Raw genomic sequence first — 230,686 nt, 5'->3', positions numbered from 1 at the left:
CACGGCGTGCGTCTGGTCCGGTTCCGTCAGGTCGTAGCCGCGCAGGATCGCCCGCGTCATCTGCGCATGCTTGACCCCGGCGCTCGCCGCCGCCGTCTCCGGATCGAGCCGGAGCTGTGCGGCGGCATAGCGGCCCGGGTGCTCCCGGGCGTAGTCGCGGTAGGCGTCGGCGAAGGCGGCCAGGGCGTCTTTGCCGGCCCGCCCGGCCAGGGCGGCGCCGACACGGTCGGCCAGTTCCTCCAGTGCGAGCAGGGCGATCCTCGTTCTGAGGTCCTGGGAGCTCTTCACATGCGAGTACAGGCTCGCGGTCTTCACGTCGAAGCGCCTGGCCAGCGCCGAGACGGTCACCTGGCCGAATCCGGCCTCGTCGGCCAGGTCCGCCCCGGCCCGGACCAGACGTTCCGTGGTCAGTCCCGCGCGTGCCATACCGTCCCGCCCATCTGCTTGAGTGCTTCAGGTAAAAACCTAAAAGCATTAGGAAAATGAGCCTAGCACCACGGAGGCTCAGGCGGTCGCCGGGCCTGGCCGGACCTGGTCAGGGCAGATCTGGCCAGGCGGGACCGGAGGGGGCGGGGGTCAGGGTGCCTGCACGTCGCCGCACAGGTGGACGCGCACGCCCAGTTCTTCGGACGCGGCGGCCTTCGCGAGGCGCCGGACATCTGCACGCTCCCTGGGACACCCTGGTCGTCGCGGTCGCGTCGCTCGGGCTCTTCTTCTGGGCCGTCCGCGCGGGTGTCGGGCACCGGATCTCGGCCCGCGAGGCGTCCCGACCGCGAGTGCGCCTCAACTCGCCCTCGGGTGGGACGATCTCGTCAACGGCCGTGGCGCGGAGGGGGATTCGAAGGACCTTCCGCCGGAGCGGGCCGGGGCCTCTGCCCGTCACCGTGGCGCCGTCCGTTTTGGGATGTTGCCGGGTCTCTTCCAGCGTCGCTAGCGTCCCCGACGGCGCGCGTCCACGCGAGTCACCCCCCACACGCAGAACCCGAAAGGGACCCATGCCCTCCAAGACGTTCATAAGGTCAGCCCTCGCCGCCCTCGGTGCGGGAGCAGCACTCGCCGTCACGGTCACCGCCCTCCCCGCCCACGCAGGCGCGGACGACGGCTGGCAGTCCGCGGGTAAGGGGAAGACCTCCGGCATCAGCGGGATCGCCGTGGCCGGCGGCGGAAACCTCGAGGACGGCGTCGACGCGGTCATCGTCCGCGACAACAAGGATGCCGATGAGAACCGCATCGCGTCCGTCACCTACGAGGACGGCAAGAAGCCCGACGTCGACGCTCTCGACTGGAAGGGCGGCGAGCTGCCCAGCGACCTCGAAGCGCTCGACGACGTCCCCGGTGAGAAGGGCGGCTACCTCGCCGTGGCAAGCTCCGGCGCCGCCTACCACCTGAAGGTCGCGGACGGTGTGGCCGAGGTCGTCGACACCTTCACCCTGCCCGCCGTCGAGTCCGGCGACGAGGTCGAGAACTTCGCGCTCGGCGCGCCGCCTTCCTCCGCCGCACCGGGCAGGACGAAGGCTTCCGCGCGGGAGGGCAAGCTGGTCGCCGTATGGGGAGGCCGGGGCGAGGACGACCGTCCCGCCACGCTCCACGCCGCCCCGGTCTCCTTCGACTCCGCGGGCGAAAGCCACTTCGGCGACGTGGAGTCCGCCCAGGTGACGTCCCCCTACCCGACGGAGCATGTGCGCCACGCCTCCGACACGAAGCTCACCGACTCCGGTGCGCTGCAGGTGAGTTCGGCCTCCGACCCCGGCGACGACGGGCCCTTCGACTCGGCCGTCTACACCGCGGGGCATGTGACGCTGACCGGCTCGGGCGGCGTGAAGCTGTCCGTGACGAAGGACCCCGAGGCGCTGAAGAAGTTCGACAAGCACAAGATCGAAGCGCTTGCCTGCCTTCCCGGCTCCGACAAGGCCGTCCTCGGCACCGATGACGAGAACGGCGGCGGCTCCCTGACGACGGCCGACGGGCTCTGCGGCGGATGATCGCTGCCGCTGACCGGACCGCTGGAAGGCTCTCCCGGTTGATGCGCTGTCCGTGACCGGTGCCGCATCGAGAGTGACGCGCCCCGGGACGGCCGGGGGCGCTTCCGACGAGTGGGGAGGAGCTCTGCGCGGAGCGGGCGGAGGGCCTGACCCGGTCAGGAACCCGCCCGTTCCGCGCCTCTCCGGGAGGCTCGTTTGCGGGACCGTCGCACGGGAACGCGGCTTCCGGCGATGCACCGCTGCCGCTCGCGTCGCGCCCGCGCACCCGACCAGCGTGGCAACCTCCGGTGCGCGGGCCGCGTTCCCTCGCCTGATGGAACTCGCAGGCGTGGAGCGGGCGCAGCCGAACTCGGGGCGGACACGTAGCGGCAGCAGGGCCTCTGGTGAGAGGGGGAGGAGCGGATGAGACTCATCGGCGTTCCCTTCAACTCGGCCGGCCGGTCCGACGGCGTCGCCCGGGCGCCGCGAGCCCTTCGCGAGGCCGGGCTGATCGACGTGCCGCCCGGTGGCCTCCGCGATGCCGGTGACGTGGACGTCGGCGTGCTCGACCCTGGCCGTGACGCCCGCTCCGGGCTGATCTCGCCCGGCAGCCTGGAGACGACGATCGCCTCGGTGCACAAGGCGGTCGCCGACGGCCTCCGCGCAGGCGACCGTCCGCTCGTGCTCGGAGGCGACTGCCCCGTCCTTCTCGGCGCTCTGAGCGGCGCGGCCGAAGCAGCAGGAGACGTCGGCCTGCTGTTCGTCGACGGCCACGAGGATGCGTGGCCTCCGGACCGCAGCACCACGGGCGAAGCCGCCGACTGCGAACTCGGCCTCCTGCTGGGGCTGCACCGCGAGAACCTCCCGCAGTCGCTGGTGCGGTTGCTGCCCACCCTCGCCCCCGACGCCGTCGTCGCGCTGGGGCCCCGCGATGCGGGCGAACTCGCGGCGTACGGGATCCCGTCGGTGGCGGGGAGGATCCGCATGCGTACCGGCGCCGATCTCGCCTGGCAGCCCGGCGCGGCGGCAGCGTACGCGCGCGAGAGCACCGAGCAGCTGCACCGCCGGACCGGCAACTGGTGGCTGCACATCGACCTCGACGTGCTCTCCACCGACGCTCTGCCCGCCGTCGACTACCCGCAGCCGGGCGGTCTGACCTGGCCGGAGCTGGAACTCCTGACAACCACGGCGCTGGGCGCCACCGGTTGTGTGGGGATCACCCTGTGCATCTACAACCCGGATCTCGACTCCGGCCGGCACCACGCGCGCCGCATCGCGGACTTCGCCCGCCTCCTGATGAGTTGAGCGTTCCGCCCAACCGCTATGACGAGCAGCGCCGCGACGAAACCCCCACGTCCCAGTCGTCGACTCCCGGGCAGGGCCCGGCAGTTGACCCGTGGACGCCGAACCGCGGCCCGAGCAGGAGACAACGGTCACGCTGCCCGGGACCGTGCCGCCGGACGTCTGCGGCACTCACCCGACGCGGAAGGGCCGCCGAGCGGTAACTCGGCGGCCCCGTGCGGAACACGAGCAACCGGTTGCATACGGAGGAACCCTCGCGGAGATCGCTGGCAACGGTCCGCGCGGGTGCCGCAGCAGCCCACCTAGGGAGATCACTCATGCCCACTGCATCCAGCGTAACGACCGACCCCGGTACGTACGCCACCTCCATAGCCGGGTCGGAGGCGGAGATACGCGCCGCCCAGCGGCTCCGTCACCGGATCTTCGCCGAGGAGAAAGGTGCTCGGCTGCGTTCACCCCTGCCCGGGCACGACGTGGACGGCTTCGACGAGGCGGCGGATCACCTCATCGTCACATCCCGGGCCGAAGGCGAAGTCGTCGGCACGTACCGGCTCATGCCGCCCGGGAGGAGTGAACGCCTCTACTCGGAGTCCGAGTTCGATCTGCGCTGCCTCCCCGTCGACGTCAGGTCGTCGATGGTCGAGGCGGGCCGCGCCTGCGTGCACCCCGATCACCGCTCGGGTGCGGTGATCAACGCCATGTGGGGCGGGCTCGCGCGCTACATGCTGTTGTCCGGACACCGCTATCTGGCCGGCTGCGGATCCGTACCGCTGGACGACGGCGGCCAGTCCGCGGCCGACGCCTGGCTGCTGGGCACCACCAAGCATGCCGCCCCGGCCGAACTGCGCGTACATCCGCACGACCCGTGGCACCCGCGGCAGCCGCTGACGGCAATGCCGGACTACGCCTCGCTCCCCGCGCTGCTCCGCGGGTATCTGCGGATCGGCGCCTGGGTGTGCGGGGCACCCGCCCACGACAGGGACTTCGGTGTCGCCGACTTCTTCGTCCTGCTCGACATGGAGCAGCTGAACGAACGCTACCGGCGCTACTTCCTGGGCCAGGGCCGGTGAACCCCTGGGAAGTCGCCTCCCCTTGCACGCAGCGGTGCGTCACCCGGCCCACCGGGAACGAGCAGGCGTATGCCCGCACCCGGCGTGTGCCCGCGGCGTCCGTGCTGCGGCGTTACGCGTCGCTCACCGCCGCCCTGGGCAGCGCGCTGGCAGCCGGAACGCGGATCGCCGACCCGTCAGTGCTCCAGCGTCACGCCCGCTGCGTGCTCGGCGCACTCGGCATCGGACTGGACGCGACGGGGCCGCTGAGGGTGCCGGGCACGGCCGCAGGCACGTTGATCGTCGCGAACCACGTGTCCTGGCTCGACGTCATCGCGGTGTTGGCCGTCGAGCCCGTGCCGCTGATCGCCAAGCAGGAGGTCTCCGGCTGGCCGGTCGTCGGGCCACTGACCCGCAGGACGGGCAACCGCTTCATCAACCGCGATGCGCCACGCGAACTTCCGCGGTTCGTGGGCGAGTTGGCCGCACATCTGCGCGACGGCGGCTCGGTGATGGTCTTCCCGCAGGCGACCACCTGGTGCACCGCGCCCGGCGGGCCCTTCCGGCGCGCGATGTTCGAGGCGGCGCTCCGGGCGGCAGCGCCGGTGCGGCCCGCCGCCATCGACTACGCACGGGACGGCACGCGGAGCACGGCGGCGGCCTACGTCGGCGGGGACAGCCTCGCGGCTTCGCTCCTCAGGGTGGCCGGAACCGACGGGCTCGCCGTGCGCGTACGTCCGTGCCGGACGCTGTGGCCCCACGGCCACGACCGGCGTTCACTCGCCGCGGCCGCGCATGCGGCGGTGTCCGACGCCGTGAGTGCCCCGGTGCTTGCGCCGCGCACAGGGGTCTTCCGCACGGCACGTCCACCGGAGGCCACGGTGCCCCCGCAGCTGCGTGCCCACGCCTGAGCACACACCGCTCCGGGCGCGGACCGTGCGGCCGGCCGATGATTCCGGCACCGCCGCGCGGTCTGCACACGGCAGGAAACCCTGGCCGGCGACGAACGGAGAATCACCATGTCCGCCTCGCCGAGCGGAGCGAGCCGGAGGGTCGTCACCTGGGCGAGCGTGTCGATGGACGGCTTCACCAGCGGACCCGACGGCCCCCAGCACGACACCTGGCTGTACGAGCACGCGATGCAGGAAGGGACGGCTGTCTACTTCGAAGGCATCTGGCGTGGCGCCGACACGGCGCTGCTCGGCAGGACGAACTACGAAGGCTTCCACTCCGTGTGGCCGTCGATCACCAGGGACCCGGCCACCGATCCCCGCACCCGCGACCTGGGAACCTGGCTCGACACCGTCGAGAAGGTGGTGTTCTCCCGCACCCTGGAGAAGGCGGACTGGAACAACTCACGTGTCGCCGGCGACCTCGAGGCGGAGGTCGCCGCTCTCAAGCGCGCACCTGGGCGAGACATCCTCGTGCTCAACAGCGCAAGCATCATCCATGCGTTGCTGCGCGCCGACCTGGTCGACGACGTGCGCTTCGCCATGGTGCCGACCTTGGTGGGCGGCGGCCTGCGTCTGTTCCCGGACGGCCTTCCCGCGTCCAAGTGGAGCCTGGCCGAAACAACGGCCCTCGCGCACGGCGCCGTCGGGCTTCACTACCGGCGCGCTTGAGCCGCGCCCCCTGGGCGGACGTGCCCTGGCCCGCAGACGGGCCGCCGCCGGATCACGCGACGTGGGGCGCTCAACTCACCTGTCCCAAGAGGCCATTACGCCATTACCCGGCAGGTAATTGCCGGTGCCCGGCGCCGGCGGACACGCTTCCCGCACATCATTCGTGCACGGGAGAGTGAGGCTGCTCAGATGACCGGAGACACCGAGGACCGCGTGCGGGCGTATGCGGCGAAGACTCCCTTCAACGTCGGCCTGTGGGCGGGGTTCTGGGCGAAACCGGACGCGACCCGGGTGATGCTTCTCGCCGAGGACGTCGTCGGTGACTGGCCGGGCGACCCCGAACCCGTGCGGGGCAGGGAGGCCTACAGGGACCGGATCGCGCGGCTACTGGAACTCGTCCCCGACCTCCACCTCGAAGTCGCCGAACACGCCGAGAACGACGGCTGCCTCTTCATTCACTGGGTGGCCCACGGCACCGGCGAGAGCGGACCGTTCGTGTTCGACGGCATCGACCGGATCCTGCTCGACGAGGACGGGCTCGTGAAGGAGACGGTCATCCGCTACGACCCCGCGGTGGTCGCGGCACGCGTCGGCGGCCGCTCGGACGGGGAGGGCCCGGACGCATGAGGACCGGGGCCGGGGCGGCGGCAGACTCGCCGCACAGCGGCGGGAGTTCCTCCTCCCCTCCTCCTCCGTACGAGGCGCGTCCGTCAGCCCGCGATCTCGCCCAGGACGGCGGCCAGTTCGCGGGGGCGGGAGAACATCGGCCAGTGACCGGTGGGCAGATGGTGCATGTCCATCCCGGCCATCAGCTCGAAGACCGGATTCCCCGTTCCGGCGACCATGCGCACCTGCTCAGGGGTGAAGGTGGACATGATCACCGAACGCGGGGTCGACGGCAGGACCGCCGGACGGTCCAGGGGATCCGCCGCCGTGCCGAACGGCTGCGGAGTGCCCAGCGCGCGCATGCGCGTCAGATGCGCCTCGGACAGTTCCGCCAGATTCACGGGGTCGGCGTCCGGGTCGAACGCGGGCACCGGGATGCTCCAGCCTTCGCCTTCCTCCGCGACCTGCCGGCGCAGTTGCTCCCGCGCCTGCGGCTCGTGGAAGTCGATTCCGGCCAGGCCGTCGGGCATGGGGCCGCTGTCCACGTAGACGATCCGCGCGAGTCTCTCCGGGATACGGTCGGCGGCTCCGGTGACCGGCATGTTCGCTCCGCTGTGACCGACCAGCACCACCTCCCGCAGGTCCCCGTCCTCGATGACGTGGACGATGTCCGCGATGTGGGTCGCGAGGCCCACCTCGGCGGTGGCCTCCGCCGCCCGGTCGGCCAGCCCGGTCAGCGTGACCGGATGGACGTCGTGCCCGGCCTCCCGCAGGTCACGCGTCACCTCTTCCCAGGCCCAGGCGCCGAACCAGAACCCGGGTACCAGCACGATCGTGGCCATCCCGTCCACCTTTCACCTGTGTCTTCCGCACCTACGTGACTAGGGTGGACCCGATACCGGACAGGATCCGCCCGGATTTGCGAGGTGACTCGTGTCCCATCCCACGACGCGGGTGCTGGCCATGCTGGAGCTGATGCAGGCGCACCAGCGGATGAGCGGCGCGGCCCTCGCCGAGCGGCTCGGTGTCGACGAGCGGACGGTCCGCAGATACGCGGGCCGCCTGGCCGAGCTGGGCATCCCGGTGACGGCCGAACGCGGCCGGTACGGCGGCTACCGCCTGATGCCCGGCTACAAACTGCCGCCCCTGATGCTCAACGACGACGAGGCGACGGCCGTGGTGCTCGGACTCCTGGCGGGACGCCGACTCGGCCTGCCGGGCGACGCCGCCGAAAGCGCTCTGGCAAAGGTGCAGCGAGTGCTGCCGCGCTCGCTCCGCGACCGGGTCCAGGCCCTCCAGGAGACCCTCGGCTTCACCCTCGCCTCCCGTGAAGGCGCAGCTCCCGCGACCGGGACGGTGCTGGTCCTGGCGCAGGCGGCGCGCGAGCGCCGGCGCGTGCGGATGCGGTACCGGTCGTGGAAGGGCAGCGACAGCGAGCGCGAGGTGGACCCGTACGGTCTGGTCTTCCACTCCGGCCGCTGGTACTTCGTGGGGCACGACCACCGCAGCGGCCAGACCCGCACCTTCCGCGCGGACCGGGTGCTCTCGGTCGACCTGGGAGACGCCACCTTCGACGTGCTCGACGATCTCGACCCGGTCCAGCACGTCACACAGTCCCTGGCGGCCGTTCCCTATACGCACGAGGTCGAGGTGGTGCTGGAGACGACCCTTCAGCAGGCCGCCAAGTGGATTCCGCCCTCGGCAGCAACCCTCAGCGAGACGACGGGCGGTGTCCTGATGCGTGCGCGTGCCGAGAGCCTCGACGGTATGGCCCAGCTCCTCGCCGGGTTCGGCCGTCCGTTCACGATCCGGCGCCCGGAGGAACTGCGAGGCGCCGTACGCGACTTGGCGGCCCGCCTCACGGCCTCGGCCAACGCCTGATCTCCCCTGTCCATGGACGCCTCACGGCCCGGATTCGTCACGCCGCCGCAGGCCGAAGTGGGCCCCGGGCCACGCAGCCGGGAGGCCGCGCGTGCCGGGACCCACCTCCTTCGAACGCCCGGTCTTCCCGACGGGCTTCCGACACACCGCCCGCTACGGTGACTTGGCCGCCAGGTCCGGCTGCCCGGCGCCGGTCTCGGCGGGCGGGCGCACCTGACGCGGCAGGTCCCGCTTCGGCAGCAGAAGCATCGCCGCCGCCCCGGTCACCGCCAGCGCCGTCATCACCACGAAGCCGCTGGAGTAGCTGCCGGTCGAGGTGACGATGAAGCCCATCACGGACGGCGCGACGACGCCCGAGAGGGCGAAGGCCGCGTCGGCGAACCCGGCGGCCGCACCGGGCTGTGCGGGCAGCGCGTCGATCGACGCGACCCACCAGATGCCGCCGGTCACGAACCCGATACCGACACCGATCGAGATGAAGGTCACCGACACCGTCAGCGACGGTGCCACGAAGATCGGGATCAGCGAGGCACCGGATCCCAGGAGCGCAAGCCCCATGATGGTCAGCCGGCTCCTGGGGCTTCCCGTCCTCTTGAAGATCCGGTCGGTGAGGACACCGCCGATGATCGCGCCGACCACGCCGGCCGCCCATGGAGCCACGGAGAACAGGCCCACCGCGGTGATCGTCAGGTCGTACTGGTCGGACAGGTAGCCCGGCAGCCAGTACATGAAGCCCCAGAACATGAAGCCCCACGCGAAGTAGCCGACCGCGATGATCCACAGGTTCCGGTTGGTCAGCAGGGGGCGCCAGCGGACCTTGTCCTTGGAGGGGCGTTCCTCAGCGAGCTGTCCCGCCGCGATGTAGGCACGCTCCTCCTCCGACACCCGCCGGCTCTCGGCCGGCGTGTCCCGCAGCAGCGCGAAGGCGATGGCGAACCACAGAACACCGATGCCGGCGAGCACCCAGAACATGCCGCGCCAGCCGACTCCCGCTATGAGCTGGGTCATCACGGGCCCGCCGATCAGCAGCGAACCGGACACGGCGACGCCGCCGACCATGGCGAGCGCGATGCCGCGTTCCCTCTGCGGCATCCAGCGGCTGACGGTACGGGTCGCGGCGGGGAAGCCCGGACCCTCACCGGCACCGAGGATGATCCGGACCACGAACAGGCCCATGAAGGAACCGCTCACGGGAGTCACCGCGGTGACGACCGACCACAGGAGCACACCGGCCAGCAGGACCCGCCGCGAGCCGTAACGGTCGACCAGCGGCCCCGCGAGGAACGCGAACACCATGTAGCCGATGGAGAAGGCGCTGCTGATCAGCCCGTACTCGTACTTCGTGATGCCGAAGGCCTTGGTGAGCGGTTCGATCGCGAAGCTGATCGCGCTTCTGTCGATGTAGTTGATGACGATGAGGGCGACGATCAGGGTGAGCGTCAGCCAGCGGTACTGGGTCCGGGTCCGGGTGGGCATGGGGTTCACCTCACGCTGGTGCGGTGCGGATGCTGTGGCGCCTCACGTGCCGGCCACCACGTTGGACAGCGCACGGGTCAGACCCGCGGTGTCGAGGGAGTTGCGGATGTTCCAGACCTCGTCGGCCAGATCCCTCACGGCCCGCGGACCGCCGGCGCCGAGGGCGTTGGCGGTGTACTTGGCAGTGAGCTCTCCGGCATGGAGGGGGTTTTCCGGGCTGCCCCTGTTGACCATCACCCGCTCGGTGACGGTGGAGCCGTCGCCGAGTTCTGCGGTGAGCACGGCGGGGAACTGGTGGGGGAAGATCCTGGTGCACTCCTCGTCCGCGACGCAGGTCACGCGGGCGGCGAGGGCGAGACGCGCGGGGTCCGCGGCGGCCTCGTCGGTGAAGTCCTCGTGAAATACGCCGAGTCCGGCCGCCCGGGGCGAGCCGGGGAGGGCGTTCCCGTTCGACAGGCCGGGCGGAGACCAGCCCGGGCCGCACGCCCACGGCGAGAGCAGCCCGGCGGCCACGGTGTACGGTCCGCTGAACGCCGCGTGGTAGCCGGAATGAGGGCGTGCCTTCTCCGCGGCGGGTTCGGCGATCGTACGCAGCACGGGGGCGGGAACCCCGAGCGTCAGCCGGGCCACGGAACCGGGGTCGATGCCGCGCCTCCGCATCCGCATCGCCGCGTCCACCCCGGCGTGCGTGAAGTGATTGCACGGGTACGGCTTGATGAACAGCCGTGACAGCTCCCAGCGTTGACCGAGTTCCCCGGTGAGGGCCTCCTCGGCCATCTCCTCGTCGTACCGGTCGCCGCAGTACGCCTGGAAGAAGCCGAACCTGCCCTCCAGGACGGTCGGCGGTCCTGTCAGCCCGAGCCGCGCCATGTCCGCCGCGACCACGCCCGCGTGCGCCGCCCATCCGCAGTGGACGCGCTTGACGGTGCCGCCGGTGCGGTTCGCCTCGATGATCCCGGAGCCCATGCTGGCCGCGATGCCGATCGCTGAGCACACACCGTCGGCGTCCAGGCCGCGCAGCACGGCCGCCGCCACGGCAGCGCCGACGGCACCGCATATGGCGGTCGCGTGCAGACCGCGGTCGAAGAAGACCGAGTTGCCCAACTCCTCGTCGTACTGGGCCATACCGAGCCGGCAGGTGACCTCGATCCCGGCGGCGGACGCGGCCAGCAGCCGTGCCCCGCTGGCGCCGGACGCTTCCGCGACCGCAAGCGCGGCCGGCAGCACCGAGGACGAGGGGTGCAGCACGGAGGGCAGATGGGTGTCGTCGAAGTCCAGGCTGTGCGCGAGGGTTCCGTTGACGAGCGCGGCCGACGGCGCGGGCAGCCGTGTGAGGGAGCCGATGACGGTGGCGGTGGGGGAACCGCCCCACTCCTCGGCCAGTTCACGCACCGCCATGCCCGGGCGCATGGGCAGCGCGGCGAGGCTGTTGCCGAGCAGATCGAGCAGGTGTCCTGCGACCTTCTCGCTCAAGTCGGCGTCGAGGCCCTCCGAGGCCACCTCGACGGCGAACCGGGCGAGCTGCTGCGCCGGAGTGAGCCCGGCGGGAGCCGCGAATGTCATGCCACCACCGCCAGCGGGCGGATCGGGGAGCCGGTGCCGCCGACGATCCTCAACGGAGCGACGACGAAGAGGAATTCGTGCACGCCGGCGGCCGCGAGATCATCGAGTGCCAGGTGCTCCATGATGTAGATGCCGCTCTCGACCAGCAGCAGCCGGTGGACGGGCAGCAGGCTGTGACCGGCACCCGCCGGGATCTGCTCGCACGCGGTCGTGTCCGCGCCGACGGCCCGGACACCGCGGGCGGCCAGCCATTCGCCGGCGCTCTCGGTGATGCCCGGCACGCCGGACTCCTTGCCGAGATAGGCCACCGGGTCGTCGAAGTTCCGCGCCCAGCCGGTCCGTACGAGAGCGACGTCGCCCTGGCGGGGTTCCGCACCGCCGAGTGCGGCAGCGCGCTCCAGGTCCTCGGCGGTGACGCCGTATCCGCCGGGCAGCGTGTCCGCTCCGAGGGCGGCGGCGGCATCGAGGAGGACGCCCCGCGTCACCATGGCCGGGATCTGCTCGGCACCGTGCTGTGAGAAAGCGCCGCCGGACTGCGCCTCGCCGGCGTCGACGCCGCCGTGCAGCTTGCCGTCGTGGCTGACGTGGGACAGGGCGTCGATGTGGGTGCCCACGTGACCGCCCGTGATGATCACTTCGCTGGAGGCGGAACCCCCGTCGGCCCGGACCATGTCGCCGTGGCGGCGTGCCAGGGTCATCCGGAATCCGGGGTGGTTGGGCGAGCACGGCATGCCGGTGAACAACGGCTGGCCCAGCTCGACGATGTGCGGCTCGGAAGGCAACGCGTCGAGCAACGGGTTAGGGGGGTGCGGTACTGCGGTCATGTCCTGCCTTGCGTGAACGGTGAGGGGAAAGGAGGAGCCTAAAGCTGAGTGGGGATCAGGAATGGGTGGGGAGTGGGAAGGTGCTGTGCGCTTCCGCGTCCGCCTGGTCAGCCGGCCGGTACGCGGCCCGTCGCCAGTTCGAGGACCCAATGGGCCCGGGCGACGACCGCCGGGTCGATCAGCCGGCCGTCGTCGTCGAGCCAGGCGGCGCTGCCGGCGTCACCGGCCTTCCGCAGGGAGTCGACGAGCCGGCGGGCGGCCTCGATTTCCGCCGGTCTCGGAGTGAAGGCATCGTTGACGGGGCCGATCTGCGCCGGGTGCACGACGGACCGGCCGTGGAAGCCGCGGTCGCGGGCCCGCTCGGTGCTGACCGAGAGACCTTCCAGGTCCGCCACGTCGGTCCACACGCTCTGCACGGGAGGGGCGAGTCCGGCGGCCCGGGCCGCGTTGACGACGCGACCGCGGGCCCAGCCGAGCGCGTCGTCCGCGCGCACCCGCAGGTCCGCGCCGAGGTCCGCCTCGCCGAGCGACACGAGCGTCACCTGCGGCGCGGCGGTGGCGAGTTCGAAGGCGCGCTCGACACCGAGCGCGGTCTCGATGAGGAGATGCACAGGCGCCTCGACGCGGCCGAGAACGGTCGCGATCTGCTGCGGCGCCTCGCACTTGGGCAGCCTCAGGCCCTGCACGGGTACGTCGGCGAGGGCGGCCAAGTCGGCCTTGCCGTGCGCGAGTTGGACCTGGTTGATGCGGATCCACAGCGGCTTGGGCCAGGTACGTGCGGCGGCCTCGGCCGCGTAGGAGCGTGCCTCGTCCTTGCGCTGGTCGGGCACCGAGTCCTCGAGGTCGAGCACGACGGCGTCGGCGTAGCCGCTCATCGCCTTCTCCAGGAGTTCGGGCCTGGTGGCGGGGACGTACAGCCAGGACCGCACGGCCGTGACGGGCGGAGGGCCGGTGCCGGTCCGGCCGGGGGCGGTCATACGATGCCCCGTTCGGCCAGGTCGGCGAGCTCGTCGGCGCCGACGCCGTACGCACCGAGCACCTCTGCGTTGTCGCGGCCCTTCCGGGGTCCCGGCCAGCGGACTTCGCCGGGCGTCTCGCTGAGCCGGAACGGCACGTTCTGGAAGCGGATGGGACCCAGTTCCTCGTCGTCGACCGTGGTGATGGTCTCCAGCGCCTGGTACTGGGGGTCGGTGAAGATGTCGCTCATCTCGTAGACGGGGGCGATGGCGGCGTTCGCCGCCTCGAAGGCCTCGGTGACCTCGCCGCGGGTGCGCTGCGCTATCCAGGAGCCGACCGCCTCGTCCAGCTCGTCCGCGTGCTTCGCACGCTCGGCTCCCGAGGCGAACCACGGCTCGTCCACGAACTCGGGACGGCCCACGAGCCGCATCACCCGCTCCGCGACGGACTGGGCACTGGTGGAGACGGCGACCCAACTGCCGTCCCTGGTGCGGTAGGTGTTGCGTGGCGCGTTGTTCGCGGACCTGTTGCCGGTGCGCGGCTGAAGCTCGCCGAGCTGGTCGTAGGTGATGGCCTGCGGTCCCAGCAGGGTGACCATCGGCTCGATGATCGCGAGGTCGAGCACCTGGCCGCGGCCGGTGCGCTCCCGCGCGTGCAGCGCGGTCATGATGCCGAACGCGGCAGTCAGGGCCGACACCCCGTCGGCCAGCCCGAAGGGCGGCAGCGTGGGCGGCCCGTCGGGTTCGCCGGTGATGGCCGCGAACCCGCTCATCGCCTCGGCGAGGGTGCCGAATCCGGGACGCCCGGAGTACGGCCCGTACTGGCCGAAGCCCGTGACGCGGGCCAGGACGAGGCGGGGGTTGATCTCGCTGAGCACGTCGTGGCCGAGGCCCCAGCGCTCAAGAGTCCCCGGCCGGAAGTTCTCGATGACGACGTCGGCGTCCGCGACCATGCGGCGGAAGGTCTCCTGCCCCTCGGGGCTGCCGAGGTACAGGGTGATCGCCTTCTTGTTGCGGGAGAGCATCTTCCACCACAGGCCCACGCCGTCCTTGCTCGCCCCGTGGCTGCGCACCGGGTCGCCTCTGGGGTGCTCGACCTTGATGACGTCGGCGCCGTAGTCGCCGAGCAGGGTGGCGGCGAGGGGGCCCGCGAAGAGCGTGGCGATGTCCAGCACCTTGACGCCGTCGAGCGCGGCGCCGGACCCGGCTGCGTCCGCGGGGTCGGTGTCGGTCATGGAGATCGTGATCCTTCCTTCGCGCCGGGCCATCCGAGCGCATGGGAGATGTCGTGGGCCGCATCGAGGACGTGGGGCGCGCAGTCGCGGACGAACTCGGGCGTGAAGCGGGAACGCGGACCGCATACGGACACCGCTCCGCGGACGTCGCCGTCGAGGCCGAAGACGGGCGCGGCCACCGATCCGGCGTCGGCCTGACGCTCACCGGCGGAGCTCGCGTATCCCGAGTCCCGTACCGAGTCCAGCTCGGCACGCAGACGCGCCGCGTCGGTCGGCGTGCTGCCGGTCAGCGCCGGAAGCCCGGCGGCAAGGATCTCCTCGCGCCGTCCCTCCGGCAGGAACGCCAGCACCGCCTTGCCGGAACTGCCGGCGTGCAGCGGGAATCTGCGGCCGAGTTCGACGGTCATCTTCACCTCGTGGGTGCTGACGATCTGGTCGACGTAGGCCCGTCCGCCCGGCACCAGCGCGGTGAGGGTCACCGTCTCGCGCGTCTCCTCCTGAAGCCGCCGCAGGGTGTTCGCGGCGACGGCCCGCAGGTCGAGATCGCGCAGGGCGCGTGCACCGAGTGCGGCCGCTGTGGGACCGAGCTGGTAGAGCCGGGTGTGCTGGTCGAGCGTCACCATGCCGCGGGCGACGAGCGTCTGCAGGATGCGGTGCACGACGGCCTTGCTCAGGCCGAGTTCGCGTGCGATCCGGGACACCCCGAGCTCGTCCGTCCCGTCCGTGAACAGCAGCAGGACGTCGATCACGCGGCCCGCGGTCTCGGTTCCGGATTGAGTCGTCATGGGCCCATTCTCACCTGCTCCCTTCCGCGAGATTTGATACGGCACCGAAGCCGTACCGCTCAATGGAACGACAGGGAAGCACCGGTACTCGACGACGGTCAAGGGTTGTTCCTCGAACAACGAGGCTGTTACTTGGATTCCTCGTCAGGCATTGACGTCCTCCGGCGGCGTTGAAATCATCGTGGTCCCAGAGTGTTCCGCTGAACGGAACGAACCGAGGGAGGTGGAGAAGGTGCCCGCCGACCGGAGTGACGGCATGAGGTACCAGGCGGCGGTCGACCTGGTGGTGGCCGGCGCCGGCGGAGGCCTGGCCGGTGCCCTGCGAGCGGCCGAAGCCGGACTCAGCGTGCTGGTCGTGGACCCGGACGAGCACTTCCTGCGCGGCAACAACACCTCGATGTCCACGGCGATGATCCCGGGGGCGGGCACACGCTGGCAGTCGGCGGCGGGAGTCGAGGACGGCCCGGAGCGCTTCCTCGCCGACATCTCCGCCAAGACGCGCGGCGCCGCCGACCCCGTGCTGGCCGCCGCGCTCGCCGGGCTCAGCGCGCCTCTCGTGGAGTGGCTGGCCGACAGCGCGGACCTTCCCCTCCACCTCGTACGGGACTTCAGCTACCCGGGGCACTCCGCCGACCGGCTGCACACGGTCGACGGGCGGCACGGATCCGCACTGCTGCGCCATCTGTACGGACGGGTGCGGGCTCAGCCGTGCGTCGATCTGCTGGTGCCGGCCCGCGTCGTGGACGTCACCCTCGATGCCGTCGGCGACGTCACCGGGGCGGTGATCCAGTACCCGAGCGCCTACCGGGAGACCGTCCCGGCCCGCGGGGTGCTGCTCGCGACCAACGGATACGGCGCGAACCGCGAGCTGGTGACGCGGCACATGCCGGAGGCTGCGACGGCCGAGTACCACGGCGGGCAGTTCTCGCTCGGGGACGGCCTGGAGATCGGGCTGCGCCAGGGGGCCGCGTCCGCCTTCATGGACGCCTACCAGGGTCACGCCGCACTCGCCCGCCGCTCGCGGACGCTGGTCGGCTGGGCCACGGTGATGCACGGCGGGATCATGGTCGACACGGCGGGCGACCGCTTCGGCGACGAGACCACCGGCTACTCGGAGTTCGCCGCGGCGCTCGCGGCCCGCCCCGGCTCGCGCGGCTGGATCGTGCTCGACCGGCGCATTCACGACCTGTGTGCTTCCTTCACCGACTTCCGGCGGACCGTCGAGGCGGGTGCGCTGTTGTGGGCCGACGACGTCGACACGCTCGCCGAGCGCACCCGACTCGACCCGGAGGCGCTGGCGGCCTCCGTCGCGGAACAGGTGTCGCGGGCCTCCGGTACGGGAGGGCACGACAGGTTCGGCCGCACCTACTTCGAGCAGCCACTTCGGGCACCGTACGCGGCCGTTGAGGTCGTTCCCGCCCTGTTCCACACGCAGGGCGGGCTCGCCGTCGACGGTGAGGCGCGGGTGCTGAACCGGGACGGCGCACCGATCGGCGGTCTCTTCGCATCGGGCGGCGCGGCACACGGCATCTCGGGCCACGGCGCCGACGGCTATCTCGCGGGCAACGGCCTGCTGCCCGCGCTGGGTCTTGCCTGGCAGGCGGCGAACACCCTGTCATGCACGTACGCACATGGAGAGGGCACAGCGCGATGACGGAATTCGACCGGCTGATCAAGAACGTGCGACTGGTGAGGCACGACGTGGCGGACATCCCGACGACGGACATCGCCGTCTCGGACGGCGTCTTCCGGCGCATCGCACCGGACATCCCGGCCGAGAACGCGCGCGAAGTGACCGACGGCAAGGGGCTGTTGGCCTTCCCGGGCGTCGTCGACGCGCACCAGCACTGGGGGATCTACAACCCGCTGTCCGACGACACGGCGAGCGAGAGCCGCGCCTGCGCACAGGGCGGAGTGACGACGGCGCTCACGTACATGCGCACGGGGCAGTACTACATGAACCGCGGCGGCAGCTACGACGAGGTCTTCCCCCTCGTCCTCGAGGCCTCCGAGGGCCGCAGCCACGTCGACTACGGCTTCCATCTCGCCCCGATGCAGAAGTCGCACATCGAGGAGATCCCGGAGCTGATCGGCCGCTTCGGTGTCCCCTCGTTCAAGGTGTTCATGTTCTACGGGAGCCACGGCCTGCACGGCCGCTCGTCGGACCAGAACTCGTTCCTGATGATCCCGCCGGACGAGCGGTACGACCTGGCGCACTTCGAGTTCGTGATGCGCGGCGTGCAGGCGGCGCGGGAGAAGTACCCCGAGCTGGCCGACGCGATCTCCCTGTCCCTGCACTGCGAGACCGCGGAGATCATGACGGCGTACACCAAGCTCGTCGAGGAGGAGGGCGAACTGACCGGCCTCGCCGCCTACAGCGCGTCCCGGCCGCCGCACTCGGAGGGGCTGGCGGTCACCATCGCGAGCTTCCTCGCCGCGGAGACCGAACTGCCCAACATCAATCTGCTGCACCTCTCCTCGCGCCGGGCGATCGAGTCCGCGATGCTGATGGCCAGGACCTTCCCCCAGGTCGACTTCCGCCGCGAGGTCACCATCGGCCACCTGCTCGTGAACATCGAGACCGCCTCGGGCATCGGCGGCAAGGTCAACCCGCCGCTGCGCCCGCAGGAGGACGTCGACGCGCTCTGGGAGCACCTCGTGGCGGGCAACGTCGACTGGGTCGTCAGCGACCACGCGTGCTGCAAGGAGGAGGTGAAGTTCGGCGACCCGAAGAGCGACGTCTTCGCGGCCAAGTCGGGCTTCGGCGGTACCGAGTACCTGCTCCCGGGCCTGGCCGGCGCCGCCGGCTCCCACGGCCTCCCGCTCCAGAAGGTCGCGGAGCTCACGTCCTGGAATCCCGCACAGCGCTTCGGTCTTCGCTCCAAGGGGATGATCGCCGAGGGCTACGACGCGGACCTGGCCCTCGTCGATCCCGACCGCTCATGGACGGTGGACGCGGCCAACTCCGAGTCGGTGCAGGAGTATTCGCCCATGCAGGGCCTGGAGATCGGCGCGAGCGTGAGGGCGACGTTCCTGCGCGGCCGTCCCGTCTGCGCGAACGGTGAGGTGACGGGCCGGCCGGAGGGACGCTACATATCCCGTCCCACCGGCTGACCGGACAACCGGCGACGCCGTCGGCCGAAGCCGGGCATTCTCACGGCGCCGAAGACGAGGGGGAACGCCGCGAGTTGGGACGTCCCTGCCCGCGAAGTGCGCCTGGCCGGGTTGACACTCACCGGACCCGACACGAGAATGACACGTCATTCCGGTCGGATCGGCGGTGAAGGAACCAGGTGAGCGCTGTGCCCCAAGGTGTGGTGGACAAGCGGGAGGTCATCCTCCGTGCTGCCGGCAAGGTCATCGCCGAGAAGGGGTACCACGCGACCGGGATCGCCGACATCGCCCGCGAACTGGGCGCCGGGCACGGGACGTTCTACCGCTACTTCAAGAACAAGGAGGACATCGCCCGCAGCCTCGTCGTCCGCGCACTCGGGCAGATGCAGGACGCGATCGCCGATGAGGATCCGCAGTCCTCCCGTTCCCTGGGGGAGTACCGGGAGCAGGTGCGGCGCATCGGCAACAAGCTCTTCGACCTCGTGGTCGCCGAGCCCGATCTGGCCCGGGTGCTGTTCTACGACGCGGCGGCCATAGCACGTACCGACCCGGGAGTCCTCGGCTCCGCCGTGGAGAACGCAGGCGCCTATACGGCCGCCTTCATCCGCAACGGTCAGACGAGGGGCTTCGTACGCCGGGAGTTGGACCCGCAGGTGGTCGGTCTGGCCGTGAACGGCATGATCCTCGCCGGGTGCGCGCAACTGCTCCACGTCCGGGACGCCGAGGAGATGCGCACCTCGTGGATCCGGACGGTGGAGACGCTCATGTTCGACGGGCTCGGAGGCACCTGACGCCGGCGGCCCGCCGGCCGGGGCGAAGCAGCCCCGGCCTTTTCTTTGCCCACCGAGCAGAATGACATGTCATTCCGAGAAGGGATCCAGCTCATGGTGCAAGTCGACGTCTTCTGGGCCTACGGGATCGGGGCGGGCTTCGGGACCGCCGCGGCCTTCCACCTCCGGCAGGCGCGCCCCCAACGGCCGTCCGGGAAGGGCGGTCCGCAGCAGCCGCCCCCCTACTTCCTCGCCACCGCCGTCTACTGCGGCATGCTGTTCGCGCCGAGCGGGATATGGCTGCTGTGGAGCTTTCCCGACTGGGAGACCATGCAGGTCGCCGGCGGGCACGGGGCTCTGCCCGGCTGGCTGGTCGCGCTGTTCGCGCTCACGAACGTCAGCCAGGGGCTGCTGGGATACGAGGTGGCACGGCGTCTCGTCGTACGCGGGCGCGTGTACGCGGCCTTTCTGCAGACCGGCGTCGGCTACCTCGGGATGTTCCTCATCCTCGTCCACGGCTGGGACGGGCGGGGCTACCAGCGCTTCTTCTCGCCGGGGCGCGAGGAGTTCGCCGAGTGGCCCGCGAGCCACGGCCCCGGCGAGCTGCTCTCTCGGGCCGGTGACTGGGCGGTCTCGGCCGTCGGGCTGACCCTGGCCGGCATGGGTGTGGTGCTCCTGCCGGTGCTGTTCTACGTGCTGGTCACGGCGATCCGCAGCGGACAGCGGGAGGCGGGCGTCGAGATGCGCAGCGCGCTCCGTATCGTCGGAACCTTCCTGCTCGCCGTCTTCGGGCTGGCGCTGGGCTCTGCCGTCCTCGCGAGCGTGCTCATCCACCAACTCGGCTGGTGGGCGGGAACGCCCCTTGCCGCACTCGCCGTCTGGGGGCTGGTCCTGCGGAGGGAGACGGGCGCGGCCCACCGGGTCTTCGGGCTGCTGGGCCTCCCCGACGCCCCGACGTCACGCGGCGGACGGGACGGGGGGAAGCAGCCGGACGACCACGCCCGGCCCGAGGCAGAGGCACTCGCCGGACAGCCGCAGGCCGTACCCGGCGAAGCGGTGCGCACCTGACGTCGCGGACGGCGCTGCGGATGCCGGCGGGGTTCCCGGTCAGGAACTCCGCCGGCATCCGCCGTGGATCGCGGGGGAGTGGCCGCTGTCCGGGGTCAGCTGCAACTGCCGATCCCGGGCCGGCGGTTCCGCCGCTCATCCCACCTGTCCCATGCGCTCACGGAGCAGGCGCAGCGACTCCTGCTCCGGCCTCCGCCGTCAGTACGCGGTCGGGCCGGATCGGCAGATCGCGGTGCCGGACGCCGGTGGCGTGCCAGACCGCGTTGGCGATCGCCGCGGCGGCGCCCACGATGCCGATCTCGCCGATGCCCTTGATGCCGACAGGGTCGTCCGGCTCCGGGTCGTCGACCCAGTCCGCCTCGATGTGCGGCACGTCAGCGTTCGCCGAGACGTGGTAACCCGCGAAGTCCGCACCGACGTTGGCTCCCGATGCCTGGTCCCGGAACGCCTCCTCGTGCAGCGCCATGGAAATGCCCCACGTCATTCCGCCGACGAACTGGCTGCGCGCAGTCAGCGGGTTGACGATCCGGCCCGCCGCGAAGATGCCGAGCATGCGCCGCACACGTACTTCGCCGGTGGCGGTGTCCACCGCGACCTCCGCGAACTGCGCCCCGAACGAGTGCCGTTCGGTCTCCGCGAGCGCCCCGATCGCCTCGGCGGTGTCGGAGCGCGCCGTGATGCCCTCCGGTGGAATGCTGCCGCCCAGGGCCAGTTGCTCCCGCAGATCGCGCGCGGCGGACGTCACCGCCCACGCCCAGGACCGGGTCCCCATCGAACCGCCGGCGATCATCGCCTGGCCGAAGTCGCTGTCGCCGATGCGGACGTGCACCTGTTCAGGAGCCACGCCGAGCTCCTCGGCGGCGACGAGGGTCAGGGCGGTGCGCGCGCCGGTTCCGATGTCGGCGGCTGTGATCCGCACCGTGAACGTGCCGTCCGCTTCCGCCGTCACCGCCCCCGTGGACGGAACGGCACGTGCGGGGAAGGAGGCGGCGGCGGTGCCGGTCCCCACCAGCAGCCGCCCCTCACGCCGCACGGCCGGACGCGGGTCCCGGCCCTCCCAGCCGAACCTGCGGGCGCCCTCCTCGAAGCAGGCCATCACGCGGCGGCTGCTGAACGGCAGCCCGGACACGGGGCCGGTCTGCGGATCGTTGCGGGCGCGCAGCGCGATCGGGTCGATGCCGCACTTCTCGGCGAGTTCGTCGAGCGCCGACTCGATCGCGAACGAGCCCGGTGCCTCACCCGGCGCGCGCATGAACGTCGGGCTCGGCACGTCGAGCCGCACGATCCGGTTGGCCGTGTGGTGGGCGTCGGCGTCGTACATCACCCGCCCCACAGCGGCGCATCCCTCGACGAACTCGTGCACGGTCGAGGTGAGGCTGAGCGAGTCGTGCTGCAGGGCGCGCAGCCGGCCGTCGGCGTCGGCCCCGAGCTTGATCCGCTGCGCCGTCGGGCTCCGGTAGCCGATGAGCGAGAACATCTGCCGGCGGGTCAGCACGACCCGGACCGGGCGCTGGAGGACGGTCGCCGCCATCACGGCGGCCACCTGGTGCGCACGCACGCCCTTGGAACCGAAGGCTCCGCCGACGTGTTCGGACACCACCCGCACGGAGGACGGGTCGAGCGAGAACAGCTGCGCCAGCTCGTTCACGATCCACGTGCTGCCCTGGTTGGAGTCGACGATTTCGAGGCGGCCGCCCTCCCAGCGAGCAGCCGCCGCGTGCGGCTCCATCGGGTTGTGGTGCTCCTCCGGCGTCGTGTACTCCTCGTCCACGACCACGGCGGACGAGGCGAGTTCGGCCTCTAGGTCGCCCTTCTCCTCGACCGCCGAACCCATGCCGTCGTGCGCGTACGCGTCAGGACGGCCCGCGGCGAACGCGATGTCGTGCGGCTCCTCCTCGTACTGCACCACCAGCGCCTCGGCGGCCTCCCTGGCCTGCTCGGAGGTCTCGGCGACGACGAGCGCCACCGGCCAGCCCCTGTGCGGCACGCGGTCGTTCTGGAAGACGGCGACGGTCGGGTCGGGAGGCCCGAGCAGGCCGACATAGTCGGTGTTCACGTGCGGCGCGTTCCCGTGGTGCAGGACTTCGAGAACGCCGGGCATCTCGAGGACGGGTCCGGTCTCGACGGAGACGACGCGGCCGCGGGCGACGGTGGACAACACCAGCCAGCCGTGGGCGAGTTCGGCGAAGGGGATGTCGCCGGCGTAGCGGGCCGCGCCGGTGACCTTCTCCAGGCCCTCCACGCGGGTGTGCGCGGCGCCGTGGGAACTCTTCGCCGGAGTGGTTCCGGTCGTGGTGGTCGTCATCGGGCGGCCTCCTCGGACAGTTCGGTCAGCACGGCCACCACCAGGTTGCGGATCAGGCCCACCTTGTATCCGTTCTGGGGCAGCGGTTCGGCGGCCGTGAGCTCCGCTTCCGCCGCGGCGGCGAAGGTCTCGGCGGTGGCCGGTGCCCCGGCCAGCACCCGCTCGGCCGCGCGGGCCCGCCACGGACGTGAGGCGACAGCCCCGAAGGCCAGGCGCGCATCGTGCACGGCACCGTCCCGGACGTCGAGCGCGGCGGCCACGGATCCGATCGCGAACGCGTACGAGGCCCGCTCGCGGACCTTCCGGTAGCGGGAGTTGGCGGCGACCGCAGCGGGTGGCAGAGTGACGCCGGTGATCAACGCTCCGGAAGGCAGCGCCGTCTCCAGATGCGGGGTGTCTCCGACAGGCGTGTAGAACTCCGTCATGGGCAACCGGCCCGGCCCGTCCGCCGTTTCGTACTGCACGACGGCGTCGAAGGCGGCCAGCGCCACGCCCATGTCCGAGGGGTGCACGGCCACACAGTGGTGGGAGGCGCCCAGGATCGCGTGGTTGTGGTGCTCGCCCTCGATGGCGGGGCAACCGGTGCCGGGGGAGCGCTTGTTGCACGGCTGGGACACGTCGGCGAAGTAGCCGCAGCGGGTGCGCTGGAGCAGATTCCCGCCGACCGTGGCCATGTTGCGCAGCTGCCCGGACGCGCCGGCGAGCACTGCCTGCGCCAACGCCGGGTAGTCGCGGCGGACTTCGGGGTGCGCGGCCAGGTCGCTGTTGGTGACGGTCGCACCGATGCGCAGGCCGCCGTCCTCGGTCCTCTCGACCTCTCCGAGGGGAAGCCGCGTGACGTCGACGAGCAGAGCGGGCCGCTCGACGCCGGTCTTCATGAGGTCGACGAGGTTGGTGCCGCCTCCGAGGAAGCGGGCCTGCGGATCGGCCGCGAGCTGTGCGACGGCGCCGGACACATCGAGGACGCGCTGGTAGCCGAACTCCCTCATGCCACCGCCCCGTTCCGGGCCTGCCCGGCCTCCGTCCCGGCCGCAGCCGCCCGGGCGACGGCCTCGACGATCTGCACATAGGCGCCGCAGCGGCACAGGTTGCCGCTCATCCGCTCCCGTATCTCGTCCGGAGTCAGCGGCGGCGGTGCACTCCTCACGTCCCTCGTGACGGCGCTCGGCCAGCCCGCCGCGTGCTCCTCGATCATGGCGACGGCTGAACAGATCTGTCCCGGTGTGCAGTAGCCGCACTGGTAGCCGTCGAAGTCCAGGAACGCCTGCTGCACCGGATGCAGCCGCTCCCCGTCGGCCACGCCCTCGATGGTGGTGATCTCGCGCCCCTCGGCGGCCACCGCCAGCTGAAGGCAGGAGACGGCCCGATGCCCGTCGAGCAGAACGGTGCATGCGCCGCACTGCCCTTGGTCGCAGCCCTTCTTGGTGCCCGTCAGGTCGAGACGCTCGCGGAGCGCGTCGAGGAGAGTGGTGCGGTGGTCGACGGACAGCGTGTGTTTCTCGCCGTTGATGTTCAGGGTGATGGCGCTGGACGTCGATGGGTCCATGCTCAGCCTTCTTTCGCGTATCGGAGCGCGTCGGAACCCTCCGGCAGGCAGAGGAACGGGACGCGGCCGTACGGACCGTACGTATCGACGGCGGCTGCGAGAACGGGGAGGGAAGGAGGAGCGCCGACGGCCCCGTTCGCCGTTATGGTGGACCTAACCGGAGGGTTGTCCGTTACCGGGAGAACGTAGTGGACAGTTGTCCGTTTTGGCAAGCCCGGGTTCGGGCGCGAACCCGCGAGGAGGACGAGTGCGGCAGAGCAAGGAGGCGCCTCTGCGCTCGGACGCACGACGCAACCGTGAGCGCATCCTCGACGTGGCCCTGGCAGAGCTGACGCGATCCACGAACGTCCCGTTGAGTGCGATCGCCAAGAAGGCAGGCGTCGGGCAGGGCACGTTCTACCGCAACTTCCCCAGCCGCGAGGCCCTCGTGCTGGAGGTCTACCGCCACGAGATGCAGCAAGTCGCTGACGCCGCGGCCCAGTTGATCAAGACCTACGAACCGGACCGTGCGCTGCGGGAGTGGATGGACCGCCTCGCCCGGTTCGCCATGGCCAAGGCCGGTTTGGCGGAGGCCATCCGCCAGGCCACCAGCGCGCCCGGGAACGCGGAGAAGCCGGGCCACGGACCGGTGACGCGGGCCGCCGAACTCCTGCTCCGTGCCAACGAGGAGGCCGGCACCATCCGTCCGGGAGTGACCGCGGACGACTTCCTCCTCGCCATCGCCGGCCTCTGGCAGATCGATCCGCGGGGCGAGTGGCAGCCACGCGTCAGCCGGCTCCTCGATCTCGTCATGGACGGGCTGCGAGCGGGAGCGGCCGGCGGCAAGTGAGCGCCCCGGCTCGGCCCCCGCGGAGCGTCCTGGTGATCGCTTCCGGCGCTCTCCCGTCGATCACTGGCACCGCTTCGGTGGCATCCGGCTCCCGCCGGAGGCGCCGAGCCGCGTGAACGGGCGCCGCACGAGCCGTCGCGGTGGAAGGGACGAACCGCCACCACTGGTCACCAACCACCTCACCGGTCCCACACACTTCCGCCTCAGGTGTGCGCTGACTATGGCGTTCGGGGCTTGTTTGCGCTGGACTTGGGGACGACCGCCCATGACATCGACTCGGACCCGGCACCCGAGCCCCCGCGAAGCATCAGTCCCGTGACCAGACGACCTCGTGATCTTCGTGACTCGCCGGAGACGCCGTGAACCGGGATCGGGGGAAACGGATGGATTGCGCATACCTCTCTGACGCGGAGCTGGTCCGTCTCATATGGGAAGGGGGAGAGATCTCCCGCGCCGCGCTGCACGAGCTCGAGCGGCGCCACTTCCCTGCCGTTCGGGCCTACGCCGCCTTCGGCGCGGTGAGCCCGCGGGCCGCCGACGAACTCGCGTACCAGGCATGGCAGCAGGCGCTCCAGCAGCAGGCGGAGGGCAGCGTCAGCGGTGCCGTACGTGCGGGTGCGCTCTCCGCGGTGCTTCAGACGGCGTCAGCATGGGCGCGCGCGAGCGGACGGGCGGCGCTGAATCCCCAACTGGCGGCGTGGATGGAAGCCAACAGCCTGGTGGTGCCGGGGAGTACCGCGCCGGCGGGATTCCACCGCCCGTCACTCGTGGCACGCGCCGTCGCCGGCATTCCCTGCCGCAGCCAGACGGTCCTGTGGCACCAGTTGGTCGAGCGCGACGACAACGCGCTGACCGGGTGGTTGATCGGTGCGAGCCCGGGTGAGGTGGTCGTGGCCACCGGCCGTGCGCAGGAGGAGCTGTACAACTCCTACGTCCAGGTCCTGCTGAACGGGATGCAGGACGAATGCCGTCTCTACCACCGGCTGGTGCTCGCCTACGGGGACACGAGGTCCGCGAACGTCGCCGCCGAGGTCGCGCCGCACCTGGAGCGTTGTGCCCGCTGCTCCCGGGCCGTCGGTGATCTCGGGCGTCTGCGGCACGACCCCGGCACGCTCCTGGCGCAGGCGCTGCTGCCGTGGGGCGGTTCGGAGTACGCCGCGCAGAGTGCGAACGCGAACCAGGGTGGCGTGCGCGAGGAGCTCATGCCCGGGGCCGGCATGGCTCCCACCGCGGCGATCCCTGCTCTGCCCGCCGGCAGCCAGATGCCGCAGGGTCCGATGTCCGGCTCCCTTGGTGCCGGAGGCCAGGGGTTCGGGGGCCGCGCGGCCGGCAAGGGACGGCACGCCGCCCCCGATGCGGCCGGAACGGGTGCGGCCTCACGTACGGCGAAGCGACGTACCGACCTGGTCGTGCGGTGCACGGCCGTCGCCGGCGTCTGCGCGGTCGGCGCCGCCTTCGCCTTCGGATTCGTCGGGGACTCCGACCCGGGGAAGCCGAAGGCGAAGGATCCGGTGTCGCCGGTCAAGGCCTCGCCCTCCCCTTCGAAGTCCGCAGGACCTTCCCGTGCGACAGCGACGGCGAAGTCCACTTCGAACCCCACGGGGAAGCCCTTGTCGAAGCCCACCAGGACGCGGCCGGCGCCGCCCGGCGGCGGTTCGGACGACCGGCCCTCGTCGCCGGCCGTGCGCAACGTGGCCGTGGAGTGGCTGTTCGACAAGGTCAGCAGCGACGGCGTGACGCCCGACAGTTCGGCGAACAACAACGCGGGCACGCTCTTCGGCGCGTCCCGTCCAAGACCCACGCCCGGGGGAGCGCTGGCCTTCGACGGCGAACAGTTCGTCGCGTCGAACGGTCCCCTGATCGACACGACCGGAAGCTTCACCGTCTCTGCGCAGGTCAGGCTCGACCGCACGGACGTCTCCCAGACGATCCTGAGTCAGGACGGGTCGGACTCCAGCGCCTTCATGCTCCAGTACGACGCCGACGAGTCCCGGTTCGAGATGAGCATGCCGGAGGAGGACACCGGCGACGCGGGCTCCGACGCCGACGAGGCCGTCTCGGCGCTGGAGCCCCAAGCGGGCCGGTCCGTACATCTGACGGGTGTCTACGACGACGCCGACGACGAGTTGCGCCTGTACGTCAACGGCAGGCTCGCCGGAACCGCCGATCACGAGGACGACTTCGCTTCCGGTGGGAACTTCGTCGTCGGCCGCGGTCTGTCGGGCAACGCGTTCTTCCAGGGGCTCGACGGGGCTGTCGACGACGTGCGCGCCGTGGGCAGGGCGGTCTCCTCGGCGGAGGCCGCGTCCCTGGCGCGGGAGTCCTGACGAACCGAGGAGAGCGGCCGGGCGCACAGCGGTGAGGCAGGGCCGCCTCCTCGCGGCGGTGACGGCGACGGCCCCGAACGGACCCGCGCCGACCGCTGGCCATGGGCAGCTTGCGCCCCCTACGTCAGCCTGACGCCTGCACTCGGTACGAAGTGAGCGCGGCACTCGTCCTGTTGCCGGGATGCAGGCACCCCCGTGTCCGCCTCACGCCCTTCTTCGGCGTCGCCCGGCCATATCCCTCCCCGCCGCGCAGCCGATGCCGCGAGGAATCGCCCCGTACTGCCCCGTCCCCGTGGAAGATCCGGTTCCTTGTCGCGGATTGATACCTAGCGCTACTATGCATCAGGGTCCTAGGTATGGGCCGCAGGGAGGTCTCGTGAGGGTCACCAAGGATCTCGTCGCCGCTTCTGCGACGCCGATGGTGCTGGGCATCCTGGCCGAGGGGGAGAGCTACGGCTACGCCATCCTCAGACGGATCAACGAGCTGTCCGGCGGAGAGCTGGACTGGACGGAGGGGCTGCTCTACCCGTTGCTGCACCGGCTCGAGCGCCTCGGCCATGTGGAGTCGAGCTGGCAGGCGGTCACTGGCGAGCGGCGGCGCAAGTACTACCGCATCACGGACAGCGGCCTGGCCGAGCTCGCAGAGCAACGCCGGCAATGGGACACGGTCGTGGACGCGCTCAAGCAGGTCTGGCTCGGCACCGGCGATCTGAAGACGTTGACGGCAATACCGCTGGAGGGCCCGGCATGACAGCGCTGGACGGTCAGGACGACCTGGAGGGCCAGTTCGCTCAGTGGCGCCACTACGTGCAACGCCGCCCGGAGCTGCGGCAGTCCGACGCCGATGAGCTCGAAGACCACCTGCGGGACTCCGTCGACGAGCTCATAGCCGTCGGCCTGCGCCCCGACGAGGCGTTCCTGGTCGCGGTCAAACGCATGGGCGGCCTGGACGATCTCTCCCGCGAGTTCGCCCGCGAGCATTCCGAACGGCTATGGAAACAGCTGGTGTTGACCGGCGAGGCCGACAGCGCGGCGGCGGACGACCGGTCGCGGCGTGATGTGTACGCCATGATCATCTGCGTTGCGGGAGCGGCGATGTCCGTCAAGCTTCCGGCGCTCTTCGGCATGAGCTTCGAGGATGACCCCGGTTTCTACGGCCGTAACTTCAGCCTGTTCGCGCTGCCGTGGCTCGCGGCCTTCCTGGCCTGGCGCCGTCGCGCCGCACGACCGGTGATCGGAATTCTGGTCGGGCTGTTCGCGCTCGGCGCCGTGGCGGCCAATGTCTATTCGCTCGCGGACGACTCCCAGTCGGCGGTCCTGACGGGCATCCATCTGCCCATCGCCCTGTGGTTCGCGGTCGGTCTGGCGTATGTCGCCGACGACCTGCGATCGACGCGCCGGCGCATGGACTTCATCCGCTTCACCGGCGAATGGTTCGTCTATCTCTCGCTCATCGCCGCCGGCGGCGGCGTGCTGATGTCGCTCGTGTTCGGGACGTTCAAGGCCATCGGGGTGAACCCCGAGGACTTCGTCGTCCAGTGGCTGCTTCCCTGCGGGGGCGTGTCAGCGGTGGTGGTTGGCGGGTGGCTCGTCGAGGCCAAGCAGAGCGTCGTGGAGAACATGGCGCCGGTGCTGGCGCGGCTGTTCACCCCGCTGGTCACCCTGGTGATGCTGGCCTTCCTCGTGGCCTTCGGCGTGACCAGCGCCGGCATCGACGTGGAGCGGGAGGCGCTGATCCTCTTCGACCTTCTGCTGGTCGTGGTGCTCGGGCTGCTGCTCTACTCGATCTCGGCCCGCGATCCGCTGGCCTCGCCCGGCCTGTTCGACAAGCTGCAGGTCGCCCTCGTGGTCAGCGCGCTCGCCATCGACGTGCTGGTGATGGTGGAGATCACCGGACGCATCACCGAGTACGGCACCACACCCAACAAGGCGGCGGCACTCGGCGAGAACATCATCCTGCTGGCCAACCTCACCTGGTCGGCATGGCTGGTGCTGGGCTTCGTCCGGCGGCGCACTCCGTTCGCGGCGCTGGAGAGCTGGCAGACCAACTACCTCCCGGTGTATGCCGTGTGGGCATGGGTGGTGGCCCTGGTCTTCCCGCCGGTGTTCGGCTACCTCTGACGGCTCACGGTCCTGAACGACCGACCTGATCGGTCCCGAATCGTCGACCGGCCCGCCTCCGGGTCACCGCTCCCGGGGCGGGCCGGTACGTCGTCGCGCCCACCGCTCGCCGGGCCGACGGGCCTCACTCGACCCGGTAGGAGGCGTCGAGCGGGAGTGCGCGCGACGAGGAGCCGACGGCGATCCCGTACTCGCCCTTGCGCACTCGGAACTCGTCGGAGCCCGTGTCCCAGTAGGACAGCTGTTGCGGGTCGACCGAGACCCGCACCTCCTTGCTCTCACCGGGCTCCAGACTCACCTTCCGGTAGCCGCCCAGTTCCCTGGGCGGGCTGTCCACCTCGGTGTCCGGCTTGCTGACGTACACCTGTGGTGCCTCGGAGCCCGCGCGCGTCCCGGAGTTGGTGACCGTGAACGACAGCTCCACCGGGTCGTCAGGCCCGCCGGAGTTCTTCTCCAGCCGCAGGTCCGAGTAGGCGAAGCTGCTGTAGGACAGGCCGTGCCCGAAGGGGAAGAGGGGCTCGGTGCCCGTCCCGTCGTACCAGCGGTAGCCGACGTCGACCCTCTCTGTGTAGTGCGCCGTGCCGTTCACACCCGGGTACTGCGCCTTGGTGTTCGCCGGCACCTCGTCCTCGCGGACCGGGAAGGTCTGGGGGAGCTTGCCCGAGGGGTTCACATCCCCCCACAGCAGCCGCGCGGTGGCGGCGCCCCCGCGCGCGCCCGGATACCAGGTCTCCAGAACGCTCTTGACCTGCGGCAGCCAGGGCATCAGCACGGGACCGCCGGTCTGGAGCACCACGATCGTCCGCGGGTTCGCCTCGGCCACCTTCGCGATCAGCTCGTCCTGGTTGCCGGGCAGGGACAAGTCGGCGCGGTCGCTTCCCTCTTCCTCCTTGTCCTGTGCGAAGACGAGAGCCACGTCCGCCGACCTCGCGGCCTTCGCCGCGAGCCCGGGAAGTCTCCCGTCGTGGTAGGTGACCTGGGCCGAGTCGCCGGCGCGCTTCCTGACCGCGCCGAGCGCCGTGTCCTCCGAGAGCGGGTCGACCTTGCTGCTGCCGCCGCCCTGCACCGAGTCCGCGGCGGCGGAGCCGATGACGGCGATCCTCTTCGCGGAGCCCGTCAGGGGGAGGGCCTCGTCGTTCTTGAGCAGGACGGCGCTCTGCTCGGCAACGTGCTGCGCCGTGGCGTTCCCCGCCGCCTCGTCGACCGGGGACGTGGCCGTGCCGTCGCGCTCGAAGAAGCCGAACCTGAACAGGACGGTGAGCACTTCACGTACGCGCTGGTCGATGGCCTCCTGGGGGAGCGCGCCCCTGAGTTTCGCGGCGCGGACGGTGAGGGAGTTGACGAGCACCGGCAGGGGCAGTTCGACGTTGAGGCCGGCGGCGAGGTCGGAAGTGCGGTGGGTGGAGGGGTAGTCGGAGACCACGTACCCGTCGAAGCCGAACCGGGAGCGCAGCATCGTGCGCAGGGTCTGAGAGTTGGAGCAGGCATAGACGGTGTTGACGCGGTTGTACGAGCACATCACGGAACCCGGCCTGCTCTTCTGCACCGCGAGATCGAAGGGCTTGCCGTAGATCTCGTGCAGCGTGCGTTCGTCGATGTCGGCCGAGACGGTCATGCGGTCCGTCTCCTGGTTGTTGGCCATGAAGTGCTTGACGGTGGCGATGACGCCCTGCGACTGGATGCCGGTGGCGTCGGCGCCCGCCATGGTGCCCGCGAGGTAGGGGTCTTCGCTGTAGTACTCGAAGTTGCGGCCGTTCACGGGGACCCGCTGAATGTTCGTGCCCGGCCCGAAGACCTGCATCTGACCTCTCGCGCGTGCCTCGCGCCCGAGGGTGCGCCCGTACTCCCGCGCCACCTCGGTGTCGAAGCTGGCGGCCTGCGCGACGGGGGCCGGCAGCGCTGTGGCCTGCTGTCCGTTGCGGACGCCGGCGGGTCCGTCGGTCATCGTCACGCCGGGCACCCCGAGGCGCCGTATCGGCGCGATATAGCCCGTGGTGGGCACGGGGGAGCCGACGGTGCCGTGCAGCATGCGGACCTTCTCATCGAGGGTCATCGCGTCCAGCAGCAGATCGGCACGCTCCTCGGGGCTGAGCGATCTGTCGGTCCACGGACGGTTGTCCTGGGTGCCCGACGAGGAGGCGTAGGCTGTCGCCTCCCCGGAGGGGAGCGGGCCGGGGGCCGGCATCGTCAGCGCGGCGGAGAACACCAGGGCGGTCGCGACCCGGACGAGGGGCCGAGGAGGTCCCATCACCTCAGCACGTCCTTTCTGCCGCCTCGGCGGCCTCGCAGGCGACTGACATGTACACGTTCTGTTTGCTTGAGATATCCCCATCCACGGCGCGGGGAATGCCGGTAGGGCCGATCCGCGGCGGCTCACGCGCCCGGGGAACGGTGACTCCGCAGGCCTGGCGGCTTTCTGAAGGCGGCCCGGGCGTCCGGACGGTCACGGTCGGCGACCCGCTGTCACCAGGCATTTCGCGCCGGGCGCCACTAGCCTTGGAGGGGTGACGTGGCCAGTCATCTTCGTCGTGGATCACGACCCGAGCTCACTCCGTGTTCTGCTGGCCGACCTCACGCGACGGTTCGGCAGAGCGTTCACGGTGCGGGGCGCGGGCTCGGTGGATGCTGCGCTCGTCGCCGTGGGGGACCTGGCACAGTCCGGCGAATCCCTCGCACTGCTGCTCGTGGACGACGAGTCGATCGACGTACTCACACGGGCACACAAGCTGTATCCGCGCGCCAAGCGTGTGCTGCTCGTGGACCGCGACTACTCGTCGACCAGTCCGGCCGTCCAGGCGATCGCGCTCGACCGCGCCGACTACCACATCGTGCGGCCGTGGGTGGACGACGAAATGCTCTACCGCGCGATGAGCGAGTTCCTGTCCTCGTGGACGCGGGACCAGGAACCCGTCTTCGAGCTGTTCCGGGTCGTCGCGGCGAAGGACGACAGCAGTGTGCAGCAGGTGTGCGAGGTGATGGCCCGCTTCAACCTGCCGTTCGCGATCTATCCGGCCGAAGAGGAGGCCGGACAGCGCCTGATGAGGGAAGCCGGCATCGACGCGTCGAACCTGCCTGCGGTGGTCCGGTACGACAGTCAGGCCTTCATCCACCCCCAACTTCCCGATCTGGCGCGCGCGCTCGGGGTCAACGTCACCAACGACATGGACGTCTGCGACGTCGCCATCGTCGGCGCGGGGCCCGCCGGACTGACGGCGGCCGTCTATGCGGCGTCCGAAGGACTCGACACCGTGCTCCTGGAGCAGGCCATGTCCGGCGGACAGGCCGGGACGAGCCCGATGATCAGGAACTACCCGGGGTTCCCCCACGGCATCGCCGGAGACGATCTCATGGCTCAGACCTGCGAGCAGGCGTGGCTGATGGGGACTCACATCGTCTTCGCGCAGCAGGCGGTCGCGCTCGAACGCCGCGGCGACCGGCGAATTGTGCACATGCTCGACGGCTCCGAGATCAACGCACGCACGGTGCTGATCGCCACCGGGGTCGACTGGCGGCGTCTGGGTGTCCCCGCTCTGGAAGCCCTGGTCGGCTCGGGCGTGTTCTACGGCACGGTCGTCGGCGAGAGCCGTTCCATGAGGGACCAGGACGTCTTCATCGTCGGTGCCGGCAATTCCGCGGCCCAGGCCGCGGTGCACCTGGCCAAGCACGCTCGCACGGTCACCTTGGTGGTACGGGGTGACAGCCTGGCGAAATCCGCATCCGCATACGTGGTGGGCGCCGTCGAGGCGACGCCGAACATCATCGTCCGCCACGGCACCGAGGTCGTCGGCGGCGGCGGCAACGGGCGCCTGGAACACGTGACGCTCCTGGACCGTGAGGCGGACACCGTCGAGCGGGTCCCGGCAACCGGGCTGTTCATCATGATCGGCGGTGAACCGCACACGCAGTGGCTGCAGGGCAGCATCGAACGCGACGAGCAGGGCTATCTGGTGACCGGCCACGAAGTCCGTGAGGACTCCTCCGCGGGCTGGACCCTGCACCGGGACCCCATGGTGCTGGAGACGAGCATGCCCGGTGTGTTCGCGGCCGGGGACACACGGAACGGGTCCATCAAGCGCGTCGCCTCGGCGGTGGGTGAGGGGTCCACGGCCGTGCGCCTGATGCACGAGTACCTGGCCGGCTGAGCCGCGCGCCTCCCGCCGCAAGCGAAGGAGACCGCGATGTGGTCCGCATGCTGCGGGCCGCGTCGCATGGGTCCTCTCGGCCAGGCCCGGCAGATGAACAATGCCACGTTCTTTACGCGACGCGTCATGGATATGTAGCGTGTTTGAGGACGGTCAGGACGCGAGGCATGCGCGGGATCAGCGCTTCCGCGCCTGGTGACAACCCCCGCGAAGGAGCGGTCGTGGCACGAACACTGCACAGCTGGACCCGCGGAGCCTGGTGGGCCCCCGAGGGTCGTGGACTGGAGGTGACCGACGCTGTCACCGGCGAGCCGGTGGCCGCGGTCTCGAGCAACGGCCTCGACACCGCGGCCACCGTGGCGTACGCCCGCGAGGTCGGCGGCCCGGCGCTGAGGCAGAGCGGCTTCGCCGAACGGGCCGCGCTGGTCAAGCAGTTGGCGCTCGCGCTGAAGGAACGGCGCCAGGAACTGATCGAGCTGTCCGCGCGCACGGGCGCCACCGCCGCGGACGCCTCCGTCGACGTCGACGGAGGTATCGGCACCGCTCTGGTCTTCGCGGGCAAGGGAGCCAAGCAGCTGCCGGACGGAAACGTGCTCGCGGAGGACGACGCCGAACCCCTCGGCAAGGGCGGCACGTTCGCCGGACGGCACCTCCTGACCCCGCGGCGCGGCGTCGTGGTGGAGATCAACGCGTTCAACTTCCCCGTCTGGGGGATGCTGGAGAAGCTGGCGCCGGCGCTGATCGCCGGGGTGCCCACCATCGTCAAGCCGGCCACGCAGACCGCCTACGTCACCGAACACGCCGTCCGCATCCTCGACGAGACCGGCCTGCTGCCCGACGGTGCGCTGCAGCTCGTGTGCGGCGGGATCGGCGACCTGCTCGACCACCTCGGCGGGCAGGATCTGGTGTCCTTCACCGGCTCGGCCGGCACCGCCGCCAAGCTGCGCGGGCACGAGGCCGTGACCGCGCTCTCGGTGCGGTTCAACGCCGAGGCGGACTCGCTCAACGGATCCGTGCTCGGTCCGGACGCGGTCCCCGGCACCCCCGAGTTCGAGCTCTTCGCCGACGCCCTCGTCCACGAGATGACCTGCAAGGCGGGACAGAGGTGCACGGCGATCCGGCGGGCGCTGGTGCCCGAGGAGCTGTTGGACCAGGTCTCCGACGCGGTCTCCGACCGCCTCGCGAAGGTCGTCATCGGCGCACCCGGGGCGGAAGGCGTCACCATGGGCGCCCTCGTCGGGCAGGCCCAGCGCGGCGAAGTGCTCGCGGCCGTGGACCGGTTGAAGACGGCCGCCACGGTGGTCACCGGCGGCGGGCCGCCGGCCGAGGTCGCCGGCGCCGACTCCACGACGGGTGCGTTCATGGCGCCCACGCTGCTGCGCTGTGACGACCCGGCACGTCCGGAACCGCACACCGTCGAGGCGTTCGGCCCGGTGAGCACGCTCATGGGCTACCGCGATCCCGCGCACGCGGTGGACCTGCTGGCACGCGGAGAGGGCTCGCTCGTCGCCTCGGTCGTCTCCCACGACGACGAGACGGTGCGCGAGATCGTGCTCGGCGCCGCGGCGCACCACGGACGCATCCTCGTGCTCGACCGCGACGACGCCGGCGAGAGCACCGGCCACGGCACCCCGATGCCGCAGCTCGTGCACGGCGGGCCCGGCCGCGCGGGCGGCGGTGAGGAGGAAGGCGGCCTGCGTGCTGTCGCACATCACCTCCAGCGCACGGCAGTTCAGGCAGCACCGCGCGTCCTGGACGCTCTCGCGGGGACCGCATCCTGAGCAGACGTGCTACATTCAACTGACGTGACGATTAATAGTCGTGGACTAACGGTTGTACCCGGAGAGAAGGGCAAGAGCGGATGACGACGACGGATGACCGCCTGGGAGCCGCACCCGAGCCCACCGGCCCGGTGAGCAGGATCGACTACAGCGAGCGGATCCCCAACAACGTCGATCTGGCCGGCGACCGCAAGCTCCAGAGGGCGCTCGAGCGTTGGCAGCCGAAGTTCATCGACTGGTGGAAGAGCCTCGGCCCGCAGGTGCCGACCAAGGAGGTCTATCTGCGCACCGCCGTCGCCATCGACCGCGACGGGTGGGCGGTCTACGACTTCGTGCCGATGGAGGAGTACCGCTGGGGCATCTTTCTCGCCGAGACCGACCCGGACCGCGAGATCACCTTCGGTCAGCACAAGGGCGAGAAGGCCTGGACCGAGGTCCCCGGCGAGTACCGCGCGGAGCTGCAGCGGCTCATCGTCGTCCAGGGGGACACCGAGCCGGCCAGCGTGGAGCAGCAACGGCAGCTGGGGGCCACCGCGCCGAGCCTGTACGACATGCGCAACCTCTTCCAGATCAACGTGGAGGAGGGCCGTCACCTGTGGGCCATGGTCTACCTGCTGCAGGCGTTCTTCGGACGCGAGGGACGCGAGGAGGCGGAGGAGCTGCTCCGCCGCAACAGCGGGGACTACGACAACCCGCGCATCCTCGGCGCCTTCAACGAGGACACCACGGACTGGCTGAACTTCTTCATGTTCACCTACTTCACCGACCGCGACGGGAAGTACCAGCTCGGCACGTTGAAGGAGAGCGGCTTCGATCCGCTCGCCCGCACCTGCGAGTTCATGCTCAAGGAAGAGGCCCACCACATGTTCGTGGGCACCACCGGGATCCAGCGCGTCGTCGATCGGACCGCCGAGCTGATGAAGGAGCACGGCACCGACGACATCCTTCAGCACGGCGGGATCCCGTTCGCGATCATCCAGAAGTACCTGAACCAGCAGTTCTCCGTCTCCATGGACCTGTTCGGCTCCGAGCTCTCCTCGAACGCGGCGGCGTACTACACCGCCGGGCTGAAGGGCCGCTGGCAGGAGCGCCGGCGGAAGGACGACCACCAACTGCAGGACCAGACGCGTGAGATGACCAAGGTCGAGAACGGCGAACTGGTCACCGAGACCGTCCCGCTGCTCAACGCGCTCAACCTCGACCTGCGCGATGAGTACGTCGCCGACTGCGAGAACGGCATCCGACGCTGGAACCAGGCGCTGGAGGACGCCGGGCTGCCGCACCGCCTGACGCTCCCGCACGAGGGCTTCAACCGCCAGGTCGGTGTGTACGCCGACAGCAAGGTCAGCCCCGACGGCGAGGTGCTCACCCAGGAACAGTGGGACGCCAAGGTCCACGAGTGGCTGCCCTCGGAGCAGGACATGGCCGACGTGCGGTCGTTGATGCGGCCCGTGTACGAGCCGGGCGAGTTCGCCGGGTGGATCGCACCGCCCGCGCAGGGCATCAACAAGCTGGGCGTGGAGTTCGACTACGTGCGCTTCTGGCAGGAGGACAACTGAGCAGGCGCGGAGTCACCGCGTACCCGCGCACTGCCGCAAAGCGCCCGGTCCGCAGGCGGGCCGGGCGCTCCGTGCGTCAGGTGCGGTCGTCGGCCCCGGCGCACAGATGCTCCCAGTAGGCCTGGGCGCGGCGGTGCCAGCGCTCGTGGCGGCGGTGGAAGAGCGTGGCGGCGTCGGGGCCGGGCCAGTCGTGATCGAGCAGCTCCGCGGGAAGGGCCGGGTCCAGCGCGGGGAAGCGCCGCCAGGCGTGCACCAGATGCACCTGGGCGACGAACGCCTCCTGCTGGCCGCTCACTTCCAGACTGCCGAATTGCTCGACGAATTCGCCGTACGCCGTCTCGATCTTGTCGAGTGGCCAGGCGGCGGCCACGACGTCCTGTGGGTCGCCGATCCCGGCCGAAGGGCCCGTCCAGGACATGGTGCTGTGCTCGATGCCGAGCTCCCGAACGATGGCCTTGACCTCGTCCGCCCGCTCCGCGTCGGGCACCACCCACAGCCCGTGCGCCGGTGACCCCATGCCGGCCCAGGTGAGCCGGGTGCGCAGCTTGTGCCGCAGTCGTCGCTGCGTCTCGGGCACCGTCACCGCCAGCACCAGCCACCGGCCGTCCCAGCGCCGGGTGTGCCGCATGAACGAGTAGATCCGCTCGGTGCCTTCCTCCAGCAGCTGTTCACCGTTCGAGGTCAGGCTCCAGCGGGTGCGCCGGCCGACCCGGTCCGAGACCAGCAGCCCCTCGGTGGAGGAGCGGGCCAGCGATTGCCGTGCCGCCTTCTCCTCGATGCCGAGGGACTCCAGTGCCCGCAGCAGCGCGCCCGTCCACACCGGCTCGTGGCGGGGCAGCACGAATTCTCCGAGCACGGTCAGCAGCAAGGAGCGCGCGCTCGTGGAGCCGGGCCAGGCGCGCCCCGTGCGCGATGGGCTCTCTGCGGTGCTGCCGGCAGCGGCCACGGCGTGGGGTCCTTTCGAAGAGGCCGGGAGGAACACCCGGATTCTAGTCCGGCCGGGGGTTGTCCCGGACCGGCCCGTCAGAAAGACATGCTACTTACTATTGACGACTCGCCATGTCATTGTAGAGTCATAACTCTAGTGACCCGATCGTTTGGAGGAGTTCGATGACCGCCGCGGTCGAACCCAGCACCCAGCCGCCCGTAACCGAAGCGGGCGCTGCGGACGTCGAGGCGGCTCCGGCCCCCGAGGCGGCACCCAAGGTCTCGTTCGACACCTCGCCCGGCCGGTACCGGCACTGGAAGCTCGACGTCGACGGCGAGATCGCGACGCTCACGCTGCTCGTGGACCAGGAGGGCGGGATCGTCCCGGGCTACGAGCTCAAGAGCAACTCCTACGACCTGGGCGTCGACATCGAGCTCTACGACGCCGTGCAGCGGCTGCGGTTCGAGCACCCGCGGGTCAAGTCCGTGGTGATCACGGGAGGCCTGGAGCGGATGTTCTGCGCGGGAGCGAACATCAAGATGCTCGCCCAGTCCACGCACGCCTGGAAGGTGAACTTCTGCAAGTTCACCAACGAGACCCGCAACGGGTTCGAGGACGCCACGGAGCACTCCGGGCAGACCTACATCGCCGCCGTCAACGGCACCTCCGCCGGCGGTGGTTACGAGATCGCCCTGGCCTGTGAGCAGATCGTGCTCGTCGACGACGGCTCGTCCGCGGTCGCGCTGCCGGAGGTGCCGCTGCTGGGCGTGCTGCCCGGAACCGGCGGCCTGACCCGCGTGGTCGACAAGCGGCACGTCCGCAAGGACCGGGCCGACATCTTCGCCACCAAGTCCGAAGGCATCAAGGGCAACACCGCCGTCGAGTGGAAGCTGGTCGACGCCGCCGTCTCCCGCGGCCGGTTCGACGCCGAGGTGAAGTCGCGGGCCGAGGAGGCCGCGAAGCGCTCACACCGCCCGTCGGACGCGCAGGGCGTCCAACTGACGCCGCTGGACCGCACGGAGACGAGCGACTCGATCAGCTACCCCCACGTCAAGGCGCAACTGCTGCGCGACCAGCGCCGAGTCGAGATCACGGTCGAGGCGCCCGCCGGTGAACCGCCGGCCGACGCCGCAGCAGCACGTGAACAGGGCACGGACTACTGGCCGCTCGCGCTCGCCCGCGAGCTCGACGACCTGATCCTGCGACTGCGCACCAACGAACTCGAGCTCGGTACCTGGGTGTTCCGCACGGCGGGCGATGCCGGCACGGTGCTCGCCCACGACGCACAGCTCGACGACCTCGCCGACGACTGGTTCGTCAACGAGGTGCGGCACTACCTCAAGCGCACGTTCAAGCGCCTCGACGTCACCAGCCGCAGCCTCGTCGCGCTGATCGAGCCGGGCAGCTGCTTCGCGGGGACGCTGCTGGAGCTCGCGCTGGCCTGCGACCGGCAGTACATGCTGGCCGGGGTCTTCGAGGATGTCGACCCCGACGCGGAGCCGGCGGCCCTCGTCGTCGGCCGGGCCAATCAGGGCGCCTACCCGATGGGCAACGGCCTGAGCCGGCTTCAGTCGCGCTTCTACGCGGCAGACGAGGACCTGGAGGCGGCAATCGCCCGCACCGGGACACCGCTCACCGCCGACGACGCGGCCGAACTCGGCCTCGTCACCATGGCACTCGACGACATCGACTACGAGGACGAGCTGCGCATCGTGCTCGAGGAGCGCGCCTCGCTCTCCCCGGACGCCCTGACCGGCATGGAGGCCAACCACCGCTTCGTGGGGCCCGAGACGCTGGAGACGAAGATCTTCGGCCGGCTGACCGCCTGGCAGAACTGGATCTTCAACCGTCCCAACGCCTCCGGACCGGAGGGCGCGTTGCGCCGCTTCGGTACCGGGAAGCGCGCCGACTTCGACGTCAAGCGGGTCTGACGGACCGCCGAGCCGAGGAAGAAGGAGGCGCAGAGCCCATGTCCATGCCCTCACGGTCCTTCAACGCCGCCAGCTACCTTGTCGACCGGCACCTCGACGGCGGGCGCGGCCACCACACCGCCGTCCGCCACGCGGAAGGGGACATCACCTACGCGCAGCTGTCCGCGGAGACCGCCCGCGTGGCCGGTGCGCTGCTGCGCATCGGCATGCACCGCGACGAGCGCGTGATGTGCTGCATGTCCGACACCCCGGAACTGCTGACGACCATCCTGGGCGCCTTCCGCGCCGGGCTGGTCGCCGTACCGGTGAGCACGATGCTGACCGGCAAGGAGCTCGGCGCCATCCTCGCCGACTGCGGAGCCCGTGTGCTCGTGTGCACCTCGGAGTTCGCCGAGGCATGCGGCGAGGCGGTGCTGGCGTCACCCGACGTGAGCCACCTCGTCGTGGTGGGGGAGGCCGAACCGGAGGTGCCTCAGCGGGTGGTGCGGCTGCCGTGGGCGGAGTTCACCGGCGGGCTCGCACCGCCGGACGGCCCGCTCGCCGGCACCGTCGAGGACACACCGGCGCTGTGGCTCTACACCTCCGGAACGACCGGCATGCCGAAGGCCGCGATGCACCGGCACGTCAACATCCGGCACGTGTGCGAGACGTACGGGCAGCAGGTACTGGGGATACATCCCGACGACCGGTGCCTGTCCGTCGCGAAGCTCTTCTTCGCCTACGGGATCGGCAACTCGGCGTTCTTCCCCCTCTCGGCCGGTGCGACGACCGTGCTGGAACCGCGGCGCCCCACCCCGGAGGTGATCGCGGAGCGGGTGAGCGCCGACCGGCCGACCCTCTTCTTCGGCGTCCCCACCTTCTACGCGGGGATGCTGGCCGCCGATCTGCCAGCGGACCTGATGTCGTCGGTTCGTCTTGCCGTCTCGGCCGGTGAGGCCCTGCCGGCGCCGCTGCTGCACCGCTGGCAGGAGCACTTCGGCGTGAAGATCATCGATGGCCTGGGCTCCACCGAGGCCCTGCACATCTTCCTGTCGAACCGGCCCGACGACATCGGTCCCGGCACGAGCGGATTCCCGGTGCCCGGCTACGAGTTGCAGATACGGGACGAGCGCGGCACCGTGCGTCCCCCCGGCGAGCCGGGTTCGCTGTACGTCAAGGGCCAGTCGATCGCGACGGGTTACTGGTGCCGTACCGAGACCAGCCGCCATGTCTTCCAGGGCGACTGGCTGGCCACCGGAGACACCTACGTGCGCGACGACGAGGGCCGCTACACCTGCCTCGGCCGCTCCAACGACATGCTGAAGGCCGGCGGCATCTGGGTGTCGCCGGGCGAGGTCGAGAGCCGCCTGATCGAGCACGAGGATGTGATCGAGGCCGCCGTGGTCGGCGTACCGGACGGCGAGGGCCTGGACAAGCCGGTGGGCTACGTGGTGCTCGCGAAGGGTGCCACCGCGACACCCGAGGACCTGATCGGCTTCTGCCGGGACGGCCTCGCCCACTTCAAGGCGCCCCGCCGCGTGGTGTGCGTGGAGACGCTGCCGCGCACCGCGAGCGGCAAATTGCAGCGCTTCAAGATCCGTCAGATGGCCGCCGAAGCCGGCGCCGCGGGCCCCCCGGCGGAAAGCGCCGCCCGGACGTCCGCCGAGCCCGAAGCCGTCAGCTGAGCGCGAGCACCATGCAGGAGGAGCAGATGACCAGTGGGGAGCAGACTCCCTCCGGCGACCGCCACGAGGTGGACCTCGTGCTCGTCGGAGCGGGACCCGTCGGGCTGTACGGCGCCTACTACGCCGGCGTCCGCGGGCTGCGCGTCGCGTTGGTGGACTCACTGCCCGAACCGGGGGGCCAGGTCACGGCGATGTACCCGGAGAAGCCCATCTTCGACATCGCGGGCTTTCCCAGCGTGCGGGGGCGGGAGCTCGTCGACAACCTCGTCGAACAGGCCGACCGGTACAGCCCGTTGTACCTCCTCGGCAGGCAGGCCCGGTCGCTGGAGTCCGTCCCGTCCGGCGACGGCCCGGACCGGTTCCGGCTGACGGCGTCCGACGGGACGGTGATCGACTGCGGCGCGGTCGTGGTGACCGGCGGCATCGGCACCTTCACTCCCCGGCCGCTGCCGGCCGGGGAGGACTTCCTCGGCCGCGGGCTGTCGTACTTCGTGCCGTCGCTCGGCGACTTCACCGGCACCGACGTCGTCGTGGTCGGCGGTGGCGACAGCGCCTGCGACTGGGTGCTCGCGCTGAAGCCGATCGCCAGGTCGGTGACGCTCGTGCACCGGCGGACCGCCTTCCGCGCGCACGCCGCCACCGTCGACGCGGTGCGCTCCTGCGGCGCCACGGTGATGACCGACGCACAGGTGACCCGCATCGAGGGCAACGGAACGATAGAGAAGGTCGAAGTGACCCCGAAGAACCAGGACCCCTTCGTGCTGCCCGCACAGCGGGTCGTGGCCGCGCTCGGCTTCCTGGCCGACCTCGGGCCGATGCGCGAGTGGGGCTTCGACCTGCACGACAACCGCCACCTCATGGTCGATTCGAGAATGGCGACCGACCTGCCCGGCGTCTATGCGGCAGGGGACATCTCCGAGTACCCGGGCAAGGTGCGTCTGATCTCGGTCGGCTTCGGCGAGGTGGCCACCGCGGTCAACAACGCCGCGGTGCATCTCGACCCCGAGGCCTCGTTGTTCCCCGGACACAGCACCGACGAGGCACCCGTCGCCGCGGCGGCGGCCTGAGGAGGACACCACGATGCCCTACGTGATCATGTCGGACTGCATCGACATCACCGACCAGTCCTGCGTCGAGGAGTGCCCGGTCGACTGCATCTACGTCGGCGAGCGCAAGCTCTACATCAACGGCAAGGAGTGCATAGACTGCGGCGCCTGCGAACCCGTGTGCCCCGTGGAAGCGATCTCCCAGGACCGCCGGGTACCGGAGGAGCAGCAGGAGTTCATCGAGGACAACAGAACCTTTTTCAGCGAGGTGCTGCCCGGCCGGGACGAGCCGATAGGCACACCCGGCGGCTCGCGGCTGACCGGCGACATCGGCGTCGACACTCCGCTTGTCTCGAAGCACCCCGGCAACTAGGCAGGAGTTCCACGGATGTTGGACGGTCATCTCCTGGTCGACGCCCATGTGCACGTGCCCCTGCTGTCCTCGATCGCCCCCGCATGGTCGCAGTGGGCACGTGACTTCGGGCCCGAGGGCGTGCTGGGACTCGTCTGGGACGCGGACGGCAACCCGGACCCGGCGAAGCTGGACAGCCTGTTCGCCGCCGAAGGCGTCGATGTGGCGCTGCTGTTCTGCGAGTACAGCCCGAAGGCCACGGGCTACCAGCACTTCGACGACCTGCTGCCGCTCATCGAGCAGAACCCGCGGCGCTTCCGTCCCGTCGCGAACGTCAACCCGCATCTGCACTTCCCGGTCGACCGGGAGCTGCGGCGGCAGCTCGACCTGGGTGCGGCCGCGCTCAAACTGCACCCCGTGCACGGTGGGTTCCGCCTGGACGATCCCGCGCTGTTTCCGGCGTACTCGGTGCTCGTCGAGCGGAACGTCCCGCTCGTGATGCACTGCGGGACGTCGTCCTTCCCGGGGTCGATGAACGAGAACGCGGACCCGACGCAGCTCTACCCGGTGCTCAGGATGTTCCCCGATCTCAAGGTCGTCCTCGCACACGGGGGCCGGGGCTGGTGGTACGACGCCGCGGCGTTCCTCGCGCTCTCGAACGAGAACGTCTGGATCGAACTGTCCGGACTGCCCCCCAAGCGCCTGACGACGTATTACGCACGCCATGATCTGAACAGGCTCGCGCGCAAGTGGATCTTCGGCACCGACTGGCCCGGTGTCCCCGGAACCGCCGTGAACGCTCGGGCTGCTGCCGGGCTGGGGTTCTCCGACGAGACGGTGCCGCTTGTGCTGGGGGAGAACGCCATGCGCGTCTACCACGGCCTCGACCCCGAAAGGGAGTGACGCATGCCTGTCTACGCGTTCGACGGAGTACGTCCGCGGGTGAGTGCCGACGCCTACGTCCACCCCGACGCGGTGCTGATCGGGCACGTCAGCCTGGGCCCCGAGTCGTCGGTGTGGCCGGGTGCCGTTCTGCGGGGCGACCACGGCCGGATCGAGGTCGGGGCACGGACGTCGATCCAGGACGGCACCATCATCCACACGACGAAGGAGTGGCCCACCATCATCGGGGACGAGTGCGTCGTCGGGCACAACGCCCACCTTGAGGGCTGCACGGTCGCAGACCGCTGCCTGATCGCGTCCATGTCGACGGTGCTCAACAGGGCCGTCGTGGGCACCGGTTCGGTCGTCGCCGCCGCGGCACTCGTACCCGAAGGGCTCGACGTGCCCGAACACTCGATGGTGCTGGGGGTCCCGGGCCGGGTGAAGCCCCTGCCGGACGACCGGCTCAAGGGCCGGGTCGACCACGGGGTGGATGTCTACGTCGACTTCGCCCGCCGCTATCCCAAGGCGATGACCCGGGTGGACGTGGACGACTGCCGCGTGGACTGACGCATCCCGGGAGCCCGGGGCGAGCTGTCACATTTGGGTCATTGCGCGAGGGGCGCAGCCAGGTCTCCGTCGTATGTAGTGTGCGGAAGTGACAAGAAGCGAGCGAATCGCGGACCAACTGGACCGGCACTGGCACAAGAACCTGCGGCCGCGGCTGCACGGTCTTGCCGATGAGGAGTACTTCTGGGAGCCCGTGCGTGGCTGCTGGAGCATCCGGCCACGTGGCACGTCGGCCGCACCGATGTCGGCAGGTTCGGGGAAGTGGACGATGGACTCCGCGTCCCCTGACCCGGTGCCGGCGCCGGTGACCACGATTGCCTGGCGGCTGGCGCACATCATCGTCTCCTGCCTGGGCTACCGGGTCGGATGGCACTTCGGCGGCCAGGACGTCGACTCCCAGACATTCGCCTACGCGGGGACCGCTGACGAGGCGCTGGAACAGCTCGATGAGATGTATGGGAGATGGAACGCGGGGGTCCGCGAACTGTCGGACGCTGACCTGGACAATCCGCCCACGGTGGGTCCCGAGCGGTTTCCCATGGAGGGCATCGTCCTGCACGTCAACAGGGAGCTGATCCATCACGGCGCCGAGATTTCCCTGCTGCGCGACCTCTACCGCTGGCAGGACGGAGCCGTACCGCGCCGAAAATGACCTCATCCGCTGCAAGATGGCGCAGCTTCAACGGCGCGCCCTTCGCGGCGTGCGTTGACACGGGTGCAGGCGGAGGACGAACTGCTTCGAGTTGCACCGGTTCCGCTCTCAGGAACTCATCCGTGAAGCCGACGAATTCCGGCTCGCCCGGCAAGTCGGGAGAGCCGAGTCGGCTCCCCGAGCGCCTGAACGTTCGATGGCGCTGAACTCCCGCCGGAGGCTCAGGCGTTGTTCAGGGTGCGGTCGAGGAGGGGAAGCAGGCGGTCCCAATGGCGCTGCAGCGCCGAGGCGTCGAACGTGTCGGTGTCGGACATGGTGAAGCCGTGGATGGTGCCGGGGTAGACCTCGGAGCTGTAGCGGACACCTGCGGCTCCCGGGTGCCGTTGGCCGGGCTCGGGGAAGGCGGCGAAAGCGTCGGCCTGTCCGTCATCGGTCGGAAGCTGCAGCGTATTGGCGGGCATCGCTGATCATGATTCATCGGGACGAAGCCCGTGCACAAGGGCGGATGTCAGCCAGAGATCATCCGGCGATGACCTGCGGCAGTCCTCACGTCACGGCTGATGCGGTCCGCCCTCGGCCGTCCCGCTGAGCTCGCGGCGTTCGGCGTCGTACGCGTCCTGCGTTCGGGGAGTGCTCCCTGCTGTTCCCGGACGCCGAGCCCGGCGTGGCGCCAGGCGGGGCAGCAGCAACAGGACGAGGCCCACCAAGCCGAAGGGGACGATGCCGGCCGCGACCCACACGCTTCCGTCGTGCACGGAGAGCGCGATCGTTCCGAAGGCGATCAGCGCGGACCAGAAGTACAGGACGAAGACGGCGCGGCGGTGCGAGTGCCCGATGTCCAGCAGCCGGTGGTGCAGATGGCCGCGGTCGGCGGCGAAGGGCGACCTCCCCTTCCAGACGCGGCGCACGATCGCCAGAAGCAGATCCGCGACCGGGAGGGCGATGACCGTCAGCGGCAGCAGCAGCGGAATGTAGACCGGCATCATCGCGTGCGTGGCTTCGCGGGAGCTGCCCGCCCTCTCGACGAGAAGGTCCGAGTCGACCTGGCCGGTCACGGACACCGCGCTCGCGGCGATCACCAGCCCGATGAGCATCGACCCCGAGTCACCCATGAATATCCGTGCCGGATGGATGTTGTGCGGCAGGAATCCCAGGCACATGCCGATCAGGACGGCCGCGAACAGCGTTGCGGGAGCGGCCCCTTCGATGCCGTAGCCGTACCACATGCGGTAGGCGTGCATGAAGAAGGCCATTGCCGCTATGCACACGATGCCGGAGGCGAGTCCGTCCAGGCCGTCCACGAAGTTCACGGCGTTGATCGTGACGATGACCACCGTCACGGTGAGGAACATCCCCTGTTCCTCCGACAGCGGGACTGGGCCGACCCCGGGAATCGGCAGCCACAGGACCGTCAGCCCTTGCAGGACCATCACCCCTGCGGCGATCACCTGGCCACCGAGCTTGAGCAGCGCGCTGAGGCCCCACTTGTCGTCCAGCACGCCGAGCAGCCCGACCACGGAAGCGCCGGAGAGGAGTGCCAGCGGCTCGCTCGTCGTCTCGAAGACCTCGTGAATGTTCGTCAATTGGCCGGCCACGAGGAGTCCCGCGCACAGCCCTCCGAACATCGCGATCCCGCCCAGTCGCGGAGTGGGTTCACGATGCACGTCACGTGCACGGATCTGCGGCATGGCGTCGATGAGGATGGCGAACTTACGCACCGGGGCGGTGAGCAGGTACGTGACGGCAGCCGTGACGCACAGCGTCAGTAGATATTCCCGCACAGGCCCCCCATTGGTCGTCGCCGGTCACAGCGGTCACGTCATCGGTGCACTGCCAGTGCATCATGCCGCGATGAGGAGCCACGTCCGGTGCGAGACCGCAGGGCCCGGCCGCGGACGGTCGGCGACGACGGCACACGTCAGGTTCGGTGTCGGGGCAGGGCGTCCGGTCGGGCCGTCGGAACACGTCAGTGCCCGCGGAAGGCCTCCTTCAGCCACCAGGAGCCCTCCGTCGATGTGATCTTGGCGTCGACCAGGAGCGGCGTGCTGCGCGGCCCGTCCACCCATGCGGCGACGGGCTCCAGGTCGCCTTCGCCGCGCACCGTCACGGCGGTGTAGCCGAGGCCGCGGGCGAGCGCGGCGATGTCGGTGTCGGGGAAGGTCACGGTGCTCAGGTCGACGCCGTCGCCGGCGAAGTGGTGCACCTCGGCGCCGTAGGCGCGGTCGTTGTAGACGACGACCGCCATGGGCAGACCCAGCCTGACCACCGTCTCCAGCTCCGAGACGCCCATGAGCGCACCGCCGTCCCCGAGCGCGGCCACCGGAAGGCGGTCCGGCCGGGCAAGGGCGGCTCCGATGGCGGTGGCCAGGCCGAGCCCGATCGACTGGAACGCCTGCGTGAAGCAGAAACCCCGCTCGTCCGGCACGGACAGGAACATGGCCGGATAGCCCATGAAGTTGCCCGAATCGACGGCGAGAACGCGCTCGCGCGGCAGCAGTTGGTCGAGCCGGATGGACAGCGTGCGCGGATCGATGTTCTCGCCCGTCGAATCGTCCGTGTAGGGCACGGTGTTCCAGGCGAGTTCGCGCTCGATGCGTGCTCCCACCTCGGGCGACCGGTAACCCCGTCGGCCGTTCTGCAACTGGCCCCGCGCAGGGGAGCGTTCGTCGCCGGCGAGCAACGCCGTCACCGCCGAGGCCGTCGCCGCGGTGTCGCCCACGATGCCGAGGTCGACGGGGCGGTGTGCCCCGATCGCCTCGGCCTCGACGTCCACCTGCACCAGGGACGCGTCCGCCGCGATCAGCGAACCGTGGCGCGTCGTCCACTTGTTGAGGGCGCACCCCCAGCCGACGACAAGGTTCGCTTCCGAGATCAGCTCGGCCGCCAAGGGCGACGAGAAGCCGCCCGAGACATCGAGGGACCAGGGATCGCCGTGGAACAGACCGCGCGCGACGGCCGAGGTCGCGAGCAACGCGCCCGTGGCGGCGCCGAGTTCACGCAGCGCGTCCGCGGCGGACCTCTCCTCCGCCTCCTCCGCGCAGGGCCTGGGGAGCGCACCGCGACCCGCGATGAAGACGGGACGGCGCGACTGCCCCAGCAGCCGGGCGAGTTCGGCCACGGCCTCCGGCGCGGGTGCCGGCCGGTGCAGCCGGAGTGGATCGGGTTCCGGCAGCGGTTCGGGAACCTGCCGGCTCTGCACGTCGATGGGGAGGTTCAGCACGACGGTCCGCCGACCCGAGACCGCCAGCCGGCAGGCCCGCACCGTGTCGGCGACCGCGGTGTCCGCTCCGTGCACCCGCTCCGCCCGCGCGCCCACGGCGTGTGCCAACGCGTCCTGGTCGACACGGAAGTTGGAACGCAGGTCCGCCGCAGGGGTGTCGGCGGCGAGAACGACGAGCGGGGTACGGCTCTTGGCCGCTTCGGTGACGCCGGTCAGGGCGTTGGTCAGGCCGCAGCCCTGATGCACCGTGACGACACCGAGCTTTCCGGAGACCCTCGCGTAGGCGTCGGCCATGACCGCCGCGCCGCTCTCGTGCCGCGCCGCGACATACCGGGCGCCCGCGGCGACCATTGCGTCGGTGACGTGGAAGTTCCCGCTGCCGACCACCCCGAACGCCCTGTCGGCGCCGAGACGGACGAGCGTACGGCCGACGGCCTCCGCGACGATCACCAGCGCATCTCTCCTCTCTCCGGACGACAGCGCGGCCCAGCGTCGCCCCTTGATTCCCGGCCCTACTTGCGCAGCGCGGGTATCAGCAGCATCGAGACCGCTCCCAGCACGGCCGGCGCCGCGAACGCGTAGAAGTTCGCGTCGAGTCCCCACCCCGAGGCGAGGATGAAGGCGCCGTAGATCGGACCGAGGATGGCGCCCAGCCGCCCCACACCGAGTGCCCAGCCGAGACCGGTGGCCCGCATGTGGGCCGGATAGAAGTTCGCCGTGTAGGCGTTCACGAGGATCGTCGTTCCGATCGTGCAGGCACCCGCGATGCCCACCAGCACGAACAGCAGGAAGCTCGGCAGTTCGAAGCTCAGCAGGAAGATGCACAGCGCGGCGGTGAGGAACATGCCCAGCGTCACGGGCTTGGACCCGACGCGGTCGGCGAGTGCGCCGAACAGCGGCGTACCGATGATGGCGCCGAGGTTGAGCACCAGCAGGAACGCCAGCGCCGATCCCAGCGGATAGCCGGCCTCCCGCATGATCTGCGCGAGCCATGTGTTGAGTCCGTACACCAGCAGCAGCCCCACTCCGGTGCCGAGCCAGAACAGCAGCGTGCCGGCCACGTAGCGCGGAACGAACAGGGCCTTCAGCGTGGACAGCCCGCGAGGGGCGTCGGCCCCGGCGGCGGGCGGCTCCTCTAGGGCGAGGCGGTAGCGGCGGGCCAGCGTCTCCGCTTCGTCCCTGCGGCCCCGCGCGAGCAGGAAGCTCGCCGACTCGGGCAGCAGCCGCCATGCGATCGGGAGGAGTACGACGCCCAGCACGACGCCGACCCAGAACATCGCGCGCCAGCCAAGCTGCGGGATCACGACGATCGCCGTGAGCGCGGCCAGGATGCCGCCGACGGAATAGCCCGAGAACATCAGGCCGTTGGTGCGGCTGCGGTGCCTGGGGTGCGCGTACTCGATGGTCAGCGCGATGGCGGTGGGTACGACGCCGCCGAGCCCGAGACCGGCGAGGAACCGTGCGAACCCGAAGAAGTCCGGCGTCGGAGCGATCGCCGCGATCCCCATGGCCGCCGTGAACCAGGCGATGCAGCCGAGCATGATGCGCCTGCGGCCGACGAGGTCGGTGACGGTGCCCGTCATCATGGCGCCGAAGAGCATGCCGACGAGCGCGTAGGCACCGATGCGTCCGGTCTCGGCCTCGGAGAGTTTCCACTCGGCCGAGCCGTCCAGGAGGCTGGGCACGACGGTGCCGTAGACGATCAGGTCGTAGCCGTCGATGATGATCGTCGCGCAGCACAGGGCGACGACAAGGGCTCTGGAGCGGGTACGGCCGGCAGGCCCGGGCTGCGGCGTCGCGGGGGCGGGTTCGGCGGGAGCGGAGTCAGAAGTCACGCGATCTCCGAGGGGAGCGATGCGTGCGCTGTGATGCGGCGCGCACTGGGGGACGGCATGGCCGGGGGAGGCCCTGGTGAGGCGCGTGGGGGGCCACAGGAAATCACGCCGGGCAACGGGGCGGAAGACTCTGCGCCTGCCCGTACTCCGCCACCCCCTTCCCGGGCTTCGCCTCCCCACCTGCGCCGGGCGGTCGTTCCGCTCCGGCCGTCCCCAGGCCGGGCCCTCAACTGGCCGTGCACCGTGGGCCGTTCGCAGCCCACCGGAGAGTGCGTGCTGGAGCGCGGATGGGCCCGCGCGCGGCGGACGGCGCCGCAGAAGCGGTCGCCGTCCGTCCCCGCCGGGCCTGCGGCACTACGGACGCAGACGCACCGTCAGGGTGCGGTGGCCGTGCGCGACGAACGACGGCACCGGTTCGAACTCCTCCTCCGCCAGTCGCATGGCGGGGAAGGCGTCGAAGAGGGCCGGAAGCGCGATGATCGCCTCGGCGCGGGCCAGTGGAGCACCGACGCAGCGATGCGCCCCGTGCCCGAACGCCAGATGCTCGGAGGGCGTGCGGCGGACGTCGAAGCGGTGGGCGTCCGCGCCGTGGAACTCCGGGTCCCAGCCGGCGGCGCCGAAGGTGGTCAGGATCGCTTCGCCGGCCCGGATGGTGACGCTGCCGACGCTGATGTCGCTCACCGCGAACCGCAGCGGCAGATTCGCGATGGACGGCGCCCAGCGCAGGGTCTCCTCCACGGCGTTGGTCCAGGGCACGTCGCCGGCGCGCAGGGCCGCGAGCTGGTCGGGATTGCGCAGCAGCGCGACGACGGCGTTGCCGATCAGGTTGACCGTGGTCTCGTGGCCCGCCGCCAGGAGGAGGATGAGGGTGTCGACGAGTTCGGTCTCGCTCAGACGGTCCTGGCCGTCGTGGGCGGCGATGAGCGCCGACGTGAGGTCCTCGCCGGGCTCGGCGCGCTTGCGGTCGATCAGCTGCGTGAGGGTTTCGCGTGCGCCGGCGAGCATCTTTCCGGCGATCTCCGGTGCGGTGGTGGTGTCCATCATCACCTCGACGAACGCGGCCACTTGCGCGCCTTCGCCGGCGACGAGGCCGAAGAGATCGCAGATCACGCGCATGGGGAGGGGCAGCGCGTAGTGGGCACGCAGGTCCACCCTCTCGCCGGGCGGTGTGGTGCGCAGCGCGTCGAGCAGGTCGGTGGTGATGGTCTCGACGGCGGGACGCAGGGCTTCGGTGCGTCGGGCGGTGAAGGCAGGAGCGATGAGCTTGCGAAGCCGCGAATGGTCGTCGCCGTAGGCGGTGAGCATGTTCTCCACACCGACCCAGTTGTAGATCCAGTGGGCCTCGGGGTTCTCGTGCAGCGCACCGCTGCGCCAGGTCTCCCAGTGCCGGCGGGGGTCCTTGCTGACGTTCGGGTCGGTCAGAAAGGACTTGAGTATGTGGTGACGGGTCGGTGCCCACGCCCGTATCCCGCCGGGCAGTTCGACGGGCACCAGGTCGCCGAGCGCCCGCAGCCGGGCCGCCTCCGCGGGGATGTCGGCCCCGGCGGGGTCGATGGCGACGGCTTCGCAGTCGTGCAGGGACTGGGTCACGGGAGCTCTCCTCGGTTGCGGCGGTGACGGGGATAAAGCCGGTGGGACATGAGGTGCGGCGCACGAAGCGGGCGGGTGCACGCGGGGGTCAACGCCGTTCGCAGATCATGGGCAGCGGTCCGGCCTCGAGCGTCGCCCTCGGTTCCGGGCGCAGCCGGGTTCCGGGCACCGGGCGCAGCCGCCAACCCGCCGCGATGGCCGCGACGATGAGCGTCGTCTCGGTGAGCGCCAGCACGTCGCCGATGCACTTGTGGCTGCCGGCGCCGAACGGCAGCAGCGCGCCGCGGGGCACCCGCGCGGCCCGGTCCGCTTCCCAGCGCCCGGGGTCGAACGTCTCCGGGGAGGGGAACAGCTCCGGATTGCGGTGCATGGCGTAGGCGCTGTAGAGGACCATGGCGCCCGACCGGACCGGCAGGCCGCCGAGTTCGACGTCCTCGACCGCCACCCTCATCGCCATCCAGGACGGCGGGTAGAGGCGCAGCGCCTCGGTGATGACGTTGCGCGTGTAGGGGAGTGACGGCAGGTCCTCGTAGGCCGGAGCCCGGTCCCCGACGGCCTCGTCGATCTCCGTGTGGACCCGCTTCTCGACCTCGGGGAAGGCCCCCATCAGGTGGAATACGAAGGCGAGCGTCGAGGCCGTGGTCTCACTGCCGGCGATCAGGAACGTGACGACCTGGTCCAGCAGTTCGCGGTCCGTGAGCTTCTCCCCGGTCACCGGATGCTCGGCACGCAGCAGCGTCGACACCAGATCCTGCCGGTCGGAGGGGGACCGCCGCTGGGTGTCGATCATCGTCGCCACGATTTCCCGCAGCCTGGTGTTGGCGTGGTCGTAGGCGCGCTTCGCCGGAGTGGGCAGCTTCTCCATGACTCCCAGCGGTGCCATGGCCCGTTTGTAGATCCCCAGGGAAACGGTTCGCAGGCAGTGCCGGGCCTCTTCGATCGTGGCGTCGTCAAGACCCGTGGAGAAGAGGGTCCGCGCGGCCACGCGCATCAGCAGTGCGTGCATCTCGTCGCTGATGTTCCGTACGTCGCCCGAACTCCATGCGGCGATCGCCGAGTTCGTGTCGTCGGCGACGGCGCGCGTGTACTCGGCGATCTTCCCCGGGCGGAAGGCGGGCTGGACGAGCCGGCGCTGGTACCGGTGCTCCTCACCGCGGGACACGGACAGGCTGTTGCCGAGCAGTTGCCGCGCCTTGTCGAAGATCCCGCCCTTGTCGAAGACCCGCGGGTGGAGCAGTACGTGTCTGACCAGCTCGGGATGGTTGACGAGGTAGGCGCGGCCGGGGCCGATGCGGACCTCGACCACGTCGCCGTGGGAGGGCAGTGAGGCCAGGAAGCCCAGCGGGTCGCGCCAGAGCGGAAGGACGTGCCCCAGCAGCGGGAGGGCGCCGGGGGCCTTGCCGGTCCGCCAAGTGCGGTCCGCCGGGGGAGAGATCGTGTTCGGCACCGGGCGGCTCCTATCGGATGAACGAGTTGACGTCGTTCACGGCCGCCTTGTAGCGCCGGTCACGTGTCGTCCACACGAAGTTGCCGCGGAGAAGGTCCAGGAGGATGTCCGCGGTGGTCTCGTCGAAGGCTTTGACGCATTCGATGTCCTCCGTCATGTCCTTCAGCCGCTCCTCGAAGAAGCGCTCGAAGTCCTTGTCGTCGTCCACGTCGCACAGTTCGAAGCAGTTGGTGATCTGGCCGAGCGCGTTCTCGCGTTCGTAGGAGTAGAAGTCGTTGACGATCGCCAGTCCGCGCGTGGTCATGCGTGCGGCGAGCCCCGTCTTGGCGTGCTCGGTGAACTCCGCGTGCCGGTAGATCGGGTAGGACATCTTCATCCAGAAGTCCACGCCGACGTCGGTGACCCGGAACCGGAAGTACTGCTCGGGAGAGGTGCTGCAGAGCGTCTTCTTGATCGGCGAATCGCGGAACATGTGGTCGCTGGTGATGAACGCGCGGGCTCCCTCATAGGCGAATGCCGCGTCCTGTGGTGCGTAGTAGCGTTCGCACACCGCGCTCACCTGGGGCAGAAAGAGATCGAACCGGTGCAGCGCGGGATCCATGTCGTCCCACACGAAGGTGACGCAGTTCAGCACGCAGACAGCCTTGAACGCTTCCATGTCCTTGATGTGGCGGGCGGATTGGGACCACCGGACCACGTCCATGTACGAGATCCAGCGCTTGTCGGAGACGTCCTTCCCCAGCGGCGCCACCGCACGGTTGCAGGTGTCCATGACCTCGCGCAGTTCTGCGTCCGACATCGGCACCTTTTCCGCCTCGTGCGCAACATGCTGAGAGAACAGCGAGGCGAATCTGTCCGTACATCCCGGCAGGCGACGCGCCATTCCGGTGCCTTGGGAAACGCCGTCCGCGAGCGGCGCGGGGTGCCGGGTGACGGTGTCAGGGGTCATGACGTCCTCCTAGTGGCATTGCGGGCGAGATCCTGGAGGGCGTGAATCGCCTCAGCGGCGAACGGCGCACCATCCAGCGCTTCGACGGACTCCCGGTAGCGGTTCTCGATCATTTCTTCGACGGTGTCTTTGGCGCCTGTTTCGGCGAAGATCTTCCGCACCTGTTCGGCACCCGCTTCGTCCAGGGAGGGATTTCCGATCAACTCGTGCAGCAGGGCGGCCTGTCCGGGGTCGGCGGCACGCAGGGCGAGCGCGACAAGCGTGGTGTTCTTGCCGACGCGAAGGTCGTCGAGATGGGACTTCCCGGTTGTCCGGGCGTCGCCGTAGACGCCGAGCAGATCGTCGCGGAGCTGGAAGGCCTCGCCCAGCGGAATGGCATACGCGGTGAAGACGTCCATGGTCCCGAGGCCGGCGCCCGCAAGGGCCGCTCCTATGTGCAGGGGCCGCTCGACCGTGTATTTGGCGGTCTTGTAGCGGCTGACCGTCAGCGTCGACTCCACGTCGTCCGTCGGGTTTCCCGTGCCCCGCAGATCGAGATACTGCCCCAGCATCACCTCGCTGCGCATCTCGCTGATGACCGGGAAAACCGATGCGAACTGAACGGGAGTGAGGTCTGCCCGGTGCAGTATCTCGTCGGACCACGTGAAAGCGAGATCGCCCAGCAGTATTGCCGCGCCGACACCGAAGTGCCTGGCACCGGAGCCCTGTTGATCCGCGGAGAGCTGGCGGTGAGCGGTGGGGCGGCCTCTGCGGAGTTCACTGTGATCCATGATGTCGTCATGGATCAGGGCGAACGCGTGGAACATCTCCAGTGAAGCGGCGACCTGTACGACCTGTTCACTGTCCCTCGCCCCGCCCGCCGCCACCCATCCGGTCACCGTGAGCAGGGGGCGGATGAGCTTTCCTCCCGTGAGGAACTCCGCCAGGATCTGAGGCAGTCGCTCCGCCTGCGGGAGTACGGCCTTCTCCTTCTTCTCGGTGAGGAACTTCTCAAGGAAATTCGCGACGGACTCTCTCGTCTCCGCCGCGCTGGTTCTGCCGAGATCCAACGTCTGCGTGCTCATGTTGTTCTTCTCCCTCGAAGGTTCGCCCGACCGGACTCACCGTCCGGGACGGGCGCGCGACTCAGGCACCGGGAAGTGCACGGTGGAACGCCGGACAGGAACTGCCGCGCGGTCGGGAATTCATTGGCCGATCACCGCCACATTCGTCTCCCGGGCCCGCGCGGTGACCGCTGAGCCTTCGGTCGCCGAGGTCCACGTCAATCGGACGGGAAAGACGCCACGTTGGGGCCCGGCGCATTCCCTTGGTCCCTACGGACAGAAGGGCCCCTGCGAAGCGGTGGCAGGTACGCGCCGGCGGAACTGCTTGACGGACCCCGGAAGGATCCGCGGCGGCCAGACACCCGGCGCGAACATGCCCTTGGAGTGGGCTCGGGCCACGAGGGCGGCGCGGTTGGGCACTTCGAGCTGACGGAGCATCTGCCCCACGTGGTATTCCACGCCCTGCCTGCTGAGGTAGAGACGGGAAGCCAGCTGCTCGGTCGAGGCGCCGCCCGCGACGCCTTCGAGTATCCGGGCACCGAGGGGTAGCAGCGCCTCCCGTTCCTGGTGGGGGACGCCGTCCGCGTGGGGGAGAGGCGAACCGTCGTCCGGTCGGAGAAGGACGGCACAGGCCACGGAGGTGGCCTCGGTGTGCACGGCGATTCCCGTCAGCCCGGCGGAGAAGCCGGCGTGCGGACCGCAGAGACCGACCACACGCTCGGTGAAGCGCGAACTGCGGCCGTCGAGCAGCCGGTTGAAGTGCTCGTCGAGTGCGGGGGAGGCGTTGAGGCGCAGCAGGTCGCAGATGCTCCGGCCGCAGATCTCGGCCGCCGTGCCGCCGAACTGCCGCAGGAATCCCACGTCCGCCGCGATGACGGTCAACGAGGCGTCCAGGCTGGCCAGATGGGCCCGCCGGCCGTTGGCCGACCGGGAACGCGGGACGGAGCGGGGTTCGGTGTGCCCTTGCGATCTCACAACGCAGACCTTTCTCGGAATGCATACGGACGTGCGACCACTGCGCCACGTGTGGCCGGGCGCGCATGACGAGCGCGGGACCACACGCCGGGGGACTGCGTCCGGCAGGCGCAGAGCCGAGCGCGTCTGCGCGGCCGGACCGGGGGACATATTCCCAAGGCGGGGCACTCCTGGGGTCACGCCGCCGCAGGCAACAAGCTGCCGGGCAGCAAGCTGCACAGGGCGATCCGTGCGGAAGATCCCGTTCTGTCGCCGTCCTGAATTGGCGGCCCCGGGCGTCCCGGTCGTCACTCTGCGGCGGCAGATTCGCGCACAGCCTCGGTGGGTGCCGCGCCGCTCGGGCAGCCCACTATCGCGAACGCCGCCCGGCAGGCGCCCCGCATGTGGTCCAATCTCGCCGTGACCGGCAACGGGGCCCGCGGCGCGGCAGGTGCGGTCCGCGGACCGGCGCGGCGGATACCGGGTCCTCCGGCTGGGTAGCGTCGGGGGGATTTTCAGCCGGTCGGAACGGATCGTTGCCGCGGGCACCGGATGGCCGGCACCGGCCCGGCCTACGGGCGGCATGTGACACGGGTTCTCAGGGGGGCAATTGGACAGGGGCGCGTTGCTCGACCAGCAGGCCCTCGAGGTGTACCGGGCGATCCTCTTCCACAAGGAGCAGGACTCGGTGACGCTCAGCGAGCTGCTGGAGTTGGAGACCGACGAGGTGGAGGCCGTACTTCAGCGCTTGGCCGACCTCTCCCTCCTGGCTCCTTCCCGGGACGCGCCCGGCACACTGCGCGCGGTGAACCCCCGGATCGGCCTGAAGATGCTTCTGCGGCGTGAGCAGGACGAGTTGACCTGGCGTCAGCAGCGCATCGAGCAGGAGCGGGCAGCACTCGCGTCACTGGACGCCGAATACACCGCTTCCCGCCAGTCCGAAGCCGGCGACCGCGTCGAGGAGTTGCACCACCTCGACGAGATACGGATCCGGCTGGAGGCCCTCGCCGAGTCCTGCACGACCGAGTTCCTCGCCTTCCACCCCGGGAGCGGACCGGGGGTGGGGGCGATCCAGACGGGACGGTCCCTGATCGAGCAGGCGCTGGCGCGGGGCGTGAAGTTCCGCTCGATCTATCTCGACAGCATCGCCAACGACCGTGTGGGCCGGACGCACGCCCAGTGGATGATGGAGAACAACGGCGACGTCCGGACCTCCCCGACCCTGCCGCTGCAGCTGCTCGTCATCGACACGAGCGCGGCGATGGTCGCCGGCCTGCCCGGGCAGAGCGGGACGTCGGCGTTGCTCTTCACCGGGCAGCCCGTGGTGCTCGCGATGCGCGCGCTCTTCGAGGCGTACTGGGAACACGCCTCGTCCGCCAACCAGCTCGTCGACGTGAGTGACGCTCCGTCCTGCGAACTCACCCCGCAGGAGCGGAAATTGCTCCAGCTCCTCGGCACCGGCCTCACGGACGAAGCCGCGGCGCGCGCCCTGGGTATCGGGGTCCGCACGGAGCGGCGGATGGTGAGCGAGCTGATGAAGCGGCTCGGAGCCTCCAGCCGGTTCGAGGCCGGAGTGCAAGCCACTCGCCGGCGGTGGATCTGACCCGGGGCCCGCGAGTGCGTCACCCCGCCGCCAGGCGTGCGCGGATGAGCCACAGGCGGTTGGCGTGGCGGCGGTCGCGGGGCTGGACCTGGTAGGGCCAGCGGCCCTCACCGGCGCCCGGCTGCCCCGGCTCCCTGAGGCATACGACGTCCCAGCCGTTGGCCGCGAGGAACTCCTCGGGCTCGTCCGTGCCGAAGACCCACGGAGTGCCGTCGGCGGCCAGGCGGTCCAGAAAGGTCCTGGAGAAGGGGTTGCGCAGCAGTCCTCTGCCGAGGATGTCGAGAGCGATGTGGCTGCCGGGAGCCGAGTGGGAGGCCAGCAGCCGGAGCAGCCCTGCCGCCTGAGCCTCGGTGAGGAAGAACGTCAGCGCCTCGGCGATCCAGAGCGTGGGGCGCGACGGATCGAACCCGGCCATCTCCAACTCGGGAAGCCACTCCTGGGTGAGATCGGCGGACAGCTCGTGGCGCCGCACCGCCGGCGTCGCGCCGAGGGCCTCCAGGCGGCGCCGCTTCTCCTCGATGAGCGGGCCGTGGTCGACCTCGTACAGATCGGTGCCGTCGGGCCACCGCAGCCGGAACGCCCGGGTGTCCATCCCGGCGGCGATCAGCACCACCTGCCGTATGGAGCCGTCCGCCAGCAGGTCGCCGATCGCGTCGTCCAGGAAGCGGGTGCGGATGGAGATGAACGGCAGCAGCCCGCCGCCCGCATAGCGTTCGATCATCTCGGAGCCCCTGGGCTCGGCGAGCGCTTCGGCCAGCGGGTCGGTGAACAGCGCGTCGTCGCGCTCGGATTCCAGCGCGCGGGCGGCGGCCATCCACTGGGCGGTGTAGGAAACGGCTTGCATGGGTCCGTGGTCCCTTCTCGGGTGACTCGGATGACTCGCGGAGCTCCCACTCACAGGCGATGCGGCGGCTGTGGTCCTCTCTCCGTTGCCGGACGCCAAGCCCGTTGCGTGCGGGGCGAGTTGGCAAATGGGGGAGGCTCATCGAGGCGGACTGCCACGGCGAACGCGAAGTCCGGCGCGGCGGCTGCCCGGACCAGCGCGTACTGGTCACCCGCACGCGCCCACAGCTGATCCCCGAACAGGACGAGCCGGACCCGCCAGAAGAGACCGCCGTGCGCGCCGCGGTAGCCGGACAGCGCCTTGAAAGCGGCCTCCTTCGCGGCGAACAGCCTCCGCAGCCCCGCCCGGTCACCGTCCCGCCACAGCAGGGCACGCTCCTCCTCGTTCAGCAGGAACCGGTGCAACCGCCGCTCCGGGAGGCGCGGTTCGAGGTCGACGCCGACTCCGCGGGCGCCTGGTGCCACCGCCGCCACGGCCAGGTCCTCGGTGTGCGTGAGGGAGCCGGCGATGCCCGGCGGGAACTTCGGTGCACCATCGCGCCGCCGGCCCACGGTTCTCACCCTGCTTCCGGCCCGCCGCAGCGCCGCGGCGGTTGCCAGGCGACCGGCGCGGTGCTGCTCGGCGACGGTGCGGGGCGGACGCACCGGAGCGGTCTCCACCACGACGCGCACACTGCCGCCGGGGCCGTGCAGCAGCAGCTCATCGCAGAACTGCGGACCGGCAGGACCGGCGTTCACCGCTGCCCGTCCAGGTGGAGACGTTCCGGGAAGGAGCGGGCTCACTCATCCGTTCCGGTCACTCGCCGGACGAAGGCCAGCACTTCCCGGTTGAACCACTCGGACTCCTCGACGAAGGCCGCGTGCCCGCCGTGCGGCACGATGACCGCGGTGGCGTCCGGCAGGAGCTTGGTCAGCCGTTCCGTTGCGTCGAGGCTCAGCGAGAAGTCGTCGCCGCCGACGAACAGCAGTGTCGGCTGCCGCACTTGGGTGAGGGTCTGCGGGTCGAGGGGCGCCTTCGTCGAGGCCAGCAGGCCGGCCCGCAGCGACTCGACGGTGTGGATGCCGAGGAAGTTCTGCTTGTAACCCAGGAATCCGGCGGTGCCCACCTCCTCCACGGCACGGTCGCTGCACACCAGCGGATAGACCTGGTCGTGCAGGACGGCCAGGCCCGAGGTGTCGAGCGTGTGCAGCCAGGACTTGGTGAGCCGGCGCAGCCGCTGTGGCCCGTACGGGCTCAGCGCGGGACTGGCGAGCACCAGCCCGTGCACCCGGTCCGGGTGGGCGATCGCGAAGTCCCGGCAGAGCAGCGTCGAGAAGGACGTGCCCACCAGGAACGCCTTCTCGATACCCAGACCGTCGAAGAGCGCCTTGAGGTCGCTGATGTGCTCCTCCCACACCGGTTCGTCGGCCAGCGGGGTCGATTCGCCCTGACCTCTCAGGTCGTAGGCGGTGAGGCGTGCCGCAGCGGCGAGGTCCCCCGTGTAGGCCCGCCAGGACTTGCGGTCCACGAAGAAGTTGTTGAGCAGCACGATGTCCGTGCCGGATCCGCGTCTCTCGTAGCTGAGCCGGATGTCGTCGGACACCTGGACGGTGCCGGTCTCGAGCACGTCGTCGACGGTCATGTCGGTCATCGGTTCACCTTCGGTGGGAAGTCGGAGGGCGGAAGGGAGAGTTCACGCGTTCACGCTGCTGCGAGCTACTGCCTCGGCGGCGTCACGGGCGCCGCTGAAGCGGGTGCTGAGGATGTGCACCCATCGCTCCAGACCGAAGGCGCAGCAACTGGTGGACGCGGGCGTGCCGTCCGGGAGGGCGATGGCGCAGCGCTCCCCGAAGAAGTTGCGGTGGTAGTTCACCGAGCCGACGGCCAGACCGTCGACGACGAATTCCTCCTTCACCGGGAACAGCCGCTGCATGGTGGCGCGCGAACTGCGGCTGTCGAAGAACGGGTCAGTTGCCGTGCGGGTGTCCATCGCGAGGCCGAGTGCGTCCGCGAAACCCAGCACCAGCTCCTTGGTCCGCTCCAGGTGCTCCGTGGCGCCGGCGGCGTGGCCGACGAAGACGATCTCGCGCATGGAGAAGCCGAGCAGCCGCCGCAGGCCCTCGTACTGCGTCTCATTGCGGAAGCAGGTCGCGCGGGTGGTGACCCGGTTCTCCTCCGACGGCAGCGTCTGCCCGCGCAGATGGAAGTAGACCGAGTAGCAGGCGGCCGAAGGCAGCGCCAGAGCGGCGTCGTGGAGGACCTCCGTTGGCAGTTCGGCGAGCGGGGCCTCGCGGACGGCCCGCAGTTCGCCGAGCAGCTTGGGATCGGCCGTCGCCGCGGCCAGCCCCAGGTGCGGGAAGTTCTCGTAGTAGTCGACGTCTTCGAGTTCACGCGGCTTCAGCAGGAACGGGTAGCGGCGCTCCTCGGCGCCGAGTCGCACCCCCCATTCCGTGAACAGGTCATCGAGGACGCGCAGCAGGCGCAGTTCGTCCGCGCCGAGCACGTCCAGCCCGTCGTTCACCGTCGTCCCGGTGCCGGTGTCCATCAGTGCACCGCTCCCGAGAGGAAGCGCTTGTCGATGGCCCGGAGCGTGCGGAAGTCCTCGAGGTCGAGCTCCTCCGGATCGATGGTCTCGCCGCTCAGCTCCTCCAGCAGGTAGAGGAACTCGACGAAGGCAAGCGAGTCGACCGCCCGTCGGTCGATCAGGTCGTCGTCCAGGCCCAGTTCACCCGCTTCCGGGTTGCGCTCGTGGATGAAGGCGAGGATCTTGGCGATCTTGTCGTCGCTCATGCCGTGGCTCCCTGCGTGTCGAGGCCGCTGCGTGCGAGGAATCTCCGCGTGCGCTGCAGGATGCGGTCGTGCGCGGCGTGGCGGGCGGGGTGCGCCAGAAGGTGACGCCTCAGCTCCAGGGGCTCGGCCAGCCCGGCGTCGCGGTAGACGGCCGGGTTGTAGAGACTCTGGACGCTGTACTGCAGGTACTTCTCCAGGTACTCCGCCAGAACCGGGACGTCCTGCGGACTGTTCTCCTGAACCTGGGTCAGGAGCTGCGTGAACAGGCGCCTGCCGAACGCGACATGGCGGCTCTCGTCCTGGTGGTGCACGCGGTTGATCTCCCGTGCGATGTGCGGGAGCGCCTGGTCCGTGGCCATGCGGGCGTTGAAGTAGTCGACGATCTCCTCGAAGATCAGAATGCGCGCGAAGACCAGCAACTCGTGTGCGGCCTCGCTCACGCCCTCCAGCCGGCTCACGCCCACCTGCGGGACCGCCGGATACACCTTGCCCAGATAGCGGCGGCAGAAGGTCCCGAAGAACCACATGTGCTCGTTCTCCTCGCCGATGAAGTGGTGGAGGAACTCCGAGGCTTCGGCATAAGTCCTGGTGTGGATGCGGAGCACGACTTCGCTGAGCAGTTCCCGGATGCCGTGCACGTTGAGGCTGAAGAAGTTCACGGCCTCATGGCGGGTCAGGGCGAGTTGCTGCTCACGTGTCAGCTCGTCCCACTTCTCCGTCCCGGCGAGGGTCACCAGGTCCTCGCTCATCCACGGCCGGTCCTCCTCCAGGGTGTCCGGCCAGTCGAAGACCGTGTACGGGTTGTAGTAGTCGGACTCCGCCATCACTTCGAGCCGGTGCAGATCCAGCTTCACCGGCTTGACGGTCGTCGCCATCGGCAGACCTCTTTCCTGGGAAGTGCGGTCGTGCGCCGGCTCATTTGGCCAAGCGGTGTGTGTGCCGGGGAACAGCGGCTGCGCGGGGGCCCGTTCAGGCACAGCGGCGCACCCGGCGGGGGGCCGGGTGAGGTTGCGTGCCGAACGGCCGTGCAAGGTGACGGCCCACAGATTAGGCAGGGCGTGTGCGGGGATGCCCTCTTTGCCGCGCGGAGGTAGGGAATACCCTAGTGATAGCGAAAGCGCTGGTCAGCGGCAGCGCGCGGAGGCTAGGGCGTGCTCGTCCGTGCCCGGCACGAGGTCGCCCTGCAGGCTCTGGTGCCGCGCCTGCGGTCGGCCTGCCGCGGCCGCGAGGGCCCGGCGGCGGGCGGTTGGGCAACGAGTGAGGGTCCCTCGCGAGCTGATCCACTCCTGTCTGGACGGCCGCCGCTGCGACCGCGTCGCTCTGGAACGCGCCCTGGTGGCAGAGGAGCTCGCCGTCCTCGTCTTCCTGTGGCCGCCCTATGCCCCGTTCAACCGGCCCTCGGGAATCGCTCGCGTCCGCAGAAGGGCACGGGAACTCCAGGACCGGTACTTCGACGGGACGGCTCACGGCACGGTCCCGTGACCAGCGGCGTCCGACGCTGCGCCGGGCCTGTTGCCGGACACGACGGGACGGCTCACCCGGGCTTCTCCGATGAGGGCAAAAAATCTTGGCCGGTGATGTCGAGAACCCGGGACCGGCTCCGTCCCCGGTATGAACGCGGCCAGAATGGTCGCACCAGTACCGAGGAGAGACACGATGTCCAAGTACCTGCTGCTCAAGCACTACCGCGGCGCACCGGCGGCGGTCAACGACGTGCCCATGGACCAGTGGAAGCCGGAGGAGATCTCGGCGCACATCCAGTACATGAACGACTTCGCGGCCCGGCTGGAGAAGACAGGGGAGTTCGTCGACGGTCAGGCGCTCGCCCCCGAGGGGACATGGGTCCGCTACGACGGAGAGGGGCGCCCGCCGGTCACCGACGGACCGTTCGCCGAGACCAAGGACGTCATCGCCGGCTGGATGGTGATCGACGTGGACACCTATGAGCGCGCCGTCGAGCTTGCCGGGGAGCTGTCGGCCGCCCCGGGGGCGGACGGGAAGCCGATCCATGAGTGGCTCGAGCTGCGCCCGTTCCTGACCGAGCCCCCCACCATCACGGAGTGACCTCTCAGGTGGACGAGGTCTTGCTCAGGAGCCTCACGCCGAGCGTGCTCGGGATCCTCGTCCGCCGCGGAGCAGACTTCGCGGCGGCCGAGGACGCCGTTCAGGACGCGCTGGTCGAGGCGGTCCGCGTCTGGCCGGCCGAACCGCCCCGGGACCCCAAGGGCTGGCTGGTCACCGTGGCCTGGCGCCGGTTCCTCGACGCGACCCGGGCGGAGACCGCCCGCCGCCGGCGCGAGGACCTCGTCGACGAGGAACCGGCACCCGGGCCCGTGCCCGCGGCGGACGACACGCTTCAGCTCTACTTCCTGTGCGCCCACCCGTCGCTGACGCCGTCGTCCGCGGTCGCCCTCACGCTGCGCGCCGTCGGCGGGCTGACCACCCGCCAGATCGCGCAGGCCTACCTGGTGCCTGAGGCGACCATGGCGCAGCGCATCAGCCGGGCCAAGCGCACCGTCTCCGGCGTGCGGTTCGACCAGCCCGGTGACGCCGCCACCGTGCTGCGCGTCCTCTACCTCGTCTTCAACGAGGGGTACTCCGGCGACGTCGACCTCGCCGCCGAGGCCATCCGGCTCACCCGGCAGCTCGCGGCCGCCTTCGACCACCCCGAGGTGGCCGGGCTGCTCGCGCTGATGCTGCTCCACCACGCCCGGCGCGCCGCCCGGACCGCGCCCGACGGCAGCCTGGTGCCGCTCGCCGAGCAGGACCGCGGCCGGTGGGACACGAAACTGATCGCCGAGGGCGTGGAGATCCTGCAGGCGGCTCTCGCCCGCGACCGGCTGGGCGAGTTCCAGGCGCAGGCCGCCATCGCGGCACTCCACGCGGACGCGCCCACCGCCGAGGAGACCGACTGGGTGCAGATCGTCGAGTGGTACGACGAGCTCACGCGCCTGACCGACAGCCCGGTCGTCCGGCTCAACCGCGCGGTGGCCGTAGGGGAGGCCGACGGACCGCGCGCCGGCCTTGTGGCGCTCGCGGCGCTGGACGAGTCCGCACCGAGCGGGTCTTCGAGCCGGGGAGACTCGTTGCCCCGCCGTGCCGCGGTAGCGGCGTACCTCCACGAGCGCGACGGGAACCTGGCGAAGGCGGCACGGCTGTACGTCGAGGCGGCCGAGAAGGCACCCAACCTCGCCGAGCGTGAACACCTGACGCGCCAGGCCGCCCGGCTCAACGCCCAACTGCGTCGCTGACAGCCACTGCCGTACGGCCGGATGACCATGGTGCCGCGGACCGGCCCGTTCTCGGCCAGTTCGGCCTTGCTGATCAGGTCCTGGTACCAGCGCGGGAAGTCGTCCGCCCGGGGGCGTGAGAACGGGTGCCGTTGACATGGCGCGCAGGCTAAGGCGCATGCACACCCGGGCGCGAGCCGATTACGCAGTGTTCCGGGCCGCCCGTCGGCGTCCCGGGCTGAACTTCCCTGCGGCCGGGCGGTGTTGTCTCCCCGGCATCGGTCCCGTACGGCGTCAGGAACTGGGGAGGATGACGAGCTGCTGTGTCGCCCGGGTCATCGCCACGTAGCGGTCGACCCCTCCTTCGATGCCATCGACGCCCTTGCCGAACTCCTCGGGGCCGACGAGCACCACCAGGTCGAATTCCAGTCCCTTCGACAGCTCCGGGGTCAGCGACCGCACGCGGGACGTAGGCCGGAACGTGGGATCGCCGATGACGCAGGCGGTTCCCTCGGGGTGCGCCGCGAGCCAGGTGCTGAGGATGGAGTCCAGCTCCGAAACGGATCCGTGCAGCACGGGGATGCCGCTGGACCGGATGGAGGTCGGCACGTTGGCGTCCGGGAGAACGCTCCGGATGACCGGCTCGGCTTCCGCCATGACCTCTTCCGGCGTCCGGTAGTTGACGCTCAGGGAAGCCACGTCGATCCGTTCCAGCCCGACCCGTTCCAGCCGTTCCTGCCACGACTCGGTGAACCCGTGCCTGGCCTGTGCGCGGTCCCCGACGATGGTGAAGCTCCGCGACGGGCAGCGCTGCAGCAGCATCTGCCACTCGGCATCGGTCAGTTCTTGAGCCTCGTCCACGACGACGTGCGCGAACGGCCCGGCGAGCACGTCCGGTTCGGCGCCGGGCAAAGGACTGTCACCGATCAGGCTGTCCTGCAGGTCCTGCCCGCGCAGCATCGTCACCGCACCTTCGCCGTCGTCGTCGGCCTCGAGGATGTTGTCGATGACGTCGGCCCTGCGCGCGCGTTCGGCGGCGACGGTCGCCTCGTGCCGCAGCTTGCGCCGTGACGCCTCCGGGTCGCCGAGCCGCCGGCGGGCCGCGTCCAGGAGCGGCAGGTCGGACACGGTCCAGGCCCGGGCGTCCTCGCGTTGCAGCTTCCGTACGTCGTCGGGGCCGAGCCAGGGAGCGCACTTGCGCAGGTAGGCGGGCACCGACCACAGATCCTCGACGAGGTCGGTCGGCTCCAGCATCGGCCACGCACGGTTGAGGGTCCTGATCAGCTCCCTGTCCTGAAGCAGCGACCGCCGGAGCAGGTCGGGCGAGGCGTCGCTCTCGTCCTTGTCCATCAGGATCGTGAGCAGCTCCTCCCGGATCTGGTCACGCGCCTCGTTGTGCGGCGTGCCCGGCTCCACTGCTTCGAACGCCGCCGCCCAGTCGCCGGCGCTGAGCCAGATGTCGGACCAGTGGGTCGAGACGGCCATCCCCTCGGTGGGCGGCTCCTCGTAGATGCCGACGGCCGGTTCGATCGCCTTGACCATCTCCGCCGACGACTTCAGAAGGGCCACCCGCGGGTCGGCCTCCACGGTTGCCCCGGCGCCCTCGGGAACGAGATTCCTCAGGGTGCAGGTCTGCACTCCCTCCTCACCGAGGCTGGGCAGGACGTCACCGACGTACGCCAGATACGGCTGGTGCGGACCGACGAACAGCACGCCTACCCGACGGTGGCCGAGGCGGGGGTCGGAGTGGAGGAGGTAGGCGGAGCGGTGCAGAGCGACGACGGTCTTCCCCGTACCCGGGCCGCCGTCGACGACGAGAGCACCCCGGGAACCGGCCCGGATGATGGCGTCCTGGTCGGCCTGGATGGTGGTGAGCACGTCCCGCATCCGGGCCGACCGGCTGCTGCCGAGGCTGGCGATGAACGCGGACTGGTCGTCGAGCGCGGCGTGCCCTTCGAGCCCGTCAGCGGTGAACACCTCGTCCCAGTAGTCGCTGATCCGGCCGCGGGTCCATCGGTATCTGCGGCGGCTGGCCAGGCCCATCGGGTTGGCGTGGGTCGCCGCGAAGAACGGTTCGGCGGCGGGGGAGCGCCAGTCGAGCAGCAGCCGGCGCCCGGTGCTGTCGGTGAGGCCGAGCCGTCCGATGTACACGGGCTCGGTGTCGTCCGTACCGACGATGTGTCCGAGGCACAGGTTCAGGCCGAAGCGACGCAGCGCGCGCAGGCGGGCGGTCAGCCGGTGGATCTCCACGTCCCGGTCCATCGCCGCACGGCCGATGCCGCCGGGTGCCCTGCGTTCGGCGTCGAGGCGGTCGGAGAGTTCGGTGATCGTCTGCTCCAGGCTCTCCGCGATGGCAGCGAAGTGCTCTTCGTCGCCGGCGATCAGCGCCGGGTCGGCCTTGGCGGAGAGGTGGACGGGAAGATCGAACGCGCTCGTGGTCAGGGGATTCATCTCATCAGTTCCGATCTGGGGTCGCTCGCGGCCACCGCGCGGAGCAAGCGCAGGGACCGGCGTGACGAACCCGGTCTCCACGACGAGCGATGCCCCGTCCGATGTGCGGCTCCGTGGTGTTGCCGGGTCGGGTCGCGAGGGCGTGCGGGTTCTGGTGTTGCGGGGCCGGGCTCGATGAGCCGCGTGGTTCACACGGAGACGGGTGCCTTGTCCTGGCTGATCGCGTCGAGCAGCAGGTTCGCGGCCACCGCCGCTCCGTCGGTGCGGACCGTGCCGGCCACGGCGGACGCCCGTGCGCGGGTCTCGGGGGTCAGTGCCGTTCTGAGCGCAGCCGACAGGGACTCGACGGTCGGAGCCGGGCCGTCGTGTGCCGCGCCGATTCCGAGCCGGGTCACACGACTCGCCCAGTACGGCTGGTCGGTTGCCTGCGGCACCACCACCTGTGGCGCGCCGGCCCGTGCGGCTGTCGTCGTGGTGCCCGCGCCGCCGTGGTGCACGACGGCAGCCACCCGGCGGAAGAGTGCCTGCTGGTTGACCTCGCCGACGACGAAGCAGTCGTCCCGGTCGTCGGTCAGTGCCAGGTCGGCCCAGCCCTGGAGGACGACCGCGCGGCGGCCCTGCGCGCGGACCGCTTCGACTGCCACCTGGGCCACGTCCGCCGCGGTGTGCATGGGCATGCTGCCGAAGCCCACGTACACCGGTGGCGCGCCCGCGTCGAGGAACGCCAACAGCCCGTCCGGTAGCGGGCGTTCGTCCGGCAGGATCCACGCGCCGGTCTGTACGGTGCCGAGATCCGACGGCTCCAGCCACGGGTCGAGGACGGGATCCGTCGCAAGCCACGGCTGTTCGCCGATGACGTAGCCGCGGACGTCGCCCACCGGAGGCAGGCCGATCGTCGCCCGGTTCGTATTGAGCGCCTCACCGAACAGCTCGTTGATGCTCCGGGCGTCCAGATCCCACAGCACGCGGTTGTCGGTCACGTCCGGAGGGAACGGCCGGCCCGGGTACGCGAGCGGCGGATGGTGCGGTGAGGGCAGGGTGAGCTGCTGGAAGGTGACGGACACCGAGCGGATGCCCAGCTTCTCGGCCACCGACAGCGCGCCGGCCGCCGCCGGCATCACGCCAGTCGCCACCAGCGCGTCGCAGTCCTCGATTGCCGAGGGGAGCACGTCGAACTGGCTCGCGATCAACTCGGCCGCACGCTGGGGCAGAGATGACGGTGCCGGCGCAGCCTTCGTCAGCGCGCGCGCCGAGGGACCGACGGGCACCAGCGGCACACCGGCACCGGCCAGCCGCTGTGCGAAGTCCTCGTCGGGCGGGGCGCACACCCGCACCTCCGCGCCGAGTTCCCTCAACCGCACCGCCAGCCCCACCAGCGGCTCGACGTCCCCTCGCGACCCGTACGTCGACAACACCACACGCACTTCGCACCCCCCATTTCCGCCCGTTTGTGGCTTCGGCGGGTGATTCTGCGGCACACCCCGGGTCTTGCCGCAAGGCCCCCCGTGCGCTATACGTTGAGAGTGGCAAGGAGCGGACGACCTCCTTGCCTTTCGCTTTGTCGCCCCACAGCGGACGGGCAACTTCTTCGCGGAGCGGCGGCACGCCGCAGACGGCGGGGGGACGCCAGCCATTCCACGAGAAAGCCGAAAGCCCGCCGGCTTGGAGATTCGCTCTCAGCCGGCGGGCTTCGACGTGACTTCGGGACGGCGGGGTTCTGAGGGAGTTCCGGCACGAGCGTGCGCGCGAACCCTCCTACTTCTCGTTCTGTCGGCGCACGATCTCGGTGATCCAGATGGGCGCGAACGGTGACGTGCAACCCCGGGGAGTCGGATAGTCCTTGAGCACCTCCAGGCGCTCACCGATGTCCATCGCACGAGCGCGGTGCTCGGCGTGGTCGATCCCGATCTGGGCAAGGCAGTGATTCATCGCCCACTGCAGGCGATCCGGGGCGTCCTTCATGTCCGCCTCGATGACGTCGAGCAGTCCCGCGAGGTCGAGTACCTCGGGCTTCTTCGTCACGCGTTCGGTGGTCAGCGCCCAGCCGGCACTCGCGACCACCGGATCCGGATCGGCGTACCAGGTCTGGCGCAGCTCTTCGGAGTGCGGGTTCTTCTTCACCACATAGTTCACGAGCCAGTCGTGCACCTTGGGCCGTCGCGCCTCGCGCAACATGACGTCCAGCTCGTCACGCTCGAATGCCTTCGGGCGGCAGATCAGGATCGCCACCAGTCTCGCGGCGGTGTCGCCCGTCTCCCAGAGACGGCACGCGAGTTCCTGCTGCGTCTTCAGCCGCTTGGCGAGAGCGCGGAGCTTGGTGAGGTTCACACCGTGATCGTCACCGTGTCTCTCGTTCACCTCGCGTATCTTCGGGTCCTCGAGTTCGGCCAGCTCGGCCATCACCTCGGCCACGGTCGTCTCGGTCAGCGTCGCCTCGGCCACCTCAGCCTCCTGTCCTTCGCGCGCGACTTTCAGCCTACGGCGGGAATCGGTTCATTCGTACGGGCCGGTGATGGGAGACGCAGCGGAGCTTCCGACCCCAGTGCGACATGAAGGTCAACTTCCGCTTTCCTGGTTGCAGTTGGGAACGCGGTCGCGGATTTGCTCCGAAGGGGAAGAGTTCAACCATCCGTCGTGCGCGGGGTACTGACGAGTAGGCCGCGCTGCGCTGAAATACCCCGCATGACGACACACGACCACCAACACAGCCACGGTCACGACCACGGTCACCACCGCACGCCCAGCAGACGGGCAATGCTCGCCGGTGCGAGCGGCCTCCTCATTCTCGCCTCGGCGCCGGGGGCCGCGAGTGCGGCCAGCACCCGGACCGCCAGATCGTCCGACATACCGGTCAAGCGCACCGGAGCGGCCAGAGCCTCCCGCCTCACCCAGGGCACCACCCTCGTCCACGCCGACATGCACAACCACACCGCCATGTCGGACGGCGACGGCGACCCCGAGCTCGCCTTCGCCTCGCTGCGTGACGCGGGGCTGGACGTCGCCGCCCTCACCGACCACGCCACCCTGCTGTCCGTCGAGGGCCTCAGCTCCGAGGAATGGGACCGCACGGGCCAGCTGGCCGATGCCGCCAACGACCCCGGGGCCTACACCGCCATCCGCGGCTTCGAGTGGTCCCACCCGCTTCAGGGCCACGCCAACGTCTGGTTCACCGACGAATGGGTCGACCTCGGCGGCGCCGGCAGCCCGGACTCGCTCTACAGCTGGCTGCAGAGCCGCGACGCCGTCGCCAGCTTCAACCACCCGGGGCGCGAGGCCCAGATGTTCGACAACTTCAGCTTCTCCGCAGGGGTGTTGGAGAAGATGGTCGGCCTGGAGATGTTCAACCGGGGCGACGACTACATCTTCGACGGCTGGTCCGACAAGGGCCGCTCACCCCTCGTCGCGTGCCTCAACGCCGGCTGGCGCACCGGCCTGACGGGCGTCACCGACGAGCACGGCACCAACTGGGGCTTCCCCGAGGGCAAGGGACGCAGCGGGCTGTGGGTCACCGAGAACACCCGCGCGGGCGTCTTCGAGGCGATGCGGGCCCGCCGGTTCTTCGCAACGCGCGTGTCCGGCCTGCGACTTGACGCGGTGGCCAACGGAGTCCAGATGGGCGGCACCCTCGGCGTGACGTCCGGCGACGTCCAGTTCACCGTCGACCTCGACCGCGGCCCCGAGTGGGAGGGCAAGCCCCTCAACGTCCAGGTCCTGCGCCCCGGTTCGGACGCGCCGGCCGTCGCGGACGTCATCGAGACCCAGTCCAACCAGCTGACGAAGTTCACCGTCCCCCTCAACGCGGACGACGGCAACTGGATCGTCCTGCGCATCTCCGACCCGAGCCAAGCCAACCCCTCGCCGGGCCCCGCCGACCACCCGTGCAACGACTGGGGCGTGGCGTACTCCAGCCCGTGGTGGCTCCAGGCGTAACTCCCTCCGCACCACAGGGTGGTTGGCCTTCGGCTGGGCCAACCACCCTGGGGACGTGGGGAGTCGGCAATCCGCGCGGGCCGGACGAGTTCGGCAGGATGCTCCGTGCGCGGACGGTCCCGTTGCGGCAGCGCTGTCGTCACGCCCCCTGCGATAGCTTGCGGGGATGGAGATCCGAGTGGGCCAGGTGGCGGTCCATTACGTGGAGTACGGCACCGGTCGACCCGTGCTGGTGCTCCACGGCGCCGGGGTCGACCACCGCGAGGCCGAGGCTTGCTTCGAGTCGGGTTTCGACGGCATCGCGGGGATGCGGCGGATCTACCCTGACCTCCCCGGAATGGGCCGGACCAGCGCTCCCGAGACACTGCGCAGCGCCGACGACGTCCTCGACACGCTGCTCGGTTTCGCCGACGAGGTCATGGGCGGGACCGCCTACCTCCTCGTCGGGCACTCGGCGGGCGCGTACTACGCGCAGGCGATGGCCGAGAGACGTCCGGCGCAGGTCGCTGGTCTGGCGCTCGTCTGTCCGTTGCTGCCCGGACTGCGCGACGTGCCGGAGCACCGCGTCGTCGCCGGATCGGGTGAGCTCGGTGACGACGTCTTCCGGGGCTACTTCGTCATCCAAACCCCGGAGATGCTCGAACGGTACGAACGTCACGTCGCCCCGGCCGCCGCGCTCGTCGATGAGGCGGCGCTCGAGCGGATCGGCGAACGGTGGGCGCTCACTCCTGATCACGCGCCGGCCTTCGCCGGTCCGACAGTGGTCGTGGCGGGACGGCTGGACTCGACGGTCGGGTACGCCGCCGCCACCGACCTCGTCGGCCACTACCCGCACGCCTCACTCGCCGTGCTCGACGACGCGGGCCACGCCCTGCCTCACGAGCAACCGGAACTCCTGCGCGCCCTCCTCACCGAGTGGCTCGCGCGCGTCGAGCGCTTGAGCTGACCCGAAGGGGCGAGAGCGCGGTACGGAAGGAAAGCACGAACGGCGAAAGGGGCAGGCCACACCGTGGAGAAAGAGGACTTCGGCACGCTGCCCGACGGCACCCGTGTCGACTGGTGGACCATGGACCGGGGCGGCACCCGGTTGCGGGTGCTGTCCTACGGCGGTGTCGTCCAGTCGCTCGAAGTGCCGGACCGGCACGGCCGGCAGGCCAACGTGGCACTGGGCTTCGGCGACCTCGCGTCGTACGTCGACAGCAGCCCCTACTTCGGCGCGCTCATCGGCCGCTATGGAAACCGCATCGCAGGCGGCACGTTCACCCTCGACGGCTCGCCGTACCGCCTCCCGGTCAACGACGGCCCGAACAGCCTGCACGGCGGTGACCAGGGCTTCGACAAGCAGATGTGGACGGTGGAACCGTATGAGGAAGAAGGGGACGCAGGCCTGCTGTTGCGCCATGTCAGCCCGGCCGGCGAGGCCGGTTATCCGGGCAGGCTGCAGGTCCAGGTCGCTTACACGCTCGATTCCGACGGCAGGTTCGGCATCGCCTACGAGGCGGCGACGGACGCACCCACGGTCGTCAACCTGACCAGCCACACGTATTTCAACCTCGCCGGGGAGGGCGCAGGCAGCGCGCGTGACCACGTGCTGGAGGTCGCCGCCGCCCGCTACACGCCTGTCGATGCGACGCTCATCCCGACCGGCGAGTTGGCGGAGGTCGAGGGCACGCCGTTCGACTTCCGTGCCGGCAAGCAGATCGGACGCGACGTGCGGGTGGCGCACCCGCAGCTCCTGCACGCCCAGGGCTACGACCACAACTTCGTCCTCGACAAGGGCGTGATGGCGGAACCGGAGTGGGCAGCGACGCTCCACGACCCGGAGTCCGGCCGCACGATGCACATCGCCACGACCGAACCCGGCGTGCAGTTCTACAGCGGCAACTTCCTGGACGGCACGCTGACCGGCAGCTCCGGGACGATCTACCGGCAGGGCGACGGCCTCTGCCTGGAGACGCAGCACTTCCCCGACTCCCCGAACCGGCCGGGCTTCCCCACCACGGTGCTGCGCCCCGGCGAGATCCTCCGTTCCCGCACGGTCCACTCGTTCACCGCCGACTGATCCGGTCTCTCATCGCGGTCACGCCGCCGGGCAGTTGAGCCCGGACCGGATCCGGTCGGGTTGCCCCGGGCGTCCGGGTGTCCGGGCGCGCCGGTCACCGGTCCTCGGGGAACAGCTCCTCCTGCACCATGCCGTCGTCGCTCCTGTCGCCGTCCTCGAACGGCGGCAGCAGCGGCTGCTCTCCGCCCGGCGGCGCGTCGCGGAGGCTGCCGGTGCACGAGACGAGAAATGCGCGGACGCCACCGCGGTCCGGAGGGTCGTGCCGGGCGAATTTCCCGGCCGGCGTCGAGATGAGGCGGCGGCAGACCGGACACGGCCGTCTCGGATGCGTGTAGGTCATGAGGTCAGCATGCCCAGAGGCACCGACAGGACGTCCTGCCGATCCACGCGCCGCTGTCCCGGGACCCGCCGCACTCGACATCAGCGACGGCGGCGGCCGGCACGCACCGGGGAAGTCGCAGTGCAGGAAGCCCCTGACGCCGAAGGCCGATGATCGGCGCATCCGCATACGGCCGGGCCCCCGTTACGTCCCGACCGAGGGTGACGGCACGCAGCCCTCAGGGCACGGCGGCAGAGCGGGCGAATCGCTCCCCGCCTCCCACTGAGGGAGTGCAGCCGTCCGTACCGGCAAGCCGCCGCGACCCGTGCGGAGGCGGTTACTCCCTCGTCGGTGGTCCGGGCCGTGATGCGGAACCAGGCGAAGAGGAGGAGGGGGTAGATGACGTAACCGCTTCTGGTCGCCGGTGCGAGCATCATGGCCAGTGTCAGACCCAGCGCGATCCGGTCGGCGGCGGCCGAAGCACTGCGAGGCGGGCGCAGCACCAGCGACGCGGCCATCAGGGCGGCACTTACGGTGAGAGCCGTCAGCGTGAGGGCGTTGCCGTGCGGGACATGAGTGGCCAGCAGGTGCCCCGGGAGCGGACTCGCTGCCGACGACGGCACATCCGCGAGTCCCAGCGGATAGAGCACGACGTGCTGTACGCACCCTCGCGGACCGGTCACCAGCACCGGTGCGCAGACCAGCGCGAGAACGCCGGCCGCGGACACCGCGCACCGCAGTACGGCCCTACCTCGGCCTCGGGTCATCAGCAGGGCGAAGACCACGGGCAGAGCCGGCCATGCTGTCCACTTCAGCGCGGCGGCCAGCCCCAGGGCGACGCCGGCGCGACCCCCGTCCCCCCGGCCCGCGTAGGCCAGACCCAGACACATCAGCCCCACCACCGGCGGGTCCACGCCACCGATGGCCAGCGGCAGTGCGACAGCCGGGAAGGCGCCCACCAGCGCCACCGCCGGACGCGTCCGCCTGCCGAGTCCCGCCACACGGGCTGCGGCCACCATCGTCGCGAGGAAGCACGCGGCGAGCCACCAGCGCGGGCCGGCGACAATTCCCGCGCCCGGCACTTCGCCGAACAGCGCGCTCGGCAGGCCGAACAGCGCCATGCCGGGCAGATAGGGGTTGAAGTCGCTGACCCGGCCGGGGTCCTCGACATACGGATTGCCCGTGGACAGGAGCAGGTCGCCGGCCCTCTCGATGACACCGACTTCCATCTGCGCCTTCCCCAGCACGACCAGGACGACGAACGGCAACGCGACGGCCCCGGCGGTGGCGATGACGGCGGTGGAGGGTGCCCAGCGTGCGCGTGCTCCCACCGCTGCCAGCGCGGCGGCCGTGTAGGCGAACGCGGCGCAGATGCCCCATATCTGCTGCGGAACCAACAGGGGAGAGGAGAGGGCAAGAGCAAGGGCCATCGCCCCGCACAGCGCCAGGCCCAGCGGCTCCCACACTCGGGCGTCCCGCCTCCAACGGGCTTTCCCGGCCGCGGGCACGGCGCGGTCCGTCACCTTCGTCGCTGTCATGGTCCCCTCGTTCGGTCGTGGTGTGTTCGGGCCCGCGTGGGCGGTGAGGCCGGTGGTCGGTGCGGCGCCGGATGGGCGCGCGAGCCTCACCGCACCGGGTCGCGCCAAACTCCGCCGCCGTCCCCGAAACTGCGGGGCGGCGGCGACGCGGCGCCGGGATCAGGGCGTGCGGCGGCGCAGCAGCCAGAAGGCAGCTGCCGCGACGAGCGCTGCGAGCAGGAGAACGAAGCCGGTCTCGACGAGCTGGACCGGCCAGTACAGGGAGGCCGGCTTCGCGCCCATGCAGGCGTCGACCGAGTACTTGTGGTCGGCCTGGTCGTACTGGCAGGCCCGCACCGCGAAGCCGAAGGGGCCCTCGCCCTTCTCCGTGCGGGTGACGCTCGGCCAGATCTGGGTGCGCCACGGGGTGATCAGCCAGGAGACGGTCCAGCTGGCGAGGCTCCCGATGGCAAGGGCGGGAAGCACTGCCCGGGTCACGAAGCCCGCGAGGACGCCGATGGCCAGTCCGAGCAGGACGTGGGCGACGAGGGACGGGCCGAACGCGAAGTAGTAGTCCTGGATCTGGTAACCCGCTCGGTGCAGATTGTGGTCGTCGGCCCAGTTCAGCAGCGTGCGGAAGTGGATGACGAGCAGGGAGGTGCCGACCGTGAGGAAGACGGCGGGAACCGCCAGCTTCTCCATGAGCCAGCGGGCGGGGGTGATGGACTGTGTCCACGCCAACTCCGCCGTCCCGTTCTCCAGTTCGCGTGCGACGAGTGCCGCGCCCGCCCAGCCCGCGACGACCGGGGTGACGTATTCGCGAAGCAGCGAGGCGACGTTGTCGAGCCAGGACCAGACGCTGAAGATGTCGTATGCCTTGTTCGGGATGGTGTAGCAGAGCCGATGACCAGGTGTGCCGCAGCCCGCCTGGATCTCCACCGCACCCGTCCCGTACGGGCCGTACCGCAGCCAGAGCATGGCCGCCGTCGTGATCACCACGAACGCGATCCAGAGCCACATCGCCGACCGGTGGAGCCGCAGCACCGCCCAGAGTCTGTGGTGGACGGTGGGTATGGAGCCGGGGGTGTCCTTTGCCGGCCGGGTGGTCGTGCTGCTCATGCGGCGTTCTCCTGCGATCGGGCGCTCTGTGGGCGCTGGACGGATTCGGGTGTGGCGTCGCCGGTGAGCAGCGGCGGAGCCTCGGTGTTGCTGAGGTGGGCGAGGAGGACCTCCTCGACCGTGGGACGCTCGGCCAGCCACTCGCCGACGGGTTCGCCGTGCGACCTCACCAGCGCAGTGCTGCCACGGCCCGCGGGACGCTGCTCGATCACGGTCTGCCGGGAGGTGTCGAGCGCGGCGGTGCCGGTGAGCAGCGTGTGCGCCGACATCACTTCCTCGATCTCACCGCCGAGCCGCAGACGCCCGCCGGCGACCAGGAAGAGGAAGTCGCAGGAACCCTCCAACTCGGCGATGACGTGCGAGGACATCACGATCGTGGTGCCCTGTTCGGTCGCCGCGGACATCAGCGCGCCGGTCAACTGCTTGCGCGCCAGCGGGTCCAGGTCTGCCATGGGCTCGTCGAGGAGCATCAACTCGGCCCGCTTGCCGAAGGCCAGCGCGAGCGCCACCCGCGTGCGCTGCCCTCCCGAGAGGGTCCGGATCTTCGCGCCAGGATCGAGGCCCTCGTCCCCGTACGCGATCCGTTCGGCGGCCGGCTGGTCCCAGCGGCCGGTCGAGCGGTTGAGCACGGCCGCGTAGCGGAGCGTGTCGGCAACGGACAGGTGCGGGTGCAGCGGCTTGGACTGGGCGACGTAGGCCACAAGTTCGCGCGCCTGTGCAGGAGTCCGCCCGAGCACGTTCAAAGTGCCGCGCGTCGGCCGGCGCAGACCGGCGGCGAGGCGGAGAAGGGTCGACTTGCCGGCGCCGTTCGGGCCGACGAGGGCGCATATGTGCCCTTGAGGAAGCCGGAAGGAGCAGTCTTCCAGGACTGCCGACTTCCGGCGCGAGTAGGACATGCCCAGTCCGGTCGCTTCCAGCGCGGCCGCGGCGTAACTCATGAAGTCTCCTGCGGGAAAAGTTCGTTGAGGACGGAGTCGAATAGGGCGGTCAGGTCCTCCCTGGCCAGGCCGTCCTCGTGGGCCCTGGCCATCCATTCCGCCAGTCCGTCGCGGTGGGGGGAGTCGAGACCCGCGGTGGCGCCGAGCGATGCCCGGACGAAGGTGCCCACACCCCGGCGGGCCTCGACGAGCCCTTCGCGTTCGAGTTCGCGGTAGGCCTTGAGCACGGTGTTCGGGTTGATGGCGGTCGCCTCGACGACCTCACGCGCGGTCGGCAGCTTGTCGCCCGGCTGCAGCAGTCCGAGCCGCAACGCCTGCTTGGTCTGCTGGACGATCTGCCAGTAGGTGGCCACGCCGCTGCGGCGGTCGATTCGGAACTGGATGGCTCCTGCTGCGGTCACGCACAGAACCCTTTCACTAATTGATTAGTGAAAGGGTGGACGGGGTGAGGTCAGGATGTCAAGCGGCATCACGAGGGTTCGTGCACCCGGCTTCGCCGGCCGCGAGGGCGGCGCGGATACTGTCCGCGTGATCACGAGCCCTCATGACCGCCGGCCCCTCCCCGCAGAGTTGCGCGCCTACCTGGACCAACTCGTGGAGCACACACGCTCGGTGTGCGGCACCCATCTGGCGAGTGTCATCGCGGTCGGTTCTCTCGCGCTGGACGACTACCGGCACGGGCGCAGCGACGTCGACGTGACGGTCGTGGTGGACGATTCGCTGCCCGCGTCCGCGGTGCACGACCTGGCCGAGGTCCTCGCTCACCCGCGCCTGCCCTGCCCCGCCCCCGGGCTGGAACTGGTCGTCTACGGGCAGGAGTTCGCGGGCCGGCCCTCGGGCGAAGGGGGCTATCTCCTGGATCTCAACACCGGTCCGCTGCTGCCGGAGAAGGCCGGCTTCGACGCGGCGGGGTCTCCGGCGTTCTGGTACGTCATCGACCGCTCCGTCGCCCATCAGGCCGGGCTCACGCTGTTCGGGTACCCCGCCCGGGACGTGATCGCCGAACCCGAACGCCCCGAGCTGTACGCGGCGTTGCGTGCTTCGATCCGCGAACACAGCGACGGCGAAGGCCACCTCGCGGACAACCGCGTGCTCAACGGCTGCCGCTCGGTGGCGTTCTGCCGTACGGGGCGCTGGATGGCCAAGCGCCGGGCAGCGAAGGAAGTCGCCACGCACGAGGAGGACTTCAGGCCCCTCATCGAGGCCGCGGTCCGCAGCTTCGAGCGCCCCCGCTCGGCCTCAGCCGCGCTGCCCACCGACGAGGTGCGGGCATTTCTGGCCCGTGTGCGCGATCGGGTCGAGGAGAGCGCCGGGCAGGGGAGCGAACCGGATCGTCATGCCGACTGACGGGGACATCCGCGACCAACAGCCTGAGAGGCCGCGCCAGTTGAGGCGAGACAACCGCCGCCGACTCACCGATGGTTCAGCAGCTTGAGCACTCCGCGTCGCCCGGCCGTAGAACCGTCAGGGGCGGGAGCCCCGTAGCGGACGTCCACTCCCGACTCGGCCGCACCCTCCACGATGTGGCGGCTCGCCCGTTCTGCGAGCGCGGCGATGGTCAGGGACGGATTGACGCACAGCGACGTGGGGACCGCTGCTCCGTCGGTCACGAACAGCCCCGGGTGGCCGCGCAGTTCATTGCGGTCGTCGAGTGCCGAAGTGGCCGGATCGTCGCCCATGCGGCAGGAGGAGAGGGGGTGGGCGCTGAGCGAACCGACCACCTCGCTCCACGGGCGCACCCGGGCCAGGCCGTCCCGCTCGAGCACGGCCCGTGCCTCCTCGTCCGCCGCCTTCCAGCCGCGCAGCGTGTTGGCGGTCGGACGGTAGCGCAGCGTGGACAGGCCGACCGACGAGGCGACCCGCGTGAAGCTGCCCGTCGCCGGTGGCAGGCCGAACCTGCCCTCGTTGTCGTCCTCGGTCATCGCCAGGACCGACAGCCACGACCTCCAGCGCGAGCGCAGTTCCTTCTTCTCCACGCCGAACCAGCTGGACTCCGGCCGGTCGGTGGCCTGGGCAAGGATGTTGGTGATGCCGGGGAAGTAGATCTGCTGGAGGGAGAAGCGGGTGAACTCCTCGGCATCCGCATCGAGGCGGTCGTAGGACATCGACCCGATCGGTTTGCCCACGGGAAAGCCCTCGTACGGCGTGCCGGGAGAGCTCTCGAGCCCCAGCAGTTCGCCGACCTTCCCCTCGTCCACGTCGGCGATCGAGACCCGGTCGCCGTTGCCGGAGAAGTAGCGGCCCACGGCGCGCGGTATCCCGCCGAGCAGCGCGGCCGACCGCTGCAGCAGCACGGGCGTACCCATCGCGCCACCCGCGAGGACCACCACCTTGGCCTCGACGGCCCCCGCGCCCTGGGAGAGCCGGTAGTCGTCCGGGTCAAGAACGGTGTAGGCGACCCGATAGCGGTAGCCGGGGGAGGTGGCGGGCGCGATCGTCTGCACCTCGTGAAGGGCCCGCACCTCGGCACCGGCCGCGGTGGCGGCGGGCAGATAGTTCAGCAGCATCGAGCGCTTGGCGTCGAAGTGGCAGCCGTTCAGCATCCAGTTGCAGTTGGTGCAGCGTGCCAGGTCGACGGCGACCGGCACGGGGTTGCATGTACGCCCGGCGCGTTCGCATGCCGCGGCGAACAGGCCGCCCGGGTACGGCACTTGGTCCCATCGCTGCTGCGCCACCGGGAGGGTCTCCTCGACCCTGTCGTACCAGGGGTCCAGCGTCGAGCGGGTCAGCGCGTTGGGCCACAGGCGGTGACCCAGGCTCCCTTGGCGCTCGAAGACGAAGCTGGGGGCCCGCAGGGACGCGGCGAAGTAGACAACGCTGGAGCCGCCGACGCAGTTTCCCGCGACGACGGTGATGCCGTCACCCTGCACAAGGTCGACGATCCGGGTGTAGCTGCCGATGCGCTGATCGTGCGCGAAGTCCCGGGACCCCAGTCGGGGGCCGCGTTCGAGGACGACGACCCGGGCGCCGCCCGCCGCGAGGTGGTAGGCGGGTATGGAGCCGCCGAAGCCACTGCCGACGACCAGGACGTCGGTGCGTTCCGTGACGCTCATGCGGGATGGCCTCCGGCGGTGGTGTGCGGATGCTCATGTGCGAGCCGCTTGCCGTACGAGTACGTCGGATAGCGCCAGAAGCCGTCCGTGCCGGGCGCGGGGAAGCGCAGCCACGTCAACCCGGGATGGCGCTTGTCCAACGCGTCGGTGGTGTGCAGATGGGCTGCCGTGTCGAAGGCCGCCGCGCTGAACAGTGCCAGCAGCACATAGACCTTCTGGTGCAGTCCGGCGCTGCTCAGCAGCTTGCCCGCGAGGTGGGTCCGATCCTCGAAGTCCAGCGCGACGAACGGGGGTTGGCTGGGCAGCAGCACATGACCCCGGGCCAGCGCCCAGGCCGTGGCCTCCGTGTTCAGCAGTGCGGCGAGCTCCGGAAGGAGCACTCCGACGCCGAGTTCCGGGAGTTGCAGGAGCGTGACTGCTCCGGCGTGGACCGCGCCGGGTCCCGGCGCGGCTCCCGCGACGGCCCGGTCGTGCCGGTGCCGTTTCTCGCCGGGGACCATGGTGTCGGCGAAGGCCTCCAGCGTGGCGACGGTGTCGAGAGCGCCCAGCGCCGCGCCGCCCTGCGCGGTCCCGGTGGGCGCGGCGGCCGCCGAAGAGGCAGTGATCGTCATGCTGCCGACCGCGACCAAGGCGCCCGTCAGCGCAGCGACAAGCTGCCGCCGTGACGGCCGCGGGCTCATGTGCCGATCCCCAAGCACGGGAGCGAGGTGGGAAGTCGGGCTGAGGCGCCGCGCGCCGCCTCTTCGAGCGCGTCGGCGAGCTGCGGATCGTACGGGCGCAGCGCGGAAGCAGCCTCCTCGGGCGTCGCCGGCTGCCCCGCAACGGTCAGGTTGCGCACCGACGCTCCCGCGGTGCCGGCCGACTTGTCGAACCAGTAACTGCCGTCCCAGCCCACCAGGGTGGGATCACCTGGCCGTACCTGCACGCTCCAGTGGTCCAACTGCCAGTAGCGGCACGCCGGAACGGCGATCGCGAAGCGCGTGGGCTCGGCGCGAGCAGGAACCGCGCCGCGCCGCCGTTGGAAACGGTGATGTCCCGCTTGGCGTACTCGACGCACAGCGGTTCCGATCCGATCATGCTCAGCGGTGGTGTCTCGCCCTCGCCGAAGTGGTGGAAGGTGCAATCCGCGGCGAAGCCCGGGTCGGTGTAGCCGCCGACGCCGGGAGTGTCAGCGTCGGCCGGTGCCGCACCGAGCGCGGAGAGGAACAGAACGGCCAGGCCCGTGACAGCGGCGCGGCGAATCGACGGCATGGCAGGACCTTCTTCCGGTTCCAGCCCCGGGCGGGGCTCGGTTACTGGTGGGTCACTAGCGAGGTGCATCCTGATTCCCTGCCACGCGGCAGCGCAAGACCCCTGCACACGCTGCTTCGAATCGTCGCGCCGGAGGATCCGTCACCGGACTCCGGGGCTCGGCAGTTGCTCCGCTTGTCCGGTTCCGCGTCCAGCCGGGGGCTTCCGCCGCCGGTCGCGAGGAACCGGCGACGCGCAACGCTGGAAGCCTCGTCGAGCCGCCGGCGGGCGGCCGCCGAGGAGCCTGCGGGGGAGAGATGGCAGGCGAGCTCACCACCCGGAAAGGCATCCCTGGAGCCGGCAGATCCTGATTGGACGCCGGAGATCACAGGCCGGAGAAGTGTGACGCTTTCCTCGCCGGCACCCTCTCCCCACGGGCGAGCACCGCAAATAATGTCGACTTAACGCCAAAGCTGTTCTGCTGGCTCATGGCGAGCCGGCGAAGCCCCAGGTGTCGAATCCGGTTCCTGGCCTCCGGCGGCGCACCCGGCCGCCCCATGTCCCGAGCAGGCAGGTTCACTTCGGTTTGATCTCGACGGCACGAAGGAGTGCCCCCATGGCGAGGAACACGCAGCAGCTTCATCCCGGCAGATCCGGTGGACGGCACGAGTCCGCTGACGAGCGGTGGCAACGCATGTGGAGCCACCGTGAGCAGCTCCTCAAGGTGGCCCGGCGTCGTTCCATGAGCGCCGAGGACGCCGAGGACGCCGTGCACGAGGCGATGCTCCGAGCCGTGGAGAACCCGGACATAGACGACGAGCGGCTGCCCGCCTGGTTGACGACGGTGACGATGCGGCTGTGCGTCGACCGGTACCGGCAACTCCACCGGGAGGCCGAGGTGAGCAGCCGCTCCGCGATGGCCGTCCCCGCGCCCGTGCCCGTCGAGGAAGTGGTGTGCGACCGTGCGGAGGCGAAGTGGCTGGCACAGCGGAGCGAGTCGCTGCCCGCCCGGCAGGCCGAGGCGCTCCAGCTCAAATCGCAGGACCTGGACGTCGCTGACGTGGCCACGCAGATGGGGCTGAGCTACGAGGCCGCCGAGTCACTGCTCGCGCGGGCCCGGCGGGCGATGCGCAACTCGCTGGCCGGCACGCTGGCCATTGCCGCCTGGCTGTGGCGCGGCCGGCCGGAGACCCTGGGCCCGCCGGCGGCGGTGGCGGCGGTCGCGTCCACGGCGGTGACGCTGGCCGTGCTGGGGATCCCCATGCCCGATTCCCACGACGGTGGCAGGCCGCGCGCCCCTGAGGTCTCCGGAGTGGAAAAGACCGACGAGCCGCCTCGCGAGCATGCCGAGGAGAAGCACGCGCCCGCGTCGCGTTCGACCGTCCGGCCGGACCCCGGCCCCACCTCGCTGACGGGGGGCCTCGGGAATGCGGTCACGGATGTGACTTCCCTGCTGCCGGAGTTGCCAACTGCCCGGGAAATCCCCGCTGTTCCCAAGGCGCCGTCCTTGCCGTCCGTGCCCTCCGAGGTCAGACTTCCGAGCGTCCCGGCCGTTCCGAACGCCGTGCCGACGCCCTCCGGCACCTCCGTGCCGACGAACGTGGAACTTCCCCGTACCGGCCTTCCTGGCAGCGATGTTCTGCCCTCTGAAATCGGGGATTCGCCGGACTGATCCGGTTCCTTTCCCCGCCCGGAGGACACGGCTGGGAAACGTGCGCGAAAAAAATCTTCGTTTCTGAGCGACGGACCGGCCGCCCGTCCCCGTAGAGCAGACAAGAACCTGCTCCACGGTCGAGAGAACCGCAGGGTGAGATCGGAAGGAGAGACGCCACCCCGTATCTCGATTTCGGGCGCTGACCGGACTTTTCCTGCTGCCGCTGACGCGGCGGTCCGGGAGCGCTGCCCACCCTTCATCGGTCAGTGACCGCGCCGCCTCCAGCGGCGCATGCCCGGAACCCGGTGAACTGCAGCCGGGTGAGCCGGTATTCCTCCTTCTCCCGCTCGCCCGGCTCCGGCCCTTGTTCCCTTGCCTCTTATCAGTGCCCGTACGGCTCGAATCCCCGTTCTTGATGTTGACGGCTGAAAGGTATCTACATGGGTGTCGAGATCTGCGTGGAAGGACTGACGAAGTCCTTCGGTCACCAGATCATCTGGCAGGACGTGTCGTTGACGCTTCCCGCCAGACAGATATCAGTCATGCTCGGGCCTTCGGGCACGGGCAAGTCGGTATTCCTCAAGACGCTCGTCGGACTGCTGAAGCCGGAGCGGGGCTCGATCCTCATCGACGGACGGGACATCACGCGTCTGCGTGAAAGCGACCTGTACGAAGTGCGGAAGCTCTTCGGCGTCCTCTTCCAGGACGGTGCGCTGTTCGGTTCGATGAATCTCTACGACAACATCGCCTTCCCGCTGCGTGAGCACACCCGCAAGCGAGAGAGCGAGATCAAGCAGATCGTGCTCGAGAAGATGGACATGGTCGGCCTGGTCGGAGCCGAGGAGAAACTGCCCGGAGAGATATCCGGGGGTATGCGTAAGAGAGCCGGGCTCGCACGGGCACTGGTACTCGATCCGGAGATCATTCTCTTCGACGAGCCGGACTCGGGCCTCGACCCCGTGCGAGTGGCCTACCTCAACCAGTTGATCGTCGATCTGAACGCGCAGATCGACGCGACCTTCCTGATCGTCACCCACGACATCGCCTCGGCCAGGCTGGTGCCGGACAACATCGGCCTGCTCTTCCGCCGCGAGCTGGTGATGTTCGGCCCGCGCGAAGACCTGCTCGCCAGCGACGAGCCGGTCGTACGGCAGTTCCTCAACGGCCGCATGCAGGGACCGATCGGCATGGCGGAGGAGAAGGACGCCGCCCAGGTCGAGCAGGAACTGGCAGAGCTCGACGCCGGCGACCACCGCGGCCCGGCGGGCGGCAAGGGCGCGACAGGCCTCGGCGTCACACCGCGGCTGCTGCCCAGTCCCGGTATCGAGCGCCCGCTGCGCTGGAAGCTGATCGCCGCCCGCGAGGGAGCCTCGTCCCGGGAGGCGGTGACCGGCACATGAGCCTGTCACCCACCGGTGCGCTCAGACACTCCGGCAGCCTCTTCGCGATGGCCCTCGACGTGCTGCGCGCCCTGCCCCGACGGCCGTTCCAGGCAAGGGAGTTCATCCAGCAGGCGTGGTTCATCGCCAGCGTCACGATCCTGCCGACCGCGCTCGTCTCCATTCCCTTCGGCGCCGTCATCGCGCTGCAGATCGGCAGCCTCACCCGGCAACTGGGCGCGCAGTCGTTCTCAGGAGCCGCCTCGGTCCTGGCAGTTCTGAGAGAGGCCTCGCCGATCGTGACGGCGTTGCTCATCGCCGGGGCCGGTGGCACGGCGATCTGCGCGGACCTCGGCGCGCGCAAGATCCGCGAGGAGATCGACGCCATGGAGGTGCTCGGCATCGACCCGATCCACCGCCTCGTCGTCCCCCGGGTGCTGGCCTCGATGCTCGTCGCGGTGCTGCTCAACGGCCTCGTCTCGGTCGTCGGCGTGGCCGGCGGCTACTTCTTCACCGTGATCCTGCAGAACGGAACGCCCGGCGCGTATCTGGCCTCCTTCACCACCCTCGCCCAGCTGCCCGACCTCTACGCGGGAGAACTCAAGGCGCTGGTCTTCGGGGCGATCGCCGGGATCGTCGCCTCGTACAAGGGACTGAACGCGAAGGGCGGACCGAAAGGTGTCGGCGACGCGGTCAACCAGTCCGTGGTCATCACGTTCATGCTGCTCTTCGTCGTGAACTTCGTGATGACGGCGATCTACTTCCAAGTCGTTCCGCAGAGGGGTTAGCCATGACTCTGCCGGATCGTCTCATCAGGGGCCCGCTGGGCTCCCTGGAGGAGCTGGGCACCCAACTGTCGTTCTACGGACGCTCGATCGCCTGGACCGGCCGCACGCTGCGCCGCTACAAGAAGGAGGTGCTGCGCCTGCTCGCCGAGGTGAGCTTCGGCCGCGGAGCACTCGCGGTCGTCGGCGGCACCGTCGGTGTCATCGCCTTCCTCACCTTCTTCACCGGCACCGAGGTGGGCCTTCAGGGATACGCCGCGCTCAACCAGCTGGGCACCTCCAACTTCGTCGCCTTCCTGTCCGCCTACTTCAACACCCGCGAGATCGCCCCGCTCGTCTCCGGCCTCGCCCTGTCCGCCACGGTCGGCGCCGGCTTCACCGCCCAGCTCGGCGCGATGCGGATCAGCGAGGAGATCGACGCCCTTCAGGTGATGGGGATACCTTCGCTGCCCTTCCTGGTCACCACGCGGATGATCGCCGGGTTCGTCGCGGTGATCCCTCTCTACGTGATCGGGCTGCTCTCCTCCTACCTCGCCGCCCGGACCATCACCACCGGCTACTACGGGCAGTCGGCGGGCACTTACGACCACTACTTCCAGCAGTACCTGCCACCGGTCGACGTCCTCTGGTCGTTCGGCAAGGTCATCTGCTTCGCCGTCGTGATCATCCTGGTCCACTGCTACTACGGCTACTACGCGAAGGGCGGCCCAGCGGGCGTCGGCGTCGCGGTCGGCCGTGCGGTGCGTACGTCGATCGTCGCCATCAACATCCTCGACTTCTTCCTCAGCCTCGCCGTCTGGGGCGCCACCACGACCGTGAGGATCGCGGGGTAGCCCATGTCTGTCTCCACGAACCCGAAGAGCGGGCGGCTCGCCCCCAGCACCCGCCTGAGGCTGACCGGCCTCGTGTTCCTCGTCGTCCTCGGGCTGATGCTCGCGCTGACGGTCGCCGTCTACCGGCAGGTGTTCACCCCCGTCGTGCGGATCACGCTGGAGGCGGACACCGTCGGGAACCAGCTGGAGCCCTCCGCCGACGTCAAGCTGCGCGGGCTCATCGTCGGCCAGGTACGTGACGTGCGGGCCGACGGTGAGAAGGCGACGCTCGACATCGCACTCCAGCCGGAACGCACCGCGCTCATCCCCGCCGACGTCACCGCAAGGCTGCTGCCCAAGACGCTGTTCGGCGAGAAGTTCGTGGACCTCGTCGTCGCCGACGGGTCCTCGGCGCGCCCCATACGGGCCGGGGATGTGATCACCCAGGACCGCACCAGGGCCGGCATCGAGCTGCAGAAGCTGATGAACGACCTGCTGCCGCTGCTGCGTACGGTCCAGCCGGCGAAGCTGAACGCCACGCTGTCCGCGTTCTCCGTCGCGCTCGAGGGGCGGGGCGAGGCGATCGGCGCCAACCTCACGCGGCTGGAGCGCTATCTGCGCCGTATCAACCCGCACATGCCCGCACTGCACAAGGACATCTCCCGGCTTGCCGACGTCGCGGAGACATACGGTGACGCCGCTCCCGACCTGCTGCGGGTCCTGCGCAACTCCGTGACCACGAGCCGGACCGTGGTGCACAAGAAGGAGGCGCTGAAGTCGGTACTGACCGGAACCACCACCTTCGCCGACACCGGCGAGCGGTTCCTCGACGACAACGCCGACCGGCTCATCACGCTGAACGAGGTCTCCCGGCCGACCCTCGCCCTCCTTGCGCGCTACTCGCCCGAGTACCCCTGCCTGCTCGAAGGTCTGGCGAAGTCGGAGCCGCTCGCCGAGCGGATGTTCGCGGGCGGCAAGATGCACATCACTCTCGAGTTCACCCTGCCTCGCCCCGCGTACCGCCCCGGCGAGGAACCGCGGTATGCCGACCGCTCGGGCCCCCACTGCTTCGGTCTGCCCGACCCGCCCAAGCCCGCGCCGCCGCTCAAGCTGAACGACGGTACTGCCGGCTCCGGAGGCTCCCTCCCGTCCGGAAACGCGGTGTCGGGTACGCCCGCCGAGCAGCATCTCGTCAACTCACTGGTGGCTCCCGTCATGGGCGTCCCGGCTGACGAGGTGCCCGGGGTGGCGACCCTGCTCTTCGGGCCCATGGCCCGCGGAACGGCGGTGAGCGTCGCATGAGAGCGAGGGAGACGACCGCGCCGCTGGTCAAGTTCAGCATCTTCGCCGTGGTGACGGTGCTCGCGACCACGCTGCTCGCCGCCACCATCGTCAAGATCCGCTTCACCCCCACGGACACGTACACGGCCGTCTTCAGCGACGTCACGAGCCTGGAGGTGGGTGACGACATACGGGTGGCCGGGGTGCGGGTGGGCGAGGTCGAAGAGATCCGGATCAAGGACCGGACGCTCGCCGAGGTCACCTTCACCGCCTCACGGGACCGGCCGCTGCTGACCAGCACCGGCGCCGTCATCCGCTACCGCAGCCTGGTCGGGCAGCGCTACATCGCCCTCACCGAGGGCGCGGGCGACGGCTCACGGCTGCCGGCCGGCGGGCAGATCCCGCTCTCCCGCACGCAGCCCGCACTCGACCTGAACGCACTGCTCAACGGGTTCAAGCCGCTGTTCGCCGCGTTGTCCCCGAAGGACGTGAACCAGCTCGCAACGGAGATCATCAAGACGTTCCAGGGCGAGGGCGGCACGGTCAACAGCCTGCTCGCCCATACCGCTTCGCTGACCACGACCCTTGCCGACCGGGACAAGCTGATCGGCTCCGTCATCGGCAACCTCAACACCGTGCTCGGGTCCCTGGACAAGCGCAGCGCCCGCTTCTCCGGCCTCCTGACCCAGCTGCAGCGAGTGATCTCCGGTCTGTCCGCGGACCGCAAGTCGATCGGCGACTCGCTCGCAGGTATGAACGACCTGACGGGCGCCACAGCGGGACTGCTGAAGGACAGCCGCCCGGCGCTGAAGTCCGACATCGCCGGGCTGTCCGAGCTCTCCGGAACGCTCAACGACAATGAGAAGACCGTCGAGGGCGTTCTGAAGCGGCTGCCGCGCAAGCTCAACAAGCTGACCGGAACGGCCTCCTACGGCTCCTGGTTCAACTTCTACCTCTGTGACTTCGACGGCCGGGTCGTACTGCCGAAGACCGGCAAGATCCTCACCCCGGAGATGCACGTCGCCAAGGCGAGGTGCGGCCGGTGATCTCCTTCCGCGAGCGCAACCCCGTGGTGATCGGCGCCGCCGGACTCACCAGCATCGCCCTGCTGATGGCTGCGGCCTTCAACGCCCAGGACCTTCCGCTGATCGGCGGCGGCGACGAGTACTCCGCGGCGTTCTCCGAGGCCGGCGGCCTCAAGTCCGGCGACGAGGTCCGCATCGCCGGGGTGAAGGTCGGCAAGGTCGACGACGTCGGGCTGGCCGGCGACCACGTCAAGGTGACCTTCCGGGTCAAGGGCGATCCGCGCTTCGGCACCCGGTCGGCAGCCTCGATCCGGGTCAAGACGATCCTCGGTGCCAAGTACCTCGCCCTGGAGCCCGAAGGGCCGGGCCAGTTGGAGGCCGGCAGCGAGATCCCGCTGAAGCGGACGGTCGCCGCCTACGACGTGGTGCAGGCGTTCAGCGACCTCACCACGACCTCGGAGAAGGTCGACACGAAGCGGCTGGCCAGAGCGATGGACACCGTTTCGAGGACGTTCAAGGACTCCCCGGCCGAGGTCAAGGCGTCGATCAACGGCCTGTCCCTGCTCTCCAGGACCGTCGCGAAGCGCGATCAGGAACTGCGGCAGTTGCTCAGCCATGCCAACGGGGTGACCGGCGTGCTCTCCGATCGGTCGAGCACTCTGATCAAGCTGATCAAGGACGGCGACCAGCTGTTCAAGGAGATCAACAACCGGCGGGTCGTCATCCGGTCGCTGCTGAGGAACGCCGCGGCGCTCGGCGTTCAGCTCTCCGGCCTGGTCGACGACAACCGCAAGCAGATCGGACCGGCGCTCAAGCGACTCAACAAGGTGGTCGACCTCCTGGAGCGCAACGAGGGGAGCCTCAACCGCAGCGTCGAACTCCTCGCCCCGTTCTCCCGGGTCTTCACCAACACCCTCGGCAACGGCCGGTGGTTCGACAGCTACATCCAGAACCTCGTCGCCCCCGTGCCCGTGGTCCCCCGAGCCTCGCGGTCCGCGAAGACATCTTCGGAGGTGGCCCGATGATCAGGCGACACGCCCGCTGGGTGGCGCTCGGTCTCGCGCTGGTGCTCGTGGCCGGCCTCGCCGTCCTGCTCTGGCCGAGGTCCCGGCCTGTTCAGGTCACCGCGTACTTCCCCCGCAGCGTCGGCGTCTACCCCGGATCGGACGTACGCGTGCTGGGCGTCAGGATCGGCGAGGTCAAGAAGGTCGACCCGCAGGGCCGGCGGGTCCGTGTGCAGCTGGAGTACGAAGCTGACCGCAAGGTCCCCGCCGATGCCAGGGCCGCGATCGTCAACTCCTCGGTGGTCAGCGACCGTTACCTCCAGCTGCTCCCCGTCTACCGCGAGGGTCCGACGATGCAGAGCGGCGCCGTCATCCCGCAGAGCCGGACGGCGGCCCCCGTCGAGCTGGACCGGATCTTCGACAGCCTCCACACGACCTCCGAGTCGCTCGGCCCCCGCGGGGCGAACAAGGACGGCTCGCTGTCCAGGCTGCTCGGCGTCAGCGCGGACAACCTGGACGGCCAGGGAAGGAAGCTGCACACCACCGTCAAGGACCTGTCCAAGGCGGTCACGACCCTCTCCGACGGCAGGCGCGATCTGTTCGGGACGGTACGGAACCTGCAGGTGTTCACGGCCGCGCTCGCCGCCGACGACGACAACGTGAGGTCGTTCAACGACAGCCTGGCAAAGGTCGCGAAGCAGCTCGCGGGAGAACGCAAGGACCTCGCGGCGGCGACGAAGCATCTTTCCATCGCGCTCACCGACGTGTCCGGCTTCGTCCACGAGAACGAGAAGTCCCTCACCTCCAATGTGAAGGGCCTCAGCAGGACCACCCGCGTCCTGGTCAAACAGCGTGCCGCACTGGAGGAGTTGCTCGATGTGGCACCGGCAGGCCTGGGGAACCTGCAGAACGCCTACAACCCGAGATCCGGCACGCTGGACACCCGTAACAACGCCGAACAGCTCCAGGACCCCGCGTCCGTGCTGTGCTCCGTGCTCAGGACGGCCGACGAGAAGACCGACTGCGACAAGCTGCGGAAAGCCTTCAAGTCACTGCCCGAACTGCCGGATGCGAATGCGCTCACCGGAGCGGCGGAACCTGCCGGCGGAGCGCCGTCGATGGACCGGACCCTCGGCGGAATACTGGGGGCGCGGGCATGAACTCCTCCTGCAACGCCTCCTCCCGACGCAGCAGAACCGGGGCGCTCCGCGCTCCGCTGGTCCTGTGGGCAGCCGTCGCATCGGTGCTGCTGTCCGGCTGTGAATTCGGCGGGCTGCAGGACGTCCAACTGCCGGGCGGTGCCGCGTCGGACGGCAACGCCTACCACGTCACGGTCGAGTTCGACGATGTCCTCGACCTGGTGCCGCAGTCGGCCGTGAAGGTCAACAACGTCACCGTGGGGGCCGTCGAGAAGGTGGAACTGCACGGCTGGCGCGCCCGGGTGCGGCTGCGCGTCGCCGACTCTGCGAAGCTGCCGGCCAACGCCGTCGCCGACCTTCGCCAGACGAGCATCCTGGGCGAGAAGTACGTCTCGCTCGCCGAGCCGGCGGACGTCCGCCCGGCGGGGAGGCTCGCTGACGGCGACAGGATTCCGCTGTCCCGCAGCAACCGCAACGCGGAGATCGAAGAGGTGCTCTCCGCGTTGTCGGCCCTGCTCAACGGCGGCGGAGTGGCTCAACTCCACACGATCACCGAGGAGCTCAACCACACGCTCGAAGGCCGCGAGCCCCGGGTCAAGGCGCTGCTGTCCCGACTGGACAGCTTCATAGGCGGCCTCGACAAGCAGCGCTCCGAGATCGTCCGGGCGATGAAGGGGATCGACCGGCTCAGCGCGAGGCTCGCCAAGCAGCGCAAGGACGTCGAGGACGCGGTCGACACGATGCCGCCCGCCCTGAAGGTCCTTGCCGACCAGCGCCGCAATCTCACAGCGATGCTGAAGTCGCTGTCGAAGCTCGGCAAGGTCGGCAGCAGGGTCATCAAGGCATCGAGGGCCGACGTCGTCGCCAACCTCAAGCACCTCAGGCCGATTCTCGGCCGGCTGAACGAGGCCGGTGACGACCTGCCCGACGCGCTGGAACTGATGACCACTTACCCCTTCCCGCGCAACGTCGTCGATGCCATCAAGGGCGACTACGTCAATCTGAAGGTCACCGCGGATCTGGACCCGGGCAGCCTCTACCGCAACGTCGCCCCAGGCCCCGAAGCGCCCGGGAAGCCCGGCCCGAGCCTTCCCGATGTCCCCGACATCCCCGGGGTGCCGGACCTCGAAGTGCCGGGCGCGCCCGATCTCCCGGACCCGGGGGAGCCGTGCGTACCGGGCCTCAACTGCGCTGAGGAACCGGAAGAAGGCGGCTCGTCCGGAGGATCGGGAGGGTCTGGAGGGTCCGGCGGCGGTGGCGCACTCTGCCCGCCCCTGTGCACCAGCAACTACGCCTCGCACGTCGGCGAAAGCAGCGGCAGCGGCGGCGCGGCCCCGCGCCACGGCGTCGACTTCGCTCTCGCCGAACTCATGACGAGGGGAGTGCAGCCGTGATCGCCCGGTCGGTCAAGGTTCAGCTGATGGCCTTCGGTGTCGTCACCGCGGTCGGTGTGTCGTACGTCGCCGTCCAGTACACCGGTCTGGCGGACCGCATCCTGGACCGCGGATACACCGTGCAGGCCCAATTCACCGACTCCGGCGGCATCTTCTCCGGTGCCGAGGTGACGTACCGGGGCGTGCCGGTGGGGCGAGTCGGCGACCTGCGACTCACCAGGGGCGGTGTTTCGGCGGCGCTGGACATCAAGGAAGGCGGACACATCCCGTCCGACACGCTGGCCGTCGTGGCGACACGCTCGGCGGTCGGAGAGCAGTACGTGGACCTGCAGCCCCGGACGGGGAGCGGCCCCTACCTGCGGGACGGCAGCACGATCGCGCGCCGCGACACCCGCACCCCGCTGCCGACGACGAAGCTCATATCCAGCCTCGACCGGCTGGTCGGTTCCGTCGGCAAGAAGGACCTGAAGACGACCGTCGACGAACTGGGCGACGCGTTCTCCGGCACCGGCCCGCAGCTGACGCGGCTCGTCGACTCGGGCAACGCCCTGGTGAATTCGGCGAGCGAATCACTTCCGCAGACCATCTCCTTGATCGAGGACTCCCGGAAGGTCCTCAAGACGCAGGCGGACAAGGGCTCGGCGATCAAGTCGTTCTCCCGGGACCTGTCGGTACTCACCGGACAGCTCAAGAAGAGCGACGGCGACATCCGCCGGCTCATCGACGGCGGGGCTTCCGCCGCACCCGAGCTGGACGGGCTGCTGAAGGCCAATCGCTCCGCTGTGCCTCTCCTGTTGGGGAACCTCATCAGCGGGGGCCAGATCACCGAGGCCCGCCTTCCCGGTGTGGAACAGGCGCTGGTCACCTTCCCCGCGGCCGTCGCCGGGAGTTTCACCGTGCTGCCGGGAGACGGCACCGCCCACTTCGGCCTGGTGGTCAACGCCGATGATCCGCCGCCGTGCCGCCAGGGCTACGACACCCAGCGGCGTGCTCCCGAGGACACCCGCGAGCGGGAGGCGAACACCAAGGCCCGCTGCACGGCCCCGCGTGGCGGCAAGACCTCGGTCCGGGGCGCGCAGAACGCTCCCCGGGGGGAGCGGACCGCGGCACCGGGTGGTGCCGGCGAAGCCGCGTACCTCTCTCCCTACGACCCGGCCACCGGCATCGCCGGCGGCCCTGGCGGAACGCCCGTCGAGATCGGCTCGACGGGCGGCGAACAGACCGTGTTCGGAAAGGAGTCGTGGCGATGGCTGCTCGTCGGACCCATGGCATGACCGTTCTGTCCCGGGCCCTCGCCCGGGTTGCCGGCGCGTCGCGTCGTCTCTGGCGAGCGGTGAGCTCACCGACCCACGGCAGGGCACTCACCGGGGGACTCGCCGTCGCGGTCGTCCTGTTGCTGGCCTCTTCCGGCTACCTCGCCGTCCAGACCTACCAGCGAGGTCAGGAGGAGCAGCGCCGCCAGGACATCCTGGCCTCGGCCCGGCAGACCGCGCTCAATTTCACGTCCCTCGACTACCGGCACTACGACCGGGACAGCGAGAACGTGCTGAAGGGCGCCACCGGCGAATTCAAACGTCAATTCAGAGCGCAGACGAAGGAATTGACGAAACTGGTCGCCGCCAACCAGTCGGTCTCCCAGGGACGGGTGATCGAGGCGGGGATCGCCAGGGCCGGCAAGCGGTCCGCCCGGGTGCTGATCGTGGCCGACAGCAAGGTGACCAACACCGCTGTCAAGCAGGGCCAGGCCCGCAACTACCGGCTGCAGCTCGACCTCGTGCTCGAGGACGGGCGATGGAAGACCTCCGATGTCGAATTCGTCGGCTGATCTCCGCACATCCGAGTGCGCTCGGCATGCGACCCGCAACGCAAGTCAGGGAGAGTGATGGTGGTGAATCCGACGGTTCGGACACGTGAGAGCACAGGCACCGCGTCCCGGCCGCGCTCCGTGGCGGTGGCCGCCCGCGCCGCGGCCAAACGAGCCGAGAAGGCGCAAGGGGCGGATGCGGCTGGACCCCGGAAGGCCGGGGGATCCGGGCTCGACGAGGAGAAGACGCCGACGAGGCCGGAGCGGAAGCGTGCCGGCGAGGAGCCGGTGGCACCCACTGTGGCGCGGCGGCCGAAGCGGTCCCGAGTCGTCGGTGCGGTGCTCTCGTTCCTCGTCCTGGTGGGCCTGGTCGCCACCGCATTGCTGGTGCCCGAGTACTACGGCGCGGAACGGACCCGGCAGGCGCGAACCGATGCCTTGGCCGCGGCTCAGAGGTCGGCACCGGTGATCCTCTCGTACGACTACCGGCGCCTGGACCGGGACTTCGCGGCCGCGAGCGCCCGTCTCACGGGTTCGTTCCGCGAGAAGTACCGGAAGACGACCTCGACGGTCGTCATGCCAACGGCGAAGAAATACCGGGCAGTTGTCAAAGCGACGGTGGCGAAGCCCCCGTCGGGCAAGGCTCCGGCGGCATCAGTGGTCTCCGCATCGCCGGACCGGGTCGTCGTCCTGCTGTTCATGAACCAGGTCTCCAACAGCACCCGGGTCTCGGGTCCGCGGCTCGACCTCAACCGGGTGCGGATGACCCTCGTCCGGGTGCCGGACGGCTGGAAAGTGAGTGCCGTCGACGCGCTGTAGCAGGTGGCTCCCGCCGAGACGTCGCTCGTCCGGCGCTGAGACCTCAGGATCGCGGAACTCCTGTGGTCAGTACCGGATCGCGATCTGACGCCTGCGATGGTCGAGTTGAGGCGGGTCCGGCAGAGCGATCGCCCGTCCCTGGGCGATGCGGTGCGCGCTCCACGCCGCGGCCGCCGCATCCAGGACGTCGTCGGGTGATGCTTGACCGGCCTCGCCCAGGTCGTCGGGAAGGACGACACCGCCGGTCCGGAGCAGGGCACGCCGTTGCATCTGGCCGGCCCAGCTTGTCTTCCGGTGGGGGAGCGGTGTCTTCCCGTTCAGTGCCCAGAAGGACACCTCGGGATGGACCTCGAACATGCGGTCCTCTTCGCCCTCCAGGCATTCGCCGGCTTCGTCGAGCTTGGCGGCGAGTCCCCAGGTCTGCCGGCTCAGCCCGGTATTCGTGAGTTCCCGGCACCGCAGACCGGCGGTCTCGTAGTCCGCCTCCAGCCACACTCTTCGCGGAGGCACCCGGAAGACGGAGTTCCTGCGGGGCCCCAGGACGGCCTTCGCCTTCTCGTCCGCCTGCCGCCACCCCTCCTCTACGAGTCCGAGGGGCATGTCCACCGCGACAACGTCCGCCTGAGGCGTGGCATCCAGCAGGGTGCGCAGGCCGTGGCTGAACCGCGCACCGGCAAAGGCGCCGTCGGTGAGTTCGACGGCGACCCACCCCTTCTTGCACGCATCCACCCCGAGAACGACCATGCGCCCAGTATCGAGCCATCGGTCTGCCTGTCCCGGACGAATTCGCCGGTGTATCAACTGTGCACGCAGGGCCAACGTGATCCCGGCCGGCCGGTCTCTATGTGGGCACGGGTGTGTCCGCCTGTTCCAGCCGCTGCGTGCCGGACAGCGTGCGGTATGAGCGGCGGACCTCGGCGGTGGCGTCGCGGTCCGTCTTGTCGGAGAGGACGAAGTAGTCCATCTGGACGCGCTGTGCGTCGACGTCGAGAACTCCGTACCCGTGGGAGTCCGTGTCGAGCCACCGCACATGCGGGTTGGTCCGTCGGATCGCGGTCGTCGCCTCGGAGGACACCTCGACGGAGGGGACTTGCGAGACGTCGTCGAGGTTCGGGGAAGTGACGGACGCGACGACGAATTCTGTCGCCACCGGCGCCGCCCCCGCGGACAAGGCCGCCGGCACCGGCACGTTGTTGGCGAAGGCCATATGGATGTCGCCGGCGAGGAACACCGTGTTGGCGATCCGGTTGTCGCGAAGGTGGGTCAGCAACTCCCGGCGGTCGTCCGTGTAGCCGTCCCACTGGTCGAGAGTGAATGCCGGGCCCAGCAGCCTTGCCAGGGACCTGCGCGTATCGGTGGGCACCGCGTCGAAGACGAACGGCGCGATCATGACCGAGGTGCCGACCATCCGCCACCGGGCCGAGGACGTGGACAATCCCGCCTTCAGCCAGTCCAGTTGCGCGCGACCCGTGATGGTGCGGTCAGGGTCCTCGCGGACCCGGCGGCCAAAGGTGCGAGGCGGCTGATGGTCGCGGAAGGAACGCAGGTCGAGCAGGTGCAGGTCGGCGAGCCGGCCGAACCGGAAGCGGCGGTACGTGGTGCCTTCGGTGGAGGGGCGCACCGGCATCCACTCGAAGTACGCCTGCTTCGCGGCCCGTACGCGTTCCGCCCAGCCTCCTTCGTCCGTTGACGTGTGGCTCTCGGCGCCTCCGGACCAGGCGTTGTTGGCGAACTCGTGGTCGTCCCACATGGCGACCACGGGGTGCGCGGCGTGTATGGCCTGAAGATCGGGGTCGAGCTTGTAGTGGGCGTGCCGGACGCGGTAGTCGGCGAGCGTGACGGTCTCGTGCTCGGGCTGGACCTTGCGGACGATCTTCCCCTCCACCGGGTACTCGCCCGAGGCGCACTCGTAGATGTAGTCGCCTAGATGAAGGACCGCGTGCAAGTCGGTACGGGCGGCCAGATGCCGGTAGGCGGCGAAGTATCCGGCCTCGTAGTGCGAGCACGAGACCACGCCGAAACGGAGGTTGCCGACCTCGGCGTTCTTGGCGCTGGCCGTACGCGTGCGGCCGGCGGGGGAGCGCACCGGGCCGGCGCTGAAGCGGAACCAGTAGGTGGTGTCGGGGCGCAGCCCGCGTACGTCGGCCTTGACGGTGTGGTCGGCGGCGGCATGGGCCCTTGCCCTGCCCCGTGCGACGACGGTGGTGAAGTCCTCGTCGTCCGCGACTTCCCAGGTCACCTCGACCGGGGCTCCCTTGCCGGAACCGGGTACCGCCTCCCGGGAGGGAGTCACTCGGGTCCACAGGAGGACGCCTTCGGGAAGGGGGTCACCGGAGGCGACACCGTGCAGGAAGGCGGGGCCTTCGGCTGATTGTGCGCTGAGCAGGCCGCTGCTGAGCGGCAGCAGAACCGCGGATGCGGCGGTCCCCACAGCGACGGTGCGGCGCCCGAGGTTGCGAGGGGGTCTGCTGTCGGAAACGGGGTCCCAGGGGGTGGCCGGGCCATTGGTCACGGCACTGGACATTACGCTCGTGCAGCCGCGAATCCGCCGCAATCCGACACCGATTTGCCCGCACGGAAAGACCCGGATTCCCCGAATTCCCATACGGTCGATCGGACGCACCCCGCGACCGGCTGGGTTCTTTTCAGTTCCCCCGGACGGGCCAGGGTCCCGTTATTCGACCCTGCCGAGTGGCGTGCCGAATCCGACGGAAAGTCATTCGGAAATGTGCGATCCATTCGCCGGGTCGTGGTTGCGATGGCTCAGGCGGCGATGGTCACGTGCCCTGGGCGATCCATGAACTCCTCGCGGCTGCGACCCGTTGCGTTCTTCAGGACAAGGGGCACAGCGGTCAGCGGTCGCGTCCGCCTCGTTCCGCCTGCTGCTTCGCCCTGTTCTTCTCCTTGATGCGCGCCCCTTCCTTCCGGACCTCGGCCTGGGTGGCGCGCTCCTGCGACAGCCACTCGGGGAGTTCCTTCTTCAGCGCGTCGATCTGCTCGGTGGTGAGGGGCTCGGTGATCCCGCCACGCGCGAGACCGGAGATGGAGACGCCCAGCTTCGCCGCTACGACGGGGCGGGGGTGCGGCCCGTTGCGCCGAAGTTCCACCAGCCACTCCGGCGGATCGGATTGCAGCGCGTCGAGCTCGCTGCGCGAGACGACACCCTCCTGGAATTCGGGGGGTGTGGCCTCGAGGTACACACCCAGTTTCTTCGCCGCGGTCGCGGGCTTCATGGTCTGGGTGTTCTGGCGGGACGTCATGATGTCCAGGGTATCGAGTGCGTGTCGAGCCTCGGACCACGGCCGGTATTCTGACGGCGTGACCAGCTCTGACGCACCCGCTTCGTTCCGGGTCGCGTATGTACCGGGCGTGACGCCGGCCAAGTGGGTGCGGATCTGGAACGAGCGGCTGCCCGACGTTCCACTGACCCTGGTCCCGGTGAGCGCCGCCGAAGCGTCGGGCGTGCTGCGGGACGGCGGCGCCGACGCGGGCTTCGTGCGGCTGCCGGTCGACCGTACGTACTTCAGCGCGATCCCCCTCTACACCGAGACGACCGTGGTCGTGGTTCCCAAGGATCACGACGTGACGGTGGTCGATGAGGTGACGATCGAGGATCTGGCCGACGACATCGTGCTGCATCCCCTTGACGACACCCTCGAGTGGGAGGGTCTGCCGGGCCGGCCGGCGAACGAGCGGCCCGCCACGACGGCGGACGCTGTCGAACTGGTGGCGGCGGGAGTGGGCCTGCTCGTCGTCCCGCAGTCGCTCGCCCGCTTGTATCACCGCCGGGACCTCACGTACCGGCCGCTCACGGACGCCCCGCAGTCACGTGTCGCACTGTCGTGGCCGGAGGAGATGACCACCGACATGGTGGAGGACTTCATCGGGATCGTGCGGGGGCGGACCGTCAACAGCACGCGGGGCCGCGCAGCCACCCCGGTGCAGCCCAAGCGCGCCGACGCGGGCGGAGCACGGGGCAGGTCCACGGGAAGGAACCCACGCCGCCAGGGAACCGGAGGCCCTCGGGGCGGCAAGCGCCGCGGGCCTCGTCGCCGGTCGTAGCCTCGGCGCCGCGCGCCTGGATCTTGTAGCCGGGCGTGCGGTCAGCCGGCGCGGCACCACAGGTCGAACAGCCGGCGGTAGACCTCCACGGAGGCCTCGGTCCTGGACGCCGAGCACCACTCGTCGACAACGTGGCACTGGTCGGGCTCGCCCGGCCCGAGTACGACGGTAGGTACCGGGGGACCGTCCTCGGACGGTGACAGCAGCCGCGCCAGCACCGAGGCGTCCGTGAAGTACCGGGCGGGGGACTGGGGTTCACCATCCTCGCCGGAGGCGACCAGAGCCTCGCGCACGAGACCCACGAACGGATCGTCCACGTCCGTGTCGACGACGGGCAGCACCACGTGGTCCTCGACCTCGACGCCGTCACCGCCCAGCGCCGCGACGACGGAGCGCACGTCGTCTCCTTCCACGCCCGGGACGGTGCGGACGTCGAGCAGCATCTCCGCGAAGTCGGGCACGACGTTGGGCTGGACGCCGCCGCGCAGCAGCCCCACGTTCGCAGTCACCGGGCCGAACGTCGCATGGGACGGCCAGGCATCGTGGTCGTGCAGCGCGCCGGCGGCACGGGCCAGCCGCACGACCGCGTTGTCGCCGAGATGGGGCGCGGACCCGTGTGCGGCGCGGCCCGTGGCGGTCAGACGCATCCAGTGCGCGCCCTTGTGACCGAGGGTGAGGCGGTTGGCCGTCGGCTCGGCCACGAGCAGCGGACCCCCGGGCGCGAGCGACGACCGCCGGAGACCGAGGGCCCCGGTGCAGCCGGTCTCCTCTCCCGCTGTCAGAACCAGCTGCAGGCCGTGGCACTGGTGCGGCTGCGCGGCGTGGTCGACGGCCGCGACGACGGCGGCGGCCACCCCCGCCTTCATGTCGCTGGTGCCGCGCCCCACCACGCGGTCCCCGTCCCGTTCCGCGGCCCACGGGTCGACGGTCCACTGCGCGGGGTCGGCCGGCACCGTGTCGAGGTGCCCGGTCACCGTGAGCGGGGCGGAGCCCGAGCCCGTGCGGGCGACGAGTTGCTCGCGCCCCTCCTCCCAACCGGGCGTTGACACCTCGAAGCCGTTGTCGCGCAACGAGTCGGCGCACAGCGCTGCCAGTACCCCCTCGCCGGAGGCCACCGTCCGCCGCCGCACCAGCTCGGTGAGGAGGTCGAGGACGGCCGTCACTTGAGCTCCTCGTGTGCGGTCTCGCGCAGCGTGAAGATCGTCAGGAACGCGATGACCGCGCCGACGGTGACGTAGACGAAGAACAGGTCGGGGTGGCCTGCGTTGGCCATGGAGGTGATCACCAGTGGCGCCGTTCCGCCGAATATCGCGACCGTGATGTTGTACCAGGCGCCGATTCCCACGCCGCGCAGTTCGGTCGGGAACAGCTCGCTCATGATGGCCGGCGCGATGGAGGACATCAGCGCGTACAGGCCGAGGCCCGTGCAGAAGACCACCAGCAGTTGCGGCAGACCGGCCCCGGGGGTGATGAGCTTGGACAGCGGGATCATGAGGCAGGCGAGCGCCGCGGACCAGAACAGCAGCTGCGGCCTGCGTCCGAACCGGTCGGACAGCTTTCCGGCCGGATACTGCAGCGCGATGAAGAGCGCCGTTCCGACCGAGAGCGCGATGAACACGTCGTTGTCGTCGGCCTTCTGGGACTCCACGGCATACGGAGTGAGCGCGCTGAAGAACACGTAGTAGTTGAGCGTGTTCAGCAGCGTGATGCCGACGAGCTGCCCCACCGCCTTGGGATGCTGCGTGATCGTGGTGAGCAGGGGCCGCTTCGTGCGCACGGCCTTGTTCTTGTTCTGCTCGAACTGTTCCGTCTCCGAGATGGTGCGCCGCAAGTACAGGCCGGCGACGGCGAGAAGGCCGCCCACGATGAACGGGATGCGCCATCCGTATTCGCGCAGCTGGTCGTCGCTGAGCACGGACGAGAGGAAGGCACCCAGCAGCGAGGCGAGCAGCAGCGCCGAGCCGGTCGAGATGTAGAAGAAGGACGAGTACCGGCCGCGGCGGCCCCGCGGGGCGATCTCGGCGAGGTACGCGGAGGCGTTCGAGACCTCACCGCCGAGCGACATGCCCTGGGATATGCGGGCCAGCAGGAGCAGGATCGGAGCCAGCCAGCCGACCTGCTCGTACGTGGGCAGCAGTCCGATCGCCAGCGAGCCCCCGGCCATCATCACGATGGTCAGGATCATGGCTGCCTTGCGGCCGCGGACGTCGGCCAGGCGTCCCAGCAGCCACCCGCCGACCGGGCGGAAGAAGAAGGCAACGGCGTAGGTCGCCGTCGTGTTCACCAGAGCGAGCTCGGGGTTGTCGGAGGGGAAGAACTGCGTCGCGAAGTAGATGAGGAATGTCGCATAAATGGTCCAGTCGTACCACTCGATGGCATTGCCGATGCTGGCCGCGACGAGAGTCCTGACCGGCAGCTTGTGAGGGGCCGAGTCGGCGGTGGTCGCCGCCGCATCCTGCCTGTTGTCGCTCATTGGCGCTCCGTATGTGTGAGAGCCCCCGATAGATTGGTCGAATGGCTGGGCCAAAGTAGCAGCGTCGGCACGTCCCGACCAGGGTGGAATCCCACTGGTGTTCGTCCATCACCACATCCATCGGGAGCGAGCCCTCAAGGGGCGTGGACGGCCCGGGCCTGCGGCTTCTCGCTGGGAAAGCCGGGACAGCTGGAGAGCCGGGAACCCCGGCGGCAGCGAGCGGGACAACGAGGATGCGGCGACGACAAGCCCGGCTCGCTCCCGGTGCCTCGTCATTCATCGGAGTCATAGACGCTCAGCTCGCCGTGCTCGGAGAAGAGACCGGGAAGGTCCGTCGGCCGCCCGCGGAGTTCGGCGTCGAGGAAGCCGAGCGTCAGCTCGTTGATGATGCGGTTGGGCTCGGTGCGTCCGTGGGTGCCGATCAGCGACGGCACCGGCGGCATCCACAGGGGCGCGTCGGTGAAGGTCGGGTGGGCGGTGCCGGGGATGGTGAGCAGGTAGCCGGTCGTCGTGCTGAGCTTGAGCACCCGCTTCAGGTCGGGGATGTACCTGGGATTGTCCGCCAGCCCCATCTGCTGGGTGAGCGCCAGCGCCGGCTGGTCATAGGGCCCTGGATGGGCGTCGTACGGATTGCCGTCGAGGGTGAGCACCGCGGAGAAGCGCTCATCGGTGCGGGCGGCTTGGAAGGCGCCGCCTCCGCCGGCCGACATGCCGACGACCGCGGCGCGTTCGGTGTCCAGCCGACCGGCGAGGATGCTCTTCACTTCGCCGTTGTCGAGGCGGCCGAGGTGGGTGAGGGCCGAACTGAGATCGCGGGCCCTCACCGCCGCCAGTTTCTCGACCAGCCGGCGGGCTTCGCCGTCGTTGCTGATGGGGTACTTCGGCCTGCGAACTGTCCGTCCGTCGGCGAACATCACCGCGGCCGTGTCATAGGGATGGTCGAGCGCGGCGACGACGTAGCCGTGGCTGGCCAACTCCTCTGCCCAGGCGGTGTTCGTCCAGCGCCCGACGCCCCCACCCGGCGTGAACAGCACCACCGGGAACCGCTCCTTGCCGGACGCGACCGGAGCGTCGCGCACCGAGTTGGTGCGGGCCGCCACGACGCCGTCGAGGACGAATCGGGGGAACCCGAGATAGTCCGCGAAGGCCTCGGCGACGACGTTCGCCTCGGCCTCCGAGCGGCCCATGCTCAGCGCTCGTTCCGCCCCGTCCGGGCTCGCCTCGGCCGGGTACCAGATCTGGGCCTGCAGCGCCCGCACATCGTCGGGATCGGTCGTCCGCTTCTCGCGCCGGCCGGAATCGGTCCACTCGATGACGGTGGTGCCGACCGCGTGCTTGCCGGTCGGCGTGGGGAAGTCCGGGACGGGGAATGCGATCGCCGCGCCCACACCGGCGACGATCGCCAGGACGCAGGCCGCCGACCCCGGTCCGGCCAGCCACCAGCGGGTGCGCCGAGCGCCGGGCTTCCCCAACATGGTCCGGGCCGTGAACGGCAGCACCACTGCGACCGCCACCAGCACCGGGATCATCTGCCAGCGAAGACCGGCCACGGCGAGCACCGCCGCCGACGCCAGCGACACCGCTGCGGCGCCGATCGCCACCCGTCGCCGGAATCGCGGCGGCAGCCAGCGGACCGACACCAGCGCTAGTGCCCCCACTACGAGGGCTGCCTCGATCGGCGTCGTGCCGATGCCGCTGATCGTCTCGTTCACGGAGGCGGTGGTGAGGGAGGCCGGTTGAGTACTCGTGCTTGATGCTGGCATGACGGCTCCAGAGCGAGCGGCCTCGACGGCCGCCCGGGTAGGGGATTGGTGGTGGAGGCCCAGCGCCCGGGCGAGCATGGGTCGTGGGCTTGCAGGAGGTGCGGACACCGCTCGGCGCTCCCGTCCGGCCACGGGTGGGCAGGCCGAGGTGGCCGACGAGGCGTGTGCGGGCGACCTGTTCGGGGAGCATCTGGACCGAGTCGGTGCGTGTTGCGAGCTACGACGGGCTGATGAGCCTGGTCTCGTAGGCGAAGACCACGGCCTGCACCCGGTCGCGCAGCTCCAACTTCGCCAGGATCCGGTTGAGATGCGTCTTGACGGTGGCCTCGGCGAGGTGGAGCGCGGCGGCGATCTCGGAGTTCGACAGACCGCCCGCCACCTCGATGAGCACTTCGCGCTCGCGTGTCGTGAGCCTCTCCAGCCGGTCGTCCTCCACCGTGCCCCGGCCGGCGGGCAGTTGGTGGGCGAAGTTCTCCAGCAGACGGCGGGTGATCCGCGGGGAGACCACCGCGTCCCCCGCGGCGACGCTGCGGATCGCCGCGAGCAGCTCCTCGGGCAGTGCGTTCTTCAAAAGGAAGCCCGATGCCCCGGACTTGAGGCCCGCGAAGGCGTGTTCGTCGAGGTCGAAGGTGGTGAGGATGAGCACCCGGGTCTGCCGGCAGTCCTGGACGATACGGGCTGTCGCCTCGATCCCGTCGGTGCCGGGCATGCGTACGTCCATCAGCACGACATCGGGGTTCAACTGCCGTGCCAGGCGTACGGCTTCGGCGCCGTCACCGGCCTCGCCGACCGGTTCCATGTCCGGCTGTGCCTCCAGCACCATGGTGAAGGCCATGCGCAGCAACGGTTCGTCATCGGCGAGCAGGATGCGGATCGTCACGCGGCACCCTCTCCCGCCGTGCCGAGGCCGAGGCTGGCCGAGACCCGCCAGCCACCGCCATGCGGCACAGGGCCCGCCTCCAACGTCGCCCCGTACGCGGCCGCGCGCTCCCGCATGCCCGGGATCCCGTGCCCGGACGGTGAGCCGCCGGCCCGTGCGGTGCGGTCGGTGCCCGCGCCGTCGTCGGTGACCTCGACGGCGACTGCCTCGGCGGAGCACCGAACCCGGACTTCGGCGCGAGTGCCTGCGGGGGCGTGCTTGAGGGTGTTGGTCAACGCCTCCTGCACCAGGCGGTAGACGGTCAGTTGCGCGGCTGCGGGTACGGGCGAGGGATCACCGTACAGAGCGAGACGGGTCGGCAGCCCGGCGGCCCGCACCTGATCGGCGAGAGACTCCAACTGCGCGATCCCGGGCATCGGATGGCGCAGGGCGTCCGGTTCGTCCGCCCGCAGTACTCCGAGGGACCGCCGCATATCGGTGAGGGCTTGCCGTCCCGTTCCGGAGATCTGCCGCATGGCGGCGGTCGTTGTATCGGGGGAGCGGAACTGGGCGAAGACCGCGCCGTCGGCGAGTGCGACCATCACGGACAGGTTGTGGCTGACGATGTCGTGCATCTCGCGGGCGATACGGGCCCGTTCGTCCGCGACCGCGAGTTGCGCCCGCTGGTCGCGTTCCCGCTCCAGACGCACCGCCCGGTCCTCCACGGTCGCGAGGTAGGCACGCCTGGTCCGCACGTTCGTCCCGATGACGGCGGCGGCGACGGCCATGGCGGTCAGGCTGATGATGCTGCCGACGACTCTGCCCTCGGGCGCCCAGCTCAGGGAGTTCAGGACGATGCCCACTTCGAGAACGGCACCGGCCAGCAGTGTGCGGCCCCGGTCGCCGTACGCGGCCACCGTGTAGAGGGCGATCAACAGCGCGACATCGGCCGAGAGTTGAACGTCGGCGAGCCACTGGACGAACGCCGTGGCGGCCACCGCACCGAACACGGTCAGCGGCGCCCGTCGCCGCCACACCAGGGGCACCAGCAGCCCCGCCTGGAGGGCCAGGAACCACGGGTGGTCGCTGAGGTCGTCGCGGATGACGACGGTGGATGGGACGAGGAGCGCGGCAGCCAGCAGCGCGTCCACCGCCGTCGGCGACAGCCGGGCACGCGCCCGCAGCAGCCGGAGACGCCCGGTCAGGCTGCCCGGCGACCGCGCGGGCCGTGCTGCGACCGTCATCACGCGTCCCGCTGCTTCAGCGCCACTGCGGACGCGCCGAGGGCCACGGCCGCGTACAGGCACAGGACCGCGAAGCCGGTCCACGGGGCCAGCGAACCGGGCCCCGGATCAACGACTGTGACGGCGCGCCCGGCGTTGTTCGGCAGGTACCTTCCGATGGTCTCGGCCCACGAGCCCGGGAGAGTCTTGACGAGTTCCGGCACGACCAGCAGCATCCCGAAGACGGTCGTGGTGCCGCCCGCCGTATTGCGGATCAGCGCGCCGATGCCGACGCCCAGCAGCCCCAGCACAGTCAGATACAGACCGTTGCCGAGGACGACGCGGGTGACACCCGGGTCGCTCAGCGAGGCCCCGATGCCCGTGGATTTCAGCAGGTCCTGGCTGATCAGGAAGGCCACCAGGGACGCGGCGGTCATCAGGGCCCAGACCACCGCTCCGTACACGGCGGCCTTGGCCCACAGGACCGGAAGCCGGCGCGGCACCGCGGAGAGCGTCGCACGGATCATGCCGGTCGAGTACTCGCCCGTGATCACGAGAACACCCAGTACGCCGACTGCGAGTTGGGCCAGGTAGTAGCCGACCATGCTCAGTGCGGCCGGTTCGTACGCTGCCCGCTCGGCCGCGCTCAGGTCCGGCCAGCGGTCGGCGGTGACGGACGCCAGGAGAGGTCCCAGACCGATCATCGCGATCGTCGCGGCGATCAGTGTGAAGAACGTCGAGCGCACGGAGCGGAGTTTGACCCATTCCGAGATCAGAACCCGTGCCTGGGTGACGTGGCCGTGCGCGGCCCGGGGGCGGGGGAAGACATCGGTGCTCATGCCGCACGTCCTTCGGTTCCGTTCCGGTTTGCCGCGCCGACCGGAAGGGGCTGGGCAGTCGTGTACTCGACGGCGTCGCGGGTGAGTTCCATGAACGCCTCCTCCAACGACGCCTGCCGTGGCGTCAGTTCGGCGAGCGCGATCCCGCTGTCGGCGGCGATCCGGCCGATCCGCTCGCCACTCAGGCCGGTCACCTCCAGCGCTCCGCGCTCGTGCGAGGCGACGACCACCTCGGGACCTGCCAGCAACGTACGCAGCCGATCCGCCTCCCCGGTGCGCACGTGCACCGAATTGCGCGCCGCCTGCCGCGTGAACTCCTCGACCGAGGTGTCCGCGATCAGCCGCCCCCTCCCCACCACGATGAGGTGCTCGGCAGTCAGCGCCATCTCACTCATTAGATGCGAGGAGACCAGCACCGTGCGGCCCTCCGCTGCCAGCCTCTTGAGGAGGTTGCGGATCCACAGGATTCCCTCGGGGTCAAGGCCGTTCACCGGCTCGTCCAGGACCAGGGTGTCCGGATCGCCGAGCAGGGCGCTCGCGATGCCGAGGCGCTGGCCCATGCCCAGCGAGAAGCCGCCTGCCCGTCTGCCGGCCACCTCCCGCAGACCGACGATGTCGATCACTTCCTCCACACGGCTACGGGGTATGCCCGTGGTGGCCGCCAGGCAGAGCAGATGATGGAACGCGGATCGGCCGGTGTGGACCGAACGTGCCTCCAGCATCGCCCCGACCTCGTGCAGCGGTGCGCGGTGCGCGGCGTAGTGCTTTCCGTTGACGGTGACGTGACCTGCGGTCGGGGCGTCCAGGCCCAGGATCATCCGCATCGTGGTGGACTTCCCGGCACCGTTCGGCCCGAGGAAGCCGGTGACGGCGCCGGGCCGTACGGTGAAGCTGAGATCAGCGACGGCGGTCTTGTCTCCGTAGCGCTTGGTCAGCGCATGAGCTTCGATCATCGAAACGTCCTCGTCGAGGGTGGGAGCTGGATGACTCCCAAGCTAGATTTCGCAGCCCGACGAGCGCGTGAGTCCACGGGCTGGACTCTTCACCGATGAACTGCACCCGCAGGTGGACCCCCGCTACGCCTCGAGGCGCAGGTGGGCCCGGCGCGGACGCATCGCTACGACGCGGCGCGTGGATGCGGCAGTCGACAGGCACGGCGGGGGGAGCACCGGTCCGGCGGTCCCTGCGTACTGGGGAAACTTTCTCTGCGTGTACGCGGAAGTGTGAGTGTCCGATTCCGCTTTACCTTCCCGGTATCTGCTGCGCTGCAGGCGGCAGTGCGGGCAACTGAACCAGACTCATCCGAGGAGCAAGGGCCACACGGCAGGCCTCCGCATCACGAGGCCCTTGTGTCACCGGGTGGTTGCTCCTCATCGACCCTCAAGGACACCGTCATGGCCGGCACTCTTCACCTACGCGCAGTCGACCGGTTCCCGCTCCAGCACGGCATCCATCTGCCCGGCAGAGCCCACGCTGTGACGCTGTCCGGCAAGGACGATCGCGTCCCCGGCGCTCCCGCCCGCGATGAGACGGGTCCCGGTATCTGCGCCTCCGGGTCCGGGACAGCACTCGGGGCTGATGGAACGCGCCACCCGTTTGGTCTGTCCCGGTCCGCTGGTGTCCTGCTCACTCCCGTGCTGCGGTGCATCCAAGAGGACGACGATGCGCATGGTTGATCCTGGAACTCACGCCGTGGCTTCTGTCCCTGATGCCCCACGATCGGCACAGCGCCATGAGGCAGCCGCAGCGACCTTTGAGGCGGCGTTCCAGCTGCCGGCGCTCCACGCTTTCGTCTCCGAGGCACGGCGGTGTGTCGTGGCGCAGTTGCGCGAGTGGGGTGCTCATGAAGACGTCTGCGGGGACGCGGAGTTAGTGATCTCCGAACTCTTCACCAATGCCGTGCTCCACACCGAAAGCGTGGAGATCGGCTACGGGCTGCGCGTGACGGGGATGCGACTGCGTGTCGAGGTCGCCGACGAAGGTTGCCGGTCGAAGGAACAGCGTCTGCGGTCTGCCGAGTCCGTGGAGGAGAACGGGCGCGGTCTGCTGCTGGTCAAGGCCTTCTCGGAATCGTGGGGAGTCCGGGCCTGTGAGAATGGCCAAGGTAGCGTGACCTGGGCAGACCTGCCGTACCGGCCTGCGCCCGGAGGGATCCCACAGCCTCAGCCGGACCGTCACACCGGATGAGGAAGCCGGTCTCCCTGGCGGAGGGGCCACGTTCGGGCAGCTGAGCGTCACCGCGTGATGTGCCGACAACGATGAAGCCTGCTTCGGGCTGCGGCGATCGTTGGCTGCGGTACGACGACACCGCACAGGGATCCTCAGCAGCCGCCCGGTTGCTCATAAGAGAGTTGCCCCGTGCGCAGCGTCCCCGCCAGGCCGCGTCCTTGCCTGGGCCCGGCGCCGCGGGTTTCCCTGAGGAGAGAGCCGGTCAGTACGTGGTTCGTTGCCCGAGCGCACCGAACGGCTCCTTACGGAGCGCAACTTCCGGTGCGATTCGGCGGACACGACGAAAACGCAGCACTACGCTGCGGGCTGTGATTTTTGCCACGGCCCTGCCAGCCGGGCGCTGTGGCAAACACCCCTTCCATCGCCAGGTCAGCGTCAGTGAGGGAGCGATAAAGGGTGTTTGAGAGGACCAGAGGGACCTATGTGGTCAACTCGTCGTCGATCAGGGACGTGGGCCCGCGTGAGCGCGCCGACTTCTGGACCGACCACGTCTCGTCCGTTCACTGTCGGATGGATCTGAGATTCCCGCACGGCGACTCCTTCCGTGCCGGGACGATCCGCCAGCAGACCGACACCTATCAGCTCGCGAAGTGCTGGTCGGACAAGCTCGGATACCTCCGGACCCCGCAGCAAGTGCGTCAACACCCGGATGAGGACTACCGGTTCGTGATCATGCTCTCCGGAAGGGCCGTGCACCGTCAGGACGGCGAGGAAGCAGAGATGGTGCCCGGGACCGCGGGCCTGATCCCGGTCAACGGGTCGTACCAGACTCTCTACGATCGTTACGAGGGACTCAGCATGACCATCCCTGCGCACGAGGTGGACAGCCGGCTGAACCGGAAATCCCCGGTGACCGCGGGGCTGGACCTGGGTTCAGGCCTGGGCCGCGTGGTGGGGGACATGGTGACCAGCCTGCACGAGGCACGGGACACTCTCACCACCAGCCAGTTCGATGCGGTGTCCGACCGGATCGTCGAGCTGTTGTGCATGCTCGTCGCGGGCGATGACCGCCCGGATGCGCCGGAACACCTGGCCGAGGTGGAGGCGGTGGTGCGCCGCCATGTGCGCGAGCACGCGGGCGACCCGGGGCTGAACGGCGAGGCGATGGCACGCGCGTTGGGGTGGTCGCTGCGGCAGATCCAGCTGGCACTGCAGTGTGCCGGGACGACACCCCGCGAACTGATCCGCGAGGAGCGCCTGAGGCTGATACGGGAACGTCTGCAGAACCCCGCCTATCAGCACGTGACCATCACGGACCTGGCGTACGCGTCGGGCTTCTCCTCCCCGAGCGCGCTCAGCACCGCGTTCCGGAAGCGCTTCGGTATAAGCCCACGCGAAATGCGGCATGAGGGGGACGCCGGCACCGCTGACGCTCAGAGACCGCACGGATAGGGCTGGTTGTGGGCTCTTCCTGGTGGGAAGTGGGCCCGGGGCCCCGGTGATCAGCAGTTTCGAGGCTCAGTGATCAACCCGGTGAACGGACGAGGGGTTCGGGCACGTGAAGCACCTGTCCGACCCCTCGTCCGCGCCTCTAGCGGCTCACTTGTCCTTGCAGTACTTGTCTTCCTTGCCGATGGACCGGTACATGCAGTCGGCGTTCTCGATCAACTGCAGCACCGCGTCCCGGTTGCGGCTCGTCTCGCGCTCGATGACCTCGTCGGGCGGGTAGAAGCCGCCGCCGCCGACGTCCGTCGGATACATCTCGAAGGTGTAGGCGAAGACCTTCTGGTCACCCCACAGCCAGTCGTCGATCGATCCGTCCGTGACGTAGAGGTCGCTGGACTGCTCGGCGGTGTACTTGTTGCTCTTGCCCATCTTCTTGCCAACGGCCTCGAACGCGTCGTGGTCGTCCTGGGTGAGCCCCTCGGCGGTGTCGTCGGTGGTGTATCCGTACGGCCAGAGCACCAGTTCGCTGTAGGTGTGGAAGTCGATGGCCGCCTTGAGCTGCTGCTTGCCTCCGACCACCCGGGAGCGTGCGAAGTCGGCGACGACCTTCACCTCCGGTGCGGACTCGCCGGACTTGCCTCGATAGGTCTCATCGCCGGGATCGTCTGAAGAGCCGCCGCAGCAGCCGAACTTGAAGTCCCAGTTGCGATTCAGGTCTGTGCCCACTTGATCGGAGCCGGAGTTGGGCTGCCGGTTCTTGCGCCAGCTCTCATAGGAACCGGACTTGATGTCGTACTCGCCGCCGTCCGGATTGAGGTCGGGGACGATCCAGATCTCGCGGCCGTCCACGGCCTTCTTTATCCGGTCGTCCGAGTCGTAGTCCTCGCCGAACTCACCCATCAGGTAGAGCGCCATCTCGACGGTGAGGTGCTCGCGGGCGTGCTGGTGGTGGGTGAAGAGGACTTCGGGCTCGTCCTCGTCCTTCTTGACGTTGTCACTGATCTTGACGGCGATGATGTCCCGGTCCTCGTGGGACTTGCCGATGACCTTCTTGCTCATGATCTTGGGGTTCTGATCGATGCGCTTGTCGATCGCCTTCATCGCTTCGGCGTAGTTGTGATAGCCGGAGTCGTCGGGCGGGAAGTCGCCGGGCTTGCGGGCCTGTCCGCCTGTACGGGCAGGGGGCCCGCTCAGCTTCTTCAGCTTGTGCCCGAGCTTGCGCAGCTTGCCTGCCTGGGCCGAGTCGGCGCTGACGACCACGGAGTGATCGTGGACTTCGTCCAGCGAGACACCGGTGGCGGCGAGTTCCGTTCGGTCGGCGACGCTGGAGGGCCCATGGATCTCGTACTGCCTGATGTCCTCGTCCGCGGCCGTGTTGGACGGCCGGTCCGGGGGAGAGGCGGTGGCGTTCGCGGTGGCTATGAGCGCCCCCGTGAGAACCACTGCCAGCAGGGCGATGAGGGCTCTGGTCGGTTTTCGGAATATGCGAAGTCGCATTGCAACTCCTGTATCGGGAGTGGGGGGTGCCCCGAAGCGCGCGGATGGCGTCCGCGCGCTTCGGGTCGGCGATACATGTCGTGCGTAGATCCTGACTCAGAACAAGCTGTCGAGCAGCTTGTTCGGGGAACCGGCCATCGGGTCCTGGACCTTCTTGCTGCTGGCGTCGGCCACGAGAGCGTCGCCGACCTCGGTGGGGGAGGAGTCCGGGTGGTCGGCCAAGTAGAGGGCGGGGACGCCGACCGTGCGGCATCGGGCGAGAACGGCTTTGCGGTGCAGCGTCTCGAACGGAGGCGCGCCAGGCAGTCCACCAGAAAGGACGAATGCCCGCTGACCTGGAGATCTTCTCTCCATCAGCGGGCTTTGCGGTGTTGTCGGGGGGTGGACCCAGCCGCGTACCGTGGCGCCATGTGTGCAAATTCCACGGCCAGTTCTGCTGCATCAGGAACGGACACGCACTGCCCGTACTGCGCCCTGCAATGCGGCATGACATTAATACCCTTGCCAGACAGCAACGAGACCCACGCTGCGACGCGTGCCGGCGTGGAGGTCGCGGAGCGCCCCTCGTTCCCTGTGAACCGGGGCGCGCTGTGCGGAAAGGGCCGTACAGCTCCTGCGGTTCTCGCCCGGCAGGCGCGCCTCACCCAGCCGCTCGTGCGCCGCCGCTCCTCCGACGAGTTGGAGCCCGCCACGTGGGAGGAGGCGCTCGACCTGGTCGCAACGGCCCTCGACCAGACACGTATCACGCACGGTCCAGATGCTGTGGGTGTCTTCGGCGGGGGCGGGCTGACGAACGAAAAGGCCTACGCTTTAGGAAAGTTCGCGCGGCTGGCCCTCGGCACCTCCCAGATCGACTACAACGGCCGCTTCTGCATGTCCTCGGCCGCCGCAGCCGGGACAAGGGCCTTCGGCGTCGACAGGGGCCTGCCGTTCCCGCTGTCGGACGTGGCACGTACGGGCTGTCTCATTCTCGTCGGCTCCAACCCGGCGGAGACAATGCCACCCGCGATGCGGTATCTGAAGGAGCTGCGCGATGGCGGAGGCACCCTGATCGTCGTCGATCCACGGCGCACTCGAACCGCGAAGCAGGCCACCCTCCACCTCGCCCCGCGACCCGGCACCGATCTGGCGCTGGCGCTGGGGCTACTCCACCTCGTCGTCGCCGAGGGCAGGCTGGACCAGGACTTCATCGACTCGCGGACCACTGGCTGGACGGAGGCGCACAGCGCCGCCATGGCGTACCGACCGGACTTGGTGGAACACATCACCGGAGTGTCCGAGCGCGAACTGCGCCAGGCCGTACGGCTCTTCTGCGACCCGGAGCACGCCATGGTGCTCACGGCACGCGGTCCGGAGCAGCAGTCGAACGGCACCGACGCGGTCAGCGCCTGGATCAACCTGTGCCTGGCGACGGGGCGTGCCGGACGGCCGCTGTCCGGCTACGGCTGCCTGACCGGCCAGGGCAACGGACAGGGCGGACGTGAACATGGCCAGAAGGCAGACCAGTTGCCCGGATACCGAAAACTGGACGATCCCCTTGCCCGTGCTCACGTGGCACGGGTGTGGGGCGTGGACGCGGAGACTCTGCCGGGCCCAGGGCGCAGCGCGTACGAACTACTGGACGCACTCGGCGGCGACATCCGCACTTTGCTGCTGATGGGCTCGAACCCAGTCGTCTCCGGCCCGAGCGCGGCCCACGTCGAACAGCGGCTGCGCGCACTCGACTTCCTTGCTGTGTGTGACGTGGTTCTCTCCGAATCGGCGCAGCATGCGGACGTGGTGCTCCCCGTCGCGCAGTGGGCCGAGGAGACCGGCACGACGACCAATCTGGAGGGCCGTGTGCTGCTGCGCCGCAAGGCGGCCGATCCGCCGGCAGGCGTACGTACGGACCTCGACGTGCTCAACGGGCTCGCGGCACGGCTGGGCTGGGAGCAGAGTTTCCCCACCGACGCGGAAGAGGTCTTCAGCGAGCTGGGCCGCGCCTCGGCGGGCGGCCCCGCCGACTACTCGGGCATCACCTACGCTCGCATCGCCGCGGAAGACGGCGTGTTCTGGCCCTGCCCGGAAGGGGGCGCGGAGCCGGCGGAGACGGGCACGGCGGCTGGTGCCGAGGCCGGGGCGTGCACAGCCGGAACTCCCCGGCTCTTCCTCGACCGCTTCGCCACACCAGACGGTCGCGCGCGTTTCGTCGCGGTGATGCACCGCCCCACTGCCGAGGAGCCGGATGCCGATTACCCGTTGCGGCTGACGACCGGTCGTGTGCAGGCCCAGTACCAGTCGGGCGCACAGACACGCCGCGTCGACGCCCTCAACAAGGCCGCCCCTGGCCCCTTCGTCGAGCTGCACCCCCGCCTGGCCCTGCAGCTGGGCGCCGAAAGCGGCGACAGGCTCGCGATCGTCTCGCGGCGGGGACGTGCGGTGGCGCCGGCGCGCGTCACGCGAGGCATCCGTCCGGACACCGTCTTCATGCCGTTCCACTGGTACGGCGAGGGCCGCGCGAACACGCTCACCAACCCCGCGCTCGACCCGACGTCACGGATGCCGGAATTCAAGACCTGCGCGGTACGCATCGAACTGGCCGCGCCCGTATCGCAGGACCGCAACCGCAAGCACTGAGTAACGCAATCGGCCCCTCCGCGTGACGCGTCGGAACAGTCACGCGGAGGCAGTGCACGAACAAGGCGCCGAAAGGCGAATCTCGGCCGGCAGGGTCAGAAGCGGTTCGCGGCGTCGGCGACTTCCTTGAGGAATTTCCGCTCAGTCCCGGTGGGGAGCATGACCACGATGCGATCGACGCCGGCGGCCACGTAGTCGTCGAGCCGATCGAGGTGGGCGAGGAACACATTGATCTCCATGCGCCCACGGCCGAGTGCGGCGGCGCGCTCCTGCAGTTCGGAGACCCGCGCCCCGAAGTAGCCCATGTCGTCATGGTGGCCCGGCATCCATCCGTCGCCGAAGGCCAGCACCCGGTCCAGCACGGTGGGGCCGTCCCCTCCGACAAACACCTTCGGCCTCGGCTTCTGAAGCGGTTTCGGCCAGGAGTGGATGGGGTCGAACTGCACGAACTCGCCGTGGTACTCCGCCTCGTCGTTCGTCCAGATCTGCTGCATCGCCGCCATCCGCTCGGCCATCAGCCTCATCCGGGTACGGGGATCGGTGCCGTGATTGCGCATCTCCTCGCGGTTCCACCCCGAGCCGGCACCGACCCCGAGCAGCAGCCGCCCCTGCGACAACTGGTCGAGGGTGGCGATTTCCTTGGCCAGCAGGATGGGATCGCGTTGCACGACAAGGCAGATCCCCGTGCCGAGCCGCAGGGTCGAGGTGACCGCGGCCATCGATGCCAGAGTCAGGAGTTGATCGCGGTTGCGGTAGTAATCGCGGGGCATGTCGTTCGCCGATTGCACGAACTCTTCGCGCTGCGCAAGTTTGACGTGCTTGTCCCCGGCGGCATAGGTGACCCGGCGGGCCACCGGCACGTGGCTGTGGTCGGGCAGGAAGACCGATTCGATGCCGAGCCCCTCGGCCTCGCGGGCGATCTCCAGTGGGTCGAGACCCTCATCCGAGTTCATGGAGAACACACCGAACTTCATTGTCCCTTACCTCCTCGTTGCGGACGTCGAGTCCGGCCTGTGTTCAAGTCATGTACGGGAGCACGAAAGTGTGTGGCCCACAGTGAACTGTTCGCCGGTCTCTGCTTGTTGCTCAGCGCGCCCTGGACGGCCGGCCCCGGGCAGGATCCCGGCCGACAGGTCGTATTCCTCCGCTGTGTCGTTCTGCGGACCGCGCGCAGGGCGGGGCATCGCGCGGGTGATCGACGCAGCGGCGGACCAGCGGACCGCCGCTGCGTCGAGCAACCACCCCCGGGCCCCGGGGGTGGTTGCCGTGCGATGACTTCCCGGGCCCGGCCAGGCCCCTCGGCTACGTGGTGGGGTCGAGCTGGCCGACCTGGTAGTCGCCGGCAGGCTGCTGTGAGATGACGTTGATTCGGTTGACGGTGTTCATGAAGGCAATCAGGGACACCAGGGCTGCGAGTTGCTCCTCGTCGTAGTACTTGGCGGCGTTTGCCCAGACCTCATCGGAGACACCCCCGGCCGCGTCGGCGATGCGCGTACCCTGTTCGGCAAGTTCCAGGGCGGCCCGTTCGGCGTCGGTGAACACCATGGCCTCCCGCCAGGCCCCGACGAGGTGGAGGCGCAACGCGGACTCTCCCGCGTGCGCGGCCTCCTTGGTGTGCATGTCGATACAGGTGCCACAGCCGTTGATCTGACTGGTACGGAGCGACACCAGTTCCCGCGTCGTGACCGGCAGCGGCGAGTCCGCGAAGAACACCTTGCTTGCCGCGAAGACGTACTTCAGGAACTTGGCGGAGAACGGGTTCTCGAAGAGGTCGTAACGAGGATTCATGGATGAACTCCTTTGTTCTATCGGTGTCGGCGATTACGTCCCGATGACAGGTACGACTGCGACGCGACAGGAAAGCGCAGGTTCGTCACACCTGGATCCGCGGCCGGTTTTCGGTCGTTCGGCATCGAGCAGAGGGGTGGTCGACCAACTGGGCCGTGCCGTGCCGGACTCGGCAAGCGCGGTCGTCTCTCCGGACGAATCGCCGGCCGGCCGATCATCATGCGACCTTCTCGGCGCTCACGACGGCCTGCACGGGGATGACGTCCGGTGGCAGATCCGCGGGGTCCTGGGTGATCGTCTCGGTGACCGCGAACCCGCATTCCTCCAGCCAGCGCCGGTAAGTCGACACTTTCTGCGGCCCGCCCTGCCCGGTGGCGCAGCCGAGGAAGAAGGTCGGGTAGTAGTCGACGGTGTACGAGTCCTTGAGGTTCTCGGTGTACACGGGCACCAGGATGTGAACCCGTCCGCCGACGTCCAATGCCTTGTTGACGCCGTGGAGGATCGTGAAAACCTCGTCCCTGTCGAACATGTTCAGGAAGTGCTTGATCAGTACGGCGTCGAATCCCCGGGGGATCTCCGTGAAGGCGTCACCGCCGATGAACGAGCAGTGTTCGGCGACGCCATGCGTCCGGAAGTTCTCCAGGCACTCCGCCTCTTTCTCCGGCAGGTCGAAGGTGGTCACCCGAAGTCCGGGCGACGCCTTCCGTTTGTACGTGTTGATCGCGCCGAGTCCGGTGTTGCCGGCGAGGTCGAGCACCTGCGCACCCGACGGAATGTCGATGTTGTCGAAGAACCACGGGTCGATGCGGGCAGTGACGACGTCCATCAACGTCGACCAGGACTCGCGCAGATCCCGGTGCTCACCGACGGCGCCGTACAGGTCCCCGTCGAATCCGTAGATCTCCTTGAGGCCGACGACCGTGCCGGTCCGCACACTCTCGGTCAGGTAGAAGAGCTGCCGAAGTGTGGTGACCTTGATCAAGTTCATGAAGGCGAGCACTCGCTGGAGGTCGGCTTCGGCGATGCCGTCGAGCGCGGCGAGGGTGTAGCCGCCGGATGCCTCGTCGTGTGCGACGAAGTTCTCCTTGACCAGCAGGTGCAGCAGTTGTTCGACCGCGTCCGGCTTGACACCGGCCGCCTCGCCGAGCTGCGCCGCCGTCATCCCGGGGGTTTCCCGTAGCGCATCGATAATGCCCAGCTCGAAACAGGACAACAGGTTCATGAAGCGCGAGGGCCCCACCACGTATTCACGAAGTCGCGCGAGTGTAGCTTCCGGTGTCATGCACTAAACCCCTTAGAGTCGGTTGTCCCCGTCACCGCGGCGCAGCAGCTCGAACCGATCTATCCGGCAATGTCCGTGACCTTCTCCGCGGCCACGATCGCATGTACGGGAATGGCGTCCGCGGGAATGTCAGCAGGGTCCTCGACGATCACGTTCGTGACCTCGAATCCGCAATCCTTGAGCCAGCTGCGGTAGGTCGACAGCTTCTGTCCTCCGCCCTGACCCATGGCACATCCGATGAAGAAGGTCGGGTAGAACTCCACGCTGCTGCGGGTGTCCGTGTCGTCGTTGTTCTCGGGATACAGCGGAATCAGGATGTTGACCTGTCCGCCGACGTCCAGCGCCTGGTTAACGCCTCGGAAGATCTTGAACACGTCGGCCTTGTCCCACATGGCCAGGAAGTGCTTGATCAGTACGACGTCGAATCCCCGGGGGATCTCCGTGAAGACGTCACCGCCGATGAACGAGCAGTGCTCTGCCACACCGTGTGCCCGGAAGTTCTCCAGGGCTTCCTCTTCCCTCGAGGGGAGGTCGAAGGTGGTCACCCGAAGTCCGGGCGACGCCTTCTGCTTGTAGGTGTGGACGGCGCCGAGTCCGGTGTTGCCGGCGAGGTCGAGCACCTGCGCCCCGGACGGGATGTCGATGTTCTCGAAGAACCAGGGATCGACGCGGACGGTCTCCATGTCCATCGCCGGTGCCCAGGAGTCGCGCAGGTCCTTGTGTTCGGCCAGGGCGGCGAACAGCGTGCCGTCGAATCCGTAGAACTCCTTGAGGCCGACGACCGTGCCCGTCCGAACGGTTTCGGTCAGATAGAAGAGCTGCCGAAGTGTGGTGACCTTGATCAGGTCGAACATGGCGAGCACTCGCTGGAGGTCGGCTTCGGCGATGCCGTCGAGGGCGGCGAGGGTGTAGCCGCCGGATGCCTCGTCGTGTGCGACGAAGCTCTCCTTGACCAGCAGGTGCAGCAGTTGTTCGACCGCGTCCGGCTTGACACCGGCCGCCTCACCGAGCTGCGCCGCCGTCATCCCGGGGGTTTCCCGTAGCGCATCGATAATGCCCAGCTCGAAACAGGACAACAGGTTCATGAAGCGCGAGGGCCCCACCATGTATTCACGAAGTCGCGCGAGTGTAGCTTCCGGTGTCATTGCACTGATCCTCTCGATTGGCGATCTGATCTTCATTACCGGCACGCCGAGTGAACGGCCTTGCCGGACGGCGTCGTCAACTTGGCCGATGGCTTGGAGATCTGGCGTCCTTGCGACGCCAGGTAGATTTGCCGGTCGAGACCGAGGCACCATCGTGCTGACGAGTAATTGCCAGAGCGAATTTCGGTTCTGGAGTTACCTACTTGGCCAACCGGTCGAAGGTGGCCGTGACATCTTGCGGATGGTAGTAGGTGCGCCCGATATGGGTATAGCGGCGCCATCGGTACTTGTGGGCGTAGCGATAGATGCTGCCCTTGGGAATGTGCCAGACAGTGGCAATGTCATCGGCCGTCAGACCGGCCGTCAAGGTTTCACGGTTCAAGCCCGCTCTCCTTTCCTGATGTGTATCTGACGGGCAAGTCTTGCCCAGCAGGTCACCGGCCACGAATGGCAAGGGGAAAGGGTGCAGATGATCTCCGACGGATGGAGATCATCGTGAGCGCGTATGTGGGCGAACAGCTCACCTGCGCAGTCGCTTTCGGGACAGGAGCCGACCGGTACCCGCCGGACGCTGTTCGGATAGGCGAGGTTCCGTGCGTTGCGCGCTAGGTCCCGGATCTCCTCCGCCATGTCGCCTGCCGCGGGATGGCGGGTCAGCCACTGGATGTGCCGGCCCAGAAATCGGGCGAGCGTGGGAATTTCCCGGCTCGGGGGCTGCAGTCGTCGCTCGTCGGAAACGAGGCCGGCCCAGGATGCCAGGACCGTACGGATGGACGATCGCACCTCGGCGGCTGCGGGGTTCATCGAATCGCTGGTTGCGCTTTTCTTGTGGGATTTCTTTATGACGCGTACCGCGTCCGGGCCGGCGCCCGTGTTGCAATCCGCGTACAGAGTAGGCAGGTTACGCAGCTCGTGCGTCAAACGGTCATGGCACGGTAAGCATAAGAACGTGCCATGACAAGGCCTGCCCGGACCGTCCCTCCCGCTCCGACAGGATCGGGTACGGCAAAATTCTCCTTCCATTCCATTCCCCTTTCCCGTGCTCCCTCGGTCTGCCCACCGAGGATTTGTGCCGCGGTACTCATGCTTTACGGGACGCAGACGGGATTGTGATCTGACCCTTACAAAGCGGCATGATGTGAGTGGGCGAAGGGAGACGTCAAGGGGGGGTGTCGTAGCGCCACGGACGCACGCGCGGCGCCGCGGGAGGCCGTCATTGCAGGCTCGCCGGTCATCGACCTGAAAGACCGTCACATCGTCCCAACGTCTTGTCGGCGACTTCTTCACTGCCGGTCTTCCACTTGTTCATCGAGCTCGTCCGCGAGGGCGTGCGGGGTCTCGGTCCACGGCGAACACGCCCTGAGAAGCCGGGAGCCGGGCCGGGCCGGCGCCGACTCCTTCTCGTTGCCACCGGCGTCCTGCATCCACCCATCACGGCGGCCGAGGCCCGGAGGCGCTCTGGGCTGACACCGCAGGTCAACTTCGTTTGCAGGGAACGTAGTTCGGGCCCCCGTACGACACTTCATCGACCTTGACAGCCGGTCGACGAAGAATCTATACATAAGATCGCAGCCTTGAGTACGCCCTGGAACCGCCCGCTCGGTTCTCGCTTCAGACCGCGACGTGCTCTGCGAGGTCCCGGCATGATGCCGGGACCTCGTCGATCTGCTTCCTCGCCCCGATCCCGCCGCCCACGGGCGGCCGTACGGCCACGGGTTCCCACGGGGCGTTCGCCGGTGAGCGGGCCCGGCATGGACGTCCGCGGCTGACACGGCTGGGCGCGCCGCCGGTCGGTTCGCCCCCTTTCGGACGGCGACTCCGTCACGCCGAGGTTGCGTCCATCTCTCCGCCCCGCCGCCGCATCGGTGTGTCATGGCTCCCCACTCGCTGTGCCCGTGCGGCGGGTGCGCAGTGAACAGGCGGAGGAAGCAAGCCAGTTGATCGCAAGTCCCCTTGAGGGGCGGCCGGCCCGGCGGCCGGCCGCAAGTCTCTCCAGGTCAATGTGCCCACGGAGGTACGTGCGGTTTCGGTACGTGCCGCACGGCAGGCATGCGCGATGGTCAGAGCCTGCTCGTCCTCCCGGCAGCCGACGCCTCGATCGGGCACCACGCCGGCACCAGCCGGTGGCACATGGTGAACGACGGGCTCGGGCTTCCTCCCTGCCCCGATTCCCAGACGGACCCAGAAGAAAGCGGAATTCCAGACATGCCCATTCTGTGCAAGCCGTCGGTGAGTGTTCCGGAACATGTCATCACTGTTGAGGAGACTCTAGATTTCGCCGAGAAGGTACATTCCGGAAAGCCTCAACTTCCTTTGGCGCTGCGGCTGATCAAGAACACGGGAGTGCGGAAGCGGCACATCGTGCAGCCCATCGAGAAGACGCTCCTCCACCCGGGGCTGGAGGAACGCAACCGCGTCTACGAGATCGAGTCCAAGAAGAGGTGCCCGGGCGTCATCGAACGGGCATTGGAGAACGCCGGTACGACGGTCCGGGACATCGACGCGATCATCTACGTGTCGTGCACCGGATTCCTGATGCCGTCGCTGACCGCCTGGCTGATCAACACCATGGGCTTCCGGTACGACACCCGGCAGATACCCATAGCGCAGTTGGGATGCGCGGCGGGCGGAGCGGCGATCAACCGGGCCCAGGAATTCTGCACGGCCTACCCCGAGAGCAATGTCCTGATCGTCTCCTGCGAGCTGTGCTCGCTGTGCTACCAGCCCGAGGACGACGGCGTCGGTTCGCTGTTGTCCGACGGCCTGTTCGGCGACGCGGTCGCGGCGGCCGTGGTGCGGGGCCGCGGGGGCACCGGCATGGCGCTGGAACGCAACGCCTCCCACCTCATTCCCCACACCGAGGACTGGATCTCCTACGCCGTGCGCTCCACCGGATTCCATTTCCAGCTGGATCGCCGGGTGCCGGGGACGATGGAGCCCATCGCCCCTGTGATGCGCCAGCTCGCCCTGGACCACGGCTGGGACGTGGGCAATCTCGACTTCTACATCGTGCACGCCGGCGGCCCCCGCATCCTGGATGACCTCAGCAAGTTCCTCGGCGCCGACCCGAAGATGTTCCGCCACAGTTGGACGACCCTCACCGAGTACGGCAACATCGCCAGCGCCGTCGTGCTGGACGCCCTCCGCAGGCTCTTCGAAGAAGACGCGCTGGAGTCGGGCGCCACGGGCGTGGTCGCGGGATTCGGTCCCGGCATCACCGCCGAGATGGCCGTGGGCCAGTGGGCCGTCGACGCACAGAGCCCCCCGGACAGGATGCTGCACCGAGCGTCCGCACCCGCCCTTTCCTGAGCGCCCTCCTGAAGGCGCTCCAACGACCCTCGACGACAAGGAAGTGCATCGCATGAGCGGCCTCGTCATGCCCGCTGGTCACGGACGGAAGCTGATCACAAAGGCTCAGGAGATCACCTTCAAGGTCACCGGGGCGGACGGCTCCGTCACGTCCTGCTTCGAGGTGATGGTTCCGCCCGGCTTCGACGTCGGGGCGCACATCCACCACCACTCGCAGGAGTTCTTCTACGTACTGGAGGGAGAGCTCGAACTCCTGGCGTTCGAGCCGACCGAGCGCACCGAGGACAGCTGGCACGACTGGGAGTCCGCAGACGGGACTCGTGCGGTGCGTGCGGGCCGGGGCAGCTGCATGTTCGTCCCGCCGAACACCCCGCACGCGTTCAGGAACCGCAGCGACGAGCCCGCGGTGATGCTGTTCCAGAGCCACCCGGCGCCGGACCACGAGCACTACTTCGACGAGATCGCCGAGATCTTCTCGGCCGGCCACGAGGTCGACCCGGCCGCCGTCGAGAAGATGCGCGAACGATACGACGTCCACCAGATCACGCCGCTCCGCTACGAGCCGCCGTCCGCCTCCTGACCCCTACCGGGCAACAGACCACAACGCGTCGTTGAAAGGTGACGATGGACATGATCCCCCTGGTTCACGCGAGCTTGGGTGAGCAGGAACTGGCAGCCGTCGAGGAGGTGTTCGCCTCCGGCTGGCCGGCCGGTCAAGGCCCGAGAGGGAAGGCGCTGGAAGCCGAGCTGACAGCCCGGTACGCGGTAGGTGACGCGGTCGCGTTGAGCAACTGCGGCGCCGCCCTCCACCTGGCCCTGCTCGCGCTCGGGGTCCGGCCGGGCGACGAGGTGATCGTCGCCGACTACACGTTCCCGGCCCCGGCCCACGCCGTGCGCTACCTCGACGCCGTCCCGGTCTTCGCCGACGTGCGTCCCGACACCGGCACCGTGGACCCGCGCGCGGTGTCAGACCTGGTCGGGCCGCGCACCGTGGGCATCATCGCCGTGGACACGGTCGGCCTGCCCGCCGACTACGCGGAATTGCGGTCGATAGCGGACCGCCACGGGCTGTTCGTGGTAGAGGACGCCGCATGCTCGGTCGGCGCGACCTACCAAGGGGTCCAGGCCGGTGCACTGGCGCCCGTGGCCTGCCTGTCCTTCCACGGGCGCAAGGGAGCCACCAGCGGTGAAGGCGGGGCCCTGTTGACGGCCGACCCGGCACTCGGGGCGGACGCGCGACTGCGGTCGTCCTTCGGCATCGGCAGCATCTTCGACCAGTCGAAGGTCGTCGGGTTGCCGATCCCGGAGTTCACCGAGATCGGCTACAACTACAAGCTGTCCGACATCGCCGCCGCGATCCTCCAGGTGCAGATCAGCCGGATCGATGCCTTGCTGGAGCGTCGGCAGGGCGTAGCGGCGCGGTACGCGGAACTGCTGGCCGACGAGGAACTTCTGACGCTGCCGCACGTGCCGCAGGACCGCACCCACGCCTGGCAGTCCTACATGGTGACGCTGCACCCGGGCGTCGACCGGGCGGCGGTCGCCGCCGACCTGCGGGCACAGGGCGTCGGCTGCGGCCACGGTACCTGGGCCTCCCACCTGCAGCCCGTCTATGAGGCGAAGCAGCAGTGCCCGGTCTCCGCGGAGCTCTTCGAACGCAACCTCGCCATCCCCATGCACGCCGAGCTGAGCGCGGACCAGGTGGAGCGGGTCGCAGAAGTCCTTCGGAACGCGCTCAAGACCCACGTACGTCCACACACGACCTGAGAGGGGCGCATGACAGACAGCCAGCCGACGCCGGAGCGCATCATGCAGCTCATCAACGGCTATTGGACGACCGCCATCGTCGGCGCCGCGGCGAAGCACTCGCTCTTCACCCACCTCGACGCCGGCGCCGACACAGCCGGCCGACTGGCCGAGCGGGCGGACATCTCGGAGCGGGGTACACAGACCCTCCTCGACGGGCTCGTCAGCCTCGGTCTCGTGGAGCTGCGCGACGGCGGCTACCGCAACACCCCCGAGGCATCGGCCTTTCTGGTCGAGGGCAGGCCGGCCGGCCTGACCAGCTTCGCGACACTGAAGCTGCCCCAGATGTGCGTCATGGCGGACCTGCCCGACGTCGTCGAGGCCGGGGGACCGGTGACGGACCCGGCGGTGGAGGTGGCCGACAACCCGCACTGGGCGGAAGTGGTCCCGGCCATCGCCGCGCAGTCCGTGCCCGTGGCGAAGATCGCTGCGGAGACCCTGCGCCTGGCGGAGGCCGGGGACGTCTCGATCCTCGACGTGGGTGGCGGCTCGGGCATCTACTCCGCCATCTGGCTGGGGCTCAACCCGACCGCCCGGGCGACCCAGCTCGACTGGGGACCGGTCAACACCATCGCCCGCCGACTCGTGGCCGAGCACGGCGTGGCCGACCGGTTCTCCTGCGTGGACGGCGACTTCCACACGACCGACTTCGGCACCGACACCTACGACGTCGCGGTGTACTCCCACATCGCCCACCAGGAAGGCCCGGAGGACAACATCGAGCTCTTCAGCAAGCTGCGGAGCGCCCTCAAGCCCGGCGGCACCCTGGTCGTCTGCGACTACGTCGTCGAGAACGACCGCAGTGGCCCGCCCTTCCCGCTGATCTTCGCCACGGAGATGCTGATGAAGAGCAAGCAGGGCAGTACCTGGCGGCGGGCCGACTACCGGTCGTGGCTCACCAAGGCCGGTTTCGACGACGTCTCGTTCCAGTCGACGCCCGCGCCTGCCACCTTGATCTTCGCCCGATGAGCAGGGTCAGGCCGGCACTCGGAGGACCCTGACCGGGATCGACTGTCCTGTCAGGACGATGAACGTGGTCAGCCCGTCCAGGGGCGGAGCTTCTCGGGGTTGCGAACCGCCCAGACCTGCTTGATGCGGTCACCCACGATGTCGAACGCGAGGACCGCCGCGGTCACTCCTTCCTGCTGGACCACCAGGCCGGGCTGGCCGTTGACCGTACGTTCCAGCAGCTTCAGGTCGGGTGTCCGGCTGGCGATGTCGACGAAGGCCCGCGCGACGTGCTCGCCTCCCCTGATGGGGCGCAGTACGGCGCTGACGAGGCCGCCGCCGTCGGCGGTCGTCAGGGCCTCGGGGTCGAGGAGGGCGATCAGGGCGTCGATGTCCTTGGCCTCCCAGGCCAGCTTGAACTCCCTGACCGTGCCGGTGCGTTGGGTCGCCGGCGTGGCGCGGGCCCGTGACGCGCGGATGCGGCGGCGGCCCGAGAAGGCCAGCTGGCGACAGGCATGCGGAGTACGGCCGACGATCTCCGCCACTTCGGCGAAGGAGTAGTGGAAGACGTCGTGCAGGACGAACGCCACGCGTTCGGCAGGGGTCATCGACTCCAGCACGACGAGAAAAGCCATGTTGACCGACTCGTCGAGGGTGACCCGGTCGGCCGGGTCACCGGTGCTCCCGGGCGATCGCCCGGCGGTCCACTCCGCACGATCCGGCAGGGGCTCGGGGATCCACTCGCCCACGTAGTTCTCCCGCCGGGCCCGAGCCGATCCGAGGTGGTCGAGGCAGATGCGGCTGGCGACCTTCATCAGCCAGCGTGCGGGGGACTCGATGGCCTCCTGCTGCTCACGGGACAGGGCGTACCAGCGGACGTACGTCTCCTGCACGACGTCCTCGGCGTCGGTCAGGGAACCGAGGAACCGGTACCCGAGGTTGATCAGTTGGCGCCGCTCGCTCAGGATCGCGCTCAGTTCCGGGTCGAGACGGCCGTCCGCCGGTTCGGACTGCTTGCTCATGGTGTGGCCAACTCGCTCTCTCGCTCTCGCCATTGCCCGTTCGGCCGGACCTCGTACCCGACCGCGCGTGGCACCTGACGTTACGGACGGGCCGGACGCCTGACATTACGAGGGTGTGTGTCGTCGTACTGGTGAGGGACCGGCTTCCCGCCGGTCCTCTGCCTTCTGTGGCATGCCCGATCACCACCTGTCGACTTCGGGACCCGAGCGGCTCACCCGTCAGGGGTTCCCGTCCATCGGGTTGCAGCGTGGTCCTGTTCGCATGGCGGTGTTCGCGGCGTGGGGCCGCTTCGGCGGCCGACTCCTCGCCGGCTGAACCGGGACGCCGGACGGGCTCGGCCGCCGCTCACCCGCACGGTGGGCCCGGCCGACACCAGCGGACAAGAATCGTCGAAGAGGGAAGCAACTATGGAATCTGTGAACGTCTCCATCATCTACTACAGCTCCACCGGAACGGTGCACAGCCTGACGCAGGCGGCGGCCGAGGGTGCGGAGAAGGCCGGTGCGACCGTACGCGTGCGCAAGGTCGCCGAGTCCGCTCCGCCGGAGGCGATCGCCGCAAATCCGGAGTGGGGCCAGCACTTGGAGGCCACCGCCGACGTCGAGCAGGCCTCCAACGACGACCTGCTCTGGGCGGACGCGGTGATGTTCGGTACCCCCACCCGTTTCGGCAACGTCTCCAGTCAGCTCAAGGCGTTCCTGGACACCGCCGGCCCCCTGTGGTTCCAGGGCGCGCTCGCGGACAAGGTGTACTCGGCCTTCACCTCCAGCAGCACCACCCACGGCGGGCAGGAGTCCACGCTGCTGGCGCTGGGGAACACCTTCTACCACTGGGGCGGCATCATCGTGCCTCCCGGCTACACCGACCCCATCCAGTTCCAGTCGGGCAACCCCTACGGAACGTCCCACGTGACCGGTGAGGGCCCGCCCGGCGAAGTGGCCCTGAAGGCGGCGGAGTACCAGGCCCAGCGGGTGGTGACCACCGCGAGGGCGCTCAAGGTCGGCCGCTCCGCCTGATCCGGCAGGGCAACGACGGCAGGCGGCTTCGGCGTCCCCGGCCCATCGGGCCGGGGACGCCGCCGCGTGCACACAGGACAGGCGGCGGGCGCACTCCTCCGGCGTGCGGCGAGGCGCCCCGGCGGGAGGTTCGCCGAAGAAACGACCACCGCTCGTCCGCCGCCCGGGCCTCGCTGTTCGCGGCGCCGACCCCTCATGGCGATGGCTCGGCAGTGGGGGACCTGCCGCCTCCCGGGCGCACAGGAGAACGAAAGAACCCCGACCGGCCCCAGACCGGCAAACGCCGACGAGATCGCTGCCCACGGAGCGGCGGTCCTGTCGCTTTCGGGAAGCCGGCCCGGCCCGGGCCCCGGTGGCACCGCAGTGCCACGGGCAACAACTCCGCTTTTCCCGCTGGGACTTCAGCGCGCTCTGCGCGACGGCCCCCAGCCGGCGACGGCCCGGATGTCCACCGAACGCTGCGAAGGAGGAACTCCGATGAAAGACTCCCAGCTCCACCGAACGATACGGCAGCGCGGTCTTCACCTCGGCGTCGTGCCGGAGAGGGCCGCGGCGAAGAACGGCTCGACGACGGTCACACTCGACCACGACCTGGACGTCCTCCCTGAAGCGGGGCGGCGCCTGACGGTGGCCGAGCTGGCCGAGCACGTGGACGACCTGGCCGGCCGGCTGTGGGCGGCCGGGGTGCGGACCGATGACCATCTCGTGGTCCACAAGACCGCCAACTCCGACGTCTGTCTGCTCGCCATGGCGGCGGCGCGCATCGGGGCGATTCCCGTGATGCTGTCGCCCGCCCTCGACGGCGCGACCGTCGGTGCCCTGCTACGACGCCTGGACCAGCCGACGTTGCTCACCGACGTGCACAAGCTCGACGTGCTGGCTGACGAGCCGGTGGCGGACCTCACCCGACGAGTGCTCATCGTGTCCGGCGACCGGCCAGGGGCGGTGTCACTCGGTGAACTCGCCGGGTCCCCACGTGTCGAGCCGGTGTTCCGGCCGCTGGACGAGCCGGCGTTGATCACCCACACCTCGGGGACCACGGGGCTTCCGAAGCTCGTGGTGCACACGCCGCGGACCCAGGGGCTCCGGCTCACGCCCCAGTGGCGGCTCCTGTCGCTGATGCGGAAGCGGGAGACCGTCGCGATCCACATTTCCTTCGTGCACTCGCGGATGTTCGCGGCGTTGGCTCTGGCGCTCTTCAAGGAGATGCCGGTGCTGCTGATGAACGAGTCCGATCCGGACGAGGCCGGCCGGTTCCTCCTCGACAATCGGCCGGGGCTCATCGAGGCGCTGCCCAATTCGCTGATGGAATGGGAGCCGCTCGCCGACGACCCGCGCAGGCCATTCGCGTCGGTGAAGTACTTCAGCAGCACCTTCGACGCGATCCATCCCCGGACCATGAGCCGGCTGCTCAGCTCGTCCGAGCGGCGTGCTCCCCTCTTCTTCCAGATCTACGGGCAGAGCGAGGTCGGCCCGGCCGTCGGTCGAGCGTACTTCCGCAGGTCGGCGCACCGGACGAACGGACGCTGCGTCGGGTTCGCAATGCCGGGGTGCGCGAAGGTGCGGGTGGTGAGCCCGAACGGCAAGCGGCCCTCCAAGCGCAACCCCGGCTTCATCGAGGTCAGTTGGGACGGCCTGGCCAAGACCTACTTCGGCGAGCAGGACCGGTACGACGCGAACAGGCACGGCGCCTGGTGGCGGACCGGGGACGTGGGTTACCGCACCAAGGCGGGCTGCCTCCACATGCTCGACCGCGAGGTCGACATGATCCCCGGGGTCGACAGCAGCCTGGAGATCGAGGACCTCGTCCTGGGCAAGCTGGACGAGCTGAGTGAGCTGGTGGTGGTGCCCGGTCAGGACGACGAGGCGGTTCCAGTGATCTGCACCCACGACGACAAGCCGCTGGACCGAGAGCGCTGGCGCACGGCTGTTGCCGGCTTCCCTCAGCTGGCCGACCCGATCCAGATCCCGCAGGCCGAACTTCCGCAGACCGCCACGCTGAAGGTGCAGCGCGTCGAGCTGTCCCGGCGGCTCCGCGAACAGCCGCAGCCGCGGGGCTGAGATCTGCCCGACCGGACCCCGCGGACGTCCCCGGACGTCCCGGGGTCCTCCACACCGGATCGACGAACGCCGGTCACTGCACCGGACGGCCGACGCATCAGGGCAGAGCGCCCCGTTGCGAGGGCGGTGCCCACCGGTGGTTCATGCGCACCCGGCCGAGGCGGACATCGGCCCGCCCGGCGCGCCGCAGTGATGGAGTCTCACCAACCCGAAGGGATCAACAACATGACGCCGGAAGTCACACTCGGGCGGTTTCGCGAGTACATGGTCGGGCCCGCACGGTTCATGAACCTGCTGTCCTGCTTCGAGCTGGGCATCATCGACAAGATCCGGGAGCAGCCGGGGGCGACGGCCACCGATCTGGGCAAGGCCGTCGGCGCCAAGCCGGACGCCGTGGAGCAGCTCCTGCACCTGCTGGTCAAGGAGCAGTTCGTCTCCTGCGACGAGGCCTCGGGCGGGTACGCCCTCGACGCGCTCGCCGGGGTCGACGACGCCGACCTCCGGCGCGCGCTCACGTACATGAACATGATCAAGGTTGTGGCGCTCAGGCAGTTGTTCTACCTCACCGACAGCGCGCGTACCGGCACGCCCTTCGGTTTGAAGGAGCTCTACGGGTCCGAGGGAACCCTGTACGGAGCCGTGGCCGAGCACAAGGACCTGCGCGAGTCCTGGTCGACGTTGATGGACACCGTCACCTCCCGCATCGACTCCTGGTTCTTCGAGAACATCGACCTCCCGTCCGGTGGGCGGGTGCTCGACCTCGCCGGGAACACCGGCCTCGGAGCGATCAACACGTACAAGCTGAAGGCGTCTCCCGGACTCACGGTGACGACCTTCGACCTGCCCGAGAAAGAGGAGGAGTGCCTCGAGAACTTCCGGACCCACGGTGTGGACGAGCACTGTTCTTTCATCGGCGGTGACGTCTTCGACAGCATCCCCAAGGGATTCGACGTCGTGCTGATCAAGCACTTCCTGGACATGTTCGACAGGGACGACGTGTTCCGGATCCTCGCCGGCGTCCACGGGGCGCTGGAGGTGGGTGGCCAGGTCAACGTACTGGTGCCCGTGTACCCCGAGAACATCACGGAGTCCGACAACTACAACGTGGACTTCTTCCCGGCCTTCTTCATCGGCTGCACCATGGGGCAGGGCGGGCCGCAGAAGCTGTCGACGTACAAGAAGTGGCTGGAGGAGTGCGGGTTCACGGTGACCAGCACGGTCACCAAGGATCCTGCCGACATCCCCTCCGACGTCATCCCCGTACCGGCCGTTCTGTGCGCCGAGAAGACGGCGTGACCGACTGGTCCTCGCCGATTCGTCGGACCCGCAGTGGCCCGGACCCCGCCCCGGGATCGCTGATCCGGCCCGCGCCGATCCGACGTCGGGCAATCAGTGCCTGGTCTCGTACCTGGTCAGGAGCACGCCCTCGGGAAACGTGCGGGTCTCCACCAGGGTCAGGTTCACCCAGTTGTCCAGGGCCGTGAAGAACGGCGTGCCGCTGCCCACCAAGACCGGTGCGGTGGCCAGCACGTACTCGTCGATCAGCCCGGCCCGCATCGCCGCTGCGGCGAGCGTGGCACCGCCGATGTCCATGGGGCCGCCATCCTCGGCCTTGAGCCGGGTGATCTCGGTGACCGCGTCGCCGGTGACCAGGCGGGAGTTCCAGTCGACCGTGCTGATCGTGGAGGAGAACACCACCTTCGGCATGTCCTGCCAGCGGCGGGCGTACTCGATCTCCGCCGGTGCGGCGCCGGGCTGCTGGTCGGCGGTCGGCCAGTGGGAGCTCATCGTCTCCCACAGTTTGCGCCCATACAGCGCCAGGTCGGTCGCCCCCACCCGGTCGGACCACCACTGGAACAGCTCGTCGCTCGGCACGCTCCAGCCGAGGTCGCCGCCGGGCGCGGCGATGTAGCCGTCCAGGCTCACGTTCATGGCGAAGGTCAGTTTCCGCATGGCGTCAGCCTTCCCGTGAGTCAGTACTGGGCGTACAGACCAGCACGGCGCGGAAAATCATCGGTCAGGCCGCACCGAGGGCCGGTTGAATGCCACGCCAAGCGGATGCCGCATACGGAAGGGCCCCCACGTACACCCGACACCGGGGCGCCCGGATCTTTGCCGAACTGGTCTACGGCTGCGGGTACATCACGAGTTTCCCCTCGCCCAGGCCGGGGGCCGGCGTCCGCGAGGACTTGGCCGGCATCTGGGTCTCCACCGTGGCCATCTCGACCACGACCGCCGGCCCCCTGACCACCGGAGGGCGAGATATGTGCGGGAAGGAGCACGGCCGATTCCTTCAAGACTGACTGGCTCCCACTGTTTACGTTGGCACGCATGAGCACGGTCATCGGCTTGGCTTTCGTCCGTCAGCCAGGACACGCCGGCCCTGGTGCGCGGGCGCCTGCCACAACGTCGAGACGCCGCGCTCGCCTTCCGACTCGTCACAGCGGCCGAACCCGACCTCCTGCAAGCCAAGTCGTCGCCCTCGGCCACTACATCCGGACGGCGCGCCCGTTCCACGCGGTCCCGGCACCACCGACGGCACGCGTTGGTCTGTACGGGCCGGACATCTGAAGGGGCGTCAAGGGACGATCACTTGAGGAGGAATCTTGCGTATCGGAATCGGACTGCCCGCTGCCGTGCCAGGGGCGGACGCCGTGTCGACCGGGGACTGGGCGGCCGAGAGCGAGGAGCGTGGCTTTCGTTCGCTGAGCGTGATCGATCGGTTGGTGTACGACAACCTGGACCCATTGGTAGCACTGGCCGCCGCCGCGGCCCGTACGGAGCACGTCGAGCTGCTGACCACCGTTCTCAATGTCGGCTATCGCCGCAACCCGGTCGTCCTGGCCAAGCAGATCGACTCGGTGGAACGACTTTCCGGAGGGCGGCTGACCGTGGGGCTCGGCATGGGCGGCTGGCCCGAGGACCACGCGGTCAGCGACGTGGAGATGACGAGACGGGGCGCCGCGTTCGAGGCCACCCTCGCGGCGATGCACGAAGTGTGGCGCGGCGAGGTGACCGGCGCCTCCGGGCCGATCCCGGCCCTGCCGCAAGGGCGTCCGGGGGTGCTGCTCGCCGGCCTCGTGACGGCCGGCTTCGCCCGGGCCGCGGCCCTGTCCGACGGCTGGGTGGCGCCGTCGTTCGGGCTGGACATCCTCAAAGAGGGTGTCGAAGCCGTTCGGCGGGAGTGGGCCCGAGCTGGACGCCGGGGACGACCACGAGTAATCGTCGAGCGCTACTTCTGCCTCGGGACCGGCGCGGCAGAGACTGCCGAGAAGTACGTGGCGCACTACTACGGTGCCGAATCCCTTCCTCGGATTTTTCCTGACGTCGTGACCGAAGAGGCCCATCTCCGAGAGGAGATCCGCCGCCTCGCCGGAGCCGGGGCTGACGATCTGGTGCTGCTTCCGTGCTCGGGAGAGTCCGGGCAGATCGGTCTGCTGGCCGAAGCTCTCGACGGGATGGGCTGGGGAAGCGAATCGAGTCCTGAGTGACTGGAAGCTGACGGCGCACGCGGCGACGAAGGCGGCTACAAGGGCAGCAACAACAAGAATGCTTGGACGCCGGCAGCGCCCGCCTGCCTGCACCGCGAACGACACCGTGGACCGTGAAGTCCCGACTTCCTGCCCGGTTGGGGGCGGCACCTCTGACGCTGTTACAGCGGCATCTTGATGCCCGCCTGATGTTCCGAGGCGTGACGCGCCTGTCCCCCCAAGCCGGCTCGGGGGGACAGTACGGCCTTTGACGACGGTCTTCCGTCCAGCTCGAGGCGCTGGGGGTGGCCCAGGAGGCTTCCTTCCTCGAAGCGGCATCCCTTCAGCTGCAGCAAGCCGACGAGCTGCCCTCGTACGTGATCCGCAACCGAGTTCGGTGGGATGCGACGATTCACGGTTGGCTGAATTCATGAATCCCTGTATCGTGCTGCCGTGCTCACTGTGGCTCCCGAAATCGAAGTGCTGGCCCGCTTCGGTCGCGCTCTCGCCGATCCGATCCGCAGCCAGCTGCTGCTGGCGTTGAGTGATGCGCCCGCTCATCCCTCCGATCTGGCGGACGAGCTGGGGATCTCCCGCACCAGGCTGTCGAACCATCTGGCCTGCTTGCGGGACTGCGGCCTTGTCGTCGCCGTCCCTGAGGGCCGCCGCTCCCGCTACGAACTGGCCGACCCCCGACTCGGCGATGCGCTGGGTCACTTGCGCTCTGCGGTGGTCGCCATCGAGACGGACCGCACCTGTCCCGATGCGGAGAAGCGGGACTGCTGCTGATGACCCAGCTTTCCCTCGGAGCGTCGCCGTCGCGGCAGGACGTCCTCGCCCGTCGCATCCGGCTGCTGGTTCTCGCGACCATCACCTACAACGTGATCGAGGCGGTCGTCGCGATCACTGCCGGCACGCTGGCTTCGTCCACCGCGCTCGTCGGCTTCGGCCTGGATTCCGTCATCGAGGTTTCTTCCGCAGCAGCGGTGGCCTGGCAGTTCTCCGCCACCGACCATGCCGTCCGTGAGGCCCGCGAGAAGGCCACTTTGCGGTTGATCGCTGTCTCGTTCTTCGCGCTCGCGGCCTACGTGACCTTCGACTCGATCTTGTCCATGGCCGGTTCGGGTGCGGCCGACCACTCAGCCGTTGGCATCGTGCTCGCAGCCCTTTCCCTGGTGATCATGCCGATCCTGTCCGCCGCTCAACGGCGGGCGGGTCATGCGCTGGGCTCCGCCTCGGCGGTGGCCGATTCGAAGCAGACACAGCTGTGCACCTACCTCTCCGGTGCCTTGCTGATCGGCCTTCTCGCCAACGCCCTCTTCGGCTGGACCTGGGCCGACCCCGCCGCCGCCCTCGTCATCGCTGCCGTCGCCGTCAAGGAGGGCCGGGACGCCTGGCGCGGCGACGCCTGCTGCAGCCCCGTCCCAACCGTCGAGCCCCAGAGGCCGCAGACCGGGGCTTGCAGCTGCGGAACTGGGTGCGGCTGCGGCTGAGTTCGGCTCGGATGGAGTGGCTCGGCCGAGCCCGGGGCGTTGCTGACCCGTTCCCTCCTGTGCAGAGCTGACCTCCCCTGTGGCGAGGTGACGTCGGCCTCCTCACCGCGTCGTCGAACGCGGAGGCGTCAGAGAGGCGTCAAAGTCCTGCCCCTGGCCGTATGGAAGCCGTCAAGGACTGCTGCGCCGCCGCGGAACAGGGCTTTTCATCGAGAAGCCCGAACATTCCCGAACCTCTTCCAGGAGCTCACGATGGCCGACGTGGCCTTCGTCGTCACCATGATCGCTGTATTCGCGCTGGTGGCCGTCATAGCCAAGGCGGTGGCAAAGCTGTGACCGCCGAGAACATCGTCGGCCTCGTCGTTGCCGTCGCTCTGCTGGGTTACCTCGCATTCGCCCTGCTGCACCCGGAGAGGTTCTGAGCCTGATATGAGCCCCTTCCTCGCCGGTGTGCTCCAACTGCTCGCGCTCGTCGGGGCGCTGGCCCTTGCCTACCGTCCGCTCGGCGACTACATGGCCGGCGTCTACTCCTCCACGAAGCATCTGCGGGTCGAGAAGTGGCTGTACAAGGCCATCGGCGCCAACCCTGACATGGGGATGCGCTGGCCCGCCTATCTGCGCGGTGTCCTGGCGTTCTCCGGTGCCAGTGTCCTCTTCCTCTATCTGCTGCAGCGTCTCCAGGGCAGCCTGCCCGGGTCGCTCGGCTTCTCCTCCATCGACCCGGACCAGGCGTTCAACACCGCCGCGTCCTTCGTCGCGAACACCAACTGGCAGTCGTACTACGGCGAGCAGGCCATGGGCCACGTCGTGCAGACCGGCGGCCTTGCGGTGCAGAACTTCGTCTCGGCAGCGGTGGGCATCGCCGTCGCGGTGGCTCTCGTACGGGGTTTCGCACGGACCCGCGCCGGCGAGCTGGGGAACTTCTGGGCCGACCTCGTCCGCGGGACCGTTCGCATCCTGCTCCCCATAGCAGTGATCGCAGCCATCGTCCTGGTCGCCTGCGGGGCCATCCAGAACTTCGCCGGCATCCACGAAGTCGGACAGTTCTCCGGCGGATCTCAGCAGTGGAACGGCGGGGCCGTCGCCTCCCAAGAGGCCATCAAGGAACTCGGCACCAACGGCGGCGGATACTTCAACGCCAACTCCGCCCACCCCTTCGAGAACCCCAATCCGTTCTCGAACCTGTTCGAGATCTTCCTGATCCTCGTCATCCCCTTCGCGCTCACGCGCACCTTCGGCCGGATGGTCGGCTCCCTGAAGCAGGGGTACGCGATCCTCGCCACGATGGCGACGATCTGGATCGGCTTCACCGCGCTGATGATGTGGACCGAATTCCACCACGGCGGCCCGGCGTTGGACCTTGCCGGCGGCGCCATGGAAGGCAAGGAGACCCGCTTCGGGGTCGGCGGCTCGTCAATATTCGCGGTGGCGACAACACTCACCTCGACCGGAGCGGTCAACTCCTTCCACTCCTCCTTCACCGGCTTCGGCGGCGGCATCACGATGCTGGGAATGCAGCTCGGCGAGATCGCCCCCGGCGGTGTGGGCTCGGGCCTGTACGGCATGCTGATCATGGCGATCATCGCCGTCTTCATAGCGGGCCTGATGGTCGGCCGGACGCCCGAGTACCTGGGCAAGAAGATCGGGGCCCGTGAGATCAAGCTGGCGGCCTGCTACATCCTGATCACCCCGGCGCTGGTGCTCTGCTTCACCGCCGCGTCGATGGCCCTGCCCACGCCGGCCAACTCGATGACCAACTCGGGGGCGCACGGCTTCTCCGAGATTCTCTACGCCTTCACCTCGGGCGCCAACAACAACGGTTCCGCCTTCGCGGGCCTCGACGCGGACACGCAGTGGTTCAACACCACCATCGGGCTCGCGATGCTGCTCGGCCGCTTCGTTCCGATGGTGTTCGTCCTGGCGCTGGCCGGCTCCCTGGCCGGGCAACGGCCGGTCCCCGCGACCGCAGGCACGCTGCGTACCGAGAAGCCGCTGTTCACCGGCATGCTCGTCGGCACGATCATGATCATCACTGGTCTGACCTACTTCCCGGCGCTGGCCCTGGGGCCGCTCGCCGAAGGGCTGGCGTGATGACCACCACCACAAGGAAACACGAGGAGCCCGGCTCCATGTCCACCGTCACTCCGACCCGTGCCCCGCACCGAGACGTGCCCACAGGCCACAAGCCCGAGGGCAACCGCGTCGACGGAGGGCTGTTCGAGCCCCGGCAGCTGATCAAGTCGTTCCCGGACGCCGTCCGCAAACTGGACCCGCGGGTGATGATCAAGTCCCCCGTGATGTTCGTGGTGCTGATCGGCTCGGTACTGACCACGGCCTTCGCGCTCATGGATCCCACCGACTGGTTCGGCTGGGCCATCGCTGCCTGGCTGTGGCTGACGACGATCTTCGCCAACCTGGCGGAGGCGGTGGCCGAGGGGCGCGGCAAGGCGCAGGCCGACACCCTGCGCAAGGCCAAGACCGACACCGTCGCACGGAGGCTCAGCGGCGGTACCGAGGAACAGCTGCCCGGCACCGACCTGCGTATCGGTGATCTGGTCGTCTGCGAGTCCGGCGACATCATCCCCGGCGACGGTGACGTCGTCGACGGCGTCGCCAGCGTCGACGAGTCGGCCATCACCGGCGAGTCCGCGCCGGTCATCCGCGAGTCGGGTGGCGACCGCAGCGCCGTCACCGGCGGCACGAAGGTGCTGTCCGACCGCATCGTCGTCAAGATCACGACGAAGCCGGGCGAGACCTTCATCGACCGGATGATCAAACTCGTCGAGGGTGCTGCCCGTCAGAAGACGCCCAACGAGATCGCGCTGAACATCCTTCTCGCGTCCCTCACCATCGTCTTCCTGCTCGCGGTCGTCACCTTGCAGCCGTTCGCGGTCTACGCGGGCCAGAAGCAGCCCATGATCGTGCTGATCGCGCTGCTGGTCTGCCTGATACCCACGACCATCGGCGCGCTGCTCTCGGCCATCGGCATCGCCGGCATGGACCGGCTCGTGCAGCGCAATGTGCTCGCGATGTCGGGCCGCGCGGTCGAAGCCGCCGGCGACGTCTCCACCCTGCTGCTCGACAAGACCGGCACCATCACCCTCGGAAACCGGCAGGCCTCCGAGTTCGTCCCGGTCGAGGGCGTCAACGAGGCGGAACTGGCGGATGCCGCACAGCTCTCCTCGCTGGCGGACGAGACGCCCGAAGGCCGCTCGATCGTGGTCCTCGCCAAGGAGCGGTACCGCCTGCGCGAGCGCGACCAGGGCGAGCTCGTGCACGCCGAGTGGGTCGCCTTCACCGCACAGACCCGCATGTCCGGTGTGGACGTGGACGGGCGCCGCGTCCGCAAGGGCGCGACCGGCTCCGTCATCGCGTGGGTCCAGGAGCGGGGCGGGGTCGTGGCCGCTGACGCGGCCGCCGCTGCCGACGCCATCTCGGAGGCGGGCGGTACCCCGCTGCTCGTCGCGGTGGAGGACGACGACCTGGGCGCACGCATCTTCGGCGTCATCCATCTCAAGGACGTGGTCAAGGAGGGCATGCGGGAGCGGTTCGACGAGCTGCGGAGGATGGGCATCAAGACGGTCATGATCACGGGTGACAACCCGCTGACTGCCCGTGCCATCGCCGACGAGGCCGGCGTGGACGACTTCCTCGCCGAGGCCACGCCCGAGGACAAGATGGCCCTGATCAAGCGGGAGCAGGCCGGCGGCAAGCTCGTGGCGATGACCGGCGACGGGACCAACGACGCACCCGCCCTCGCGCAGGCGGACGTCGGGGTGGCCATGAACACCGGCACCTCGGCCGCCAAGGAGGCCGGGAACATGGTCGACCTGGACTCCAACCCGACGAAGCTCATCGAGGTCGTCGAGATCGGCAAGCAACTCCTGATAACCCGGGGTGCGTTGACAACCTTCTCGATCGCCAACGACGTCGCGAAGTACTTCGCGATCATCCCGGCGATGTTCGCGGTGGTCTATCCGGGCCTGGAGAAGCTCAACGTCATGGCGCTGGCCTCTCCGCAGTCCGCGATCCTGTCCGCGGTCATCTTCAACACGCTGATCATCATCGCGCTGGTGCCGCTCGCCCTGCGGGGCGTGCGCTACCGGCCCACCAGCGCGGACAGGATGCTCCGCCGCAACCTCGGCATCTACGGGCTCGGCGGCCTGATCGCCCCCTTCATCGGCATCAAGATCATCGACCTGCTCATCTCTCTCATCCCTGGAATCGGCTGATCGCCATGAACAACTCAGTAGGCAACACTGCGCGCCTGCTCGGAGCCGGGCTCCGCGCCCTTCTCGTACTGACGGTGGTGACAGGCCTGCTCTACCCGCTGGCAGTCACCGGCGTCGCGCAGGCTCTCTTCAACGACAAGGCCAACGGCTCGGAGGTCACATCGAACGGCAAGGTCGTCGGCTCGGGCCTCATCGGCCAGACCTACGACCTGCCGAAGAAGGACCCCGGCAACGACGAGGAGGTGGCGCGGCCGGACCTCAAGTGGTTCCAGCCACGGCCGTCCAACGGATTGGGGACCAACAGCGTCAACACCCAGTACTCGCTCATCCTCTCCGGAGCCACGAACCGGTCCGCCGACAACGAAGAACTCATCCAGTGGGTGAAGGACGCCAAGAAGGCGGTCGTCGCGGACAACCGCGCGAAGGGCTACACCCCGAGGCCCTCGGATGTGCCCGCCGACGCGGTCACCTCATCCGGCTCGGGCCTGGACCCGCACATATCGCCTCAGTACGCGGAAATCCAGGCCCGCCGCGTCGCGGAGAAGAACGGCCTCCCCGTCGGACAGGTCCAGCAGCTGGTGGAGAACCAGACGGACGGCCGGGTACTCGGCTTCATGGGCGAGCCGCGGGTCAACGTCCTTCAGCTCAACATCGCTCTCAAGGAACTCGCCGGGAAGTGATCGGAATTCGGTGGCGTTCAGGAGTCCGGGCCGAGGAACCTCTCACGCTGTGGGCTCCTGTCCGCACGACCCGATCCTCACGCAGGACAGAAAGGCGGCACACCGATGACCCGGGTGCTGGTTGTGGAGGACGAGGTACAGCTCGTCAGGGCGCTGGAGATCAACCTGAAGGCACGCAAGTACGAGGTGGCTTCCGCCCCCGACGGGGCCACGGCTCTCCAGATCGCCTCCGAGCGGCTCCCGGACGTCGTCCTGCTGGACCTCGGGCTGCCCGACATGGACGGCATCGAAGTGATCAGGGGCCTACGCAGCTGGACCCGGGTGCCGATCCTGGTGGTCTCGGCCCGTCAGACCTCGGACGAGAAGGTCGAAGCGCTCGACGCCGGTGCTGACGACTACATCCCCAAGCCCTTCAGCATGGACGAGCTGCTGGCTCGACTGCGGGCAGCGAGTCGTCGAGCAGTTGCGGGAGCGCCCACCGACCGTTCGGCGATCCTCGAGACCGAGGAATTCACCGTCGACCTGCGGGCCAAGAAAGTCACCCGCGGCGGGCAGGACGTCCGCCTCACCCCGACCGAATGGCATCTGCTGGAAATGCTGATCCTCAACCGAGGACAGATGGTCAGTCAGAAGAGGCTCCTGAATGAGGTATGGGGGCCCACCTACGGCACTCAGGCAACTACCTCCGTGTCTACATGGCCCAGCTCAGACGCAAGCTCGAAGCAGATCCCTCACACCCTCGGCATCTCATCACCGCCCCCGGGATGGGGTACCGCTTCGAAGTCTGAGGTCTCCTCGCTCCGGAAGGCGCCCGGGAATGAGCAGACACTCCGTAACCAGCTCCTCGACCGCAAGGACCCGACCATGGCACGCGGCAAGCTTCGGATCTATCTCGGCGCTGCGCCGGGCGTCGGCAAGACGTACGCGATGCTCTCCGAGGCACACCGCCGAAGCGAGCGCGGCACCGACTGCGTCGTCGCTTTCGTGGAGCACTACAACCGGCCCCGTACCGAAGTGATGCTGCACGGCCTGGAGCAGGTGCAGCGGCGGGAGCTCGAGTACCGGGGCACCTCCTTCGCGGAGATGGACGTCGACGCGGTCCTGGAACGCCGGCCCTCGGTCGCCCTCGTCGACGAACTCGCGCACACCAACATCCCCGGCTCGCGCAACACCAAGCGCTGGCAGGACGTCGAGGAAATGCTGAGCGCGGGCATCAGCGTCGTCTCCACGGTCAACATCCAGCACCTGGAGTCACTGGGCGACGTGGTGGAGTCGATCACCGGCGTACGGCAGCGTGAGACCGTGCCGGACGAGGTGGTCCGCAGAGCCGACCAGATCGAGCTCGTCGACATGTCCCCGCAGGCGCTGCGGCGCCGCATGGCCCACGGGAACATCTACAAGCCGGACAAGATCGACGCCGCGCTGTCCAACTACTTCCGCCCCGGCAACCTCACCGCTCTGCGTGAACTCGCCCTGCTGTGGGTCGCGGACCGGGTCGACGAGTACCTGAGGGAGTACCGCGGCGAGCACGACATCCGCTCCACCTGGCAGGCCCGGGAGCGCATCGTCGTCGGACTCACCGGCGGTCCCGAGGGGCGTACGCTCATCCGCCGTGCCGCACGGTTGGCCGAGAAAGGCGCGGGCGGCGAGGTGATGGCGGCGTACGTCGCCCGCAGCGACGGCCTCACCTCGGCGTCCCCGAAGGAGCTGGCGGTCCAGCGGACCCTTGTCGAGGACCTGGGTGGCACCTTCCACCACGTCATAGGGGATGACGTTCCTTCGGCACTGCTGGAGTTCGCGCGCGGAGTCAACGCCACGCAGATCGTCCTCGGCTCCAGCCGCCGCAAGACGTGGCAGTACATGTTCGGGCCCGGCGTGGGGTCGACGGTGGCGCGCGACTCGGGCCCCGACCTGGACGTCCACATCGTCACCCATGAAGAGGTGGCCCAGGGCCGCGGACTGCCCGTCGCCCGGGGCGCGCGTCTCGGCCGCTCCCGGATCATCTGGGGCTGGCTCATCGGCATCGCGGGTCCGGTGCTGCTGACCCTGCTCCTCAACAAGGCCGCCCCGGACGTCGGCCTCGCCAACGACATGCTGTTGTTCCTGACGCTGACGGTCGCAGCCGCCCTGGCCGGTGGGCTGCTGCCGGCTCTGGCCTCCGCCGCCTTCGGCTCGCTGCTGCTGAACTACTACTTCACACCGCCGCTGCATCGTCTGACCATCGCCGACGCCAACAACATCGTCGCCATCGTGATCTTCGTCGGGGTGGCGGTCTCCGTCGCTTCCGTCGTCGACCTCGCGGCGAGGCGCACCCACCAGGCGGCCCGCCTGCGCGCCGAGTCCGAGATTCTCTCCTTTCTGGCAGGCAGCGTGCTGCGTGGCGGGACGAGTCTGGAGGCACTGCTCGACCAGGTACGCGAGACCTTCAACATGGAGTCGGTCGCGCTGCTGGAGCGGGAGAGCGACGTCGCGCCATGGACGTGCACGGCGAGCGTCGGGAACTCTCGTCCGCTCGAACGGCCCGAGGACGCGGACGTGGACGTGCCCGTCGGCGACCACATGGCGCTCGCTCTGTCCGGCCGTGTCCTGCCGGCCGAGGACCGCCGTGTGCTCTCTGCCTTCGCCGCCCAGTCAGCCGTCGTGCTCGACCGGCAGCGTCTCCTCGGCCAGGCCGAGGAGGCCCGCGAACTCGCTGAAGGCAACCGCATCCGCACAGCGTTGCTCGCAGCAGTCAGCCACGACCTGCGCACTCCGCTGTCCGGGATCAAGGCGTCGGTCACCTCCCTTCGCTCCGACGAGGTCGAGTGGTCCGAGGCGGACAGGGCCGAACTGCTGGCCGGCATCGAGGAAGGCGCCGACCGGCTGGACAACCTGGTCGGCAACCTTCTGGACATGTCCCGGCTGCAGACCGGGACGGTCACCCCGCTCATCCGCGAGGTGGACCTCGACGAGGTAGTGCCCATGGCGCTCGGTGGAGTGACGGACGCACAGGTCGAGTTGGACATCCCGGAGAACCTGCCCATGGTCGCCGTGGACGCGGGGCTCCTGGAGCGCGCTGTCGCCAACATCGTCGAGAACGCGGTCAAGTACAACCCGGAGGACCAGCGGGTGCTCGTGTCCGCCAGCGCGATCGCCGACCGCGTGGAAGTGCGCGTTGTGGATCAAGGGCCGGGGGTGCCGGACGAAGCGAAGGACCGGATCTTCGAGCCGTTCCAGCGCTACGGCGACGCACCGGGCGGTACCGGGGTCGGCCTCGGCCTCGCGGTCGCGCGGGGCTTCGCGGAAGCCATGGGCGGAACCCTCTCCGCGGAGGACACCCCCGGCGGTGGCTTCACCATGGTCCTGACGCTGAGGTCCGCGGCCGGGCACCCACCTGCCCACCCCGACCTCCCGGCGACAGCCACATCGTGATCGCGACGGGGCCGGAGTCTGTGGTGAGCCTCCCAGCCGCACGCCGCGTGACGCTGCGACGATCGGAACCTGACGAGTTCGAGGGCGGCGTCCACAGCGGCGCATCCCCGTGTCCCCTCGTCTCACTTTCTGGCCACGGAGGGTTCCGTCATGTCCGATCGCCGCCTGCACCCTCTGCGCGCCCTCAAGAGACCCGGCAAGCGCCCCAGGCATCCCGAGGCCGGCGAACCGTCGGCCGACTCATCGGCGGCATATGAGGAACAGCCGTACACGGCCGGGACCAGCATGATGGCGGCGGCCATCTACCACGACGGCGAGCGCACCAGCACCCACGACTCACTCGCTGACACCTACCGCGAGCTGCACCGAGCGCCTGACGGTATGGCCTGGATCGGGCTGTACCGTCCGACCGAAGCACAACTGCACTCCCTCGCGGAGGAGTTCGACCTGCACCAGCTCGCCGTCGAGGATGCCCTCAAGGGTCACCAGCGTCCCAAGCTGGAGCGCTACGGCGACACCCTGTTCGCGGTGCTGCGTGCCGCCCGGTACCTGGACGAGAGCGAAGAAGTCGACTTCGCCGAGCTCCACGTGTTCGTCGGGCCTGATTTCGTCATCACCGTCCGCCACGGTGCCGCGCCGAATCTGGCCGCGGTGCGCCGACGGATGGAGGACTCCCCGGATCTGCTCAAGCGCGGACCCGAGGCCGTGCTGTACGCGATCCTCGACACCGTGGTCGACGGCTACGTGCCCGTGGTCGGCGGCGTCGAGACCGACATCGACGAGATCGAGACCGAGGTCTTCACCGGCGACCCGGCGGTCTCCCGCCGCATCTACGAACTCTCACGCGAAGTCGTGGAGTTCCAGCGCGCCACCCGGCCGTTGATGAGAATGCTCGACGGACTGACGGCCGGCTTCGAGAAGTACGGCATCGACGAGGAGCTGCGCCGGTACCTACGGGACGTGGCCGACCACGTCACCCATGTCACGGAGCGGGTCGACAGCTTCCGCCAGGCTCTTCAGGACATCCTGGCCGTGAACGCCACGTTGGTGAATCAGCAGCAGAACGCAGAGATGAAAGCATTGACCGAGGCCAGTGTCGCGCAGAACGAGGAGATCAAGAAGATCTCCTCATGGGCAGCGATCCTCTTCGCCCCGACCCTGGTCGGCACGATCTACGGCATGAACTTCGACAACATGCCCGAACTCAAGTGGACTGGCGGTTACCCCTTCGCCATCGCGTTGATGGTTCTCGTATGTCTCTGGCTGTACGTCATCTTCAAGCGCCGCGACTGGTTGTGACCTCACGGACAAAGGGAGCCGGCAATGCGGTCGATGCTGCCGAAACTACTCGTCGCCGCGCTCGGTCTCTGGATCGCGTTCCTGACCGCCTGGCTCTACGTCCACCACTAGTGCACGCATCCGGTGTCGCTGTCTCGTCAGTGCAGCAGGAGCGGCTGCACCCCGGGCGTCGTGGAGGGCGGGGTGCTATCCCTTGCGGCCGTTCTCCTTCCGCGGGGCCGGGACCGTCGTCGACGTCGCGGCCGGACCCCGGCGTACCTCGCCCGGTGCGCTCCAATCCGCCCGCTTGTGTGCGCGTTTCTTGGCGGCATCGGAGGAATCGAGTTGCCAGGGCACGGAAGTGACCATCACACCTGGGGTGAAAAGCAGCCGGCCCTTGAGGCGCAGTGCGCTCTGGTTGTGCAGCAGCTGCTCGTACCAGTGACCGACGATGTATTCGGGGATGTAGACCGAGACCACATCGCCCGGGCTGTCGCGGCGCAATGACTTGACGTACTCGATGATCGGGCGAGTGATCTCTCGATAAGGAGAGTCGAGGACCTTCAGTGGTATCTCGATCTCGCGCTGGTGCCATTCCTGCTGCAGCGCGCGTGTCTCGTCGGGATCCACGCCCACCGTGACTGCTTCCAAGGTGTGGGAACGCATCAGCTTCGCGTACGCGAGAGCGCGCAGCGTGGGTTTGTGGAGGGTGGAGACAAGCACGATGGAGTGCACGCGGGAAGGACGCACTGTCTCCTCTCCTGATGCCCGAGCTGTAGCGAGCTCCTCGGAGACGCCGTCGTAGTGCCGGCGGATCGCGGTCATCGTGACGTAGAAGATGAGCATGCCGAGCAGGGCGACCCACGCTCCGTGCGCGAACTTGGTGACCAGGACGACGACGAGCACCACGCCGGTGAAGAAGGCGCCGAAGGTGTTGATCGCGCGGGAGCGATGCATCCGGCGGCGCCGCGCAGGGTCGGTTGTTGTGCACAAGTGACGGTTCCAGTGCCGGATCATGCCGACCTGGCTGAGCGTGAAAGAGACGAAGACGCCGACGATGTAGAGCTGGATGAGGCGTGTGGAGTCGGCGTCGTAGACGACGACGAGAACAGCGGCGGCGCCGGCCAGGAAGACGATGCCGTTGGAGAAGGCCAGGCGGTCGCCGCGAGTGTGCAGCTGGCGTGGCAGGTACCGGTCCTGGGCGAGGATCGAGCCGAGCAGCGGGAAGCCGTTGTAGGCGGTGTTGGCTGCGAGGAAGAGAACCAGGCCGGTCGCGCCGGCCAGGATGATGAACAGGAACGATCCCTCGCCGAAGACAGCGGCCGAGACCTGGGCGATCACAGGATTCTGCACGTAGCCGGGGCCCGCAGGCTCGCCGTTGATGAGCAGGTCCCTGGCCGGCGCCTCCGCCATCTTCACGTCAGTGGCCAAGGCCAGGGCGACGATGCCGCAGAACATGGTGACCGCGATGCCGCCCATCATGGCCAGGGTGGTGGCGGCGTTCCTGGACTTGGGTTTGCGGAACGCCGGTACGCCGTTGCTGATCGCCTCGACGCCGGTGAGGGCCGCACAACCGGAGGAGAAAGCCCGCAACAGCAGGAAGACGAGCGCGAAGCCGGCCAGCCCGCCCTGCTCGGCGTGAAGGGTGTAGCCCGCGGTGGGCGCCTTCATGTTGTCGCCCAGGACCAGACCCCGGAACGCCCCCCACGTGATCATGAGGAAGACCCCGGCGACGAAGACGTAGGTCGGGACGGCGAAGAGCTTGCCCGACTCCCGCACGCCGCGCAGGTTCATCAACATCAGCAGCAGGATCATGCCGACCGCGCTGAGGGTCTTGTTCTCGGTGACGAAGGGGATGGCCGAGCCCAGATTCTCCACGCCGGAGGCGATCGAGACGGCGACGGTCAGCACATAGTCGACCAGGAGAGCGCTGGCCACCGTGAGTCCGGCCCTCGGCCCCAGGTTGGTGGTTGCGACCTCGTAGTCACCGCCACCGCTCGGGTACGCGCGCACGTTCTGCCGGTAGGAGGCCACCACGGTGAACATCAGCACCACGACGGCAACCGCGATCCAGGGGCTGAAGGCGTAGGCAGAGGCACCCGCGACGGACAGCACCAGCAGCACCTCGCTCGGGGCATACGCCACGGACGAGAGCGGGTCGGAAGCGAAGACGGGGAGGGCGATGCGCTTGGGAAGAAGGGTCTCTCCGAGCCTGTCGCTTCGCAGAGCGCGGCCGATCAAGATCCGCTTCGGCACATCGGTCAGTTTGGACACGAGGTGGAATCCTAGGGCTCACGGTGGCCCATCCACAGGGCGGTCTCGTCAACGCGGCTCGCTCAGCACCGGTGAATAGGCGAACCATCTGCGGTGGGGGAGACGAACCGCTGCCCACTCCGACGTCGTTGGTGCGCGACCGGGGCGTCCGGCGCATCGAGTACGGCCTGGGGCTGGCCGCCGTGATTCTGGTCGCCGCCGGTGTGGTCGCGGACGCGATTCGGCTGATGGGGATCGGCGCCTGGGCTCTGATCGCGGCTGGGTCTCGACCGCTCAGGGCCGCTTGGCCGATTCCAGGAGTTCGCCGTCCCGTCGCTTCTGACGCTGGCGTGGAGGACGTAAGCCGTGGATATGATCCCAACGCGCCGTGAGCGCGTAGGGAGCCTGGTCCGCTCATGGCACCGGAGGGAGATGCTGTGAGCGATGCTGAGAAGCCGCAGACCGAGATGGAGCAGCTGCGTCAGGCGCTGGAGACGCGCCCGGTGATCGACCGGGCGCACGGTGTGCTGATGGCGACTCATGGATGTACGCCGGGCGAGGCGTGGGAGGTCTTGAAGACGGCCTCCCAGGAGACAAACACCAAGCTGCGCACGGTGGCCGAAGAGGTGACGGAGACCACCCAGGGCGAGCCCCTTCCCAGCGAGGTGAGGAAGGCCATTCAGACGGCTCTGGCGTCGCTCGGGAAACTGTGAGCCTCGTTCTGAATGTGAGGCGGTCAACCGGGGCCGGCGATATCGGGCGCGCAGGAAGTCTGCTCAGACGCGTTTTCCTGGAAGAGCCGGACAGTGAGTCTGCCTGCCCCTCGACAAGCGGTGCACGCTGGGATGACTGGCCCGTTGGCCGTCACGATGGTGTCCCCATCACCGGTGCCCTGGCACGCGAGGCAACGAATGGGGAGAGGTGGTGGGTCGGGGTCCTCGTTCATGCGCAGCCTCCTGAGCGGCACCTGTTCTCAACTGAGTTCAACAGCGACCGGTCGCCGGGGTTACGCACCGGCTCCCAGGTGGCGTGAAGACGCCATTCCGATGGCAGATTGACGGTTGGCGCCGGGACGCGCGTGAAGTCCGGAAGGAGGGCTGCTCGGTGCCGGTGTGTGCACGTTGACCTCTGTGTCTGGGCCGCAGCAAGTCAGGCTCGGATCGTGTGTCGGCTACCGGTGCCTGGGGCCTTCACGGCTGCTGCATGTGCAGACGGGCGTGCGGGGCTGCTTTGCTGCGTGTAACCAGCGTTGCCGCAGGCGTGCGTATTCGGCCAGGTCTGCGCGGTCCCACACACTCCTTCCCTGGGCGAAGCTGCGTAGCGAATCGTTGGCGGCGGCGACCGCCTCGCAGCTGCACTGTTTGTCTCCTGTGGACATGGAAGAAGAGTACCCGCCTGGTTTTGCATCGTCTGTGACTCGACGGAGTGGTATATGCGTACTGACGCGGGCAGCGTTGTGTGTGATGGTGCTGCACGACGATGCCCGCGACAGGTAGCAACGTGCTGCTCGATACGCCAAGATCGGTTCAGTCCCGGGGCCGGGACGTCGCGGTCGATCTCGCGCTGCACAGTGCCGTAGGCACCGCCTCGGTGGTGGCGATCCTAGCGAGCTGTGACGGTCACCCGTCTCAGGTTCTTTGGATGGCCTACAGCAGCTGGCACATTGCGGCCCTCCGTAGCTGAACTTTCATCTCATCGGGCGTGGCAATTGCGATTCTGTCGTGTGCTTCGAGGCTTCTTCTCCGCTGCCACGAATACCCGGTCCGCGCGCGATCAGGACCAGCTCGTGCGCGGACCCGCCTTGATCGCCGCCATGTCATTCTTGCGCGAGGTCTTGCGTGCCAGGAAAGCCCAGGAATCGCGTGACGGGTTTCCGGGGCGGCCGCATGACCGCCAGAGTCTTCCGGCCGCCCCGGTTCTGTCCCACGACGACGGGACACGACATCCTTCTGCCCTTCTCCCGAGCGCTCATGCATCTCATCCCAGCGGCGTGCCAAGCCAGTTGGGCCGCTGATCCACCATCCGATCGCGAGCAGGGGTTCCGCCGGGGAGCTCATGCCCAGCGGGACCAAAGAGTGATGCTCGCAGGGGAGTGGCAAGGTGCGGGCCGTCATGCCTGGACGAGCATGTCGAATCGCACGCCGCCGTCAATTGAAGTCGCCAAACGCACCCGGCTTCCATCAGAATGCCGCTGCTCGGTTGTCGCTCGGACTCACGCTCATGCGCGGCAAGTTGGCCTGAGCATGGAATATGGGGTCCCGGCGCCCAAGACACTGTTGCGAGACGAGAGCTGCTGGCAAAGTGCGGAACGTTCGCACGGCATCCTGCTCGCAGCCCGCCTTCTCAGAAGGAGTTGTCCTTGTCGGCTTGCTCAGTGTCGAGAGAGTCGACGGCGGACTTGTCAGCTTTGGTCATTCGTCCGGACCCCTTGCATCGGCGGCACGCCTCGACGTAGCTGCCGCGGCCGTTCAAGACGGTCTGACCGTCACCGGAACCATTGCAGGCCGTGCACCGGAGGGGCATCGAGTCTGCCGTCGTCATGGAAAGCACCTCCCAGGCACTTCCGCATTCCCGCCTCCTGGCCAAGCACGCACAGGCCAGTGCCAGTTGCACGCTCATCACCCCTGTGGCCTGCCTCAACGCAGCGGTCATCCTGGCGGATGGGCGGTTTGGATGACTGCAGGGCCAGCCGGTCTGGATGGCGCCGGAAGCCGATTCGACTTGCAGCAAGGTGCCGGATCAAGAGATGCAGAATTGGTGCGTTAGTCCGGCGCTGGCGAGGGCACAAGCCCGTGCACGAACGGTCCGCCAACGAACCTGGGATGAGCGTGATGATTGATCAGCTCAGCGCGGCGCCCCACCAGCGTCCTCTGTCCATCATGTGTCCCCGAAGCAGCGGCCAGGCGCGCGATATCGCTCGCGCCTACCTCTCCGCCCTGCGCCCTCCGGTCACTCCAGAGACCGTCGACAATGTGGTCCTCGTGGTATCCGAATTGGTGACCAACGCCTACCGGCACGCTGGCGGACTCATCGCCCTCCAACTGAGCGGGTCAGCGGGAAACCTGCACGTTCATGTGACCGACCCCAGTCCGGTCCTTCCTTACTCACGGTCGGCCGGCCCAGACACGGATCTTGAGCGCGTCGGCGGTTATGGCTGGGCTTTGGTGCGCCACCTCGCGCATGAGGTCACAGTGCGTCGTGAGCCGCGAGGAGGAAAAACCATCGACGTCTTCATCAGGTGACGAACGGAGAAAGCAGACCCGGACCAAAGGCGGAGTCGCGAATTGTCATCCGTGGACGATGCACCGTGCATCAGGGATGCTCCGGGATTTCGATCTCCGGCGGGTCCCGAGTCTCCCGGCGCGCTGGTGGCTCGACAATGTGAAATCGTACGGCCGTTGGTCAGAGCCAGCCGTTGCGACGAAAGCCCCGGTGGACGAGGACGCAGGCGATGGCGATGACGCCGAGGGTGCAGGGATAGCCGTATGTCCAGCGCAGCTCGGGCATGTGGTCGAAGTTCATGCCATAGACACCGCAAACCATGGTGGGAACGGCGATGATCGCAGCCCAGGCAGTGATCTTGCGCATGTCCTCGTTCTGAGCGACCGTCACCTGAGCGAGATGTGCCTGGAGGATGGAGTCGAGCAGTGCGTCGAAGGAGGCGATCTGCTCGGTGATGCGCTCCAGGTGGTCGGCTACGTCGCGGAAGTACGCCCGGATGTCGGGGCCGATGAGTGGCGTGGACTGTGTGGCGAGTTTCTGGAGCGGCCGGTCCAGCGGTGCGGCGGCTCGCTTGAGTTCCAACAGTTCGCGCTTGAGCTGGTAGATCCGACCCGCGTCGGCGTGGGCGGTGTCTTCGGTGAAGACGGCGGATTCCACCGCGTCGATGTCGTCTTGTACGGCGTCGACGACGCCGAGGTAGACGTCGACGACGTGGTCGGCTATGGCGTGCAGAACTGCCGCCGGGCCCTTGGCCAATTGCCCCGGCGTGGCCTCCAGCACCTCGCGCAGCGGCCCCAGCGAGCCGTGCCGGCCGTGCCTGATGGTGATCACGAAGTCGGGGCCGGTGAAGACCATGATCTCGCCGGTGTCCACCACCTCGCTGGTGGCGGTGAGTTCCGCGTGCTCGACGTAGCAGACGGTCTTGAAGACCGCGAACAGCACCTCGTCGTACTGCTCCACCTTGGGCCGTTGATGCGCGTGGACGGCATCTTCAACTGCCAGCGGATGCAGGTCGAAGAGTTCGGCGAGTCCGACGAACTCCTCCTGGGTGGGCTCGTGCAGACCCACCCAGACGAAGCCATCGCCTGACTTACGGACCTGCTGGAGTGCTTCCTCGACCGGACAGTTGCCTTGCTGCCGCGTGCCGTCGAGATAGGCCACGCAGTTGACGACCGAGCTGCCGAGTGGTGACCGGGCCGGATGGCTCAGGTCCACGGCGTGCTGGTGGGGTCGGCGGACTGCTTGACGGAGGTTGCTGATCATCGACACTCAGATCTCCTTCGGCGAGTCGACAGTCAGTGTGCCATCCGGCAAGCTGCGCAGTTGGCCTCGGAGGACACGGCTTCTCTCGAATTGGCGGTCGTTTGTCCGGAGCTTTGTTGCAGCAGATGCAATTTGCACGGGAGGGTGTTGCTGACTTCGATCACGAGGGAAATAGGTAGCTGCCCAGCCCGGTGTGTGGAGAGACACGCCCGGTTTTGCCCCTCGGTCGCTCCAGGCAGGCAACCGACTTCCGCAGTGGGCGACCCAGTTGGTCGCACGCGTCGCCGATTGCGGCAGGTATACAGTGAACATGGTGCAGCCGCTCGTTGCTCTTCGACGGTCCGTGAGGGCACGCCACTGGATCTTGGCCCTCCCGATCCTCCTGATCGTGACCGTTGTGGTGACCGACGTTCTGGCTCCGTCGCACATCCACTTCGGTCCCTTGCTGGTCGCTGCTCCAGCCATCACTGCCTCTGTTGCTGGGCCCAGGCTTACCGCGCTGGTCGCTGCCCTCGCTGTGGGTGCTCAAGCGGTCATCGCTGTACTGCGGGATCCTGACGAGCTGTTCTCGGCAAACCACCAGGCGCAGATCGTGGCCTTGGTCCTGGTGGGAGCCACCCTTGTGATCTTCTGTGGACTGCGGGAGCGCCGCCGCAAGGAGCTCCAGCACGTCCGGCATGTAGCCGGTACCGCGCAGCGACTCGTACTGCGGCCTCTGCCCGAGAAGATCGGCCCACTGCGAGTAGCGTCCCTCTATCTCGCAGCCGAGGCCGAGGCCCAGATGGGCGGGGACCTGTACGCAGCCGCCCGTACTGATTCGAGCACCCGGCTGATCATCGGGGATGTGCGGGGTAAAGGCGTTCCCGCGATCGGCGACGCTGCGGTGCTGCTCGGCGCATTCCGTGCCGCCACACGCCAATTTTCCGCAATGGCTGACCTGGCAGCCTTTCTCGATGACAGTGCATCGTGGCAGTTGGCTGAACCCGGCGAGCCGGAGGAGCCCGAGGAGCACTTCATCACCGCCACGATCCTCGAGATTCCTGACTCGGGCGGCATCGTCCGTTTGATCGAGTGCGGGCACCCGCCGCCAATTGTGGTGCGGGACGGAAACATCACGATGATTGAGAGTGACCAGCCGGCACCCCCGCTCGGGCTCGGTGACCTGGCCTCCCAGCGTTACAACGTCGACGAATTCACGTTTGACGTCGGGGACCTCTTGTTGCTGTACACCGACGGTGTCATCGAGACCCGCGACTCGACCGGCGCCTTCTACCCACTCGCCGAACGAATCACCGGCTGGAAGGAATGCGAGCCGGGGCCATTCCTGGAACACCTCAAGCGAGACCTACTCGCCCACGCTGGTGAGGGTTTGAGCGACGATGTCGCCGCGTTGGTGATCGAGCGTCTTCCTGCGTCCCGGTGAAGTGGCACGCTCGCATGTCGGCAACCCGCACTCGCGCTGCCTGCAGCACGTACCGAATCATGCGGAGGATGTGACCCCGTTCGGGCAGCATTGCCACGCACCGAGCCCGCGCGGTCGTCGAGCTGCGCGGGAAGATCGACTCGCAGTGGCCGTCGCATCGACGTCGCACCTCTACGTGTCCCACCACCATGGCGCGTACGTGTCGGGGTGATCTGCGCGGTCACGTTCATCGACCGCAGCGGGCATCACGCAGCGACTGCTACAACCTGCCCGTCGTCCCGCCCGACCCCTGATTGTCCAGGAGTTCGCGGACCAGCGCCCGGCTCCACCACTGCTCGACCTGATCGGGCGCCCAGCCGCGTTCGCCGGTGAGTGTGGTGTAGACGTCGACGTTGCAGATCGCCGCGTAGATGTCGACAGCCGACCGTATGTCGAGGCCGGGTTCGAGGACGCCGTCCGGCCAGGACGAGAACACCTGGATCCGGGTTTCGTCGCCCCGTTCGCGGCCGTCGCTGTAGGCCGCTGCCAACTCCGGCACGGTGCGCCCTGCTTCTCGGACCAGCATGATGACGTCGCCCGCGCGCTCGAACAACCGCCGGTCGTAGGCGGCCATCGCCGCCAGTTGCTGCGCGGGGTCCGCCGCCGCGGCCTCCAACTCCCCGAGCATCTGCGGTATGTCGGCGGACAGGTCGGCCGACTCTGCCAAGGCTCCGGCCAGCCCATTCTTGTTTCCGTATGCCGCGTAGACGGTGGGCACGGAGACTCCCGCCTCGCGCGCCACATCGCGAACGGTCGTCGCCGTCCAGCCCTGGGACACGAAGAGCCGCCGGGCAGCGCGGGCGATCTCGGCCCGGGTCTCCATGGCCTGCGTCGTCCGGCGCAACGACTCGTAGGGGCGCCGTTCTTGTGCTGCGTTCATGGGTTGCCTTCTTTGACTTTACGCTGCCTATAATCAATAAACTATCCGTCAATCAACGGGGTGGCAACCGTGAGCTTCACCCGCATCAGTGGCATAGCCGCCATCGGCTTCGCCGCCTTGATCGTCCTCGGCAATGTGATCGTGGCGCCTGCCGGCTTCCCGCTCACGGGCGCGGGCATCGAAGAGGTCGCCGAGTTCTTCAGCACCGAAGGAGACATCCTCGGCATCGGATCCGCATTCGCTCCCGCCGCCTGGGTGCTGGCCGCGTTGTTCGGTGCGGGTGCGGTGGCTGCGCTCTGGCGGCGTGAGCGCGAGCGTGGCGAGGCATGGTCGATACTCGGCCTCGCCGGGCTGGTCATGCAGAACACGATCTTCGCCGGGATCATCGCGACCCGTCTCGCCCTGACGTCGACGGCTGCACACGACACCTCGGCGACGTCCGGACTCTGGGCGCTTCACGAAGGGCTGTTCACTCTCAACGGCACCTTCCTGGCGGCCGCCCTTCTTGGCCTGTCCATGGGAGGCCTGCGTACCGGACTCATCCGGCGCTGGCACGGTGCCATAGGGCTGCTGGCGGCCGCGCTGCAGTTCAGCTCGGCCACTCTCGCGTACTGGGTCGTCAACGAGGGCGGTCTCCTCGGTCTCCTCGCCCTGGCCGGCTGGCTGATCTGGGTCGTGTGGATCGTCGCCTACGGCCTTGCGCTGATCCGTGTGGAATCCGAACCGGTGCACGTCCCTGCGATCGACAGCATGAGATCCCGATGACGGGATTCGGGCATCGTCTGCCGACGCGCCGTCCCACCAGCCTGTCGGCGTCAAGATGCGTTGTCCACGGAACCAGATGGTCCTACATTTCGTTCAGAATATTCTGAACGAACTGTAGGAAGTGTGCCGATGGCTCCAGAAGAAGCTGAACTCGTAGACCGGATCGGTCTGTTCATGGAGGCAGCCGGCGCGCCGCGCACGATGGGCCGGATCTACGGCTACGCAGGCCGGTGCCGACGCGGCCGAGTTCGGATTGTCAGCACTCGGTGAGGAGCGTCGTGAGCAACGCGAGCGCCTCGTGGACCTGCGGGACTTCTGCAGATTCTCGGCGACCGAGTTCGCCGGCGAGTTCCTCCAACTGTGGACCGACCACCGCGCAGCGAACAGGAGCGATCGATGACGACAGGGAAGGTGGACTTCACCGGCGTGCAGTCCACGATGCTCGTGACACTGTTCCTCAGAGCCTTGGACGACAAGGAGAAAGAGCCCATCCTCGGCGACCACTTCGCGGCCGAGGCCGTGCAACGGATCGGCTACGACTGGAAGAAGCTCGACAAGGCGACCATCACCCGTAGCCGGGCCAGTGTCGCGCAGCGCGCCAAGCAGTTCGACGACTGGGCCGCCGACTTCGTACGCCGCAACCCGGACGCGACCGTTCTGCAATTGGCCTGCGGCCTGGACAGCCGGGCGTTCCGACTGGACCTGCCCGCTGGGGTGCGCTGGTTCGACGTCGACCTGCCCGACGTCATGGAACTGCGTCGCAAGCTCTACGACGAATCCGACGGCTACCGGATGATCGCCGCCTCGGTCACAGATGAAGCCTGGCTGGAGGAAGTCCCTGCCGACACACCGGTACTGATCATCGCCGAGGGCCTGGTCATGTATCTGCGCGAGAACGAAGTGCGGCAGTTGTTGCGGCAACTCACCGATCACTTCCGGGCCGGGGAGCTGATCTTCGACGGCATGGCTCCCTGGGTAGCCAAGACGACGCAGCTGCTCAAGAAGTACCTGAGCCGGTGGTATCCCTATCCGGCCTACTGGACGGCCACCCGGGATGGCTCGGACATCGAGCACTGGAACCCCCGTCTGCGGTACCGCGAAAACGTCGCCGTCATGGGGCAGTTGGCGCAAAGCTCCGCCCCCGACCTGCGCCGCCGCGTCTACCGAGCGGGCACTGGTTTCGACTGGCTCAAGAACTACCTGCGTGTGTTCCGCGCTGAATTCTGAGAGCTGTCGGGGGAGACCTCGAGAGCGGCCTGGCAGGACGCTGGGGTGACAGCCCGCACATGACGGACCAAGGCCGCTGTGGCGAGGAGCAGAAGAACCGTGCACACGCCCAGCCAGCCGAAGCGCGCATAGGCGCGGACGCCGAGCCAGGAACCTGCGCTGCCCCCCACGTAAGCGCAGGTCATGTAGGCGGTGTTGAGCCTGCTGCGTACCTCGGGACGCAAGGCGAGGATTCGCACCGTGTTGGCGACCATGCCGGACTGCATCCCCACATCGAGCAGCAGCGTGCCCAGCGCCAGTGCCATCAGTCCGAAGGCGCCTCCCAAGGTGCCGAAGGCGAGGGCGAGGGCTGAGGCGACGACCGCGCTCATGCTGATGAGATTGACCTCGTCGGGTCCCCGGCGGTCCACCCGGCGTCCGGCGATCGGTGTGCAGAGCATGGTCGCCGCGTTGACCAGAGCGAGCAGGCCGACCGCCCGAGCCCCCATGTGGTAGACGGGACCCGTGAGCAGCAGCGCGACTCCTGTCCAGACCGCTGAGAAGCCGCCGAAGACCGTGGCCTGGTAGAAGCAGGAGCGGCGAAGTTCGGGTTCGGTGCGCAGCAAGCGCATGGACTCTGCCAGCAGCGCCGGATACTTCTGCCCCGACGGCGGCGCCGTCGCGGGCAGCGCGCGGGTCAGAAGCGCTGCGAGGATCAGGGAGAGCACCGCGGCCATCAAGTAAGGGGCCCGCCATCCCAGCCACTCGCCGATGGTCCCGCCGAGGGCCCGGGACAGCAGGATTCCGCCGATGGAGCCGCTCAACAAGGTGCCGCTGACCACCCCCTGGCGATCGTCGGCCACGAGACCGACCGCCATCGGGCCGATGAGGGGAGCGACCACGGTCGCCACGCCGATAAGGGCGCTCGCCCCGATGAGGGGAGGCAGTGCAGACGCAGTGCTCGCGGCGAGCAACCCCGCGCCGCTGAGAACGAGGAGAGTGACGATCAACGGCCTGTGCGGAAATCTGTCGCCGAGCGGCACCAGCAAGAAGATCCCCGCCGCGTAACCGAACTGCGTCGCGGTCACTACCAGTGCGGCCGAGTCGGCGGACACTTCGAGACCCATTGCGACCAACGGGCTGATGGTCTGAGGGAAGTAGACATTGCCCACGGCCACGCCGCAGGTGACGGCCAGAAGAAGGATCACCCGGCGACTGATTCGGTCTGTCATGCATCGCAGTCCACGCCAAGGGCACTCAGGCGCCAATCGATGTAGCGTATAGCTTAATGATCAGCTTCCAGCTCGACGTCGAGGACCTCGCGGACACCCGGTTCGCGATCTCGCCCTTGCAGGAGGCCTTGTTCAGTGTTTGGACTCTGCGCGATCCCGGCCGCTACCCACTGCATCTCCCGTGGCGTAGGTCTGTTCTCAGCCAACTCGACACTGTCGACCGCCGCTTGTTGCTTTCTCTGGTCGGGGAGACTCGTGCCCTGCCCGACTTCCTGACCCCGAGACCGACGACCTCTGCCCGCTCCATCGAAGAGCAACTCGCGGGCGTACGCGGTACTCCGCCGGACATCGTGTGCCGCGACATGGTGGCGACACACGCGCCGGGCCGGCTTCCGGATGTGCTGCATGAGGTCAGCGCCCCCGGGGAGAAGTCCGTCATCGCGCTCGTGGACACGATCTGCGACCTGCTGCAGCGCTACTGGGACATGGCCTTCATGCCGATGTGGCCGCAGATGCGGCTCGTACTGGAGGCCGACATCACCCACCGGGCACGGCAGTTGGCCACGGGAGGCGCACGCCTGCTGTTCTCCGACATGCACCCGAACCTGCGATGGCGGGACGGCGTACTACACATCGACAAGATGGCTGCCACGCACCGCGTGACCGCTGCCGGCCGAGGTCTGCTGCTGGTCCCGTCGGTGTTCGCCTACAAGCCCGTCCCGCCGCTGAGCCCGGACGAGCCGCCGATGCTCGCCTACCCCAGCCGTGGAATCGCCACCCTCTGGGCCGAAGCACCGGCGGCCGACACGACGGCGCTCGCGTCTCTGCTCGGCGTTCCGCGGGCCAGGATGCTCGGCATGCTCGGCGACCCGCTGTCCACGGCAGACCTCGCCCATCGCCTGAGAGTGACGCCGAGCGCCGTGTCGCAGCACCTCCAAGTGCTCTACGCAACGGGCCTCGTCACCCGCGCCCGTGACGGGCGGCGCGTGATGTACCGCCGAAGCCCGCTTGGCAACCAGCTGGCCGGCCAAGACCCACAATCCTGAGGCGTCGTCGACGACGGCGTGGGCGGTCAGCCGTCCCCGAACCGCTGCGGCAGAACCCGTGCTCCGCATAGCTGTTGCCCGGGGAACCCGCGTCGGCCGTGGGCGGAGCCCGCGCGGCGCGGCGCGGCCGGACGTCCGAAGCTCGAGGCGGCCCTCGGTCCGCGTACGCGAGCATCGCCGGCCGTCCCGCGGCCCCTACCGGGAAACGCCATGCTCCGCCCCCGCTCGTCGAAGGACTTGTGACAGGCCCTTGACGTGCAGCCATATGGCTGCCTAATTTTCATGCAGCCATACGGCTGCCTACCCGGGACGGAGAGATGGACAAGGTGTTCAAGGCGCTGGCCGATCCCAGCCGCAGGCTGCTGCTCGACAGCTTGAACTCGCGCAACGGGCAAAGCCTTCGCGAGCTCTGCGCCGGTCTTGAGATGGCGCGGCAGTCGGTCAGCAAGCACCTTGCGGTGCTGGAGGCGGCGAACCTGGTGACCACGGTGTGGCAGGGCCGGGAGAAGCTGCATTACCTCAACGCCGTGCCCATCAACGCCATCGCCGAGCGCTGGATCAGCCAGTACGACCGCCGGCGCGCCGAGGCGCTCTCCGATCTGAAGCGAGCATTGGAGGAAGAACCCATGACCGGCACCAAGTTCGTGTACACGACGTACATCAGCACCACGCCAGAGCGGCTCTGGCAGGCCCTGACCGACCCGGCTTTCACCCGGCGCTACTGGGAGACCACGTTCGAGACGGACTGGAAGGCGGGTTCGACGATGGTCTGGGACGGGCACGGCGGAAGGACAGAGGACCCCGCCCAGGTCGTCCTCGAGTCCGAGCCCTTTCGCCGACTCTCCTACACCTGGCACACCTTCACCCCGGAGTGGGCCCGGGCCGCGGGGGTGAGCGACGAGGTCCTCGCCAAGGTCGCCGACGAGCCTCGCTCGAGGGTGACCTTCGAGATCGAACCGCTGGGGGAGCTGGTCAAGTTGACCGTTCTCCATGACGACTTCGAGCCCGGCAGCACCGTACTGGAGATGGTCAGCCAAGGCTGGCCGCACCTTCTCTCCGACCTCAAGACCCTGCTGGAGACCGGCGAGACCCTGCCCAGCCCCGAGCCCTCGGCCCAGGCTTCCTGACGGTACTGCGGCCGCCTTCGGCGTCCTCTTCGTCGGTCGGCTCCCAGATGACGCCGATGCCGGTCGGGGGAAGAGGGCGGACGGCCCGGAGCATGGCACGAGAGGTGCGCCGGGTCCGCCCAAAGAGCCTGTCCGCGCGGATCCTTCCCGGCCTGGCGCGCCTGGGCACGGCTACGTACAGTCACGCTAGCGACGGCCACCGATCGGCGGCCCACTCCAGCCACCCTGACCATCCAGGAGGCGGACCTTCGATCCCATGTCCGTCGAGTTCCGTGACGTCGGGCTCCTCGAACAGCGCCCTCCAGCGCAGGAGGTCCGTCTCGCTCATCGCGAAAGTTTGATCAGGGGTCGTCGACCGGCGATGGGCGATCCGGGCCCGTTGGGTCTCATGGTCAACCGGCACGTACACAAGCTGACTGGACGCGCCCACAGACATCACCAACCAGCGGATCGCGGACCTCTCGTCACGGGACCAGCATCCGAAATCCAGCACCACGTTGGTTCCCAGCCTCAGCGCCTCCAGGCCGAGCCAGAGCAGCCGTCCTTCCAGCACATCGCGCTTCCCGTCCGGCTGCGGATCGCCGAACAGCGGGATCATCCACTCATCCGGCGTCAGCCGCAGCGCGCTGTGTTCCGTGGCCAGTTGCCGAGCTCTCGTGGTCTTTCCGGCCCCTGGCAGGCCGACCGTCAGGAACAACGTCGTCACATCCAGACCCTGTCACGAAGGCCAAGTGGAGGACGACGGATGATCCGCATGGCGGACGCTCCCCTTCCCAGTTCGATGTAACCGTGGTTGCATCAATAGCAGGAAGGGAGTGGCCGTGGCCGAAGATCAGCAGCGAGCTCGTGAGGCCCGCGGCCCCGGTGAGTGGGTCCTGCTGTGCTACCGGGTTCCTCGTGAGCCTTCCACGCCGCGAATCGCGGTGTGGCGCAAGCTCAAGCGCTTGGGGGTCGCCCAGATCTCGGACGGGTTGGTGGCGCTTCCGGCGGACGCCCGGACCCAGGAGCAGCTGGAGTGGATCGCGGACGAGGCCATCGAGGCCGGGGGCACCGGTGCGATCTGGTTGGCCCGGCCTGCAACGCTCGCTCAGGAGCGCGAGCTCGCGCAGTCCATGGCGGACGCCAGGGCCGCCGAGTACAAAGCGGTGGCCAAGGCAGCGGGGGAGGCCGCAGCCGCGGGGACCGGCACGGCTTCCGTGGTGCGCAGGCTACGGGCAGAGCTGCGGCGCATCGGGCGGCGCGACTTCTTTCCACCGCCCGAGCGGGACCGCGCCAATGCGGCTGTTCGCTCCCTTGCCGATGAAACATCCCTGTCCGACGCCGTCGCAATGCAGCCCGGACCTCCCGAGAAGGAGCAAGCGTGAAGTGGGCGACCCGTGCCCGGATCCATATCGACCGGGCCGCTTGTGCCTGGCTGATCGACCGGCACATCGACCAGGACGCGGACTTCGTCTTCGTCACCGATCCCGTCCTGGTACCCGAGGACGCAACACCGTTCGACATGCGCGGGGTTGAGCTGGGTCACCACGGTGGCGACTGCTCGTTCGAGACGATCCTGCGCCGGTACAGGCTGATGGATCCGGTCCTGTGGAAGCTGGCGGAGATCGTGCACGAGGCCGACCTGGACGATGAACGCTACGACGCCCCCGAAGCTCCCGGCCTCGATGCGGTGCTGCGCGGACTGTCGATGACCTGCGACGACAATCGGATCCTGGAACTGTCCGGGCCGATGTTCGACGGCCTGTACGAGTATTACCGCCGCGCCACCCTGATGGGGCGGGAACCCGCGTGAGCGCCGGCTCCACGCCCGAGACGGAAGCTGAGTCGGCCGCGGCTCCCACCGGGATCCATCAGGACGTCGTGCCCTTCCGTACGGCGCTGCGTACCTGGTTCGCGATCTCATGGCAGACGTTCGGCGGGCCGGCCGGTCAGATCGCGGTGATGCAGCGCGCCCTGGTCGAGGACAAACGATGGATAGGACAGCAGCGGTTCAACCACGCGCTGAGCTACTGCATGGTGCTGCCCGGGCCCGAGGCCCAGCAACTGGCCATCTACACCGGCTGGCTCCTCAACGGCACCCGCGGCGGCCTGGCCGCCGGGACCCTCTTCGTCCTGCCGGGCGTCCTCGCGCTGCTTGCGCTGTCCGCGCTTTACGTCGCCTTCGGGGGGACGGCCGCTGTCACCGGACTGTTCGCCGGCCTCGCACCGGCCGTCGTCGCCGTCGTTGCGCAGGCGGTGTGGCGGGTCGGCCGCCGCTCTTTGACCCACCCCGCCCTCGTCAGCCTTGCGGTCCTCTCCTTCATCGCGCTCGCTCTGTTCGCCCTGCCCTTCCCACTGGTCATCGCCGCAGCCGGACTGGCCGGCTGGCTACTCGCCCGCTACAGGCCTCATGCCTTCCACCGCTCCGTCGGGCACGATGCCGACAGGGGCCCCGCACCCCTGATCTCGGATGCGTCCCTGCACGCCGAGGCGCCCGGCGGCCGCCGCTTCGTACGCATCCTGGGGACGGGCCTACTGCTGTGGGGGATACCGCTCGTCGCCGTAGCCCTGCTCACCGGCACGGGCAGCGTCTTCACCACCCAAGGCGTCTTCTTCTCCGGCACCGCACTTGTGACGTTCGGAGGCGCATACGCCGTACTGGCCTACGTCGCGCAGCAGGCGGTGACCACTTACGGCTGGCTCGCCCCTGGTGAAATGGTCCGCGGCCTGGGCCTGGCCGAGACCACCCCGGGGCCGCTGATCATGGTCGTGCAGTTCGTCGCCTTCCTCGGCGCCTACCGCGACCCCGGAGGGCTCGACCCCTGGGCCGCCGCCGTCCTCGGTGCGCTGCTGACCACCTGGGTCACTTTCGTGCCCTGCTTCCTGTTCATCTTCCTCGGCGCCCCCTACATCGAGCGGCTGCGTGGCAACCGCTCCATCTCCGCAGGGCTGACGGGCATCACCGCAGCCGTCGTCGGTGTCATCGCCAACCTGGGCCTCTACTTTGCGCTGCACACCCTCTTCGCCGATGTCGACGCAGGCACCTGGGGGCCGCTGCACATCCAGTTCCCGGACCTCACCACCATCCGCCCGACCGCACTCGCCATCACGGCCGCAGCCCTCCTGATGATCTTCAAGCTGCGCTGGAGCGTCCTGCGCACGCTCGGAATCTGTGCCGCACTCGGCCTGGCCACCGTGACGGTCACGGCCCTCGCCTGAAGTACCTCCACCTTGCGGAGCCCTGATGGCTGGTCAGGCCTCCGGTTAGCTCTGCAACGTCTTGAACGCGGTGCCTTGGCGTCCGGCAGTCGACGTTCGGAGACCGAACAGAGGGCGTCGGGGCGTCCACGTGGCATGGTGGCTCATCATCGGTCATGACCCCGTACCGGAAGGCGAACCGGTGAGCCTGCCCGTCAGTCGTGAGCAGGCAGCTGGCCGATCCGGTGGTCGGCGACGCTGAGAGCCTCGTTCACCAGCCGCCTCAGGTGTCCGTGACGCAGCGTGTACACCACACGACGTCCTTCCTTGCGGGTGGTCACCAGCCCCGCCAGGCGCAGACGGGCCAGGTGCTGACTGACCGACGTACGACTAGCCCCGCACGCTTCCGTCAGCGTGCCGACATCCGCCTCTCCCTCGCCCAGAGTCAGCAGCAACGCGAGTCTCGTGCGGTCGGCCAGCAGCTCGAGCACCTCAACGGCGACCGCGAGGCGCTCGCCGTCTCCTGGCTGTTGCGAATCCTGTGCTCCTGGTAGGTGCATGCGTGCGCTCATACGCACATAATGGATCCTGGGCAGCACGCTGTCGACGACAGTCGCCGACCTAAGGGCAGGAGACGATCCCGTGACCGGACGACAGGACCAGCACACTCACGGGCCCCACGATGCGTCGGCCAATACCCGCCAACACGGCGGGAACGCGGCACACAGCCACAGCGACGGCCACAGCCACAGCCACGGCCACCCGGAGGGCCACAGCGACAGCCGCTGGGCGCGGATCCGGCACCGCCTGGCCCACGTGCTCGCCCCGCACAGTCACGAATCCGTGGACAAGGTCGACTCCGCGATGGAGACCTCCCGCGAAGGCATGCGAACCCTGTGGCTGTCCCTGGTCATCCTCGGACTCACCACAGTGATCCAGGCCGTCATCGTCGCGATGTCAGGGTCTGTGGCTCTGCTCGGCGACACCATCCACAACGCCGCCGACGCCCTCACGGCTCTGCCACTGGGTATCGCCTTCGTCCTCGGCAGACGAGCGGCCAACCGCCGCTACCCCTACGGCTACGGGCGGGCCGAGGATCTGGCCGGCATCGTCATCGTGCTCACCATCGCAGCCTCCGCAGCACTGGCCGCTCATGAGTCCATCGACCGCCTGCTCGACCCACGCGAGATCACCCACCTGTGGGCCGTGGCTGCCGCCGCCGTCGTCGGCTTCGTCGGCAACGAGTGGGTGGCCCGGTATCGCATCCGCACCGGACGCAGGATCGGCTCGGCGGCGCTCGTCGCCGACGGGCTGCATGCACGCACCGATGGCTTCACCTCCCTCGCGGTGCTCCTCGGCGTCGGCGGCGCAGCGATCGGCTGGTCGGCAGCCGACGCGATCGTCGGCCTGCTCATCACCCTCGCCATCCTCATGGTCCTCAAGGACGCGGCCCGGGAGGTCTACCGCCGCCTGATGGACTCCGTGGACCCCGAATTGATCGATACCGCCGAGGCCGCCCTGCACGAGGTCGACGGCGTACGCGATACCGGGCAGGTCCGGATGCGCTGGATCGGTCACAGCCTCCGCGCCGAAGCGGACATCGTCGTCGATCCACACCTGACCGTCGTCCAGGCGCACCAGCTCTCCGTCGCGGCCGAACTCGCCCTCATCCACGCCGTCCCCAGGCTGACCGCCGCCACGGTCCACACGGACCACATCCCCCACCGCGGCGACGAAGACCCCCACGCCCTCCTCGACCACCACACGGCATCCTGAACCACGCCGATTCTGTCCACGGCCCGCTGACGAGCGCCGGAACAGGGATGGCGCGGGCCCGTAGGAGCGGGCCACGCGTGGTCTCCGAACGCGCTGGATCAGGAGCGGACGAGGCGGGCGATGGCTTCGTTGGCTTCCTTCAGCTTGATCGTTGCCTCTTCGCCTCCCTCGGCGACGGCTCCGCTGACGCAGGTCGCGAGATGTTCTTCCATGAGTTGCAGGGCGAAGGACTGCAATGCCCGTGTGGTGGCCGTGACTTGAGTGAGGACGTCGATGCAGTACGTGTCGGACTCGACCATCCGTTGCAGTCCGCGGACTTGACCCTCGATCCGGCGAAGTCGCTTCACGACGTCGTCCTTGTGGTTGCTGTAGCTGACCATCGCCTTCACCTTCCTGCAGCCTGCGCCGCGGAACACAGTGACAGGCGTGCCTGACCTACAGCGGCGTAGGTCTGCTCTCCACATGCCTTGTGCGTCGCAGAGGGCCCACCTCTGTCCAGGGAAGACTCGACAGTTGATGGACCACCGGGCGACTGGGGCGGTACGGCTGCAACTCCGGCCCGCGTTTGCTCCTCCAGCGCACTCTGGGCGTCAATCAACTATACCCGGGGGCCGTACCGAGAGACATGGTGCGGGGTGCCGCAGAAATCCTCTCCGTATTCGAATGGCTCCTCACGGTAATTGCCTCAACTCTGCGGCCAGAGAAGGAATCGCCAGGACCAAGATCGTGAGCGGACTGGGGCAGCGGGGTGAACTCGCCTTGCTTGTAGCCGATTGACGGCAGTGGTGCACGAGGGATTTCTCGTCTCGGTGTTGAGGCTCGTCGGTGGGGTCACTGGGAGCGATCACAAACGTCGGCGGTGTACGCGTCGAGCACGCGACACGTACACCGCTTGACTGAGTGGGGTGTCCTCAGACTGCGACCCGGCCCGTGAGTTCGTAGCCCGCCTCGTCGATGGCCGCGGACACGTCGGCGTCCGGGAGCTGCTTGTCGCTGTCGACTGTCACCTGGCCGGTCCCAAGGTCCACGGCCACGGCCTTTACTCCATCGACCTTGCTCAGCTCAGTCGTCACGGCGGTGACGCAGTGTCCGCAGGTCATGCCCTGCACGTGGAAGATCTCGCGTACGGCAGGGGTGGCCTGGTCGCTGGATGCCTCTGAAGTGCCACAGGAACCGCAGCAGGAGGACGACTCCGAAGTCTCGACGGTGTTGTTCTCGGTCATGTCAGTGCTCTCCCAGTTGATTGATCGAGGGGGTGATTGCTCGAGACGCCGCGCTCCTGGCGGGAACGGCTCAGCCACGTTCGTTCCGCCGGGCGTCGTGCCCTCGTTCGCTCCAGTTCGGGTAAGCTACCATACCCCCCTAGGGTAATTGACTTGTCAGGTCGAAGCTGACAGTGCGGTTCCCTGGAGTGAACCGGTCAGCGTTGTCGGCCAGGAATCCACACCACGCTGCGGGGGAGCCGGCCCGGCCGTGTGGCCGACTGAGTTCCTGCTTCGGCCAGTTGGGGAGGTGACATAGCCGACACAGGGCAACACCTCAGCGTTTCAGCTGCTCAGCTGGGTGTGTGCCCTTGGGTTCGGACTCGTTGACGCGGGATCCCGGAGGGGTTGCCTGTCTCGTGCCAGGAAGACGTTAGGATCACGACATGGTTACGGCCTGGTCGCCCTCGGGTGCGCCGCGAGTCCGCTTGTCGGCGGGATCACGGCGCCTCTTGCTGGTGGCCATGCTGCTGTTAGGGCTCGTGTACACGCACGGCGTGAATGCTGAAGACGTCTCCAGCCATCTCACGATTGCGAGTTCTGCCTCCGCGACACCCGGCACTCATGACTCGGGCGGACAGGACGGAACGGTTGTCCAGAACGTCCCTGCGGGATCTGCTGAATCCCACTCGCACCATGGCGACGACCACGGCTCTTTTCACCCCGCGCATGAGTGTCTACCTGGTCAGCCACAACAGGGGCCCGCTCTGGGAGCACCAAGTGCGTGCTTGTCGGCCGGCGGGTCGCTCTTCTCCGGTCAGCGGCGTGATGTGCCCTCCTTGAGTGAAGGAGCGTCGGCTCCGCTGCGGTTGAGAGATTCCACGGGGTCAGGCGTCCTGCGGATATAGGATCCGCCCCGCTTTGCGCGGTGCGCTCTGCTTGTCAGGCCCTCAACTGCCGGTGCCCATGCGGAGCGCCTGCCGGCCCGCGCCACATCTCCGTCGCTCAACGTGACGGTTCAGGCGTTGCCGCCCGCGCAGAGTTCCTCCAGCCGTTTCGACCATGTCGCTTCGCCGTCCCGCGGTGAAGCATGCCGCTCCGCGGAGGAAGCGTGCTGTTCCACCCCCCTGACCGACGCCCCACTGTGCTTGTGCCTTGGTGTCACCGTCTGATTGCCGTGCTGTTGGGCGGTCTGTTCCTCGTCGGATTCGACTGCGGGGCACTCCTTCACGGCCTCGACCATCGCCATGGTTCAACCTATGCCGGCTCCACGTCGCCATCGGCTGAGGACCACAGCGACGTTGCTGCCGAAACGCAGACGTCGCTGAGCAGTGAGTCCTGTTCGATGCTCGGGCTCGACGACGGGGATGAGGGACGAAACCAGTCCCAGCCGGGCCCCACACCGCTGGTCGCCCCTCCTGGGGCAGCGGTCGTTGCTGCGACGCGTGCCCGCACTGCACCACCTCGGGCCCGAAGTCCTGACAGAGCTCAATCGGGTCGTTCCAGACTCACAGTCGTGTGCCGGTGGCGCATTTAGGCCGAGTTCGATGCAGCCGCATGAGTCGGGCTGCCGCATTCCGTTGCCAGGGCGGGCCGTCACGGTCCTGCCCGGATGGCGGCGTGCGAGATGAGCACTTGCTGATGCCCATCATCGAATGAGAGCGGAACATGCAATCCCAGACCACCCCTGACGTCACACCCCCCGCCCGCTCTGCCCTCTCCGGGCTCGTCGGCGACACGCCACTCCTCCAAGTCTCCGAACCGCTCACCTCTCCCGGGCGCGGCTTCTGGGCGAAGCTGGAAGGCTTCAACCCCGGAGGAATCAAGGACCGCCCCGCTCTGCACATGGTCGAGCGCGCTCGCGCCCGCGGCGACCTCCGTCCCGGGGCCAGAATCATCGAATCCACCAGCGGCACCCTCGGCCTTGGGCTCGCCCTGGCCGGCATGGTCTACGCACACCCGGTGACCCTGGTCACCGATCCTGGTCTGGAAGCCTCCATGACACGGTTGCTGACCGCCTACGGAGCCCAAGTCGACATCGTCGGCGAGGCGCACCCCACCGGTGGCTGGCAGCAAGCGCGACGAGACCGCGTAGACCAACTACGGGTAGAGCACCCTGAGTCGTGGTGCCCGGACCAGTACAACAACCCCGACAACATCTCCGCCTACACCCCGCTCGCGTTGGAACTCGCCTCAGAGCTGGGCCATATCGACGTTCTGGTGTGCAGCGTGGGAACCGGCGGCCATTCCGCGGGCGTCTCCCGAGTCCTTCAACAGCTCTATCCCGGGATGCAATTGGTCGGCGTCGACACCGTCGGATCGACGATCTTCGGACAGACGGGCCGGCCACGGCTGATGCGCGGCTTGGGCTCCAGCATCTATCCCGGCAACATCGCCTACGAGAACTTCAGCGAAGTGCACTGGGTGGCCGCCGCAGAAGCGGTGTGGACCTGCCGCCAGCTGGCGAACTCCCACTACGCCACCGGTGGCTGGAGCGTCGGGGCGGTCGCCCTGGTCGCGGGATGGCTGGCCCGTACCCTGCCGGCCCAGTCCCGCATCGCGGCCATCTTCCCGGACGGGCCGCAGCGATATCTGGAGACCGTCTTCGACGACGACTACTGCGCAGCCCACGGCCTGCTCGACTCCCCACCCGCGCCCGAACCAGAGGTGATCGGCCGCCCCGACGAAAAGGAAGTCACCCGCTGGACCCGGTGCACCACCGTCGTCGACCCCCTCACCCGGAACGACTCGGCGAGGAAGAACGACGTGGTGGATCTGCTCGCCGGCGACGACGAGGAATCAGACGCGTCGTTCGGGACCGAAGCAGCGGGACAACTCGCTGAGTCCGATGCGCCGGGGGAGGGAGGCAAGTGATGGCTCGGCAGGCACGCACCAAGGGCTTCATCGCGCAGACACGCTCCTACGAGCGCAGCACCCAGCTGTTGATGGTCAATCAGTTCACCATCAACCTCGGTTTCTACATGCTGATGCCGTACCTGGCTTCGCACCTGTCCGGGACGCTCGGCCTGGCAGGCTGGCTCGTCGGACTCGTCCTGGGGGTACGGAACTTCAGCCAGCAAGGCATGTTCCTGGTCGGGGGTACCCTCGCCGACCGGCTCGGCTACAAGCCGTTGATCGTCGCGGGCTGCGTGCTGCGTACGCTCGGCTTCGCCACCCTTGGCCTGGTGGATTCCGTCCCGGCCCTGCTGGCCGCGTCCGCGGCGACGGGGCTGGCGGGAGCACTGTTCAATCCCGCCGTACGGGCCTACCTCGCCGCGGATGCGGGCGAGCGCCGGGTCGACGCCTTCGCGCTCTTCAACATCTACTACCAGGCCGGAATCCTGCTCGGACCCATGGTCGGCATGCTGCTGACGGGCATCGACTTCCGAGTCACCTGCCTGGTCTCGGCTGCCATCTTCACCCTGCTCAGCATCGTGCAGATCCGGGCCCTGCCGGCCCGCAGGGGCGACAACGCGAAGGACGACAAGCGAGTCAGTGTGCTGGCGCAGTGGCGCAGCATCGTGCGGAACCCGTCGTTCCTGCTCTTCTCCACCGCCATGATCGGCTTCTACGTCATGCAGTTCCAGGTCTATCTCGCCCTGCCGCTCGAGGTCCGGCGTCTGGGTGGCGAGGGAACCTTCGGCACTGCCGCGGTGGCGTTGATGTTCGCCGTTTCAGGGCTGAGCACCATCCTGGGGCAGACCAGGCTCACCGCCTGGTGCAAGGCACGCTTGGCACCGGGGCAGGCCCTCGCCTGCGGGTTGCTGATCATGGGCGTGGCATTCGTCCCGCTGCTGGCGGCCACGGCGATGCCCGTGCCGGACGTTGGCGTGGGTCTCTGGTTGATGGCCGCGGTCCCGCCGTCGCTGGCTGCTCTCCTGCTTGCTGTGGGCACGATGATCGCCTTCCCCTTCGAGATGGACACCATCGTCCGTCTGTCCGGTGACCGGCTCGTCGCCACCCACTACGGGCTGTACAACACCATCTGCGGCATCGGCATCACCCTCGGCAATCTGCTGACCGGGGCCGCCCTGGACGCGGCGCGTGCGGCCGGGGTCTCCGCAATCCCCTGGATCGCGTTGCTCGCGCTCGGGGTTGGGTGCGCGGTAGCGCTGTACGGTCTCCACCGAACCGGCCGGCTGGCTTCCCCCGAGGCAGCCGCACAGCCGGAGCCCGCAACGGCCTGAGCGTAGCGCGGCCCATCAGCGGTGGAGGGGCGAGCAGTTGCTCGCCCCTCCACTCATGGCCGAAGTACTGGGCTGCGTCGAGATCTTGCTCGACTTCCACTCAGTGCTTGTGACTGTCGCCGTCCCCGTGCTCGGCGGGCTCTTCCTTCTTCGGCGAGTCGCCGTCAGGGCCGGCCGCGACCGTGAATTCGGCCGTGCGGACCTTGCCTTCGTGCTTGAAGTCGAGGAAGAGGCGGTAGGTGCCCTCGCTCGGAGCCGTCGCAGTGAAGGAGATCTCCGGACCAGGCTTCGTCGTGCCGTCGCCGGGCTCTCCGTTGGGATGGACGTGGAGGTAGGCAAGGTCGCCGCCGCGCAGAGCGACAAGATGCCCGTAGGCCCCGAGATAGGGCTGCAGATCCTTGACCGGACGGCCCTTCTTGGTGACCTTGAGCTTCACCTCCTCCGCAGCCCCTGGGCGCAGGCGGCCATCGAGGGTCACCTTGTATCCGTCGACTTCCGAACTGCGGGACTCCTCGGCCGGTTCGCCGGGCTCGTAGTCACCGGCGACAGGCAAGTCCACGCCCAGGGTGAGGTTCTCCGCGTCCTTCGCCTTGGGCGTGAAGTCGGCGAACATCCGGTAGTCGCCTGCCTTGGGGAGCTCGGCCGAGATGCTCCATGTGCCGTCGGCTGCCCGGGTCGGGTGCAGGTGACGGAAGGTGGTGAGGTCACGCGAGGCGAGGATCAGATGCAGTTCCTTGTCGTGTTCGCGCTTGAAGCCTGTGACCTTCTTGCCTTTGCTGTCCCGGATGACGAAGCGCAGGTCTGCCTTCTTGTCGGCCTCTAGCTGCCTGGTCTCCAGATCGAGGGTGTAACCGCCCTCGGAAACCTGCAGCCCCCCGGCCGGGGCATCGCCCCCTGCGCCGTCTGCCTTCGCCGCACCCCCTGGGTGACCACCGTGGGCCGCGGGTTTGGCGGGGGAGGTCACGGGGTCGACGACCTTGCCGACGCCGTAGGCGGCGCCGAAGGACGCAGCCAGGGCCGCGACGAAGGCAGTGATCTTCACTCCGGTGTGCATGGCTACTCCTGTGGCGCGGTGCAGACGTGACTATCGGCACGGCCACTCTATACCCCCCTAGGGTATTATCAAGACCGAGGAGACTTGCCTCTCGATAGAGGGAGGGGGTATATCTTAGGCAGTGAGATCATACCCCCCTAGGGTATGATTCGATGGCCTCGCAGATTCCCCGTCCGAGTGGCCGACCGGGCGGGGTCTGCAGACGTAGTGCAGGGCCCGCCCTGCAACTTCCATCGCGAGGAGCAGTGATGACTACGACGGTTTCCCGGACAGGCGAGGTCGAGCTCGCCATCGGCGGGATGACCTGCGCCTCGTGCGCCGCTCGCATCGAGAAGAAGCTCAACCGCATGGACGGGGTCGAGGCGACCGTCAACTACGCCACGGAGAAGGCCAAGGTCCTCCACGGCGACGGCGTCGCCGTGGAAGATCTGATCGCCACCGTCGAGGCCACCGGCTACACCGCGGAGCTTCCCGCTCCCGTTCGTGCGGAAAGCGCGACCACCGATGCGGACGACGAAGACCAAGAGGGCGACGAACTGCGGCCGCTGCGGCACCGTCTCGTCACTGCGGTGATCTTGGCGGTTCCCGTCATCGCGATGGCGATGGTGCCGGCGCTGCAGTTCGAGTACTGGCAGTGGCTCTCCCTCACCTTCGCGGCGCCGGTGGTCACCTACGCCGCCTGGCCCTTCCACCGGGCAGCATGGACCAACGCCAAGCACGGCGCCGCCACGATGGACACCCTCATCTCGGTGGGAACCGCGGCCGCGTTCCTGTGGTCGCTGTGGGCGCTGTTCTTCGGCACTGCCGGCACGCCCGGCATGACACATCCGTTCGAGCTGACCATTGCTCGCACGGACGGCGCCGGCAACATCTATCTCGAGGCCGCTGCAGGTGTGACGGCGTTCATTCTCGCCGGTCGCTACTTCGAATCCCGCTCCAAGCGAAAGGCCGGGTCGGCGCTCAAAGCGCTGCTGCAGCTGGGGGCACGGGAGGTCACCGTCCTCCGGGACGGACGCGAGGAGCTGATCCGTACCGAGGACCTCAACGTCGGTGACCGTTTCCTCGTCCGTCCCGGAGAGAAGATCGCCACAGACGGAGCGGTGGTCGAAGGTGCCTCCGCGGTCGACACATCGATGCTCACCGGAGAGTCGGTGCCTGTGGAGGTCCGCGTCGGCGACACCGTCACCGGCGCCACTCTCAATGCCGGAGGACGGCTCATCGTCGAGGCCACCCGGATCGGCGCGGACACCCAGCTCGCGAGGATGGCGAAACTGGTCGAGGACGCACAGAGCGGCAAAGCCGCCGCGCAGCGCCTGGCCGACAAGATCTCCGCTGTCTTCGTCCCCATTGTCATTGCCCTGGCCCTCGGCACACTCGGCTTCTGGCTCGGCAACGGCAGCGGGCTGACCGCGGCCTTCACTGCCGCAGTTGCCGTTCTGATCATCGCCTGCCCCTGCGCCCTCGGACTCGCCACCCCCACTGCTCTCATGGTCGGCACCGGCCGTGGCGCACAACTCGGCATCCTCATCAAGGGCCCCGAAGTTCTCGAGACGACGCGCAAGGCCGACACCATCGTCCTCGACAAGACAGGCACCGTCACCACCGGCAAGATGACCCTGCTCAAGGTGCATCCGGCCGAAGGTGAGGACGAGACCGAGGTCCTGCGCCTTGCCGGGGCACTGGAGCACGCCTCGGAACACCCCATCGCCCAGGCCGTCGCCGCCGGAGCCGCGGAGAAGGTGGGCGCCCTCCCGGTTCCCGAGGACTTCGCGAACCAGCCCGGCCTCGGAGTCCAGGGGGTCGTCGAAAGTCACGCCGTACTCGTGGGCAGGGAGAAGCTGCTGACGGACTGGACGATCGAGCTCCCTTCGGACCTCAAGCAAGCCAAGGCAGAGGCCGAGAGCGCCGGCCGCACCGTCATCACGGTCGCTTGGGACGGTGAAGCACGCGCAGTCCTCGAGGTCGCCGACGCCGTGAAGGAGACCAGCGCCGAAGCCGTGCAGCGCCTCCGCGCTCTCGGTCTGACTCCTGTTCTGCTGACCGGCGACAACCGTGCAGTGGCCGACGCGGTCGCAGCAGAGGTCGGAATCGCTCCTGGCGACGTCATCGCGGAAGTCATGCCCGAAGACAAGGTGGACGCGGTCAAGCGGCTGCAAGGGGAGGGGCGCTCGGTGGCCATGGTCGGGGACGGCGTCAACGACGCGGCAGCCCTCGCCCAGTCCGACCTCGGGCTGGCCATGGGTACCGGGACGGACGCCGCGATCGAAGCGGGAGACCTCACCCTCGTACGGGGCGATCTGCGGGCAGCGGCCGACGCCATCCGCCTCTCCCGCCGCACCCTGGCGACCATCAAGTCCAACCTCTTCTGGGCCTTCGCCTACAACGTCGCGGCTCTGCCCTTGGCCGCGGCTGGACTGCTCAATCCGATGATCGCCGGAGCGGCAATGGCCTTCTCCTCGGTGTTCGTGGTCAGCAACAGTCTGCGGCTGCGGCGCTTCCGCCCGATGACAGCAAGCTGACGACACTGCCGTGCGCGGCGGCGCCATCACAACGGGCCGACGGCCTCGTCGATGGCCGCCGCCGTGCAGGCATTCACCAGACGCTTACGTGTCCCCACCCTAGGATTGCCACCATGGTCAGCACCCGGCGCGCACTCCGTCCCCTCGGGGTGCGGGGTGTGCTTCTGATGCTGGCCGTACTCACGGGGCTGGTCGCCATGCACGGCCTCGGGCCGACGCCTGCGCCCCAGCATGAGCGGGCCATGCCGGCCATGAGCAGTCATGGCCACCTTGCAGGCAAGGCAGCGCCCGGCCACGAGACTGCGGCGCGTGCTGCGGAATCCGCCTGCCATCACATGGCCTACGGGGCCAGCAGCGGCGGTCACCTCAATCACGCCGACGCCACCTGTGCGGCGAGCGGGATCAGCGGCAGCCCGACGCTCACGACACCAGCCCCCGGCCAGTCCGTCGATGCGCCCTTCGCTGCGCCTCGACTCCGGAGTGACGCCGCGACCGCCACCGAGCGGGCGCCACCGTCGCTCTCGCAACTCCAGCTCCTGCGCATATAAGCCGCGCCGCACGGTGCCGGGCGACAAGACCCGGTGCCCCCAGGCCATGTCCTGGGACCCAGGCGCACACCAACACTTCTCATGACGCAGGAGCAGTATCACCATGACCGCACACCGTTCCTTCTTCCGCGCTGCCACGGCAGTCGCGGCGACCACCGTCGCTGCCGCAGTCCTCACCGCGTGTGGCGGCAACGACGACAGTGCCGGCGGCCACGGCGGGCACAAGAGCTCGGCGCCCGCCTCGAAGGGCAACCACAACTCCGCTGATGTGTCCTTCGCGACAGGAATGATCCCGCACCACCGCCAGGCCGTGGAGATGGCCGAACTGGCCGACTCCCGAGCCTCTTCGGCGGAGGTGAAGTCCCTCTCCAAGGACATCGAGAAGGCGCAGGGACCTGAGATCAAGAAGATGTCCGGCTGGCTGAAGTCCTGGGACCAGAAGGTGCCCGAGGAGATGCCCGGCATGGATCATTCGGAACACGGCATGCCCGGCATGATGAAGCCCGAGGACATGGACAAGCTGAAGAAGTCCTCCGGCAAGAAGTTCGACGACGCTTTCCTGAAGATGATGGTCGAACACCACGAGGGCGCCGTGATGATGGCTGCCACCGAGAAGTCCGACGGCAAGTACAAACCCGCCAAGGACATGGCACAGGACATCACCACGTCGCAGACCGCCGAGATCAAGCAGATGAACAAGCTTCTCGGCAAGTGACCGGACGGGGCAGGGGCCGCACCCGCGAGGGCGGCCCCTGCCCCCGGGTCTCTTCAGGGCGCGGATGGAGCGCGTGACAAGTAGCGAGGCAGGTCGGATCTCACACGAGTGCAACGACGAGTGCCGTGACGCTGACAAGCGCGAGCCCGGCACGCGCGGCGTGTCCGGACTCCCAGCGGTCCCGAAGGTCGGTCCACTCCACGTGACCAGCACGACCCATACGCCGGCGTCCCGCGAAGGTGAAGAAGCCCGAGCTTAACCGGTCGAGGCTCTCGCCCTCCAGCCAGAAACCGTTCACGGGGTGCACGCGCAGCCAATAGACCGCCTGCATTCCTACGAGGGCCACCACCGCGACCGCACGCAGCATGAAGTCGACGCCGCCGACTTCGGTCAGTGCCAAGGCCGCCGCGGTGACGAGAATGCCCGGAACCTCGCTGAGCCCGGCGATCGTGAACCCGGGGTAGTAGATCTGCTGCACCGCTACGTACTCGGAGCGCGTGAGGCGCAGCTTGCCCGGCAATTCCAGTACGTGCGCAACGGCCGGAGCCATCGCCGCGCACGCCAAGAGCGCCGCGAGTACCCCCATCACATCAGTCATCGAGCCGTCCCGTGCGGCCTCCGAGAATGGGCGGCCAAGTCAAACAACCGTCTTGCAGCTCAAGGAACGGTAGACCGAAGTAGGTCCTCGATCCTGCACCGACGCCTCCGCACACCCTCAACGAGTCACGAGGCCTGGAGTGTGACTTCCCTGCTCAGCAGGGGACTTGCGTACTCGCTCGGGCCGCTCGCGCCAAAAGTACTTCTCCGACGTAGAAGCGATCCTTTCCGCATGGCCCGAGCGTCAAATCACCGGACACCTCAGGCAACTCGCTGAAGTCCGGGACCGGACGAACGGTTCAAAGCGACGGCCGCCCCCGGCGTTGACCAAGAACTCCGGGCACGACGGCCAACTTGGGGACCCTTGACTTCGGGTCTGCCGGCATCGCGCCGTGCTCTCGCTGCGACCTTTCGGTCAGTGATAGGCGTGGACGACGGCGTGACCCTTGCCCCGGCCGATCATCCACTTGTTGATCGGAGTGGTGACCACGAAGGCAACGGCGAAACCGCCCAGCAACGAAGACCAGAACAGCCCGTCCGACAGATGGGCATCAATCGCGCCGGGAACCAGGGCGATGATGCCGTTGTCGATCAGCTCCATCACCGCGATGGAAATCGTGTCAGCGGTCAGCGCGACCTTGATGGCGCCCGCCCAGCCCAGCCCAGCCCTGCGGACCGCAAACAGAGTGAAGGAATAGCCGAAGACGAACGCCAGGGCGATCGCCAGAACCATCGTCGGCACATTGCCCCACAACAGGGCCGTGCCGATGACCATGCCGAGGATCTCGCCGATGGCGCAGCCGGTCAGGCAGTGCAGCGTCGCCTTGGCGGCGGTGCTCCAGGTCGCGCCCCCCGGACCTTCAGCGCCGTGATCGCGATGTCCGGCGTGGCCGCGGCCGGATGCGTTCCCACCCTGGGCAGCGTTTTCCATGACCTTCCCCCATCCTCATTCCCGTCGGGTGTGGCCGGTGCGTCCACATCCGAAAGGATACCCCCTACCCGTATGCAGGTAGGTGGGTCGGGCGATGCGGCCGCGTCACCCACCGGCACGCGGGTGCCATGACTTCACGGGCGTCGTGGCAGGCGCCGAAGTGAGCCGGCGCTGGCGCTTCCAGGCCCACTCGCGCGACGAGTGCTGCCGAGGACCAGATGCAGACAGATGCGCCCCGGGGATTGCGTCGCCCAGGGCGACGCTTCGCGGATGGTCCAGTGCAGTCGTTGAGTTGGGCCCACCAATGCGTGAAACGCGCACCGGGGTAGCTCAACTGAGACTGACGGGAACGGGGTTACCCATGCCGACTGACACCGAACCTGCTCAGTAGGTGATCTCAGCTCTGTGCCTTCGGACTGCTGATCCGGTTCGCGGGGGCCGGGAGATGCGCTGTCACTGTGCGTCGCGGGTGATCCTCACAGCAGGGCGTGCGTAAAATACGCGCGCTTCTATTGCGTGATTCGCGCAGCAGTGCCATGGTGCGTGACTACCACACAGTCCCGTTGGCGGATCACGGACGAAGGAGACGCGATGGGAATCGCCGGCGTCGGCCGCCTCACGGCGCTGTGGGGTCTCGTGGGCCCGGGCGGTCCACCTACGACAAGCCACCACGAGCCCCTTCGAATCAGCGCGGAGGCGAAGATGAACAGTCGGTCGAGCAGCTCCGAGAACACTCGTCGCGCTGCCCGCGGCGCTTTCGACGCGAGCGATGTCGAGCCCGCCGAGAGCTTCCTCCCGGCTCCCACAGTGCAGTGCCACGCCGCGAACCTTGTCCTGCTGCCGGACGGATCGCTCGGTTGCTCGTGGTTCGGCGGCACGCAGGAGGGTCTCTCCGACATCGCCGTCTGGTTTTCCGTCCTCTCAGCGGACGGCACCTGGGCCACGCCCGTGAAGGTCAGTGACGACGCGACACGCTCGGAACAGAATCCGGTGCCCTTCCTTGCCGGGCCACACGAACTACGTATCTACTTCACCGCCCAGAACGCGGGGGACCAGGACACGGCGGAGGTCCGGCTGGCATCCTCCGGCGACGGTGGCCGGTCGTGGGAACCCGGGCAGACCGCGGTGCCCGCCAAGGCCGGGACTGGCGTCTACATCCGCCAGCCGCCCCTGGTCCTCGAGGACGGCCGGCTGCTGCTGCCCGCCTTCTACTGCCCCCGGCCCGAGAACGGCCGTTGGGTCGGTGATGCCGACTACAGCGGGGTGCTGGTCTCGTCGGACAACGGCTCGACGTGGACGGCCCACCAAGTCCCCGAGAGCACGGGCTGCGTGCACATGAACGTCCTGCGTCTGCACGACGGTTCGTTCCTCGCTCTCTTCCGGCGACGGCAGGCCGACTTCATCCACCGCAGCCACTCGACCGACGGCGTCACGTGGAGCGCACCGGTGCCCACGGACCTCCCCAACAACAACTCGTCGGTCCAGGCGGTCGTGCTCCACGACGGCCGCGTTGTCGTGGCCTACAACCACAGCAGCGCGGCAGACGCAGCCGAACGTCGCTCCTCGCTCTACGACGAGATCGACGGCTCGAGTACGGACACGCCGACACCCCCCGGGCCGGCCTTCTGGGGGGCGCCACGGGCGCCACTCACGCTGGCCGTGTCCTCCGACGGCGGCCTCACGTGGCCGGTGAGCAGGAACGTCGAGGAGGGCGATGGCTACTGCCTCACCAACAACTCCCGAGAGGGACACAACCGCGAACTGTCCTACCCCTCGCTCGTGCAGACCGCCGACGGTCTGCTGCACCTCGCCTACACGCACTTCCGTCGAGCCATCAAGTACGTGCAGCTGCACCCCTCGTGGCTCGACGGCTGAGCGTCCGCTGACCCGCCGCGACCCGTTCATGGGTCTGGCCGGGCAACCCACGTACCTTGTCCCCGCCCTGGAGTCACCATGACTGTGCACCGCGAAGCCTCAACAGAAGGCGCGCATCGCGAAGCCTCAACAGAGAACAAGCAACGCAATCCCCTACCGCCGACCACTTTCATGGGCTTCCTCAAGGGCATGGGCCCCGGCATCGTGGTCGTGCTCTCCTGGCTCGGAACAGGCGACTTCATCAGCTCCGCGGTGTCAGGGTCCACGTACGGCTATGCCCTCATATGGACACTGGTCCTGGCCGTGGGATCCCGCTACTTCATCGTCTCGACGATGTCGAAGTACCAGCTGTGCAATGCCGTTGGAGACCGGACGATCCTCGACGGGTACCGCCGGCTGTGGAAGGGCTTTCCCCTCTACATCGGGATCACCACCAGCATCCTCGGCTTCGTCTATGTCTCGTTCCTGCTCGTCGCAGCCGGCACAGCACTGAACCACCTCGCTGACGGCTTGATTCATCTCGGTGACTGGGGGACGGCCGCATGGGCGGTCGTCGCTGCCGCAGCGGCGACTTGTCTGGCCTTCCTCAAGCGCACCCACTACCGGGGACTCGAGATCCTCGCGCAGCTGACCATGGCGGCACTCGTCGTGTGCTTCCTCGTCGCGCTCATCGGCACCGGTGTCGATCTGTCAGCCTTCGTCAAGGGCTTCGCATTCGACCTCCCGCCGGGAGAGAGCGGGTACATCACGGCCGTCACCACGGCGGTTGCCCTCATCGGCGCCGTCGGCGGATCGGCGGCGAATCTGCTCTACCCGTACCTCATGCACGAGAAGGGCTGGCGAGGCCCGGAGTTCCGCCGGCTCCAGCGGTACGACCTCATCACCGGCACCACAGTGATGTTCGGCCTGGTGCTCGCGGTCTGGGTGGTCGCGGCCGAGACCTTGCACGGGACAGGCGCCAGCGTGGATTCCGAGCAGGGTCTCGTGCTCATGATGGAGCGCGCAGTCGGGCCGGTTGGACCGACTCTGATGTGGCTGGCCATCTTCTTCGTCGTCTTCGACAACATCGTGACGCAGCCGCGCGTGTTCGTGCAGATGCTGGCAGAGTCGATCTACAAGTCCCGGCCGGACCGGCTCCGTCGGCTCCAGGCGAAGTCTCCGGACACGGCCACGGAGCAACTGCACCACACCGACAAGCTGTTCAAGTCGGTCCTGCTGTTCATCATGCTCACGCCTGTGATCTTCTCGTTCCCGTTCGCGCCTGACCTGATCGTCCTCACGCTGCTCGGCAACGGACTGAGCGTGGTCACCGTGCCGGCCCTCATGGTCGGATTGGTGGCCATCACCATGCGCAAGGACCTGATGCTTCCCGGCCAGGCCAACAGGTGGTGGGAGAACCTGGTGCTCGCCGGCATCGGTGCGATCGGGATCTGGGCGACGTACGAACTGGTGGTTGCCATCGTGGGGACGGTGTCGCACGGCTGATCGTGACAACTCGGGCGCCTGATCACAGGTCTGCTCGTCTTGCTCCAAGTGTGCGCATGAGCCGGGCCGGAGACAAAGCTCCGGCCCGGCTCATGCTCGGGGGTCGGGGACGTTGCGGCGGATGACCTCGGGAGTTGTTCAGTCCGCGACGTCGTCCGTCACGGGGGCATCGGGGCTCCGCGCGGGTACCGGCGAGGCCTCCAGAGGTTCCGCGAGTACCACCTCGACGCCTTTGGCGCGGAGGGCCTCCACGCTCGCGGAGTCCGCCGAGGTGTCTGTGACCAGGGTCCAGCCGGGCGGGAGCGTCGCCCAGGCGTGGAACGGGCGGCGGCCGAGCTTGGCCGCGTGTGCCAGGACGTAGACGTGTTCGGCCTTGCGGGCCATCAGTTCCTTGAGCCGGGTCTGCCGCAGGTCGGCCTCGCAGATGCCGTGCTCGTGCGAGACCCCGTCCGTGCCGAGGAAGACGCGGTCGAACGTCATGCGCTCAAGGGCTGCCTCGGTCAACGGACCGACGAAACCCTGGCTCAGCGGGCGCAGCGTGCCGCCGAGGCATTCCACGTGAATCGTCTCGACATCGGAAAGCTCCTGGAGAGCCGTCAGTCCCGTGGTCGCCACGGTCACCTTCCGGGCCGTCCGCAATTCGTGGGCGAGGGCGCCGACGGTGGAGCCGGCGTCGAGCAGCAACGACTCGCCGGCCTGCACTTGCGCCGCTGCCCAACGGGCGATGTCCCGCTTGGCCTCATACGCCTCACCGGTGCGTTGCCGCAGCGATGCCTCCGGGTGCGCGGTCAGGGCCATGGCCCCGCCGTAGGTGCGTGCCAGCTGCCCGTTCGTAGTGAGCTTCGCCAGGTCCCGGCGGATGGTGGAGGCGGTCACGTCGAACAGCCGGGAGAGCTCCTCGACGCTCGCGAGTCCTGTGGTGTTGGCGAGCTGGACGATCCGGTCGCGTCGGGCCTGGGATCCGATGGCAGCCATTGGTTTCTGTCCTCTGGGGCAATGTGCCGGTGGTCAACGGGCGGGCGAGGATGACATCTCGGCCGCCTGCCGCAGAGCCTCGACCATGCTACCGGCCTCGGCAACACCCGTACCTGCGATATCGAATGCGGTGCCGTGGTCGACGGACGTGCGGATGACGGGGAGGCCGACGGTGAGGTTCACGCCCGCCTCGATGCCGAGGACCTTCACCGGACCGTGGCCCTGGTCGTGATACATGGCCACGATCAGGTCGTAGTCACCGCGGGAGGCCAGGAAGAAGGCGGTGTCTGCGGGGAGCGGTCCGCGGGCGTCGATGCCGTCGGCACGGAGGGCCTCGAGGGCCGGAATGATCTTCTCTTCCTCCTCGCCGTATCCGAACAGGCCGTTCTCGCCGGCGTGCGGGTTGATGCCGCACACGCCGATGACGGGACGTGCGGTCCCGGCCCGCTCCATCGCCTCATGACCGCGGCGCACCGTGCGTTCCACGAGTCCGGGCTCGATGAGCCTGACGGCGTCGAGGAGACCGATGTGCGTGGTGACGTGGATGACCTTCACCCTCGGTGTGGAGAGCATCATCGACACCTCGTCGACACCCGTGAGGTGGGCGAGGAGCTCCGTGTGGCCGGGGAAGTTGTGACCGGCGGCGTGCAGGGCCGCCTTGTTGAGCGGCGCGGTGCAGATGCCCTGCACCTCTCCTCCCACGGCGAGTTCGGCGGCGACCCGTACGTAGTGGTAGGCCGCGTCGCCTGCCACCGGGGACAGCCTTCCCCACGGCAGGTCGGCTGGGAGCAGGCCCAGGTCGATGACATTGACGCGGTCCGGGCCGAACTGGGCGTCGTCGGCGCTGTCGACGGGGACCACCGCGCAGTCGATGCCGCGGATCGCGGCCGCCTGCCGGAGTCGTTCGGCGTCTCCGATGACGACGGGGCGGCAGTCGCGCAGAGTCTCCGGGTGGAGCAGTGCCGGGACGATGACCTCGGGCCCGATACCGGCGCCGTCGCCCATGGTCACAGCGATGACCGGGAGTGGACGTCCGGAGGTTGAGGACCGCTTGGCCGGGACAGCGGCGGGTGCTGCGTTCACAGGGTTTCTCCTTGCGCTACGGGCGGTGGTTCAGCCGCGAGAGTGGGGGATGGTGCCGGTGTCTGGGGGCGGTGGAGGGGTCGCAGGGCGCGTGCGATCCGCAGGAGGGAATCAGCGTCACCGAAGCTTCCGGGGCGAGTGACGATCGTCCGGCCGTCCGGTGAGTGTGCGCATACGGCGCCGTGGTGGATCTGGCCGACGGGTGTGAGCTGTGTGATGCCGAGCGCGTCGAGGACGCTCCGGGCGGTCTCGCCTCCGGTGAGGACGAGATCGGTCTGCATCGGTACGTCGGCCACGGTACGGGCCAGTGCGGCCACGAGACGTCGGCCCGAACAGGGGCTCATGCCCTTGGAGTTGTCGATGCTCACCACCGTGATTCCGGACGGCGCCACATCGAGCCGGGGGAGTTCGGCAGCGTTCCCGAGCAAGTCCGGGGGAAGGGCTATGTGGCCTACTCCGTTCGATGTCAGTTGCGCGATCTGCGCAACGGCGCCGGGTTCCGCGGTACCCACCACGATCAGGAGCGGTCGGTCCGCCGAGGCGGCGGGTGACAGGGGGCTCTCGTCTTCCTCCGGGTGGCTCGGCCGGCCTGCCGCGAGGCTGCGTCCGAGGGCGAGTGCCAGCCCGCCCGTGCCCAACAGCCGTATTCCCGGACCCAGTTGGAGGGCCGCTTCGGCAATCGCGTCCAGATCGGACTGCGTCTCCGCGTCGCAGAGCGGGTGCCGTCCGTCTCCAACGGCGGCGCGCAACCGCTCGATGAGCACGTTCGTACCTGCCCGCACGTCAGCGAGCGGCACTGTCGCCGTGCTCAGCGAGCCGAGCGCACCGGGTATCGAACGGGGCACGGGAGCGGACTCGGCCCGCCACGCGTTTGTAGCGTGCAGCGGCGTGCCGTGCAGATGCATGACGCCGTCGAGAACGGTCCGGCCGGCGACCGGCAGCGCGGGCGCAATCACAACGGCTGCTGCGCCCTCCGCATAGGCAGCTGTCTCGGCCGCGAGGTTCCCGCGAAGCAGCGAGTCGACCTTCTTGAACATCACCGCGTCGTCGGGCGACCCGGCTGCCAGCGAGGTGCGTACGGCGCGGGCCGCCTCGTCCGCCGGAGACCTCCGGGTGTCGAGGTCGATCACCACGGCTTCACCACCGGCCGGTGGCGCCACCGTGGCCGGACCCAGCACGAGCCGGCTGCGGAGGCCGAGTGCCGCGGCGGTCTCGGCGGCGCCGGACAGGTCGTCCGCGAGGGCGAGCACGGGATGGGGCGCCCGCCGGCTGCGGGTCACAGGGGACACATCGAACCTCCTGGACTGGTCTGGGTGAGCTGCCCTGAGAACCGATGATGACACAGCCTGCACAAAATGCGCGATGCCTCTTGCGCGAAACACGCAACCATGCCACCTTTTTCCGGAACGAAACACTCCGTACAACTCCGAGCCCCGCACCCGACGGCGGCGGCGCCACCTCCGGCACCTTCATCGGCATGGGGCGCAGGCCCCGCAATCTCGTCGCTCTTCACCGGAAGGACCGCGTCCGTGAACACCGGCACAGCCTTGCCGAACGTCCCCGTTCCGCTCTCCCGGCTCGTCCTGGGCACGATGACCTTCGGCGACAGCGTCGACGCCAACGGCGCGGCCGTCATGTTGGACGAGGCACTCTCAGCCGGCGTCACCGGCGTCGACACCGCCAACGGCTACGCGGGCGGGGAAAGCGAGCGCATCCTCGCCGGACTGCTGCCCGGCCGCCGTGACCGGATGGTGCTGGCCACCAAAGCCGGGATCCCGCACCCGGACCAGGGCGGGCACGCTCCGCTGTCCGCCACGGGTCTGCGTGCCGCCCTGGAAGGCAGCCTGAAGAGGCTCGGCACCGATCACGTCGACCTCTTCTACCTGCATCAGCCCGACCGGGCCACACCGCTGGCCGAAACGCTCGCCGCCGTGGCCGACTTCGCGACCGAAGGCAAGATCCTCGCTCTCGGCGTCTCCAACTACGCGGCGTGGCAGATCTCCGAACTCACGCGTGTCGCCGACGAGACGGGCGCTCCCCGCCCTGTCGTCGCCCAGCAGCTGCACAATCTGCTGGCCCGCCGCATCGAGGAGGAGTACGTCGAGTACGCGGCCACCAGCGGCCTGCGCACCATGGTCTACAACCCGCTCGGCGGGGGCCTGCTCACCGGCCGCCACCGCTTCGAACAGCCCCCAGCGGAAGGCAGATTCGGCGACTCGAAGGTCGCGGCGATGTACAAGCAGCGCTACTGGGACGAGCGCCTCTTCACCGCCGTGGAGCAACTGACCGGCATCGCCGAGGGCGCGGGCATCCCGCTTACCGAACTCGCCCTGCGCTGGCTGCTCGGCCGCCCCTCCACCGACGCACTCCTGCTCGGAGGCTCCCGACCCGAGCATCTGCGCGCCAACATCAACAGCGCACAGGCGGGCCCGCTTCCGGCGGATGTCGCAGCAGCCTGCGATGCCGTGGGAGCGGCACTGCGCGGCCCCATGCCCGCGTACAACCGCTGACCGTACAGAGAAAGAAGGTAGCGCTCCTCATGAATCCCGCCCAGTTCGCCGCGGCCCTCCGCGCCCGCAGGCAGCTGATCGGCTACTGGTCGCTCCTCGACGCGCCCGTCGCAGTCGAACGTCTCGCACGCGTCGGCTACGACTACATCGCCCTCGACGCCCAGCACGGACTCTTCGGCTATCAGGGCATGCTCCACAACCTGATGGCGATCGACACCAAAGGCAGTACCGCCGTGGGCATGGTCCGCGTCGAAGCCAACGACCCCGCGCCGATCGGCCGGGCGCTCGACGCGGGCGCGACGGGCGTCATCGTCCCCCTCGTCGACAGCGGCCAGGACGCCGCGGACGCTGTCGCCGCCGTCCGCTACCCCCCGCTCGGCAACCGCTCCTTTGGTCCGATGCGCTCCGGCCTGCGCATCGGGCCCGCCCCCGCGGAGGCCCACGACCAAACCGTCGTCCTCGCCATGATCGAGACCGCGAACGGCCTCGCGAACGTCGAGGAAATCTGCGCCACTCCGGGCCTCGACGGCATCTACGTCGGACCGTCGGATCTGCGGCTGGCCATCGGTGGCGCCTCCTCCACCGACCCGGCCGTCGCCGGCGAGTTCGAGACCGCCCTGGTCACCGTACGAGAGGCCGCCGCAACCGCCGGAATCGCCGCCGGCATCCACAACCCGGACGGTGCGAGCGCCGCACAGCGAATCGCCGAGGGCTTCACCTTCGCGACCGTCGCCAGCGACGTCGTCCACCTCGAACAATCCGCCCGACAGCATCTGACCGCCGCACGCGACACCGAGGATCCCCGGTGACGCGCCCCAGCCCCGACCCCGACCCCACGGACCGGGAATCTGCCCCATGACCACCAGGCCGGCGGGCTGCACGAGGCGGTCGTCCGGGGTCGTATGAGGCCGCCCTGACCAACCCCGTCAGCCTGTGCCGTCATCTCCGCGAAGGACGAACCAATGAGCAAGCTGCGTGTGGCCGTCCTCGGCTCGGAGGGGCGCATGGGCTCCGAGGCCGTACGGGCCGTCGAGTCCGCCGACGACATGGAGCTGGCCGCCTGCCTCGGCCGGGGCGACAGCCTCGACGCGCTCACCGGCTCGGGCGCCGAGGTCGCTGTCGACCTGACGCACCCGGACGCCGTCATGCGCAATCTGGAGTACTGCGTCACGCATGGCATCCACGGAGTCGTCGGCACCACCGGCTGGACCGACGAGAGGCTGCGCACAGTACGCGGCTGGCTCGAGGCCTCGCCGGGCACGGGCGTGCTCATCGCCCCCAACTTCGGCATCGGCGCCGTACTGATGATGCGCTTCGCACAGCAAGCAGCGCGCTTCTTCGAGTCCGCCGAGGTCGTGGATCTGCACCACCCCGGCAAGGCCGACGCCCCGAGCGGGACCGCCGTACGCACCGCACAGCTCATCGCCGCCGCGCGCGAGGACGCCGAGCTGCCCGCACAGCCGGACGCCACCTCCACCTCCCTGGCGGGTGCGCGCGGCGCGGACGTCGACGGCGTGCATGTGCACGCGCTGCGGCTGCGCGGCCTCATCGGGCACCAGGAGGTGATCTTCGGGGGCGAGGGGGAGACGCTCACCATCCGGCACGACTCGCTGCACCGCAGCTCGTTCATGCCCGGTGTGCTGCTGGGAGTGCGCCGTGTCGGCTCCGCACCGGGGCTCACCTACGGGCTGGAGCACTTCCTCGACCTGGAGGGGTGACGGAGTGCGGGCGAAGATCACGTATTTCGTGCCGGCGACAGTGCTGATCGGCTGGTTCGTGCCGGCCGACAGCCGCGGCGTGCTGCTGACCGAGCCCGGGCCGACAGGAGGGGCCACCCCCAGCCGGAGAAACGGCCGGGGCCGGTGTGCAGGGGGCTGCGTGCCGCGGACGATTGTGGGGGAGTGAAGGCCGGTCCCGGCGGAAACCCGGTACGGACGATCGCCACGGAGTTGGGATGACGCACGATGGCACGGCTACTCGTCAGAGGCACTGACCTGGTCGTTCGACTGTCCTGGTGGGAGAAGACGGCAGCGCGGCACCGCGACGTGCGCGTGCCGCTCACCGAGGTACGGCGCGTAGGGGTCGAGCGTGACTGGTGGCGTGCCCTGCGCGGAGTCGCGCGCCGGGGCGTCTGGATCTCGGGGGCGCTGTACGTCGGCACCCGCCGCCACCACCGGGAGGATGACTTCGTCGCCCTCCGGACCGGCGGTCCCGTGGTGTGCGTCGAGCTGTGGCCCGGATCGCCGTGGCATCTTCTCGCCGTCTCCGTTGCGGACCCAGAGGCCACGGCGCGGTGGCTCCATGACCGGGCGCCACACCTCGATCCCCGCGGAAGGGGCAGGAGCGAGCAGGCCGAGGTGTGGGACTGGGTCGCCGACCGCGTCACCCTGTGGCCGAGCCCCTGAGCCGCACGCCGCCGGGTCGTGCCCGCGTGCCGATGCACTCGGCAGGAGTGCGGGGGGCCTCGTGAGTCCGGTGAGATACACATCCAGTGACTCGGGCCCTCCGAGCGGCTCGCGCGAGTCCCACCCGTGGCCGGCCGAGATCTCCTGGTTGGGGCGCAAGATGCTCGACGGCGACCGGCCGCATGGTGCAAAGCCGAACGCTTCCTCGCCAAGGCGATCGCATGCGGCGCCGGAGCGATAGACAGGTCGCTGAACTGCGACTCCGATCAGCTCTCGCGCGAGGCTCTCAGCGTCATGCAGCGACTGGACCGCACCAGCTGGCGACGCCGCACGGGGGAACGGCTGTCAGGTCGAACTGGCCGTGGCCGGCCGTTCGTCGGCGTTCCAGTCGGCGTTGAAGCCTCCCAGGTGGGGGTGGTACATCTCGTCCCCCGCGTGCTGGGTGAACTCGACCTTCACCCAGCACGCTTCCAGTTCGAACATCTCCACGCACACGTCGATCAAGGACTGTGCCAGGTGCGCCCTTGTCTCGGGAGGCCGTCCCCTGCGGATGTCACACATGATGAGTGCGGACGGGGTCGGAGGGCCGGCATCGTGGCGCCTCCACACGCCCCCTTCGCCGAGGTCGTGCACGGACACGGTGAGGAGATCCCTTCCGATCTGCATGATCTCCCCGTAGATGGCACCGACGCGCTGCGCGAGTGCCTGCTTGGTAGCTGCCGTGGTGGTCAGCGGCAGGTCGATCTGGATGGACGGCATGATGCCCTTTCAGAGATGTGGTGAGCGGGAGAAGTCCTGTGATCAAGGTGCACTCGGCTGCGGCCTCTGTGCCGCTTCCAGCGTCTTCGCCACCGCGAACATCAGGTGCAGGTTGTCGGGTGCCGTGACGAGCTGAACGGCAGCGGGGAGCCCGTCGATCTGGCCCGCGGGCACACTGATGGCCGGCATCCCGGTCATGTTCCACGGGCTGGTCAGGGATAGGAGGGCAGTTCGCACCTCAAGGTTCGTCTCGGCGACGCGCACGGTGCGGGCGTCCAGCGGGGGCGCCACGATCGGAGTCGTCGGCAGTGCCAGGACGCTGTGGGTCCTCAGCAACCGGGCTACGGTTTGGAGCAGTTCCCTACGGGCCTCTTCGGCTCGGGCGTAGTGCGCGCTGGAGATTTCCCGGCCGCGACGGAGCCGTGCCAGGACTTCGGTGTCGATTCGGTCGTGGTCCTTCTCCAGGTGATGCTCGTGCACCTGAAACGCTTCCCGGCCCTGAAGTGTCGAGAACACCTTGAACAGGCTCTGTTCGCGATGCCCGCGAGGAAACCCGTGAACCGGGGACAAGGTGAAACCGGCTCGCGCGAGGGCCTGCTGTGTGAGTTCCTCCATGCGCGGGTCGGTCGTCGCGATGTCCCGTGGCGGGATCCATCCGACGGTGAGGCCGTCCTCGGCTCGCGGCCGGGATTCCGCGAACCCGTCGATTAGTGCCTGGTATCCGAGTTGGACGTCTTCAGTTGTCTGGGCGAAGAGGCCCACATGGTCGAGCGTCGGAGCCAGCGGGTACACGCCCTCCGTCGGAACGGCGTCGTAGGCGGGCTTGAACCCGACGACCCCACAGAGCGCCGCGGGCACCCGGACGGATCCGGCGGTGTCCGTGCCCACCGACAGCGGCACCATGCCCGCGGCCACCGCGACCGCGCTGCCTCCACTGCTGCCCCCGGAAATCCGGCTGGGATCACGGGGGTTGCGTGAAGCGCCGTGGACGGAACGATCGCCGGTGGCGCCGTAGGCGAACTCGTGAAGGGTGGTCTTTCCGACGATGACGGCGCCACTCCTGCGCAGCCGCCTGACGACTTCGGCGTCCCGGGTCGCCGTCGCGCCGAAGGACGTCGCCGACCCGCACGTGGTCGGCAATCCGGCCACGTCGATGAGGTCCTTGACGGCGACAGGCACACCGTGAAGAGGACCACGGTCGATGCCCGCAGCCATCTCTTCGTCCGCCGCTCGTGCCGCCTCGCGGGCCCCGGCCTCGTCCACGACGGCAAAGGCGTTCAGGACCGGGTTGTCCTTGCGGATCCTGCGCAAGCTCTCCGCCAGCAGTTCGGCGGCTGATGTCTCGTGTCGGCGCAGGGCACCCGCGAGGGTACTGATGGTGGGACTTGGATTGGTATTTGGGTTCATGATGCGAATCCAGGTAGGAGGCCGAGCAGCGGCACGATCAGGGCGGTGCAGAAGGTCATCGACGCCACGTTGCCGATGAAGGGGTGGAAACTGTCGGGCAACCGTCCTGAGATCGCAGCGGCGACCGGAGGAGCGATCAGCGCGCCGAGCAGTGCGCCGGCTGCGACGACCTGGACACTCCCGCCGTAGGCAAGCACGGTCGCTGGTGCGACCGACACGACGGGCACGAAGGTGGGGTAGAAGCCGTGGGCGTCCCACCGCCTTCGCCAGATGAGCACTCCGGCAAGCGCCGTAAGCCCCTGGCTGCTGAGGACCGCCAGGAAGAGACCTGTTCCGTACGTCAGGGCCGATGGGCTGACGACGTGCGCGACGACGGCTCCGAGGATCATGGCGGCGCTCGCCCACTCGTTGCCGAAGAACTGTGCCTCGGTGAAGTCGGCCAACGCACGACGAGGGACCCACAGCCGGGACCATGTGGTCCCGGCTCCCGGGCTGACATCGTCAACGGACTCCTCGCGCCACACGCCGGGGGCGGGCATCCAGGGCAGCAGGCGGCAGAGCGAGAATGCGGCAAGGGCTCCGACCCACATCCCTGTGGTCGCACCGACAACAGGGGGCAGGTCCCACGGCTTGCAGACATACTCCACGGTGAGGATCGCGGCCGGAGGTGTCAGAGCTGCCCCGCAGACAACGGCGGTGGGACCTGTGCTCCAGCCGGGACCGTAGAGAACCACGATCGCCGGCGCCGCGGAAACGAGGGGCACGAAGAGCGGCTGCCACACACCCGGCGCCAGCGTCCAGCCCCAAGCGAGATTACTCAGCAGCAGGCTCGCCAACGCGCTACCCGCCACCCATGGCCAGATCCCCGTGCCGCAGGCCTGGACGAAGCCCTGCCACGGCCACGAGTTCCGGTGCATCAGGTGGGCGAACAGACCTCCCAGCAGCAGACAGACACTCGCCGAGGCAACCGCGTAGAACTGCGGCTCGGTGACAGAGGTGATCAGCCAGGATGCCAAGCCGCCTGCATCGCTGTAGTCACCCGTCCATGACGATGCTGCTGCGCCCCGTGTGCCGGAAGCGAGCACCCAGGCAACGAGGACGATGAGCAGGATGCCGCCCGCCAACGCGAGCGGGCGCACGATCCTTCGCCTCGAGGAGGCGCTCCATGTACTGCGGACTGTTGTCATGACGTCACCGAGGCAGCGGAGCAGCGCCGCGGTAGCCCAGCATCTGGTCGTACAGGTCGGTGCGGCGGTCACGGTGCAGGTCGTTGAGCTGGTTCCAGATCGGAGCGGTTCGTGTTTCGGAGAGGTCGATGTCCGCGTAGATGATCGTGTCCTCGTCCGGACCGGCGATGCGGTCCACGGGCCAGCCGTTCGTGCCCGCGATGAGCGAGTTCCCCATGAAGCCCGCCCCGCGCTCCTGGCCGATCCGGTCGGCGGTGGCGATGAAGACGTTGTTGACGTGCGCCGCCGTGATCGTGAGGTGAGCCGCCATACAGACGCCGCTCGAGTCGTAGAGAGGGGGCGGCGTCCATACCCACCCGGTCGGGATGCAGATGATGTCCGCGCCCATCTGCGAGACGATGCGGGCGGTCTCCGGGAACCAGATGTCCCAGCAGACCAGTAGCCCTATCCGGCCGATCCGGGTGTCGAAGACCGAGAACCCCTCGTCTCCGGGGGTGAACCACAGCTTTTCCGTGTTCCAGAGGTGGGTCTTCCGGTAGCGCCCGATGTATCCGTCCGGGCCGACGAGGACCGCGGTGTCGTAGAGCCTTTCGCCGTCCCGCTCGACCACGCAGCCCACGATGTACAGGTTCCGCTCGGCAGCCAGACGGACGAATGTCTGCACGGTGCGGCCGTCCGGAACGGCCTCGGCATGGGCGAACGCCTCTTCGCGGCTCTCGAACACGTAGCCCGTCGTCGCCAGTTCGGGCAGGACGATCAGACCGGCGCCGTCGTCTGCGGCGGCAGTCAGCCGCTCCTCCACAGCCGCGGCGTTGGCCTTGAGGTTCTCCAGTCCGACGTGGGGCTCGAACTGGACCACCGCGACCCGCACCGGGCTCACCCTCGCGCCGCTGTCGACCTCTGGCTGTTCCGTCATGGCTCCTCCTCGACTCGCTGCAACTCTCGCAGATCGGTTTCATTTTGAAACCTGATGCACGGGAAGATAGACGAGCTGGTTTAGACTTGCAACCAGTTGTCGAGGGAAACTTCGAGCCTTGGGTGAGAGCGACAGGGGGCGCAGATGGCTGCACGCGTGAGTCACGAAGGGGCAGAGTGCCCCGTGGCCAGGGCCGTGGACGTGATCGGTGACCGCTGGTCCTTGCTCATCGTCCGTGACGCCTTCGATGGGATCACCAGGTTCAGCGAGTTCCAGCGCAGCCTCGGATCAGCCAGGAACATCCTTGCTTCACGGCTACGCGAACTCGTTGCGAGAGGCATCCTGGAGGTCGCCCCCGCCGCGGACGGGACGGCCTACCACCAGTACACGCTCACGGAGAAGGGCCGCGAGCTCTTCAAGATCATCGTGGCTCTCAGGCAGTGGGGCGAGGACCACCTCTTCGATGAGGGAGAACCCCACTCGGTCCTCCTCGACGCCGAGCACCAGCTTCCGCTGGCCAAGCTTGAGGTGACCGACGCCTCGGGCTCCGCGTTGACATCGTCGGACACGTTCGTGCGAAAGGTCTCTCCGAGTTCATCCTGACTGCTCTGACAGAGACGGTGGTGCGGGCGTCTGCTGGAGTGCGAGGTGCTCGCGGGGGCCGAGTGATCGCGGTCCCTCCGTCTGCTCGGCTTCAGCAGGGCACCGCCGAGAAGCTTGATCGCGAAGCCGGAAGCTTCATTCCCGAGCGCGCCGCAGAGCGCTGCCGCAGGTGGCAGGGAAGTGTCATCTTGTTCGTGAGAACACGTTCCGCGCCGGCCTCCCGACCTCGGGGTTGCGCACGCGTCTGCTGGGCCAGCAACCAGGCCAACTGCCCCGCCAGGACCAAGATTTGCCGCTGCTCTGCGACCAGACCGTCCCTGGTAGGAGCGATGACTCATATCCGGTGTCCGAGGGTAGACACCGCGAGCCTTCTGGCCGACCCGGTACATGACATCCCCGCGGTCCTGTTGCCTTCGCTGCCGACCTCCACCCTCAGTGCGCCGACCCTTGGCGCGATCGAGGGCGTTCGGGCCGCCTTGCCGGGGCTGCCCGGTTCGACGGCGGGTCCTGGTATAGGCGTGCGACCCCTGACCTGCCACATGATTGCATGTAACCGTCTCAGCTAGTTACAATCCTCCCGTGAACACGACCGACTTCCGCTTCTACACCGGCGCTCTGTCCACGGACTTCGTGGCGACCGTCGGCCGCCGCCTCGCTGGTGGAGATGAGCGGTTGACGAGCGCCGCCCGGTTGACCGAGTGGCTGGCCCGCGCAGAGCTCGTCGGGCCTCAGAAGCGTGTCTCCGACGGGGACCTCCAGCAGGCTCGGGAGCTGCGCGAGGTGATCTACCGACTCGTGCTCGCCCGGATCACGCAGCGTCCGGTCACCGCAGCAGACATACGCGTGATCAACGACTGGGCTCGTCGGCGCACGCCGGCACCACAGCTGAGCGCGGACGAACCCTTCACCTTGCAGACACGCGACGGGGACGACGTCGGGACAGCCCTGGGAGTTGTCGCCAGAGACGCCATCGAATTGGTCACCAGTACGCGAGCGACGTCTCTCCGAGCGTGCGAGGCCACCGACTGCGGAATGCCCTATCTCGATCTGTCACAGGGTCACACACGACGCTGGTGCTCGATGAAGGAATGCGGCAATCGCGCCAAAGTCGCCGCCCACCGAGCACGAAGAAAGAAGGACACCGCATGTTGATGCGGAATCAGCGAATATCCGTGAGCGGTACCGCATTGAACACTGTCATCGTCGGGCAAGGCTATCCAGTCGTCCTGCTCCACGGTTGGCCGGTGACCTGGTACCACTGGCGCGACGTCATCCCGGTCCTGGCCCGGAGCCACACCGTCATCGCCCCCGACCTGCGCGGACTCGGTGACTCCGACCGCCCGCTCGGCCCTTACGACAAGCAAACCCTCGCTGCTGACATCGCGGAATTGACCGAGCAACTGGACCTCGGCCGTTTCGCGCTCGTCGGTCACGACTTCGGCGGTTCCGTCGCCAGTGCTTTGGCTGCGGCCCACCGGGACAAGGTGAGCCACCTGGTGATCGAAGAGGAACTTCTGCCGGGCTGTCCGGTGCCGCCCGATCTGGTCAGCAGTCGGTATCCACGCTGGCACAACGCCTTTCACGCCGTACCCGATGTCCCGGAGCTTTTGATCAGAGGGAAAGAGCGAGATCACCTCAACTTGTTCTGGAGGCTTACTGCGGGCGGTACCGCAATCTCAAGCCAAGCCATCGAGGAATACGAGCGGACCTACCTCGCCCCCGGCGCTCTCCGCGTAGGACTGGCCTACTACCGGTCCGGGAGCGAGGACGCGGAACTCAACCGCCGAACGGCACGTCAGCCACTGAAGATTCCCACGCTCGCCATCGGTGGAGACATGGCCATGGCCACCGCGGTGGAAGCGTCCATGCGCCACATCGCGTCCGATGTCTCGGGCGTCGTCATCGACAACTGCGGGCACTACCCGGCAGAGGAACACCCTGAGCGGGTCGCCGGTCTCATCGAAGACTTCATCACGCGCGCGGCCGCGTGAACGAGCCTGAGGCCCGCAGTGGTTGTGCGCCGGACGAGGCGTCGGAGGTCTTCAGGACGGCCTCCCGAGAGGCAAACACAAAGCTGCGCACGGTGGCCGAGCCGCGTGCGTGGAACTGGTCCACGCCGCCGCAATGTTGTGGCGTGGCGATGTGGCGGACCTCCCAGGACGGGGCCCACCTCATGCGCATCAGGCTCCAAGACACGGAAGACGAATGCCGCGCCGCCGAGGCCATCGCGGCAGTCCTCGACGTACACGAGACCAGCCGCCCCCCGAGCCGCCACGTACGCCTCTCCATCACCGTCGCTTCCCCGAACAGCCCGCAACAGGAGGACCTGGGCCGCAACACACGGACGTTGAGCATGGTCCGCGGCGATCGGACCGCCGTGGTCACACGTTGCCGGTTCGAGGTAGCGGGAGCGCGGAGGCAGGTGTGGACGAGGCGCGGACGTTCAGGTGGGTGCGCAGGGTGATGATGCGCTGCGGCGCGGTGCTGCCCGCGATGCGGGATTCGAGCAACGCCGCGGTCTGCTGGCCGAGTTCGTGCGTCGGCTGTGCGACCGTGGTCAGGGCGGGCCGGAGCAGCGGGGCCCATGGTGCGTCGTCCCAGCCGACGATGGCGATGTCGGACGGGATGTTCAGTCCGGCCGCCGTGATCGCGTCGAGGGTGCCCAAGGTCATCAGGTTGTTGGCGACGAACACGGCGTCGGGCGGCTCGGGTGACCGCAGCAGTTCATCGGCCGCCTTCTCGCCGCCGCTGATACGGAAGTCGCCGTGCCGGATCAGCTCGGGCCGCAGCTTGACGCCGCAGTCGGTGTGGGCGTCGCGGAAGCCGGCGAGCCGGTCGGCCGCCGTGGTCTGGCCCTCGGGGCCGGTGATGCAGGCGAGGTTGCGGTAGCCGGCCTCCAGCAGGTGCCCGGTGGCCTTGCGGGCGCCGTCGCGGTTGTCGACCAGCACCGCGTCCACGGAGTCGTGTTCCAGGACCCGGTCGACGGTGACCACCGGGATGCCCTTCGCCGTGAGGTGTTCCACGGCGCTGCGGGTGTCCGAAGCGGGTGAGAGGATCACGCCCGAGACGCGTTCGTTGAGGGCGAGTTCGAGGTAGCGGCGCTCCTGCGCGACGTCGTCGTCGGTGTTGCACAGCGTCAGTGCGTAACCTGCGCCCCGCGCCGCGTCCTCGACTCCGCGGACCATATCGGTGAAGAACGGGTTGCGCACGTCGGGCACCAGAAGCATCCACACATGGCTGCGCTGCCGGCGCAGGCTCTGCGCCACACGGCTGGGGCGGTAGTCGAGTTGAGCCGCCGCCTTACGTACGCGCCGGGCGAGGGCCGGATCGACCTTGGGCCCGTTGTTGAGCACCCGGGAAACCGTGGACGGCGACACTCCGGCCGCCGCGGCCACGTCCTTGATGGTGGTCATCCCCTGCCCGTCCCTCCACTTCGCCGTCCGAAGCATACGGCCCTGAAGAAGACCGCGTCCGAACCGTTGACTCCGCTTGTGCGGCTCCCTACAGTGCCAGAAATCGATTTCTCATACCAGAGCTCATCAGACTTCCATGAGCGCAACTTCCTGCACCTACTTGAGAGAACGATTCCCGAGAGCTCCGCCTTTCCAACTGAGCAGGCGTAGAACGGACTCCATCCCCGACGTGCGTCGCCAGCTCACAGACCGAGGAGGACCGCGCATCATGACGGACAATTCGCCACTTGTTGTGGAACAGGCATCAACACACTCCAGGCCCTCCGGGCTCCTCTCCGCACGCGCGTCACTTGCGAGGACGCCGGGCACTCGCCGCGGCTTCCTGCGCACGGCCGGTGCGGGCGTGCTCGGCGCGGGTCTGGCAACCACCGGTCTCAGCGCCTGCGGGTCCGGCGGCGCGGCGGACGACGAGACCACGTTGTCGTTGCTGTACATGGCCACCGCCACGCAGAAGCGCAGCTGGGAGAAGCTGTTCGCAAAGTTCCGCAAGAAGCATCCGGAGATCAAGCTCGAGGCGCAGGGCGTCGCGACGGACAACTGGGCGGACTTTCTGGACAAGGTCTCCACGCAGCTCGCGGGCGGGAAGTCGCCCGACATCATCCAGGTCGCCACCGAGGGGCAGCGGCTGTTCGCGGACAAGGGGCTGCTGGAGCCGCTGGACGACTTCATCGCCAAGGACAAGGACGTCATCGACGAGTACTACGGCGACCTCCACCCCAAGCTCGTCGAGTGGTCGAAGATGGCGTCCACGGACGGCAAGACGTACTTCCTGCCGGGCGAGTTCAACACCGTGTGCCTGTGGTTCAACAAGGAGGTGTTCGAGAAGGCGAAGATCGATCCGCCCACTCCGGAGTGGACCTGGGACGACTTCGAGAAAGCGGCGAAGAAGCTCAAGGAGCGCGACCTCCTCGCGCACCCCTTCCTGCCCGATTACTTCCCCGGCGTCATGCCGCCTCTGCTGACCAACGGCACCAGCTCCTACACCGCCGACTGGAAGAAGCCCACCTTCGACACCGAAGCGGCCGTCGAGGCGACGCAGCTGTGCCGGCGCTTCGTCGACAAGGGCTACAGCCCGCCGCCGGGAGGCAGGTTCGACAGCTTCGCCCTCGCCGCGCAGGGCAAGCTCGCCTCCTTCAGCGGCGGCCGGTGGCCGATCATCGACATCCGCGGCGCCGACGCAGTGGACAAGATGGAGATCGTCCCCTGGCCCCGCAACAAGGAACAGGGTTCGCCGGCCGGCTGGAACGGCTACCCGATCCTGAAGGCGTCCAAGAACAAGAAGCAGGCCTGGACGTTCATCAAGTACCTGATATCGAAAGAAGGCAGTTCGACGTTCGCGGAGATCGGCGGCACGATCGTGCCGGGGCGCCGGTCCGTCGCCGAGAGCGATGCCTTCCTCGACAACTCCCCAAAGGGCAGCGAGTACTTGTACCGGGCGCTCGATTACGCGACCCCGATCCCCTCTCCCAGCAAGGGCAACGTCGTCCAGAAGACCATCGAGAACGACTGGGAGCAGATTCTCGCCGGGACGGTCCCCGTGCCCTCCGGGCTCAAGTCCCTCCAGCGCAAGCTGCTGCAGCTGGGCTGAACCGCGGGCGCCGGTGTGCGCGCCGACCGCAGTCACACAGCGCCCCCGCGCTTTGCCGCCCGCCTGCGTAACGGTCCTGCGCAGGCCGGGAACCGCTCTGTCCAGCACTCGTACCGGAGGTGACACCGTGGCGACAGCCACGACATCCACGGGTTCGACGACGAAGCACAGCAGACGACTTCGCGGCATGACCGCCCGACGCTCCGACACCGTCGCGGGGTATCTCTTCGCCGCGCCCGCGGTCCTGCTGTTCCTGCTCTTCTTCGCCCTGCCGCTGCTCGCCACCATCGGTCTCAGCTTCGTCCACTGGGATCTGCTGACGCCGCCGCGAGCGGCCGGCCTCGCCAACTACGAACGCCTGCTGGGCGATTCGCACGCACTCCGGGTCATCGGGAACACCTTCGTCTTCACCTTCGCGTCGGTCGTGCTCCACCTGGGCCCCGGGCTGCTGATGGCTCTGGCCGTCCAGCGCAGGTCGTCGCGCCCCCTCAAGTACTTCCTGCGCACCGCCTACTTCTTCCCGCTGCTCATCTCCTGGGCAGCCGTGGCGCTGCTGTGGCAGTACGCGATGCACCCCACCTTCGGAGTCTTCACGCACTACCTCGGCGCGCTCGGGGTGCCCACCACCTCGTGGCTGACCTCGCCCACATGGTCGCTGCCCGCGCTGCTCCTCGTCGACTTCTGGCACACCATCGGCTTCACGTTCGTGATCCTGCTGGCGGGGCTCCAGGCCATACCCGTGAACCTCTACGAGGCCGCGATCGTGGACGGCGCCGGCGCGCTGAGGCGGTTCTGGAACGTCACGCTGCCCATGCTCTCGCCGACGCTCTTCTTCGCCACAGTCGTCAGCTTCATCGGCGCGTTCCAGATCTTCGAGCCGATGTACATCATGACCAACGGCGGCCCGGGCGACGCCACTCGCTCCATCGTCCAGCTGCTGTACGAGACGGCCTTCCGCTCCTTCGAGGTGGGCTACGCGTCCGTACTCGCCCTCGTGGTCTTCGCCGTGATCTTCATCGTCACGCTCCTGCAGTTCCGATTCGCCCGCCGATGGGTCCACGAAAGGTGACCACGCACATGACCGACAGGACTCAGGCCGCGCGCCTCGCCAGACGGCACGCACTCAGCCTGCTGCTGGTCCTCACCGGACTGCTGATGCTCGCCCCCGTCCACTGGCTCTTCGTCACGGCGCTGCAGCCGGCCGGCAACGCGTTCTCCGTGCCGCCGGACTGGCTGCCCGACAAGGTGACGTTCCACAACTTCAGCGCCGTCTTCGACCTGATCCCGTACGGCGAGATGATTCTCAGCAGCCTGAAGATCACCGTCACCGTCACGGCGGGCTCGCTGATCACCAGCGCACTGGCCGCCTACGCCTTCGCCCGGCTCCGCTTCCCCGGCCGTGACGTGATCTTCTTCGTGCTGCTCGCGGCCTTGATGCTGCCCCAGCAGCTCACCGTCATCCCGACGTTCATCCTCATGCGGAACCTGGGCCTGGTCGACACGCACGCCTCGGTCATCCTGCCCGCACTCGTCAACGTCCTCGGAATCTTCCTGCTGCGCCAGTTCTTCCTCAGCATCCCCCCTGAACTCGACGAGGCTGCCCGCATCGACGGCGCAGGCCATCTGCGGATCCTCTTCCAGGTCATCCTGCCGCTGTCCGGGCCCGCGCTGTCCGCTCTCGCGATCTTCATCTTCCAGCTGTACTGGAACGACTTCTTCTGGCCGAACATCTTCCTCAACTCCCCCGGAAAGATGACCCTTCCCGTCGGTCTCGTGGCCCTGCAGGGGAGCCAGGGCGGTGCGCCAGCCCTCGTCGTCTTCGCCGCCATCGCGATGATCGTCGCCCCGGTGCTGGTGCTCTTCCTGTTCTTCCAGCGAGCGCTCATCGAATCCGTCGCCTCGTCCGGGCTCAAGGGGTGATGCGGCCATGGCTCTCATGACTGAAGCGGCGACCGGCGGCCATGCCCGGGTGACCCCTCTGTCCGGGAGCACCCCGGACGGAGCGAGTCCCGGGACCGACGCGCCCGATCCGGTGCGCGAGGCGCTTGCAGTCGCCTGGACCCGACTGCCACGCCTGCTCGTCCTCGACGCCTGGGCTGCTGTCGCGCTGCTGCTGCTCGCAGGCTGCGCGTACATGGTGCCGGTGCTGACACCGCCGCTGGCCGTGCTGCTCGGCGGACCGGTCGCGGCCGCGGTGTGCTGCTGCACGCACGGGCTGCTGTCCGGTGAGGCGCCTGCCCCTCGCCGCTTCGCCGCCGTCGCCTGGCAGGAACGCCGCGCCGGGTGGCGCGTGTCCACGCCCGTCGTAGGTGCGGCGACGCTGTTGTGGCTGACGCTGCTGGCGCACGGCTCCATGCCGCCCGTCCTGGGCCTTGGCGCGCTGGTGCTGAACGCCGCGGCCACGGGCACCGCGCTGGTCGCCGCCATGCCGGCGCTGGCGCTCGCCACGGCACGGGGACTGCGGGGTGTCCTGCTGTGGCGCACCGCTCTGGCCTGCGTCGCCGCATCGCCGCTGCCCGTGCTCGGCGTCCTGGCTCTCCCCGCCCTGGCGATCGCCGCACTCCCGCTGATGGGGCCGTTCCCGCTCCTGCTCACGCCCGCCCTCGTCGCGCTGCTGGCCTCGGCCGTCACCGGCCATGTCGCCGCGCGCCTGACGGGCAGGGCCGCCGGCACCAGGGCCCCGGGCATCGACGGCCCTGGTTCCGACGCTGCCGCGCTCCGCGTGCCCGCCCGCGCACAGGCCGACCACACCACCGAGAGGTAGCCATGACCGCTTCCCCGTCCTCCTCGTCCCCCTACCCCTCCTCCTCAACGGCCTTGTCCGGCACCGGACTTGATACCCCCGTCGGCCGGACCTTCACCGGGAATCACCGTCACCACGTGGCCATGCCACTGGGCGGTGTCGGATGCGGCCACGTCGCGGTCTGCGGCGACGGATCACTGCGCCAGTGGCAGCTGTTCAACCAGGTCAATCACCGCGCCGACCTCCCGGGGACCTTCTTCGCCCTGCGCGCCTCCGTGACCGAGCCGCCGCTGGACGTCACCCGCGTACTGCAGTCGAAACCGCCGCTGACCGGCGAGGCCGACTCGGCACCACTCGTCTCGGACGCCGAAGTGCCCTCCTGGCAGCGGGAGTTGCTCGAGGAGTGCCCCGGCGTGCAGGAGACCGTCTTCACCGGCGCCCACCCCCTTGCCCACCTGGAGTACCGCGACGAGGAGCTGCCGCTCGCGGTGGAGTGCGAGGCGTTCAGCCCTCTGGTGCCGCTGGACGAGGAGGCCAGTGCCGTACCCGCGGTCTCCTTCACCTTCCGGCTGCGCAACACCCACCCGCACACCGTGCACGGCTGGCTCTGCGCGAGCCTGCAGAACGCCGTCGGCTGGGACGGAGTGACGCCCGGAGACGGGGCGCGCAATCCGCTGCTGGGAGGCAACGTCAACGACGTACGCCGCGCACCGGGGGAGACGGTGCTGGTGATGACCAACCCATCGCTACAGGACGACCATCCGGGCTCCGGGCAGATGGCGTTGAGCGTCGACAGCGATGCCGCCACGTACGAACGCTGGACGGACACGGCTCAGTTGCTGCAATTCCTCAGGTCGCTGCGGCTGTTGTGCCCCCCGGTCGAGGCTGACTACGCACAACTCACTGCGACGGCGGCGGAACTCGCCCAGCAGCACCGTCCCGCCGTTCCGGGCGGCCCCAGCCCGCAAGGCCTTACGTGGAACGGCACTCTCGCGGCTCCGTTCCTCCTCGACCCGGGGGAGGAGACGCAGCTGCGGTTCATCGTCTCCTGGCATTTCCCCAACAGGTATGTGAACTTCCAGCAGTTCGGCCTCGCCGAGAACCTCGGCCATACCCGTTTCTGGCTCGGCAACCACTACGCCACCCGCTTCGCCGGCGCTCTCGACGCCGGTGAGCACCTGCGCGACCATCACGACGCACTGCGAGAGGCGAGCGCCTCATGGCTCGCATCACTCCGCGGGAGCTCCCTGCCCGGCGAGGTCGTGGAGACCCTGGAGAGCCAGGGGGCACTGGTCGCCAGTCCCACCACGTTCCGTACCGCCGACGGCTCCTTCTTCGGCTTCGAGGGAGGGCTCGGAGCCTCGACAGCCATGTGGAACGGCCAGACCGGCGGCTCCTGCCCCCTCAACTGCACCCATGTGTGGAACTACGAACACGCCGTCGCACAGCTCTTCCCGGTTCTCGAACGCTCCATGCGGGACACGGAGTTCGACCACACCCAGGCACCCGAGGGGTACATACCGCACCGTGTGCGGGCACCGCTGTACCTGCGTCAGATGTGGAACGAGCCCATCGGAGGGCCCACCGACCCCGCCATCGACGGGATGCTCGGCACCGTCCTCAAGACCTACCGCGAGGCCCGCACGAGCGGCGGCGCCGAATGGCTTCGCAGCCGCTGGGAGTCGCTCACACGCCTGATGGGGTACGTCGGGGCCGAGTGGGACACCGAGGGCGACGGCGTGTTGCGCGGCGCACAGGGCGTCACGCACGACATCCATCTCCACGGCCCCAACACCTTCGTGGGCACCTACTGGCTCGCCGCGCTCCGCGCCATGGCCGAGATGGCACGCACCGTCGGCGACGGGGCAACGGCGGCACGGATGACGAAGACGTTCGAGGCCGCGTCGGCCGCGTACGACGAACTGCTGTGGAACGGCGAGTACTACGAGCAGCAGCTGACGGGTGAGGACGTGCCGCACGAGTACGGCGAGGGCTGCCTGTCCGACCAGCTGATCGGCCAGTGGTGGGCGCACCTGCTCGACCTGGGTCATCTCCTTCCGGCGGACCATGTCCGCACGGCGCTGCGTTCGGTGCACCGCCACAACTTCCGTACCTCCTTCAGGGACTTCGAGCACGGCTACCGCGTCTACGCCGACCGTGACGACGCCGGTCTGCTGCTGTGCACCTGGCCCCGCGGCGGCCGCCCCCGCGTGCCGGTGCGGTACGCCGACGAGGTGTGGACGGGAACGGAGTACCAGTACGCCGCTGCCTGCCTGGCCGAAGGGCTGCGGGACGAGGCCCTGTCCGTGGTCTCAGCGGTGCGGGCACGGTACGACGGGCTACGCCGCAACCCGTTCAACGAGATCGAGTGCGGTGACCACTACAGCCGCGCCATGGCGGGCTTCTCCCTGTTGGATGCCGCAACGGGCGTGCGGTGGAACGGACTTGACGGTGTTCTCACCCTCGCGGCGGACCGGATCGCTCCGGGCGCCGCTGTGCCCTACATCGCGGGGACCGGATGGGGAGTGGTGCGCAGGTCCGTCAGCGGTGAACGTATCGAGGTCGGCGTCTCGTCCGGGACGTTGCAGCTGCGCGGCCTGGAGCTGCGTGGCACTCCCGTCGACGCATGGGAGGTGCGGACGAGTGCCGGGGTGAGAGCCGACGGGCCGGTCCGGCGCTTCGCCGCCCCGGCCGTCATCGACCCCGGCAACCCGCTCGGCGTGAGCGTGCGCACGGACGCTGCGGGCTGACGCCGCAGCGACGAGAAGAGGAAGAACGCGGCGCGAGCACAACGCCCCGACGATCAGTCCGAGTTCGAGGAGCGCAGGAGCCGACTTTGACGACCTACACCATGCCTCAGCCCTTCACGCCGCCGGCCGCGCGTCCAGGCGTCGTCCACCTGGTCGCCAGCGGGGACCTGCGGCCGGACGCGAACGTCACCTGCTGGCCGGCACAGGAGCGGTTCGAGGCCGAACTCACCGCAGCCGTGGCGGAGTTGGGCTGGAGGGTCGAGCGCAGCCACAGCTACGACGCCGGCAAGGGCCACGGATTCATCGACAGCCAGCGCGCCGGCATCGAGATCTTCAAGCACATACCGCCGGACGCGCCGCTGATCGTCGCCGAGGCGGTGTGGCAGTACAGCCACCACGTGCTGGCCGGGCTGCGCAGCCACCGCGGACCCGTCCTCGTCGCCGCCAACTGGAGCGGCCGGCACCCCGGACTGGTCGGCCTCCTCGGCCTGGCCGGCAGCCTCACCAAGGCGCAACGCGCGTACTCGCTGCTGTGGAGCGAACACTTCACCGACGACTGGGCACGCGGCGGCCTGCGCACCTGGCTGGAGACCGGGGAACTGACACACGATGTGAGCCATGTGCGCCCGCTGCCCGAACCGGCGCCCGGACCCGAGACCGACCTGGGACGCGCTCTGGCACGGCAGTTGAAGAGCGAGAAGAGCATCCTCGGGGTCTTCGACGAGGGCTGCATGGGCATGTACAACGCCATCCTCGACGACGAACTGCTCAACCCGCTCGGCATCTACAAGGAACGCCTCTCGCAGAGCGCCCTGGTGGCCGAGATGAACCGCATCGAGGACGAGGAGGCCGCGCAGGTGCGCGCGTGGCTGGAGAACGCCGGCCTGGTCTTCCACACCGGTCAGGACGAGGCGTCCGAGCTGACCGACGCCCAGCTGCACAGCCAGTTCAAGATGTACATCGCGGCGCTGCGCATCGCCGACGACTTCGGACTGGACGCGGTCGGCATCCAGTACCAGCAGGGACTCAAGGACACCGTCCCCGCGAGTGACCTGGCCGAGGGGCTGCTCAACAACGTCGAACGCCCCGCGGTGCGCAGCCGCGACGGCTCACGCGTGCTCTACGAGGGAGCGCCGCTTCCCCACTTCAACGAGGTCGACGAGGGCGTCGCGGTCGACGCGCTCGTCACCAACCGGGTATGGAGCGCGATGCATCTGGACCCGGCCACGACGCTGCACGACGTGCGCTGGGGCGAGGAGTACGACGGCCGCTTCGTGTGGGTCTTCGAGATCTCCGGTTCCGTGCCCGCGTCGCACAACGGCGGCTACGACAAGTCGTGGAGCATGCGCCAGCCGCCGATGTACTTCCCGCTCGGCGGCGGCACCCTCAGCGGCGTCTCGAAGCCCGGCGAGATCGTCTGGTCCCGCGTGTTCATCATGGACGGCGCGCTCAACCTGGACATCGGGCGCGCGACGGTGGTCGCCCTGCCCGAGGAGGAGACCAGGCGGCGGCTGGAGTCCACCACACCGCAGTGGCCGATCATGCACGCGGTGCTGCACGGCGTGACACGTGACCAGTTCATGGCCCGCCACAGGGCCAATCACCTCAACGTCGCATACGCGCCCGACCGCGCCACGGCCGACAAGGCGCTGCTCGCGAAGGCCGCCGCGTTCGAAGAACTGGGCGTGCGCGTCCACCTGTGCGGCGACGTGCAGGCACCCTGACCCCCGCCCCCTCCGGTCCTGCCTGACCAGATCCGGCCAGGCCCGGCGACCGCCTCAGTCTCCGCGGTGCTGAGCCTCAGCGGGGCAAGTGGCACCGAAGGCATGCCTGTTCGGCAACCTCAACAGGCACCGTTGGAGACCTTCCGAAGACAACTGAGACATCGATTGCACATCTGCGGTTCCTCGGCGCATGCGCCCGGCAACACGCCTCACCCACGGAGAATCCATGCTCGATGATCTGGCCAGGTACAAGGAGAGGACCACCCGCTCAGTCAGTCCGGAGAACTTCACCGGCGGCAAGGGGGCCGGCGGCAGGGCCACCGAGGGCACCGGCGCACGGGCGGCCGGTGCCTTGGGACAGGGCTGGAAGATCTCACCGAGCATCGAGATCGCCCCCGGAGAGACAGCCGAACTGGCCGACATCACCGGGCCAGGCGCCATTCGGCACATCTGGTGCACGACAGCACCGCATCGCGCCTGGCGCGGCACGCTGCTGCGGGCGTACTGGGACGGAGCGGAGGAGGCGGCGATCGAAGTGCCGCTCGGCGACTTCTTCTGCAACGGCTGGAACGTCTTCAGCCAGGTCTCCTCGCAGCCGGTCGCCGCGAACCCGAACGGGGGCTTCAACTCGTACTGGCCGATGCCGTTCCACGACCGCGCACGCCTCACGCTGGATAACCTCTCGGCCGAGACCGTCACGCTCTACTACCAGATCGACTACGAGTCAGGTGCCGTCCCCGCCGACTCCTGCTACCTGCACGGCCATTGGCGCCGCAGCAAACCCGTACCGTACGGCGAGACGCACACCCTGGTGGAGGGCGTCGAGGGCCGCGGACAGTACATCGGCACCTATCTGGCCTGGGCGACGAACAGCCCCGGCTGGTGGGGCGAGGGCGAGGTGAAGTTCTACCTCGACGGCGACACGGACTTCCCCACAATCTGCGGCACCGGCACGGAGGACTACTTTGGCGGCGCCTGGAACTTCGATCTGGAGGGCCAGGGCTACACCGCCTACACGACGCCCTACCTCGGGCTGAACCAGATCCTGCGTCCGGACGGGCTCTACGCCAGCCAGCAGCGGTTCGGGATGTACCGGTGGCACGTGGCCGACCCCGTGCGTTTCGCCGAGGACCTGCGGGTGACCGTCCAGTCGCTGGGCATCGGGCCCGGCAACGGCAACGGACTGCCGCACCGCTACCGGCCGACCAGCGACGACATCGCCTCGACGGCGCTGTTCTACCTGGACACTCCGGCCTCCTCCGGCCGTCCGTGCACCCCCGGACTTCTCGAACTCGAAGTGGATTAGAGGAGGTTGGCGATGCCAGAGCGTTCCACCAGCGCACACCCGACTCGGCGCGATCTGCTCGCAGCCGGCGCGGCCGGGGCGGCGACGTCCGTCACCGATCCACCGCAGGCATCTGGGAGCTTTCTGGGCGTCGCCTGCCCTACCCGTCATCGTCGTCCCGGCAGCGCCGGAGACTGCCCTGGCGGCGACAGGCGCCCGCGCATGCCGGGGCCATGGTCCTGGCACTGCTCATCGTCATACCGCCGCTCATCTACCCGGGCTACGCCGCCTGGAGACTGCTGTAACGCCGAACTGGCGCAATGCTGAGGGGCGGTTGGGCGACAGGGCGCTGGAAGGAGTGCGCGGCGGTCGCGTTCGGCACAAGTGTGATGCCAAGGCCGCAGGCCACCATGGCGAGTTGGGTCAGTTCGAGTTGGCGTGGTGGCGCGCGTCGGGGGTGAAACCCGCGCGGCGACAGGTCGCCATGAGCTGGTCGTGGTAGTCCGGTGACGCCTCGCGGCGCAGTCAGACCCAGGGTTCTTCCTCCGTGATCCGCAGGTCGACGCGCGGGCGGGCCTGCCGGAGGTCTTCGACGGTGCTCACCGGGTCTCGCTCAGCGCCGAGGTCACCACGCCCAACCGCAGCGTGTGCCCAGCAGGCCCGCCTCGGCATGGGTGGCGACCTCATGGGCGTGCTGGGCGGCTGCCACGAGCTTGCGGCATGCCTCCGCGAACACTCGCCCTGTCTCCGCCAGCGTGATCTTCCGTCTGCTGCGGTCGAAGAGCCGCACGCCCAGCCGGCGTTCCAGTTGAAGGATCGCCGGGCTGAGCGGCGGCTGCGACATTCTCCGTTGTGCCAAGGCTATTCGTCGGCGTCGTAGACGGTCAGTTCGCGGTGCTTGGAGAAGCCGTGTTTGGAGAAGAGGCGGGGGAGGTCAGTCGGTCGGTTGCGAAGCTTGGCGTCGAGGAAGCCGATGGTCAGCTCGGTGATGATGCGGTTGGGTTCGGTGCGTCCGCGGGTGCCGACCAGCGACCGGACGGGCGGCATCCACAGGGGCGCGTCGGTGAAGGATGGGTGGGTGGTGCCGGGGATGGTGAGCATGTAGGCGGTCGTCGTGCTGCGCTCGAGCCCTTGTCCCAGCTCGGGGAGATAGGTGGGGTTGTCCTCCAGCCCGATCTGGTGAGTCAGCGCCAGCGCCGGCTGGTCGTATGGCCCGGGATGGGCGTCGTATGGACGGCCGTCGAGGGCGATCACCGCGGAGAAGCGTTCATCGGTGCGGGCTGCTTGAAAGGCGCCGCCCACGCCGGCCGACATGCCGACGGCCGCAGCGCGGTCGGTGTCCAGCCGCCCGGCGAGGATGCTCTTCACTTCGCCGTTGTCCAGGCGGCCGAGGTGGGTGAGGGCCGAGCTGAGATCGCGGGCCTTCACCGCTGCCAACTTCTCGCTCAACTGTCGGGCTTCGGCATCGGAGCTGAATTTCTGCTCCGCCAAGTGAACCGTCCGGCCGTCGGTGAACCTGACCGCTGCCGAGACGTAGGGGTGGTCGAGCGCGGCGACCACGTAGCCTTTGCTGACCAGCTCCTCGGCCCAGGCGGTGTTCGTGGTGCGCCCCATGCCTCCACCCGGGGAGAACAGCACCACCGGGAATTGTTCCTTGCCGGAGGCGACCGGCGCGTCGGGCACCGAGTTGGTGCGGGCCATCGCCTGGCCGTCGAGAACGAATCGGGGGATCCCGAGAAAGTCTCCGAAGCCCTCGACGACGGCGTTCACCTCGGCCTCCGAGCGGCCCAGGTAGGGCGCCCGCTCCGCCTTGTCCGGGCTTGCCTGGGCCGGGTACCAGATCTGGGCCTGCAGCTCACGCCGATCATCGGGATCGGACGTCCACTTCTCGGGCCGGTCGGGATCGGTCCACTCGACGACGGTGGTGCCGACCGCGTACTTGCCGGTCGGCGTGGGGAAGTCCGGGACGGGGAATGCGATCGCCGCGCCCACACCGGCAACGATCGCCAGGACGCAGGCCGCGGACCCTGGTCCGGCCAGCCACCAGCGGGTCCGTCGAGCGCTGGGCTTCCCCATGATGGTCCGGACCGTGAACGGCAGCACCACCATGACCGTCACCAGCACCGGGATCATCTGCCAGCGAAGACCGATCACCACGAGCACCGCCGCGGACGCCAACGACACCGCTGCGGCGCCTATCGCGACCCGCCGCCGGAATCGAGGCTGCAGCCACCGGGCCGACACCAGCGCGAGTGCGCCTACGACCAGGACTGCTTCGATCGGCGTCGTGCCGATGCCGCTGATCGTCTCGTTCACAGAGACGGTGGCAAGGGAGGTCGGCTGAGCACTACTACTGCTCGATACTGGCATGACGGCTCCAGAGCATGCGGCCTCGACGGCCGCCCCGGGTAGGGGATTGGTGGTGGAAGCCCAGCGTCTGGGCGACCATGGGCAGTTGGCTTGCAGGAAGAGCTGACACTGCGCGGCGATCCGCCCGGCCCTGGTGGGGATGCCGAGGGGGCCGATGAGGCGTTGCGGGTGTTCTGTCCGGCGAGCGCCTGGACCGCTATGACGCGTGTTGCGAGGGCGTGGGTGGCTGGTCTCCAAGTGCCGTATGGCAGCGATTTGGTTGAGCGGAAGTCGCCTGGCGCGGCTGTGCGCCTGGAGGGCTCACGACCGTGTGTGGGTTGGCCTTCGTCATGGTCGCGGCCGGCACAGATACCGAACTCGATCGTCTGGCTGAGACTCGGCGCAGCGGCCCTCATTCAGGGGCGGATGAGCCGGTCTCGTAGGCGACCTCCCGCAGCGGTGCTCGATGCGCGGCGTAGTGCTTGCCATTGGACTGTGACCTGACCGGCGGTTGGGGCGTTCAGGCCCACGATCATCCGCATCGTGGTGGACTTCCCGCGCCGTTCGGGCCGAGGAATCCGGTCACGGCAACGGGCCGGACGGTGAACCCGAGATCCGCGACGGCGGTCCTGTCTCCATAGCTTTGCTGTGCGTGTGGGCTTCGATCATCGAGATGTCCTCGTCGGGAGTGAGATCCGGGAGACGCCACCAAAGCTAGATCTCGCTGCCCGACCAGCGCGTGAGCCCAGAGGATGGACTCCCCACCGAAAACCTGCACCCTCAGGTGGAACGCCACTACACCTTGACGCGCAGGTGTAGCGCGGCGACGACGGGAGTGACCGGCACCTGGACGAGGCGACAACTACGCCGTGCGCATGCCGGTGCTCACTGTCGCGGATCGTCAGCTTGTCCGACGGAGAGACCGAAGGTGACTCGGCCTTGAGTTGGGACAGAGATCGACGGCCGTTCCGCGCGCTCAACTCCGCGCGGACGTACCGACATTGATCCGTCCCCACACCAACCGACCTGCTTGAGGCACTCGATATGACCTCGACGGAGCGAGGGAAGAGGAACTGCACAACTGTCGCTGACAGGCGGTCGAGCGCCAATCCCGCTGTGAGCGCGCATTTTGGGACAGGCCGGCAACGACTCGTCGCCACGATCCGAGCCCGCGACCACGCCCGGACCGGCACGCTCAACAGGTAGAGCCCGCAGTCCCGGAGCCCGCGATCTTGCGTCGTTGCAAATTCAACGTACGATGAATTTATGCGGATACTCCGACACGCCATTGCGATCCTGGTGGCTCCGGTGACTGTCACGGTCCTTGTCCCGATCCTGCTGTCGGTCACCACGGGCCTCGGCGCCCCCGACTCCGGAGCTGCGGTCACCGCCGTGCTCGGCACCCTCGGTGCCGTCTTCATGGCGATCGGGCTGACCCTGGTCGTTTGGACGATTGCGCTCTTCGATCGAGTCGGTGACGGCACCCTGGCCCCGTGGGACGCCCCGAGGAAATTGGTCGTTCGCGGTCCTTACCTACACGTGCGCAACCCGATGATCAGCGGTGTCCTGTTCATCCTTCTCGGTGAGGCACTTCTGTTCCGATCGCCAGTCCTTCTCGGGTGGTTCGTGGCGTTCTTCGCCGTAAACCAGACCTACATTCCGCTATGGGAGGAACGCGGCCTGGAACGGCGCTTCGGCCAGGACTACGTGACGTACAAGCACCACGTCCGCCGCTGGCTCCCCCGGTTCCACCCCTGGCACGCCTGAGTGCTCTCGCGCTTCTCACCTGGCTTTTTCGACGAGGAGATCACCCGCATCCTCGCCCTGCCGCCGCCCACCCCGCTCACCGCGGGCCCGGTCGCGAACAGACCTGTCGGGGCGTGCATGCTGACCCCGATGTGCCCTCGAGGTCGACCTGCGTGAGCTGGACACACGGCCGGAGTCGAACTCGACTTCGTCCCCGAATGCGCTGGTTGCGGTTGCCTTGTAACCGAGCGCCGCCATATTCCCGGGCACGTCGTCGGGGATCGAGTTGTAGATCGTCACCGGCTCGGGTGGCGGTGGCGTCGGCGGCATGTCCGTCGAGTTTCGGTGGCAGCCGTTGTGCTGGATTCCTTGGAGACCGAGCACTTCGCGCACGTGCGCAACGCGCCGTCACCGGGAGCGACTTCGGCGCTGGCCATCGCCGAGCACATCGTCAGCATGTCCCTCCACGCCTCGCCAACTCATGAGGTCTATGCGGTCTGTTGAGCTCGCCGTGCTACGACGTCACTGACAGCTGAGGCTCGGCCGGGCCCTTCGTGCACCGACACGGTCGGCCGGCCGGATGATGGAGTTGCTACCCGATCGGTGTGCTCCAGCGGGCAGAGGCCAGTGCATTGCGGTAGTCCTCCTGGAGCGCTGACAACACCGGTCCGGGCTTGCCATCGCCGACCGTGCGTCCGTCCACCTCGACTACCGGGACGAGGCCGCCTGCCGTGCTGGTGAGGAACACTTCGTCGGCGGTGTAGGCGTCGTACAGTTCGAGCTCGGTTTCCTGTACCTGGAGCCCTCTCTCGGTGGCCAGCTCCATGGTCGTCTCCCTGGTGATGCCGCGGAGCACGTCGTGGCGAGGTGTCTTCAACACCCCGTCAGCGGAGACGAAGATGTTGAACCCCGGCGCTTCGCAGAGGCGGCCGTGCACGTCGAGGATGAGTGCCTGGTCCGCGCCGGCGGCCTTGGCTTCCACCTTGGCCATGACCAGGTTGAGGTAGTTGAGGCTTTTCACGTGCGCGTCGAGAACGTGCCCCGGCGGGCGGCGAACGGCGACGGTCTTCACGCGAAGACCGGTCGCCGACGATCGGTCGATGTACGGCCGCGCCATGATGATGAGGTTCGGCACGCAACCGGCGGGGTCCATCAGGGGTGTCCCGTTTGAGCCGCGGGTGAGGATCCACTTGATGTAAGCGTTCTCCAGGCCGTTCCGGCGTACCGTCTCGACGATCAGCTCCGTCAGGTGTTCCTGGGTGACGGGGCAGTCCAGGGCCACCGCCGCGCACGACCGCAGGAACCGCCGGACATGGGCGTCCAGTTTGAAGATCCGGCCTTTCCAGGCGACCACGGTCTCGAAGACCCCGTCTCCGTAGAGCACCGCGTGGTCCAGGATCGACACCGTTGCTTTCGCCTCTGGGACAAACTCTTCACCGACGTAGGCGATTCGTTCGTTGGCGTCCATTGAGAGAGCACCTCGTTCTGAGTTTTCTGAGTTTCTGACGGTTCGCATTTCGTCAATCCGGTGTGGCGGACAGGGTGGTCGGCCGATCGGTGCTAGTCCCCGATGACGATCATTTCTTCGGTTTCCACGGCGTCCGAGAGGACCACGGGGTCGTTGTCGGTGACCAGGATCATGTCCTCGATCGAGAAGCCGCCGTTGTCGGGGTCGATTCCCATGGGTTCGAGCATGATGACCATGCCGCTCTTGTACTCCTCCGGGGCAAAGGGAGTGAGCACAGGAAACTCGTGCTGCCCGACGCCGAGGGAGTGGCCGACGAACGGCATGTCGCAGTGCATCCCGCGACGCTCGTATTCGCGGACGCAGGTCGCGTAGGTCTCCCGTACCGGTCGGCCGGCACGCATGGTGTCCATTGCCGCGTAGTGGACTTCGCGGTTCTTGCGCCAGGCGTCCTTGAGGCGGGGAGGCGGGGTTCCGGCCACCGCTGTCCGGTGGATGTCGGAGCGCCAGCCTGCCATGGTGCCGCCGATGTCGACGCGGAGCATGTCGCCGCGCTGCAGGGGGGTGTCGCCGGCGACACCGTTGAGGAGGTCGCCGCGGCCGCGGGCCAGCGTGACGAACTCAAGGGTGTCGAATCCTTCGGTGAACAGCTTCTGGATTGCGCGTTGGCGTATTTCTGTCTCGGTGTCGCCGATTCGTGTCTCGGCGTAGCACGCGGAGAGTGCACGCAATGTGGCGTTGGCGCGGTACTGCAGTTGGTGCTGCTCATCCGGGGATTTGACGGCGCGCATGTCGTGCAGTGCGGGTGTTGCGTCGTCGATCGTCACGCCGGGCAAGGAGGCGGCGAGCTCCTCGTAGTGGCCGGCGCTCAGGTGGTTCTTCTCGACGAGGATCCGCTGGTGTGAAAGCCCGCGCCGTTTCAGGGCGTCCACCAGGGCCCCGATCGGAGACTCGCGGTATTCGGTGTAGACGACCTGGTCGGTGATGTGGCGGCTCTGGCGCCGGATGACATCTTCGGTGATGTCGGCGATGACCCAGAACGGATCGGTGGATGTGTGGAACACCGGCATCAGGAGACGCTCGGGCAGCAGGCGCAGTGTGGGTGGGACGACGTCCGAGACCAGGAAAACGTTCTGCGGTTCACTGACAATCAGTGCGTCGGCTCCGTCGAGGAGTTGGCGGATCGGTCCGTTCACGAGGCGGTCGAAACGAGTGGTCATTGTCTGACTCCGCTTTCGGGTGTCGGCAGTTGTGGGTCTCAGACCGGCCGGTCTCCTGGCCGCACCTGGAGCGTGCGGTTGTCCACGCCGGGCAGCATCTGGCCGGGGTCGCGCGTCACGACGACGTCGACGACCGTTGGTGCGTCGTGTGTCGCCATTGCCTGCTTGAGGGCCGGTGCGAGGTCGTCCGGGTGCTCGACCCGGTGTCCGTGGCAGCCGAAGTTCCTCGCCAGTTCCGCGTAGTTCGTCTCGATCAGGCTTGCGGACTGGTAGCTGCCCTCGCCGTACACGGCGTGCTGGAGTGCCTTGATGTAGCCGGACGCGGCGTTGTTGACGACCACGAGGGTGAAGGCGGTGCCCGCGCGGCGGGCGGTTTCCAGGTCTCCGATGGTCATGTTGAGGCCGCTGTCGCCAGTGATGCTCACCACCGGGGGAGCGCTGCCATCGTCGGTCCGGACGGCCAGGGCGGTGCCGAGAGCGCCTGGCAGGCCGTAGCCGATCGAGGCGAAGCCGCGGTCGGCTACGAATCCTCGTCCTGCCCGCTTGGTGTCGTACAGGAGTCCGGCCCAGTGACTGGCGAAACCGCCGTCAGCGAGGAGTATCCCGTCTTCCGGCATCGCCTCGTTGAGTTCGCCGACGAGCCGGCCCATGTTGATCGGGACCTCGTCGCTCTCGTACCGAGCGCGCGCCTCCGCTTCCCACGCCGATCGGCGTTCGCGCACTTCGTCCCGGTAGGCCGACCGGTCGTCTGTGGGCGTGGCGGATTCGAGTGCGGTGGCGAGGTCCGACAGTCCGGCACGCGCGTCCCCCCAGAGTCCGACCCGAGTGGGCGCCCAGCGTCCGATCTCCTCGGCGACGATGTCGAGGTGGATGAGGGGCGTGCCCGGGCGGGGCAAGGTGTAGCGCTTTGTGGCGATCTCCCCGAGTTTGCATCCGACCACCAGCAGGCAGTCGGAGGACTCTATGAGCTCGTTGGCGTACCGGCTGTACCGTCCGAACAGACCCGCCGACAGGTCATGCGTGCACGGAATCGCGCCCTTGCCGCTCAGCGTGTGTGCCACCGGGATGCCCGCTGCTTCGGCGAGGTGGAGAAGAGCGTCATGCGCTTCCGACAGGTGCACGCCGCCACCGGCCAGGATGAGGGGGCGGCGGGAGCGTGCCAGGAGCGCTGCCGCGCGTTCCACTTCGGACGCGTCGGGCCGGGGGCGACGGGCTGGTACGCGGGCGGTGGCGGCGTCGGCGAAGAACTCGCCCGCGGCGAATGTGTGCTCGGCGTGCGCGACGTCTTCCGGGATGTCGAGCACCACGGGGCCGGGTCGTCCGGATGTCGCGACGGAGAAGGCCCTGCGGACCAGCTCGGGGATGCGCTCGACGGCCTCGACGCGGATCAGTTCCTTCACGGCTGGCCGCAGGATCTCCACTTGGCGGGCCTCTTGCGTCATGTTCTTCCATGAGTGACCCCGGTGGGTGTTGCCTGTCAGCGCGATCACCGGGACGCCCGCGTTGAGCGACTCCACCAGTGCGGTCACGAGGTTGGTGGTCCCGGGTCCGAGAGTGCCGTCGCAGATGCCCGGCCGACCCGTCAGCCGTGCGTAGGCGTCGGCCGCGAACGCCCCGACCCGTTCGTCATTGACCAGGTGGTGTTCCATGCCCAGGCGGCGAACGCCTTCGTAGTAGGGGAGCAGCTGGAAACCGGCCATGCCGAATATGGGGCCGGCGCCGTTGATCCGGAGCATCTCCGCCAACGCTCGCCCACCGGACATGGGCTCGTCGTGTGAGGACGGTGGGTGTGTGTTGTTGCTGTCCTCAGCTGTCGTGATCATCCGGCACTCCTGTCCCAGTGTGTTGATCTTTCAGTGACGCCAGTACGAGGTCGACGAACTCGGGTGTGGGCATCCCCGTACGGGCGCCGAGGTGGGTAGCGGCTTCGTTCTGTGCGGACAGCACGCCGTCGTCGTAGGTGGAGCGTCCGTCGCCCACGCGCGCGGAGTGGGCGGAGACCGTGACCGCTGCTATGCCGCGCTCGTCCAGTGCCGGCAGCCGGCTCAGTCCGGCTCCGTCCCGGCCGATCCCGGCGTCGTTGAAGACGGCCGCGATCGCCGCCGTGCGCAGCGCGGTCTCCGGCTTCCCTCCCAGCAGTCCGCCGTGGGACCCGGTGACCAGCACGTCGTCTGCGTCTGCGTCGTCTGCCAGCGATGCCGAGTCCAGGGCCCACACGCGTGGACGGCCATCACGCAACAGGTAGCGGGCCTCTTCCGCCTGCGGGGGTTGCACCCGTGGAGTGGCCGCCCCGGCGAGGAGACGCACTGCCTCCTGGCACGGCATTCCTGCCGTGCAACCCAGTGCACGAGCAGGTGCGTTGACGTGCGAGATCCTTCCGTGCCGCAGCGTGTTGGCACCGTCTCCTATGCGCGCCGTCACGTGGCTCACGGCTGCTGCCGGCACGTCGAGCTCTTCGAGTTGGTCGAGGCCGCTGATGCCCGCTCGGTCCCGGCCGACGCCCGCGTCGTTGAACACGATCGCCCGCACCCGGGACCTGGCGGCCAGCAGTGCCGGGTAGCGCCCCCCGTGGGAGCCGACGACCGCCACCGTCGAGCCGTGGCAACTGTCCAGTTGCGTGGCGCTGTCGACGATGGTCAGGTCGTCCGCGTACGGCGGCTCGCCGGTCACAGGTCCTTCCCCGAGGCTGCCGGGCTGCGGATGATCACGGACGTCAGCAGTGCCGCTACGAGAATGAAGCAGCTCATCACCACGAGTCCGAGCCGGGTGTCGCCGGTGAGGTCGGTCAGAAGGCCCAGCACGTAGGGGCCGACCAGGCCGCTGATGTTGCCCAGTGAGTTGATGAACGCGATGGCCACGGCGGCGAGGGCGCCCGCGAAGACAGCGGAGGTTCGCGCCCAGAACAGGGGACTGGCCGCTTGGGTGCCGGCCGCCGCCAGGCACAGCAGGACCAGGGCGAGTATCGGCGAGTCCACGAGCGTGCTGCCGAGCAGCGCCAGGCCGCCGACGACCAGGCAGCCGATCATGTGCCACCGGACGTCATTGGTGCGCGTCGAGGAGATGCCAACCGCCACCATGGCGACGGCGGTGAACGCCCACGGCACCGCTGAGATGAGGCCTGAGCTGACGGCGTCGACCTCGAAGTGCTCCTGGACGACCGTAGGAAGCCAATATGTGATCGTCCAGAACCCGATGATCATGCAGAAGTAGAGCCCCGCGTGTACCCACGTCAGCCTGGAGCGCATGACCTCGGCGAGCGCACCGCGCCGGTGGGCGTCGTCCGGCCGCGCCGCCTGGGCGTGCTTGAGCAGGTACTCCCGCTCGTCCTGCCGGAGCCACTTCGCGTCCTTCGGGCCGTTCGGCAGGACCACGAACACGAGGATCCCGAGCAGCACCGCCGGCAGGCCCTCGATGAGGAAGACCCACCTCCAGCCCGCCATCCCCAGGACATCGTGCATGAGCAGGATCGCGGAGGTGATCAGGCTGGTGAGCGCCAGACCCACTGGCACAGCGACCTGGAAGGTCGAGTACGCGCGGGCGAAGAGGCGGCCGGGACACCAGTACGTCAGATACAGGATGATTCCGGGGAACAGACCGGCCTCAGCGGCGCCGAGCAGGAACCTGAGGATATTGAGGGAGACCGGGCCTGCCACGAACATCAGGCAGATGGTCAAGATCCCCCAGGTGATCATGATCCTTGCGATCCAGATGCGGGCCCCGAACTTGTTCAGCGCCACGTTGCTGGGCACTTCGCAGAGCAGGTATCCGAGGTAGAACAGGCCGGCCGCGAGGCCGAACGCGCTGCCGCTCAGATTGAGGTCGTCCGACATTGGTGATGCCACGACCCCCAGGTTCGCCCGGTCCATGAAGTTCACGAACAGGGTCAGAACGAGCAAGGGGAAGAGGCGTATCCCCAGCCTCCTGAAGGCCCGTCGCTCGAGGTCAGGGTCCTCCGTGGGCGTTGTCGCCGTGTACTCGACTGTCATTGGTGCCGTCCAATCGCTGCGACATCGCTGTGCGGCGTCGCGCTACCCATCGAGCCAGTTGGTTCCGCATGACGGTACTGAGTTTCGAAATCGTGTCAAGGTATCGAGCCGTCTCAGCGGTCGCGGACGCCACGGCTACGCCTGAGCAGGTCACCGCGGTCAGCAGTGGTGCGCACGGTGGGAGAACCCATGCGATAGCGACGTCAAGGCCGCATATAACCCAGATGTAACCATGCGCTGCTGAGTGGATGAGTCAGACGTCCTGCCCGCACCAAGGGCTTCTCGATTGTTGGCCACGCCAGCAGCACTGGGTGGCCGGCAAGCACAGGCACGAGGCGCACTGCGCCGTCCTCCAAGCGGGGTGCTGGGTGCCCAGTGGGCAGAAGGGGTAAGGAACCTGCCCGTTCTCCGGTCCGCGTGTTCGCCGTGAACCTGAGTTCCCCCGGCTCGCTGAGGGGAGGGGCCGAGCGTGGGAGACGAAGCGGCATACTGACCACGCCCCGCGCGTGGAGGGACGTTGCCCTACACGCTCGAACCGACATCCGCGCGGACCGCGTCAACGGCCAGGACGGCACCACCATCGCCGATTGCCGCAAGAATTGTGGAATACCGCTGAGATTTGGCAAGCAGGCACACTATTGTGAGGGATTCTCGATGGAGTCAGTCCAGAGTGTTGAGCGTGCGATGGCGATTCTCGCCTCCCTGTCCCGCGCCGACCGCGACGGCCGAAGGCTGATTGACATTGCCGCAGACACCGACCTGCGAAAGGCGACAGCGCACCGAATTCTCAACACAATGGCGCAGGACGGGCTCGTGGAGCAGGACGAAGTCACCGGGCGTTTCCATCTGGGATTCGGACTCTTCGCACTGGGCTTCACCGCGGTAAATCGATATGGACTCATCGACCTTGCCAACGACTCGATACTGCGGTTGACGACGGAGTCAGAAGACACGGTATATCTGTCCGTGCGCAATGCGACTGAGGCGATCTGTGTGGACCGGGCCACCGGCGCATTCCCGATCAAGACGCTCACCCTCCGAGTCGGCGACCGTCGCCCACTCGGCGTCGGCGCAGGTAGCCTCGCACTGCTCGCCTGGCTACCGGACGAGGAAATAGAGCGCATCATCGAAGAGAACTCTTCCCGACTGGAGAGTTACACGAGCTTTGACGCCGATACCCTGCTGCAACTGGTCAGTGATAGCAGAAGCCGCGAGTACACCTTCAACGACCAAATGCTGATCCCGGGCATGCGCGCAATCGGCGTCCCCGTTGTCGGCAAGGACGGCAGAGCCGTCGCGGCGCTGAGCATTGCAGCCATAGCGTCGCGCATGGACACCAAGCGGCGTTCACGGCTGGCTCAACTGCTGAGCGCAGAGGCCGGAAAGGTGGCAGAACGCCTTGATGAGGCCACAGACGGCCTGACCGAGGCTAGTATTCGTCGGTTGCTTCCCGATCTCACGTAATTGTGCGCCAACGGCAATCCCCGTCCCGCGACGGGGGAGGAGATCAGGAGGGCTCTTCGGTGTAGCCACCCCGGGTGGCACAGGCCGGAGCCCAGAAGGTCAAGCAGCGAACACCGATGTGCCGGTGGTCAAAGCCCATCGTCGACCCCGCCGTACCTCGGCCTCGACGAGGACGCGGTATGAAGCGTTGCTTCGGTGCCTGGAAGCCGCCGATCTGCTGTTGAGGTCGGCCAGCCGCCCTGTGGTGCGGTCAGCACTCGTTCGCAGGTGCCGTCGGCGGCCCACCTCCGCAGCCGATTGTGCACCCCCCCTTCCACGAGCCGAACTCGGCCGGCAGATCCATCCACCGCGTTCCGGTCCGGACTTGTTGGCGACCGCGTCGATCGCCTGCCGGCGGTCACGCCACCGGCCGCTGCGCTTGAGTGTCCGGTCCGGCAGCAACGGCTCAATCCGCGCCCACTGCGCGTCAGTTAACGGCACGCGTTCACTGACGAGCAGAGCGCTGATCGATATCTGCACTTTTGATTGCGCTCTGCGCATACACCCTTGCGTCCAGCTTGCGGTCGATCCTCCCGGTGGACGCCTCTTCCGAACGCGCCGGTCTTGACGGGCGACTCCACGTCTCTGAATATGGGTGCACCATACGAACTCATCGGTGCGCTGATCGCACAGGAGAATCATGATCCATTCTTCCCACACGGGGAAGTCGAAGACCGCCACTCCTCGTGGCTTGCGCAAGGTGGTCGCTGCCGCGACAGCCGGCACGGCCATCGAGTTCTACGACTTCTTCCTGTACGGCTCGGCGGCCGCGACGGTCTTCAACACCGTGTTCTTCCCGGAGAACAGCGCACTGGTCGGCGCGCTGCTGGCGCTCGCCACGTACGCGGTCGGCTTCGTGGCTCGTCCGCTCGGCGGCGTGCTGTTCGGACACTTCGGCGACCGCCTCGGCCGCAAGCGGATGCTCGTTGTCAGCCTGCTGATGATGGGCGGCTCGACGGTACTCATCGCAGCGGTGCCCTCCTACGCCACTATCGGCGTCGCCGCACCACTCTTGCTGGTGCTGCTGCGGCTCACCCAGGGGCTTGCGCTGGGCGGTGAGTGGGGTGGCGCAGTGCTGCTCATCGCCGAGCACGGAGACCACAGACGCCGCGGCTTCTGGACGAGTTGGGCTCAGGCGGGGGGACCGCTCGGCAATCTGATCTCCACGGCGGTGCTGTGGGTCATGGCCGCGTTGATGTCCGAGGAGGCGTTCACGGCTTGGGGCTGGCGCATCCCCTTCGCCCTGTCGGCGCTGCTCATCGCCGTGGGTTTCTTCCTGCGCCGCAGCATCGAGGAGTCCCCCCTATACCACCAAGCCGCCGAGCACCACGGGCCCCGGCGCCAGGAGGCACAGGTCCACAGCCCCGTCGCCCTGGTGCTGCGGCACCACCGCAAGCCCGTGCTCATCGCGTTCTTCGCCGGTATCGGCGAGAAGACCACCTACTACACGTTCGCCATCTTCGGGCTCACCTACCTCGTGGAGACCGTCGGTGTCCCGAAGGCTCAGGTGCTCAACGCGCTGACCATCGGCTCGGTGTTCTGGTTCCTCACGATCATCGTCGCCGGGCGGCTCTCCGACATCATCGGACGGCGCATCACGACACTGACCGGTGTGGCACTGGCTGCCGCGTGGGTTCCCGTGGGGTTCACCTGGGCTTCCGGAGGTGGCTCGGTTGCCATCACGGCGTTGATGACCGTGGGTCTGATCGCCGACGGCATTATCGCCGGCGGCACCGCTGCCTTCTTTGCTGAACTCTTTCCCACGCACGTCCGCTTCAGCGGGGCGTCACTCGGCTACCAACTCGCCACGGTGGTCGGTGGTTCGGTCGCCCCACTGCTGGGCGTTGCCCTGCTCGCTGCCACTGGTTCCATTGCCCCGGTCATGGTTTTCGTCCTGGCGATGCTTGCACTGGCAGCGGCAGCCATGTTCGCGGCGGGCGAGACCAAAGACCTCGATCTGGCCGACATCCCCACGGACGCCGCGGCCGTACCGAAAACACCGTCCTCGGGCCTTGCCGCGTCTCAGCCGACGCCGACGCCGACGCCTGAACCTCCCGCCCAATGACCCAAGGCGATCGACCCACCGGCCCGTACCGAACGCCACCCCCGTCCAGGCATCGCAGCCCCGGCCAACAGCAACCGACCCATACCAGAGGCAATATGAAGCCGGGCGGGACACCCATGACGGGCCGGTTGATGACTTGTGCACGGGCTCGTCTTTGAAGAGCCGCTACGACCTGCGTGATGGGCAGCAGCGGGTATGCAACGGCAAGATTGCCTGTCCCCGCTGTCATGGCTGTGGGGAGCTTCCCTGCGATGCCACCATCCTCTGTGCCTGCTGCCGCGGCACCGACTCATGCCAACGATGAGACGGAACAGGCGAGGGCTTATCGGTGGCGGCGCCCGCTCCCTTGGGGTTGATCAGTCCGTTCCGGAACCGCTCTGATGAACCTCCGCCGTGGGTTCGATGCCGCTCGCGCCGACCGCTTCCCGCCAGGCGTCCAGGCCGGTCTGGAATGCCACGATGCCCGCTTCGGGCAGGGCGATCTCGATCGCTTCAAGGATCTCCTGAGGGGTGAGGCCGAGGTCGAGGGCCACTCTGATGTGGCTCTGGATGTGGCCCTTGGCCGCGCGCATCACGGTCAGGCTCAGAATGAAGAGCAGTTCCTTCGTGGCGGGAGCCAGACTGCGCGGTGCGAGGTAGGCGGCGTGCACGAGCTGGTTCGTGGCTTGCAGCACGTCGAAGTCATGCTCGGCCATGACCTTGTGGTAATCGAGGACGTATCCGCGATCGCGGGCCATGGCGTCGACGTAGTCCTGTGGGCTCTGCCGTGCCGCGGGGTTCGTGGGCATCGTTCTTGTTGTCTCCTTGCGGGTCTCAGAGCGGAGTGGCCGGTGTGAGAATGCGGTTGGTCTGGCGAATCAGCAGGCCTCTGACCCGTTTGCGGAAGGCGGCGAAGTCGGGATCGGCGGCCAGCTCCGCACGCCGCGTTGCACGGTCTTCGTGGCTGTCGTAACCCCAGAGGTAGACGAGGGTGTTCAAGTCGCCGATCTCCGTGGTGTAGAAGCCGAGCAGATTCCCGAGGATGCGGGTCTGGGGCTCCCGGCCCAGGTCGGCCCACAGACGGGCGTACTCCGGCACAGCACCTGGCCTGACCAGGTACTCGCGCTCTTCCACGATCACGACGCACCTCCCAGGGGTTCGAGGGACGACCGCGATGAGGGCAGGTCCTCGGCCTTCGGGTTCCGACTCGGGGAGAGCAGACGCTCGAACTCGCAGCTCAACGACGCGAGTTCGAGGGGTTCGGTCACCGCTGCGACGTAGCGGTCGGGGCGGATCACGGCCATCGTGCCGGGCTGGGTCGCGAACCAGTCGCGCAGGGAGCCGTCGAGGTCCTCCACCACGACCGAGTCGGTGGCGGAGGTGGGGCGTTCGCCCTGCGAGCGGCCCGAGCGGGATTCGGCCACGGCGACATAGCGGGTACCGATGCGGTCCCAGAAGGCACGGGACTCGTCGTCGAGGTGGATCAGCGGGTCGGTGCCGTATCCGATGAGGGTGAACCAGGTTCCGAGCGTGTCGTCGAGATGGACGGCCAGACCTGCGGACGTTTCGACCTTCGGCTGGACGAGCATCCGGCCCACGGCGCAGTTCTTCCCGGCCTCTTGTCCTCGGTGCAGCACGATGCCGCGCTCCGAGTAGCGGGGCATCGGCTTGAACCGCATGTCCACGAGCCAGTCGCGTACCGCCGGGGCCAGGCGGAGGCCGCGGAAGAGGATGTCGCGGGGGCGGGCGACCCAGGGGTTGGTCGAGGAGAGGATCCTGCCGAGGGTGTCCGAGAGGTCCACCATCGCCTTGGCGTGCGCGCGGCGTTCGGTGTCATATGTCGAAAGGATGCGCGGGTGAGCCCGGCCGCTGACCACTGCCGCCAGTTTCCAGGCCACGTTGGTGGCGTCGCGGATGCCGGTGTTCATGCCCTGGCCCGCCCACGGCGGCATCAAGTGGGCGGCGTCACCGACGAGACAGATCCGCCCCTCGACGAAACGGCTCGCCACCCGGGAGTGATGAGTGTAGACGCGAGCTCGGATGACGTTGAGGGCCGCCGGATCCGGTACGTGTCCCGTGAGCAGTTCACGGACCCTCTCGGGCCGCAGCATCGCTTCGGCATCCTCGCCGGGGAACAGCATGAACTCCCAGCGGCGGTAGTTGTACGGAAGATCCAGGCAGACATACGGCCTTCTCGGATCGCAGTGCAGGCCGGTGTACGGGGCGTCGAGCGGGTCGTTGTCGCATTCGATCACCACCCACTTACGGGGGCTCGTTTCGCCGACCAGCGGGATGTTCAGCTGGGTACGGATCGTGCTGCGACCACCGTCCGCCGCGACCACGTAAGCAGCGCGGACCAGGGCACCTTCGCCGTCAGGGCCGCTGAGGTGCAGACGCACCTCGGTGCCGTCCTGTTCCACGCGGATGAGTTCGTGTCCGTACAGCGGTCGTATGTGCGGGTAGCGCTCCAGACCCTTGCGCAATGTGCGTTCGGCGAGCTGTTGCATGAAGATGTTGCGCCTTGGCCAGCCGAACTCCTTCGTGGCCGGCCGGATGTCTGCGAAGCAGCGGCCGTCCGCGCCGAACATCTTCAGCGGGATGTTCTGAAGCATGTCGGCAAGCATCTCGTCGGCGAGGCCTATGCCTTGAAAGCTGCGCAGGCACTCGTCGTCCATGCCCACCGCGCGCGGGTAGTCGACGATGTCCGTGCTGCGGTCGACGAGCAGGGTCTCCACGCCGTACAGACCGAGGTAGTTGGCGACGGTGGCTCCGACCGGTCCGGCGCCGACGACCGCCACCTGCGTGCGGAACTCTGTGGGTGCGCTCATGGAGCGGCCTCCAGGCTGGTCAGGAACTGTTCGAGCTGGTGGTGAAAGGCGTCTGGCGCGTCGTCGTGGACGTAGTGGCCGGCGCCGGGGATCTCCACGGTGTTCACGAGCGGGTTGCGTACGGTCATCTCCGCTGCCGTCGCCGCGGGAAGGAAGTCGGAATCACCACCGCGGACGACCAACGTCGGGCAGCGCAGCGCCTCCACGCTGGGCCAGAGGTCGATCTGGCGGGCTGGGTCGGTGTCGAGGCGGGCCGCCGCTATACCGGCGAGGTCGAACTTCCAGAACCAGCGTCCGCATGTGCCCTGCCGCAGCGTGTGCCTCATCCGGGATTCCAGAGCGTCGGCGGTGATTCCGGGCCGGATACGACGCCAGTACGCGCGGGCGGCATCCAGCGAAGGGAACTCGGCGGGTGTCCCGGCGATTTCGCGTTTGATGCGCTCGGCTCCGGCCCCGCTGAGCGACGAACCGGGACCGATGTCCTCGATGACGGTCGCGATGACACGCTCGGGGTGGCGGGCGGCGTAGACGTATGCGGTGGCGCCGCCCATGGAGTGGCCCAACAGGATGAAGCGGTCGAGGTCGAGGTGATCGGCGAACTGTTCGAGATCGGCGACGTAGGCGGGCGTGTAGTACTCGCCCCTGGGGTCCCATTGGCTCTCGCCCCGGCCCCGCGCGTCCAGGGCGACGATGCGGTAGCGGTCCGAGAGCCGGATGGCGAGCGGTTCGAACGTGCGGGCGTAACTGCGCAGGCCGTGCAGCATGAGGATGGCAGGCCGGTTCGGCTCACCCCATTCGACGTAGTGGGCGCGCAGCCCGTTCAGAGTGGTGAAGCGGTCATACATCTCAGTGCAGCCCGTCCTGCCCCTGGATCTCGTCGGCCCGGATACCGCCGAGCCTCGCGTGCAGCCGGCCGCGTGTGGCGAAGGCGAAGATGACGACGACCTCGTCGGGATTCGGGGTGTCGGCGAAGGTCGCCGTGATCGTGTCGTAGTGCGACCGAACGTAGAGCGCGTCCTTGTGCGCCAGCGGGATGTCGATGGTGGTGCCGGGTGCGCCGCGCTTGCCGGTCGAGGGCACCCAGGAGGCGCCACCGCCGACCGAGTCGCGCACCGGGTCGGCGAAGACGGCGGTGAGGAAGGCGTTGCCGTGTTCGTACTCGCCGTTGGCACCGACGAGGCAGGCCTTGCCATAACTCTCGATGAGCCGGTCGGCGGCGGCTTCGGCGATGCGCCGGCCGAACTCCTCCCCGAGCTTGGGCGAGTCGGCGACGATCAGGTCGAGGTTCTTGCTGAACCGGCCGGCGTAGGGATTGTGGACTGCGGCGGCGATGACGATCTTGCGGACCGGCTCGCCGTCAGCGAGCGCTCCGGTCTCGTTGGCGAGGGTGTCCTCGGTCTGTATGAACCACTTGCGGACGTGGTAACCGGCGAAGTTGGATTCGGGCATGGCGTGCTCCTGATGAGAAAGAGGGGTGTCAGCCGTAGAGCGGCTCGACCTCGAAGGGCTCGCTTGGGGCTCCGTAGAGGCCGAGGATGCGCTTGCCCTCTTCGTCGTCGGTGACGGTCTCGTGGAAGAACTCCAGGCGGTTGCCGTCCGGGTCCGTGAAGTACAGGCCGAAGCCCACCTTGTGGTCGGTGGTCTTGACGACGTGCACCCCCTTGGTGAGGAGCATCCCGTAGAGCCGCCGCCAATTGTCGAGGTCGCCGGCGACCTCGAGCCCGTAGTGCTGGAGACCGATGCCGCCGGCGGTCGCAGCTTCCTCGGCGCGGATCAGGGCGATGTCGTGGTGCTTCTTGCCGAAAGACAGGAACACCCACTGCGGCCCGCGCGCGGTGACCTCCATGTCCAGGACGTCCTGGTACCAGGTTGCCGAGACCTCCGGGTCGCGGACGAACAGCGAGAGGTGGGTGCGGACAACGCGTGGCCGGACGGTGCGTGTCCCCTCGTCGATGAGCGGTGTCGGCGGCTCGTGCTGGTCCAGGGTGCGCTCGTCGGGATCGATGCCGAGGTCATGGGGGTTGTGCGGGTTGCTGCTCATCAGTGTCCTTCCGGGGTCGGGGCGAGGGCGGGTGTCCACGCCACATCTGTGATCTCGCTGAACTCTCGCCACTCCTTGGCCCAGGTGCGGCCCGCGTCGACGGAGCGGAAGAGGTGGCCGTACTTGGTGCCGGCGAAGGCGAGTTGCGGGTCTGCGGGGTGGACGCCGAAGGCCCACACGGTGGAGTTGGCCGGCTCGTCGAGGTGTGACTCCTGCCAGGTCTGAGCAAGGTCGGTGGAGCGGAAGATCTTCGTCAGGGTGCCGGGCGTGGCATCGCCGATGCCCAGCAGGAGTTCGTTGGTGCCGGGGATCTGCTTGACCAGGCGGGTGTAGTAGATGCCCCACTCCTTGCGGGTGTCCGTGCGGGTCCAGGTCCGGCCGTCGTCCTGGCTGACGAACAGCGCGTTGACGACCGCCACGACGATGGTTTTGGGCGGACCTTCGAGGACCAGGACGCAGTGGATGTCGGAGTTCGTGACGCCTTGAGGAAGGCTCGCGGGAGTGCCGTCGATGCGGGTCCAGGTGTCGCCGCGGTCGCCGCTGCGCCACAACCCGCCTTCCTCGATGCCGAACCAGAGGTTCTTGGGCTCGTATCGATCGACGGCGGTTGTAAGGATCCGGGGCTTGCTGACGCCCGCACAGAACTCGGGTATCTCCGGGGGGAGTCGGTCCCAACTCGTGCCGGCGTCGGTGGTGCGGTACACAGCGGCGCGGGAAGGTGCGCCGGTGCCGACGATGATGAAGTCGGGGTCGGTCGGGTCGACTGCCAGGGACCAGACGGTCCGGTCGTTGAACGGCGAGTCGACGCGGTGCCAGGTCGCGCCGGCGTCGTCACTGCGGGCGAGGCCCGCGTCGGCACCCGCGTAGACGACGTTCGGCTGCTCGGGGTGGACGGCGAGGCAGCGGACCACGGCGTCGAACTCGATGTCCTGCCCGAGCCCGAGGCGGTACCAGGTTCCGCCGTCGTCGCAGCTGCGCAGGACCCCCTGGCCGGCGGTGGCGACGAGGATGGTTCCTTCCATGGATATGACTCCTGTCGGTTGTTGCGTCTTATGGCTCAGAGGAAGATGCCGCGCGTCAGGCCGCCGTCGATGCCCAGCGATTCCCCGGTGATCGCGGCCGCCCTGGGCGAGGAGAGGAAGGCGATTGCCTCGGCGATCTCGTTGGCCTCCAGGACCCGGCGGATCGGGGTCCTGGCGACGAAGTCGGCCTCGACCTGGGCCGCTGTGCTGCCGCGCTTGATGGCTTCCTTCTCGTACAAGTCGTGGATGTGCTCCGTCTCCACGACTCCGGGGTGCACGGTGTTGACGGTGATCCCCGAGGGCCCCAGCTGGTCGGAGAGGGTCTTGGTCATGTGGACGACGGCAAGGTTGCGCAGCCCGGAGAGTGCGTGACTGGAACGGCCGGTCAGTCCGCCGATGTTGAGGATCCGGCCGTAGCCGTTCGCCTGCATGTGCGGGGCGACTGCCTGGGCGCAGCGGAAGTAGCCGACGACCTTGGTGTTGATGTCGGCCAACAGCAGTTCGGGGTCGGCCTCCCCGACGGAGTTGCGTACCAGCCCGGAAGGGGCGGCGGCGCCGTTGACGAGGATGTCGATGCGGCCCAACTCCGCGGCCGCCGAGTGCACCATGTGCCGCACGGACTCGGTGTCGGTGGTGTCCGAGACGAGGGTGACCACACGACTGCCGGTCTCTGCCTCGATTTCCTTCGCGGTCCGTTCCAAGGCCGGCTTCCGGCGTGCGGTGATCACCACGTTGACGCCCTCGCGGGCGAGTTCGCGGGCGACCGCCTTGCCGATGCCCAGGCTGCCGCCGGTGACGAGGGCCACTCGGCCCGCCAGTGCGAGATCCATACGATGCTCCCGATGAACGATGTCCTTGAGTGACGCCATGTCAGCCGAGGTTGACCCAGACGCTCTTGACCTCGGTGTAGAGATCGAGCACTTTGCGGCCCATTTCGCGCCCCCAGCCGGACTGCTTGAACCCCCCGAAGGGGGAGGCCGGGTCGGTGAGGTTGAAGCAGTTGATCCACACCGTGCCGGCCTGGAGTTCGTCGGCGATCCGATGGGCATGGCCGAGGTCAGAGGTCCAGATCCCCGCCGAGAGCCCGAAGGGCGAGTCGTTCGCTTTGGCGACGAGGTCGTCGACGTCGCTCCAGCGCATCGCGGCGAGCACCGGCCCGAAGATCTCCTCGCGCACGATCCGCATACCGTGGTCGGCTTCCGCGAAGACCGTCGGCCGAAGGAAGTAGCCGTTCGCGTACCGGTCGTTCAGGTCGGGGCGAGCGCCCCCTGCCGCGAGGCGCGCGCCCTGCCGCCGTCCGGCTTCGATGAAGGAGCTGACCCGGTCGTGGTGCCGGGCGGAGACGAGCGGGCCCATGTCGCTGGCCGGGTCGGTGCCCGGCCCCACAACGATCTTCTCGGCCCGCGCGGCGACCGCGTCGACCACGTCGTCATAGAGCGCATCATGGACGTACAGCCGGGAGCCCGCCGTGCACACCTGACCCTGGTTGAAGAAGATCGCCTCGGCTGCGGCCTGTGCGACCGCCTCCGGGTCGGCGTCGGGCAGCACGATGTTCGGTGACTTGCCGCCGAGTTCGAGGGAGACCCTCTTGAGATTGCCCGCGGCGGCGCCGACGATGGCGCGGCCGGTCTCGGTGGAACCGGTAAAGGCGATCTTGTCCACGTCGTCGTGGGCGGCGAGCGCCGCTCCTGCGGTGGCGCCGCGCCCGGTGACCACATTGATCACACCGTCGGGCACTCCGGCCTCGACGAGGAGCTGGGCCAGCCGCAGCGTGGACAGCGGGGTTTCTTCGGCGGGTTTCAGGACGACGGTGCAGCCTGTGGCCAGCGCGGGCGCCAGTTTCCAGCAAGCCATCGCCATCGGGAAGTTCCACGGCACGATCAGGCCGACGACCCCGACCGGCTGGTGAGTGGTGTAGTTCAGCACGCGCAGGCCGCCGCGCGGCGAGACGGGGACGGTGCTGCCTTCGAACTTGCTGGGCCACCCGGCGAAGTAGCGGAAGAGCTTGACGCTGGTACCGACGTCGACGGCACGGGCGACGGAGACGGGTTTGCCGTTGTCGCGGGACTCCAGCAGCGCGAGTTCGTCGGCATGGGCCTCGATGAGGTCGGCGATCCGGTGCAGCAGCTGTCCGCGGTCCAGAGGGCTCACGCGCCGCCATTGCGGATCCGCGAAGGCGCGGCGGGCGGCCGAGACGGCGCGGTCGATGTCGTGTTCGTCGCCGTCGGGAACCTGCGTGAGGACTCCGCCGGTGGCAGGGTCGACGGTGTCGAAAACGCGCCCGGAGGACGCCGGAACCCAGTTGCCGCCGATGAGCATCGGGCGGGACGGGGATAGGAAATCCCGCACTTTCTCCTCGGCGGAGGCGATGACGGTGGGAGGCACGGGGGTTCCTTTCACAGGACCATCTCGATGAGCTGCGGACCGCCGGCTGTAAGCGCCTGGCGCAGGGCACGGGCCAGTTCGTCGCCGGTCTCCGCCCGCTGGCCCGGTACGCCGTAACCGGCGGCCAGCGCAGGCCAATTCAAGGGGGGATGATCCAGGCTGGTCAGGGAGGCGGAGGCAGGTCCGCTGGGGCTTCCGCCGTGGCGGTTCAACTCGGTGCGCAGGATGCTGTAACTGCGGTTGGAGGCGATGAGTGTGACGACGTCGGCCTGTTCACGGGCCATGGTCCACAGTGCCTGGATCGTGTATTGGGCACTGCCGTCCGACTGCAGGGCGATCACCTGGCGTTCTGGGGCGGCGATCGCCGCGCCCAGCGCGGCGGGCAGGCCCTGACCGATCGCTCCGCCGGTGTTGGTCAGCGTGGTGTGCCGGGCGGCGTGTGCGGAAGCGGTGAAGAAGGGGTAGCCGCAGGTGCCTCCCTCCACGGAGACGACCGCGTTCTCGGGCAGCAGGGCGGACACGATCCGGCCGATCGAGGTGGGGGTGAGCGGGCCGTCGGGAAGACCGTCCTGGATGTCCGGCTCGCGGCGGCGGGTCGAAGCGTTGGTTGCGCCGAGAGCCTCCGCCAGTTCCTCCAGCGCCGCTACGCCGTCCTCTCCCGGTTCGGCGAGTATCCGTACGGAGCCTGGCTCGGCGAGGAGGCTCGGCACGCCGGCGTAACCGAAGTACGCGACCGGCTCCTGTGCCCCGGCCAGCACCACGGTCTCCGCATCGGCCAGGGCCTTGACGGCCACCTCGGGGAAGTAGGGCAGCCGGTCCAGGTCAGGCAGGCCTCCGCCGCGTTCGGCTGTGGCGGGGAAGGTTTCGCTGTACAGCTTCGCGCCGGTTGCCTCGGATATCCGCTGGGCCGCACGCTGCCCGCGAGCGGTGAGGGTCTCCGCGCCGAGTAGCAGCACGGAGCGGGAACCGTCGCGCAGCCGCTTGGCGATCCGCTCGATACGCCCCGTCGCGAACGGCGCCGGCGCCTGCGGCGGTGGTACGGCTGCGAGCGGTTCGGTGACCGTCGCCTGCTGGAAGTCGGCCGGGACGATCAGGGTGGCACCGCAGCCGGGTGGGGTCATTGCGGCGGCCAGGGCCTCGACGGTGACCTCGCTTGTCCGCGCAGCAGAGTCGATGGTGCCGACCCAGCCGGACACCGGAGTGGCCAGGGACACGATGTCGCTGGTCAGCGGTGCGTCGTAGGGAAGGTGCCAACTGGAGTGGTCCCCGACGACGTTGAGGACGGGCGAGTTGGCCCGGCGCGCGTTGTGGAGGTTGGCGATTCCATTGGCGAAGCCCGGACCCAGGTGCAGCAGGGTCATGGCGGGCTTGCCCGCGATCCGCGCGTATCCGTCCGCGGCTCCCGTGCACACTCCCTCGAATAGTCCGAGGACGGGACGTACGGCGGAGACCTCGTCCAATGCGGTCACCAGCGGCATCTCCGTGGTGCCGGGGTTGGCGAAGCAGACCTCGACACCTGCGGCGGCGGCCGTCTCGACCAGCGCCCGTGCCCCGGTCACTCCGGCAACACGCTCTGTCATGGGCGGGACTCCTCTCGTGGATCGCCCGGAATCTTCGCGGCGACGTGCACTTAGTGCACTAGCCAATGCGAATAGTGCACTTAGCTTGGATGTGCAGAGCCCGTCACGTCAAGGGGCCACATCACGGATTACTGCTGCGGCTAGACTCGCGACATGAGCAGGAGTGCACAGAACGCAACGGACCAGGGCGATACGGAGGCGGCTGAAGCCGTGAAACGTCCCAGTCAGCCGGCCGCGCAGACACTCATCCGCGGCCTGGCGGTCCTGCGTGCGGTGGCACAGCGCCCCCAAGGGCTGACGGCGACCGAGATCGCGATCCAGACCGGGCTGCACCGAACCGTGGTCCATCGCCTCGTCAACACGCTCACTGCGGAGGGCTTCGTCGCCAAGGACGCCACCGGGTACTACCGCCCCGGGCGCGAATTGCACAGTCTCGCGAACATGTCACAGCCCACGCTCGTGGAATTCGTCCAGCCCCATCTGCAGGGGCTGGCGGACGACCACGGGGGGACGGCCGTGGTCTTCGTGGCTGAGCGGGACAACGTCGTCGCAGTGGCGACGGCCGTGCCGGCACAGGGCGACTACCACCTCGCCTACCGCAAGGGCAGCCGCCAGCCCCTGGACCGGGGAGCGGCGCCCGATGCCATCCTGGCCGGGCGACCCGCCACCGCTGAGGACTCCGCAGCGGTACGGGAGGTCAGGCGCCGAGGTTGGGCCGTCAGCCACGGGCAGGTGGAGCCGGGGGCGCACGCCGTCGCCGCACCACTGGCCCGGGACGGCGACGTGCTGGATGCCTGCGTCACGTTCATCTCGCACCGCCGGGACCGCGTCGATGAGGCGACACACGACGTCCTGATGGTGGCCGAGGCAACCCGCGCCTTCTGTCTCGGAGCGAAGTGATGCCGCTGTCAGACGGTTCGTGACTGCTCGTGCGAGAAGACATCGACCGGATCGCGGCCGTCCACGTTCCACGGCCAGTCCGTGACCGCTCCCTCCAGCGTGGTGAAGACGGCGGCCGCCTCGCTCCTGCGTTCGGCCGTGCAAAGGGCGTAGGCCAGGAGATTGAGGTCCGCCTGAGCCGCGGCATGGTGCAGAAATCCCGGCTGGGGCCAGGTTGCGGCGGCCTGGTCGAGGGCCTTGGCCACTTGGGGGTGCTTCCAGAGGTCGCGGGCCATGAGGGCTTCGACACCGCCCCGGGCCACGACGCTCTGGTAGTTGAGCGCGGCCGCCGTCAGCTCCAGCGCGGCCGTCGGAGCGTCGGCAGGGGCGCGGGCTAGCACGAAGTCGACGAAGTCGAGGACATCGACGCGCGATCCCCCTTCCTCGGGTGAGAGGTAGCCGAGCAGCTGCAGGTGCGCCTCGCGGTTCCAGGGGTCGCGGGCCTGCACCTCGCGCCACACCGCGAGCAGGCTGCCGCGCTCGTAGCGCTCCAGTCGTGCCACGGCGAGGACGATCACCCAGGGTGCCGGGTCCTCGGGGCTCAACTCGGCTGCGCGATAACAGGACTTGACCAGGCTGACCGCGTCGTTCAGCCCGCCGGACCATCGCCCCTGAGTCAGAAGCGCCCAGGCGCTGAGGAGCAGCGCGTCGGGATTGTCCGGCTCACGGGCGGCCCACGCGGACGGCACACCGGAGGCGGCCGTTGCCTCCGCCAGCACCGACAGCCGGTACGTACGACGGTCCCAGTCCGTCCCGGCCTGCTTCAACAGGTCGGCCATGCGCGCCATATGGAGGTCCGCCATACCGATCATGCCTGCCCTGGGCACTTCCAACAGGGACTTCACAAAGCGGCCCAGCTCCGCGTCATCGAGTGCAGGAGCAAGACGCGGCTTGCGACGGCCGGAGAAGAGAACCATGGTGCGGGAGAGTACGAGACGTCGGACACATCGCCAACACTGGCGAATCAGCGTATAAGCAATGCCGTCGATGCCGGGGCGCCGGCCTCAGTTCCGGTCGCCCCCAGCCAGGACCCGCCGCCGGAAGTCCCGCGGCGTCTCTCCGTACGCCGTCTTGAACACCCGGCTGAAGTGCCGGCAGTCGAGCAGTCCCCAGCGTGCGGCGACCATGCTGATCGGCTGGTCGGCCGTGGCCGCACTCGACAGATCGCGGGCGCAGCGTTCCAGACGCCGCGTGCGGATCCAGCCGGCGACAGTCGAATCGTCGGCGGCGAACAGCTTGAACAGGTAACGGCGTGAGATGCCGTGCGCCGCGGCGATCGAGTCCGGCGTGAGATCCGGATCCGAGAGCCTTTGCTCGATGTAGGCGCGGATGCGCAGCATCATCGCGTCCTGCGGAGCGGCCGGCGCGGACAGAGCCAGCTGCTCCGTGACCAGACTGGTGACCAGGGAGACGGTTCCGTCCATCAAGCTCCTGACGGCCGGCCCCGTACAGTCACGGGCCTGCTCGCCCAGCGACTTCAGGAACGGCGCCACAACCGCCCCGACACCGCCGTCGGCAGCGATCCGTCGGGCCGTGAGGCCGCGCAGCGCCTCGGGGCGCACCGGCAGCATCGGACGCGGCATCAGCATCAATACCGTGCTGAAATCGGTCGTGTAGGTGAAGGAGTACGGGCGCGAGGTGTCACAGATCGCGATGTCCCCAGGACCCAGTGCGCTGCACACCCCGTCCTGTTCGATCGCCGAAGTGCCCGCCACCTGGAGCACGACCTTGTAGAAGTCCTCTTCGTACTGGGCGACCAGCCGCTCCGTGCGACGGACACGCAGCGGCCCGGCGCTGACGGAGCTCAGCTGGAGCAGGCCGATATCACCGCTGGCGGCCCGTCCGTGGAAGGGGATGCGCGAGGCCGGCCGTGTGTCCAGACCGGCGAAGACCTTGGACATCTCGGATGTCCAGTGATCGAAGCGCTCCGTCCGGGCGACGGAGTTGGTGGTCACGATCGTTCGCATGGTGTGCTCACCTGCCGGAAGTCTCTCGGACACATAGCTCGCACGCGTTCACTGCGGGCTCCTGGATTTCCCTGCGCTGCCCACGCGGGAAGGCGCCGGCGGACATCGGGTGTGCATGCATTGGCGAGAACGGGTGCACCCCGCAACACTCCGGCTGCCCGGCGTAGACGCACAGTACTGCACACCAGACACCAGGTTGGAAAGACTGATTCCCCTGCGGCGGTCGAAGGGGATGGTCCGTGCCTCGTACTCGCGCACCACGATGGCTTTTTCTGCCTTCCTGGTCCTCAGCGAGCGGTTTTCTCTCCGTCGCCGTATCTCCCAGGGAGTTTTCGTGACTCAGCAGTCCTCGCCCCCGAATCACCGCACTCACCTCCGGCAAGGAGCCGTGGGCGTGGCAGGGATCCTTTTCTTCGTCCTGTCCGCGCAGGCTCCCCTCACGGGTGTCGCCGGAACCCTTCCCATCCCCCTCGGCCTCGGCAACGGGGGTGGTGTGCCCGCCGTGTACCTGGCGGTCGGCGTCATGATCGGCCTGTTCTCGGTCGGGTTCATAGCGATGAGCCGCCATGTGACCGATGCCGGCGCCTTCTACGCCTACGTCTCCCGGGGATTGGGCAAACCGCTCGGCGTCGGCGCCTCCCAGGCCGCGGTGCTCTGTTACAGCGCGACCCAGGCAGGCATGTACGGGCTATACGGCGTGGTCGTGCAGGGCCTTTTCCAGAAGTACGCCTCGATCGACCTGCCCTGGTGGGTGTGGACAGTGGGGACAATCTGCCTCGTTCAGGCGCTCGGCTCGCTGAACATCGAATTCGGTGCACGGCTGCTGGCCGTCCTCGTGGTGGCTGAGACTTCGCTGCTCGTGGCCTTCGCGATCCACGAGGTGCTGTCGGGTGGCGGCCCCCAGGGATTGGACCTCGCGGGTTCCTTCTCTCCCTCGGCCTTCTTCTCCGGAGCGCCGGGGGTCGCACTGACCTTCGCGATCGCCTGCGTCATCGGATTCGAATCCACCGCGATCTACGCGGCAGAGGCGAAGGACCCTGCCCGCACCGTGCCCCGGGCCACCTATCTCTCCGTCGCCGTGATTTCGATCTTCTTCGCCTTCGTGTCCTGGATGTTCGTCAGCTACTACGGCCCGGACAACGTGCAGGACGTGGCAAGGAACGCGCTGGAGAGCGGCAGCGCCACGTCAGTGGTCTTCGACGCGGTGACCGCCACACTGGGCTCCTGGGCCACCGGCGCCATGCAGATCCTGCTCGCCACCTCGCTGATCGCGGGCGTGCTGGCCTTCCACAACGGCATCAACCGCTACTTCCACTCCCTCGGCTCCACCGGCGTCCTGCCCGCCTGGCTGTCCCGCACGAACCGCCAGGGCGCCCCGTACACGGCGAGCCTGGTCCAGACGCTCGTGACGCTCGCCATGGTCGTCCCGTTCGCGATAGCCGGAGCGGACCCGGTGATCACCTTGCTGACCTGGGGCGGCGGGGTGGGTGTGCTCGCGTTGATGCTCCTGTACCTGCTGACCTCGCTCTCGATCGTCGTGTTCTTCCGCAGGACCCGCTTCGACACCCGGCGCTGGAACACGCTGATCGCACCAATGCTGTCCATGGCTCTGCTCCTCGGCGCCACCGTGCTGGCACTGAACAACTTCACGACTCTCATCTCCGCGTCCGGCACCACCGCAGTTGTCCTGGAGCTGACCGTGGTCGCCGTGTTCACCGGCGGCGTCGTGCTCGGGTACGCACGTAA

202 protein-coding genes and 4 pseudogenes (2 of these 206 running past the window's edge) are annotated in these 230,686 nt (G+C 68.6%); 104 read left to right on the top strand and 102 right to left on the bottom strand.

What is annotated here, in order from left to right; all coding sequences use genetic code 11:
• On the bottom strand, positions 1-426 hold the 5' portion of the coding sequence (locus tag G4Z16_RS02565) for a TetR/AcrR family transcriptional regulator (protein ID WP_197348969.1). Its footprint begins 144 nt before the window's first position; only the first 426 of its 570 coding nucleotides appear in the window; the start codon lies at positions 424-426; its stop codon lies beyond the left edge, outside the window.
• A 569-nt stretch (positions 427-995) separates the two neighbouring features.
• Between G4Z16_RS02565 and G4Z16_RS02560 the strand changes: the two genes are divergently transcribed.
• The 6 genes from G4Z16_RS02560 (at position 996) to G4Z16_RS02535 (ending at position 6,561) form a co-directional block, all read left to right on the top strand.
• Positions 996-1,982 (top strand): hypothetical protein, encoded by a 987-nt coding sequence (locus tag G4Z16_RS02560; protein WP_197348968.1) that lies wholly within the window; start codon positions 996-998, stop codon positions 1,980-1,982.
• 402 nt (positions 1,983-2,384) lie between these two features.
• Complete coding sequence (locus G4Z16_RS02555) at positions 2,385-3,266, top strand: arginase family protein (RefSeq protein WP_197348967.1); 882 nt, start codon at positions 2,385-2,387, stop codon at positions 3,264-3,266.
• A gap of 314 nt (positions 3,267-3,580) precedes the next feature.
• Positions 3,581-4,333, top strand: a complete 753-nt coding sequence (locus G4Z16_RS02550) for a GNAT family N-acetyltransferase (protein WP_197348966.1) — start codon at positions 3,581-3,583, stop codon at positions 4,331-4,333.
• Positions 4,330-5,223, top strand: a complete 894-nt coding sequence (locus tag G4Z16_RS02545) for a lysophospholipid acyltransferase family protein (RefSeq protein ID WP_197348965.1) — start codon at positions 4,330-4,332, stop codon at positions 5,221-5,223. Before G4Z16_RS02550 ends, G4Z16_RS02545 begins: the two co-directional genes overlap by 4 nt.
• Positions 5,224-5,331: 108 nt before the next feature.
• On the top strand, positions 5,332-5,934 hold the full coding sequence (locus G4Z16_RS02540; RefSeq protein ID WP_197348964.1) for a dihydrofolate reductase family protein: 603 nt from the start codon (positions 5,332-5,334) through the stop codon (positions 5,932-5,934).
• Between the two features lie 189 nt (positions 5,935-6,123).
• Positions 6,124-6,561: a nuclear transport factor 2 family protein gene (locus tag G4Z16_RS02535; protein ID WP_197348963.1), complete on the top strand. Its 438-nt coding sequence runs from the start codon at positions 6,124-6,126 to the stop codon at positions 6,559-6,561.
• Between the two features lie 83 nt (positions 6,562-6,644).
• Here G4Z16_RS02535 and G4Z16_RS02530 read toward each other — a convergent pair whose 3' ends face one another.
• Entirely contained in the window at positions 6,645-7,382 is a 738-nt protein-coding gene (locus G4Z16_RS02530; RefSeq protein ID WP_197348962.1) for an alpha/beta fold hydrolase, read from the bottom strand.
• Positions 7,383-7,473: 91 nt separating this feature from the next.
• Here G4Z16_RS02530 and G4Z16_RS02525 point away from each other — a divergent pair, with 91 nt between their 5' ends.
• Positions 7,474-8,421 carry a helix-turn-helix transcriptional regulator gene (locus G4Z16_RS02525; RefSeq protein ID WP_197348961.1) on the top strand — a complete coding sequence of 316 codons (948 nt, stop codon included), beginning with the start codon at positions 7,474-7,476 and terminating at the stop codon, positions 8,419-8,421.
• A 153-nt stretch (positions 8,422-8,574) separates the two neighbouring features.
• Here G4Z16_RS02525 and G4Z16_RS02520 read toward each other — a convergent pair whose 3' ends face one another.
• The 6 genes from G4Z16_RS02520 to G4Z16_RS02495 form a co-directional block, all read right to left on the bottom strand.
• Positions 8,575-9,897 (bottom strand): MFS transporter, encoded by a 1,323-nt coding sequence (locus tag G4Z16_RS02520; RefSeq protein ID WP_197348960.1) that lies wholly within the window; start codon positions 9,895-9,897, stop codon positions 8,575-8,577.
• A gap of 42 nt (positions 9,898-9,939) precedes the next feature.
• Positions 9,940-11,460 carry an MmgE/PrpD family protein gene (locus G4Z16_RS02515; RefSeq protein ID WP_197348959.1) on the bottom strand — a complete coding sequence of 507 codons (1,521 nt, stop codon included), beginning with the start codon at positions 11,458-11,460 and terminating at the stop codon, positions 9,940-9,942.
• On the bottom strand, positions 11,457-12,284 hold the full coding sequence (locus G4Z16_RS02510; protein WP_197348958.1) for a cyclase family protein: 828 nt from the start codon (positions 12,282-12,284) through the stop codon (positions 11,457-11,459). Before G4Z16_RS02510 ends, G4Z16_RS02515 begins: the two co-directional genes overlap by 4 nt.
• A 107-nt stretch (positions 12,285-12,391) precedes the next feature.
• A complete protein-coding gene (locus tag G4Z16_RS02505; RefSeq protein WP_197348957.1) occupies positions 12,392-13,261 on the bottom strand; it encodes an HpcH/HpaI aldolase/citrate lyase family protein in 870 nt (289 codons plus the stop codon).
• A complete protein-coding gene (locus G4Z16_RS02500) occupies positions 13,258-14,475 on the bottom strand; it encodes a CaiB/BaiF CoA transferase family protein (RefSeq protein WP_197348956.1) in 1,218 nt (405 codons plus the stop codon). Before G4Z16_RS02500 ends, G4Z16_RS02505 begins: the two co-directional genes overlap by 4 nt.
• Positions 14,472-15,260 (bottom strand): IclR family transcriptional regulator, encoded by a 789-nt coding sequence (locus G4Z16_RS02495; RefSeq protein ID WP_197348955.1) that lies wholly within the window; start codon positions 15,258-15,260, stop codon positions 14,472-14,474. The genes G4Z16_RS02500 and G4Z16_RS02495 overlap by 4 nt, the downstream gene beginning before the upstream one ends.
• A gap of 256 nt (positions 15,261-15,516) precedes the next feature.
• Between G4Z16_RS02495 and G4Z16_RS02490 the strand changes: the two genes are divergently transcribed.
• The 4 genes from G4Z16_RS02490 (at position 15,517) to G4Z16_RS02475 (ending at position 20,212) form a co-directional block, all read left to right on the top strand.
• Positions 15,517-16,914 carry an FAD-dependent oxidoreductase gene (locus G4Z16_RS02490; protein WP_197348954.1) on the top strand — a complete coding sequence of 466 codons (1,398 nt, stop codon included), beginning with the start codon at positions 15,517-15,519 and terminating at the stop codon, positions 16,912-16,914.
• Complete coding sequence (locus tag G4Z16_RS02485) at positions 16,911-18,374, top strand: dihydroorotase (protein ID WP_197348953.1); 1,464 nt, start codon at positions 16,911-16,913, stop codon at positions 18,372-18,374. Before G4Z16_RS02490 ends, G4Z16_RS02485 begins: the two co-directional genes overlap by 4 nt.
• Before the next feature lie 179 nt (positions 18,375-18,553).
• Positions 18,554-19,165 (top strand): TetR/AcrR family transcriptional regulator, encoded by a 612-nt coding sequence (locus G4Z16_RS02480; protein WP_197348952.1) that lies wholly within the window; start codon positions 18,554-18,556, stop codon positions 19,163-19,165.
• A gap of 93 nt (positions 19,166-19,258) precedes the next feature.
• The gene (locus tag G4Z16_RS02475) at positions 19,259-20,212 is read left to right on the top strand and encodes a hypothetical protein (protein ID WP_197348951.1); all 954 of its coding nucleotides are present in this window, start codon (positions 19,259-19,261) and stop codon (positions 20,210-20,212) included.
• Positions 20,213-20,369: 157 nt separating this feature from the next.
• On the opposite strand, the gene G4Z16_RS02470 is transcribed toward G4Z16_RS02475, so the two are convergent.
• The 3 genes from G4Z16_RS02470 to G4Z16_RS02460 are packed head-to-tail and all read right to left on the bottom strand — an operon-like array spanning position 20,370 to position 24,063.
• Complete coding sequence (locus tag G4Z16_RS02470) at positions 20,370-22,517, bottom strand: xanthine dehydrogenase family protein molybdopterin-binding subunit (protein WP_197348950.1); 2,148 nt, start codon at positions 22,515-22,517, stop codon at positions 20,370-20,372.
• Positions 22,514-23,506 carry an FAD binding domain-containing protein gene (locus G4Z16_RS02465; protein ID WP_197348949.1) on the bottom strand — a complete coding sequence of 331 codons (993 nt, stop codon included), beginning with the start codon at positions 23,504-23,506 and terminating at the stop codon, positions 22,514-22,516. The genes G4Z16_RS02470 and G4Z16_RS02465 overlap by 4 nt, the downstream gene beginning before the upstream one ends.
• Complete coding sequence (locus tag G4Z16_RS02460; RefSeq protein ID WP_197348948.1) at positions 23,503-24,063, bottom strand: 2Fe-2S iron-sulfur cluster-binding protein; 561 nt, start codon at positions 24,061-24,063, stop codon at positions 23,503-23,505. The genes G4Z16_RS02465 and G4Z16_RS02460 overlap by 4 nt, the downstream gene beginning before the upstream one ends.
• Positions 24,064-24,310: 247 nt before the next feature.
• Between G4Z16_RS02460 and G4Z16_RS02455 the strand changes: the two genes are divergently transcribed.
• The 4 genes from G4Z16_RS02455 (at position 24,311) to G4Z16_RS02440 (ending at position 29,340) form a co-directional block, all read left to right on the top strand.
• Positions 24,311-24,892, top strand: a complete 582-nt coding sequence (locus G4Z16_RS02455; RefSeq protein ID WP_197348947.1) for a TetR/AcrR family transcriptional regulator — start codon at positions 24,311-24,313, stop codon at positions 24,890-24,892.
• A 383-nt stretch (positions 24,893-25,275) separates the two neighbouring features.
• A complete protein-coding gene (locus tag G4Z16_RS02450) occupies positions 25,276-27,219 on the top strand; it encodes a LamG domain-containing protein (RefSeq protein WP_197348946.1) in 1,944 nt (647 codons plus the stop codon).
• A gap of 376 nt (positions 27,220-27,595) precedes the next feature.
• Positions 27,596-27,970, top strand: coding sequence for a PadR family transcriptional regulator (locus G4Z16_RS02445; protein ID WP_197348945.1), 375 nt, complete (start codon positions 27,596-27,598; stop codon positions 27,968-27,970).
• Positions 27,967-29,340, top strand: coding sequence for a permease prefix domain 1-containing protein (locus tag G4Z16_RS02440; RefSeq protein ID WP_197348944.1), 1,374 nt, complete (start codon positions 27,967-27,969; stop codon positions 29,338-29,340). The genes G4Z16_RS02445 and G4Z16_RS02440 overlap by 4 nt, the downstream gene beginning before the upstream one ends.
• 124 nt (positions 29,341-29,464) lie before the next feature.
• On the opposite strand, the gene G4Z16_RS02435 is transcribed toward G4Z16_RS02440, so the two are convergent.
• A complete protein-coding gene (locus G4Z16_RS02435) occupies positions 29,465-31,588 on the bottom strand; it encodes a beta-glucosidase family protein (RefSeq protein WP_197348943.1) in 2,124 nt (707 codons plus the stop codon).
• Between the two features lie 256 nt (positions 31,589-31,844).
• Between G4Z16_RS02435 and G4Z16_RS02430 the strand changes: the two genes are divergently transcribed.
• The 3 genes from G4Z16_RS02430 to boxB all read left to right on the top strand — a co-directional run bounded on the left by G4Z16_RS02430 (position 31,845) and on the right by boxB (position 36,822).
• On the top strand, positions 31,845-33,482 hold the full coding sequence (locus G4Z16_RS02430) for an NAD(P)/FAD-dependent oxidoreductase (RefSeq protein WP_197348942.1): 1,638 nt from the start codon (positions 31,845-31,847) through the stop codon (positions 33,480-33,482).
• Positions 33,483-33,703: 221 nt separating this feature from the next.
• Entirely contained in the window at positions 33,704-35,263 is a 1,560-nt protein-coding gene (gene paaZ / locus G4Z16_RS02425; RefSeq protein WP_197348941.1) for a phenylacetic acid degradation bifunctional protein PaaZ, read from the top strand.
• A gap of 80 nt (positions 35,264-35,343) precedes the next feature.
• A complete protein-coding gene (boxB, locus tag G4Z16_RS02420; RefSeq protein WP_197348940.1) occupies positions 35,344-36,822 on the top strand; it encodes a benzoyl-CoA 2,3-epoxidase subunit BoxB in 1,479 nt (492 codons plus the stop codon).
• A 76-nt stretch (positions 36,823-36,898) separates the two neighbouring features.
• Here the strand turns inward: boxB and G4Z16_RS02415 are convergent, their stop codons facing one another.
• Positions 36,899-37,768: a PaaX family transcriptional regulator gene (locus G4Z16_RS02415; RefSeq protein ID WP_197348939.1), complete on the bottom strand. Its 870-nt coding sequence runs from the start codon at positions 37,766-37,768 to the stop codon at positions 36,899-36,901.
• Between the two features lie 164 nt (positions 37,769-37,932).
• On the opposite strand from G4Z16_RS02415, the gene boxC reads away from it, so the two are divergent.
• From boxC to G4Z16_RS02380, 7 genes are all read left to right on the top strand, one after another.
• The gene (boxC, locus tag G4Z16_RS02410; protein WP_197348938.1) at positions 37,933-39,681 is read left to right on the top strand and encodes a 2,3-epoxybenzoyl-CoA dihydrolase; all 1,749 of its coding nucleotides are present in this window, start codon (positions 37,933-37,935) and stop codon (positions 39,679-39,681) included.
• Between the two features lie 38 nt (positions 39,682-39,719).
• Entirely contained in the window at positions 39,720-41,345 is a 1,626-nt protein-coding gene (locus G4Z16_RS02405; RefSeq protein ID WP_197348937.1) for a benzoate-CoA ligase family protein, read from the top strand.
• A gap of 26 nt (positions 41,346-41,371) precedes the next feature.
• Positions 41,372-42,412, top strand: coding sequence for an NAD(P)/FAD-dependent oxidoreductase (locus G4Z16_RS02400; RefSeq protein WP_197348936.1), 1,041 nt, complete (start codon positions 41,372-41,374; stop codon positions 42,410-42,412).
• 13 nt (positions 42,413-42,425) lie between these two features.
• Complete coding sequence (gene fdxA / locus G4Z16_RS02395; RefSeq protein WP_197348935.1) at positions 42,426-42,764, top strand: ferredoxin; 339 nt, start codon at positions 42,426-42,428, stop codon at positions 42,762-42,764.
• Positions 42,765-42,779: 15 nt separating this feature from the next.
• Complete coding sequence (locus G4Z16_RS02390) at positions 42,780-43,646, top strand: amidohydrolase family protein (RefSeq protein ID WP_197348934.1); 867 nt, start codon at positions 42,780-42,782, stop codon at positions 43,644-43,646.
• A gap of 3 nt (positions 43,647-43,649) precedes the next feature.
• A complete protein-coding gene (locus G4Z16_RS02385) occupies positions 43,650-44,195 on the top strand; it encodes a gamma carbonic anhydrase family protein (RefSeq protein ID WP_197348933.1) in 546 nt (181 codons plus the stop codon).
• 88 nt (positions 44,196-44,283) lie between these two features.
• Positions 44,284-44,847, top strand: a complete 564-nt coding sequence (locus G4Z16_RS02380) for a DinB family protein (RefSeq protein WP_197348932.1) — start codon at positions 44,284-44,286, stop codon at positions 44,845-44,847.
• Between the two features lie 221 nt (positions 44,848-45,068).
• On the opposite strand, the pseudogene G4Z16_RS02375 reads toward G4Z16_RS02380, so the two are convergent.
• From G4Z16_RS02375 to G4Z16_RS02335, 9 genes and pseudogenes are all read right to left on the bottom strand, one after another.
• Positions 45,069-45,218 (bottom strand): annotated as a pseudogene (locus tag G4Z16_RS02375) (dienelactone hydrolase family protein); the annotation flags it as partial.
• Between the two features lie 180 nt (positions 45,219-45,398).
• The gene (locus G4Z16_RS02370) at positions 45,399-46,628 is read right to left on the bottom strand and encodes an MraY family glycosyltransferase (protein ID WP_197348931.1); all 1,230 of its coding nucleotides are present in this window, start codon (positions 46,626-46,628) and stop codon (positions 45,399-45,401) included.
• A 185-nt stretch (positions 46,629-46,813) separates the two neighbouring features.
• Positions 46,814-48,517, bottom strand: a complete 1,704-nt coding sequence (locus G4Z16_RS02365) for a thiamine pyrophosphate-binding protein (RefSeq protein WP_197348930.1) — start codon at positions 48,515-48,517, stop codon at positions 46,814-46,816.
• Positions 48,518-48,579: 62 nt separating this feature from the next.
• On the bottom strand, positions 48,580-49,902 hold the full coding sequence (locus tag G4Z16_RS02360) for an MFS transporter (protein ID WP_197348929.1): 1,323 nt from the start codon (positions 49,900-49,902) through the stop codon (positions 48,580-48,582).
• Positions 49,903-50,256: 354 nt separating this feature from the next.
• On the bottom strand, positions 50,257-51,492 hold the full coding sequence (locus tag G4Z16_RS02355) for a cytochrome P450 family protein (RefSeq protein ID WP_246530641.1): 1,236 nt from the start codon (positions 51,490-51,492) through the stop codon (positions 50,257-50,259).
• 88 nt (positions 51,493-51,580) lie between these two features.
• A complete protein-coding gene (locus tag G4Z16_RS02350) occupies positions 51,581-52,939 on the bottom strand; it encodes a cytochrome P450 (RefSeq protein ID WP_246530640.1) in 1,359 nt (452 codons plus the stop codon).
• A gap of 10 nt (positions 52,940-52,949) precedes the next feature.
• Positions 52,950-53,738: a terpene synthase family protein gene (locus G4Z16_RS02345; RefSeq protein WP_246530639.1), complete on the bottom strand. Its 789-nt coding sequence runs from the start codon at positions 53,736-53,738 to the stop codon at positions 52,950-52,952.
• Positions 53,739-53,884: 146 nt separating this feature from the next.
• Positions 53,885-54,952 (bottom strand): polyprenyl synthetase family protein, encoded by a 1,068-nt coding sequence (locus G4Z16_RS02340; RefSeq protein ID WP_197348928.1) that lies wholly within the window; start codon positions 54,950-54,952, stop codon positions 53,885-53,887.
• A gap of 249 nt (positions 54,953-55,201) precedes the next feature.
• Positions 55,202-55,906 (bottom strand): response regulator transcription factor, encoded by a 705-nt coding sequence (locus tag G4Z16_RS02335; protein ID WP_246530638.1) that lies wholly within the window; start codon positions 55,904-55,906, stop codon positions 55,202-55,204.
• Between the two features lie 589 nt (positions 55,907-56,495).
• Between G4Z16_RS02335 and G4Z16_RS02330 the strand changes: the two genes are divergently transcribed.
• On the top strand, positions 56,496-57,488 hold the full coding sequence (locus tag G4Z16_RS02330; protein WP_197348926.1) for a helix-turn-helix domain-containing protein: 993 nt from the start codon (positions 56,496-56,498) through the stop codon (positions 57,486-57,488).
• 19 nt (positions 57,489-57,507) lie between these two features.
• Here the strand turns inward: G4Z16_RS02330 and G4Z16_RS02325 are convergent, their stop codons facing one another.
• Genes G4Z16_RS02325 through G4Z16_RS02300 form a run of 6 tightly spaced genes read right to left on the bottom strand, consistent with a single transcriptional unit; the run spans position 57,508 to position 61,976 of the window.
• A complete protein-coding gene (locus G4Z16_RS02325; protein ID WP_197348925.1) occupies positions 57,508-58,332 on the bottom strand; it encodes a class I SAM-dependent methyltransferase in 825 nt (274 codons plus the stop codon).
• A 50-nt stretch (positions 58,333-58,382) separates the two neighbouring features.
• Complete coding sequence (locus G4Z16_RS02320; protein WP_197348924.1) at positions 58,383-59,069, bottom strand: 4'-phosphopantetheinyl transferase superfamily protein; 687 nt, start codon at positions 59,067-59,069, stop codon at positions 58,383-58,385.
• A gap of 41 nt (positions 59,070-59,110) precedes the next feature.
• A complete protein-coding gene (locus G4Z16_RS02315) occupies positions 59,111-59,962 on the bottom strand; it encodes an alpha/beta fold hydrolase (protein ID WP_197348923.1) in 852 nt (283 codons plus the stop codon).
• Between the two features lie 42 nt (positions 59,963-60,004).
• Positions 60,005-60,856: a class-II aminoacyl-tRNA synthetase family protein gene (locus tag G4Z16_RS02310; protein ID WP_197348922.1), complete on the bottom strand. Its 852-nt coding sequence runs from the start codon at positions 60,854-60,856 to the stop codon at positions 60,005-60,007.
• Positions 60,856-61,101, bottom strand: a complete 246-nt coding sequence (locus tag G4Z16_RS02305) for a phosphopantetheine-binding protein (protein WP_197348921.1) — start codon at positions 61,099-61,101, stop codon at positions 60,856-60,858. The genes G4Z16_RS02310 and G4Z16_RS02305 overlap by 1 nt, the downstream gene beginning before the upstream one ends.
• Positions 61,098-61,976 carry a diiron oxygenase gene (locus G4Z16_RS02300; protein ID WP_197348920.1) on the bottom strand — a complete coding sequence of 293 codons (879 nt, stop codon included), beginning with the start codon at positions 61,974-61,976 and terminating at the stop codon, positions 61,098-61,100. The genes G4Z16_RS02305 and G4Z16_RS02300 overlap by 4 nt, the downstream gene beginning before the upstream one ends.
• Before the next feature lie 382 nt (positions 61,977-62,358).
• Here G4Z16_RS02300 and G4Z16_RS02295 point away from each other — a divergent pair, with 382 nt between their 5' ends.
• The 3 genes from G4Z16_RS02295 to G4Z16_RS02285 all read left to right on the top strand — a co-directional run bounded on the left by G4Z16_RS02295 (position 62,359) and on the right by G4Z16_RS02285 (position 64,352).
• A complete protein-coding gene (locus tag G4Z16_RS02295) occupies positions 62,359-62,583 on the top strand; it encodes a hypothetical protein (protein ID WP_197348919.1) in 225 nt (74 codons plus the stop codon).
• A 174-nt stretch (positions 62,584-62,757) separates the two neighbouring features.
• Positions 62,758-63,165: a YciI family protein gene (locus tag G4Z16_RS02290; protein WP_197348918.1), complete on the top strand. Its 408-nt coding sequence runs from the start codon at positions 62,758-62,760 to the stop codon at positions 63,163-63,165.
• Positions 63,166-63,173: 8 nt separating this feature from the next.
• Positions 63,174-64,352 carry an RNA polymerase sigma factor gene (locus tag G4Z16_RS02285; RefSeq protein ID WP_197354104.1) on the top strand — a complete coding sequence of 393 codons (1,179 nt, stop codon included), beginning with the start codon at positions 63,174-63,176 and terminating at the stop codon, positions 64,350-64,352.
• Here the strand turns inward: G4Z16_RS02285 and G4Z16_RS33195 are convergent.
• From G4Z16_RS33195 to G4Z16_RS02270, 4 genes and pseudogenes are all read right to left on the bottom strand, one after another.
• Positions 64,334-64,490: pseudogene (locus tag G4Z16_RS33195) on the bottom strand (proline--tRNA ligase); the annotation flags it as partial. The gene G4Z16_RS02285 and the pseudogene G4Z16_RS33195 overlap by 19 nt on opposite strands.
• A 135-nt stretch (positions 64,491-64,625) precedes the next feature.
• Positions 64,626-66,782 carry an RNA polymerase recycling motor ATPase HelR gene (gene helR / locus G4Z16_RS02280; protein WP_197348917.1) on the bottom strand — a complete coding sequence of 719 codons (2,157 nt, stop codon included), beginning with the start codon at positions 66,780-66,782 and terminating at the stop codon, positions 64,626-64,628.
• A gap of 188 nt (positions 66,783-66,970) precedes the next feature.
• Positions 66,971-68,200 carry a glycosyltransferase gene (locus tag G4Z16_RS02275; protein ID WP_197354103.1) on the bottom strand — a complete coding sequence of 410 codons (1,230 nt, stop codon included), beginning with the start codon at positions 68,198-68,200 and terminating at the stop codon, positions 66,971-66,973.
• 337 nt (positions 68,201-68,537) lie between these two features.
• Complete coding sequence (locus tag G4Z16_RS02270) at positions 68,538-69,182, bottom strand: DNA alkylation repair protein (RefSeq protein WP_197354102.1); 645 nt, start codon at positions 69,180-69,182, stop codon at positions 68,538-68,540.
• A 282-nt stretch (positions 69,183-69,464) separates the two neighbouring features.
• On the opposite strand from G4Z16_RS02270, the gene G4Z16_RS02265 reads away from it, so the two are divergent.
• From G4Z16_RS02265 to G4Z16_RS02255, 3 genes are all read left to right on the top strand, one after another.
• Positions 69,465-70,712 (top strand): CehA/McbA family metallohydrolase, encoded by a 1,248-nt coding sequence (locus G4Z16_RS02265; protein WP_197348916.1) that lies wholly within the window; start codon positions 69,465-69,467, stop codon positions 70,710-70,712.
• 166 nt (positions 70,713-70,878) lie between these two features.
• Positions 70,879-71,658 carry an alpha/beta fold hydrolase gene (locus tag G4Z16_RS02260; protein ID WP_246530637.1) on the top strand — a complete coding sequence of 260 codons (780 nt, stop codon included), beginning with the start codon at positions 70,879-70,881 and terminating at the stop codon, positions 71,656-71,658.
• A 63-nt stretch (positions 71,659-71,721) separates the two neighbouring features.
• A complete protein-coding gene (locus tag G4Z16_RS02255) occupies positions 71,722-72,774 on the top strand; it encodes an aldose epimerase family protein (RefSeq protein WP_281393648.1) in 1,053 nt (350 codons plus the stop codon).
• A gap of 94 nt (positions 72,775-72,868) precedes the next feature.
• On the opposite strand, the gene G4Z16_RS02250 is transcribed toward G4Z16_RS02255, so the two are convergent.
• From G4Z16_RS02250 to G4Z16_RS02230, 5 genes are all read right to left on the bottom strand, one after another.
• Positions 72,869-73,114: a hypothetical protein gene (locus G4Z16_RS02250; RefSeq protein WP_197348915.1), complete on the bottom strand. Its 246-nt coding sequence runs from the start codon at positions 73,112-73,114 to the stop codon at positions 72,869-72,871.
• A gap of 80 nt (positions 73,115-73,194) precedes the next feature.
• Positions 73,195-74,631, bottom strand: coding sequence for a glycosyltransferase 87 family protein (locus G4Z16_RS02245; RefSeq protein WP_197348914.1), 1,437 nt, complete (start codon positions 74,629-74,631; stop codon positions 73,195-73,197).
• Positions 74,632-74,790: 159 nt separating this feature from the next.
• Complete coding sequence (locus G4Z16_RS02240; protein ID WP_197348913.1) at positions 74,791-75,729, bottom strand: hypothetical protein; 939 nt, start codon at positions 75,727-75,729, stop codon at positions 74,791-74,793.
• Positions 75,726-76,667 carry an ABC transporter ATP-binding protein gene (locus tag G4Z16_RS02235; RefSeq protein ID WP_197348912.1) on the bottom strand — a complete coding sequence of 314 codons (942 nt, stop codon included), beginning with the start codon at positions 76,665-76,667 and terminating at the stop codon, positions 75,726-75,728. The genes G4Z16_RS02240 and G4Z16_RS02235 overlap by 4 nt, the downstream gene beginning before the upstream one ends.
• Positions 76,664-77,068 (bottom strand): GntR family transcriptional regulator, encoded by a 405-nt coding sequence (locus G4Z16_RS02230; RefSeq protein WP_197348911.1) that lies wholly within the window; start codon positions 77,066-77,068, stop codon positions 76,664-76,666. The genes G4Z16_RS02235 and G4Z16_RS02230 overlap by 4 nt, the downstream gene beginning before the upstream one ends.
• A 127-nt stretch (positions 77,069-77,195) precedes the next feature.
• On the opposite strand from G4Z16_RS02230, the gene G4Z16_RS02225 reads away from it, so the two are divergent.
• The gene (locus tag G4Z16_RS02225) at positions 77,196-78,014 is read left to right on the top strand and encodes an aminoglycoside adenylyltransferase domain-containing protein (RefSeq protein ID WP_246530636.1); all 819 of its coding nucleotides are present in this window, start codon (positions 77,196-77,198) and stop codon (positions 78,012-78,014) included.
• A 65-nt stretch (positions 78,015-78,079) separates the two neighbouring features.
• Here the strand turns inward: G4Z16_RS02225 and G4Z16_RS02220 are convergent, their stop codons facing one another.
• The 3 genes from G4Z16_RS02220 to G4Z16_RS02210 form a co-directional block, all read right to left on the bottom strand.
• The gene (locus G4Z16_RS02220) at positions 78,080-79,720 is read right to left on the bottom strand and encodes a GMC family oxidoreductase N-terminal domain-containing protein (RefSeq protein WP_197348909.1); all 1,641 of its coding nucleotides are present in this window, start codon (positions 79,718-79,720) and stop codon (positions 78,080-78,082) included.
• Entirely contained in the window at positions 79,717-80,331 is a 615-nt protein-coding gene (locus tag G4Z16_RS02215; RefSeq protein WP_246530635.1) for a DUF5987 family protein, read from the bottom strand. Before G4Z16_RS02215 ends, G4Z16_RS02220 begins: the two co-directional genes overlap by 4 nt.
• Positions 80,332-80,396: 65 nt before the next feature.
• Complete coding sequence (locus G4Z16_RS02210; protein ID WP_207794541.1) at positions 80,397-80,645, bottom strand: hypothetical protein; 249 nt, start codon at positions 80,643-80,645, stop codon at positions 80,397-80,399.
• A gap of 921 nt (positions 80,646-81,566) precedes the next feature.
• Between G4Z16_RS02210 and G4Z16_RS02205 the strand changes: the two genes are divergently transcribed.
• From G4Z16_RS02205 to G4Z16_RS02150, 12 genes are all read left to right on the top strand, one after another.
• Complete coding sequence (locus tag G4Z16_RS02205; protein ID WP_197348907.1) at positions 81,567-82,622, top strand: RNA polymerase sigma factor; 1,056 nt, start codon at positions 81,567-81,569, stop codon at positions 82,620-82,622.
• 422 nt (positions 82,623-83,044) lie between these two features.
• The gene (locus G4Z16_RS02200; RefSeq protein WP_197348906.1) at positions 83,045-84,004 is read left to right on the top strand and encodes an ABC transporter ATP-binding protein; all 960 of its coding nucleotides are present in this window, start codon (positions 83,045-83,047) and stop codon (positions 84,002-84,004) included.
• The gene (locus G4Z16_RS02195; RefSeq protein WP_197348905.1) at positions 84,001-84,771 is read left to right on the top strand and encodes an MlaE family ABC transporter permease; all 771 of its coding nucleotides are present in this window, start codon (positions 84,001-84,003) and stop codon (positions 84,769-84,771) included. The genes G4Z16_RS02200 and G4Z16_RS02195 overlap by 4 nt, the downstream gene beginning before the upstream one ends.
• 2 nt (positions 84,772-84,773) lie before the next feature.
• Positions 84,774-85,601, top strand: coding sequence for an MlaE family ABC transporter permease (locus tag G4Z16_RS02190; protein ID WP_197348904.1), 828 nt, complete (start codon positions 84,774-84,776; stop codon positions 85,599-85,601).
• Between the two features lie 3 nt (positions 85,602-85,604).
• Positions 85,605-86,882: an MCE family protein gene (locus G4Z16_RS02185; protein ID WP_197348903.1), complete on the top strand. Its 1,278-nt coding sequence runs from the start codon at positions 85,605-85,607 to the stop codon at positions 86,880-86,882.
• Positions 86,879-87,907 carry an MCE family protein gene (locus G4Z16_RS02180; RefSeq protein WP_197348902.1) on the top strand — a complete coding sequence of 343 codons (1,029 nt, stop codon included), beginning with the start codon at positions 86,879-86,881 and terminating at the stop codon, positions 87,905-87,907. Before G4Z16_RS02185 ends, G4Z16_RS02180 begins: the two co-directional genes overlap by 4 nt.
• Entirely contained in the window at positions 87,904-88,911 is a 1,008-nt protein-coding gene (locus G4Z16_RS02175) for an MCE family protein (RefSeq protein ID WP_197348901.1), read from the top strand. Before G4Z16_RS02180 ends, G4Z16_RS02175 begins: the two co-directional genes overlap by 4 nt.
• A complete protein-coding gene (locus tag G4Z16_RS02170) occupies positions 88,908-90,050 on the top strand; it encodes an MCE family protein (RefSeq protein ID WP_197348900.1) in 1,143 nt (380 codons plus the stop codon). The genes G4Z16_RS02175 and G4Z16_RS02170 overlap by 4 nt, the downstream gene beginning before the upstream one ends.
• Positions 90,047-91,423: an MCE family protein gene (locus G4Z16_RS02165; RefSeq protein WP_197348899.1), complete on the top strand. Its 1,377-nt coding sequence runs from the start codon at positions 90,047-90,049 to the stop codon at positions 91,421-91,423. The genes G4Z16_RS02170 and G4Z16_RS02165 overlap by 4 nt, the downstream gene beginning before the upstream one ends.
• On the top strand, positions 91,420-92,697 hold the full coding sequence (locus G4Z16_RS02160) for an MCE family protein (protein WP_197348898.1): 1,278 nt from the start codon (positions 91,420-91,422) through the stop codon (positions 92,695-92,697). The genes G4Z16_RS02165 and G4Z16_RS02160 overlap by 4 nt, the downstream gene beginning before the upstream one ends.
• Positions 92,698-92,756: 59 nt before the next feature.
• Positions 92,757-93,248 (top strand): hypothetical protein, encoded by a 492-nt coding sequence (locus G4Z16_RS02155; RefSeq protein ID WP_197348897.1) that lies wholly within the window; start codon positions 92,757-92,759, stop codon positions 93,246-93,248.
• A 267-nt stretch (positions 93,249-93,515) separates the two neighbouring features.
• A complete protein-coding gene (locus G4Z16_RS02150; RefSeq protein WP_343070618.1) occupies positions 93,516-94,046 on the top strand; it encodes a hypothetical protein in 531 nt (176 codons plus the stop codon).
• A 66-nt stretch (positions 94,047-94,112) separates the two neighbouring features.
• Here G4Z16_RS02150 and G4Z16_RS02145 read toward each other — a convergent pair whose 3' ends face one another.
• The 3 genes from G4Z16_RS02145 to G4Z16_RS02135 all read right to left on the bottom strand — a co-directional run bounded on the left by G4Z16_RS02145 (position 94,113) and on the right by G4Z16_RS02135 (position 97,306).
• Positions 94,113-94,790 (bottom strand): DUF429 domain-containing protein, encoded by a 678-nt coding sequence (locus G4Z16_RS02145; protein WP_197348896.1) that lies wholly within the window; start codon positions 94,788-94,790, stop codon positions 94,113-94,115.
• 97 nt (positions 94,791-94,887) lie between these two features.
• A complete protein-coding gene (locus G4Z16_RS02140; protein WP_425508040.1) occupies positions 94,888-96,558 on the bottom strand; it encodes an alkaline phosphatase D family protein in 1,671 nt (556 codons plus the stop codon).
• A gap of 340 nt (positions 96,559-96,898) precedes the next feature.
• On the bottom strand, positions 96,899-97,306 hold the full coding sequence (locus G4Z16_RS02135; protein WP_197348894.1) for a DUF5997 family protein: 408 nt from the start codon (positions 97,304-97,306) through the stop codon (positions 96,899-96,901).
• 58 nt (positions 97,307-97,364) lie between these two features.
• Between G4Z16_RS02135 and G4Z16_RS02130 the strand changes: the two genes are divergently transcribed.
• The gene (locus G4Z16_RS02130) at positions 97,365-98,108 is read left to right on the top strand and encodes a LysR family transcriptional regulator substrate-binding protein (protein ID WP_197348893.1); all 744 of its coding nucleotides are present in this window, start codon (positions 97,365-97,367) and stop codon (positions 98,106-98,108) included.
• Positions 98,109-98,149: 41 nt separating this feature from the next.
• On the opposite strand, the gene G4Z16_RS02125 is transcribed toward G4Z16_RS02130, so the two are convergent.
• From G4Z16_RS02125 to G4Z16_RS02090, 8 genes are all read right to left on the bottom strand, one after another.
• Entirely contained in the window at positions 98,150-99,271 is a 1,122-nt protein-coding gene (locus G4Z16_RS02125; protein ID WP_197348892.1) for a M20 family metallopeptidase, read from the bottom strand.
• Positions 99,268-100,581, bottom strand: coding sequence for an MFS transporter (locus tag G4Z16_RS02120; RefSeq protein WP_197348891.1), 1,314 nt, complete (start codon positions 100,579-100,581; stop codon positions 99,268-99,270). Before G4Z16_RS02120 ends, G4Z16_RS02125 begins: the two co-directional genes overlap by 4 nt.
• Before the next feature lie 272 nt (positions 100,582-100,853).
• The gene (locus G4Z16_RS02115) at positions 100,854-102,344 is read right to left on the bottom strand and encodes an alpha/beta hydrolase family protein (RefSeq protein ID WP_197348890.1); all 1,491 of its coding nucleotides are present in this window, start codon (positions 102,342-102,344) and stop codon (positions 100,854-100,856) included.
• A 217-nt stretch (positions 102,345-102,561) separates the two neighbouring features.
• A complete protein-coding gene (locus tag G4Z16_RS02110) occupies positions 102,562-103,224 on the bottom strand; it encodes a response regulator (protein ID WP_197348889.1) in 663 nt (220 codons plus the stop codon).
• Positions 103,221-104,447, bottom strand: a complete 1,227-nt coding sequence (locus G4Z16_RS02105; RefSeq protein WP_197348888.1) for a sensor histidine kinase — start codon at positions 104,445-104,447, stop codon at positions 103,221-103,223. Before G4Z16_RS02105 ends, G4Z16_RS02110 begins: the two co-directional genes overlap by 4 nt.
• Positions 104,447-105,265 (bottom strand): ABC transporter permease subunit, encoded by an 819-nt coding sequence (locus G4Z16_RS02100; protein WP_197348887.1) that lies wholly within the window; start codon positions 105,263-105,265, stop codon positions 104,447-104,449. Before G4Z16_RS02100 ends, G4Z16_RS02105 begins: the two co-directional genes overlap by 1 nt.
• Positions 105,262-106,218, bottom strand: a complete 957-nt coding sequence (locus tag G4Z16_RS02095; protein WP_197348886.1) for an ABC transporter ATP-binding protein — start codon at positions 106,216-106,218, stop codon at positions 105,262-105,264. Before G4Z16_RS02095 ends, G4Z16_RS02100 begins: the two co-directional genes overlap by 4 nt.
• Before the next feature lie 459 nt (positions 106,219-106,677).
• The gene (locus tag G4Z16_RS02090) at positions 106,678-106,935 is read right to left on the bottom strand and encodes a hypothetical protein (protein WP_197348885.1); all 258 of its coding nucleotides are present in this window, start codon (positions 106,933-106,935) and stop codon (positions 106,678-106,680) included.
• Positions 106,936-106,957: 22 nt separating this feature from the next.
• Between G4Z16_RS02090 and G4Z16_RS02085 the strand changes: the two genes are divergently transcribed.
• Positions 106,958-107,452, top strand: a complete 495-nt coding sequence (locus G4Z16_RS02085) for an ATP-binding protein (RefSeq protein ID WP_246530634.1) — start codon at positions 106,958-106,960, stop codon at positions 107,450-107,452.
• A gap of 438 nt (positions 107,453-107,890) precedes the next feature.
• Entirely contained in the window at positions 107,891-108,886 is a 996-nt protein-coding gene (locus tag G4Z16_RS02080; protein ID WP_197348883.1) for an AraC family transcriptional regulator, read from the top strand.
• Positions 108,887-109,033: 147 nt separating this feature from the next.
• Here G4Z16_RS02080 and G4Z16_RS02075 read toward each other — a convergent pair whose 3' ends face one another.
• Together G4Z16_RS02075 and G4Z16_RS32885 are read right to left on the bottom strand one after the other, a co-directional pair.
• A complete protein-coding gene (locus G4Z16_RS02075; RefSeq protein ID WP_197348882.1) occupies positions 109,034-110,377 on the bottom strand; it encodes a M14 family metallopeptidase in 1,344 nt (447 codons plus the stop codon).
• Positions 110,378-110,473: 96 nt separating this feature from the next.
• On the bottom strand, positions 110,474-110,731 hold the full coding sequence (locus G4Z16_RS32885; RefSeq protein WP_197348881.1) for a hypothetical protein: 258 nt from the start codon (positions 110,729-110,731) through the stop codon (positions 110,474-110,476).
• Positions 110,732-110,785: 54 nt separating this feature from the next.
• On the opposite strand from G4Z16_RS32885, the gene G4Z16_RS02065 reads away from it, so the two are divergent.
• Positions 110,786-112,993, top strand: a complete 2,208-nt coding sequence (locus tag G4Z16_RS02065) for a molybdopterin oxidoreductase family protein (RefSeq protein WP_197348880.1) — start codon at positions 110,786-110,788, stop codon at positions 112,991-112,993.
• A gap of 95 nt (positions 112,994-113,088) precedes the next feature.
• Here the strand turns inward: G4Z16_RS02065 and G4Z16_RS02060 are convergent, their stop codons facing one another.
• The 6 genes from G4Z16_RS02060 to G4Z16_RS02035 form a co-directional block, all read right to left on the bottom strand.
• Positions 113,089-113,967: an LLM class F420-dependent oxidoreductase gene (locus G4Z16_RS02060; RefSeq protein WP_197348879.1), complete on the bottom strand. Its 879-nt coding sequence runs from the start codon at positions 113,965-113,967 to the stop codon at positions 113,089-113,091.
• 328 nt (positions 113,968-114,295) lie between these two features.
• Positions 114,296-114,781 carry a carboxymuconolactone decarboxylase family protein gene (locus G4Z16_RS02055; RefSeq protein WP_197348878.1) on the bottom strand — a complete coding sequence of 162 codons (486 nt, stop codon included), beginning with the start codon at positions 114,779-114,781 and terminating at the stop codon, positions 114,296-114,298.
• A gap of 217 nt (positions 114,782-114,998) precedes the next feature.
• Positions 114,999-116,063: a methyltransferase gene (locus tag G4Z16_RS02050; RefSeq protein WP_246530632.1), complete on the bottom strand. Its 1,065-nt coding sequence runs from the start codon at positions 116,061-116,063 to the stop codon at positions 114,999-115,001.
• Between the two features lie 59 nt (positions 116,064-116,122).
• Positions 116,123-117,208 carry a methyltransferase gene (locus tag G4Z16_RS02045; protein ID WP_246530631.1) on the bottom strand — a complete coding sequence of 362 codons (1,086 nt, stop codon included), beginning with the start codon at positions 117,206-117,208 and terminating at the stop codon, positions 116,123-116,125.
• A 199-nt stretch (positions 117,209-117,407) separates the two neighbouring features.
• Positions 117,408-117,590, bottom strand: coding sequence for a hypothetical protein (locus G4Z16_RS02040; protein ID WP_197355063.1), 183 nt, complete (start codon positions 117,588-117,590; stop codon positions 117,408-117,410).
• Positions 117,587-118,129 (bottom strand): hypothetical protein, encoded by a 543-nt coding sequence (locus tag G4Z16_RS02035; protein ID WP_246530630.1) that lies wholly within the window; start codon positions 118,127-118,129, stop codon positions 117,587-117,589. The genes G4Z16_RS02040 and G4Z16_RS02035 overlap by 4 nt, the downstream gene beginning before the upstream one ends.
• A 1,284-nt stretch (positions 118,130-119,413) precedes the next feature.
• On the opposite strand from G4Z16_RS02035, the gene G4Z16_RS02030 reads away from it, so the two are divergent.
• The 4 genes from G4Z16_RS02030 to G4Z16_RS02015 are packed head-to-tail and all read left to right on the top strand — an operon-like array spanning position 119,414 to position 123,292.
• Positions 119,414-120,517 carry a type III polyketide synthase gene (locus G4Z16_RS02030; protein WP_197354094.1) on the top strand — a complete coding sequence of 368 codons (1,104 nt, stop codon included), beginning with the start codon at positions 119,414-119,416 and terminating at the stop codon, positions 120,515-120,517.
• A 52-nt stretch (positions 120,518-120,569) separates the two neighbouring features.
• Positions 120,570-121,097, top strand: a complete 528-nt coding sequence (locus G4Z16_RS02025) for a cupin domain-containing protein (RefSeq protein WP_197348877.1) — start codon at positions 120,570-120,572, stop codon at positions 121,095-121,097.
• A gap of 44 nt (positions 121,098-121,141) precedes the next feature.
• Entirely contained in the window at positions 121,142-122,284 is a 1,143-nt protein-coding gene (locus G4Z16_RS02020) for a DegT/DnrJ/EryC1/StrS family aminotransferase (protein ID WP_197348876.1), read from the top strand.
• A 9-nt stretch (positions 122,285-122,293) separates the two neighbouring features.
• The gene (locus G4Z16_RS02015; protein ID WP_197348875.1) at positions 122,294-123,292 is read left to right on the top strand and encodes a class I SAM-dependent methyltransferase; all 999 of its coding nucleotides are present in this window, start codon (positions 122,294-122,296) and stop codon (positions 123,290-123,292) included.
• A gap of 68 nt (positions 123,293-123,360) precedes the next feature.
• Here the strand turns inward: G4Z16_RS02015 and sigJ are convergent, their stop codons facing one another.
• Positions 123,361-124,293 (bottom strand): RNA polymerase sigma factor SigJ, encoded by a 933-nt coding sequence (sigJ, locus tag G4Z16_RS02010; protein ID WP_197348874.1) that lies wholly within the window; start codon positions 124,291-124,293, stop codon positions 123,361-123,363.
• 408 nt (positions 124,294-124,701) lie between these two features.
• Here sigJ and wrbA point away from each other — a divergent pair, with 408 nt between their 5' ends.
• The 3 genes from wrbA to G4Z16_RS01995 all read left to right on the top strand — a co-directional run bounded on the left by wrbA (position 124,702) and on the right by G4Z16_RS01995 (position 128,667).
• Entirely contained in the window at positions 124,702-125,310 is a 609-nt protein-coding gene (gene wrbA, locus G4Z16_RS02005; protein WP_197348873.1) for an NAD(P)H:quinone oxidoreductase, read from the top strand.
• Positions 125,311-125,787: 477 nt separating this feature from the next.
• Positions 125,788-127,371, top strand: coding sequence for a class I adenylate-forming enzyme family protein (locus G4Z16_RS02000; RefSeq protein ID WP_197348872.1), 1,584 nt, complete (start codon positions 125,788-125,790; stop codon positions 127,369-127,371).
• Positions 127,372-127,596: 225 nt separating this feature from the next.
• Positions 127,597-128,667, top strand: a complete 1,071-nt coding sequence (locus G4Z16_RS01995) for a methyltransferase (RefSeq protein ID WP_246530629.1) — start codon at positions 127,597-127,599, stop codon at positions 128,665-128,667.
• A gap of 93 nt (positions 128,668-128,760) precedes the next feature.
• Here the strand turns inward: G4Z16_RS01995 and G4Z16_RS01990 are convergent, their stop codons facing one another.
• Complete coding sequence (locus G4Z16_RS01990; protein WP_197348871.1) at positions 128,761-129,324, bottom strand: dihydrofolate reductase family protein; 564 nt, start codon at positions 129,322-129,324, stop codon at positions 128,761-128,763.
• A 172-nt stretch (positions 129,325-129,496) separates the two neighbouring features.
• Positions 129,497-129,622 (bottom strand): hypothetical protein, encoded by a 126-nt coding sequence (locus G4Z16_RS32880; protein ID WP_281393646.1) that lies wholly within the window; start codon positions 129,620-129,622, stop codon positions 129,497-129,499.
• A 355-nt stretch (positions 129,623-129,977) separates the two neighbouring features.
• Here G4Z16_RS32880 and G4Z16_RS01985 point away from each other — a divergent pair, with 355 nt between their 5' ends.
• From G4Z16_RS01985 to corA (G4Z16_RS01940), 10 genes and pseudogenes are all read left to right on the top strand, one after another.
• On the top strand, positions 129,978-130,862 hold the full coding sequence (locus tag G4Z16_RS01985) for an LLM class flavin-dependent oxidoreductase (RefSeq protein ID WP_197348870.1): 885 nt from the start codon (positions 129,978-129,980) through the stop codon (positions 130,860-130,862).
• Positions 130,863-131,294: 432 nt separating this feature from the next.
• On the top strand, positions 131,295-131,630 hold the full coding sequence (locus G4Z16_RS01980) for an ArsR/SmtB family transcription factor (RefSeq protein WP_197348869.1): 336 nt from the start codon (positions 131,295-131,297) through the stop codon (positions 131,628-131,630).
• On the top strand, positions 131,630-132,334 hold the full coding sequence (locus G4Z16_RS01975) for a cation efflux transmembrane domain-containing protein (RefSeq protein ID WP_197348868.1): 705 nt from the start codon (positions 131,630-131,632) through the stop codon (positions 132,332-132,334). The genes G4Z16_RS01980 and G4Z16_RS01975 overlap by 1 nt, the downstream gene beginning before the upstream one ends.
• A 332-nt stretch (positions 132,335-132,666) precedes the next feature.
• A complete protein-coding gene (gene kdpF / locus G4Z16_RS01970) occupies positions 132,667-132,756 on the top strand; it encodes a K(+)-transporting ATPase subunit F (RefSeq protein WP_197348867.1) in 90 nt (29 codons plus the stop codon).
• Positions 132,757-132,763: 7 nt separating this feature from the next.
• Positions 132,764-134,425 carry a potassium-transporting ATPase subunit KdpA gene (gene kdpA, locus G4Z16_RS01965; protein WP_197348866.1) on the top strand — a complete coding sequence of 554 codons (1,662 nt, stop codon included), beginning with the start codon at positions 132,764-132,766 and terminating at the stop codon, positions 134,423-134,425.
• Between the two features lie 38 nt (positions 134,426-134,463).
• Positions 134,464-136,566 (top strand): potassium-transporting ATPase subunit KdpB, encoded by a 2,103-nt coding sequence (kdpB, locus tag G4Z16_RS01960; RefSeq protein ID WP_246530628.1) that lies wholly within the window; start codon positions 134,464-134,466, stop codon positions 136,564-136,566.
• Positions 136,567-136,571: 5 nt separating this feature from the next.
• Positions 136,572-137,246 carry a potassium-transporting ATPase subunit C gene (locus G4Z16_RS01955; protein ID WP_197348864.1) on the top strand — a complete coding sequence of 225 codons (675 nt, stop codon included), beginning with the start codon at positions 136,572-136,574 and terminating at the stop codon, positions 137,244-137,246.
• A gap of 105 nt (positions 137,247-137,351) precedes the next feature.
• Positions 137,352-138,034 (top strand): annotated as a pseudogene (locus G4Z16_RS01950) (response regulator).
• A gap of 76 nt (positions 138,035-138,110) precedes the next feature.
• Positions 138,111-140,657, top strand: a complete 2,547-nt coding sequence (locus tag G4Z16_RS01945) for a sensor histidine kinase (protein WP_197348863.1) — start codon at positions 138,111-138,113, stop codon at positions 140,655-140,657.
• A gap of 150 nt (positions 140,658-140,807) precedes the next feature.
• Positions 140,808-141,956, top strand: a complete 1,149-nt coding sequence (corA, locus tag G4Z16_RS01940; protein WP_197348862.1) for a magnesium/cobalt transporter CorA — start codon at positions 140,808-140,810, stop codon at positions 141,954-141,956.
• A gap of 186 nt (positions 141,957-142,142) precedes the next feature.
• On the opposite strand, the gene G4Z16_RS01935 is transcribed toward corA (G4Z16_RS01940), so the two are convergent.
• The gene (locus G4Z16_RS01935; RefSeq protein ID WP_197348861.1) at positions 142,143-144,209 is read right to left on the bottom strand and encodes an APC family permease; all 2,067 of its coding nucleotides are present in this window, start codon (positions 144,207-144,209) and stop codon (positions 142,143-142,145) included.
• A gap of 416 nt (positions 144,210-144,625) precedes the next feature.
• Between G4Z16_RS01935 and G4Z16_RS01930 the strand changes: the two genes are divergently transcribed.
• Both G4Z16_RS01930 and G4Z16_RS01925 read left to right on the top strand, forming a co-directional pair.
• The gene (locus G4Z16_RS01930) at positions 144,626-144,901 is read left to right on the top strand and encodes an ANTAR domain-containing protein (RefSeq protein ID WP_246530627.1); all 276 of its coding nucleotides are present in this window, start codon (positions 144,626-144,628) and stop codon (positions 144,899-144,901) included.
• A gap of 2,109 nt (positions 144,902-147,010) precedes the next feature.
• The gene (locus G4Z16_RS01925) at positions 147,011-147,430 is read left to right on the top strand and encodes an ATP-binding protein (protein WP_246530626.1); all 420 of its coding nucleotides are present in this window, start codon (positions 147,011-147,013) and stop codon (positions 147,428-147,430) included.
• Between the two features lie 160 nt (positions 147,431-147,590).
• Here G4Z16_RS01925 and corA (G4Z16_RS01920) read toward each other — a convergent pair whose 3' ends face one another.
• Complete coding sequence (gene corA / locus G4Z16_RS01920) at positions 147,591-148,673, bottom strand: magnesium/cobalt transporter CorA (protein ID WP_197348859.1); 1,083 nt, start codon at positions 148,671-148,673, stop codon at positions 147,591-147,593.
• A 310-nt stretch (positions 148,674-148,983) separates the two neighbouring features.
• On the opposite strand from corA (G4Z16_RS01920), the gene G4Z16_RS01915 reads away from it, so the two are divergent.
• Positions 148,984-150,096 (top strand): PP2C family protein-serine/threonine phosphatase, encoded by a 1,113-nt coding sequence (locus tag G4Z16_RS01915; RefSeq protein WP_197348858.1) that lies wholly within the window; start codon positions 148,984-148,986, stop codon positions 150,094-150,096.
• Positions 150,097-150,355: 259 nt separating this feature from the next.
• On the opposite strand, the gene G4Z16_RS01910 is transcribed toward G4Z16_RS01915, so the two are convergent.
• Positions 150,356-151,015, bottom strand: a complete 660-nt coding sequence (locus G4Z16_RS01910) for a TetR/AcrR family transcriptional regulator (RefSeq protein WP_197348857.1) — start codon at positions 151,013-151,015, stop codon at positions 150,356-150,358.
• Positions 151,016-151,084: 69 nt separating this feature from the next.
• On the opposite strand from G4Z16_RS01910, the gene G4Z16_RS01905 reads away from it, so the two are divergent.
• Entirely contained in the window at positions 151,085-151,780 is a 696-nt protein-coding gene (locus G4Z16_RS01905) for a 2-oxoglutarate/malate transporter (protein WP_246530625.1), read from the top strand.
• Positions 151,781-152,176: 396 nt separating this feature from the next.
• A complete protein-coding gene (locus G4Z16_RS01900) occupies positions 152,177-153,007 on the top strand; it encodes a class I SAM-dependent methyltransferase (protein ID WP_197348856.1) in 831 nt (276 codons plus the stop codon).
• On the opposite strand, the gene G4Z16_RS01895 is transcribed toward G4Z16_RS01900, so the two are convergent.
• On the bottom strand, positions 152,977-154,218 hold the full coding sequence (locus tag G4Z16_RS01895) for an MFS transporter (protein WP_197348855.1): 1,242 nt from the start codon (positions 154,216-154,218) through the stop codon (positions 152,977-152,979). The genes G4Z16_RS01900 and G4Z16_RS01895 overlap by 31 nt on opposite strands.
• 56 nt (positions 154,219-154,274) lie before the next feature.
• On the opposite strand from G4Z16_RS01895, the gene G4Z16_RS01890 reads away from it, so the two are divergent.
• Positions 154,275-155,264 carry an ArsR/SmtB family transcription factor gene (locus tag G4Z16_RS01890; protein WP_197348854.1) on the top strand — a complete coding sequence of 330 codons (990 nt, stop codon included), beginning with the start codon at positions 154,275-154,277 and terminating at the stop codon, positions 155,262-155,264.
• A 317-nt stretch (positions 155,265-155,581) separates the two neighbouring features.
• The gene (locus G4Z16_RS01885; RefSeq protein ID WP_197348853.1) at positions 155,582-156,391 is read left to right on the top strand and encodes an ArsR/SmtB family transcription factor; all 810 of its coding nucleotides are present in this window, start codon (positions 155,582-155,584) and stop codon (positions 156,389-156,391) included.
• A gap of 181 nt (positions 156,392-156,572) precedes the next feature.
• On the opposite strand, the gene G4Z16_RS01880 is transcribed toward G4Z16_RS01885, so the two are convergent.
• The gene (locus G4Z16_RS01880; protein ID WP_197348852.1) at positions 156,573-157,097 is read right to left on the bottom strand and encodes a P-loop nucleotide/nucleoside kinase family protein; all 525 of its coding nucleotides are present in this window, start codon (positions 157,095-157,097) and stop codon (positions 156,573-156,575) included.
• A gap of 115 nt (positions 157,098-157,212) precedes the next feature.
• On the opposite strand from G4Z16_RS01880, the gene G4Z16_RS01875 reads away from it, so the two are divergent.
• The 3 genes from G4Z16_RS01875 to chrA are packed head-to-tail and all read left to right on the top strand — an operon-like array spanning position 157,213 to position 159,589.
• On the top strand, positions 157,213-157,755 hold the full coding sequence (locus tag G4Z16_RS01875) for a Chromate resistance protein ChrB (RefSeq protein ID WP_197348851.1): 543 nt from the start codon (positions 157,213-157,215) through the stop codon (positions 157,753-157,755).
• Positions 157,752-158,183 carry a chromate resistance protein ChrB domain-containing protein gene (locus G4Z16_RS01870; RefSeq protein WP_197348850.1) on the top strand — a complete coding sequence of 144 codons (432 nt, stop codon included), beginning with the start codon at positions 157,752-157,754 and terminating at the stop codon, positions 158,181-158,183. Before G4Z16_RS01875 ends, G4Z16_RS01870 begins: the two co-directional genes overlap by 4 nt.
• A complete protein-coding gene (chrA, locus tag G4Z16_RS01865) occupies positions 158,180-159,589 on the top strand; it encodes a chromate efflux transporter (protein ID WP_246530624.1) in 1,410 nt (469 codons plus the stop codon). Before G4Z16_RS01870 ends, chrA begins: the two co-directional genes overlap by 4 nt.
• A gap of 194 nt (positions 159,590-159,783) precedes the next feature.
• Here chrA and G4Z16_RS01860 read toward each other — a convergent pair whose 3' ends face one another.
• The gene (locus G4Z16_RS01860) at positions 159,784-160,140 is read right to left on the bottom strand and encodes an ArsR/SmtB family transcription factor (RefSeq protein WP_197348849.1); all 357 of its coding nucleotides are present in this window, start codon (positions 160,138-160,140) and stop codon (positions 159,784-159,786) included.
• A 70-nt stretch (positions 160,141-160,210) separates the two neighbouring features.
• On the opposite strand from G4Z16_RS01860, the gene G4Z16_RS01855 reads away from it, so the two are divergent.
• Positions 160,211-161,344: a cation diffusion facilitator family transporter gene (locus G4Z16_RS01855; RefSeq protein WP_197348848.1), complete on the top strand. Its 1,134-nt coding sequence runs from the start codon at positions 160,211-160,213 to the stop codon at positions 161,342-161,344.
• 98 nt (positions 161,345-161,442) lie between these two features.
• Here the strand turns inward: G4Z16_RS01855 and G4Z16_RS01850 are convergent, their stop codons facing one another.
• The 3 genes from G4Z16_RS01850 to G4Z16_RS01840 form a co-directional block, all read right to left on the bottom strand.
• Positions 161,443-161,724, bottom strand: a complete 282-nt coding sequence (locus tag G4Z16_RS01850) for a metal-sensitive transcriptional regulator (RefSeq protein WP_197348847.1) — start codon at positions 161,722-161,724, stop codon at positions 161,443-161,445.
• Positions 161,725-162,255: 531 nt separating this feature from the next.
• A complete protein-coding gene (locus tag G4Z16_RS01845) occupies positions 162,256-162,567 on the bottom strand; it encodes a heavy-metal-associated domain-containing protein (RefSeq protein ID WP_197348846.1) in 312 nt (103 codons plus the stop codon).
• Positions 162,568-163,564: 997 nt separating this feature from the next.
• The gene (locus G4Z16_RS01840) at positions 163,565-163,795 is read right to left on the bottom strand and encodes a hypothetical protein (RefSeq protein ID WP_197348845.1); all 231 of its coding nucleotides are present in this window, start codon (positions 163,793-163,795) and stop codon (positions 163,565-163,567) included.
• A gap of 419 nt (positions 163,796-164,214) precedes the next feature.
• On the opposite strand from G4Z16_RS01840, the gene G4Z16_RS01835 reads away from it, so the two are divergent.
• Together G4Z16_RS01835 and G4Z16_RS01830 are read left to right on the top strand one after the other, a co-directional pair.
• Entirely contained in the window at positions 164,215-165,420 is a 1,206-nt protein-coding gene (locus tag G4Z16_RS01835) for a PLP-dependent cysteine synthase family protein (protein WP_197348844.1), read from the top strand.
• On the top strand, positions 165,420-166,733 hold the full coding sequence (locus G4Z16_RS01830) for an MFS transporter (RefSeq protein ID WP_197348843.1): 1,314 nt from the start codon (positions 165,420-165,422) through the stop codon (positions 166,731-166,733). The genes G4Z16_RS01835 and G4Z16_RS01830 overlap by 1 nt, the downstream gene beginning before the upstream one ends.
• A gap of 100 nt (positions 166,734-166,833) precedes the next feature.
• Here G4Z16_RS01830 and G4Z16_RS01825 read toward each other — a convergent pair whose 3' ends face one another.
• A complete protein-coding gene (locus G4Z16_RS01825) occupies positions 166,834-167,787 on the bottom strand; it encodes a hypothetical protein (RefSeq protein ID WP_197348842.1) in 954 nt (317 codons plus the stop codon).
• A gap of 248 nt (positions 167,788-168,035) precedes the next feature.
• Between G4Z16_RS01825 and G4Z16_RS01820 the strand changes: the two genes are divergently transcribed.
• From G4Z16_RS01820 to G4Z16_RS01810, 3 genes are all read left to right on the top strand, one after another.
• The gene (locus tag G4Z16_RS01820; RefSeq protein ID WP_197348841.1) at positions 168,036-170,306 is read left to right on the top strand and encodes a heavy metal translocating P-type ATPase; all 2,271 of its coding nucleotides are present in this window, start codon (positions 168,036-168,038) and stop codon (positions 170,304-170,306) included.
• Positions 170,307-170,419: 113 nt separating this feature from the next.
• A complete protein-coding gene (locus G4Z16_RS01815) occupies positions 170,420-170,854 on the top strand; it encodes a DUF6153 family protein (RefSeq protein ID WP_197348840.1) in 435 nt (144 codons plus the stop codon).
• A gap of 103 nt (positions 170,855-170,957) precedes the next feature.
• Positions 170,958-171,569, top strand: coding sequence for a DUF305 domain-containing protein (locus tag G4Z16_RS01810; protein WP_197348839.1), 612 nt, complete (start codon positions 170,958-170,960; stop codon positions 171,567-171,569).
• Positions 171,570-171,669: 100 nt separating this feature from the next.
• Here G4Z16_RS01810 and G4Z16_RS01805 read toward each other — a convergent pair whose 3' ends face one another.
• Positions 171,670-172,167, bottom strand: a complete 498-nt coding sequence (locus G4Z16_RS01805; RefSeq protein WP_197348838.1) for a hypothetical protein — start codon at positions 172,165-172,167, stop codon at positions 171,670-171,672.
• Between the two features lie 414 nt (positions 172,168-172,581).
• Positions 172,582-173,097 (bottom strand): DUF4396 domain-containing protein, encoded by a 516-nt coding sequence (locus G4Z16_RS01800; RefSeq protein WP_197348837.1) that lies wholly within the window; start codon positions 173,095-173,097, stop codon positions 172,582-172,584.
• A 591-nt stretch (positions 173,098-173,688) separates the two neighbouring features.
• Between G4Z16_RS01800 and G4Z16_RS01795 the strand changes: the two genes are divergently transcribed.
• Positions 173,689-174,972, top strand: coding sequence for a sialidase family protein (locus G4Z16_RS01795; protein ID WP_246530623.1), 1,284 nt, complete (start codon positions 173,689-173,691; stop codon positions 174,970-174,972).
• A gap of 78 nt (positions 174,973-175,050) precedes the next feature.
• Complete coding sequence (locus tag G4Z16_RS01790; RefSeq protein ID WP_197348836.1) at positions 175,051-176,457, top strand: Nramp family divalent metal transporter; 1,407 nt, start codon at positions 175,051-175,053, stop codon at positions 176,455-176,457.
• A 138-nt stretch (positions 176,458-176,595) separates the two neighbouring features.
• On the opposite strand, the gene G4Z16_RS01785 is transcribed toward G4Z16_RS01790, so the two are convergent.
• The 3 genes from G4Z16_RS01785 to G4Z16_RS01775 are packed head-to-tail and all read right to left on the bottom strand — an operon-like array spanning position 176,596 to position 179,804.
• Positions 176,596-177,432 carry a DeoR/GlpR family DNA-binding transcription regulator gene (locus tag G4Z16_RS01785; protein ID WP_197348835.1) on the bottom strand — a complete coding sequence of 279 codons (837 nt, stop codon included), beginning with the start codon at positions 177,430-177,432 and terminating at the stop codon, positions 176,596-176,598.
• Between the two features lie 33 nt (positions 177,433-177,465).
• A complete protein-coding gene (gene pdxA / locus G4Z16_RS01780) occupies positions 177,466-178,515 on the bottom strand; it encodes a 4-hydroxythreonine-4-phosphate dehydrogenase PdxA (RefSeq protein ID WP_246530622.1) in 1,050 nt (349 codons plus the stop codon).
• Positions 178,512-179,804 (bottom strand): four-carbon acid sugar kinase family protein, encoded by a 1,293-nt coding sequence (locus G4Z16_RS01775; RefSeq protein ID WP_246530621.1) that lies wholly within the window; start codon positions 179,802-179,804, stop codon positions 178,512-178,514. Before G4Z16_RS01775 ends, pdxA begins: the two co-directional genes overlap by 4 nt.
• Positions 179,805-180,044: 240 nt before the next feature.
• On the opposite strand from G4Z16_RS01775, the gene G4Z16_RS01770 reads away from it, so the two are divergent.
• From G4Z16_RS01770 to G4Z16_RS01755, 4 genes are all read left to right on the top strand, one after another.
• Positions 180,045-181,025, top strand: coding sequence for an aldo/keto reductase (locus G4Z16_RS01770; protein WP_246530620.1), 981 nt, complete (start codon positions 180,045-180,047; stop codon positions 181,023-181,025).
• Between the two features lie 29 nt (positions 181,026-181,054).
• Positions 181,055-181,834 (top strand): HpcH/HpaI aldolase family protein, encoded by a 780-nt coding sequence (locus tag G4Z16_RS01765; protein ID WP_197348834.1) that lies wholly within the window; start codon positions 181,055-181,057, stop codon positions 181,832-181,834.
• Positions 181,835-181,987: 153 nt separating this feature from the next.
• Positions 181,988-182,743, top strand: a complete 756-nt coding sequence (dapB, locus tag G4Z16_RS01760; RefSeq protein WP_197348833.1) for a 4-hydroxy-tetrahydrodipicolinate reductase — start codon at positions 181,988-181,990, stop codon at positions 182,741-182,743.
• A gap of 246 nt (positions 182,744-182,989) precedes the next feature.
• A complete protein-coding gene (locus tag G4Z16_RS01755; protein ID WP_197348832.1) occupies positions 182,990-183,430 on the top strand; it encodes a hypothetical protein in 441 nt (146 codons plus the stop codon).
• A gap of 345 nt (positions 183,431-183,775) precedes the next feature.
• Here the strand turns inward: G4Z16_RS01755 and G4Z16_RS01750 are convergent, their stop codons facing one another.
• Genes G4Z16_RS01750 through G4Z16_RS01735 form a run of 4 tightly spaced genes read right to left on the bottom strand, consistent with a single transcriptional unit; the run spans position 183,776 to position 187,699 of the window.
• Positions 183,776-184,189, bottom strand: coding sequence for a tautomerase family protein (locus tag G4Z16_RS01750; protein ID WP_197348831.1), 414 nt, complete (start codon positions 184,187-184,189; stop codon positions 183,776-183,778).
• A 42-nt stretch (positions 184,190-184,231) separates the two neighbouring features.
• Complete coding sequence (locus tag G4Z16_RS01745) at positions 184,232-185,596, bottom strand: amidase (RefSeq protein ID WP_197348830.1); 1,365 nt, start codon at positions 185,594-185,596, stop codon at positions 184,232-184,234.
• Positions 185,593-186,783: a hypothetical protein gene (locus G4Z16_RS01740; RefSeq protein ID WP_197348829.1), complete on the bottom strand. Its 1,191-nt coding sequence runs from the start codon at positions 186,781-186,783 to the stop codon at positions 185,593-185,595. Before G4Z16_RS01740 ends, G4Z16_RS01745 begins: the two co-directional genes overlap by 4 nt.
• 4 nt (positions 186,784-186,787) lie before the next feature.
• Positions 186,788-187,699 (bottom strand): nitrilase family protein, encoded by a 912-nt coding sequence (locus tag G4Z16_RS01735; protein ID WP_197348828.1) that lies wholly within the window; start codon positions 187,697-187,699, stop codon positions 186,788-186,790.
• A gap of 144 nt (positions 187,700-187,843) precedes the next feature.
• Here G4Z16_RS01735 and G4Z16_RS01730 point away from each other — a divergent pair, with 144 nt between their 5' ends.
• From G4Z16_RS01730 to G4Z16_RS01720, 3 genes are all read left to right on the top strand, one after another.
• Complete coding sequence (locus G4Z16_RS01730) at positions 187,844-188,302, top strand: winged helix-turn-helix transcriptional regulator (protein ID WP_197348827.1); 459 nt, start codon at positions 187,844-187,846, stop codon at positions 188,300-188,302.
• A gap of 579 nt (positions 188,303-188,881) precedes the next feature.
• Complete coding sequence (locus G4Z16_RS01725) at positions 188,882-189,454, top strand: CGNR zinc finger domain-containing protein (protein ID WP_197348826.1); 573 nt, start codon at positions 188,882-188,884, stop codon at positions 189,452-189,454.
• Positions 189,448-190,293 carry an alpha/beta fold hydrolase gene (locus G4Z16_RS01720; protein ID WP_197348825.1) on the top strand — a complete coding sequence of 282 codons (846 nt, stop codon included), beginning with the start codon at positions 189,448-189,450 and terminating at the stop codon, positions 190,291-190,293. The genes G4Z16_RS01725 and G4Z16_RS01720 overlap by 7 nt, the downstream gene beginning before the upstream one ends.
• Before the next feature lie 390 nt (positions 190,294-190,683).
• Here the strand turns inward: G4Z16_RS01720 and G4Z16_RS01715 are convergent, their stop codons facing one another.
• Positions 190,684-191,751 carry a LacI family DNA-binding transcriptional regulator gene (locus G4Z16_RS01715; RefSeq protein WP_197348824.1) on the bottom strand — a complete coding sequence of 356 codons (1,068 nt, stop codon included), beginning with the start codon at positions 191,749-191,751 and terminating at the stop codon, positions 190,684-190,686.
• Between the two features lie 232 nt (positions 191,752-191,983).
• On the opposite strand from G4Z16_RS01715, the gene G4Z16_RS01710 reads away from it, so the two are divergent.
• The 7 genes from G4Z16_RS01710 to G4Z16_RS01680 all read left to right on the top strand — a co-directional run bounded on the left by G4Z16_RS01710 (position 191,984) and on the right by G4Z16_RS01680 (position 201,886).
• Positions 191,984-193,363: an ABC transporter substrate-binding protein gene (locus tag G4Z16_RS01710; RefSeq protein ID WP_197348823.1), complete on the top strand. Its 1,380-nt coding sequence runs from the start codon at positions 191,984-191,986 to the stop codon at positions 193,361-193,363.
• A gap of 127 nt (positions 193,364-193,490) precedes the next feature.
• A complete protein-coding gene (locus G4Z16_RS01705) occupies positions 193,491-194,432 on the top strand; it encodes a carbohydrate ABC transporter permease (protein ID WP_197348822.1) in 942 nt (313 codons plus the stop codon).
• 8 nt (positions 194,433-194,440) lie between these two features.
• Positions 194,441-195,283, top strand: a complete 843-nt coding sequence (locus G4Z16_RS01700) for a carbohydrate ABC transporter permease (protein ID WP_197348821.1) — start codon at positions 194,441-194,443, stop codon at positions 195,281-195,283.
• Positions 195,284-195,290: 7 nt separating this feature from the next.
• Entirely contained in the window at positions 195,291-196,127 is an 837-nt protein-coding gene (locus tag G4Z16_RS01695) for a hypothetical protein (RefSeq protein ID WP_197348820.1), read from the top strand.
• Between the two features lie 122 nt (positions 196,128-196,249).
• Positions 196,250-198,856, top strand: coding sequence for a GH116 family glycosyl hydrolase (locus tag G4Z16_RS01690; protein ID WP_246531197.1), 2,607 nt, complete (start codon positions 196,250-196,252; stop codon positions 198,854-198,856).
• 86 nt (positions 198,857-198,942) lie between these two features.
• On the top strand, positions 198,943-200,580 hold the full coding sequence (locus G4Z16_RS01685) for a fucose isomerase (protein WP_197348818.1): 1,638 nt from the start codon (positions 198,943-198,945) through the stop codon (positions 200,578-200,580).
• A 226-nt stretch (positions 200,581-200,806) separates the two neighbouring features.
• A complete protein-coding gene (locus tag G4Z16_RS01680; RefSeq protein ID WP_197348817.1) occupies positions 200,807-201,886 on the top strand; it encodes a glycoside hydrolase family 172 protein in 1,080 nt (359 codons plus the stop codon).
• A 604-nt stretch (positions 201,887-202,490) separates the two neighbouring features.
• Here G4Z16_RS01680 and G4Z16_RS01675 read toward each other — a convergent pair.
• The 3 genes and pseudogenes from G4Z16_RS01675 to G4Z16_RS32265 form a co-directional block, all read right to left on the bottom strand.
• Positions 202,491-202,709 (bottom strand): LysR family transcriptional regulator, encoded by a 219-nt coding sequence (locus tag G4Z16_RS01675; RefSeq protein ID WP_197348816.1) that lies wholly within the window; start codon positions 202,707-202,709, stop codon positions 202,491-202,493.
• Between the two features lie 17 nt (positions 202,710-202,726).
• The gene (locus G4Z16_RS01670; RefSeq protein WP_197348815.1) at positions 202,727-204,235 is read right to left on the bottom strand and encodes an alpha/beta hydrolase family protein; all 1,509 of its coding nucleotides are present in this window, start codon (positions 204,233-204,235) and stop codon (positions 202,727-202,729) included.
• A gap of 424 nt (positions 204,236-204,659) precedes the next feature.
• Positions 204,660-204,923: pseudogene (locus tag G4Z16_RS32265) on the bottom strand (ATP-binding cassette domain-containing protein); the annotation flags it as partial.
• Positions 204,924-205,480: 557 nt separating this feature from the next.
• On the opposite strand from G4Z16_RS32265, the gene G4Z16_RS01665 reads away from it, so the two are divergent.
• Positions 205,481-205,981, top strand: a complete 501-nt coding sequence (locus tag G4Z16_RS01665; protein ID WP_197348814.1) for a methyltransferase family protein — start codon at positions 205,481-205,483, stop codon at positions 205,979-205,981.
• 324 nt (positions 205,982-206,305) lie between these two features.
• A complete protein-coding gene (locus G4Z16_RS01660; RefSeq protein WP_197348813.1) occupies positions 206,306-206,464 on the top strand; it encodes a hypothetical protein in 159 nt (52 codons plus the stop codon).
• A gap of 88 nt (positions 206,465-206,552) precedes the next feature.
• On the opposite strand, the gene ilvE is transcribed toward G4Z16_RS01660, so the two are convergent.
• From ilvE to G4Z16_RS01635, 5 genes are all read right to left on the bottom strand, one after another.
• The gene (gene ilvE, locus G4Z16_RS01655) at positions 206,553-207,428 is read right to left on the bottom strand and encodes a branched-chain-amino-acid transaminase (RefSeq protein WP_197348812.1); all 876 of its coding nucleotides are present in this window, start codon (positions 207,426-207,428) and stop codon (positions 206,553-206,555) included.
• A gap of 92 nt (positions 207,429-207,520) precedes the next feature.
• Positions 207,521-208,645: a M24 family metallopeptidase gene (locus G4Z16_RS01650; RefSeq protein ID WP_197348811.1), complete on the bottom strand. Its 1,125-nt coding sequence runs from the start codon at positions 208,643-208,645 to the stop codon at positions 207,521-207,523.
• A 38-nt stretch (positions 208,646-208,683) separates the two neighbouring features.
• Entirely contained in the window at positions 208,684-210,468 is a 1,785-nt protein-coding gene (locus G4Z16_RS01645; protein ID WP_197348810.1) for a thiamine pyrophosphate-binding protein, read from the bottom strand.
• Positions 210,452-211,315: a hypothetical protein gene (locus G4Z16_RS01640; protein WP_197348809.1), complete on the bottom strand. Its 864-nt coding sequence runs from the start codon at positions 211,313-211,315 to the stop codon at positions 210,452-210,454. The genes G4Z16_RS01645 and G4Z16_RS01640 overlap by 17 nt, the downstream gene beginning before the upstream one ends.
• Positions 211,312-212,631 carry an MFS transporter gene (locus G4Z16_RS01635; RefSeq protein ID WP_197348808.1) on the bottom strand — a complete coding sequence of 440 codons (1,320 nt, stop codon included), beginning with the start codon at positions 212,629-212,631 and terminating at the stop codon, positions 211,312-211,314. The genes G4Z16_RS01640 and G4Z16_RS01635 overlap by 4 nt, the downstream gene beginning before the upstream one ends.
• 654 nt (positions 212,632-213,285) lie before the next feature.
• Between G4Z16_RS01635 and G4Z16_RS01630 the strand changes: the two genes are divergently transcribed.
• Positions 213,286-214,095, top strand: coding sequence for an IclR family transcriptional regulator (locus G4Z16_RS01630; RefSeq protein WP_197348807.1), 810 nt, complete (start codon positions 213,286-213,288; stop codon positions 214,093-214,095).
• 679 nt (positions 214,096-214,774) lie between these two features.
• Positions 214,775-216,199 (top strand): MFS transporter, encoded by a 1,425-nt coding sequence (locus G4Z16_RS01625; RefSeq protein ID WP_197348806.1) that lies wholly within the window; start codon positions 214,775-214,777, stop codon positions 216,197-216,199.
• A 356-nt stretch (positions 216,200-216,555) separates the two neighbouring features.
• Here the strand turns inward: G4Z16_RS01625 and G4Z16_RS01620 are convergent, their stop codons facing one another.
• From G4Z16_RS01620 to G4Z16_RS01575, 10 genes are read right to left on the bottom strand one after another with little or no spacing between them, the layout of a single operon-like run.
• On the bottom strand, positions 216,556-216,987 hold the full coding sequence (locus tag G4Z16_RS01620; RefSeq protein ID WP_197348805.1) for a carboxymuconolactone decarboxylase family protein: 432 nt from the start codon (positions 216,985-216,987) through the stop codon (positions 216,556-216,558).
• Positions 216,988-217,012: 25 nt separating this feature from the next.
• Complete coding sequence (locus tag G4Z16_RS01615; protein WP_197348804.1) at positions 217,013-217,318, bottom strand: NIPSNAP family protein; 306 nt, start codon at positions 217,316-217,318, stop codon at positions 217,013-217,015.
• A complete protein-coding gene (locus G4Z16_RS01610) occupies positions 217,315-219,006 on the bottom strand; it encodes a bifunctional 3-(3-hydroxy-phenyl)propionate/3-hydroxycinnamic acid hydroxylase (RefSeq protein WP_197348803.1) in 1,692 nt (563 codons plus the stop codon). Before G4Z16_RS01610 ends, G4Z16_RS01615 begins: the two co-directional genes overlap by 4 nt.
• Positions 219,003-219,851 carry an alpha/beta fold hydrolase gene (locus G4Z16_RS01605; RefSeq protein WP_197348802.1) on the bottom strand — a complete coding sequence of 283 codons (849 nt, stop codon included), beginning with the start codon at positions 219,849-219,851 and terminating at the stop codon, positions 219,003-219,005. The genes G4Z16_RS01610 and G4Z16_RS01605 overlap by 4 nt, the downstream gene beginning before the upstream one ends.
• Position 219,852: 1 nt before the next feature.
• Positions 219,853-220,455, bottom strand: coding sequence for an amino acid synthesis family protein (locus G4Z16_RS01600; RefSeq protein ID WP_197348801.1), 603 nt, complete (start codon positions 220,453-220,455; stop codon positions 219,853-219,855).
• Between the two features lie 28 nt (positions 220,456-220,483).
• Complete coding sequence (locus tag G4Z16_RS01595; protein ID WP_197348800.1) at positions 220,484-221,047, bottom strand: VOC family protein; 564 nt, start codon at positions 221,045-221,047, stop codon at positions 220,484-220,486.
• A complete protein-coding gene (locus G4Z16_RS01590) occupies positions 221,047-222,069 on the bottom strand; it encodes a WD40/YVTN/BNR-like repeat-containing protein (RefSeq protein WP_197348799.1) in 1,023 nt (340 codons plus the stop codon). The genes G4Z16_RS01595 and G4Z16_RS01590 overlap by 1 nt, the downstream gene beginning before the upstream one ends.
• Positions 222,070-222,104: 35 nt before the next feature.
• Complete coding sequence (locus tag G4Z16_RS01585; protein ID WP_197348798.1) at positions 222,105-222,899, bottom strand: SDR family NAD(P)-dependent oxidoreductase; 795 nt, start codon at positions 222,897-222,899, stop codon at positions 222,105-222,107.
• 40 nt (positions 222,900-222,939) lie between these two features.
• On the bottom strand, positions 222,940-224,454 hold the full coding sequence (locus G4Z16_RS01580; protein ID WP_281393643.1) for an aldehyde dehydrogenase family protein: 1,515 nt from the start codon (positions 224,452-224,454) through the stop codon (positions 222,940-222,942).
• A gap of 11 nt (positions 224,455-224,465) precedes the next feature.
• A complete protein-coding gene (locus tag G4Z16_RS01575; protein WP_197348797.1) occupies positions 224,466-226,034 on the bottom strand; it encodes an acetolactate synthase large subunit in 1,569 nt (522 codons plus the stop codon).
• 153 nt (positions 226,035-226,187) lie between these two features.
• Between G4Z16_RS01575 and G4Z16_RS01570 the strand changes: the two genes are divergently transcribed.
• Complete coding sequence (locus G4Z16_RS01570) at positions 226,188-226,934, top strand: IclR family transcriptional regulator (protein ID WP_197348796.1); 747 nt, start codon at positions 226,188-226,190, stop codon at positions 226,932-226,934.
• A gap of 8 nt (positions 226,935-226,942) precedes the next feature.
• Here G4Z16_RS01570 and G4Z16_RS01565 read toward each other — a convergent pair whose 3' ends face one another.
• Complete coding sequence (locus tag G4Z16_RS01565) at positions 226,943-227,890, bottom strand: hypothetical protein (RefSeq protein WP_197348795.1); 948 nt, start codon at positions 227,888-227,890, stop codon at positions 226,943-226,945.
• A gap of 87 nt (positions 227,891-227,977) precedes the next feature.
• A complete protein-coding gene (locus tag G4Z16_RS01560; RefSeq protein WP_197348794.1) occupies positions 227,978-228,940 on the bottom strand; it encodes an AraC-like ligand-binding domain-containing protein in 963 nt (320 codons plus the stop codon).
• A 394-nt stretch (positions 228,941-229,334) separates the two neighbouring features.
• Here G4Z16_RS01560 and G4Z16_RS01555 point away from each other — a divergent pair, with 394 nt between their 5' ends.
• Positions 229,335-230,686, top strand: partial view of an APC family permease gene (locus G4Z16_RS01555; RefSeq protein ID WP_246530618.1) — the 5' portion only. The gene runs 73 nt beyond the window's last position; only the first 1,352 of its 1,425 coding nucleotides appear in the window; the start codon lies at positions 229,335-229,337; the stop codon falls past the right edge of the window.

It is taken from the genome of Streptomyces bathyalis, from assembly GCF_015910445.1.
GTDB lineage: Bacteria > Actinomycetota > Actinomycetes > Streptomycetales > Streptomycetaceae > Streptomyces > Streptomyces bathyalis.
Note: the sequence above shows the minus strand (reverse complement) of the source record. Positions and strands in the feature narration are given on the sequence as shown.

Coding starts and splice junctions, on each gene's coding strand:
- G4Z16_RS02105 (WP_197348888.1), bottom strand. CDS start 104,447: ATGACGGTCGCAGCACGGCCCGCGCGGTCGCCGGGCAGCCTGACCGGG.
- G4Z16_RS02435 (WP_197348943.1), bottom strand. CDS start 31,588: ATGGGACCTCCTCGGCCCCTCGTCCGGGTCGCGACCGCCCTGGTGTTC.
- G4Z16_RS02220 (WP_197348909.1), bottom strand. CDS start 79,720: ATGAGCGTCACGGAACGCACCGACGTCCTGGTCGTCGGCAGTGGCTTC.
- G4Z16_RS02195 (WP_197348905.1), top strand. CDS start 84,001: ATGAGCCTGTCACCCACCGGTGCGCTCAGACACTCCGGCAGCCTCTTC.
- G4Z16_RS02485 (WP_197348953.1), top strand. CDS start 16,911: ATGACGGAATTCGACCGGCTGATCAAGAACGTGCGACTGGTGAGGCAC.
- G4Z16_RS01900 (WP_197348856.1), top strand. CDS start 152,177: ATGACGACAGGGAAGGTGGACTTCACCGGCGTGCAGTCCACGATGCTC.
- G4Z16_RS02045 (WP_246530631.1), bottom strand. CDS start 117,208: ATGACACCGGAAGCTACACTCGCGCGACTTCGTGAATACATGGTGGGG.
- G4Z16_RS01585 (WP_197348798.1), bottom strand. CDS start 222,899: ATGGATCTCGCACTGGCGGGCCGAGTGGCCCTCGTCACCGGCGGCAGC.
- G4Z16_RS02180 (WP_197348902.1), top strand. CDS start 86,879: ATGAGAGCGAGGGAGACGACCGCGCCGCTGGTCAAGTTCAGCATCTTC.
- G4Z16_RS01825 (WP_197348842.1), bottom strand. CDS start 167,787: ATGCACACCGGAGTGAAGATCACTGCCTTCGTCGCGGCCCTGGCTGCG.
- G4Z16_RS02145 (WP_197348896.1), bottom strand. CDS start 94,790: ATGGTCGTTCTCGGGGTGGATGCGTGCAAGAAGGGGTGGGTCGCCGTC.
- G4Z16_RS01910 (WP_197348857.1), bottom strand. CDS start 151,015: ATGAACGCAGCACAAGAACGGCGCCCCTACGAGTCGTTGCGCCGGACG.
- G4Z16_RS01845 (WP_197348846.1), bottom strand. CDS start 162,567: ATGACCGAGAACAACACCGTCGAGACTTCGGAGTCGTCCTCCTGCTGC.
- G4Z16_RS02535 (WP_197348963.1), top strand. CDS start 6,124: ATGACCGGAGACACCGAGGACCGCGTGCGGGCGTATGCGGCGAAGACT.
- G4Z16_RS02290 (WP_197348918.1), top strand. CDS start 62,758: ATGTCCAAGTACCTGCTGCTCAAGCACTACCGCGGCGCACCGGCGGCG.
- G4Z16_RS02090 (WP_197348885.1), bottom strand. CDS start 106,935: ATGCGCATCGTCGTCCTCTTGGATGCACCGCAGCACGGGAGTGAGCAG.
- G4Z16_RS01730 (WP_197348827.1), top strand. CDS start 187,844: ATGGCTGCACGCGTGAGTCACGAAGGGGCAGAGTGCCCCGTGGCCAGG.
- G4Z16_RS02215 (WP_246530635.1), bottom strand. CDS start 80,331: ATGACGATCACTGCCTCTTCGGCGGCCGCCGCGCCCACCGGGACCGCG.
- G4Z16_RS02340 (WP_197348928.1), bottom strand. CDS start 54,952: ATGAGCACGCAGACGTTGGATCTCGGCAGAACCAGCGCGGCGGAGACG.
- G4Z16_RS01830 (WP_197348843.1), top strand. CDS start 165,420: ATGGCTCGGCAGGCACGCACCAAGGGCTTCATCGCGCAGACACGCTCC.
- G4Z16_RS02315 (WP_197348923.1), bottom strand. CDS start 59,962: ATGACCGACATGACCGTCGACGACGTGCTCGAGACCGGCACCGTCCAG.
- G4Z16_RS01800 (WP_197348837.1), bottom strand. CDS start 173,097: ATGGAAAACGCTGCCCAGGGTGGGAACGCATCCGGCCGCGGCCACGCC.
- G4Z16_RS02500 (WP_197348956.1), bottom strand. CDS start 14,475: ATGACCGACACCGACCCCGCGGACGCAGCCGGGTCCGGCGCCGCGCTC.
- G4Z16_RS02385 (WP_197348933.1), top strand. CDS start 43,650: ATGCCTGTCTACGCGTTCGACGGAGTACGTCCGCGGGTGAGTGCCGAC.
- G4Z16_RS01700 (WP_197348821.1), top strand. CDS start 194,441: ATGACCGACAGGACTCAGGCCGCGCGCCTCGCCAGACGGCACGCACTC.
- G4Z16_RS02345 (WP_246530639.1), bottom strand. CDS start 53,738: ATGTCGGACGCAGAACTGCGCGAGGTCATGGACACCTGCAACCGTGCG.
- boxC (WP_197348938.1), top strand. CDS start 37,933: ATGACCGCCGCGGTCGAACCCAGCACCCAGCCGCCCGTAACCGAAGCG.
- G4Z16_RS02495 (WP_197348955.1), bottom strand. CDS start 15,260: ATGACGACTCAATCCGGAACCGAGACCGCGGGCCGCGTGATCGACGTC.
- G4Z16_RS02260 (WP_246530637.1), top strand. CDS start 70,879: ATGGAGATCCGAGTGGGCCAGGTGGCGGTCCATTACGTGGAGTACGGC.
- G4Z16_RS02555 (WP_197348967.1), top strand. CDS start 2,385: ATGAGACTCATCGGCGTTCCCTTCAACTCGGCCGGCCGGTCCGACGGC.
- G4Z16_RS02030 (WP_197354094.1), top strand. CDS start 119,414: ATGCCCATTCTGTGCAAGCCGTCGGTGAGTGTTCCGGAACATGTCATC.
- G4Z16_RS01785 (WP_197348835.1), bottom strand. CDS start 177,432: ATGGCTGCCATCGGATCCCAGGCCCGACGCGACCGGATCGTCCAGCTC.
- corA (WP_197348862.1), top strand. CDS start 140,808: ATGTCCGATCGCCGCCTGCACCCTCTGCGCGCCCTCAAGAGACCCGGC.
- G4Z16_RS01805 (WP_197348838.1), bottom strand. CDS start 172,167: ATGACTGATGTGATGGGGGTACTCGCGGCGCTCTTGGCGTGCGCGGCG.
- G4Z16_RS02560 (WP_197348968.1), top strand. CDS start 996: ATGCCCTCCAAGACGTTCATAAGGTCAGCCCTCGCCGCCCTCGGTGCG.
- G4Z16_RS02265 (WP_197348916.1), top strand. CDS start 69,465: ATGACGACACACGACCACCAACACAGCCACGGTCACGACCACGGTCAC.
- G4Z16_RS02515 (WP_197348959.1), bottom strand. CDS start 11,460: ATGACATTCGCGGCTCCCGCCGGGCTCACTCCGGCGCAGCAGCTCGCC.
- G4Z16_RS01740 (WP_197348829.1), bottom strand. CDS start 186,783: ATGACAACAGTCCGCAGTACATGGAGCGCCTCCTCGAGGCGAAGGATC.
- G4Z16_RS01680 (WP_197348817.1), top strand. CDS start 200,807: ATGCTCGATGATCTGGCCAGGTACAAGGAGAGGACCACCCGCTCAGTC.
- G4Z16_RS01975 (WP_197348868.1), top strand. CDS start 131,630: ATGACCCAGCTTTCCCTCGGAGCGTCGCCGTCGCGGCAGGACGTCCTC.
- fdxA (WP_197348935.1), top strand. CDS start 42,426: ATGCCCTACGTGATCATGTCGGACTGCATCGACATCACCGACCAGTCC.
- G4Z16_RS01610 (WP_197348803.1), bottom strand. CDS start 219,006: ATGAGCGCACCCACAGAGTTCCGCACGCAGGTGGCGGTCGTCGGCGCC.
- G4Z16_RS01600 (WP_197348801.1), bottom strand. CDS start 220,455: ATGCCCGAATCCAACTTCGCCGGTTACCACGTCCGCAAGTGGTTCATA.
- G4Z16_RS32885 (WP_197348881.1), bottom strand. CDS start 110,731: ATGGAGAGAAGATCTCCAGGTCAGCGGGCATTCGTCCTTTCTGGTGGA.
- G4Z16_RS02505 (WP_197348957.1), bottom strand. CDS start 13,261: ATGACCGCCCCCGGCCGGACCGGCACCGGCCCTCCGCCCGTCACGGCC.
- G4Z16_RS01810 (WP_197348839.1), top strand. CDS start 170,958: ATGACCGCACACCGTTCCTTCTTCCGCGCTGCCACGGCAGTCGCGGCG.
- G4Z16_RS01620 (WP_197348805.1), bottom strand. CDS start 216,987: ATGCCCACGAACCCCGCGGCACGGCAGAGCCCACAGGACTACGTCGAC.
- G4Z16_RS01720 (WP_197348825.1), top strand. CDS start 189,448: ATGTTGATGCGGAATCAGCGAATATCCGTGAGCGGTACCGCATTGAAC.
- G4Z16_RS01595 (WP_197348800.1), bottom strand. CDS start 221,047: ATGAGCAGCAACCCGCACAACCCCCATGACCTCGGCATCGATCCCGAC.
- G4Z16_RS02235 (WP_197348912.1), bottom strand. CDS start 76,667: ATGAGTTACGCCGCGGCCGCGCTGGAAGCGACCGGACTGGGCATGTCC.
- G4Z16_RS01890 (WP_197348854.1), top strand. CDS start 154,275: ATGATCAGCTTCCAGCTCGACGTCGAGGACCTCGCGGACACCCGGTTC.
- G4Z16_RS01650 (WP_197348811.1), bottom strand. CDS start 208,645: ATGACCACTCGTTTCGACCGCCTCGTGAACGGACCGATCCGCCAACTC.
- G4Z16_RS02510 (WP_197348958.1), bottom strand. CDS start 12,284: ATGACCGCAGTACCGCACCCCCCTAACCCGTTGCTCGACGCGTTGCCT.
- G4Z16_RS01955 (WP_197348864.1), top strand. CDS start 136,572: ATGAACAACTCAGTAGGCAACACTGCGCGCCTGCTCGGAGCCGGGCTC.
- G4Z16_RS01835 (WP_197348844.1), top strand. CDS start 164,215: ATGCAATCCCAGACCACCCCTGACGTCACACCCCCCGCCCGCTCTGCC.
- G4Z16_RS02540 (WP_197348964.1), top strand. CDS start 5,332: ATGTCCGCCTCGCCGAGCGGAGCGAGCCGGAGGGTCGTCACCTGGGCG.
- G4Z16_RS02240 (WP_197348913.1), bottom strand. CDS start 75,729: ATGAGCAGCACGACCACCCGGCCGGCAAAGGACACCCCCGGCTCCATA.
- G4Z16_RS01790 (WP_197348836.1), top strand. CDS start 175,051: ATGACTGTGCACCGCGAAGCCTCAACAGAAGGCGCGCATCGCGAAGCC.
- G4Z16_RS02460 (WP_197348948.1), bottom strand. CDS start 24,063: ATGGACCCATCGACGTCCAGCGCCATCACCCTGAACATCAACGGCGAG.
- G4Z16_RS02405 (WP_197348937.1), top strand. CDS start 39,720: ATGTCCATGCCCTCACGGTCCTTCAACGCCGCCAGCTACCTTGTCGAC.
- G4Z16_RS02120 (WP_197348891.1), bottom strand. CDS start 100,581: ATGAGCGACAACAGGCAGGATGCGGCGGCGACCACCGCCGACTCGGCC.
- G4Z16_RS02250 (WP_197348915.1), bottom strand. CDS start 73,114: ATGACCTACACGCATCCGAGACGGCCGTGTCCGGTCTGCCGCCGCCTC.
- dapB (WP_197348833.1), top strand. CDS start 181,988: ATGAGCAAGCTGCGTGTGGCCGTCCTCGGCTCGGAGGGGCGCATGGGC.
- G4Z16_RS01915 (WP_197348858.1), top strand. CDS start 148,984: ATGGTGCAGCCGCTCGTTGCTCTTCGACGGTCCGTGAGGGCACGCCAC.
- G4Z16_RS01605 (WP_197348802.1), bottom strand. CDS start 219,851: ATGTATGACCGCTTCACCACTCTGAACGGGCTGCGCGCCCACTACGTC.
- G4Z16_RS01765 (WP_197348834.1), top strand. CDS start 181,055: ATGAATCCCGCCCAGTTCGCCGCGGCCCTCCGCGCCCGCAGGCAGCTG.
- G4Z16_RS01670 (WP_197348815.1), bottom strand. CDS start 204,235: ATGCCAGTATCGAGCAGTAGTAGTGCTCAGCCGACCTCCCTTGCCACC.
- G4Z16_RS02095 (WP_197348886.1), bottom strand. CDS start 106,218: ATGATCGAAGCTCATGCGCTGACCAAGCGCTACGGAGACAAGACCGCC.
- G4Z16_RS02530 (WP_197348962.1), bottom strand. CDS start 7,382: ATGGCCACGATCGTGCTGGTACCCGGGTTCTGGTTCGGCGCCTGGGCC.
- G4Z16_RS01795 (WP_246530623.1), top strand. CDS start 173,689: ATGGGAATCGCCGGCGTCGGCCGCCTCACGGCGCTGTGGGGTCTCGTG.
- G4Z16_RS02390 (WP_197348934.1), top strand. CDS start 42,780: ATGTTGGACGGTCATCTCCTGGTCGACGCCCATGTGCACGTGCCCCTG.
- G4Z16_RS02440 (WP_197348944.1), top strand. CDS start 27,967: ATGACAGCGCTGGACGGTCAGGACGACCTGGAGGGCCAGTTCGCTCAG.
- G4Z16_RS02305 (WP_197348921.1), bottom strand. CDS start 61,101: ATGAGCGACGACAAGATCGCCAAGATCCTCGCCTTCATCCACGAGCGC.
- G4Z16_RS01695 (WP_197348820.1), top strand. CDS start 195,291: ATGGCTCTCATGACTGAAGCGGCGACCGGCGGCCATGCCCGGGTGACC.
- G4Z16_RS02065 (WP_197348880.1), top strand. CDS start 110,786: ATGTGTGCAAATTCCACGGCCAGTTCTGCTGCATCAGGAACGGACACG.
- G4Z16_RS01850 (WP_197348847.1), bottom strand. CDS start 161,724: ATGGTCAGCTACAGCAACCACAAGGACGACGTCGTGAAGCGACTTCGC.
- G4Z16_RS02185 (WP_197348903.1), top strand. CDS start 85,605: ATGTCTGTCTCCACGAACCCGAAGAGCGGGCGGCTCGCCCCCAGCACC.
- G4Z16_RS01645 (WP_197348810.1), bottom strand. CDS start 210,468: ATGATCACGACAGCTGAGGACAGCAACAACACACACCCACCGTCCTCA.
- G4Z16_RS02055 (WP_197348878.1), bottom strand. CDS start 114,781: ATGAATCCTCGTTACGACCTCTTCGAGAACCCGTTCTCCGCCAAGTTC.
- G4Z16_RS02165 (WP_197348899.1), top strand. CDS start 90,047: ATGAACTCCTCCTGCAACGCCTCCTCCCGACGCAGCAGAACCGGGGCG.
- G4Z16_RS01750 (WP_197348831.1), bottom strand. CDS start 184,189: ATGCCGTCCATCCAGATCGACCTGCCGCTGACCACCACGGCAGCTACC.
- kdpB (WP_246530628.1), top strand. CDS start 134,464: ATGTCCACCGTCACTCCGACCCGTGCCCCGCACCGAGACGTGCCCACA.
- G4Z16_RS02550 (WP_197348966.1), top strand. CDS start 3,581: ATGCCCACTGCATCCAGCGTAACGACCGACCCCGGTACGTACGCCACC.
- helR (WP_197348917.1), bottom strand. CDS start 66,782: ATGAATCCCCTGACCACGAGCGCGTTCGATCTTCCCGTCCACCTCTCC.
- G4Z16_RS02270 (WP_197354102.1), bottom strand. CDS start 69,182: ATGGCCGAGCTGGCCGAACTCGAGGACCCGAAGATACGCGAGGTGAAC.
- G4Z16_RS02520 (WP_197348960.1), bottom strand. CDS start 9,897: ATGCCCACCCGGACCCGGACCCAGTACCGCTGGCTGACGCTCACCCTG.
- G4Z16_RS02200 (WP_197348906.1), top strand. CDS start 83,045: ATGGGTGTCGAGATCTGCGTGGAAGGACTGACGAAGTCCTTCGGTCAC.
- G4Z16_RS01995 (WP_246530629.1), top strand. CDS start 127,597: ATGACGCCGGAAGTCACACTCGGGCGGTTTCGCGAGTACATGGTCGGG.
- G4Z16_RS01745 (WP_197348830.1), bottom strand. CDS start 185,596: ATGAACCCAAATACCAATCCAAGTCCCACCATCAGTACCCTCGCGGGT.
- G4Z16_RS01895 (WP_197348855.1), bottom strand. CDS start 154,218: ATGACAGACCGAATCAGTCGCCGGGTGATCCTTCTTCTGGCCGTCACC.
- G4Z16_RS02205 (WP_197348907.1), top strand. CDS start 81,567: ATGGCGAGGAACACGCAGCAGCTTCATCCCGGCAGATCCGGTGGACGG.
- G4Z16_RS02300 (WP_197348920.1), bottom strand. CDS start 61,976: ATGGCGACGACCGTCAAGCCGGTGAAGCTGGATCTGCACCGGCTCGAA.
- G4Z16_RS01735 (WP_197348828.1), bottom strand. CDS start 187,699: ATGACGGAACAGCCAGAGGTCGACAGCGGCGCGAGGGTGAGCCCGGTG.
- G4Z16_RS01575 (WP_197348797.1), bottom strand. CDS start 226,034: ATGACAGAGCGTGTTGCCGGAGTGACCGGGGCACGGGCGCTGGTCGAG.
- G4Z16_RS01925 (WP_246530626.1), top strand. CDS start 147,011: ATGAGCGTGATGATTGATCAGCTCAGCGCGGCGCCCCACCAGCGTCCT.
- G4Z16_RS01625 (WP_197348806.1), top strand. CDS start 214,775: ATGATCCATTCTTCCCACACGGGGAAGTCGAAGACCGCCACTCCTCGT.
- corA (WP_197348859.1), bottom strand. CDS start 148,673: ATGATCAGCAACCTCCGTCAAGCAGTCCGCCGACCCCACCAGCACGCC.
- G4Z16_RS02475 (WP_197348951.1), top strand. CDS start 19,259: ATGGTGCAAGTCGACGTCTTCTGGGCCTACGGGATCGGGGCGGGCTTC.
- boxB (WP_197348940.1), top strand. CDS start 35,344: ATGACGACGACGGATGACCGCCTGGGAGCCGCACCCGAGCCCACCGGC.
- G4Z16_RS02135 (WP_197348894.1), bottom strand. CDS start 97,306: ATGACGTCCCGCCAGAACACCCAGACCATGAAGCCCGCGACCGCGGCG.
- G4Z16_RS01665 (WP_197348814.1), top strand. CDS start 205,481: ATGCGGATACTCCGACACGCCATTGCGATCCTGGTGGCTCCGGTGACT.
- G4Z16_RS01635 (WP_197348808.1), bottom strand. CDS start 212,631: ATGACAGTCGAGTACACGGCGACAACGCCCACGGAGGACCCTGACCTC.
- G4Z16_RS01860 (WP_197348849.1), bottom strand. CDS start 160,140: ATGAGCGCACGCATGCACCTACCAGGAGCACAGGATTCGCAACAGCCA.
- G4Z16_RS01945 (WP_197348863.1), top strand. CDS start 138,111: ATGGCACGCGGCAAGCTTCGGATCTATCTCGGCGCTGCGCCGGGCGTC.
- G4Z16_RS02115 (WP_197348890.1), bottom strand. CDS start 102,344: ATGCCAGCATCAAGCACGAGTACTCAACCGGCCTCCCTCACCACCGCC.
- kdpA (WP_197348866.1), top strand. CDS start 132,764: ATGAGCCCCTTCCTCGCCGGTGTGCTCCAACTGCTCGCGCTCGTCGGG.
- G4Z16_RS02470 (WP_197348950.1), bottom strand. CDS start 22,517: ATGACGACCACCACGACCGGAACCACTCCGGCGAAGAGTTCCCACGGC.
- G4Z16_RS02075 (WP_197348882.1), bottom strand. CDS start 110,377: ATGCGACTTCGCATATTCCGAAAACCGACCAGAGCCCTCATCGCCCTG.
- G4Z16_RS02325 (WP_197348925.1), bottom strand. CDS start 58,332: ATGCAAGCCGTTTCCTACACCGCCCAGTGGATGGCCGCCGCCCGCGCG.
- G4Z16_RS01755 (WP_197348832.1), top strand. CDS start 182,990: ATGGCACGGCTACTCGTCAGAGGCACTGACCTGGTCGTTCGACTGTCC.
- G4Z16_RS01675 (WP_197348816.1), bottom strand. CDS start 202,709: ATGTCGCAGCCGCCGCTCAGCCCGGCGATCCTTCAACTGGAACGCCGG.
- G4Z16_RS01590 (WP_197348799.1), bottom strand. CDS start 222,069: ATGGAAGGAACCATCCTCGTCGCCACCGCCGGCCAGGGGGTCCTGCGC.
- G4Z16_RS01710 (WP_197348823.1), top strand. CDS start 191,984: ATGACGGACAATTCGCCACTTGTTGTGGAACAGGCATCAACACACTCC.
- G4Z16_RS01560 (WP_197348794.1), bottom strand. CDS start 228,940: ATGCGAACGATCGTGACCACCAACTCCGTCGCCCGGACGGAGCGCTTC.
- G4Z16_RS01885 (WP_197348853.1), top strand. CDS start 155,582: ATGGACAAGGTGTTCAAGGCGCTGGCCGATCCCAGCCGCAGGCTGCTG.
- G4Z16_RS02050 (WP_246530632.1), bottom strand. CDS start 116,063: ATGACACCGGAAGCTACACTCGCGCGACTTCGTGAATACGTGGTGGGG.
- G4Z16_RS01840 (WP_197348845.1), bottom strand. CDS start 163,795: ATGGCGATGGTCGAGGCCGTGAAGGAGTGCCCCGCAGTCGAATCCGAC.
- G4Z16_RS01565 (WP_197348795.1), bottom strand. CDS start 227,890: ATGGTTCTCTTCTCCGGCCGTCGCAAGCCGCGTCTTGCTCCTGCACTC.
- G4Z16_RS01570 (WP_197348796.1), top strand. CDS start 226,188: ATGAGCAGGAGTGCACAGAACGCAACGGACCAGGGCGATACGGAGGCG.
- G4Z16_RS01690 (WP_246531197.1), top strand. CDS start 196,250: ATGCCACTGGGCGGTGTCGGATGCGGCCACGTCGCGGTCTGCGGCGAC.
- wrbA (WP_197348873.1), top strand. CDS start 124,702: ATGGAATCTGTGAACGTCTCCATCATCTACTACAGCTCCACCGGAACG.
- G4Z16_RS02465 (WP_197348949.1), bottom strand. CDS start 23,506: ATGAGGGAGTTCGGCTACCAGCGCGTCCTCGATGTGTCCGGCGCCGTC.
- G4Z16_RS01815 (WP_197348840.1), top strand. CDS start 170,420: ATGGTCAGCACCCGGCGCGCACTCCGTCCCCTCGGGGTGCGGGGTGTG.
- G4Z16_RS02015 (WP_197348875.1), top strand. CDS start 122,294: ATGACAGACAGCCAGCCGACGCCGGAGCGCATCATGCAGCTCATCAAC.
- G4Z16_RS02025 (WP_197348877.1), top strand. CDS start 120,570: ATGAGCGGCCTCGTCATGCCCGCTGGTCACGGACGGAAGCTGATCACA.
- G4Z16_RS01715 (WP_197348824.1), bottom strand. CDS start 191,751: ATGCTTCGGACGGCGAAGTGGAGGGACGGGCAGGGGATGACCACCATC.
- G4Z16_RS02190 (WP_197348904.1), top strand. CDS start 84,774: ATGACTCTGCCGGATCGTCTCATCAGGGGCCCGCTGGGCTCCCTGGAG.
- G4Z16_RS01820 (WP_197348841.1), top strand. CDS start 168,036: ATGACTACGACGGTTTCCCGGACAGGCGAGGTCGAGCTCGCCATCGGC.
- G4Z16_RS02245 (WP_197348914.1), bottom strand. CDS start 74,631: ATGACAGCGACGAAGGTGACGGACCGCGCCGTGCCCGCGGCCGGGAAA.
- G4Z16_RS01990 (WP_197348871.1), bottom strand. CDS start 129,324: ATGCGGAAACTGACCTTCGCCATGAACGTGAGCCTGGACGGCTACATC.
- G4Z16_RS02170 (WP_197348900.1), top strand. CDS start 88,908: ATGATCAGGCGACACGCCCGCTGGGTGGCGCTCGGTCTCGCGCTGGTG.
- G4Z16_RS01630 (WP_197348807.1), top strand. CDS start 213,286: ATGGAGTCAGTCCAGAGTGTTGAGCGTGCGATGGCGATTCTCGCCTCC.
- G4Z16_RS02400 (WP_197348936.1), top strand. CDS start 41,372: ATGACCAGTGGGGAGCAGACTCCCTCCGGCGACCGCCACGAGGTGGAC.
- G4Z16_RS02490 (WP_197348954.1), top strand. CDS start 15,517: ATGAGGTACCAGGCGGCGGTCGACCTGGTGGTGGCCGGCGCCGGCGGA.
- G4Z16_RS02450 (WP_197348946.1), top strand. CDS start 25,276: ATGGATTGCGCATACCTCTCTGACGCGGAGCTGGTCCGTCTCATATGG.
- ilvE (WP_197348812.1), bottom strand. CDS start 207,428: ATGGACGCCAACGAACGAATCGCCTACGTCGGTGAAGAGTTTGTCCCA.
- G4Z16_RS02000 (WP_197348872.1), top strand. CDS start 125,788: ATGAAAGACTCCCAGCTCCACCGAACGATACGGCAGCGCGGTCTTCAC.
- G4Z16_RS02060 (WP_197348879.1), bottom strand. CDS start 113,967: ATGAAGTTCGGTGTGTTCTCCATGAACTCGGATGAGGGTCTCGACCCA.
- G4Z16_RS02310 (WP_197348922.1), bottom strand. CDS start 60,856: ATGGACACCGGCACCGGGACGACGGTGAACGACGGGCTGGACGTGCTC.
- sigJ (WP_197348874.1), bottom strand. CDS start 124,293: ATGAGCAAGCAGTCCGAACCGGCGGACGGCCGTCTCGACCCGGAACTG.
- G4Z16_RS02020 (WP_197348876.1), top strand. CDS start 121,142: ATGGACATGATCCCCCTGGTTCACGCGAGCTTGGGTGAGCAGGAACTG.
- G4Z16_RS02100 (WP_197348887.1), bottom strand. CDS start 105,265: ATGAGCACCGATGTCTTCCCCCGCCCCCGGGCCGCGCACGGCCACGTC.